The organism is Nocardioides sp. YIM B13467 (genome assembly GCF_042788075.1).
Classification (GTDB): Bacteria; Actinomycetota; Actinomycetes; order Propionibacteriales; family Nocardioidaceae; genus Nocardioides.
In genome coordinates, this window is the sequence record NZ_JBHZPJ010000046.1 from 2,774,333 (window position 1) to 2,997,134 (window position 222,802).

218 protein-coding genes, 1 other RNA gene, 5 pseudogenes and 3 riboswitches (1 of these 227 only partly in view) are annotated in these 222,802 nt (G+C 69.6%); of the genes and pseudogenes, 128 read left to right on the forward strand and 96 right to left on the reverse strand.

Translation table 11 applies throughout. From position 1 onward, the window contains the following. Positions 1-108: 108 nt before the first annotated feature. The 7 genes from gcvH to ACFX43_RS20395 form a co-directional block, all read right to left on the reverse strand. Positions 109-495, reverse strand: coding sequence for a glycine cleavage system protein GcvH (gene gcvH, locus ACFX43_RS20365; RefSeq protein WP_378833691.1), 387 nt, complete (start codon positions 493-495; stop codon positions 109-111). 92 nt (positions 496-587) lie between these two features. Next, positions 588-1,913 (reverse strand): DUF881 domain-containing protein, encoded by a 1,326-nt coding sequence (locus tag ACFX43_RS20370; RefSeq protein WP_378833697.1) that lies wholly within the window; start codon positions 1,911-1,913, stop codon positions 588-590. Next, the gene (locus ACFX43_RS20375) at positions 1,906-2,238 is read right to left on the reverse strand and encodes a small basic family protein (RefSeq protein WP_008359542.1); all 333 of its coding nucleotides are present in this window, start codon (positions 2,236-2,238) and stop codon (positions 1,906-1,908) included. Before ACFX43_RS20375 ends, ACFX43_RS20370 begins: the two co-directional genes overlap by 8 nt. Continuing rightward, positions 2,235-3,164: a DUF881 domain-containing protein gene (locus ACFX43_RS20380; protein ID WP_378833704.1), complete on the reverse strand. Its 930-nt coding sequence runs from the start codon at positions 3,162-3,164 to the stop codon at positions 2,235-2,237. Before ACFX43_RS20380 ends, ACFX43_RS20375 begins: the two co-directional genes overlap by 4 nt. After that, positions 3,157-3,846 carry a CDP-alcohol phosphatidyltransferase family protein gene (locus ACFX43_RS20385; RefSeq protein WP_378833709.1) on the reverse strand — a complete coding sequence of 230 codons (690 nt, stop codon included), beginning with the start codon at positions 3,844-3,846 and terminating at the stop codon, positions 3,157-3,159. Before ACFX43_RS20385 ends, ACFX43_RS20380 begins: the two co-directional genes overlap by 8 nt. A gap of 42 nt (positions 3,847-3,888) precedes the next feature. Further along, positions 3,889-4,947, reverse strand: coding sequence for a hemolysin family protein (locus tag ACFX43_RS20390; protein WP_378833714.1), 1,059 nt, complete (start codon positions 4,945-4,947; stop codon positions 3,889-3,891). Continuing rightward, complete coding sequence (locus ACFX43_RS20395) at positions 4,947-6,290, reverse strand: hemolysin family protein (protein WP_378833720.1); 1,344 nt, start codon at positions 6,288-6,290, stop codon at positions 4,947-4,949. Before ACFX43_RS20395 ends, ACFX43_RS20390 begins: the two co-directional genes overlap by 1 nt. Before the next feature lie 288 nt (positions 6,291-6,578). Between ACFX43_RS20395 and ACFX43_RS20400 the strand changes: the two genes are divergently transcribed. Next, positions 6,579-8,192, forward strand: coding sequence for a GMC oxidoreductase (locus ACFX43_RS20400; protein WP_378833724.1), 1,614 nt, complete (start codon positions 6,579-6,581; stop codon positions 8,190-8,192). Between the two features lie 164 nt (positions 8,193-8,356). On the opposite strand, the gene ACFX43_RS20405 is transcribed toward ACFX43_RS20400, so the two are convergent. From ACFX43_RS20405 to ACFX43_RS20425, 5 genes and pseudogenes are all read right to left on the reverse strand, one after another. Further along, positions 8,357-8,548 carry a DUF1048 domain-containing protein gene (locus ACFX43_RS20405; RefSeq protein ID WP_378841047.1) on the reverse strand — a complete coding sequence of 64 codons (192 nt, stop codon included), beginning with the start codon at positions 8,546-8,548 and terminating at the stop codon, positions 8,357-8,359. Between the two features lie 31 nt (positions 8,549-8,579). Further along, positions 8,580-10,910 (reverse strand): annotated as a pseudogene (locus ACFX43_RS20410) (FdhF/YdeP family oxidoreductase); the annotation flags it as partial. Beyond that, positions 10,837-13,446: an ABC transporter permease gene (locus ACFX43_RS20415; protein WP_378833732.1), complete on the reverse strand. Its 2,610-nt coding sequence runs from the start codon at positions 13,444-13,446 to the stop codon at positions 10,837-10,839. The gene ACFX43_RS20415 and the pseudogene ACFX43_RS20410, both read right to left, overlap by 74 nt. A gap of 133 nt (positions 13,447-13,579) precedes the next feature. Continuing rightward, positions 13,580-14,365 (reverse strand): ABC transporter ATP-binding protein, encoded by a 786-nt coding sequence (locus tag ACFX43_RS20420; protein WP_357340661.1) that lies wholly within the window; start codon positions 14,363-14,365, stop codon positions 13,580-13,582. An 80-nt stretch (positions 14,366-14,445) separates the two neighbouring features. After that, on the reverse strand, positions 14,446-14,940 hold the full coding sequence (locus tag ACFX43_RS20425) for a beta-class carbonic anhydrase (RefSeq protein ID WP_378833742.1): 495 nt from the start codon (positions 14,938-14,940) through the stop codon (positions 14,446-14,448). A 61-nt stretch (positions 14,941-15,001) separates the two neighbouring features. Between ACFX43_RS20425 and ACFX43_RS20430 the strand changes: the two genes are divergently transcribed. Further along, complete coding sequence (locus ACFX43_RS20430; protein WP_378833745.1) at positions 15,002-17,023, forward strand: M3 family metallopeptidase; 2,022 nt, start codon at positions 15,002-15,004, stop codon at positions 17,021-17,023. 117 nt (positions 17,024-17,140) lie between these two features. Beyond that, on the forward strand, positions 17,141-17,743 hold the full coding sequence (locus ACFX43_RS20435; protein WP_378833749.1) for a dihydrofolate reductase family protein: 603 nt from the start codon (positions 17,141-17,143) through the stop codon (positions 17,741-17,743). Between the two features lie 3 nt (positions 17,744-17,746). Here ACFX43_RS20435 and ACFX43_RS20440 read toward each other — a convergent pair whose 3' ends face one another. Both ACFX43_RS20440 and ACFX43_RS20445 read right to left on the reverse strand, forming a co-directional pair. After that, on the reverse strand, positions 17,747-17,944 hold the full coding sequence (locus ACFX43_RS20440; protein WP_378833753.1) for a hypothetical protein: 198 nt from the start codon (positions 17,942-17,944) through the stop codon (positions 17,747-17,749). A 65-nt stretch (positions 17,945-18,009) separates the two neighbouring features. Next, the gene (locus tag ACFX43_RS20445) at positions 18,010-18,585 is read right to left on the reverse strand and encodes a hemerythrin domain-containing protein (protein ID WP_378833761.1); all 576 of its coding nucleotides are present in this window, start codon (positions 18,583-18,585) and stop codon (positions 18,010-18,012) included. Positions 18,586-18,744: 159 nt separating this feature from the next. Here ACFX43_RS20445 and ACFX43_RS20450 point away from each other — a divergent pair, with 159 nt between their 5' ends. The 4 genes from ACFX43_RS20450 (at position 18,745) to ACFX43_RS20465 (ending at position 20,572) form a co-directional block, all read left to right on the forward strand. Then, the gene (locus tag ACFX43_RS20450) at positions 18,745-19,365 is read left to right on the forward strand and encodes a response regulator transcription factor (RefSeq protein WP_378833769.1); all 621 of its coding nucleotides are present in this window, start codon (positions 18,745-18,747) and stop codon (positions 19,363-19,365) included. A gap of 187 nt (positions 19,366-19,552) precedes the next feature. Further along, positions 19,553-20,071: a sigma-70 family RNA polymerase sigma factor gene (locus ACFX43_RS20455; protein WP_378833773.1), complete on the forward strand. Its 519-nt coding sequence runs from the start codon at positions 19,553-19,555 to the stop codon at positions 20,069-20,071. A 29-nt stretch (positions 20,072-20,100) separates the two neighbouring features. Continuing rightward, positions 20,101-20,232: a hypothetical protein gene (locus ACFX43_RS20460; RefSeq protein ID WP_378833777.1), complete on the forward strand. Its 132-nt coding sequence runs from the start codon at positions 20,101-20,103 to the stop codon at positions 20,230-20,232. Positions 20,233-20,245: 13 nt separating this feature from the next. Beyond that, entirely contained in the window at positions 20,246-20,572 is a 327-nt protein-coding gene (locus tag ACFX43_RS20465) for a plasmid stabilization protein (protein WP_378833781.1), read from the forward strand. 128 nt (positions 20,573-20,700) lie between these two features. Here the strand turns inward: ACFX43_RS20465 and ACFX43_RS20470 are convergent, their stop codons facing one another. From ACFX43_RS20470 to ACFX43_RS20480, 3 genes are read right to left on the reverse strand one after another with little or no spacing between them, the layout of a single operon-like run. Continuing rightward, positions 20,701-20,970 (reverse strand): hypothetical protein, encoded by a 270-nt coding sequence (locus ACFX43_RS20470; RefSeq protein WP_378833786.1) that lies wholly within the window; start codon positions 20,968-20,970, stop codon positions 20,701-20,703. Further along, positions 20,967-21,191, reverse strand: coding sequence for a hypothetical protein (locus ACFX43_RS20475; RefSeq protein ID WP_378833792.1), 225 nt, complete (start codon positions 21,189-21,191; stop codon positions 20,967-20,969). Before ACFX43_RS20475 ends, ACFX43_RS20470 begins: the two co-directional genes overlap by 4 nt. Before the next feature lie 58 nt (positions 21,192-21,249). After that, positions 21,250-22,044, reverse strand: coding sequence for a sigma-70 family RNA polymerase sigma factor (locus ACFX43_RS20480; protein ID WP_378833798.1), 795 nt, complete (start codon positions 22,042-22,044; stop codon positions 21,250-21,252). 163 nt (positions 22,045-22,207) lie between these two features. On the opposite strand from ACFX43_RS20480, the gene ACFX43_RS20485 reads away from it, so the two are divergent. From ACFX43_RS20485 to ACFX43_RS20495, 3 genes are all read left to right on the forward strand, one after another. Next, entirely contained in the window at positions 22,208-23,170 is a 963-nt protein-coding gene (locus ACFX43_RS20485; RefSeq protein WP_378833806.1) for a glycosyltransferase, read from the forward strand. Positions 23,171-23,283: 113 nt separating this feature from the next. Continuing rightward, a complete protein-coding gene (locus tag ACFX43_RS20490; RefSeq protein WP_008361769.1) occupies positions 23,284-23,427 on the forward strand; it encodes a GPGG-motif small membrane protein in 144 nt (47 codons plus the stop codon). 89 nt (positions 23,428-23,516) lie between these two features. Next, the gene (locus tag ACFX43_RS20495) at positions 23,517-23,765 is read left to right on the forward strand and encodes a hypothetical protein (protein WP_378833814.1); all 249 of its coding nucleotides are present in this window, start codon (positions 23,517-23,519) and stop codon (positions 23,763-23,765) included. Positions 23,766-23,787: 22 nt separating this feature from the next. Here ACFX43_RS20495 and ACFX43_RS20500 read toward each other — a convergent pair whose 3' ends face one another. After that, positions 23,788-24,420 carry a MerR family transcriptional regulator gene (locus ACFX43_RS20500; protein WP_378833819.1) on the reverse strand — a complete coding sequence of 211 codons (633 nt, stop codon included), beginning with the start codon at positions 24,418-24,420 and terminating at the stop codon, positions 23,788-23,790. 88 nt (positions 24,421-24,508) lie between these two features. Here ACFX43_RS20500 and ACFX43_RS20505 point away from each other — a divergent pair, with 88 nt between their 5' ends. Next, entirely contained in the window at positions 24,509-25,069 is a 561-nt protein-coding gene (locus ACFX43_RS20505; protein WP_378833824.1) for a DUF4188 domain-containing protein, read from the forward strand. On the opposite strand, the gene ACFX43_RS20510 is transcribed toward ACFX43_RS20505, so the two are convergent. The 4 genes from ACFX43_RS20510 to ACFX43_RS20525 all read right to left on the reverse strand — a co-directional run bounded on the left by ACFX43_RS20510 (position 25,056) and on the right by ACFX43_RS20525 (position 29,780). Beyond that, positions 25,056-26,780: an MFS transporter gene (locus tag ACFX43_RS20510; RefSeq protein ID WP_378833828.1), complete on the reverse strand. Its 1,725-nt coding sequence runs from the start codon at positions 26,778-26,780 to the stop codon at positions 25,056-25,058. The genes ACFX43_RS20505 and ACFX43_RS20510 overlap by 14 nt on opposite strands. Next, positions 26,777-27,484: an LppX_LprAFG lipoprotein gene (locus ACFX43_RS20515; RefSeq protein ID WP_378833837.1), complete on the reverse strand. Its 708-nt coding sequence runs from the start codon at positions 27,482-27,484 to the stop codon at positions 26,777-26,779. Before ACFX43_RS20515 ends, ACFX43_RS20510 begins: the two co-directional genes overlap by 4 nt. 29 nt (positions 27,485-27,513) lie before the next feature. Beyond that, positions 27,514-28,731 carry an MFS transporter gene (locus tag ACFX43_RS20520; RefSeq protein ID WP_378833842.1) on the reverse strand — a complete coding sequence of 406 codons (1,218 nt, stop codon included), beginning with the start codon at positions 28,729-28,731 and terminating at the stop codon, positions 27,514-27,516. 122 nt (positions 28,732-28,853) lie between these two features. Further along, entirely contained in the window at positions 28,854-29,780 is a 927-nt protein-coding gene (locus ACFX43_RS20525) for a LysR family transcriptional regulator (protein WP_378833852.1), read from the reverse strand. Between the two features lie 116 nt (positions 29,781-29,896). Between ACFX43_RS20525 and ACFX43_RS20530 the strand changes: the two genes are divergently transcribed. From ACFX43_RS20530 to ACFX43_RS20555, 6 genes are read left to right on the forward strand one after another with little or no spacing between them, the layout of a single operon-like run. Beyond that, a complete protein-coding gene (locus ACFX43_RS20530; protein WP_378833860.1) occupies positions 29,897-31,024 on the forward strand; it encodes an FAD-dependent monooxygenase in 1,128 nt (375 codons plus the stop codon). A gap of 29 nt (positions 31,025-31,053) precedes the next feature. Further along, positions 31,054-32,019, forward strand: coding sequence for a VOC family protein (locus ACFX43_RS20535; RefSeq protein ID WP_378833865.1), 966 nt, complete (start codon positions 31,054-31,056; stop codon positions 32,017-32,019). A gap of 9 nt (positions 32,020-32,028) precedes the next feature. Then, positions 32,029-32,994 (forward strand): fumarylacetoacetate hydrolase family protein, encoded by a 966-nt coding sequence (locus ACFX43_RS20540; RefSeq protein WP_378833876.1) that lies wholly within the window; start codon positions 32,029-32,031, stop codon positions 32,992-32,994. Next, positions 32,991-33,707 carry an SDR family NAD(P)-dependent oxidoreductase gene (locus ACFX43_RS20545; protein ID WP_378833885.1) on the forward strand — a complete coding sequence of 239 codons (717 nt, stop codon included), beginning with the start codon at positions 32,991-32,993 and terminating at the stop codon, positions 33,705-33,707. Before ACFX43_RS20540 ends, ACFX43_RS20545 begins: the two co-directional genes overlap by 4 nt. Positions 33,708-33,734: 27 nt before the next feature. Then, on the forward strand, positions 33,735-34,907 hold the full coding sequence (locus ACFX43_RS20550) for an alpha/beta hydrolase family protein (protein WP_378833890.1): 1,173 nt from the start codon (positions 33,735-33,737) through the stop codon (positions 34,905-34,907). Beyond that, positions 34,904-35,890, forward strand: a complete 987-nt coding sequence (locus ACFX43_RS20555; RefSeq protein WP_378833897.1) for a cyclase family protein — start codon at positions 34,904-34,906, stop codon at positions 35,888-35,890. Before ACFX43_RS20550 ends, ACFX43_RS20555 begins: the two co-directional genes overlap by 4 nt. 198 nt (positions 35,891-36,088) lie before the next feature. On the opposite strand, the gene ACFX43_RS20560 is transcribed toward ACFX43_RS20555, so the two are convergent. Further along, positions 36,089-38,551, reverse strand: a complete 2,463-nt coding sequence (locus ACFX43_RS20560) for a DNA topoisomerase (ATP-hydrolyzing) subunit A (RefSeq protein WP_378833902.1) — start codon at positions 38,549-38,551, stop codon at positions 36,089-36,091. 178 nt (positions 38,552-38,729) lie between these two features. Between ACFX43_RS20560 and ACFX43_RS20565 the strand changes: the two genes are divergently transcribed. Beyond that, positions 38,730-38,957: a type II toxin-antitoxin system VapB family antitoxin gene (locus ACFX43_RS20565; protein WP_378833905.1), complete on the forward strand. Its 228-nt coding sequence runs from the start codon at positions 38,730-38,732 to the stop codon at positions 38,955-38,957. A gap of 108 nt (positions 38,958-39,065) precedes the next feature. Here ACFX43_RS20565 and ACFX43_RS20570 read toward each other — a convergent pair whose 3' ends face one another. Next, positions 39,066-39,380, reverse strand: coding sequence for an ArsR/SmtB family transcription factor (locus tag ACFX43_RS20570; RefSeq protein WP_378833912.1), 315 nt, complete (start codon positions 39,378-39,380; stop codon positions 39,066-39,068). Positions 39,381-39,451: 71 nt separating this feature from the next. On the opposite strand from ACFX43_RS20570, the gene ACFX43_RS20575 reads away from it, so the two are divergent. The 7 genes from ACFX43_RS20575 to ACFX43_RS20605 all read left to right on the forward strand — a co-directional run bounded on the left by ACFX43_RS20575 (position 39,452) and on the right by ACFX43_RS20605 (position 46,881). Beyond that, entirely contained in the window at positions 39,452-40,354 is a 903-nt protein-coding gene (locus ACFX43_RS20575; protein ID WP_378833919.1) for a TIGR03620 family F420-dependent LLM class oxidoreductase, read from the forward strand. 26 nt (positions 40,355-40,380) lie between these two features. Further along, positions 40,381-43,083 carry a GNAT family N-acetyltransferase gene (locus ACFX43_RS20580; RefSeq protein ID WP_355018375.1) on the forward strand — a complete coding sequence of 901 codons (2,703 nt, stop codon included), beginning with the start codon at positions 40,381-40,383 and terminating at the stop codon, positions 43,081-43,083. Between the two features lie 34 nt (positions 43,084-43,117). Further along, positions 43,118-43,702: a DUF5998 family protein gene (locus ACFX43_RS20585; protein WP_141804060.1), complete on the forward strand. Its 585-nt coding sequence runs from the start codon at positions 43,118-43,120 to the stop codon at positions 43,700-43,702. A gap of 7 nt (positions 43,703-43,709) precedes the next feature. After that, entirely contained in the window at positions 43,710-44,834 is a 1,125-nt protein-coding gene (locus tag ACFX43_RS20590; RefSeq protein WP_378833934.1) for an alkaline phosphatase family protein, read from the forward strand. Positions 44,835-44,947: 113 nt separating this feature from the next. Further along, positions 44,948-45,574, forward strand: coding sequence for a pyridoxamine 5'-phosphate oxidase family protein (locus ACFX43_RS20595; protein ID WP_378833943.1), 627 nt, complete (start codon positions 44,948-44,950; stop codon positions 45,572-45,574). Between the two features lie 7 nt (positions 45,575-45,581). Beyond that, a complete protein-coding gene (locus ACFX43_RS20600) occupies positions 45,582-46,226 on the forward strand; it encodes a CGNR zinc finger domain-containing protein (protein WP_378833950.1) in 645 nt (214 codons plus the stop codon). A gap of 10 nt (positions 46,227-46,236) precedes the next feature. After that, positions 46,237-46,881 carry a thymidine kinase gene (locus ACFX43_RS20605; protein WP_378833956.1) on the forward strand — a complete coding sequence of 215 codons (645 nt, stop codon included), beginning with the start codon at positions 46,237-46,239 and terminating at the stop codon, positions 46,879-46,881. 12 nt (positions 46,882-46,893) lie between these two features. On the opposite strand, the gene ACFX43_RS20610 is transcribed toward ACFX43_RS20605, so the two are convergent. Both ACFX43_RS20610 and sepH read right to left on the reverse strand, forming a co-directional pair. Beyond that, on the reverse strand, positions 46,894-48,576 hold the full coding sequence (locus ACFX43_RS20610; RefSeq protein ID WP_378833959.1) for an alkaline phosphatase D family protein: 1,683 nt from the start codon (positions 48,574-48,576) through the stop codon (positions 46,894-46,896). Between the two features lie 158 nt (positions 48,577-48,734). Then, positions 48,735-50,048: a septation protein SepH gene (sepH, locus tag ACFX43_RS20615; RefSeq protein ID WP_378833963.1), complete on the reverse strand. Its 1,314-nt coding sequence runs from the start codon at positions 50,046-50,048 to the stop codon at positions 48,735-48,737. Here sepH and ACFX43_RS20620 point away from each other — a divergent pair. Then, positions 49,951-50,580 (forward strand): trimeric intracellular cation channel family protein, encoded by a 630-nt coding sequence (locus ACFX43_RS20620; RefSeq protein ID WP_378833968.1) that lies wholly within the window; start codon positions 49,951-49,953, stop codon positions 50,578-50,580. The genes sepH and ACFX43_RS20620 overlap by 98 nt on opposite strands. Before the next feature lie 651 nt (positions 50,581-51,231). Here ACFX43_RS20620 and ACFX43_RS20625 read toward each other — a convergent pair. Continuing rightward, on the reverse strand, positions 51,232-52,491 hold the full coding sequence (locus ACFX43_RS20625; RefSeq protein WP_378833971.1) for a flavin-containing monooxygenase: 1,260 nt from the start codon (positions 52,489-52,491) through the stop codon (positions 51,232-51,234). 167 nt (positions 52,492-52,658) lie between these two features. Here ACFX43_RS20625 and ACFX43_RS20630 point away from each other — a divergent pair, with 167 nt between their 5' ends. The 5 genes from ACFX43_RS20630 to ACFX43_RS20650 all read left to right on the forward strand — a co-directional run bounded on the left by ACFX43_RS20630 (position 52,659) and on the right by ACFX43_RS20650 (position 57,358). After that, positions 52,659-53,111 carry a RidA family protein gene (locus ACFX43_RS20630; RefSeq protein ID WP_378833979.1) on the forward strand — a complete coding sequence of 151 codons (453 nt, stop codon included), beginning with the start codon at positions 52,659-52,661 and terminating at the stop codon, positions 53,109-53,111. Then, positions 53,108-53,776, forward strand: coding sequence for a DUF1028 domain-containing protein (locus tag ACFX43_RS20635; RefSeq protein WP_378833983.1), 669 nt, complete (start codon positions 53,108-53,110; stop codon positions 53,774-53,776). The genes ACFX43_RS20630 and ACFX43_RS20635 overlap by 4 nt, the downstream gene beginning before the upstream one ends. A 4-nt stretch (positions 53,777-53,780) precedes the next feature. Further along, a complete protein-coding gene (locus ACFX43_RS20640; RefSeq protein ID WP_378833988.1) occupies positions 53,781-54,920 on the forward strand; it encodes a M20 family metallopeptidase in 1,140 nt (379 codons plus the stop codon). Then, positions 54,917-56,365 carry an aspartate ammonia-lyase gene (locus ACFX43_RS20645; protein WP_378833991.1) on the forward strand — a complete coding sequence of 483 codons (1,449 nt, stop codon included), beginning with the start codon at positions 54,917-54,919 and terminating at the stop codon, positions 56,363-56,365. Before ACFX43_RS20640 ends, ACFX43_RS20645 begins: the two co-directional genes overlap by 4 nt. 75 nt (positions 56,366-56,440) lie before the next feature. Continuing rightward, complete coding sequence (locus ACFX43_RS20650; protein WP_378833995.1) at positions 56,441-57,358, forward strand: LysR family transcriptional regulator; 918 nt, start codon at positions 56,441-56,443, stop codon at positions 57,356-57,358. A 46-nt stretch (positions 57,359-57,404) separates the two neighbouring features. Here the strand turns inward: ACFX43_RS20650 and ACFX43_RS20655 are convergent, their stop codons facing one another. Further along, positions 57,405-58,796, reverse strand: a complete 1,392-nt coding sequence (locus tag ACFX43_RS20655; RefSeq protein WP_378833998.1) for a purine-cytosine permease family protein — start codon at positions 58,794-58,796, stop codon at positions 57,405-57,407. 206 nt (positions 58,797-59,002) lie between these two features. Between ACFX43_RS20655 and ACFX43_RS20660 the strand changes: the two genes are divergently transcribed. The 14 genes and pseudogenes from ACFX43_RS20660 to ACFX43_RS20725 all read left to right on the forward strand — a co-directional run bounded on the left by ACFX43_RS20660 (position 59,003) and on the right by ACFX43_RS20725 (position 74,665). After that, complete coding sequence (locus tag ACFX43_RS20660) at positions 59,003-60,007, forward strand: iron ABC transporter substrate-binding protein (RefSeq protein ID WP_378834000.1); 1,005 nt, start codon at positions 59,003-59,005, stop codon at positions 60,005-60,007. A 50-nt stretch (positions 60,008-60,057) separates the two neighbouring features. Then, a complete protein-coding gene (locus tag ACFX43_RS20665; protein WP_378834003.1) occupies positions 60,058-61,554 on the forward strand; it encodes an ABC transporter permease in 1,497 nt (498 codons plus the stop codon). Further along, positions 61,551-62,588 (forward strand): ABC transporter ATP-binding protein, encoded by a 1,038-nt coding sequence (locus ACFX43_RS20670; RefSeq protein WP_378834008.1) that lies wholly within the window; start codon positions 61,551-61,553, stop codon positions 62,586-62,588. The genes ACFX43_RS20665 and ACFX43_RS20670 overlap by 4 nt, the downstream gene beginning before the upstream one ends. A gap of 79 nt (positions 62,589-62,667) precedes the next feature. After that, complete coding sequence (locus tag ACFX43_RS20675; RefSeq protein ID WP_378834010.1) at positions 62,668-65,151, forward strand: non-ribosomal peptide synthetase; 2,484 nt, start codon at positions 62,668-62,670, stop codon at positions 65,149-65,151. After that, a pseudogene (locus ACFX43_RS20680) lies at positions 65,148-65,648 on the forward strand (O-acetyl-ADP-ribose deacetylase); the annotation flags it as partial. The gene ACFX43_RS20675 and the pseudogene ACFX43_RS20680, both read left to right, overlap by 4 nt. A gap of 72 nt (positions 65,649-65,720) precedes the next feature. Next, positions 65,721-66,107: a DUF6508 domain-containing protein gene (locus ACFX43_RS20685; protein WP_378841052.1), complete on the forward strand. Its 387-nt coding sequence runs from the start codon at positions 65,721-65,723 to the stop codon at positions 66,105-66,107. Positions 66,108-66,146: 39 nt separating this feature from the next. Further along, a complete protein-coding gene (locus ACFX43_RS20690) occupies positions 66,147-67,451 on the forward strand; it encodes a hypothetical protein (protein ID WP_378834013.1) in 1,305 nt (434 codons plus the stop codon). 390 nt (positions 67,452-67,841) lie between these two features. Further along, a complete protein-coding gene (locus ACFX43_RS20695) occupies positions 67,842-69,116 on the forward strand; it encodes a DUF222 domain-containing protein (RefSeq protein ID WP_378834016.1) in 1,275 nt (424 codons plus the stop codon). Between the two features lie 55 nt (positions 69,117-69,171). After that, the gene (locus ACFX43_RS20700; protein ID WP_378834019.1) at positions 69,172-69,795 is read left to right on the forward strand and encodes a flavin reductase family protein; all 624 of its coding nucleotides are present in this window, start codon (positions 69,172-69,174) and stop codon (positions 69,793-69,795) included. A 131-nt stretch (positions 69,796-69,926) separates the two neighbouring features. Next, a complete protein-coding gene (locus tag ACFX43_RS20705) occupies positions 69,927-71,189 on the forward strand; it encodes an alpha/beta hydrolase family esterase (protein ID WP_378834023.1) in 1,263 nt (420 codons plus the stop codon). 397 nt (positions 71,190-71,586) lie between these two features. Continuing rightward, positions 71,587-73,059, forward strand: a complete 1,473-nt coding sequence (gene nhaC / locus ACFX43_RS20710) for a Na+/H+ antiporter NhaC (protein ID WP_378834026.1) — start codon at positions 71,587-71,589, stop codon at positions 73,057-73,059. Then, entirely contained in the window at positions 73,056-73,361 is a 306-nt protein-coding gene (locus tag ACFX43_RS20715; protein ID WP_378834028.1) for a hypothetical protein, read from the forward strand. Before nhaC ends, ACFX43_RS20715 begins: the two co-directional genes overlap by 4 nt. Continuing rightward, a complete protein-coding gene (locus ACFX43_RS20720) occupies positions 73,361-74,197 on the forward strand; it encodes an META domain-containing protein (RefSeq protein ID WP_378834031.1) in 837 nt (278 codons plus the stop codon). Before ACFX43_RS20715 ends, ACFX43_RS20720 begins: the two co-directional genes overlap by 1 nt. A gap of 156 nt (positions 74,198-74,353) precedes the next feature. Next, positions 74,354-74,665: a hypothetical protein gene (locus tag ACFX43_RS20725; protein ID WP_378834033.1), complete on the forward strand. Its 312-nt coding sequence runs from the start codon at positions 74,354-74,356 to the stop codon at positions 74,663-74,665. Positions 74,666-74,671: 6 nt separating this feature from the next. Here ACFX43_RS20725 and ACFX43_RS20730 read toward each other — a convergent pair whose 3' ends face one another. Further along, positions 74,672-75,058 carry a nuclear transport factor 2 family protein gene (locus tag ACFX43_RS20730; RefSeq protein WP_378834036.1) on the reverse strand — a complete coding sequence of 129 codons (387 nt, stop codon included), beginning with the start codon at positions 75,056-75,058 and terminating at the stop codon, positions 74,672-74,674. A 34-nt stretch (positions 75,059-75,092) separates the two neighbouring features. After that, complete coding sequence (locus ACFX43_RS20735) at positions 75,093-75,509, reverse strand: hypothetical protein (protein ID WP_378834039.1); 417 nt, start codon at positions 75,507-75,509, stop codon at positions 75,093-75,095. A gap of 89 nt (positions 75,510-75,598) precedes the next feature. On the opposite strand from ACFX43_RS20735, the gene ACFX43_RS20740 reads away from it, so the two are divergent. Genes ACFX43_RS20740 through ACFX43_RS20750 form a run of 3 tightly spaced genes read left to right on the forward strand, consistent with a single transcriptional unit; the run spans position 75,599 to position 78,347 of the window. Next, entirely contained in the window at positions 75,599-76,369 is a 771-nt protein-coding gene (locus ACFX43_RS20740; RefSeq protein WP_378834042.1) for a polysaccharide deacetylase family protein, read from the forward strand. A gap of 53 nt (positions 76,370-76,422) precedes the next feature. Continuing rightward, positions 76,423-77,535: an FAD-dependent oxidoreductase gene (locus tag ACFX43_RS20745; RefSeq protein WP_378834046.1), complete on the forward strand. Its 1,113-nt coding sequence runs from the start codon at positions 76,423-76,425 to the stop codon at positions 77,533-77,535. A 35-nt stretch (positions 77,536-77,570) separates the two neighbouring features. Continuing rightward, the gene (locus ACFX43_RS20750; RefSeq protein ID WP_378834050.1) at positions 77,571-78,347 is read left to right on the forward strand and encodes a DoxX family protein; all 777 of its coding nucleotides are present in this window, start codon (positions 77,571-77,573) and stop codon (positions 78,345-78,347) included. A gap of 3 nt (positions 78,348-78,350) precedes the next feature. Here ACFX43_RS20750 and ACFX43_RS20755 read toward each other — a convergent pair whose 3' ends face one another. From ACFX43_RS20755 to ACFX43_RS20765, 3 genes are read right to left on the reverse strand one after another with little or no spacing between them, the layout of a single operon-like run. Continuing rightward, on the reverse strand, positions 78,351-78,998 hold the full coding sequence (locus tag ACFX43_RS20755; protein ID WP_378834054.1) for a GNAT family N-acetyltransferase: 648 nt from the start codon (positions 78,996-78,998) through the stop codon (positions 78,351-78,353). 43 nt (positions 78,999-79,041) lie between these two features. Next, complete coding sequence (locus ACFX43_RS20760; RefSeq protein WP_378834058.1) at positions 79,042-79,227, reverse strand: hypothetical protein; 186 nt, start codon at positions 79,225-79,227, stop codon at positions 79,042-79,044. 16 nt (positions 79,228-79,243) lie between these two features. Next, positions 79,244-80,497: an aspartate aminotransferase family protein gene (locus ACFX43_RS20765; protein ID WP_378834062.1), complete on the reverse strand. Its 1,254-nt coding sequence runs from the start codon at positions 80,495-80,497 to the stop codon at positions 79,244-79,246. A gap of 107 nt (positions 80,498-80,604) precedes the next feature. Between ACFX43_RS20765 and ACFX43_RS20770 the strand changes: the two genes are divergently transcribed. Further along, complete coding sequence (locus tag ACFX43_RS20770) at positions 80,605-82,071, forward strand: NAD-dependent succinate-semialdehyde dehydrogenase (RefSeq protein WP_378834069.1); 1,467 nt, start codon at positions 80,605-80,607, stop codon at positions 82,069-82,071. Between the two features lie 54 nt (positions 82,072-82,125). On the opposite strand, the gene ACFX43_RS20775 is transcribed toward ACFX43_RS20770, so the two are convergent. Beyond that, a complete protein-coding gene (locus tag ACFX43_RS20775) occupies positions 82,126-83,553 on the reverse strand; it encodes an aldehyde dehydrogenase family protein (protein WP_378834073.1) in 1,428 nt (475 codons plus the stop codon). Positions 83,554-83,647: 94 nt separating this feature from the next. Between ACFX43_RS20775 and ACFX43_RS20780 the strand changes: the two genes are divergently transcribed. After that, positions 83,648-84,463 (forward strand): helix-turn-helix transcriptional regulator, encoded by an 816-nt coding sequence (locus ACFX43_RS20780; RefSeq protein ID WP_378834079.1) that lies wholly within the window; start codon positions 83,648-83,650, stop codon positions 84,461-84,463. Here the strand turns inward: ACFX43_RS20780 and ACFX43_RS20785 are convergent. From ACFX43_RS20785 to ACFX43_RS20800, 4 genes are all read right to left on the reverse strand, one after another. Then, positions 84,460-85,116: a GntR family transcriptional regulator gene (locus tag ACFX43_RS20785; RefSeq protein WP_378834083.1), complete on the reverse strand. Its 657-nt coding sequence runs from the start codon at positions 85,114-85,116 to the stop codon at positions 84,460-84,462. The two genes, ACFX43_RS20780 and ACFX43_RS20785, sit on opposite strands and share 4 nt — an antisense overlap. 163 nt (positions 85,117-85,279) lie before the next feature. Next, positions 85,280-86,653 carry an MFS transporter gene (locus ACFX43_RS20790; RefSeq protein WP_378834086.1) on the reverse strand — a complete coding sequence of 458 codons (1,374 nt, stop codon included), beginning with the start codon at positions 86,651-86,653 and terminating at the stop codon, positions 85,280-85,282. 170 nt (positions 86,654-86,823) lie between these two features. Then, complete coding sequence (locus tag ACFX43_RS20795; protein ID WP_378834089.1) at positions 86,824-87,543, reverse strand: maleate cis-trans isomerase; 720 nt, start codon at positions 87,541-87,543, stop codon at positions 86,824-86,826. Further along, the gene (locus ACFX43_RS20800) at positions 87,540-88,250 is read right to left on the reverse strand and encodes an aspartate/glutamate racemase family protein (RefSeq protein ID WP_378834092.1); all 711 of its coding nucleotides are present in this window, start codon (positions 88,248-88,250) and stop codon (positions 87,540-87,542) included. The genes ACFX43_RS20795 and ACFX43_RS20800 overlap by 4 nt, the downstream gene beginning before the upstream one ends. Positions 88,251-88,345: 95 nt before the next feature. Between ACFX43_RS20800 and ACFX43_RS20805 the strand changes: the two genes are divergently transcribed. Genes ACFX43_RS20805 through ACFX43_RS20815 form a run of 3 tightly spaced genes read left to right on the forward strand, consistent with a single transcriptional unit; the run spans position 88,346 to position 91,298 of the window. Then, positions 88,346-89,341 carry a D-2-hydroxyacid dehydrogenase gene (locus ACFX43_RS20805; protein WP_378834095.1) on the forward strand — a complete coding sequence of 332 codons (996 nt, stop codon included), beginning with the start codon at positions 88,346-88,348 and terminating at the stop codon, positions 89,339-89,341. Next, complete coding sequence (locus tag ACFX43_RS20810; protein WP_378834097.1) at positions 89,338-90,789, forward strand: amidase; 1,452 nt, start codon at positions 89,338-89,340, stop codon at positions 90,787-90,789. Before ACFX43_RS20805 ends, ACFX43_RS20810 begins: the two co-directional genes overlap by 4 nt. Further along, positions 90,786-91,298 carry a DUF3830 family protein gene (locus ACFX43_RS20815; RefSeq protein WP_378834099.1) on the forward strand — a complete coding sequence of 171 codons (513 nt, stop codon included), beginning with the start codon at positions 90,786-90,788 and terminating at the stop codon, positions 91,296-91,298. Before ACFX43_RS20810 ends, ACFX43_RS20815 begins: the two co-directional genes overlap by 4 nt. 20 nt (positions 91,299-91,318) lie before the next feature. Here the strand turns inward: ACFX43_RS20815 and ACFX43_RS20820 are convergent, their stop codons facing one another. Further along, entirely contained in the window at positions 91,319-91,930 is a 612-nt protein-coding gene (locus ACFX43_RS20820; RefSeq protein ID WP_378834102.1) for a TetR/AcrR family transcriptional regulator, read from the reverse strand. Positions 91,931-91,996: 66 nt separating this feature from the next. On the opposite strand from ACFX43_RS20820, the gene ACFX43_RS20825 reads away from it, so the two are divergent. From ACFX43_RS20825 to ACFX43_RS20840, 4 genes are all read left to right on the forward strand, one after another. Further along, positions 91,997-92,707 carry an SGNH/GDSL hydrolase family protein gene (locus ACFX43_RS20825; RefSeq protein WP_378834107.1) on the forward strand — a complete coding sequence of 237 codons (711 nt, stop codon included), beginning with the start codon at positions 91,997-91,999 and terminating at the stop codon, positions 92,705-92,707. Positions 92,708-92,805: 98 nt separating this feature from the next. Then, positions 92,806-93,720 (forward strand): glucosyl-3-phosphoglycerate synthase, encoded by a 915-nt coding sequence (locus tag ACFX43_RS20830; protein ID WP_378834112.1) that lies wholly within the window; start codon positions 92,806-92,808, stop codon positions 93,718-93,720. After that, entirely contained in the window at positions 93,720-94,580 is an 861-nt protein-coding gene (folP, locus tag ACFX43_RS20835) for a dihydropteroate synthase (RefSeq protein WP_378834115.1), read from the forward strand. The genes ACFX43_RS20830 and folP overlap by 1 nt, the downstream gene beginning before the upstream one ends. Beyond that, entirely contained in the window at positions 94,577-95,083 is a 507-nt protein-coding gene (locus ACFX43_RS20840; protein ID WP_378834118.1) for a hypothetical protein, read from the forward strand. Before folP ends, ACFX43_RS20840 begins: the two co-directional genes overlap by 4 nt. On the opposite strand, the gene ACFX43_RS20845 is transcribed toward ACFX43_RS20840, so the two are convergent. Further along, on the reverse strand, positions 95,047-95,685 hold the full coding sequence (locus tag ACFX43_RS20845; RefSeq protein ID WP_378834121.1) for a TetR/AcrR family transcriptional regulator: 639 nt from the start codon (positions 95,683-95,685) through the stop codon (positions 95,047-95,049). The two genes, ACFX43_RS20840 and ACFX43_RS20845, sit on opposite strands and share 37 nt — an antisense overlap. A 114-nt stretch (positions 95,686-95,799) precedes the next feature. Here ACFX43_RS20845 and ACFX43_RS20850 point away from each other — a divergent pair, with 114 nt between their 5' ends. Both ACFX43_RS20850 and ACFX43_RS20855 read left to right on the forward strand, forming a co-directional pair. Beyond that, positions 95,800-96,795 carry a hypothetical protein gene (locus tag ACFX43_RS20850; RefSeq protein ID WP_378834125.1) on the forward strand — a complete coding sequence of 332 codons (996 nt, stop codon included), beginning with the start codon at positions 95,800-95,802 and terminating at the stop codon, positions 96,793-96,795. A 10-nt stretch (positions 96,796-96,805) separates the two neighbouring features. Further along, on the forward strand, positions 96,806-97,648 hold the full coding sequence (locus ACFX43_RS20855; protein ID WP_378834130.1) for a CHAD domain-containing protein: 843 nt from the start codon (positions 96,806-96,808) through the stop codon (positions 97,646-97,648). A 16-nt stretch (positions 97,649-97,664) separates the two neighbouring features. Here the strand turns inward: ACFX43_RS20855 and vanX are convergent, their stop codons facing one another. From vanX to ACFX43_RS20875, 4 genes and pseudogenes are all read right to left on the reverse strand, one after another. After that, positions 97,665-98,279: a D-Ala-D-Ala dipeptidase VanX gene (gene vanX, locus ACFX43_RS20860; RefSeq protein ID WP_378834132.1), complete on the reverse strand. Its 615-nt coding sequence runs from the start codon at positions 98,277-98,279 to the stop codon at positions 97,665-97,667. After that, a pseudogene (locus tag ACFX43_RS20865) lies at positions 98,276-98,725 on the reverse strand (ATP-grasp domain-containing protein); the annotation flags it as partial. The gene vanX and the pseudogene ACFX43_RS20865, both read right to left, overlap by 4 nt. Positions 98,726-98,801: 76 nt before the next feature. After that, positions 98,802-99,353, reverse strand: a pseudogene (locus ACFX43_RS20870) (YceI family protein); the annotation flags it as partial. 143 nt (positions 99,354-99,496) lie between these two features. Continuing rightward, complete coding sequence (locus ACFX43_RS20875) at positions 99,497-99,628, reverse strand: hypothetical protein (protein WP_281285070.1); 132 nt, start codon at positions 99,626-99,628, stop codon at positions 99,497-99,499. Positions 99,629-99,842: 214 nt separating this feature from the next. Here ACFX43_RS20875 and ACFX43_RS20880 point away from each other — a divergent pair, with 214 nt between their 5' ends. The 4 genes from ACFX43_RS20880 (at position 99,843) to ACFX43_RS20895 (ending at position 104,719) form a co-directional block, all read left to right on the forward strand. Further along, positions 99,843-100,106, forward strand: coding sequence for a hypothetical protein (locus ACFX43_RS20880; protein ID WP_378834137.1), 264 nt, complete (start codon positions 99,843-99,845; stop codon positions 100,104-100,106). A gap of 14 nt (positions 100,107-100,120) precedes the next feature. Beyond that, positions 100,121-101,944, forward strand: coding sequence for a glutamine--fructose-6-phosphate transaminase (isomerizing) (gene glmS, locus ACFX43_RS20885; RefSeq protein ID WP_350839942.1), 1,824 nt, complete (start codon positions 100,121-100,123; stop codon positions 101,942-101,944). 23 nt (positions 101,945-101,967) lie between these two features. Beyond that, positions 101,968-102,780: an MOSC domain-containing protein gene (locus ACFX43_RS20890; RefSeq protein ID WP_378834142.1), complete on the forward strand. Its 813-nt coding sequence runs from the start codon at positions 101,968-101,970 to the stop codon at positions 102,778-102,780. Positions 102,781-102,862: 82 nt separating this feature from the next. Continuing rightward, the gene (locus ACFX43_RS20895; protein WP_378834145.1) at positions 102,863-104,719 is read left to right on the forward strand and encodes a DEAD/DEAH box helicase; all 1,857 of its coding nucleotides are present in this window, start codon (positions 102,863-102,865) and stop codon (positions 104,717-104,719) included. A 178-nt stretch (positions 104,720-104,897) separates the two neighbouring features. Here ACFX43_RS20895 and ACFX43_RS20900 read toward each other — a convergent pair whose 3' ends face one another. Continuing rightward, positions 104,898-105,536: a permease prefix domain 1-containing protein gene (locus ACFX43_RS20900; RefSeq protein WP_378834147.1), complete on the reverse strand. Its 639-nt coding sequence runs from the start codon at positions 105,534-105,536 to the stop codon at positions 104,898-104,900. Between the two features lie 126 nt (positions 105,537-105,662). Continuing rightward, positions 105,663-105,983 (reverse strand): PadR family transcriptional regulator, encoded by a 321-nt coding sequence (locus tag ACFX43_RS20905; protein WP_008356007.1) that lies wholly within the window; start codon positions 105,981-105,983, stop codon positions 105,663-105,665. 87 nt (positions 105,984-106,070) lie between these two features. On the opposite strand from ACFX43_RS20905, the gene ACFX43_RS20910 reads away from it, so the two are divergent. The 4 genes from ACFX43_RS20910 to ACFX43_RS20925 all read left to right on the forward strand — a co-directional run bounded on the left by ACFX43_RS20910 (position 106,071) and on the right by ACFX43_RS20925 (position 112,296). Beyond that, on the forward strand, positions 106,071-108,161 hold the full coding sequence (locus ACFX43_RS20910; protein ID WP_378834152.1) for an MMPL family transporter: 2,091 nt from the start codon (positions 106,071-106,073) through the stop codon (positions 108,159-108,161). A gap of 128 nt (positions 108,162-108,289) precedes the next feature. Continuing rightward, the gene (locus tag ACFX43_RS20915) at positions 108,290-109,342 is read left to right on the forward strand and encodes an SGNH/GDSL hydrolase family protein (RefSeq protein ID WP_378834156.1); all 1,053 of its coding nucleotides are present in this window, start codon (positions 108,290-108,292) and stop codon (positions 109,340-109,342) included. Between the two features lie 196 nt (positions 109,343-109,538). Further along, positions 109,539-111,338, forward strand: a complete 1,800-nt coding sequence (locus ACFX43_RS20920; RefSeq protein WP_378834159.1) for a penicillin-binding transpeptidase domain-containing protein — start codon at positions 109,539-109,541, stop codon at positions 111,336-111,338. 16 nt (positions 111,339-111,354) lie between these two features. Then, positions 111,355-112,296, forward strand: coding sequence for a leucyl aminopeptidase family protein (locus ACFX43_RS20925; RefSeq protein WP_378834161.1), 942 nt, complete (start codon positions 111,355-111,357; stop codon positions 112,294-112,296). 90 nt (positions 112,297-112,386) lie between these two features. Here the strand turns inward: ACFX43_RS20925 and ACFX43_RS20930 are convergent, their stop codons facing one another. Next, positions 112,387-113,022: an O-methyltransferase gene (locus tag ACFX43_RS20930; protein WP_378834165.1), complete on the reverse strand. Its 636-nt coding sequence runs from the start codon at positions 113,020-113,022 to the stop codon at positions 112,387-112,389. 178 nt (positions 113,023-113,200) lie between these two features. Here ACFX43_RS20930 and sigE point away from each other — a divergent pair, with 178 nt between their 5' ends. The 3 genes from sigE to ACFX43_RS20945 all read left to right on the forward strand — a co-directional run bounded on the left by sigE (position 113,201) and on the right by ACFX43_RS20945 (position 115,726). After that, complete coding sequence (gene sigE / locus ACFX43_RS20935) at positions 113,201-113,797, forward strand: RNA polymerase sigma factor SigE (RefSeq protein WP_218131415.1); 597 nt, start codon at positions 113,201-113,203, stop codon at positions 113,795-113,797. Then, complete coding sequence (locus ACFX43_RS20940) at positions 113,794-114,261, forward strand: hypothetical protein (protein ID WP_378834171.1); 468 nt, start codon at positions 113,794-113,796, stop codon at positions 114,259-114,261. Before sigE ends, ACFX43_RS20940 begins: the two co-directional genes overlap by 4 nt. A 211-nt stretch (positions 114,262-114,472) precedes the next feature. After that, entirely contained in the window at positions 114,473-115,726 is a 1,254-nt protein-coding gene (locus tag ACFX43_RS20945; protein ID WP_378834177.1) for a S1C family serine protease, read from the forward strand. Here the strand turns inward: ACFX43_RS20945 and ACFX43_RS20950 are convergent. Both ACFX43_RS20950 and ACFX43_RS20955 read right to left on the reverse strand, forming a co-directional pair. Next, positions 115,723-116,631 (reverse strand): LLM class flavin-dependent oxidoreductase, encoded by a 909-nt coding sequence (locus tag ACFX43_RS20950; RefSeq protein WP_378834179.1) that lies wholly within the window; start codon positions 116,629-116,631, stop codon positions 115,723-115,725. The genes ACFX43_RS20945 and ACFX43_RS20950 overlap by 4 nt on opposite strands. Beyond that, the gene (locus ACFX43_RS20955) at positions 116,628-118,526 is read right to left on the reverse strand and encodes an FAD-binding protein (protein WP_378834183.1); all 1,899 of its coding nucleotides are present in this window, start codon (positions 118,524-118,526) and stop codon (positions 116,628-116,630) included. Before ACFX43_RS20955 ends, ACFX43_RS20950 begins: the two co-directional genes overlap by 4 nt. A gap of 82 nt (positions 118,527-118,608) precedes the next feature. Here ACFX43_RS20955 and ACFX43_RS20960 point away from each other — a divergent pair, with 82 nt between their 5' ends. Continuing rightward, a complete protein-coding gene (locus ACFX43_RS20960; RefSeq protein WP_378834187.1) occupies positions 118,609-119,097 on the forward strand; it encodes a MarR family winged helix-turn-helix transcriptional regulator in 489 nt (162 codons plus the stop codon). 92 nt (positions 119,098-119,189) lie between these two features. Here the strand turns inward: ACFX43_RS20960 and ACFX43_RS20965 are convergent, their stop codons facing one another. The 3 genes from ACFX43_RS20965 to ACFX43_RS20975 all read right to left on the reverse strand — a co-directional run bounded on the left by ACFX43_RS20965 (position 119,190) and on the right by ACFX43_RS20975 (position 121,243). Further along, complete coding sequence (locus tag ACFX43_RS20965) at positions 119,190-119,450, reverse strand: helix-turn-helix domain-containing protein (protein ID WP_091049065.1); 261 nt, start codon at positions 119,448-119,450, stop codon at positions 119,190-119,192. Between the two features lie 123 nt (positions 119,451-119,573). Then, a complete protein-coding gene (locus tag ACFX43_RS20970) occupies positions 119,574-120,902 on the reverse strand; it encodes a hypothetical protein (RefSeq protein ID WP_378834190.1) in 1,329 nt (442 codons plus the stop codon). Then, positions 120,899-121,243, reverse strand: a complete 345-nt coding sequence (locus ACFX43_RS20975; RefSeq protein ID WP_378834193.1) for a hypothetical protein — start codon at positions 121,241-121,243, stop codon at positions 120,899-120,901. The genes ACFX43_RS20970 and ACFX43_RS20975 overlap by 4 nt, the downstream gene beginning before the upstream one ends. A 192-nt stretch (positions 121,244-121,435) precedes the next feature. Here ACFX43_RS20975 and ACFX43_RS20980 point away from each other — a divergent pair, with 192 nt between their 5' ends. Both ACFX43_RS20980 and ACFX43_RS20985 read left to right on the forward strand, forming a co-directional pair. Further along, the gene (locus ACFX43_RS20980) at positions 121,436-122,890 is read left to right on the forward strand and encodes a wax ester/triacylglycerol synthase family O-acyltransferase (RefSeq protein WP_378834195.1); all 1,455 of its coding nucleotides are present in this window, start codon (positions 121,436-121,438) and stop codon (positions 122,888-122,890) included. A gap of 15 nt (positions 122,891-122,905) precedes the next feature. Beyond that, the gene (locus ACFX43_RS20985) at positions 122,906-123,250 is read left to right on the forward strand and encodes a DUF6912 family protein (RefSeq protein ID WP_378834198.1); all 345 of its coding nucleotides are present in this window, start codon (positions 122,906-122,908) and stop codon (positions 123,248-123,250) included. Positions 123,251-123,281: 31 nt separating this feature from the next. On the opposite strand, the gene ACFX43_RS20990 is transcribed toward ACFX43_RS20985, so the two are convergent. From ACFX43_RS20990 to ACFX43_RS21000, 3 genes are all read right to left on the reverse strand, one after another. Next, entirely contained in the window at positions 123,282-124,811 is a 1,530-nt protein-coding gene (locus tag ACFX43_RS20990; RefSeq protein WP_378834200.1) for a lysyl oxidase family protein, read from the reverse strand. Positions 124,812-124,991: 180 nt separating this feature from the next. Continuing rightward, positions 124,992-125,468 carry a DUF2505 domain-containing protein gene (locus ACFX43_RS20995; RefSeq protein ID WP_160024749.1) on the reverse strand — a complete coding sequence of 159 codons (477 nt, stop codon included), beginning with the start codon at positions 125,466-125,468 and terminating at the stop codon, positions 124,992-124,994. Between the two features lie 51 nt (positions 125,469-125,519). Continuing rightward, complete coding sequence (locus ACFX43_RS21000) at positions 125,520-125,993, reverse strand: DUF2505 domain-containing protein (RefSeq protein ID WP_378834205.1); 474 nt, start codon at positions 125,991-125,993, stop codon at positions 125,520-125,522. A 184-nt stretch (positions 125,994-126,177) separates the two neighbouring features. Here ACFX43_RS21000 and ACFX43_RS21005 point away from each other — a divergent pair, with 184 nt between their 5' ends. Continuing rightward, complete coding sequence (locus ACFX43_RS21005) at positions 126,178-130,131, forward strand: NAD-glutamate dehydrogenase (RefSeq protein ID WP_378834207.1); 3,954 nt, start codon at positions 126,178-126,180, stop codon at positions 130,129-130,131. On the opposite strand, the gene ACFX43_RS21010 is transcribed toward ACFX43_RS21005, so the two are convergent. Both ACFX43_RS21010 and ACFX43_RS21015 read right to left on the reverse strand, forming a co-directional pair. Further along, positions 130,091-132,166 carry a collagen binding domain-containing protein gene (locus tag ACFX43_RS21010; RefSeq protein WP_378834210.1) on the reverse strand — a complete coding sequence of 692 codons (2,076 nt, stop codon included), beginning with the start codon at positions 132,164-132,166 and terminating at the stop codon, positions 130,091-130,093. The two genes, ACFX43_RS21005 and ACFX43_RS21010, sit on opposite strands and share 41 nt — an antisense overlap. Before the next feature lie 58 nt (positions 132,167-132,224). Further along, positions 132,225-133,526 carry an MFS transporter gene (locus tag ACFX43_RS21015; protein WP_378834214.1) on the reverse strand — a complete coding sequence of 434 codons (1,302 nt, stop codon included), beginning with the start codon at positions 133,524-133,526 and terminating at the stop codon, positions 132,225-132,227. 67 nt (positions 133,527-133,593) lie between these two features. On the opposite strand from ACFX43_RS21015, the gene ACFX43_RS21020 reads away from it, so the two are divergent. From ACFX43_RS21020 to ACFX43_RS21030, 3 genes are all read left to right on the forward strand, one after another. Next, positions 133,594-134,184, forward strand: a complete 591-nt coding sequence (locus ACFX43_RS21020; RefSeq protein ID WP_378834216.1) for an ArsR/SmtB family transcription factor — start codon at positions 133,594-133,596, stop codon at positions 134,182-134,184. Between the two features lie 113 nt (positions 134,185-134,297). Next, the gene (locus ACFX43_RS21025) at positions 134,298-135,206 is read left to right on the forward strand and encodes an HpcH/HpaI aldolase/citrate lyase family protein (protein WP_378834219.1); all 909 of its coding nucleotides are present in this window, start codon (positions 134,298-134,300) and stop codon (positions 135,204-135,206) included. Positions 135,207-135,277: 71 nt separating this feature from the next. Further along, positions 135,278-136,198, forward strand: a complete 921-nt coding sequence (locus tag ACFX43_RS21030) for a methylenetetrahydrofolate reductase (protein ID WP_350716160.1) — start codon at positions 135,278-135,280, stop codon at positions 136,196-136,198. Position 136,199: 1 nt separating this feature from the next. On the opposite strand, the gene kynA is transcribed toward ACFX43_RS21030, so the two are convergent. From kynA to ACFX43_RS21065, 7 genes are all read right to left on the reverse strand, one after another. Further along, positions 136,200-137,000, reverse strand: coding sequence for a tryptophan 2,3-dioxygenase (gene kynA / locus ACFX43_RS21035; protein WP_378834225.1), 801 nt, complete (start codon positions 136,998-137,000; stop codon positions 136,200-136,202). Further along, the gene (gene kynU, locus ACFX43_RS21040) at positions 136,997-138,262 is read right to left on the reverse strand and encodes a kynureninase (protein WP_378834229.1); all 1,266 of its coding nucleotides are present in this window, start codon (positions 138,260-138,262) and stop codon (positions 136,997-136,999) included. The genes kynA and kynU overlap by 4 nt, the downstream gene beginning before the upstream one ends. Then, positions 138,259-138,891, reverse strand: coding sequence for an arylformamidase (gene kynB, locus ACFX43_RS21045; RefSeq protein ID WP_378834232.1), 633 nt, complete (start codon positions 138,889-138,891; stop codon positions 138,259-138,261). The genes kynU and kynB overlap by 4 nt, the downstream gene beginning before the upstream one ends. Positions 138,892-138,925: 34 nt before the next feature. Beyond that, complete coding sequence (locus ACFX43_RS21050; RefSeq protein ID WP_378834236.1) at positions 138,926-139,741, reverse strand: alpha/beta fold hydrolase; 816 nt, start codon at positions 139,739-139,741, stop codon at positions 138,926-138,928. 77 nt (positions 139,742-139,818) lie between these two features. Beyond that, on the reverse strand, positions 139,819-141,093 hold the full coding sequence (locus ACFX43_RS21055; RefSeq protein WP_378834240.1) for an RNA polymerase sigma factor: 1,275 nt from the start codon (positions 141,091-141,093) through the stop codon (positions 139,819-139,821). After that, on the reverse strand, positions 141,090-141,449 hold the full coding sequence (locus tag ACFX43_RS21060; RefSeq protein WP_378834243.1) for a YciI family protein: 360 nt from the start codon (positions 141,447-141,449) through the stop codon (positions 141,090-141,092). The genes ACFX43_RS21055 and ACFX43_RS21060 overlap by 4 nt, the downstream gene beginning before the upstream one ends. Positions 141,450-141,569: 120 nt before the next feature. Next, positions 141,570-142,403, reverse strand: coding sequence for a Ku protein (locus ACFX43_RS21065; RefSeq protein WP_355018638.1), 834 nt, complete (start codon positions 142,401-142,403; stop codon positions 141,570-141,572). Between the two features lie 216 nt (positions 142,404-142,619). Between ACFX43_RS21065 and ACFX43_RS21070 the strand changes: the two genes are divergently transcribed. The 7 genes from ACFX43_RS21070 to ACFX43_RS21100 all read left to right on the forward strand — a co-directional run bounded on the left by ACFX43_RS21070 (position 142,620) and on the right by ACFX43_RS21100 (position 149,072). Further along, a complete protein-coding gene (locus tag ACFX43_RS21070; RefSeq protein WP_378834247.1) occupies positions 142,620-143,198 on the forward strand; it encodes a hypothetical protein in 579 nt (192 codons plus the stop codon). Between the two features lie 53 nt (positions 143,199-143,251). Next, a complete protein-coding gene (locus ACFX43_RS21075; protein ID WP_378834251.1) occupies positions 143,252-144,220 on the forward strand; it encodes a DNA ligase in 969 nt (322 codons plus the stop codon). Continuing rightward, positions 144,220-145,137 carry a non-homologous end-joining DNA ligase gene (gene ligD, locus ACFX43_RS21080; RefSeq protein WP_378834254.1) on the forward strand — a complete coding sequence of 306 codons (918 nt, stop codon included), beginning with the start codon at positions 144,220-144,222 and terminating at the stop codon, positions 145,135-145,137. Before ACFX43_RS21075 ends, ligD begins: the two co-directional genes overlap by 1 nt. Before the next feature lie 14 nt (positions 145,138-145,151). Next, on the forward strand, positions 145,152-145,832 hold the full coding sequence (locus tag ACFX43_RS21085) for a response regulator transcription factor (protein WP_176884042.1): 681 nt from the start codon (positions 145,152-145,154) through the stop codon (positions 145,830-145,832). Between the two features lie 213 nt (positions 145,833-146,045). Then, positions 146,046-146,217, forward strand: a riboswitch (cyclic di-AMP (ydaO/yuaA leader). Positions 146,218-146,222: 5 nt separating this feature from the next. Further along, complete coding sequence (locus ACFX43_RS21090) at positions 146,223-147,041, forward strand: C40 family peptidase (protein ID WP_378834260.1); 819 nt, start codon at positions 146,223-146,225, stop codon at positions 147,039-147,041. Positions 147,042-147,163: 122 nt separating this feature from the next. Further along, positions 147,164-148,282, forward strand: a complete 1,119-nt coding sequence (prfB, locus tag ACFX43_RS21095; protein WP_378834262.1) for a peptide chain release factor 2 — start codon at positions 147,164-147,166, stop codon at positions 148,280-148,282. Between the two features lie 4 nt (positions 148,283-148,286). Continuing rightward, a complete protein-coding gene (locus ACFX43_RS21100; protein ID WP_378834265.1) occupies positions 148,287-149,072 on the forward strand; it encodes an alpha/beta fold hydrolase in 786 nt (261 codons plus the stop codon). A gap of 94 nt (positions 149,073-149,166) precedes the next feature. Here ACFX43_RS21100 and ACFX43_RS21105 read toward each other — a convergent pair whose 3' ends face one another. Next, positions 149,167-149,790, reverse strand: coding sequence for a hypothetical protein (locus ACFX43_RS21105; RefSeq protein ID WP_378834268.1), 624 nt, complete (start codon positions 149,788-149,790; stop codon positions 149,167-149,169). Positions 149,791-149,864: 74 nt separating this feature from the next. Here ACFX43_RS21105 and ftsE point away from each other — a divergent pair, with 74 nt between their 5' ends. The 5 genes from ftsE (at position 149,865) to ssrA (ending at position 153,833) form a co-directional block, all read left to right on the forward strand. Further along, positions 149,865-150,554, forward strand: coding sequence for a cell division ATP-binding protein FtsE (gene ftsE, locus ACFX43_RS21110; protein WP_008358693.1), 690 nt, complete (start codon positions 149,865-149,867; stop codon positions 150,552-150,554). 73 nt (positions 150,555-150,627) lie between these two features. Then, positions 150,628-151,536 (forward strand): permease-like cell division protein FtsX, encoded by a 909-nt coding sequence (ftsX, locus tag ACFX43_RS21115; protein ID WP_378834274.1) that lies wholly within the window; start codon positions 150,628-150,630, stop codon positions 151,534-151,536. Between the two features lie 23 nt (positions 151,537-151,559). Then, a complete protein-coding gene (locus ACFX43_RS21120; RefSeq protein ID WP_378834278.1) occupies positions 151,560-152,825 on the forward strand; it encodes a murein hydrolase activator EnvC family protein in 1,266 nt (421 codons plus the stop codon). Between the two features lie 62 nt (positions 152,826-152,887). Further along, positions 152,888-153,367: an SsrA-binding protein SmpB gene (smpB, locus tag ACFX43_RS21125; protein WP_378834283.1), complete on the forward strand. Its 480-nt coding sequence runs from the start codon at positions 152,888-152,890 to the stop codon at positions 153,365-153,367. Positions 153,368-153,461: 94 nt separating this feature from the next. Next, positions 153,462-153,833: a transfer-messenger RNA gene (ssrA, locus tag ACFX43_RS21130) on the forward strand. Between the two features lie 235 nt (positions 153,834-154,068). Here the strand turns inward: ssrA and ACFX43_RS21135 are convergent. Continuing rightward, positions 154,069-155,796, reverse strand: coding sequence for a restriction endonuclease (locus ACFX43_RS21135; protein WP_378834288.1), 1,728 nt, complete (start codon positions 155,794-155,796; stop codon positions 154,069-154,071). A gap of 69 nt (positions 155,797-155,865) precedes the next feature. Here ACFX43_RS21135 and ACFX43_RS21140 point away from each other — a divergent pair, with 69 nt between their 5' ends. The 7 genes from ACFX43_RS21140 to ACFX43_RS21170 all read left to right on the forward strand — a co-directional run bounded on the left by ACFX43_RS21140 (position 155,866) and on the right by ACFX43_RS21170 (position 162,292). Further along, complete coding sequence (locus tag ACFX43_RS21140; protein WP_378834291.1) at positions 155,866-156,747, forward strand: phenylalanine 4-monooxygenase; 882 nt, start codon at positions 155,866-155,868, stop codon at positions 156,745-156,747. Positions 156,748-156,784: 37 nt separating this feature from the next. Beyond that, entirely contained in the window at positions 156,785-157,612 is an 828-nt protein-coding gene (locus ACFX43_RS21145; RefSeq protein ID WP_378834294.1) for a hypothetical protein, read from the forward strand. Continuing rightward, positions 157,609-158,022, forward strand: coding sequence for an HIT family protein (locus tag ACFX43_RS21150; protein ID WP_378834298.1), 414 nt, complete (start codon positions 157,609-157,611; stop codon positions 158,020-158,022). The genes ACFX43_RS21145 and ACFX43_RS21150 overlap by 4 nt, the downstream gene beginning before the upstream one ends. A gap of 115 nt (positions 158,023-158,137) precedes the next feature. Beyond that, positions 158,138-159,049 carry a glycerophosphodiester phosphodiesterase gene (locus ACFX43_RS21155; protein WP_378834307.1) on the forward strand — a complete coding sequence of 304 codons (912 nt, stop codon included), beginning with the start codon at positions 158,138-158,140 and terminating at the stop codon, positions 159,047-159,049. 76 nt (positions 159,050-159,125) lie between these two features. Continuing rightward, positions 159,126-160,277 carry a glycerophosphodiester phosphodiesterase gene (locus tag ACFX43_RS21160; protein WP_378834309.1) on the forward strand — a complete coding sequence of 384 codons (1,152 nt, stop codon included), beginning with the start codon at positions 159,126-159,128 and terminating at the stop codon, positions 160,275-160,277. Positions 160,278-160,384: 107 nt separating this feature from the next. Further along, on the forward strand, positions 160,385-161,152 hold the full coding sequence (locus tag ACFX43_RS21165; RefSeq protein WP_378834314.1) for an SDR family NAD(P)-dependent oxidoreductase: 768 nt from the start codon (positions 160,385-160,387) through the stop codon (positions 161,150-161,152). Positions 161,153-161,251: 99 nt separating this feature from the next. Next, on the forward strand, positions 161,252-162,292 hold the full coding sequence (locus tag ACFX43_RS21170) for a DUF3048 domain-containing protein (protein WP_378834318.1): 1,041 nt from the start codon (positions 161,252-161,254) through the stop codon (positions 162,290-162,292). Positions 162,293-162,310: 18 nt separating this feature from the next. Here ACFX43_RS21170 and ACFX43_RS21175 read toward each other — a convergent pair whose 3' ends face one another. Next, on the reverse strand, positions 162,311-163,000 hold the full coding sequence (locus ACFX43_RS21175) for a TetR/AcrR family transcriptional regulator (RefSeq protein WP_350664140.1): 690 nt from the start codon (positions 162,998-163,000) through the stop codon (positions 162,311-162,313). 125 nt (positions 163,001-163,125) lie between these two features. Between ACFX43_RS21175 and ACFX43_RS21180 the strand changes: the two genes are divergently transcribed. From ACFX43_RS21180 to ACFX43_RS21200, 5 genes are all read left to right on the forward strand, one after another. Then, on the forward strand, positions 163,126-163,656 hold the full coding sequence (locus ACFX43_RS21180) for a hypothetical protein (protein WP_378834322.1): 531 nt from the start codon (positions 163,126-163,128) through the stop codon (positions 163,654-163,656). 174 nt (positions 163,657-163,830) lie between these two features. After that, a complete protein-coding gene (locus tag ACFX43_RS21185; RefSeq protein WP_378834325.1) occupies positions 163,831-164,397 on the forward strand; it encodes a YqgE/AlgH family protein in 567 nt (188 codons plus the stop codon). Between the two features lie 21 nt (positions 164,398-164,418). Next, positions 164,419-164,697, forward strand: coding sequence for a DUF3039 domain-containing protein (locus tag ACFX43_RS21190; RefSeq protein WP_160024715.1), 279 nt, complete (start codon positions 164,419-164,421; stop codon positions 164,695-164,697). Then, positions 164,694-166,481, forward strand: coding sequence for a DEAD/DEAH box helicase (locus tag ACFX43_RS21195; protein ID WP_378834328.1), 1,788 nt, complete (start codon positions 164,694-164,696; stop codon positions 166,479-166,481). Before ACFX43_RS21190 ends, ACFX43_RS21195 begins: the two co-directional genes overlap by 4 nt. A gap of 145 nt (positions 166,482-166,626) precedes the next feature. Continuing rightward, a complete protein-coding gene (locus tag ACFX43_RS21200) occupies positions 166,627-167,358 on the forward strand; it encodes a copper homeostasis protein CutC (protein ID WP_378834330.1) in 732 nt (243 codons plus the stop codon). Here the strand turns inward: ACFX43_RS21200 and ACFX43_RS21205 are convergent. Then, positions 167,355-167,846, reverse strand: coding sequence for a MarR family winged helix-turn-helix transcriptional regulator (locus ACFX43_RS21205; RefSeq protein ID WP_378834333.1), 492 nt, complete (start codon positions 167,844-167,846; stop codon positions 167,355-167,357). The two genes, ACFX43_RS21200 and ACFX43_RS21205, sit on opposite strands and share 4 nt — an antisense overlap. 58 nt (positions 167,847-167,904) lie before the next feature. Here ACFX43_RS21205 and ACFX43_RS21210 point away from each other — a divergent pair, with 58 nt between their 5' ends. Beyond that, on the forward strand, positions 167,905-168,444 hold the full coding sequence (locus tag ACFX43_RS21210; RefSeq protein ID WP_378834336.1) for a DUF1697 domain-containing protein: 540 nt from the start codon (positions 167,905-167,907) through the stop codon (positions 168,442-168,444). Positions 168,445-168,447: 3 nt separating this feature from the next. On the opposite strand, the gene ACFX43_RS21215 is transcribed toward ACFX43_RS21210, so the two are convergent. The 3 genes from ACFX43_RS21215 to ACFX43_RS21225 are packed head-to-tail and all read right to left on the reverse strand — an operon-like array spanning position 168,448 to position 171,001. Then, positions 168,448-168,582, reverse strand: a complete 135-nt coding sequence (locus tag ACFX43_RS21215) for a hypothetical protein (protein ID WP_378834338.1) — start codon at positions 168,580-168,582, stop codon at positions 168,448-168,450. Then, on the reverse strand, positions 168,579-170,057 hold the full coding sequence (locus tag ACFX43_RS21220; protein ID WP_378834342.1) for a flavin-containing monooxygenase: 1,479 nt from the start codon (positions 170,055-170,057) through the stop codon (positions 168,579-168,581). The genes ACFX43_RS21215 and ACFX43_RS21220 overlap by 4 nt, the downstream gene beginning before the upstream one ends. Further along, complete coding sequence (locus ACFX43_RS21225; RefSeq protein ID WP_378834348.1) at positions 170,054-171,001, reverse strand: patatin-like phospholipase family protein; 948 nt, start codon at positions 170,999-171,001, stop codon at positions 170,054-170,056. Before ACFX43_RS21225 ends, ACFX43_RS21220 begins: the two co-directional genes overlap by 4 nt. A 59-nt stretch (positions 171,002-171,060) precedes the next feature. Between ACFX43_RS21225 and ACFX43_RS21230 the strand changes: the two genes are divergently transcribed. Continuing rightward, on the forward strand, positions 171,061-171,663 hold the full coding sequence (locus ACFX43_RS21230; protein ID WP_378834351.1) for a TetR/AcrR family transcriptional regulator: 603 nt from the start codon (positions 171,061-171,063) through the stop codon (positions 171,661-171,663). 4 nt (positions 171,664-171,667) lie between these two features. On the opposite strand, the gene ACFX43_RS21235 is transcribed toward ACFX43_RS21230, so the two are convergent. The 3 genes from ACFX43_RS21235 to ACFX43_RS21245 are packed head-to-tail and all read right to left on the reverse strand — an operon-like array spanning position 171,668 to position 174,880. After that, positions 171,668-172,912 (reverse strand): MFS transporter, encoded by a 1,245-nt coding sequence (locus tag ACFX43_RS21235; RefSeq protein ID WP_378834356.1) that lies wholly within the window; start codon positions 172,910-172,912, stop codon positions 171,668-171,670. A gap of 55 nt (positions 172,913-172,967) precedes the next feature. Beyond that, complete coding sequence (locus ACFX43_RS21240; protein WP_378834358.1) at positions 172,968-173,543, reverse strand: isochorismatase family protein; 576 nt, start codon at positions 173,541-173,543, stop codon at positions 172,968-172,970. A gap of 44 nt (positions 173,544-173,587) precedes the next feature. After that, positions 173,588-174,880, reverse strand: a complete 1,293-nt coding sequence (locus ACFX43_RS21245) for a nicotinate phosphoribosyltransferase (RefSeq protein WP_378834361.1) — start codon at positions 174,878-174,880, stop codon at positions 173,588-173,590. Positions 174,881-174,906: 26 nt separating this feature from the next. Between ACFX43_RS21245 and clpS the strand changes: the two genes are divergently transcribed. The 4 genes from clpS to ACFX43_RS21265 all read left to right on the forward strand — a co-directional run bounded on the left by clpS (position 174,907) and on the right by ACFX43_RS21265 (position 176,624). Further along, a complete protein-coding gene (gene clpS, locus ACFX43_RS21250; RefSeq protein WP_336738120.1) occupies positions 174,907-175,200 on the forward strand; it encodes an ATP-dependent Clp protease adapter ClpS in 294 nt (97 codons plus the stop codon). After that, a complete protein-coding gene (locus ACFX43_RS21255) occupies positions 175,200-175,790 on the forward strand; it encodes a DUF2017 domain-containing protein (RefSeq protein WP_378834366.1) in 591 nt (196 codons plus the stop codon). The genes clpS and ACFX43_RS21255 overlap by 1 nt, the downstream gene beginning before the upstream one ends. Positions 175,791-175,875: 85 nt before the next feature. After that, positions 175,876-176,316 (forward strand): Mov34/MPN/PAD-1 family protein, encoded by a 441-nt coding sequence (locus ACFX43_RS21260; RefSeq protein ID WP_378834372.1) that lies wholly within the window; start codon positions 175,876-175,878, stop codon positions 176,314-176,316. A 32-nt stretch (positions 176,317-176,348) separates the two neighbouring features. Continuing rightward, positions 176,349-176,624, forward strand: coding sequence for a MoaD family protein (locus tag ACFX43_RS21265; protein WP_008358635.1), 276 nt, complete (start codon positions 176,349-176,351; stop codon positions 176,622-176,624). A gap of 5 nt (positions 176,625-176,629) precedes the next feature. Here the strand turns inward: ACFX43_RS21265 and ACFX43_RS21270 are convergent, their stop codons facing one another. The 5 genes from ACFX43_RS21270 to ACFX43_RS21290 all read right to left on the reverse strand — a co-directional run bounded on the left by ACFX43_RS21270 (position 176,630) and on the right by ACFX43_RS21290 (position 181,284). Continuing rightward, a complete protein-coding gene (locus ACFX43_RS21270; protein ID WP_357353670.1) occupies positions 176,630-177,256 on the reverse strand; it encodes a response regulator transcription factor in 627 nt (208 codons plus the stop codon). Continuing rightward, complete coding sequence (locus ACFX43_RS21275; RefSeq protein ID WP_378834381.1) at positions 177,253-177,726, reverse strand: sensor histidine kinase; 474 nt, start codon at positions 177,724-177,726, stop codon at positions 177,253-177,255. The genes ACFX43_RS21270 and ACFX43_RS21275 overlap by 4 nt, the downstream gene beginning before the upstream one ends. After that, complete coding sequence (gene purH, locus ACFX43_RS21280) at positions 177,678-179,267, reverse strand: bifunctional phosphoribosylaminoimidazolecarboxamide formyltransferase/IMP cyclohydrolase (protein WP_378834384.1); 1,590 nt, start codon at positions 179,265-179,267, stop codon at positions 177,678-177,680. The genes ACFX43_RS21275 and purH overlap by 49 nt, the downstream gene beginning before the upstream one ends. A 30-nt stretch (positions 179,268-179,297) precedes the next feature. Then, a riboswitch (ZMP/ZTP riboswitch) is annotated at positions 179,298-179,389 on the reverse strand. A gap of 10 nt (positions 179,390-179,399) precedes the next feature. Next, complete coding sequence (purN, locus tag ACFX43_RS21285; protein WP_378834388.1) at positions 179,400-180,011, reverse strand: phosphoribosylglycinamide formyltransferase; 612 nt, start codon at positions 180,009-180,011, stop codon at positions 179,400-179,402. Between the two features lie 10 nt (positions 180,012-180,021). Beyond that, on the reverse strand, positions 180,022-181,284 hold the full coding sequence (locus ACFX43_RS21290; protein WP_378834392.1) for a DUF6350 family protein: 1,263 nt from the start codon (positions 181,282-181,284) through the stop codon (positions 180,022-180,024). A 156-nt stretch (positions 181,285-181,440) separates the two neighbouring features. On the opposite strand from ACFX43_RS21290, the gene ACFX43_RS21295 reads away from it, so the two are divergent. The 6 genes from ACFX43_RS21295 (at position 181,441) to ACFX43_RS21320 (ending at position 189,060) form a co-directional block, all read left to right on the forward strand. Next, positions 181,441-183,273 carry a hypothetical protein gene (locus tag ACFX43_RS21295; protein ID WP_378834394.1) on the forward strand — a complete coding sequence of 611 codons (1,833 nt, stop codon included), beginning with the start codon at positions 181,441-181,443 and terminating at the stop codon, positions 183,271-183,273. Positions 183,274-183,391: 118 nt separating this feature from the next. Continuing rightward, a complete protein-coding gene (locus ACFX43_RS21300; protein WP_378834397.1) occupies positions 183,392-183,901 on the forward strand; it encodes a SigE family RNA polymerase sigma factor in 510 nt (169 codons plus the stop codon). After that, entirely contained in the window at positions 183,898-185,418 is a 1,521-nt protein-coding gene (locus tag ACFX43_RS21305) for a hypothetical protein (protein WP_378834400.1), read from the forward strand. The genes ACFX43_RS21300 and ACFX43_RS21305 overlap by 4 nt, the downstream gene beginning before the upstream one ends. 95 nt (positions 185,419-185,513) lie before the next feature. After that, complete coding sequence (locus tag ACFX43_RS21310; protein ID WP_378834404.1) at positions 185,514-186,017, forward strand: SigE family RNA polymerase sigma factor; 504 nt, start codon at positions 185,514-185,516, stop codon at positions 186,015-186,017. A 1-nt stretch (position 186,018) separates the two neighbouring features. After that, positions 186,019-187,521, forward strand: a complete 1,503-nt coding sequence (locus ACFX43_RS21315; protein WP_378834407.1) for a hypothetical protein — start codon at positions 186,019-186,021, stop codon at positions 187,519-187,521. A gap of 156 nt (positions 187,522-187,677) precedes the next feature. Then, a complete protein-coding gene (locus ACFX43_RS21320; protein ID WP_378834409.1) occupies positions 187,678-189,060 on the forward strand; it encodes a dicarboxylate/amino acid:cation symporter in 1,383 nt (460 codons plus the stop codon). A gap of 126 nt (positions 189,061-189,186) precedes the next feature. On the opposite strand, the pseudogene ACFX43_RS21325 reads toward ACFX43_RS21320, so the two are convergent. The 4 genes and pseudogenes from ACFX43_RS21325 to hrpA form a co-directional block, all read right to left on the reverse strand. Next, a pseudogene (locus ACFX43_RS21325) lies at positions 189,187-189,600 on the reverse strand (extracellular solute-binding protein); the annotation flags it as partial. A 118-nt stretch (positions 189,601-189,718) separates the two neighbouring features. After that, entirely contained in the window at positions 189,719-190,129 is a 411-nt protein-coding gene (locus ACFX43_RS21330) for a type II toxin-antitoxin system PemK/MazF family toxin (protein WP_378834412.1), read from the reverse strand. Between the two features lie 246 nt (positions 190,130-190,375). Further along, the gene (locus ACFX43_RS21335; RefSeq protein WP_378834414.1) at positions 190,376-190,972 is read right to left on the reverse strand and encodes a hypothetical protein; all 597 of its coding nucleotides are present in this window, start codon (positions 190,970-190,972) and stop codon (positions 190,376-190,378) included. Positions 190,973-191,019: 47 nt separating this feature from the next. Beyond that, complete coding sequence (hrpA, locus tag ACFX43_RS21340; protein WP_378834418.1) at positions 191,020-194,907, reverse strand: ATP-dependent RNA helicase HrpA; 3,888 nt, start codon at positions 194,905-194,907, stop codon at positions 191,020-191,022. 161 nt (positions 194,908-195,068) lie between these two features. Between hrpA and ACFX43_RS21345 the strand changes: the two genes are divergently transcribed. The 5 genes from ACFX43_RS21345 (at position 195,069) to ACFX43_RS21365 (ending at position 199,389) form a co-directional block, all read left to right on the forward strand. Continuing rightward, positions 195,069-196,073 carry an alpha/beta hydrolase gene (locus tag ACFX43_RS21345; RefSeq protein WP_378834421.1) on the forward strand — a complete coding sequence of 335 codons (1,005 nt, stop codon included), beginning with the start codon at positions 195,069-195,071 and terminating at the stop codon, positions 196,071-196,073. Positions 196,074-196,124: 51 nt separating this feature from the next. After that, on the forward strand, positions 196,125-197,153 hold the full coding sequence (locus ACFX43_RS21350) for a helix-turn-helix domain-containing protein (RefSeq protein WP_378834424.1): 1,029 nt from the start codon (positions 196,125-196,127) through the stop codon (positions 197,151-197,153). Positions 197,154-197,188: 35 nt separating this feature from the next. After that, a complete protein-coding gene (locus ACFX43_RS21355; protein ID WP_378834426.1) occupies positions 197,189-197,380 on the forward strand; it encodes a hypothetical protein in 192 nt (63 codons plus the stop codon). Positions 197,381-197,449: 69 nt separating this feature from the next. After that, the gene (locus tag ACFX43_RS21360) at positions 197,450-198,754 is read left to right on the forward strand and encodes a citrate synthase (protein WP_378834432.1); all 1,305 of its coding nucleotides are present in this window, start codon (positions 197,450-197,452) and stop codon (positions 198,752-198,754) included. Continuing rightward, positions 198,751-199,389, forward strand: a complete 639-nt coding sequence (locus ACFX43_RS21365) for an HAD-IA family hydrolase (RefSeq protein ID WP_378834436.1) — start codon at positions 198,751-198,753, stop codon at positions 199,387-199,389. The genes ACFX43_RS21360 and ACFX43_RS21365 overlap by 4 nt, the downstream gene beginning before the upstream one ends. Here ACFX43_RS21365 and ACFX43_RS21370 read toward each other — a convergent pair. Then, positions 199,386-200,633 carry an MFS transporter gene (locus ACFX43_RS21370; RefSeq protein WP_378834439.1) on the reverse strand — a complete coding sequence of 416 codons (1,248 nt, stop codon included), beginning with the start codon at positions 200,631-200,633 and terminating at the stop codon, positions 199,386-199,388. The two genes, ACFX43_RS21365 and ACFX43_RS21370, sit on opposite strands and share 4 nt — an antisense overlap. 70 nt (positions 200,634-200,703) lie before the next feature. Here ACFX43_RS21370 and ACFX43_RS21375 point away from each other — a divergent pair, with 70 nt between their 5' ends. The 3 genes from ACFX43_RS21375 to ACFX43_RS21385 all read left to right on the forward strand — a co-directional run bounded on the left by ACFX43_RS21375 (position 200,704) and on the right by ACFX43_RS21385 (position 203,646). Next, positions 200,704-201,243, forward strand: coding sequence for a MarR family winged helix-turn-helix transcriptional regulator (locus ACFX43_RS21375; protein WP_378834442.1), 540 nt, complete (start codon positions 200,704-200,706; stop codon positions 201,241-201,243). Positions 201,244-201,319: 76 nt separating this feature from the next. Beyond that, entirely contained in the window at positions 201,320-202,225 is a 906-nt protein-coding gene (locus ACFX43_RS21380; protein WP_378834446.1) for a TIGR03621 family F420-dependent LLM class oxidoreductase, read from the forward strand. A gap of 68 nt (positions 202,226-202,293) precedes the next feature. Next, positions 202,294-203,646 (forward strand): S1C family serine protease, encoded by a 1,353-nt coding sequence (locus tag ACFX43_RS21385; RefSeq protein WP_378834452.1) that lies wholly within the window; start codon positions 202,294-202,296, stop codon positions 203,644-203,646. Here ACFX43_RS21385 and ACFX43_RS21390 read toward each other — a convergent pair. After that, a complete protein-coding gene (locus ACFX43_RS21390) occupies positions 203,621-204,640 on the reverse strand; it encodes a DUF5937 family protein (RefSeq protein ID WP_378834454.1) in 1,020 nt (339 codons plus the stop codon). The genes ACFX43_RS21385 and ACFX43_RS21390 overlap by 26 nt on opposite strands. A 56-nt stretch (positions 204,641-204,696) precedes the next feature. Here ACFX43_RS21390 and ACFX43_RS21395 point away from each other — a divergent pair, with 56 nt between their 5' ends. Beyond that, positions 204,697-205,962 carry an MFS transporter gene (locus ACFX43_RS21395; RefSeq protein ID WP_378834457.1) on the forward strand — a complete coding sequence of 422 codons (1,266 nt, stop codon included), beginning with the start codon at positions 204,697-204,699 and terminating at the stop codon, positions 205,960-205,962. Here ACFX43_RS21395 and ACFX43_RS21400 read toward each other — a convergent pair. After that, the gene (locus ACFX43_RS21400; protein ID WP_378834460.1) at positions 205,923-206,663 is read right to left on the reverse strand and encodes a hemolysin III family protein; all 741 of its coding nucleotides are present in this window, start codon (positions 206,661-206,663) and stop codon (positions 205,923-205,925) included. The two genes, ACFX43_RS21395 and ACFX43_RS21400, sit on opposite strands and share 40 nt — an antisense overlap. 88 nt (positions 206,664-206,751) lie before the next feature. On the opposite strand from ACFX43_RS21400, the gene ACFX43_RS21405 reads away from it, so the two are divergent. After that, positions 206,752-207,528: an isoprenyl transferase gene (locus ACFX43_RS21405; protein ID WP_378834462.1), complete on the forward strand. Its 777-nt coding sequence runs from the start codon at positions 206,752-206,754 to the stop codon at positions 207,526-207,528. Positions 207,529-207,840: 312 nt separating this feature from the next. Continuing rightward, positions 207,841-209,235: a PhoH family protein gene (locus tag ACFX43_RS21410; RefSeq protein ID WP_378834465.1), complete on the forward strand. Its 1,395-nt coding sequence runs from the start codon at positions 207,841-207,843 to the stop codon at positions 209,233-209,235. A 357-nt stretch (positions 209,236-209,592) separates the two neighbouring features. On the opposite strand, the gene ACFX43_RS21415 is transcribed toward ACFX43_RS21410, so the two are convergent. From ACFX43_RS21415 to ACFX43_RS21430, 4 genes are all read right to left on the reverse strand, one after another. Beyond that, positions 209,593-210,408 carry a YcnI family protein gene (locus ACFX43_RS21415; protein WP_378834467.1) on the reverse strand — a complete coding sequence of 272 codons (816 nt, stop codon included), beginning with the start codon at positions 210,406-210,408 and terminating at the stop codon, positions 209,593-209,595. 63 nt (positions 210,409-210,471) lie between these two features. Next, the gene (locus ACFX43_RS21420; RefSeq protein WP_378834471.1) at positions 210,472-210,993 is read right to left on the reverse strand and encodes a cell division protein FtsQ; all 522 of its coding nucleotides are present in this window, start codon (positions 210,991-210,993) and stop codon (positions 210,472-210,474) included. Positions 210,994-211,050: 57 nt separating this feature from the next. After that, entirely contained in the window at positions 211,051-211,680 is a 630-nt protein-coding gene (locus ACFX43_RS21425) for a 3-oxoacid CoA-transferase subunit B (protein ID WP_378834476.1), read from the reverse strand. A 1-nt stretch (position 211,681) separates the two neighbouring features. After that, positions 211,682-212,446: a CoA transferase subunit A gene (locus ACFX43_RS21430; RefSeq protein ID WP_350719973.1), complete on the reverse strand. Its 765-nt coding sequence runs from the start codon at positions 212,444-212,446 to the stop codon at positions 211,682-211,684. Between the two features lie 128 nt (positions 212,447-212,574). Here ACFX43_RS21430 and ACFX43_RS21435 point away from each other — a divergent pair, with 128 nt between their 5' ends. Then, complete coding sequence (locus ACFX43_RS21435) at positions 212,575-213,348, forward strand: IclR family transcriptional regulator (RefSeq protein ID WP_378834484.1); 774 nt, start codon at positions 212,575-212,577, stop codon at positions 213,346-213,348. On the opposite strand, the gene ACFX43_RS21440 is transcribed toward ACFX43_RS21435, so the two are convergent. The 5 genes from ACFX43_RS21440 to ACFX43_RS21460 are packed head-to-tail and all read right to left on the reverse strand — an operon-like array spanning position 213,332 to position 219,165. Next, the gene (locus tag ACFX43_RS21440; RefSeq protein WP_378834490.1) at positions 213,332-214,336 is read right to left on the reverse strand and encodes an LLM class flavin-dependent oxidoreductase; all 1,005 of its coding nucleotides are present in this window, start codon (positions 214,334-214,336) and stop codon (positions 213,332-213,334) included. The two genes, ACFX43_RS21435 and ACFX43_RS21440, sit on opposite strands and share 17 nt — an antisense overlap. A 37-nt stretch (positions 214,337-214,373) precedes the next feature. Next, the gene (locus ACFX43_RS21445; protein ID WP_378834494.1) at positions 214,374-216,011 is read right to left on the reverse strand and encodes a glycoside hydrolase family 13 protein; all 1,638 of its coding nucleotides are present in this window, start codon (positions 216,009-216,011) and stop codon (positions 214,374-214,376) included. A 35-nt stretch (positions 216,012-216,046) separates the two neighbouring features. Then, positions 216,047-216,898 (reverse strand): carbohydrate ABC transporter permease, encoded by an 852-nt coding sequence (locus ACFX43_RS21450; protein ID WP_378834497.1) that lies wholly within the window; start codon positions 216,896-216,898, stop codon positions 216,047-216,049. A 3-nt stretch (positions 216,899-216,901) separates the two neighbouring features. Next, complete coding sequence (locus tag ACFX43_RS21455) at positions 216,902-217,855, reverse strand: carbohydrate ABC transporter permease (RefSeq protein WP_378834503.1); 954 nt, start codon at positions 217,853-217,855, stop codon at positions 216,902-216,904. Between the two features lie 8 nt (positions 217,856-217,863). Then, positions 217,864-219,165 carry an ABC transporter substrate-binding protein gene (locus tag ACFX43_RS21460; protein WP_378834509.1) on the reverse strand — a complete coding sequence of 434 codons (1,302 nt, stop codon included), beginning with the start codon at positions 219,163-219,165 and terminating at the stop codon, positions 217,864-217,866. Positions 219,166-219,346: 181 nt separating this feature from the next. On the opposite strand from ACFX43_RS21460, the gene ACFX43_RS21465 reads away from it, so the two are divergent. Continuing rightward, positions 219,347-220,372: a LacI family DNA-binding transcriptional regulator gene (locus ACFX43_RS21465; protein ID WP_378834517.1), complete on the forward strand. Its 1,026-nt coding sequence runs from the start codon at positions 219,347-219,349 to the stop codon at positions 220,370-220,372. A 143-nt stretch (positions 220,373-220,515) separates the two neighbouring features. Then, positions 220,516-221,196 carry a Crp/Fnr family transcriptional regulator gene (locus ACFX43_RS21470; protein ID WP_378834519.1) on the forward strand — a complete coding sequence of 227 codons (681 nt, stop codon included), beginning with the start codon at positions 220,516-220,518 and terminating at the stop codon, positions 221,194-221,196. Between the two features lie 9 nt (positions 221,197-221,205). Here the strand turns inward: ACFX43_RS21470 and ACFX43_RS21475 are convergent, their stop codons facing one another. After that, the gene (locus tag ACFX43_RS21475) at positions 221,206-222,237 is read right to left on the reverse strand and encodes a CobW family GTP-binding protein (RefSeq protein ID WP_378834523.1); all 1,032 of its coding nucleotides are present in this window, start codon (positions 222,235-222,237) and stop codon (positions 221,206-221,208) included. 109 nt (positions 222,238-222,346) lie between these two features. Further along, positions 222,347-222,442, forward strand: a riboswitch (glycine riboswitch). 159 nt (positions 222,443-222,601) lie between these two features. Here ACFX43_RS21475 and gcvT point away from each other — a divergent pair. Beyond that, on the forward strand, positions 222,602-222,802 hold the beginning of the coding sequence (gcvT, locus tag ACFX43_RS21480) for a glycine cleavage system aminomethyltransferase GcvT (RefSeq protein WP_378834526.1). Its footprint extends 903 nt past the window's final position; the window shows 201 of its 1,104 coding nt (coding positions 1-201); its start codon is at positions 222,602-222,604; the stop codon falls past the right edge of the window.

A 222,802-nucleotide genomic window follows, 5' to 3' on the forward strand; every position in this document is an offset into this window, starting at 1 on the left:
CGAGGGCCGGGCACCTACCCTCAAGTGAACGTTGAGGGATGGTATCCGCAACCTATCAGGTCGGCCCAGGTGTTCGGTTGGGCTGCGCCCAATTCTTAGTGCATAGCCTCAGGCGTCGAGTGATGCCTCGTACGCCGCGGCGTCGAGGAGGCTCTCCAGCTCGGCAGGATCGGACGGCGTGACCTCGAACAGCCAGCCACCGCCGTAGGGGTCGTCGTTGACCAGCTCGGGCGTGGCGTCGAGCGATCCGTTGACCGCGACGACCTCGCCGGAGATCGGCGCGTAGATGTCGCTGACCGACTTGGTCGACTCCAGCTCGCCGCAGCTCTCGCCGGACTTGATCGTGTCGCCGAGGGCGGGCATCGACACGTAGACGATGTCGCCGAGGGCGTCCTGGGCGTAGTTGGTGATCCCGATCCGTACGGAGCCCTCGGTCTCGCCAGGGTTGCGCAGCCACTCGTGCTCGCTGGTGTACTTCAGGTCCTCGGGGTACACGGCCATCTCCTCATCAGGCGTACTGGTCTGGCCGCGGGAGATCGTCCCGCGAGCCGTTGTCGAAACCCTACTGCGACCCACCGACGAAACGGTCAGCGGGACACGGTGTGAATCGACTCGATGTCGATCTTCTCCTCCGACTCCACCTTTACCTCCGCGCCCTGCTCCTCGAGCTGGTCCTGCGGGCCCTGGTAGAAGTCGATCGCGCCGGCCAGCGTGTCGGGCGGGCCGATCACCTGGAGGCGGTAGGGCGGGCTGATCAGCTCGCCGCCCACGTTGAGTCCCTGGCCAGGCTGGCTGACCTCGATCGAGGACGATGCGACCAGGCGTACGGCCTCGCCGTCGGCCCCCTCGACCTCCATCGCCTCGGCACCGCTCGTACGCAGTTCCTCGATCAGGTCGAGGAGCGCGGTCAGCCGTATCGGGTCGGCGCCGGGGTCGATCTCGATCGTGATGCCCGGACCGCTGACCGGCACCGTCCCGGCGATCACCCGGAGCGTGTCGACCTGGTCCTCGGCACGCTGCAGCGCGGTCTGCTGCTGGAGGGTCTGGTCCTCGAGCTCGTCACGGGTCGCCTCGAGCTCCTCGATCTGCTCCTGGGCCTTCTGCGTCGTGCCGGCCAGGCCGGAGAGGATGTCGATCAGCTCCTGCTCGCGCAGACCGGCGTACGTCGAGTCCTCGGTGTTCGTCTGGACCTGCACCACGGCGGCGTAGCCGAGTACGCAGAGCAGGACCGCCACGGCCACCTGGCCGCGCCGGAAGTGGGTGAGCGCGTCGAAGAGCCGCGCCCGGCCGATCAGCGGCGCAGGCTCCTCCTCGGGCTCATCAGACTCATCGGACTCGTCAGACTCATCGGGCTCATCCGACTCGTCAGGCTCATCGGCCTTCTGGGTCTTCGGCAGCTCCTCGGCTTCGGCGACCTCGTCGGCCTCATCGACCTGCTCGTCTTCAGCCGCGTCCTCGACCTCGTCGGGCTCGGTGCTCTCAGCGGGCTCGTCGGCCTTCTCGACCTCGTCGGCGGCCGGTTCCTCAGCCCCGGCCGACTCGACAGGCTCAGCAGGCTCGACGTCGTCCGCCTTGTCGGTCGACTCGACCGGCTCGTCCTCCGCGACCTCGGTGTCGTCCGATTCCTCGGCCACCGGCTCCTCAGGCTCGTCGACAGCCTCATCGGACTCAGCCTCGTCGGGCGCGTCCGTCTCCGACGGCTCCTCGTTCTCGGCGGCGTCGGTCGTCTCGGCAGACTCCGCCGGTGCCTGCTCAGCAGGCGGCGTACCGACGTCTGAGGCCTCGGGCTTAGCGACGTCCTCGGTCACGGTCTCCTCCGCGGGCACGGCTGGCTTCTTCGCCGGTGCCTTCTTCGCAGGAGTCCGCTTGGCCGGGGTCCGCTTCGCCGGTGGCCTCCTCTTCCGGTCAGGCATGGAAGATGTGCCTCCGGATGGCTGCGACGTTGGTGAAGATGCGGATGCCGAGGACGACGATGACGCCGGTGGACAGCTGGCCGCCGACGCCGAGGCGGTCACCGAGGTAGACGATGCCGGCGGCGATGACGACGTTGCTGATGAACGAGACGACGAAGACCTTGTCGTCGAAGATGCCGTCCATGAACGCGCGCAGCGCGCCGAAGACGGCGTCCAGCGCGGCGACGACGGCGATCGGCAGGTAAGGCGCCAGGCCGACAGGCACCTCGGGCTGGAAGAACAGTCCCAGCACGATGCCGATCACTAGGCCGATGACGGCGATCATTCTTCGCGGTCCCCTTCGCTGTTCTCTTCGGAGTCTTCGTCGGTGTTTTCGGTGGGCTTCTCGGAGCCCTGGGTGCCCTTGTCCTTGGACTTGGCCCCGAGGTGGGTCAACTCCAGCAGATCAGGCGGCGCCGCGGGAAGGGTGAGCCGGTCGATGTTCTCGACGTCGTAGGGCATCCCGTAGTCCTGCGTCGTGGTGTGAATCATCGCGCCGGAGACCGTCTCGGCGAAGCGTGCGGCCAGCGTACGCGTGTCGCCGATGGCCGACACCTCATAGGGCGGCGAGAGCGAGACGTCGTTCATCCGGAGGGTGGCACCGGAGGTGATCACGCCGCTGCGCGGGGTGACCCGTTGGCCGTCGACGGCGACGGCGGTCGCGCCTGCCTGCCACAGTCCGTTGACGATCACGGCGAGATCGTAGTCGCGGACGGTGCCGCCCTCGCTGCCGTCGGCGGCGTTGTCGATCGTGATCCTGATCCCCGAGCCGGTCACCGGAGCGAACCCGGTCTCCTCCGCGGTCGCCGCGGCGGTCGAGGAGGCCGACTCGGCCCGCAGGCCGAGCGCGTTGAGCGCCGCCTCGCGGCTCTGGTTGCTCTCACGCAGCTCGGAGATCTGCTGGTGCAGGTCGGAGATCCGGTCCTGGCGCTGCTCGATGCGGTCGACCAGGACCTGCCTGCTGGTCTGGCGGATGTCCTCGTTGCGGGAGGTCTGCACCGCGGCGGTCGTGGCCAGCAGCGCGAAGAGCCCGACGACCACCATCGCCCACAGGCCGGGCCGGCGACGCCGCGTCGGCTCCTCCCCCGAGGGCTCGCGCCGCTCGGCGGCGGCCATGTAGTCGGAGTCGATCGCCTGGTCGGTGATGCGGTCGAGCAGTGGCTTGGTGACGTAGGCCCGCAGGTCCTCGGAACCGGGGATCTCGTCAGGCACGGGTCGTCCCGCCCTTCTCCAGCGGCGGCGTGGTGGCCATCAGGCGCCGCGCCTCCTGGGCGTAGAGGACCAGGCTCCACCACAGCAGCAGGATCCCCCACAGCGCGAAGGCCCAGCCGAAGGCCTGCGCCACCTGGATGGGCAGGCTCGGCTCCAGGCCGAGGTCGAGGGTCTCGGGGATGTCGTGGCTGAGGTAGAGCAGCGGGAAGGAGGCCAGCATGCAGAAGGCGGCCACCTTGCCGAGGAGATGGACGGGCAGCGTACGCACCCCACGGCTGCGCAGGGCCGGGATCATCGCCAGCAGGCCGACGAGCCGCAGCGGCACCAGCAGCGCGATCGGCCACGGGATCACGTCGATCTGCCAGAGCGCGAGCGTCGCGGCCAGGACGAAGACGGTGTTGGCCACCACGTCGAGAAGCTCGCCCGAGCGGCGGCGGCCCAGCTGCTTGCGGTTCAGCCAGCTGTCGAGCAGGTCGGTGACCACCGCGAGACCGAACGCGGACAGTGCGATCGTGTCGTCCTCGGCGATCATCACCGCCCACAGCATCACCGGCGCGTAGACGAGCCGCAGGATGCTGAGCAGCTTGCCGAGCACGGGCTGGTTGCGGTCGGCCGAGCCCCGCGGTCGCCGCGTGTCCCGGCCATGTTGCAGGCGGGGATCACCGGATCGACGGTTGGGCATCTGCGGGCTCTCCTCTGTCACCAGACGCGGCACGAGCCAACCCTAGTCGGTAGCCGTTGAGTCGTCGGCGTGGGCGGCGTCGCGGATCTCGCCGACCAGCTCCTCGATGACGTCCTCCAGCGTCGCCAGCCCGATGGTGCTGCCGTCCTCACGAACGACTCGGGCCAGGTGCGCACCGCGGCGCTGCAGGGTCTCGAGGGTCTCGTGGAGTGCGTCGTCGGGGGTGACCGTCGCGAACGGGCGGATCCACTTGTTCTGGACGGGCTGCCGGCGGCGTACGTCATCGGGCTCGAGTACGTCCTTGATGTGCAGGTAGCCGACCAGGTCGCCGTTGTCGCCCGCGACCGGGAAGCGGCTGTAGCCGGTCGTGGCGCACACCGCCTCGATGTCGGCACCCGAGGCGCCGCGCGGCACGATCGTCCAGTCGGAGATCGGGATGGTGACCTTGGCGACCGTCTTCTCGGTGAAGCCGAGTGCGCCGGCCAGGCGGCCGTACTCGTCCTCCTCCAGGAGCCCCTCGCCACGGGACTCCTCGACCATGGCGGCCACCTCCGCGCGGGTGAAGGCGGAGCTCACCTCGTCCTTGGGCTCGATGCCGAGCGCGCGGATGCAGACGTTGGCGGCGTAGTTGAAGGCGACGATGATCGGGCGGAGCACGTAGACGACCGCGTAGATGGCCGGACCGAGGACGAGAGCGGCCTTGTCGGGGCCGGCGAGTGCGATGTTCTTCGGCACCATCTCGCCGACCACCACGTGCAGGTAGGTGACCACGAGCATCGCGATCACGAAGGCGACCGGGTGGTGGAACGCCTCGGGCAGCCCGATCAGGTCGAAGCCGGGCTCGAGCAGGTGGGCCAGCGCCGGCTCGGTGATCGCCAGAAGGAGCACCGAGCAGACGGTGATGCCCAGCTGAGCGCCGGCCATCATCAGGCTGATGTTCTCCATCGCGCGCAGAGTGATCCTGGCCATCTGCGAGCCGGCCTGGGCGGCGGGCTCGATCTGGCTGCGCCGGGCCGAGACCAGGGCGAACTCCGAGCCGACGAAGAAGGCGTTGGCGAGCAGCAGCACCAGGCCGAGCACGAGTCCCATAGTGGTGCTCATCAGCCGATCACCTGCATCGAGATCCGGTCGATCCTGCGCCCGTCCATGATCTCCACGGTCAGCTTCACGTACCTCGCGTAGACGTCGTCATCGTCGGAGTCGGGCGGCGGAGTGCCGGGCACCGTCAGCTCGGCGCTCGCTCCCGGCTCGGGAATGCGGCCCAGCAGGCTCAGCATCAGACCGGCGACGGTGTCGTAGTCCTCGCTCTCCGGCAGTGCGACACCGGTGATGTCCTCGACCTCGTCGGGACGCAGTAGGCCGGACAGCGACCAGCCGCCGTCGCGGCGCAGCCGCGCGCGGGCACTGAGCGGGTCGTGCTCGTCTGCGATATCGCCCACGATCTCCTCGATCACGTCCTCGAGGGTGACGATGCCGGCCTGGTCGCCGTACTCGTCGAGCACCACGGCCAGCTGGAACCCCTCGGCGCGCAGCAGCGCCATCAGCGGGTCCAGGCGCAGCGAGTCGGGTACGACCACCGGCGGCACCATCAGGTGCTTGACCTTGGCCGTGGGCCGCTCGTGCACCGGCAGGGCCACGGCCGCCTTGACGTGCACGGTGCCGACCACGGCCTCGTTGTCGTCGAGCACCGGGAAGCGGGAGTTGCCGGTACGCCGGGTGAGCTCGATCAGCGCTTCGGCACGGTCGTTGTGGTCGAGGCTGTGGACGCGTACGCGCGGGGTCATGATCTCCCCCGCCGTGCGGGTGCCGAACTCGACCGAGCGCTCCATCAGCTCGGCGGTGTCGGCGTCGAGGGTGCCCTCGTGGGCGCTGCGCTGGATCAGCGAGGAGAGCTCGGCCGAGCTGCGCGCCGAGCGGAGCTCCTCCTGTGGCTCCATGCCCAGGCGGCGCACGATGGCGTTGGCGGTGCCGTTGAGCACCTTGATCGGGCCGCGCATGAGCCGGGTGAAGGCCCGCATCGGGCCCTGGGTGACGCGCGCCGTCTCCAGGGGCAGGGCCAGCGCGAGGTTCTTGGGGACGAGCTCACCGAAGAGCATCGTGACGATGGTGGAGAGGGTCAGCGCGATGGCCACCGCGACGCCCGCCACCGCACCCTCGGGCAGACCGGAGGCGAGCAGCGGCGCGTCGATCAGCTCGGCGATCGCCGGCTCCGACATCCAGCCGATGCCGAGGTTGGTCACGGTGATGCCGACCTGCGCGCCGGAGAGGTTGCTGGAGAGCTCCTTCATCGCGCGGAGCACGCCTTGGGCGCCCTTGTCGCCCTGCTCGGCGGCCATCTCCACCTGGGAGTGGTCGACCGTGACCAGGGAGAACTCGGCGGCCACGAACACACCACAGGCGGCGACCAGCAGCAGCGCCAGGAGGATGAACAGAACCTCGGTCATCACGCCAACCTCGACGGGTACGGCCGCGAATCACTCAGCGGGCATGGATATTGGCCGGGTTGCGGTCCGTCCATCGGGGTTCAGATCGTCCTTAACTGTTGGAAGTGCGGTCAGCCTACATGGCTGTGGTTGCGCCTCCTGCGTTGCTGTGCCGGGCTCTCCGGGACGTGTCGCGTTCCGGACACAGTTGTCCAGAACGGGGCTATGAACCTTGACACACTTGGCCCGTTCGTCAACTCTTACGCGGCAGTAACCGACGATTCACGAGCCGAGGGAGTCCCCTTGACCATGTCCTCAGCCTCACGACGTACGTTCTTGGCCGGTGCTGCCGGCGCTGCCGGTGCTGCGGCGTCCGGCCTGCTCGCCGGTCCGGCCGGAGCCACCTCGCCCCGCCGCGTACGACTGGTACGGGAGGAGCACCGGGCGGTCGTCATCGGGTCCGGGTTCGGTGGCGGGGTGGCCGCGCTGCGGCTGGCCGAGGCCGGCGTACCTGTCACGGTGCTCGAGCGTGGCCGCCGCTGGCCGACGGGTCCGGACGCGCAGACCTTCCCGACGATCCGCTCGCTCGACAAGCGGGTGCTGTTCCACACCACCGCGCCGGAGGCGCTCAAGCCCCTGCAGAAGTTGCTCGGCACTCCCCTGAACTTCGGCCCGTACGTCGGCCTCCTCGAGCCCGTCCTCGGCCAGAACATGCTGGCCATGTGCGCGGCCGGCGTCGGCGGTGGCTCGCTGGTCTACCAGGGCATGACTCTGCAGCCCTCGGCCGAGGTCTTCAACACCTGGTTCCCGAACGAGCTCGACTACGAGCTCATGGACCGGGTCCACTACCCCCGTGTGGCCAAGATGCTCGGCGCCGCGACCGCGCCCGACGAGCTGATCGCCTCGGACAACTACCGGGTCTCGCGTACGTTCGGCGAGCGCGTGAAGGCCGCCGGTTATGACCTGCGGAAGATCCCGATGCCGATCGACTGGTCCTACGCGCTCGCGGAGCTGCGCGGCGAGATGGCGCCGTCCTACACCAACGGCGACTGCGCCCTCGGCGTCAACAACGGCGGAAAGCACTCCGTCGACGTCACCTACATCGAGCAGGCCGAGGCCACCGGCCTGGTGCAGGTCGCCACCCGTCACAACGTGACGAGCGTGGCCCGGGCCGCCGACGGCCGCTGGGAGGTCCACGTCGACCGCACCAACGACGCCGGCGACGTGGTGGAGCAGAAGATCCTGACCACCCGCGCACTGGTCATGGCGGCCGGCTCGCTCAACACCAGCAAGCTCCTGGTCCGCGCCGCAGCGACCGGCACCATCCCGGACCTTCCCGAGAAGCTCGGCCAGGGCTGGGGCACCAACGGCGACCGGATCTACATGTGGCGCCCCTTCGACGAGAACCTCACCGGCACCCAAGGCGGGCCCGTCGTCTACCAGAGCCAGGACTGGGCCGACCCGACCAGGGCCAACACGGTCATCCAGGCGTCGGTGCCACCACTCCCCCTCGGCCTCGACCTGGGCGCCACGATGCTGGTCGGCTTCGGCGTCAGCGCGGACCGCGGCAGCTTCCGCTACAGCTCGCTGACCGACTCGGTGAGCCTGCGCTTCCCCTTCGGTGGCGACTCGGCGAGCTATCGCGCCATCCACGAACGGGTCTCGAAGATCAGCGGCGGCCTCGGCGCCCTGATCGACACCAACACCATCGTCAACAGCACCTGGCACCCGCTCGGCGGCGCCAACATGGGCACCGTCTGCGATCTCGACGGCCGGGTACAGGGCCAGGACGGCCTCTACGTGCTCGACGGAGCGCTCATCCCCGGCACCACGGGAGCGTGCAACCCGTCGATGACCATCGCCGCCGTCGCCGAACGCGCGATGGACAACATCGTCGCCAAGGACGTCGGGACGGTCATCTGACGGGTGCCGCGTGAAGCCGTTTCGGACTCACCAGGATCTTGCAATGCAAAATTCTGCAGATTTTGCCGAAAGGGGGTGACAACCCCTTAGGTGATGCGGCAACATTGTTCTTGCCCCGCTGGTGACCCGAGACGCCAGCGGGGCTCTTACGTTTTCCCGCCACGTCATGCCAGCTTCTGGGCGACCTCGTTGAGGTTGGCGCGGAGCTTGGTGCGGTAGGCGTCGTGCTGTTCGGGCAGGCGTGCGTCGCAGAACGCCGCCAGGTCGGTCCCGGTGACCTCGATGACCTTGCGGCCGTTGGCGGCCTCGGTCTCGAACAGGTCCAAGACGTCGCGGAGGATCTCGACGATGTCCATGCCGTCGCCGGCGGTGNCGAGGGTCGAGGCGTACGACGACCGACTTCGAGGTCGGGGTGCGGCTGCCGTCGGCGTAGGAGTCGAGCGGGATGAGAACGTTCGTCTCCGGGAAGTACGCCGCGGCGGAGCCGCGCGGGGTGGCGTAGGCGACGACGCGGAACCCCTCGGCGCGGCGTTCGCCGTCGGTCCAGACCGAGACGATGTCGACGGTGTCGCCGTCGGCGATGCCGAGCTCGCGGAGGTCCTCGGGGTTGACGAAGACGACGTGTCGCCCGCCCTTGATGCCGCGGTAGCGGTCGTCGTAGCCGTAGACCGTGGTGTTGAACTGGTCGTGAGAGCGCAGCGTCTGCAACAGCAGGTGTCCCGGGGGAGCCGAGACCGCGGTCAGCGGGTTGGCGGTGACCAGGGCTCGGCCGGTCGCGGTGTTGAAGCTGCGCGAGTCGCGGGGACCGTTGGGCAGGGCGAAGCCGCCGGGTGCCTTCAGCCGGGTCTCGAAGTCCTCGAACCCGGGGATCACCGCGGAGATGTGCCAGCGGATCCGGGAGTAGTCCGAGCCCATCGTTGCCCAGTCGACGCCCTGATCCGAGCCGAACAGCGCCTCGCCGATCGCGCAGACGATGCCGACCTCGCTGCGCAGCTCCTTCGAACCGGGAAGCAGCCGGCCGTAGGAGGCGTGGACCATGCCCATCGAGTCCTCGACGGTGACGTACTGCTCGCGGCCGCCGGTCTCGTCGCGCTCGGTGCGGCCCAGGCAGGGGAGGATCAGGCCCTCGCGGCCGTGGTGGAGGTGGCTGCGGTTGAGCTTGGTCGAGATCTGGACGGTGAGGCCGACGTTGGCCAGGGCGGCCGTGGTGACGGCGGTGTCGGGGGTCGCGGCGGCGAAGTTGCCGCCCAGGGCGAGGAAGACATCGACGGCGCCGTCGCGCATCGCCTCGATGGCAGCGACGACGTCGAAGCCGTCCTCACGGGGCGGTGTGATGCCGAACTCGGCACCGACCGCGTCGAGGAACCACGCCGGCGGCTTCTCCCAGATGCCCATCGTGCGGTCGCCCTGCACGTTGGAGTGGCCGCGGACCGGGCAGGCGCCCGCGCCGGGCTTGCCGATGTTGCCACGCAGCAGCAGGAACGAGGCGATCTCGCGGATCGTGGCGACCGAGTTCTTGTGCTGGGTCAGTCCCATCGCCCAGCACACGATGACGCGCTCGCGGGACTCGACCAGGTCGGTCAGGGACGCGATCTCCTCGCGGGAGATGCCGCTGAGCCGGGTGATGTCGTCCCACTCCATGGCTGCCCAGGCCTGCGCCGCGACCTCGAAGCCGTCGGTGTGCTCCTCGATGAAGGGGTGCGCGATGGCGTCGCGCTCGACGAGCAGCTTGTTGATCCCGGCGAACAGCGCCAGGTCGCCGTTGACCTGCACGGGCACGTGGACGTCGGCGAGCTGGGTGCCGACGCCGGTGACGCCGCGTACGGTCTGGGGGTTGCGGAACCGCCCCATTCCGGCCTCGCGCAGCGGGTTGATCGAGACGACCTTGGCGCCGTTCTCCTTGGCGGACTCGAGCGCGGTCAGCATCCGGGGGTGGTTGGTGCCGGGGTTCTGGCCGACCACGAAGATCAGGTCGGAGTGTTCGGCGAGGTCGTCGTAGGTGACCGTGCCCTTGCCGATGCCGATGACCTCGCCGAGCGCGGTGCCGCTGGACTCATGGCACATGTTGGAGCAGTCGGGCAGGTTGTTGGTGCCGAGCTGGCGGGCGAGCAGCTGGTAGACGAACGCGGCCTCGTTGGACGCCCGGCCGGAGGTGTAGAAGACCGAACGGTCGGGGTCGGTCGCGCGCATGCGGTCGGCGATCAGCGAGATCGCGTCGGACCAGGTGATGGGGGAGTAGTGGGTCTCGCCGGGGGCGACGTACATCGGCTCGGTCAGCCGGCCCTGCGACTCCAGCCAGTGGTCGTCGCGCTCGTTGAGCGAGGCGATCGAGTTGGCCGCGAAGAAGTCGCGGTCGACCCGCTTGCGGGTCGCCTCCCACGCCACCGCCTTGGCGCCGTTCTCGCAGAACTCGGCCGCCTTGCGGTGGTCGGGGTCCGGCCAGGCGCACGAGGGGCAGTCGAAGCCCCCGACCTGGTTGACCTTGAGCAGCGTCTGCAGGCTGCGCTTGGGGCCCATCTCGCGCAGCGCGTACTCCATCGAGTGGGCCACCCCGGGGAGTCCGACCGCGGCTGTCTCCGGCTCGCTGACGCGGAGGGTGGGTTCGGGCAGGTCTACGGAGTGCTCGGTGCTCACCCGAGGCACACTACTCCGACGCGATGGCCTTGAGGACGTCTTCCCTCCCGGCGCGGATGGCCGGGAGGAGCGCGGCCAGGACACCGACGACCACCGCGATCGCCATGAAGACGGCCAGCTGGTCGAGCGGCACCCACAGGCTGGTGAGGTCTTCGCGCAGCGCGTCGCGCAGCAGCACCCCGAAGAGCACCCCGAGGGCGAGCCCGAGGACCGCGCCGAGCACCGCGATCGTCACCGACTCCAGGGTGATCATCCGGCGCAGCTGGCCGCGGGAGAGGCCGATGGCGCGCAGCAGCCCGATCTCGCGGGTGCGCTCGATGACGCTGAGGCCGAGGGTGTTGACGATGCCGATCACGGCGATCACGATCGCCAGTGCGAGCAGGCCGTAGATCATGTAGAGCAGCTGGTTGACCTGCCCCTTGATCGACTCGGCGAACTCGTCCTTGTCCTGCACCGCGACCACCGGCCGGTCCTCGACGAGCTTGTCGAGACGGGCGTGGACGACGGCCGGGTCGGCTCCGCGGGCGAGCATGATGCTCAGCGAGGCGTCCTCGCGCGGCACCTTGGCCGCGACGAGGTCCTCGATGCGTACCGTGATGTCACCGGTGACCTGGGTCCGGGCGATGATCCCGCTGATCTGCGGGCGCTGCTGGCGCCCGCTGACGAAGGTGAGGTCGATGCGGTCGCCGAGCTGCCACTTGTGCTCCTTCGCGGCCTCGTCGGTGACCAGCACCTGGCCGGGCTTGACGTCCTCACTGCCCTCGAGCACGTCGAGGTCGTAGACCTGTGGCAGGTGCTCGTCGACGCCGAAGAGGAACGCGACCTCGTTCTTCTTCGGGTTCTGCAGGTCCACCTTGCCGACGACGGCCTGGGCGATCTGCGAACGGGAGACGGTCGCGACGCCCTCCACCTTCTCCATCTCGTCGCCGATCGAGGTCGGGAACGGGGTGAAGGTCGGGCTCTGCACGACCAGGTCGGGCTTGAACTGCTCCTCGACCACGTCGGAGATGGAGGCGTTCATCGAGGCGGCGAGCACGCCGATCAGGGAGACCAGCGCCAGGCCGATCATCAGCGCCGACGCCGTGGCGCCGGTGCGCCGTGGGTCGCGCATCGCGTTCTGGCCGGCCAGCTTTCCGGTCATCCCGAAGAGCGCCCCCGAGACCGTACGCAGCGCCGCCAGCACAGGGCGGCCCAGGAACGCGCTGATCCAGGCGACCGAGAGGATCGAGATCCCGGCGCCGACGCCCACCCACAGCGCCGGGCTCGTCGGCACGTCGAAGCCGCCGGGAAGAGTGATCTCCGGGACCCCGATCCGTGGCACCGCAGCGATCGCGAGCCCGGCGACAAGAAGGACGAGTCCCACCGACGTACGCAGGATGGTGGATCTGGCCGGAGGCTGGGTGTCCTCGCGCATCGCCGCCACCGGCGGGACCTTTCCGGCCCGGCGGGAGGGGAGCAGGGCCGCGGCGAGCGTGACGCAGACGCCCACGGCGTAGGAGATCCAGATGGTGCGCGGGGTGAGGACGAGGACGTCGGAGGCGATCTCCAGCCCCGCCTGGCGGAAGGCGGCGGCCAGGCCGTGGGCTAGCCCCCAGCCGGCGAGGACGCCGATGGTGGCCGCGACCAGCGACATCACCAGCGCCTCGAAGAGCACCGAGGTGGTGACCTGGCGGCGGGAGGCCCCCAGGGCGCGCAGCAGCGCCAGCTGGCGGGAGCGCTGCGCTATCAGGATCGAGAAGGTGTTGACGATGATGAAGGCGCCGACGATGACCGCGATCACCGCGAAGACGATCAGGAAGACCGAGATCACGTCGAGGAACTCGCCGATCGCGTCCTCGGACTCCTCGACCATCTTGTCGCCGGTGACGGCCTCGAACCCCTTCGGGACCACCGTCTCCGCGGCCTCGACGAGCTCCTTCTGGGAGACCCCGGGGGCGGCCGTCAACGAGATCCCGGAGTAGACGTCCTTGCCGTCGGTGAACAGGCTCTGGGCACCTGCGGTGCTGAAGATCAGCAGCTGTGCCCCAGCGGTGCCGCCGCCGTTGAAGGAGGCGGTGCCGGTGAGGGTGACCTTGCGGCGGGTCTCGCCCTGGGGTGCGATCAGGGTGACGGAGTCTCCCACCTGGTAGCCGGCCTTCTCCGCGGTCGCCTCGTCGAGGACGAGCTCCTTGTCCCCGGTCGGCCAGCTCCCTCGGATGAGCTCGAGCGACGGCTCGCCGAGCAGGTTGGGGGTTCCGGTGTGGTTGAACGCCAGCGTCGGCGCACCCGAGCTGCTGACCAGCTTGTCGTCGGTGTCGAGCACGTAGAGCCCCGCGCCCTGGACGACGCCGTCGGCGCGGGCGACCTCCGGCAGCGTACGCAGCTTCTCGATGGCCGCCGGTGCCAGCGTGGCCGCGCCGCCACTGCCGGGGCGGCTGGCCTCGGCCGAGCTCGCGCTGTTGGCCGGGCGTACCTGCCCGTCGGGCGTGGAGCCGTTGATGATCCCGGAGAAGGTGCGGTCGAGCCCGTGCGAGAAGGTGAGTACGCCAGCCAGGAACGCCACGCCCAGGACGATCGCGAGCGTCGACATGAGCAGGCGCACCTTGTGCGCGGCGAGGTTGCGCAGCGTCAGCCGGAGCACGCCGCCACCTCCCCGCTTCGCGGGGTCACTCCCTCGCTCGACCTCGCTCCGGTCGTCGCCGTTGCGCAAGCGCCAGAGTACGGACGTGGCGGCGTGCCGATTGTTTGCTTCACTCGCTGACGCTCGTTCACCCTCAGGCGCCTTCGCCGATCGGAGCCAGGCCCATCGCCCGCGCCTGCAGGTCGGCCATGTGGGCCAGGATCTCCTCGCGGCTCGGCTTGGCCAGCTCGTCGACGACGCGCCCGTCGGCCAGGAAGATCACCCGGTCGCAGTAGGAGGCGGCGACCGGGTCGTGGGAGACCATGACGATGGTCTGGCCCAGGTCGTCGACGCTGTGGCGCAGGAAGTCGAGCACCTGGGCGGCGGAGGTGGAGTCGAGATTGCCGGTCGGCTCGTCGGCGAAGACGATGTCGGGCTTGGAGACCAGCGCCCGGGCACAGGCGACCCGCTGCTGCTGTCCGCCGGAGAGCTCGCTCGGCTTGTGAGAGAGCCGCGGCCGCAGGTCGACCGTGTCGATGACCTGGTCGAACCACCCCGGGTCCGGCTTCTTCCGGGCCAGCGAGAGCGGCAGCAGGATGTTCTCCTGCGCGGTCAGCGTCGGCACCAGGTTGAACGCCTGGAAGACGAACCCGATCTTGTCGCGCCGCAGCGAGGTGAGGCGGCGGTCGCGCAGCTTGCCGAGCTTGCGGCCGCCGACGATCACCTCGCCCGTCGTAGGCTTGTCGAGCGCGGCCAGGCAGTGCATCAGCGTCGACTTGCCCGAGCCCGAAGGACCCATGATCGCGGTGAACTGCCCCGCGTAGAGGTCCAGGCTCACGCCGTCGAGCGCGCGGACCTCTGCGGCGCCCTTGCCGTAGGTCTTGTGCAGGTCGATCGCCTGGGCGGCGATCTCACGCTGTGCCGGTTCTGTGAGGCTCACGCCTCAACTCTTGCCTACAGGTGGTTGGGGCGCATGCCATTTCAGGGGTAGATCTCGACCCGCTTCGCGGGTGCGCGGCGTCAGATCTTCTGGTTGAGCAGACCCGTGTCGACGTCGTAGATGAATCCGCCGACCTTGACGTCCTCGGGGACGAACGGGTGCGAGCGGACCTTGGCGACGTCCTCGGCGAGCGCGCGGACCTGGTCGTCGACGACGTGCAGATGGAGCCAGGACGCGTCCTGACCGGCGGACTCGGCGAGCTTGGCACGCAGCTCGGCCTCGGTGTTGGAGGCGACCGCACAGCGGGTGTGGGGCACGATCAGGATGCGCTTGACGTTGAGGAGGTGCACGCCGAGCACCAGTGCCTCCATCGCCTGCGGGGTCACCCGGCCACCGGGGTTGCGGAAGATCTTGGCGTCCCCGAGGCTCAGTCCCAGCATGGCCAGCGGCTCGATGCGGGAGTCCATGCAGGTCACGATCGCTACTCCGGCGTGGGCGACACCGTCGAAGCCGCCGGTGTCGAACGTGTCGGCGTAGGTCTGGTTCGCGGCAAGCAGGTCATCGAAATCGGCCATGACGCCAAGGTAGCCGATATCCGCGGGCCGTCCGCGGGCTGTTTCAGATAGCGTGCGCGATGTGATCGACGCCCTACTCGAGCCCAGTGACCTGCCCCACCGCCTGCCCCGTTTCGCGGACATCTCGATCGAGGACTACGGCCCGGCGATCGAGCAGGGGATGGCCGAGCAGCTGGCCGCACTCACCGCGATCACGTCCTCCACCGAGGAGCCGACGTTCGAGAACACCTTGGTCGCCCTGGAGCGGTCCGGCGAGCGGCTGGACCGGGTCCTACGGGTCTTCTTCTCGCTGCTCTCCGCGGACTCCGACGACGATCTGGAGGAGCTCCATGCTGCGTACGCTCCGCGGCTTGCGGCCCACCACGACGCGCTGCTCCTCGACGACGCGCTCTTCGCCCGGGTGAACGCGGTCTATGAGAAGCGGGCCGAGCTGGAGGGCGAGGACCGCTATCTGGTCGAGCGCTACCACCGCGACTTCGTGCTCGCCGGTGCTGCCCTGGGGTCCGCGGAGAAGGCACGGCTGCGAGAGCTCAACCAGGAGATCTCCGGCCTGGAAGCGGCGTTCGGGCAGGCGGCGCAGGCCGACTCCAACGACCTCGCCGTGGTCGTGGACACCGTCGAGGAGCTCGCCGGGCTGACCCCGGGGGAGATCTCCGCGGCTGCGGCGGCTGCCGAGGGCAGGGGGCTGGCGGGCAAGTTCCTGATCACGCTGACCCTGTTCACCGCCCACCCCTACCTGTCGGTGCTGGAGAACCGCGAGCTTCGTCAGCGGCTGTTCGAGGCACAGCTCGCCCGCGGCTCGCGTGGCAACGCCAACGACACCCGCGCCATCGCGCTCGACGCGCTGCGGCTGCGGGCGGAGAAGGCGCAGCTGCTCGGCTTCGACAGCTACGCCGGGCTGGTGACCGCCGACAATACGGCCGGCACGCCGAAGGCCGTCCGCGACATGCTGGAGCGGCTGGCTGCGCCGGCGGCTCGCAACGCGCGGGCCGAGCAGGCCGCCCTCGAGGCGTCGGCGGGTGGGCCGATCGAGGCCTGGGACTGGCCCTTCTACGCGGAGAAGGTCCGGGTCTCGGAGTACGACGTCGACCTGGCCGTCCTGCGGCCGTGGTTCGAGGCCGACCGCGTGCTTCGCGACGGCGTCTTCTTCGCCGCCGGCCGGCTCTACGGGCTGACTTTCGAGGAGCGCCCCGACCTGCAGGGCTACCACCCCGAGGTACGCGTCTTCGAGGTCTCCCGCGACGGCGAGCCGATCGGGCTCTTCCTGCTCGACCTCTACACCCGGGACTCGAAGAAGGGCGGTGCGTGGATGAACTCCTACGTCACCGCCAACACGCTGCTGGGTGAGCCGTCGGCGGTCGTGACCAACAACCTCAACGTGCCCAAGCCGGCGCCGGGGGAGCCGACGCTGCTCACGTTCGACCAGGTCAACACGCTCTTCCACGAGTTCGGGCACGCGCTCCACGGGCTGCTGGCGCGGGCGACCTACCCGCGGTTCGCGGCGACGTCGGTCTACCGCGACTTCGTCGAGTACCCGTCCCAGGTCAATGAGATGTGGATGCTGTGGCCCGAGGTGCTCGCCAACTACGCCGTGCATCACGAGACCGGTGAGCCGATCCCGGCCGACGTGCTCGGCAAGCTCGAGGCGTCCGCCACGTTCAACGAGGGGTTCGCAACCTCCGAATACCTGGCCGCCGCGCTCATCGACCTGGCCTGGCACGAGCTCGGCCCGGCCGATGTGCCGACCTCGCGGGAGGCGGTCGAGGAGTTCGAGGCGGCCGCGCTCTCGGCGGTCGGCCTGGACAACCCGGCGGTGCGGCCCCGCTACTACACGGCGTACTTCAAGCACATCTTCGGCGGCTACGCCTCGGCCTACTACTCCTACATCTGGTCCGAGGTCCTCGACGCCGACACGGTCGCGTGGTTCAAGGAGAACGGTGGCCTGACCAGGGAGAACGGCGAGGCGTACGTCCGCTATGTGATCGGCATCGGCGGCACCCGGGACCCGCTGGAGTCCTATGCGGAGTGGCGCGGCCGCCCGGCCCCGATCGCTCCGCTGCTGGAGCGTCGCGGCCTCGCCTGAGGCGCTCGGATCACGTCAAGCGGCGCCATTTGTCAACCAGTTGGTTGACAAATGGCGCTGCTTCGCGCTTTCCTGGTAGTCAACCAATCGGTTTACTAACAGAGAGTGGTGGGGACGATGACGGTGATCATGCAGGCGGTGGTGTCGGTCGACGGGTTCATCGGCTACGAGGACGACATGCCGGGGCACCTGTTCGACTGGTACAACAACGGCGACGTCGAGGTGCTCGGCGGGGCCGGACGGATCTCCAAGGCGTCGTGGGACTACGTACGCGACTTCTGGGAGACGTCGACGACGATGGTGATCGGGCGCCATCTCTTCGACATCACCAATGGCTGGGAGGGCAAGCCACCGACCGGCGACCATGTGGTGGTCGTCAGCCACCGGCCCAAGCCGGAGGGGTGGCACCCCGAGGCCAGCTACCACTTCGAGACCTCGGTCGAGGCGGGCATAGCCAAGGCGAAGGAGCTGGCCGGCGGCACCCCGATCGGCCTGTGCGCCGGCGAGGTGGCGGGTCAGGCGCTCGCTGCCGGGCTGGTGGACGAGATCCAGCTCGATGTCGCACCGTTGCTCATCGGCAGGGGAAAGCCGTTCTTCGGGACGTACGCATCTTCGGTGCTGCTCAGTGATCCCGAGGTGGTCCAGGGCGACCGGGTGACGCATCTGCGATACCGCGTCGAGGGCCCGGCCGACCCTGGCCACTCGGCCTGGAACGCCTGAGGATCAGCGATCCCGCGGATCCGCGGGACCTGCCCAGCTGGACTGCGGGTCGCTGGCGGGGAAGGTCTCTTCCTCGGTCTCGTCCTGGCGATCACGCTCGGCGTCTTCCTCCTCGACCCGCTCCGGGGTTGGGAAGGGGATCGGGGACTCGGTGCTCTCGTCGGCGCCGGTCACGGGGTCTTGGGTTTCCTTCTCGACCATGGTTCTGCTCCCATCTGAAGAATTCGATGATGTCGTCGGTGCCGCTCAGTACCCACTGTGCCACGTCACGAACGGCTCATCGCGTCCCTGACTCGGTCCACGATCGAGTGGAACGGCATCGTGGCCAGCTGCTTGGGCACCGATCCGGCGGAGCCGGGGTGAGGGTGGGTCGGTGCGACGAGCTCGGCCGCTGACAGCCGCTTGCCCATCATGTGCCGGGACGTCTCGTCGAGCTGGCCGAGAAGCAACGGGAACTCGACCCGCTCCTCCTCCTCGGTGTGCTGCTCGACCGCGATCTGGAAGATCGGAAAGATCTCATCGAACTCCGGGCCGTCGACGCCGACCTGCTCGAGCCGGGCCAGCATCTCGGCGACCTCCTTCTCGTCGGCGCTGAGCGCCTTGGCGAGCGTCTCGGAGCCATGGGTCGAGGTGACCGTGTGGACGACGATCTGCTCGGCGGTCTCGTGCACCGCGAGCAGGACCCGGAGGTCGTCGAACGCCTGGCGTCTGGCCGGGCCCTCGGAGCTCCCCACCGTCGCGCAGAGCTGCCGGATGCCGGCGTGCTGCTGCAGCAGCATCCTCACCACGTCGCCCTGGGGTAGCTCGGAGGCCTTCTTGAGGTCTTCGGTCACGTGGGACATGGGCTGCTCCTGTCTCAGGGTCTGCGTGGACATCCGCCCTGGTACCCACGGCGTGTTCTGCCCATACGCCTGTCCAACTGACCACCGATCTGAGAAGGTTCAAGCATGATGAGGACGGGGGTGGTGCGGGTCGCGGTTGTCAGTCCGCAGGAGGTTGTCATGCGGGGGCTCATCAGCATGCTCGCGGACTATCCGGACCGGTTGGTCGTGACCGCTCTTTCGTCCGTACGCGGCCGGGCGCCGGGCGTCGATGTCATCCTCTACGACACCCTCGGTCTGCACCTGACCGACGGCTCCGACCTCAGGCATCTGCTGCACGAGACCGATGCCAACGTGTTGATCTTCAGCCGCGACATGCGCCCCGATCTGCGCGCGAAGGCCTACTCGCTCGGGGCGAAGGCTTGGGTCTCGATGAGCGTGCACGCCGGAGACCTCGTACGTAGTATCGAGCTCACCGCCGTCGGCAAGCCGATCGGCGAACAGGAGGACCGGCTCGGCACCGTCGCCGGACTCACCACCCGGGAGGTCGAGGTGATCGCGCTGATCGCCCAGGGCCTCTCCAACAACGAGATCGCCGCCAAGCTCGTCTTGAGCGTGAACACGCTCAAGAGCCACATCCGGCAGGCCTACCGCAAGATCGAGGTCACCACCCGCAGCCAGGCGGTCAGCTGGGCGATCACCCACGGTTTCGCCCCGCCCGACGAGAATTCTGTGGAGTCGGGCGCATCCGTGGGTGCCCGGATGGTTACCGAGGCGGTGTCGACAGAGCAATCAGGGTGACTTCCGCGTGCATTGGGTTGACACCACGGTGCGCTGTCGGTGCCGCGGTCTCGGCAACGGACCCGGGGCCGCGGTTCTAACCCTCAGGGGTGAGCGTGTTGTCTGCTGTGGGGGTTGAGCTCACCCCTGAGGGCCATTTCGCTTCCGAAACCGGTGATCTGGCCGGTCGGCGCGACAGACTCGGGTCATGGACATGACACAGGATTCAACGCTCCGGGCTGACCTGGTCGTACGCCACCTGCCGGTGGCACGCTCCCTGGCCGCCCGCTACGCGGGCCGAGGTATCGAGATCGACGACCTCCGCCAGGCCGCGAGGATGGGGCTGGTGAAGGCCGCGCGCCGCTACGACCCCTCGCAGGGCGAGTTCTTGAGCTATGCCGTCACGGTCGCCAACGGCGAGATGCGTCACTGCTTCCGCGAGCAGGCCCGCGGAGTGCGTACGGAGCGCCTTGACGACGACACCGAGAGGCCGCTCTCGGAGCGGCTGGGCGCCCTCGACCCGGGCTTCGAACGCGCGGAGGCGCGGGTCATCGTCGAGGAGGCGCTCGACCAGCTCGACGAGGCAGACCGGACGATCGTGCGGCTGCGCTTCGTCGACGGCCTCAGCCAGGCCGAGATCGGCGAGAAGATAGGCGCGACCCAGGCCCAGGTCTCCCGGGCCCTCGCCCGGATCATCCGCCGCATGCGGGTGGTCGTCGCCGCGTAGTCCGGGTGGGTGCTGGGTACCGGACACCCATGAGCACCCCAGTAGTCATCTTCGTCGTGATCGGCGCGATCGTCGTCCTGGTCGGCATCGCCGCCTGGCTCTATGACGCCAAGCGGAGCAAGCAGGTCGCCGACGACGACGAGCGCGCCGATCAACCGTGAAAGAGGAGTTGAGATGCCGCAACGTGCCTGGAGCAAGAAGCGAGAACGACAGTACGAGCACATCAAGGAAGGCCTGCTCGACCGCGGTGAGAACGAGGACACCGCCGAGGAGATCGCGGCTCGTACGGTGAACAAGGAGCGCGCCCGTGGGGGAGAGTCCCGCGAAAGCAGCCGCACCTCGACCAACGACATCTCCTCAGGCCGCCGCGGTGGCTTACGCAGCCACCGCGGCTCGGGTGGGAGGACCAAGGCCCAGCTGTACGAGGAGGCCAAGGACAAGAACGTCAAGGGACGTTCGAAGATGAGCAAGGCCGAGCTCGAGAAGGCGGTTGGGCGCTAGCTTCAGTTGGCGCGTGGCCCTGTGGCCGCCGACTCGGCCAAGCGACTCGGCCAAACATTTGCCGCCGGCCCTTCCGTGAGGAAAGGGCCGGCGGCAAAGCATTCCCAAGAGCCAGCAGCGGCAAGGGGCTAGGGATGCGGCCGAGAGACGTAAGCCGTCGACGTGCGGTCGATGACGTCGTCACCGGTCTCCGGCGGCTGGGTGGTAGGAGCTCGGTGGTCGCCGGCCCGTCCCAGTGGGAGGGACTCGGTCATGATGCCGATCCGCTCGCGGGCCAGGCCGACGGTCACACCGGCTCCGTCACGTAGCTTCTCGTACGTCGCAGCGGGGTAGCGGCCGACGATGTAGCCGGCTACGCCACCCAGCGCGAAGGTGAAGAGGTTTCGTTTGGTCCTCACTTCTTCTTGCCTCCCCTGATGCGTCGCAGCACCGCGTCGGTGCCCTTCTTGCGTACGACGGTGGTGGCGACGGCCATCACGATCGGGACCAGGACTGCGGCGGCAGCCGTGATCCGCTTGCCCCAGGACGATTCCTGCCACTTGGTCTTGGGCGTCGTGCCGTTCCACAGCGTGCGCTGAGGGGTGTCGGTGCGTTCGCCGGTGATCGTTGAGTACGTCATGCCAGATCTCCTTGTGTCGGGGTCGGCTCTCGTGTCCCGTACCCGTCGTGGGTGCGGGTCATGCGGCCATTCCTACGCCTTCGAGCTGATCACGCAGCTCGTCGATGATCCGGGTCAGGATCCGGGAGACCTGGGTCTGGGTGACGCCGATGGCCTCGCCGATCTCTGCCTGGCTGCGGTCCTCGATGAAGCGCAGCCTCACCACGAGCTGGTCGCGCGGACACAGCACGCGGATCGCCTGCTCCAGGGCGAGCCGGGTCTCGCAGCCGTCGAGTCCGCCGTCGATGCCGGGCAGCATGTCTCCGATGGTCGCCTCCGTCGACGACCCGGCGTCGCCGGGGCGCAGCGGGGCGTCCAGCGAGGAGGGGGTGAAGCAGCCACGGGCGTCGAGCGCCTCGCGTACCTTCTGCTCCGGCACGTGGGCGATCTCGGCCAGCTCCGAGGTGGGCAGGTTGCCCCGCTCCGACCCGATCCGCAGCAGCGTGCTCTGCAGCTCCTGGATGGGGCGCGGCGGCCGCACCGTCCAGCCGTGGTCACGGAACCAGCGCTTCACCTCACCGCGGATCGTGGGTACGGCATAGGTGAGGAAGTCGTCGGCGCGATCGGGATGGAAGCTCTTCGCGGCCCGGACGAGCGCGATGTATGCGACCTGCTCGAGATCGGCGCGGGGGATGCCGCGGCCCGTGTAGCGGTGGGCGATCGAGCGGGCGACCGCCGCGTTGAGCAGGATCACCTCCTCGAGGATTCGATCCCGCTCCTCACCGTCCGCATCGTGTGCCTCCGCCAACAGCTCTGAGGTCAGACGCTGGCGTTCGGAACGGGGGAGGTCTGTCTCGAAAGTTGTCGTCGTCATGGGTAGTTAGTGCCGGTCCGGACCGTCTTCCAACGGCTCCAGGGGGAACTTCACCCCGGCGGGTGTGCGCCATCGGAGGCGCAACCACCCCTTCGGGTGAATCTCGGACGACTTTGTCCCGCCGTGCCGCATCAGCGCAGGCCCGTCCGGGCACCGGGAGGGAATGAGAATCCTGATCTGGCACGTGCACGGCGCCTGGACGACGGCGTTCGTGCACGGTCGCCACGACTACCTGCTCCCGACCACTCCGGACCGGGGCCCCGACGGGCGAGGACGCCCGCCCACCTGCGAGTGGCCCGCGGCAGCGCGGGAGGTCTCTCCCGAGTCGCTGGCGGACGAGGAGGTCGACGTCGTTCTCCTCCAGCGTCCGCACGAGGTCGAGCTGGCCGAGCAGTGGCTCGGCGGTCGGCGGCCGGGCCGCGACGTACCCGCCGTCTATCTGGAGCACGACACCCCGGCCGGGAACGTCCCCGACACCCGCCACCCGATGGCGGGCGGCGATGTCCCGATCGTGCACGTCACCGGTTTCAACGACCTCCTCTGGGACTGTGGCGGCACCCCGACCACGGTGATCGAGCACGGCATCGTCGATCCGGGTCGCCGCTACACCGGGGACATCGAGCGCGCCGCGGTGGTCGTCAACGACCCGGTACGCCGCGGCCGCTCGGTCGGCGCCGACCTGATCCCGGAGCTGGCCGAGGGTGTCGGCGCCGACGTCTTCGGCGCGCGTGTCGAGCACCTGCCCGCGTACCGGGGCCTGAGGACGTACGAGAGCCTGTCCCAGCGCGACCTGCACGACCATCTTCCGCGGCGCCGCGTCTATGTCGACCTCAACCGCTGGACGTCGCTGGGGATCTCGCTGATCGAGGCGATGTACCTCGGCATGCCGATCGTCGCCCTGGCCACCACCGAGACCCCGCTCGCGGTGCCGTCCGAGGCGGGTTTCGTCACCACCCGCCGCGACCAGATCGTTCCTGCCGTGCGTTACCTGATGAAGGATCCCGACGTCGCGGAGCAGGCCGGCCGGATCGGCCGCCGTCACGCCAAGAGACGCTACGGCCTCGACCGATTCCTCGCCGACTGGCACGACGTGCTCCATACGGTCGTCGCGGGGGCCGCACCGTGACCTCGGAGGAACGTTCGGAGGATCGCAAAGGACCTCGGGAGGTTTGAGCACGCGCCAAGTGGGTACCGAAAGGGGCATCCCCCGCAACAACTACACACCGAGGTGAGATCCAAATGGCACTACTTCTCTGGCTGATCGCGGCAGTCTTGGTGATCGGCGGCATCCTGGCGCTGGTCCGTGGCCAAATCCTATGGGGAGCAGTCCTCATCGTGGTCGGCTTGTTGGTCGGCCCCGGTGGGGTGAGCATCTTCACGTAGACACCATGCGGCCCGGTGCCCGCGAGGGTCCCGGGCCGCGTGGCGTCCGGTGTGAAGTCCGGTAAGCAACTGGAGCGAAAGGACCGACCATGGGTAAGTGCGTCACGTGCGGTAACGACTACGACGAGACCTTCGAGGTGACCACGGCCTCGGGTGAGCGTCATGTCTTCGACTCGATCGAGTGTGCTGTGCCGGTGATCGCGCCCGTGTGCGTCAACTGCGGCACCCGCGTCCTCGGGCACGGGGTGCAGAACGAGCAGCACATGTTCTGCTGCGCTCACTGTGCTCAGGCGGTGGGTGTCACCGGGGTGCACGACCGGGTCACCAGCGGCTCCTGAGCCGGTACTCCCGGCTCGACCATCAGCGGCGCCCTGCGAAACGCAGGGCGCTGTGGTGTTCGTGGGCCAGTCGGCGTAGGCAGAGCAGGAACTCTCCGAGGACGACCTGGCCCAGAACCATCTGCTCCATCATCGCCTCGCGGTCCTGGGTGTCGTCGATCTGATCGAGCTCGTAGGCGGCGATCGCGTCCACGAGGGGGAGGTAGGTCGCCGCACCCTCGGGGTCGGTGGGGAGGCCGCTGTCGAGGATGACCTTGATGATGCCGGCGAGATGGTCGCGCTCGGGGGCGTCGGGCCGCACCTTGGTCCATCCCGCCTGGGCGACGATCTGGTCGGCGAGCTCCCGGGTGTGGGCGTCGCGGGCCTCGGGGACGGTCGTCTCGGTGCGGAGCGCGTCGCAGGCTTCCCCGAACATGTCGTGCACCGACGCGCTGCGGTCCTGGGTCGCGTCGACGAGCGCCTTGAGCGCTCCGACCGGGACGGCACCCACATCGCGTAGCACGCGGAGCAGGCGCAGGCGGCGTACGTGCTGGTCGTCGTAGTCGGCCAGGCGCTCGGAGAGCTTCCTGCCGGGGGAGAGGAGGCCCTCGCGTACGTAGTACTTGATCGTCGCGACGCTCACGCCGGTCGAGTCGGCTAGCTCGGAGATCCGCATCGTTCCTCCGGGAACTGGTTGACAGCGCTGCTGGATAGGAGCACTATCTTAGACTAGATACTATCACTATCCAGTCAGGGGGACCGGAATGTCGAAGATCGCCCGGGCCTATCGGGAGGCTCCCAAGAACGTGCCGGACGGCGTCACGCCGGGGCATAGCGTCGCCGACGTCGGAGCGGACGAGGTCGTCGTGTTCCTGATCGGGATGCGCATCCATCGCTGGCACAAGGTGCGCAGCTGGTTCCCGGCGTTCGTCGGGATGCCGCGGATGCTTGCCGAGCTCGCCAAGAACCCCGACCTCGGGCTGCTCTCGGCGCGCAGCTATTGGTCGGGACGAGTGTTGCTGACGGTGCAGTACTGGCGCAGCGTCGAGGAGCTCGGCCGGTTCGCCAAGGACCCGTCCCTCACGCACGCTCCCGCCTGGGCCGCCTTCAACCGGCGCGCGGCTTCGACCGGCGACGTCGGGATCTGGCACGAGACCTATCGGGTTCCCGCCGACCAGGTCGAGACGCTCTACGGCAACATGCCGGCCTTCGGCCTCGGGGCCGCGCTCGGGGTCGTCGAGCGTGCCGCCGGTCGGCGGAACCGGACCCACGAGCGGATGGGCTCCACCCGTCCGGAGTACGTCGAGACCTCTACAGGGCGGTGACGGTCTCGGTGGGGGAGAGTGCCCGGGTGGGCGCGCCTCGCAGCAGCACCACGGAGAGCAGGGCGGCGATCCCGGCGCAGACCGCGGCGCCGGCGAAGACGGTGTGCTCCTGGGCGATGGCGGCGCCGACGAGCAGATCCTGGTAGTCCTCGCACATGCCGCCGCCGGTGCACACCGACGACAGCGACGGAAGGTCGGCCTGGGCGGCGTAGTAGCTGCGCAGTCCGATCGTGGTCAGCGCCGAGATGCCGACCAGCATCCCGACCATGCGGGCCACAACCGTGAACGAGGTGGTCAGGCCGTGCATCGACTGCTCTGTCGTGGCCAGGATCGCCGCGTTGACCGGCGCCAGGGCGAGGCCGAAGCCGAGGCCGCCGGCGACGAGCACGACGGTCGCCGACAGCGAGCGCAGCGCGTCGGCGTCCCAGCGGGCCATGAGCACGAACGCCACCGCGGCCAGCAGCATCCCGCCACCCGCGATCACACCCGCGGGCAGTCGCCGGGTGAGGAAGCCGCCCGCGACCGCACCCACCGGTAGCGCGACCAGGAACTCGAGCAACACCAGGGCCGCCTTCAGCTGGCTGTCGCCGTAGATCGTGGTGCGGGCGAAGAGCGGTACGTCGATCAGCGCCGCCACCAGCGCGGCACCGACGAAGAACGAGATCAGCACCGAGCCCCACGCCGGGGTCCGGGCGAACGCGCCGCGCGGCACGATCGGGTCCTGCGCCCGGCGCAGGTGGAAGACGAAGCCGAGCAGAGCCAGCCCGCCGGCGACCAGGTACCAGGTGCCCTGCTCGGAGAAGACCGCCACCTCGGGGTCGGCGGTCGCGAAGGCCAGGATCACCCCGGCCAGGGCGAAGGAGAGCAGGAGCGCCCCGAGGAGGTCGACCTCGGCGGCGATCCGGCCGAGCACGCGGCGTACGTTCGGCCGCAGGCCGCACTTCACCAGGAACCCGAGAGTCGCGATGATCGTGACCAGACCCAGCGGGGTCAGCCAGCGCGTCGACCCGGCCGCGGGCACGTAGAGGGCGCCCCAGGTCAGATCCTGGACCAGGGTGGTCGGCTCGATCGCCAGCAGTACGAACGCCGCGCCGGCGACCAGCAACAGCAGCAGCGCGATCAGGTCCGGTCGTGGGCGACCCCGGGCGGCAGCGCCAGGGTCCGAGTGGCCCAGCCGCCGGATCGCCACCGCCAGTACGACGCCGACGACGAGGTTGAGCACGAAGATCGCGCGCCAGTCCGCGATGGCGAGCACGGCCGCTCCGATGAGCGGCCCGAGCACCGAGCCGAGCTCCTGGACCGCCGAGACCAGCCCGAGCGGAACCCCACGGCGCTCAGCGGGGTAGAGCGCCGCGACGAGCGCGAGGGTCGCCGGCACGAGCGCGCCGCCGCCCAGCCCCTGGAAGAACCGGCCGACCACCATCGCGGACAGGTCCCACGACAGAGCCGTCAGGAACGAGCCGAACGCGAAGACGACCAGCCCGCCGACGAGCACCGGCAGGTGCCCGAGAAGGTCGGCGAGGCGCCCGATCAGCGGCAGCACGGCCACATAGCCCAGCAGGAACCCCGAGATCAGTGGCGCGGCCCGCTGCAGCTCCTCGATCGAGAGCCCCACGCCGGCCATCATGTCCGGCAGCGCGAGCACCACGACGTAGGTGTCCGCGGCGGCGAATGCCACCGCGATCGCAGCGAGCCAGAGAACGGCTCTCACGGCTTTGCGATCTCCTTCTCGACGCCGTACTCGGTCACGTCGATCGTGTAGGAGTACGCCGCCTCGCCCTCACCGCTGAAGTGGCCCTTGATGGTGGCCTCGGTGAGCTCGTCGGAGTCGTTGATGATGTAGGTGACGTCGAAGTCGCCGGTCGCGCCGGCGAGGATCTTCTGGACCGCGGTGTCCGGGAGCGTGCCGGTGTAGGTCGAGAGGATCTCGTCGTTGTCGGCGCCGCCGCGTACGGACTTGCCGATCTTCACGTCCTCGGTCGCGGCGAGCAGCGAGGAGATGCCGGTCTCCGGAGCGATCAGCGCGGCCGGGTCGGGCACGCCGTAGTCGGCCGGGTCGAGCTCCTGGAACGTGGTCGTGAACGGCAGCTTCGCGTAGACGACGTCGTCGACCGAGACCACCTCGACCTGCGCCTCCGCACCCATCACCGGCACTGTCAGGGTGCCCTCGAAGGCGGGCTCGCGGGTCAGCGTCCCGGTCGCCGCCTTCAGCGTGGTGATGCCCTCGGGCAGGTCGTCGGAGGCGATCGAGAAGTTGATCCCGCTCGTCTCGTCGAGGTGCTTCTGCGCCGCCGCGAGCACCTGCTTAGGCGTACGTCCCTTGGCCGGGTCCTCGTCGCCGCACGAGGTCATCACGAGAAGCGCGGCCAGAAGGGCGACGAGAGCGAAGGCGAGGCGTGGCAGGCTCATGGGCATGCGGCTCAGGATGCCACGCCCCGCAACCCTCAGGGAGTCCAGGTCACCCCATCGGAGATGCGCCGGTCGTTCGCTGTGCTCGCGAGCACGCGGCGGGTGAGGAAGGCGAGGAGAAGCGCAATGGCTCCGACGAGGGCGACGGCGGCGCCGAGGCCGCCGAGGGCACCGGTGAAGGCGACGACCAGGAGCGGGCAGACGAACTCGCCGAGGAACTGGGCCGCGGTCCACAGGCCCGTGCCGCGACCGCGCTGCTCGAAGGTGAGGCCGGACTGGGCCCAGACGAGCAGGGTGGGCAGCATCAGGCCGGTGCCGGCCGAGGCGATGACCGCGCCGAGCACGATGACCGGCACCATCGAGGTGGCGCCGAGCAGCACCAGGCCGATCCCGGCCAGCCCGAAGGCGATGGGCAGCAGCGTGGCGGTGCCGCGGGCGGAGACCCGGCCGAAGGTGTACGCACCACCGGCCGTGGCGAGGGAGGCGAGCGCGGCGAACGCGCCGATGGTGGGGACGGCGGTGATCCCGGCGGCATCGAGCACGTAGGGGAGCTCCACGATCGGGGTGTAGAAGACGATGCCGCCGACGACGCTGACGGCGCAGGGCAGCGCGAGGGCGCGCGCGGGCAACGGCGGGAGGGGCGTGCGCTCACCGGCCCGGGCGGTCTCGCCGGAGGGCTGCCAGATGAGCGCGGCGGCGAGGACGAGGAAGAGCAGGCTGGAGGCGTAGAGCCAGAACGGGTTGCGCCAGTCCTGGGCGCCCAACGCTCCGCCGAGAGCGAAGAACAGGGTCGCCGACAGCGACGCGAACACGGTCTGCATGCCGAGCCAGCGGTCGCGCTCGGTGCCGGCGAAGTAGTCGGAGATGAGCGTCGTGCAGCAGGTCATGATCGCCGCCTCGGCGACGCCGACCCCTGCCCGGCTGAGCACGATCGCAGCCAGCCCGTCCAGCCACAGCGGCGCGGTGCCGAAGACGGCGTAGACGGCCAGGCCGGTCAGCAGCAGACGCTTGCGTCCGAAGCGGTCCACGATGCTGCCCGCGAACGGCGCCAGCAGCGCGATCATCAGTGCGGGGACGGTGAGCGAGAGCGGCACCAGTGCGGTCGCGGCGCCGCTGTGGCCGAAGTGATCCTGCATCCGGGGCAGGACGGGAGCGAGCAGCACCGCGCCGAGGACCGGCAGGCAGCTCATGAACATCAGCAGGAAGCCCTGCGTGCGTCCGGCTTTCCGGACGGGCGTGAGGGTGTCGGGCATGGGGTCTCCATGGATCAGGCCGAGATCGTGTGACAGCAGTCACAGCATCGTGGGAGATCCAGGAGGTATCGCGGAAGCCAAACCTGCTTCTGCTGGGTATCAGCCCCGTCGATACTCGAAGGTCAGCCCGACTGCTCCAGCCGCGCGGCGGCGAGCGTCATCATCCGGCGCAGCCACCCGTGCGCCGGATCCGCGCGATGGACGGGGTGCCACCAGAACGCCTCCTTCAGTGGGAGGACGTCCCAGGGGCAGTCGAGGGTGCGCACGCCAGCGGCGCCCGCCAGCCGGGTGGCGAGCTGGCGCTGCAGCAGGGCGACGCGCGGGGTCCCGGCGACCAGGAACGGGACCGGGAGGAAGCTCTCGGTCACCACGTGGATGTCCGGCTCGACCCCGATCATGCTGAGCTGGCGTACGGCCGGGGTGAAGGCGGTCGGGGCGTGGTGGGTGACGACCCAGGGCATCTCGGCGAGCTGCTCCATGGTGATCTCATCGCCGACCGCGTCGTTGTCGGCGGAGACGACCAGCACCCAGCCGTCGGTGTGGAGCTCGACCGCGGGCAGGTCCTGGAGGAAACCGTGGGGAAGGATCATCCCGTCCACGTGCCGCAGCGACTCCGGCGCCTGATCGACGTCGAAGTGGGTCTGCAGCTGGAACCGCAGGCGTACGCCGGGGGCCTCCTGGGCCACCTCGGTGGCGAGGTGGTCACCGAGGATCGTCGTGGAGTAGTCCGAGGCGACCACGGTGAACTCCCGGGTCGAGGTCGCCGGGTCGAAGCCCGGCTCGGCCTCGAAGACCCGGCGTACGCCGACGAGCGCCGTCGTGGTGGTGCCGCGCAGCTGGGTGGCCAGTGGGGTGAGGTCGTAGCGGTTGCCGGTGCGGACGAGGAGCTCGTCGCTGAAGTGGCGCCGCAGGCGCCGCAGCGCCGCCGAGACCGCCGGCTGGCTCAGTCCCAGCCGCTCCGCCGCGCGGGTCACGTTGCGCTCCTCGAGCAGCGCGTCCAAGGAGAGCAGCAGGTTGAGATCGAGGTTGCGGAGCGGATCGGTCGCCATGGTCTGACTATAAACACGGTGTATAGGCGGGATAGGAAATCTGCTCTTCCCGAATAGTTGTGTGCGGTTCAGAGTGGTGCTCGTCACTCCACCATCTCGCACATCAGGGAGATCTCATGCCCGCCATCAGCTCGGTTCTCGTCATCGGTGCCGGAACCGCCGGGACAGCTACCGCGATCCTGCTCGCCGAGCGCGGCGTCTCGGTCGACCTCGTCGAGGCCAAGCCGGACCTCGCCGCCCTCGGCTCCGGGATCACGCTGCAGGGCAACGCACTGCGGGTGCTGCGCGACCTCGGCGTATGGGAGCAGGTCCGCGCGGAGGGCTACCCCTACGACACCCTCGGGCTGCGCGCGCCGGACCCGGCAGGCAGCCTGCTGGTCGAGCTCGAGGACCACCGCACCGGCGGCCCGGAGCTGCCCGCGACGATGGGTATGTATCGCCCCGCCCTGGCCCTGATCCTCCTCGAGCGGGCGGTCGCGGCCGGTGCCAAGGTGCGGTTCGGGGTCACCCCATCCGGCATCGAGCAGGACGAGACGGGCGTCGACGTCGCCTTCGCGGACGGGTCGCACGGCCGCTACGACCTCGTCGTCGGTGCCGACGGGGTGCGCTCGTGGACGCGCCGGGCGATCGGCATCGACGTCGAGCCCGAGCCGGTCGGCATGGGCATCTGGCGCGTTTTCACCGACCGGCCTGCCTCGGTCACCGGCACGGACCTTTTCTACGGCGGCCCGTCCTACATCGCGGGTTACTGCCCGACCTCGGAGGCCAGCCTCTACGCCTACATCGTCGAGCCGGACCAGGACCGCAGCGGGCTCAGCCCCGAGGAGGGGCTGGCCGTGATGCGGGAGCTGGCCGAGGCCTACCACGGACCGTGGGACGAGATCCGTGGCTCGCTGACCGACCCGAGCCGGGTCAACTACACCCACTTCGAGAGCCACGTCGTCGCCGGTCCGTGGAACCGGGGCCGGGTCGTGGTCATCGGCGACGCCGCCCACAGCTGCCCGCCGACCCTGGCCCAGGGTGCCGCCCAAGCGCTCGAGGACGCCGCGGTGCTCGCCGAGCTGCTGACCGGCCACGACGACCTGGCCACCGTCTGGCCCGCGTTCACCGAGCGCCGGCTGACCCGCGCACAGACCGTCGTCGAGGCCTCGCTCCAGCTCTGCGCCTGGCTGAAGGCGCACGAGCGCGGTGACGTACCCGGGCTGATCGCCCGCGTCGCCGACCTCGTCAGCGACCCCGCCTGACCACCCACCGATCTCACGAGGAGAACACCGTGACCGAGACCATCATCGAGACCCCGCCCGCCGAGCGGCTGATCACCCACCTGCGCCACGTCGACCTGGCCGTGCCGGACTACGAGCGGCAGCTGGAGTTCTACACGAACACCTGGAAGCTCAAGGCCGAGACGACCGACAGCGGCCTGGCGTTCCTGGCCGCGGAGGGCTCCCCGGAGCACTACTCCGTCCGCCTGCGCCGCGCCGACGACAAGCGCCTCGACCTGATCGCGTTCGGTGCGGCGAGCCCGGCCGACGTGGACGCGATGGCCGAGCGGCTCGGCCGTGCCGGGGTGAAGCTCGTCAGCGAGCCGGGCCCGGTGCTGACGCCGGGCGGCGGCTACGGCTTCCGCTTCTTCGACAACGACGGACGTACGGTCGAGGTCTCCTGCGATGTTGCCGTGCGCCAGCATCGGAAGATCGAGGAGGGCGAGTCGGTCCCGGTCAAGCTCTCCCACGTCGTCATCAACTCGCCCAACCCCGAGCAGACCGTGGCGTTCTACCAGCGCCACCTCGGCTTCGCACTCTCCGACACCCTGATGCACCCGCGGCTGGGCTCGATGATGTGGTTCCTGCGTACGAACCGGTTCCACCACAGCCTCGCGATCGCCCGCGGGCCGCACGTCGCGCTGCACCACGCCTCCTTCGAGATGCGCGGCCTGGACGAGTACATGCGCGGCACCGGGCGGCTGCTGCGGGCCGGCGTGGAGAAGATCTGGGGGCCGGGGCGGCACCTGGCCGGCAACAACACCTTCAGCTACTTCCTGGACCCGCACGGCAACACCGTCGAGTACACCACCGAGCTCGAGGAGCTCGTCGAGGACAACTGGCACCCGCATCTGTACGACTTCAGCGACCCGGACGTCTCCGACCAGTGGGGCACCGCCAACCCGATGGACGAGCTGGTCGCCGGCAAGTCCTTCAACGACCCGGACAAGGGCGTCTTCGTCGCCCCGCCGGTCTGAGGAGGGCCGATGAAGCTGGCAACCTTCCGCGATCCTGACCTCGACGTGCCGCGCGTCGGCCTGGTCACCGAGGACGGACTCCACCCGTTCGCCGTCCGGCACACGATGCGTGCGCTCATCACAGCCGGGCGCGACGTGCTCGACCGTGCCGCCGACCATGCCCGGGCGGCGGAGGCCATCGACCTCGCCGAGGTCGAGCTGCTGGCGCCGCTGGAGCCGGCCTCGGTGCGCGACTTCGTCGCCTTCGAGGAGCACGTCGAGGGCGTACGCCGCTCGGTCGACGGCGTCAGCGGCGTCCCCGACGCCTGGTACGACGCCCCGGCCTTCTACTTCACCAACCCGCACGCGATCCTCGGACCGGGCGCGGAGGTCCCGTTCCCCGCGGCCTGCGCGGCCCGTGACTTCGAGCTGGAGGTCGCCGCCGTCGTCGGGGCCGAGGGCCGGTCGGTCCCGCCCGAGGAGGCCGGGGCGTACGTCTTCGGCTACACGATCTTCAACGACTGGTCGGCGCGTGACCTGCAGGGCCGCGAGATGCAGGTCGGTCTCGGGCCGGCCAAGGGCAAGGACTTCGCGACCACCCTCGGGCCGTGGATCGTGACGGCCGACGAGCTGGAGCCGTACCGCGACGAGGACGGCTTCCTCGACCTGCTGTGCACGGTGACGGTCAACGGTGTCGAGGTCGGTCGCGACCGGCTCTCGAACGCCGGCTGGACCTTCGAGACGATGATCGCGTACGCCTCCCGCGACTCCCGCGTGGTCGCCGGCGACGTCCTCGGGTCGGGCACCGTCGGCAACGGCGGGTGCCTGGCCGAGCTGTGGGGCCGTCATGGCTCGCAGGAGCCGAAGCCGCTGCAGCCGGGTGACGAGGTCACCCTCGAGGTCGAGGGGATCGGCACCCTCACCAACACCGTCGCGGTCGCGCCGCCCGCTCCCGGGCTGCCGCCGGTGCGCCGACGCGACCCGGTGGCCCGATGAGCGGGCTGGCCGGACGCACGGTCGTGGTCACCGGAGCGGCCTCCGGGATCGGGGCCGCCGTGGCGTCTGCCGTGACCGCGGCGGGCGGGACGGTGGTCGGCCTCGACCGCGACACCGCGTCCGGCGTACGAACCTTCGATGTGCGTGACGAGGATGCCTGGGCCGACCTGGCCGCCGAGCTCGCCGGGCCGGTTCACGGGTTGGTGAGCTGTGCCGGCGTGACCCGCCGCGCCCGGGTCGGCTCTGCGAGCGTCACCGACATGCGGGAGACCCATGACGTCAACGTGCTCGGGCCGCTGCTCGGGATCCAGGCGCTGGCTCCGCTGATGCCGCCAGGAGGGTCGATCGTCACCATCGGGTCGCTCGCCGCCCTGCAGGGGCACTATCCGGTGGCCTACACCACCAGCAAGTGGGCCGTTCGCGGGCTCACGCACACCGCGGCCCTCGAGCTGGGGGAGCGCGGGATCCGGGTCAACGCCGTACACCCGGGCTTCATCGAGACCGCCATGACCGCCTCCGCGCCGGTTGCGTTCCGAGAAGCCTCGGTCGCCGCCGCTCCGCTCGGCCGCGTCGGCACGCCCGAGGAGGTCGCGTCGGTCGTGGTCTTCCTGCTCGGCGACGGCGCGGCGTACGTCACCGGTGCCGAGATCCCCGTCGACGGCGGGGCCGCGTCGCACGCCGGCGCCAAGGCCGTCTCCGACGCCCTGCGCTGAGTTTCATCGATAAGAAGAGGACAAGAGATGTTCGAGTACTTTCCCGGCAACTACGTCTGGAACCTGGGTGTGGTCGCCACGCTCAACTCCGACGGCCTGATCGACGAGGTCGACCGAGCCTGCCGGCCGCTGAAGGAGCTGGCCGCGCAGGGCTCCGACGTGGGCACCGCCGAGTTCATGGCCGCCTGGCGCGGTGTCGCCGACCAGCTCGAGGAGCAGGCGGGCGAGGCCGAGAAGGCCGGCCACCGGCGTACGGCCGGGCAGAAGCTCTTCCGCGCCTCCGTCTACGTCTCCCAGGCCGAGCGGATGCAGAGCGCGAAGGACCCGGGCCGCAATGCCGAGTACCAGCGCAGCGTCGACCTGCTCGTCCGCTCCTTCGAGCTGCTCGACCAGCCGACGGTCAAGGTCGCCATCCCGTACGCCGAGGACGGTCGCGAGACCTCCCTGCCGGCCTACTTCCACCCGGCTCATCGGGACGGGACGCCGGCGCCCGTGATGATCGTGTGGAACGGGCTCGACTCGACCAAGGAGATGATGGTCGGCGCCGGCGTCCACACCGAGCTGGCCGCTCGCGGCATCTCGACACTGATGGTCGACTGTGGTGGCGCCGGGGAGGCGCTGCGCCTCGACGGGCTCGCTGCGCGCGTCGACACCGAGGCCTGGGCCGCGGCCTGCGTCGACTGGCTCGAGACGCGCTCGGACGTGCGTGCCGACCGGATCGGGCTCGTGGGCTGGTCGCTCGGTGGCTACTACGCACCTCGCGCCGCGGCGTACGAGAAGCGGCTGGCGCTGTGCGTGGCCTGGGGTGCCAACCACGACTGGGGCGCGGTGCAGAAGCGCCGGCTCGACCGGGAGGGCGAGAACCCGGTGCCGCACTACTGGGACCACGTGCTGTGGGTGTGGGGGCAGCCCGACATCGACACGTTCATCGACTTCGCCGAGGATGTGAACCTCGACGGCGTGGTCGAGGAGATCACCGTGCCGTTCCTCATCGCCCACGGTGAGAACGACCGCCAGATCCCGCTCTCCTACGCGCATCGCTCCTACGACCAGGCGGTGAACAGCCCCAAGCGCGAGCTGCGGATCTTCTCGCCCGAGGAGGGAGCCACCGAGCACATCGGGCTGGACCACTTTCCGCATGTCATGGGCTTCATCGCCGACTGGGTCGCCGACACCTTCGCCGAGCTGGACGCGTCGTGACCTCCCTTGATCGGAGCGATCCCGAAGGCGAGATCGCGAAGACGGTCGCCCGCGTCTCCAACTGGGGGCGCTGGGGCGAGGACGACGTACGCGGGACGATGAACTTCCTCACCGACGCCAAGCGGGTCTCGGCTGCGGGGCTGGTGCAGACCGGCCGTTCCTACTCGCTCTCGCTGCCCTTCGACATGGACGGGCCGCAGAACGGCTGGCGGCGGCGTACGAATCCGGTGCACACCATGCTCGACACCGGCACCGACGCGGTCGCCGGCGTTCAGGGGTTCCCGCACGGGATCGGCGGCGCGGACGACGTCATCGCGATGCCGCTGCAGTGCTCGACCCAGTGGGACGGGCTCGGCCACATCTTCGACCACGGGCGGGCCTGGAACGGCCGCCCGGCGGAGTCGGTGGTCACCTCGTTGGGCGATGGTGTCACCGGGATCGAGACGGTCGCCGACGTGGTCTGCGGTCGCGGCGTGCTGCTCGACGTCGGCCGCGCGGTCGGCACCGACGGAGAGCTCCCCGACGGGTTCGCCATCACCGAGGAGCACCTGGAGCGCACCATCGCCGCCCAGGGGTCCAGCGCGGCCGTGGGCCGCGGCGACATCGTCGTCGTACGCACCGGGCAGCTCTCCCGTGCCCGCCGGGGCGTCGCCGCAGGTGAGGGCTGGGGTGGCTATGCCGGGGGAGCGGCCCCCGGCCTCTCCTTCACCACCGCCGACTGGCTGCACCGCACCGAGATCGCCGCGATCGCCACCGACACCTGGGGTTTCGAGGTGCGCCCGAACGAGTTCGACGACGCCTTCCAGCCTCTGCATCAGGTCGCGATCCCACACCTCGGCCTCTTCCTGGGCGAGATGTGGGACCTGGACGGCCTGGCGGCCGCTTGCGCCGAGGACGGCCGGTACGACTTCCTCCTCACGGCTGCCCCGCTCCGCGTCACCGGCGCCGTCGGCGCCCCGGTGAACCCCATCGCCCTCCGCTGACGCACGCCGAAGAGTCAGTTTCTGACGCCGAGGGGTCGGTTCTTGACGCCGAGAGGTCAGTTTCTGGCACTGACGAGTCGGTTTTCGACGCCGAGAAGTCGATTCCTCGCGTCAGAGAACTGACTCTTCGCGGTCAACAACTGACGTTTCGGCGTCAGAAATCGACCCCTCGCGGTCAGAAACTGACGTCTCGGCGGGCTATCTGTTGGCGACCGGGCCGGCTACGGCGTCGATGGGCTGATCGAGCGGGACTCCGGAGCCGTCGCGGCGGGGGTCGATCTCGGGCAGGTCGATGGGGGCGCCGGAAGCTGCGGCGGCCATCGGAGGTGCGGCACCTACCCAGGCGAAGACGAGGGTGTCCTCGCCCTTGAGGTAGCGGTGCGCGCGTACGCCGCCGGTGGCTCGGCCCTTGGCCGGGTATTCGCTGAACGGCGTGGTCTTCACCGAGCCGGTCTCGGTCCCGGGCAGAGCGCTCGACGATCCGGCGACGGTCACGACCGCGGCGCCCTCGGGGGCGTCGGGGGAGACGACACCGAAGAAGACGACCTTGGAGCCGTGGGCCATCCGGACGCCGGCCATCCCGCCGGCGCTGCGGCCCTGCGGACGGACGACGTCCGCCGGGAAGTGCAGGAGCTGGGCGTCGGAGGTGACGAAGACCAGCGACTCGGTGCCGGTGCGCAGCTGGGCCGCGCCGACCACCTCGTCGCCGTCGGCGAGCTTGATGACCTCCCACTCGTCCTTGTTGAGCAGCACCTCGGGGTTGACCCGCTTCACGACGCCCAGGCGGGTGCCGAGCGCGATGCCGGGACCGTCGGTGGCCAGCGTCGTCAGCGCGAGCGCCCGCTCGTCGGACTCCAGCGAGAGCAGCGCGGACAGCGGCAGCCCGCCGGAGAGGTTCGGGTCGCCGTGGGTCGGCGGCAGCGCCGGCAGGTCGAGCACCCCGAGACGTACGAGACGACCGCGGGAGGTCAGCACGCCGATCTGGCCGCGCGCGGTCGCCGGGACCACCGAGACGATCACGTCGTGGTTGGCGCGGCCGGAGCCGGTGGAGAACGGCTCGGCGTCCGAGGAGCGGGCCAGGAGACCGGTCGAGGAGAGCAGCGCGAAGCACGGGTCGTCGGCGACCTCGAGGCTCATCGACTCGAGCGCCGGGGTGCCGGCGGAGGCGAGCAGCACGGTGCGCCGTGGGGTGCCGAACGTCTTGGCCACCTCGCCCAGCTCGTCGGAGACGACCTTCCGCAGCATCTCGTCGTCGCCGAGGATCGAGTCGAGGTATTCGATCGTCGAGCGCAGGTCGTCGCGCTCCTTCTCCAGCTCGATCTTGGAGAACTTCGTCAGCCGGCGCAGCGCCATGTCGAGGATGTACTCCGCCTGCGGTTGGCTCAGGTCGAAGACCGAGATCAGCCGCTCCTTCGCCTCTCCGGCGTTGTCGGAGGAGCGGATCAGCTGGATGACCTCGTCGATGTCGAGGATCGCGATCAGCAGCCCGTCGACCAGGTGGAGGCGGTCGGCGGCCCGGTCGCGGCGGAACTGGCTGCGACGGCGGACGACGTCGTAGCGGTGTCCCAGGAAGACCTCGAGCAGCTCCTTGAGGCCGAGCGTGCGCGGCTGCCCGTCGACGAGCGCGACGTTGTTGATCCCGAAGGAGTCCTCCAGCGGCGTCATCTTGTAGAGCTGCTCGAGGACCGCCTCGGGCACGAACCCGTTCTTGACCTCGATCACCAGGCGGGTGCCGTGCTCACGGTCGGTGAGGTCCTTGAGGTCGGCGATGCCCTGGATCTTCTTGGACTGCACCAGGACCTTGACGCGCTCGATGATCTTCTCGGTGCCGATGTTGAACGGCAGCTCGGTGATCACGATGCCCTTGCGGCGCCCGAACGGCTCGATCCGCGTGGTGGCGCGGATCTTGAAGGAGCCGCGCCCGGTCTCGTACGCATCCCGGATCCCGTCCAGGCCGACGATGGTGCCGCCGGTGGGGAGGTCGGGGCCGGGGATGAACTTCATCAGCGTGTCGAGCTCGGCGCCGGGGTGCTTGATCAGGTGGCGCGCGGCGGCGATGACCTCGATCAGGTTGTGCGGGGCCATGTTGGTGGCCATGCCGACCGCGATGCCGGTGGCGCCGTTGACCAGCAGATTGGGGATCGCGGCGGGGAGCACGCTCGGCTCCATCTCCCGCGAGTCGTAGTTGGGCCGGAAGTCGACCGTGTCTTCCTTGATGTCATCGGTCATCGCCTGCGCGGCCGGACCCATCCGGGCCTCGGTGTAACGCATCGCGGCAGCCGGGTCGTCACCGCCGGGGGAGCCGAAGTTGCCGTGCCCGTCGATCATCGGCAGCCGCATCGCCCACGGCTGCGCCATCCGGACCAGGGCGTCGTAGATCGCGCCGTCACCGTGCGGGTGCAGCTTGCCCATCACCTCACCGACGATGCGGGCACACTTCACGTGGCCGCGGTCTGGACGTACGCCCATGTCGTTCATCGTGTAGAGGATCCGGCGCTGCACGGGCTTGAGACCGTCGCGGGCGTCGGGCAGTGCCCGGGAGTAGATGACGGAGTAGGAGTACTCCAGGAATGAGGACCGCATCTCGTCCCCGATGTCGGTGTCGAGGATGTGCTCCTCGAAGTCGTCGGGTACGTCCTGCTTGGTCTTGCCGCGTGCCATAAGGGGCATTGTCTCGAATCCCTGTGCGAACGCCACACCGGGCTCGCCGACGGTGCCAATTTCTGGGTGCGATCCGAGGCACTTAGCCCCTTTCGTACGCCGCACATCCGCGTACATTGGCTGTGTAGATCAAACCGTCCAGGAGTCACCGGTTCAACGCACATGGAGGTGCTTGAAGATGGCTGTCACCCAGATCGAGCTCGACGACGAGCTGCTCGCGGAGATCCAGCGGATCTCCGGCACGACCACGCCCCAGGAGGCGGTGGAGTTCGCCGTGCGTGAACTCGTCATCCGCAACCATGAGGGCGACGCTCCCAAGCACGCCCAGAAGCTGGCGCGGAACTGGGACTATGACGGCTGGCGGGTGCTCAACGAGCGCGACCGGGCCAACGTCGTACGTCACTGAGGGTTCCTCGAAGGGTTGGTGCGTTTTCGCTGCCGCGTTGGCCGCCGACCCTTTCGGGAGGATCGAGAAAACTTGGCTGGCTGTCGGGACGTCGCACATGCGTCGACATCAGGTGGCCGACGGGTCGTCGAGCACCAGGTCGAGCAGGCCGGGGAACCGACGGTCGAACTCGTCGCGCATCAGCCTGTTCATCCGCCGGTTGCCCTCGTCGCGCTGCTCGAGGAGACCGGCGTCGACGAGTGACCTGAAGTGATGGGTCAGTGTCGACTTCCCCACCGGGAGGTCGAACTGACCGCACGCGATCGTCCACGGCTCGGCCGCGGCCAGCTGCCGGAGGATCGAGCGGCGTACGGGGTCGCCGACCGCGTCGAGGGCACCCTGGAGCGCCGCGTCGGTTGCAGTGGTGCGGAAGTCGGTTGACATGTTCGATCTCCGTCGTACAAGGTTTGAATGTTCGATCATCGTCGAACATAACCTATCGGAGGGGTTCTGGCATGCCTGACCAGCAGAAGGTGGACGAGCTCAAGAGGCGGCTGACGCGGTACGGGGTGTGGACCGGTGCGCAGCAGTGGACCGACCTCGGCCGGGCGCGCGAGGTCGCGGCCGAGGTGGAGAGCCTGGGGTACGGCGCGATCTGGGTCGGAGTCTCCTCGCTGCCGTTCGAGGTGCACGAGGCGCTGCTCGCCGGCACCACCGACCTGCTCGTGGTCACCGGCATCGTGAGCATCTGGGACAACCCCGCCGCGGAGGTGGCGGAACGTCATCGAGAGCTCAACGCGACGTACGGCGACCGGTTCGTGCTCGGTCTCGGCAACAGTCATGCGCAGCGGGTCGGCGAGCAGACGTACGTTAAGCCGTACAGCCGAACCGTGGCCTACCTCGACGAGCTCGACGCTGCCGGCACGGTCCCCGAGGAGGGCCGGCTCCTGGCCGCTCTTCGCCCGCGCATGCTCGGCCTCGCCGGCAACCGCACCGCCGGCGCGCACCCGTACCTGATGCCTCCGGAACACACCGCACACGCACGGGCCGCTCTCGGCGCCGGCCCCTTGCTGGCTGCCGAGCAGAAGGTGGTCCTCGAGGCCGATCCGGCACGCGCTCGGGCCATCGCCCGGCAGCGCCTGTCGATGTACCTCGGCCTGCCCAACTACACCGGCGCGCTGCAGGACTACGGCCTCGAGCCTGAAGACTTCGAGGGCGAGGGCAGCGACCGCTGGGTGGACCTCGGCGCCGCCTGGGGCGACGAGGACGCGGTGCGGGGGCGCCTGCAGGCGCATCACGACGCCGGCGCGGACCACGTGCTGGTCCAGGTGCTCACCGAGGACAGCTCCTCCGACCTGCCGCTTGTCGAGTGGCGCACGCTTGCGAGCACTCTTCAGCTTCGCGCCCGCTGTAGTTGACTGGGGTGTACCGCTAGATTTCTCTCGTGACCGCACAGCAGACCCCGCCGTACCCCTCCCACTGGGAGGCGGACGTGCTGCTGCGCGACGGGCGGACGGCCCACATCCGGCCGATCCGGTCGGCGGACAAGGACCTGCTGGTTGACTTCTACGACCACCGGGTCAGCGACGAGTCGAAGTACTACCGCTTCTTCTCGCCGATGCCGCACCTGTCCGCGCGCGATGTCGCGCGCTTCACCGAGGTCGACCACAAGGACCGGGTCGCCTTCATCCTCACGCTCAGAGGCCGGATGATCGCGGTCGGGCGCTACGACGTGGTCAAGCCCGGCGAGGCCGAGGTCGCCTTCCTCGTCGAGGACGACTACCAGGGCCGGGGGATCGCGCAGATCCTGCTCGAGCACCTCGCCCAGGCCGGGCGTGAGCGCGGGGTCACCAAGTTCACCGCCGACGTGCTCCCCGACAACGCGCGGATGATCCAGACCTTCCGCGACGCCGGCTACAAGGTCGCCAGCGTCTACGAGGACGGGGTCATCTCGCTGCAGTTCGGGATCGACGTGACCGACACCGCGGTCGGCCGGCTCGCCCTGCGCGAGCACGAGGCCGAGTCCGCCTCGATCCACCGCTTCTTCAACCCGCGCTCGGTCGCGGTCATCGGCGCCAGCCGGAGGCAGGAGACCGTCGGCCAGGCGCTGGTCCGCAACCTGGTGATCGGCGACTTCACCGGCCGGGTCTACATGGTCAACCCCAGCTCCACCGCGGTCAGCGGGATGCCGGCGTACAAGAGCGTCCAGGACATCCCCGACGACGTCGACGTGGCGATCGTCGCGGTCCCCGCCGACGCTGTCCAGGACGTCGTCCTCGACTGTGCCGCCAAGGGCGTGCACGGGCTCGTGGTCATCTCCAGCGGCTTCGCCGAGACCGGCGAGGAGGGCCGCCAGCGGCAGCGGCGGCTGGTGAACCTGTCCCGCTCCTACGGGCTGCGGCTGATCGGGCCCAACGCGCTCGGCGTCATCAACACCGACCCGCAGGTCAAGATCAACGCCAGCCTCGCCCCGACGATGCCGCCGCGCGGTCGCGCGGGCTTCTTCTGCCAGTCCGGCGCGCTCGGCTCCGCGATCCTGGAGAAGGTCAACAACCGAGGCCTGGGCCTGTCGACCTTCGTCAGCGCCGGAAACCGCGCCGACGTCTCCGGCAACGACCTCCTGCAGTACTGGGAGGAGGACGTCTCGACCGAGGTCGTGATGATGTACCTCGAGTCGATCGGTAACCCGCGGAAGTTCTCCCGCATCGCCCGCCGCGTCTCGCTGCGCAAGCCGATCGTCGCGGTCCGCTCGGGCCGCACCACCCAGGGTGTGCCGATGGGTCACGCGGTCCGAAAGATCAGCGCCCCGCCGGCCGCCGTCGACGCGATGTTCCGCCAGGCCGGGATCATCCAGGTCGACACCCTCGACGAGATGTTCGACGTCGCCCAGCTCCTCGCCCACCAGCCGCTTCCGCGCGGCCGCCGGGTGGCCATCGTCGGCAACTCCGACGCCCTGGGCCTGCTGGCCGCCGACGCCGCCGTCTCGGCGGGTCTGCAGGTCAACAAGCAGGTTCCGCTCCCCACCGAGCCGAGCGCCGAGGACTTCGAGGACGCGCTCGACGCGGCCATCGACGACCCCGAGGTCGACGCGGTGATCTCGGTCTACATCCCGCCGCTCAACGTCTCCGGCGAGGAGATCGCCAACGTGCTCGCCGCGGTGGGGGAGCAGTCAGACAAGCCCCTGGTCACCAGCTTCCTGGGTGCCGAGGGTGTCCCCGAGCTGCTCCGTGTCCCCGACGTCGCCGGCTCGACCGCCGGTCGCGGCTCGGTGCCGTCCTACTCCTCGGTGGAGTCGGCCGTACGCGCCCTGGCCAAGGTCGTGGAGTACGCCGTGTGGCTGCGCTCCGCCGATGGCGAGACCCCGTGGCTCAGCACCGACGAGTGCGACCCGCGCACCGCGCGCAAGATCGTCACCGACGTGCTCGCTGCGCGCCCGGCCGGGGGCGACCTGAGCCGCGAGGACCTGGGCATGGTGCTGGCCGCCTACGGGATCAAGCTGTGGAACACCCACAGCGTCAGCACCCTCGAGGAGGCGATCGCCGCTGGGGAGGACCTCGGCTGGGGTGTCGTCCTCAAGGCGACCGTCGAGAGCGTCCGGGAGCGGCCCGACCAAGCCCATGTCGTACGCAACATCGACGACGTCGACGAGATGACCGAGGCCTGGGAGCTGATCACCAGCCGGATCCCGCCCGAGACCGGCGGGTTCACGGTGCAGCGCACCGCGCCGCCGGGAGTCCCGGTCGCGATCCGCTCGATGGAGGACCCACTGTTCGGCCCGGTGGTCTCCTTCGGCATCGCCGGCCCGATCACCGAGCTGGTGGCAGACAAGGCCTACCGGATCCCGCCGCTGTCCGAGCGCGATGCCGCCTCGATGGTGCGCGAGATCAAGGCCGCGCCGATGCTCTTCGGCTACCGCGGCGGCGACATGGTCGACGTCGACGAGATCGAGCGGCTCGTGCTCAGGGTCGCCCAGCTGCAGAACGACCTGCCCCAGATCTCCTCCCTCGACCTCTCGCTGGTCCTCGTCGGGCTCGAGGGATCCGCCGTCCTCACCGCCGGCGCCAGGGTCGACCTGGTCGCCGATCCGCGCTCCGACTGGTTCGTACGCAGGCTCAATCCCGCGGTGGGCGACACCCTTCCTGGCTAGGCGGCCTGTGGCGGCGCGTGGAAGGATGGGTGTCATGAGCACCCGCACCGATGATCTCGACCGCGCCGACGACCTGCGCGCCGAGATCGACCGCACCGGCTACTACCCCGAGGTGGTGGCCGACTGCGTCGCCTCCGCAGTGGCCGGAGAGAAGGTGTCCTCCTTCTTCCTGCACCACGAGCCGACGTTCGACCGTGACGAGGTGCGTCGCCACCTCTCCGTGCTGGTGCTGACCCCGACGCGGCTGATCCTGGCCCACACCGACGAGCACGCCGGTGACGACCTGCTGCCCGAGCCCTACACCTCGACCTCGACCGAGGCCGTACGCATCGACTCGGTCAACTCCGTGGTGGTGACCCGGATGATCACCAACCCGACCAAGGGATCGAGCAAGCCGGCCGAGGTGGTCATGACCATCGGCTGGGGCGGCGTCAACCGCGTCGACCTCGAGCCCGCGGGCTGCTCCGACCCCAACTGCGACGCCGACCACGGCTACACCGGCGTGCTCACCCCCGACGACTTCTCGCTGCGCGTCTCGGCCGCCGCCGACGGTCACGACTCGGTCGACCGCCTGCTCTCCTTCGCGGAATCGCTCTCGGCTCGCACCCACAACCGGTGAGGGGCTGGTGACCGGGTTCGTCGCCCCCGCCTACGGGGAGCGTTCACTGGGTGATGTCCTGCCGGCGGTCGCCGCCGCGATGGGCATCCCGTTGGGCACCTCCGAGGCGCGACCCGGTCTCGAGCTGCCCTCGGCCGCTGCGTACGTCGTGTTCCTGGTCGACGGGATGGGCACCAACCTGCTGCGCCGCTATGCGCACGCCGCGCCGTTCCTGGCCTCGCTGAGCGAGGACCAGGAGACCGGTACGGCCGGGGTGCCGTCGACGACGGCGACCAGCCTCACCTCGTTCGGCACCGGGCTGACGCCCGGCGGGCACGGGCTGGTCGGCTACACCTCCCGGATCCCCGGCACCGAGCACCTGCTCAACGCGCTGCAGTGGCGCAAGGACGTCGACCCGGTCGAGTGGCAGCCCAACCAGACCGTCTTCCAGCGGCTGGGCGAGGCCGGCGTGCCGGTCACTGTGATCAACAAGCGCGTCTTCGGCGGCTCGGGACTGACCATCGCCGCCCACCGGGGCGCGGAGTTCGTCGGCGCCGACCGCGTCGGCGAGCGGATCGCCTCGGCGGTCGCGCTCTCGCGGGTGCCGGGGTCGCTGACCTATCTCTACGACGGTGACCTCGACTGGACCGGCCACAAGTACGGCGTCGCCTCCTCACCTTGGCTGCAGCAGCTCTCGATGATCGACGCCGAGGCCGAGCAGCTGCGGGACGCTCTGGACCCGTCCGTACGCCTCCTGGTGCTCGCCGACCACGGCATGGTCGACTCGCCCGCGACCTCCCGCACCGACATCGACGACTTCCCCGAGCTGCGCCACGGGGTCGCGCTGGTCGGCGGCGAGGCTCGCTTCCGGCATCTCTACTGCTCGCGTGGCGCGGTCGAGGACGTGGTCGCGACATGGTCGGAGACGCTGGGGGACAAGGCTGACGTGATGACCCGGGAGACCGCGATCCGGCGTGGCTGGTTCGGGCCGGTCACCCCGTCGGTGCTGCCGCGGCTCGGCGACGTCATCGTCGCCTCCCACGGCGAGCACGCGGTCGTCTCGACGAGCCTGTTCCAGTACGAGACGACGCTGGTCGGGTTGCACGGATCACTGACGCCAGACGAGATGCTCATCCCGCTGCTGGTCTCCTAGCCGGGGAATGAATCCCGGATCTAATGGTTAGAACCTGTATAACCATTAGAGACGCTCGCCGTTTCCCGGCGGGAAGGGGTTGTCATGGGGCAGCACAGAGTCGAGGGCCGGCGATGACCGGGCACTACGGGCAGGTCGCGTTCACGCCGCTGGTGGCGGAGCACCAGGCGATCCACGGGAGCGCCGCGGCGTACGCACGCATGGCCGAGGCCGACAGCGCGCCGGACCGGATCGGCAGGGCCGAGGCCGCGTTCATCTCGTCGCGGGACAGCTTCTTCCTGGCCACGGTGAGCGAGACGGGGTGGCCCTACGTCCAGCATCGCGGCGGGCCGCCGGGGTTCCTGAAGGTCATCGACGAGACCACGCTGGGTTTCGCCGACTTCCGCGGCAACCGGCAGTACATCACCCGCGGCAACCTCGATCACGACGAGCGGATCTCGCTGTTCCTGATCGACTACCAGCTGCAGGCCAGGATGAAGATCTTCGGTCGCGCGCGGGTCGTCGAGCCCGACGACGACCCCGAGCTGGTCGCCTCGCTCGCTCCGGTCGGTCACCCGGCGCGGGTCGAGCGCGGGGTCCTGATCGACGTCGAGGCGTACGACTGGAACTGCAAGCAGCACATCCCGCAGCTGGTGCCGCTGGCGGTTGCCCGGAACACCGTCGCGGAGCTGACCGAGCGGATCAGCGAGCTCGAGGCCGAGCTGGCCATCGCTCGCGGGCGCATCCCGACCGAGACCTAGACTCACCATGAGATCGACGACGGAGGAGACGGCCGTGGAGCTGCAGGTGCCGGTGCTGTATCCGACCCAGCCCCGGGCCGTACGCCTCATGAACACGATCTGGGCCGACCGGACGTCGGTCCACGACTCGCTGGAGACCGTGGCGCACCTGCGCGCCTGGGCCGAGGAGGCGGGGCTCGGGCGACACCAAGACGTCGACGAGCACGACCTGGGCCGGGCCCGGGCGCTGCGGGACGCCCTGCGCCGGCTGGCCGCCGAGGTGACCGGCGACAGTCGGCCGCACAGCGTCGCCGACGGGCTCGGCACCGATGCGGCGCTCGCGGTGCTCAACGACTTCTGCTCACGCTGCACGCCGGTGCTGCGCCATGGTCCGCAGGGCGGTTTCGCCCGCCAGTGGCTCACCGACGGCTCCGGTCTGCAGCGGGAGCTGAACCTGGTCGCGCTGGAAGGGTTCGAGGTGCTGGCCCAGGAAGCGCCCCAGGAGCTGAAGGCGTGCGGCGGCCCCGGCTGCGTCCTCTACTTCGTCCGCGACCACCCACGTCGTGAGTGGTGCTCCGAAGGCTGCGGCAACCGGGCACGGGTCGCGCGCCACTATCGACGGAACAAGTCCGGCCTCGAGGGTCCTGCCACGGGCCGCGGCGCCGCCCACTAGGCTTCCGCGAGTGGCTGAGCTGACCTTCTGGACCGGGACGATGGACGCGGGGAAGTCGACCCTCGCGCTGCAGACCAACCACAATCACGCGGCTCGCGGCAGAGTGGGACTGATCTTCACCGCCCACGACCGCTCCGGGGAGGCGGTGGTCACCTCGCGGCTGGGTCTGACCCACGACGCTATCGAGGTCACCGACGACTTCGACTTCTGGCGCCACGCCGTCGACTCACTGACCCACGGCGCCAGGATCGACTACCTCATCTGTGACGAGGCCCAGTTCTACACGCCCCAGCAGATCGAGGAGCTGGCCAAGATCACCGACGAGCTGCAGATCGACGTCTTCTGCTTCGGCATCCTCACCGACTTCCGCACCCGGCTCTTCCCGGGCGCCGCTCGTCTGGTCGAGCTCGCCGACCGTACGGAGGTGCTGCAGGTCGAGGCGCTGTGCTGGTGCGGCAAGCGGGCCACCCACAACGCCCGGGTCGAGGACGGCGTCATGGTCACCGAGGGCGACCAGGTCGTCGTCGGCGACACCGACGAGGCCCCCAGCGCCGTCTCCTACGAGGTCCTCTGCCGCCAGCACCACCGCCGCCGCCTGACCGCGGCCCGGGCCCAGTCGGTCTCCCTGGTGCCCGAGCCGCTGCCGTTCGGCTGACCTCAGCGGTGGCTAGCGGTTGAGCGTCGGCATGGGCACGTCGGCGTACCTCGTTCCGACGGGGGTGCTCTTGGTGTCGAGCTGGACGCCGGGGCGGCCGTTCTCGACGACGTAGGTCGCGCGGGTGGAGATCGGGGCGCCCGGGCGCTGGACGTACGGCACGACCCGGAAGTCGCTGGAGAGCTCCTCGGGCGTGACCTTGACGCGTACGTAGCCGCGCTGGCTGTTGAAGAACTTCAGGTGGTCGTTGGCCCGCAGCAGGGTCTCACCTCCGGTCGTCATGTCAGCGCCGTCGCCGCCGCTGGCGATGGAGGTGCCGACGAACTCGCTGCCGACGACCGCTGACTCGGGGTCGTCGTAGTCGGCCAGCAGGTTGCTGGCGTAGTTGTGGTGCCGGTCGCCGGTGATCACGACGAGGTTCTCGATCCCGCTGGTCCGGGCGCCCTCGAGGAGCCGGTTGCGGTTGGCGACATAGCCGTCCCACGGGTCCATGTAGAGCGTCTTCTTCTCGGTCTCGTCGAGGTCGGTCTCGGCCATCGGCGCCTGGTTGGCGAGCACCTGCCAGCGGGCGGTCGACCGGCGCCAGTTGCGCTGGAGCCACTTCTCCTGCTCGAAGCCCATCATCGAGCGCGACGGGTCGTAGATGTCCGGCGTCAGCTCCGGGCTCGCGGGGTCGCTGCCGTCGGCGTACGCCTGGTCGTCCCGGTACTGGCGGGTGTCGAGCACGTTGAAGTCCACCAGGTCGCCGTAGCGCAGGCTCCGGTAGATCTGCATGTCCGGACCGTCCGGCAGCGAGCTGGCCCGGAACGGCAGGTGCTCGTAGTAGGCCTGGAAGGCAGCCGTACGCCGCGGCATCCACAGCTCGCCCTGGGACTGGCTCCGCTCCTCGGGGATCTCGTCGGCCCAGTTGTTCTCGACCTCGTGGTCGTCGGGTGCGACAACGAACGCATGGGACTGGTGGGCGGCCATCAGGTCCGGGTCGGACTTGTAGAGGCCGTACTGCAAGCGGTAGCGCGCCAGGTCGAGCGTCTCCCCGCCGACGGCGGGGGAGACAGGGGTGTTGCGCCAGTTGTTCTCGGGGGTGACGCCGGACTCGTACAGGTAGTCGCCCAGGTGGAAGACGACGTCGACGTCCTCGTCGGCCAGGTGGCGGTAGGCGGTGTAGAAGCCGTGGCTGTAGAGCGCGCAGGAGGCGAAGGCGAAGCTCATCTGCGAGAGCGAGGAGCCGTACGCCGGGGCGGTCCGGGTGTGCCCGGTCTGGCTGACCTCGCCGGCGGCCAGGAAGCGGTACCAGTAGTCGCGGCCGGGACGCAGGCCCCAGACCTCGGGGTGGACCGAGTGGCCGAAGTTCGGGGTGGCGGTGACGGTGCCGGACTTCACGACCTTGCGGAAGAGGGGGTCCTCGGCGACCTGCCAGCGGACCTTGACCGGCTCCTGCGGCATGCCGCCGAGACCATCGGCGGCGAGCGGTTCGGGGGCGAGGCGTGTCCAGAGGACGACGGAGTTGGGGAGCGGGTCGCCGGAGGCGACGCCCATGGTGAACGGGTAGCCGGAGAGCGACGTGGCGCCCTTGACGGATACCGCGTCGGCGGGGATCGAGCCGGTGCCGAGCAGCATGGCTGCGGATGCGGCGAAGCCGGTCGTGGCGGTGCTGGAGAGGAGGGAGCGTCGGCTCAGCGAGTTGGGCAGGAGCATCGGGGGGCCTCCGAGAAGGGTGGAAGTGCTTGCCTCCACTCACTTCATCGGGGGCGCGTGAACTGCGCCCGACCCGCTGCCGACTCTGTCGGGTCGGGTCGCCGACGTAACACGGACCGGCCGATGGCCGGTCCGTGAACGGGTTCACACCAGTCGGTTCACTCCGACTTGCCGCCGCCGAACATGATCTCGTCCCAGCTCGGGACCGAGGCGCGCTTGCGGCGCGCGGACGACTTCTTCGCCGGCTTCGGCTCAGCCTCTTCGGACTGCTCGGGATCGGCCGGAGCGTCGGCGGCCGCGGGCTCGACGACCGTCGGCTCGAGCTCGGGCTCGGCCGGGACCGGCGCCTGCTTCCCGGTCGGGGTCTCGTCGCCCAGGAACGCCTCGAGCGGCGTGTCGACATCGACCTGAGCCGTCTTGGCCGGCTTGGCCTCCTTGACCGGCTGGGGAGCCGGGGGAGGAGTGACCGGAGCCGGTGCCGGGGCGGGCGCTGCCGGAGCTTGCGCGGCCGGGCTCGCCGGGGTCGAGCTCTGTGCGCGACGACGCCGGGCGGCGAGCATGTCGTCGGTGATCGGCTCCGGCTCGGGCGCCGTGGCCTCGAGCTTCTCGCCGGTCAGCCAGCGGGCGTCGTCGTTGTCGAGCTCGACGAAGTTGCCGGGGGCGTCGTAGGTCAGCTCGGCGATGCCGGAGCGATCGGGGGTCTCGTACTCACCGGTGAGCTTCCAGCGCCCGTCAGGACGCCGGTAGGAGTCCCAGTTGACCGACTCGGGGTTGATGTACATCGTCTGGAAATGGGCGCTGACCGCCTCGCCCAGGGTGCGGGCGGTGCTGGCGGCCTCACCGGGCCGACGGCGCACGGAAGCCTGCTGGGCGCGCTGTGCCATGTGCTCGCGCTCGGCGAGGACGGGACCGGCGAAGGCCAAGATCTTCTCGACCGTGGTGCCGGCGACAGCGGCGACCTCCTCGGCACTCTCGCCCGAACGAATACGGGTCTGAATGTCACGGGGCCGCAGGCTGCTGCTCGGGGTCTTGTTCACGGTTTGCTCCGATCGGCGGGTCGACACAGCCTCGAGTGCTGCACGGAGACGGTCGTCGATGTCGGCGGTGTATTCACGGTCCTCGTCGTCGACGAGAAGCATGCGTAAACCATCGTCACTGACCGAGATGAGCCGCAGAAGGACGGGTCCAGCCTCATCCGGAGCCTGCTCTTCGAGCTGGCCCGGAGTCAGGGGCAATCCTTCGGCTGACATCCTCTTCTCAATTCTAGATACGGTTGTGACGACCCTACGCCACAGACCTGCATCGTATTGGGTGGCCGTGCGGCGTGGCCGTGGCATTTGGGGTTTTTGGGACGAACGAGGCGACCATTTGGCGGTGGAACAGACGCTGACCCTCCTCGTGCTCGACCTGGTCGGGTGCTTCGTCTTCGCGATCTCCGGCGGCCTGATGGCGGTCCGCAAGGAGCTCGACATCTTCGGCGTGATCGTCCTCGCCTGTGTCACCGGCCTCGGCGGCGGCTTCCTGCGTGACATGGCCATCGGCGCGACCCCGGTCGCCGCGCTCTCCGACTGGCGCTACCTCGTGGTGCCGATGGCGGCCGGTCTGTTGGCCTTCTACTTCCATCCCGCGCTGGGCCGGCTCGGGCCGCTGATCAACGTCTTCGACGCCCTGGGCCTGGGCCTGTTCGTCATCGCCGGGGCGGTCAAGGCGCTCGACTTCGGGCTCTCCCCGCTGTCGGCCGCGATCATGGGGCTGGCCACCGGCGTGGGCGGCGGGGTGCTCCGCGACGTGCTCGCCGGCCAGGTGCCGATCATCCTGCGCCGCAGCGTCTTCTACGCCATCCCGGCCTTCGCCGGCGCCGCGATCGTGGCCTTCGGCCTGTTCCTCGCGCTGCCGCAGCCGCTGGTGATGACTGCCGCCTTCGCCGTCTGCGCCGGGTGGCGGCTGCTGGCGATGTGGCGCCACTGGGAGGCGCCGTTGCCGCGAGGCTCCGCGTCGGTCTGAACCTCAGTGGTCCGAGCAGCAGGGGATCTGGTGCCGCACCTCGAACGGCACCAGACCGGTGGCGGAGCGCTGGACCAGGAGTACGCAGCGCCCCTCGCGCCACACCGGCCGCGCGAACCCGGTGAGATCGAGGGTGTCGCCCGGCTCCAGCGAGATCCCGGCCAGGCCCTCGACGGCGTCGACGACGCTGTCCGCCTCGACCGCGGCCACCGTGGTCACGGTCTCGATCGCGGTGCGTCCCGGGTAGCGCGCCAGCCGCCCGGCGCTGCGCGCGGCGGCCTCCTCGATCGCGGGGGAGTCGGGGGTGACGTACGCCTGGGGGAGCTGGTCCGCGAGGAGCGCGGTCAGCTCCTCGATCGCCGGGCCACCGGGCCAGTCCAGGACGGCGACGAAGCGGCCGGTCGGCTCGCGCACGACATGGGTGCTGATGACGTACGCATCCTCGGGCTGCCCCGCGCCGAGCACCTCGTCCAGACGATGGACGAGGTGCTCGGCGGCGGCNGTATCCCAAGCCGAAGCCAGACCGCTGCTGGAAGCCCGCAAGACAGCCAAATGGCACCCACCCCAGACACCCTGCTTCTAAATCTCCCAACCCAGACACCGTATTGGCCCCACCCGCGCTGGAACTCAGGCACCATTGGCCGCCGTGGATCAGCCGCGCGCCTGACGGTCGTACGCCGCGTAGCTCCGCTGCGTCGCGATGTGGCCGGCGACGTGCTTGGCGTCGTGCCACACGCCCCAGATGAAGGACGAGCCGCGACGGGAGAGCCAGGGGAGACCGACGAAGTAGACGCCTGGCTCGGTGGAGACGCCGCGGCGGTGGACCGGGCGGCCGTTCTCGTCGAGCGCGTCGACCTGGAGCCAGCCGTAGTCGGTCGCGAAGCCGGTCGCCCAGATCACCGTGGTGATGCCGGCCTCGGCCAGGTCGAGGGAGAGCAGCGGAGCGGTGGCGGCCGACGGGCTGGGGCCGAGCTCGCGGGCCGCGGGCTCCTCGGGCAGGTCGATGCCGTTGCGGGTGACGTACTCGTCGGCGGCGTCGAGGAGGGCGAGGTAGTTGGCGTCGCCCTGGGCGATGTTCTCGGCCAGGTCCTCGCGGAAGGTGAGGATGCCGGCATCGAATCGGTCGGTCATGCCGACGAGCTGGATCCCGCTCGCCTCGAGGGCGCGGAAGTCGACGGTGTGGCCGCCGCGGGCGCCGCTGACGGCAATGGTGACGTGCTCCGCGCCGGCGGCCGGGGTCTCGAGGTCCCAGAGGCCCAGGACGCCGAGCCACCAGCAGAAGTCGCGGCCGCGGTAGCTGCGCGGGGGACGGTCGTGGGGGCCGACCGAGAGGTGGACCTGGCGGCCCGAGCGCTGCAGCTCGTCGGCGATCTGGACGCCGGAGGAGCCGGCGCCGACGACGAGGACGTTGCCCTCGGGAAGCTGGTCGGGGTTGCGGTAGTCGCTCGAGTGCAGCTGCCGAACGACCGCGCCGTCGGGGACGATCGGCGGGTAGACCGGCCGCTGGAACGGGCCGGTCGCGGCGACGACGAACCGCGCGTCGATGACGCCGTCGGAGGTCTCGACCCGGAAGCCCGGACGGCCCTGGTGACGGGTCACCGAGGTGACCTCGACGCCGGTCCTGATCGGGGCGGCGATCTTCTCGGCGTACGCCTCGAAGTAGGCGGCTACCTGGTCCTTGGTGGCGAACGCGTCCGCGTCGACGTCCTGGAACTCCAGGCCCGGGAACCGGTCGTGCCAGGCGGGGCCGTTGGCGACGAGCGAGTCCCAGCGCATCGTGCGCCAGCGCTCCGCGATCCGGTCACGCTCCAGCACGAGATGGGGGACGCCGTTGTCGCTCAGGTGCTCGCTCATCGCCACTCCGGCCTGGCCGGCGCCGACTACGAGGACCTCGATCTCTTCGTTTGCCATACCGAAATCCTGAGCCGCGGCCTTGGTCATGTCCAACAGATGTTGTTGGCCTTACCCATCGGATCGACAGATGCAATCGGGGCAACACCATTGCATCTGTTTCATTGACGATAGTCCTTGGAAACATCTGTTGGACACATGCTCCGGGACGAGGTGGACTGGTCGTCGTGGAGACCAACAAACCCAGCAGCATCGTCGTCGGCGGACACACCCGCATCCGCCCGTTCAACACCAGCGTCACCTACCCCGAGCAGAACCTCGACAACGACCTGTGCCAGGCCGTCGTCGCGGGCAACACCGTCTACGTGCGCGGTCAGATCGGGCAGGACCTGGACACCAGCGATTCTGTCGGCATCGGCGACGTCGAGGCGCAGACCGAGCAGGCGATGGCCAACATCAAGATGCTGCTCGAGGAGGCCGGTGCCGAGATGGAGCACCTGGTCAAGCTCACCATCTACATCGTCGACCCGCGCTACCGCGAGACGGTGTACCGGACGATCGGCCGCTGGACGAAGGGCGTGCACCCGATCTCCACCGGTCTGGTGATCTCCGCCCTGGCCCGCCCGGAGTGGCTGGTCGAGGTCGACGCGATCGCCGTGATCCCGGGGGAACAGCAGTGACCTTCTCCGTCCTCGCCACCGACGGCAAGGGCGCCGTCGGCATCGCCGTGACCTCCTCCAGCCCGGCCGTCGCCGCGCGCTGCATCCACCTACGCCCCGGCGTCGGTGGCGCTTCGTCGCAGAACATCACCGACCCCCGGCTGGGCACCGAGCTGCTCGACGCGCTCGCCTCGGGGCTCGACGCCCGGGCAGCCCTCGCGTCGGTCACCCAGGGCCGCGAGCACATCGACCACCGCCAGCTAACCGTGCTCGGACTCGACGGCGCCGGTGCTGCGTACAGCGGGTCGGGGTCGCTCGGCATCCACCACCACGCCGTCGCGCCGCAGGTCGTCGCCGCCGGCAATCTGCTGGCCGGCACCGAGGTCGTCGACGCCGTCGTCGCGGGCTTCGAGGCCGCCCCAGGCGATCTCGAGGAGCGGCTGCTGACCGCCCTCGAGGCGGGGCTGGCCGCCGGCGGCGAGGCCGGACCGCTGCACTCGGCGGGCCTGTCGGTCGTACGCGACGTCGCCTGGCGGGTCACCGACCTCCGCGTCGACTGGAGCGAGCGCCCGGTCGAGGAGCTCCGCGACCTGCTGAAGGTCTGGATGCCGCAGCGCGACGACTACGTGACCCGCGGCCTCGACCCCACCGCCGCCCCGTCCTACGGCGTGCCCGGGGACGAGTGAGTCGATGACCACCTCGAAGCAGTACGCCGCGACCACCGTCGGCAGCGACGCCGAGCGTCTGATCCGGCTCTCCGAGCAGCTGCACGCGAACCCCGAGACCGGCTGGGAGGAGCACAGCTCCTCGCGCTGGGTCGCCGAGTCCCTCGAGGAGGCCGGGTTCACCGTCACCCCGGCCTACCTCGGGCTGGAGACAGCCTTCCTGGCGACCTTCGGCAGCGGCCCGTTCCGGCTCGGCCTGTGCGCCGAGTACGACGCCCTCCCCGGCCTCGGCCACGCCTGCGGCCACAACCTGATCTCCGCGATCACCGTCGGCGCCGCCCGTGCGCTGGCCCCGCTGGCAGACGCCGCGGGGCTCACGATCGAGGTCTACGGCACCCCCGCCGAGGAGGGCGGTGGCGGCAAGATCGAGCTGCTCGAGCGCGGCGCGTTCGCCGGCCTGGACCTGGCCATGATGGCCCACCCCGCTCCCGTCGACGTCGCCGAGGCCGAGCCGTTCGCGGTGTCGCACTCGCACGTCGAGTACCGCGGCAAGGCAGCCCACGCGGCGGCCTATCCCGAGCAGGGCGTCAACGCCGCCGACGCTTTCACCATCGCCCAGGTCGCGATCGGCCTGCTCCGTCAGCAGCTGCCGCCGACCGTGCGTGTGCACGGCGTGATGACCAACGGGGGAGAGGCACCCAACGCCATCCCCGCGCGGACCGAGGGCCGCTGGTACGTCCGCGCCGAGAGCCTCGCCCAGTTCGCCGAGACCGAGGAGAAGGTCTGGCGCTGCTTCGAGGCCGGCGCGCTCGCCACCGGCGCGACGCTCACCGTCGAGCCGGAGAGCAAGCCGTACGCCGAGTTCCGCACCTTCGCACCGGCTCTGGCGGCGTACCGGCGCAATGCCGAGGAGATCGGCCGGGTCTTCGACCCGGGGACTCCCGCTCGCCGGATGAACCGAGCCTCCACCGACATGGGCAACGTCTCCCAGGTCGTGAACGCGATCCACCCTTACGTCGGCATCAACTCCGGGACCGCCCTCAACCACCAGCCCGAGTTCGCCGCGCACTGCGTCGGCGGGGACGCCGAGAAGGCGCTCCTCGACGCCGCGACCGCGCTGGCCTGGACCGCGCTCGACGTCGCCGAGGAGGCGGCCGCACGATGACCACCGTCGACGCCCCGCCGACCCGCACCGAGCAAGACTCGCTCGGCCCGTTCGAGGTCCCGGCGACCGCCTACTGGGGCGTGCACACCGCCCGCGCGCTGCGGAACTTCCCGATCAGCGGCACGACCGTCGGGAGCCACCGCTCGCTGGTCGCCGCCCTCGGCGCGGTCAAGCTCGCCGCCGCCCGCGCCAACCACGAGCTCGGCCTGCTCGACGACCGCCGCCACGGTGCCATCGCCGCCGCCGCGCAGGACGTCCGCGACGGAAAGCTCGACGACCAGTTCGTCGTCGACGTGATCCAGGGCGGCGCCGGCACCTCGACCAACATGAACGCCAACGAGGTCGTCGCCAACCGCGCGCTCGAGATCCTCGGCCTGCCGTTCGGCAGCTACGACGAGATCCACCCGCTCGACCACGTGAACCGCTGCCAGTCGACCAACGACGTCTACCCGACCGCCGTCCGGCTCGCCCTGGTCGGGGCGATCGACCGCCTGGTCGAGTCCACCGAGGCCCTCGCCGACTCCTTCGCCCGCAAGGCGGCCGAGTTCCGCGCGGTCCCCAAGATCGGCCGTACGCAGCTCCAGGACGCCGTCCCGATGACGGTCGGCCAGGAGCTCGGCGCCTTCGCCATCACGCTGCGCGAGGAGCTGGCCCGGCTGGCCGACTCGCGAGTGCTGCTGTGCGAGATCAACCTCGGCGCCACCGCGATCGGCACCGGGATCACCGCCCACCCCGGCTACCGGCGGCTCGCCGTCCGGCACCTCGCCGAGATCACCGGACTGCCGGTGGTGGGTGCGGGAGACCTGGTCGAGGCGACCAGCGACACCGGCGCGTTCGTGCAGGTCTCCAGCGTGCTGAAGCGGATCGTCGTCAAGGCGTCCAAGATCTGCAACGACCTCCGGCTGCTCAGCTCCGGCCCGCAGGCCGGGCTCGGCGAGCTCCAGCTCCCTGCCCGCCAGGCCGGGTCGAGCATCATGCCCGGCAAGGTCAACCCGGTCATCCCGGAGATGGTCAACCAGGTCGCCTTCTGGGTGATCGGCAACGACCTCACCGTCACCATGGCGGCAGAGGGCGGCCAGCTCCAGCTCAACGCGTTCGAACCGGTGATGGCGCACGGGCTGCTCCAGGGCTTCACCTGGACCGCCGCCGCCTTCGACTCGCTGCGGGAGATGTGCGTCGACGGGATCACCGTCGACGCCGCCAAGCTCGCCGCCGCTGCCGCCGGCAACGCCGGCCTCGCCACCGCACTGACCCCGCTGCTCGGCTACGCGCGCTCCGCCGAGATCGCCAAGGCCGCGCTGAGCGGTGCCGGCGACGTACGGGATCTGGCTCTTGCCGCCGGTGGGCTCGACCCGGTCGTGCTCGACGCGCTGCTGCGTCCCGAGACGCTCGCGAACCTCGACGCAACCGGCGTCGACAGCGTCAACGGGGCCAAACGAGAGTGAGAGATCGCGCAGGCAGGGGCCGCCTGCTACGCGCCCCCTACCTGCGCGATCTCTAGTTCGGGCAGGATGTCCCGCATGGCCGAGCCGTCCTTCACCCTGACCCAGCTGCGCTACTTCGCCGCGGCTGCGGAGCTGGGCAGCATGACCGCCGCGTCGCGGCAGCTCGTGGTCTCGCAGTCGGCCGTCTCGACGGCCGTCGCCCAGCTGGAGAAGGAGCTGGGCGTCCAGCTGCTGCTGCGCCACCACGCGCGCGGCCTGACCCTCACTGCCGCCGGCGAGGAGTTCTTCCGCGAGCTGCGCAGCTACCTCGTCCACACCAGCGAGCTGGTCGAGGTCGCACGCTCCGCCGGCCAGGCGCTCGTCGGCGACCTCGCCATCGGCTGCTTCACCACCTTGGGCCCGTTCGAGCTGCCGCGGCTGCTGGCCGCCTGCGAGCAGGACCACCCTGGCATCCACGTCTCCGTCGTCGAGGACGAGCACGCCGCGCTCAAGCACGCGCTGCGCTCGGGCAGCTGCGAGCTGGCGCTCATGTACGGCTACGACCTCGACGACGACATCGACCACGTCCGGGTCGGCCTCGCGGCGCCGTACGTCCTCATCGGCAAGGGCCACCGGCTGGCGCGCCGCAAGAAGGTCGCGCTCGCCGAGCTCGAGGAGGAGCCGATGGTGCTCCTCGACCTGCCGCACAGCGGGCAGTACTTCGAGCGGCTCGTCGAGTCTGCCGGATTCCGCCCGCAGATCCGCCACCGCAGCGCCGGCTTCGAGACTGTCCGGGCGATGGTCGCCAACGGCCAGGGCTGGTCGGTCCTCAACCAGCGCCCGGCCAGCGACACGACGTACGACGGTGCGCAGATCGTGACCCTCGAGATCACCGACCCGGTCGAACCCCTCGAGGTCGTGCTGGCCTCGATGAAGGGCGTACGCCTCACCGCCCGCGCCCAGGCGTTCGTCCGCTCCTCGGGCCGAGCAGCACGACGGCGGGAAGGCCGCTGACGCGACCTCCCCGCCGAGTGAGTGCTGATGGCTGGGGCGCTGTGCCTCAGGCGTGCGAGGCGAGCGCCATCTCGCTCGGCGCGAGCTTGCGGCCGCGCGCCAGCAGGTAGTAGATCGGCGCGGTGGCGACCAGGCCGATGATCCAGCTCAGGTCCGCGCCGTTGAGCCTGTCCGCGACCGGCCCGGTGTAGAGCGGCGTCGCCATGAACGGGATCTGGACGACGATGCCGATCACGTAGGCGAGGATCGCCTGCCCGTTGAAGCGGCCGTAGATGCCGCCGTCGGCCGCGAAGATCGAGTCGAGGTCGTAGTTGCCGCGGTGGATCAGGTAGAAGTCGATCAGGTTGATCGCGGTCCACGGGACCAGCACGACGAGCAGCGCGAGCACGATGTCGACGAAGTGCGAGATGAAGTTGCCGGACACGCCGATGGCGAAGTACGTCGAGGCGGCCATCACCACCAGTGAGAGCACCACGCGGCTGCGGGCGGTCGGGATCCAGCTGGCGACGAACGTCTGCACGCAGGTGATGACCGAGAGCACGGTGCCGTAGAGGTTGAGCGCGTTGTGGCTGATCACCGAGAGCAGGAACAGGACGAGCAGCGGCGTACCGAACGCACCGGTGGTGTCGCGGACCCCGGTCATGACCTCGACGCCCGGCTTCATCGCCAGCGCCACGATCGCGCCGAAGACGAAGGGCAGGATCGAGCCGAGGGTGCAGCCGAGGTAGGTGGCGGTGAAGGTCGCCTTCACTCCGACGCTCGCCGGCAGGTAGCGCGAGTAGTCCGAGACGTACGGCGCGAACGCGATCTGCCACAGGGCACCCAGCGAGACCGTCGCGAGGAAGCCGGCGGTGCTGTAGCCGCCCTGCGTCCAGAAGCCCGCGGGCAGGCCGGAGACGAAGATCGCGACGGTGCCGAGCACGATCCCGATGCCGAGGACCCAGGTGGCGACCTTGTTGAGGGAGTGGATCACCTTGTAGCCGATCACGGCGATCAGGCCGGAGCCGAGGGCCCCGAGGACGATGCCTGCCTCGACCGGGATCGGGTCGGCGATGCCGTGCAGCGACTGGCCCGCGAGGACGATGTTGGAGGCGAAGAAGGCCAGGTACATCACGGCCGCGATCACCACGACGATCAGTGCCCCGTAGGAGCCGAACTGGCCGCGGCTCTGGATCATCTGCGGGATGCCCATCTGCGGGCCCTGCGCCGAGTGCAGTGCCATGAAGACACCGCCCACGAGGTGGCCGACCACGATGGCGACGACGCACCAGAACAGATCGAGGCCGAAGACGGTGACGCCGGCGGCACCGGTGACGACGGGCAGGGGAGCGATGTTGGTCCCGAACCACAGGGTGAAGAGGTCGCGCACCTTGCCATGGCGGTCCTCGGGTGGGACGTAGCCGATGGTGTGCTTCTCGACGACTGGCTGGTCAGACATGGTCATTCTCCAAAGGGTGTGAGGCGCCCCACCATGGTCGTGACTCGCCTGTTCCTCTGGCAAACGAATCCTTTTGGCGCAATGCATCAGCAGAACCGATGCTCGCTCGATACGAGACCGAGCGCCGGCCGGACACCGGGTACTCTCGCGTTCGCGATCTTAGGTAAACCTTCCTAAGGTGAGGCTTACCAATTGAAAGGACGGCCGTGAAGCCTATCTCAGCTGTTGTGGTCTCGGTCTCGGTTGCCCTTCTCGGGGCGACGCTCACCTCCTGCTCCTCCGGCGACGCGCTGGTCGTCTACAACGCTCAGCACGAGCAGCTCATGGAGGAGCTGGTGCCCGCGTTCGAGAAGGAGACCGGGATCGACGTCGAGCTGCGCAACGGCAAGGACCTCGAGCTCGCCGCGCAGCTGGTCGCCGAGGGCGAGAAGTCGCCGGCCGACGTCTTCCTCACCGAGAACTCCCCGGCGATGGCCGCGGTCGAGCGTGAGGGCCTGCTGGCCACCCTGCCGGACGACGTGACTGCGCCGATCCCGCAGCAGTACCGGCCGGAGAGCAACGCCTGGACCGGGTTCGTGGCCCGCTCCACCGTGCTGGTCTACAACACCGACCAGATCACCGAGGCCGAGCTGCCCGCCTCGCTGCTCGACCTGGCCGAGCCGGAGTGGAAGGGCAAGATCTCCTTCTCGCCGACCGGCGCCGACTTCCAGGCGATCGTCGCCGGAGTCCTGGCCACCGAGGGCGAGGCGGCCACGAAGGCATGGCTGGAGGGGATCAAGGCCAACGGCACCGTCTACGACGGCAACAACGTGGTGCTCGAGTCGGTCAACGCAGGCGAGGTGCCGGTCGGCGTCATCTACCACTACTACTGGTATCGCGACCAGGCCGAGTCCGGCGAGGTCAGCGACAACTCGAAGCTCCACTTCTTCGGCAACCAGGACCCCGGCGCCTTCGTGAGCGTCTCCGGGGCGGGTGTGCTGGCATCGGCCGAGCACAAGACGGATGCCGAGAAGTTCATCGGCTATCTCACCGGCAAGACCGGGCAGCAGGGGCTGGCCGACAGCTACGCGCTGGAGTACCCGCTGAACCCCGAGGTGCAGCTCGACCCGCCGGTCAAGCCGTTCTCCGAGCTCGATCCGCCCGCCGTCTCGGTCTCCGACCTCGACAGCGACGCCGTGGTCGAGATGATGACGGAGGTCGGTTTCCTCTGAGCAGCGTGCATCTCGGCACGTTTCCGGCCACCTCCTCAGGGAGATGGCTGATGCCGACGGTTGCCGGCGCGATCGCCGCCGTCTGCCTGCTTCCGGTGGCGTACGTGGTGTGGTCGACCGCCTCGCTGGGGCCGGCGGAGGCGTACGACTTCCTGGTCCGCCCGCGCATCGGTGAGCTGCTGTGGAACACCGGCAGGCTGCTGGTCGGCGGGGTTGCGCTCTCCGTGGTGTTCGGGGTCTGCGGCGCCTGGGTGGTCGAGCGGACCTCGCTGCCCCTGGCCGGCTGGTGGCACGGAGCGCTGTGTGCGCCGCTGGCCATCCCAGCCTTCGTCAACGGCTACGCCTGGGTGGCGACGACCCACGCGGTCCAGTCCTATCTCGGGGCCGTGCTGGTCGTCTCGCTCTCCTACTACCCGCTGGTCTACCTGCCCACGGTGGCGGCGCTGCGACGCCTCGACCCGTCGCTGGAGGAGGTCGCCGCTTCCCTCGGGCGGCGGCCACGGGAGGTGTTCCTCCGGGTGGTCCTGCCGACCGTCGCGCCAGCGGTGCTCGGTGGTGCGCTGCTGGTCGGGCTGCACCTGCTGGCCGAGTACGGCGCGCTCCAGCTGCTCAACTACCCGACCCTGACGACCGCGATCCTGCAGCAGTACGGCGCCGCCTTCAACGGTCCGGCGGCCACCCTGCTGGCCGGCGTGCTGCTGCTCGCCTGTCTCGGGCTGCTCGCCCTGGAGATGCTGGCCCGCGGCCCGGCCCGGCGTGCCCGCGTGGGGAGCGGCGCCGCCCGTCCCTCGAGCCGGCTGCGGCTGGGGCGGGGGACCGCTCCGGTTGTCGTCGCCCTCGGGATCTTCGTCGCGCTGGCCGTCGGTCTGCCGGCCGTGAGTCTGGTGCGCTGGCTGGTCCGGGGTGCCTCGGCCGAGCTCGACCTGAGCCGCCTGCTGCCAGCCGCCGGTACCAGCATCGCGCTGGCCGCCGTCGCCGGAGTCGTCGCGACCGCCGCCGCGGTGCCGGTCGTCTGGCAGGCCGTCCGCCGTCGGACGAGCTGGTCGCTGGGCGTCGAGCGGGTCGCGTACGTCACCAGCGCGCTGCCCGGTGTGGTGGTCGCGCTCGCCCTCGTCACCGTCGCCATCGGCTGGGTGCCAGGGCTCTACCAGACGCTGCCGCTGCTGGTGGCGGCGTACGTCATCCTGTTCCTGCCACGCGCGCTCGTCGCCGTGCGCGGGGTGCTGGAGCTGGTGCCGCCGCGGCTGGAGGAGGTCGCGCTCAGCCTGGGGCTGAGCCGGGCCGGTGCGATGCGCCGGGTGACCCTGCCGCTGCTCCTGCCCGGGCTGGCGACGGCGACCGCGATGGTCGCGCTCGCGGTCTCCACGGAGCTGACCGCGACGCTGCTGCTGGCCCCGATCGGGACCACCACGCTGGCCACCGAGTTCTGGAGCGAGGCGTCCTCGGTCGCCTACGGCGCCGCCGCGCCCTATGCGCTGGCGCTGGTGCTGCTCGCGATGCCGGCGACCATCCTGCTGGGTCGCTCGTCGAGAGGAGAGGCGCGATGACCGCCGCGTTGGAGATCAGCGGGTTGCGGGCCGGACACGGCCGGCGGGAGGTGCTCGACGGGCTCGACCTGACCGTCGAGGGCGGCGTGACCGCCGTGCTCGGTGCCTCGGGCTGCGGCAAGACCACGCTGCTGCGGTGCGTGGCGGGCTTCATGACGCCGACCGCGGGCGAGATCAGGATCGGCGGGCGCTCGGTCGCCGGGCTGGCGCCGCGCCGCCGCGGGATCGGGTACGTCCCGCAGGAGGGCGCGCTCTTCCCGCATCTCGACGTCGGCGGCAACATCGCCTTCGGGCTGCGCCGGTCGGTGTCCCGAGCCGAGCGGCAGGAGCGCGTGGCCGAGCTGCTCCGGCTGCTCGAGCTGCCGGCTGACCTGGCCGATCGGCATCCCCACGAGCTCTCCGGCGGCCAGCAGCAGCGGGTCGCCGTGGCCCGCGCGCTCGCGCCCCGGCCCCACCTGGTGCTCCTCGACGAGCCGTTCTCCTCGCTCGACGCGGGGCTGCGCGAGGAGTCCGGGCGCGCGGTCGTGCGGGCGCTGCGTACGGCCGGCGCGGCAGCGCTGCTGGTCACCCACGACCAGGGCGAGGCGCTCTCGCTCGCCGACCAGGTGGCCGTGATGGCTGCCGGGCGCTTCCTGCAGGTCGGCTCCGCGGTCGACGTCTACCTGACACCGGAGCATCCCGGGGTCGCGGCCTTCCTCGGCTCGGCGACGCTGCTTCCCGGTGAGGTCGGCGTCGACGGACGGGTCGACTCCCCGCTAGGCGAGGTCGCGCTCATCGCCCCGCTGCCCGCCGGGCCGGTCACGCTGGTCGTCCGCGCGGAGCAGGTGCAGGTCTCGGCCGACGCCACCTCCGGCACCAAGGGCGTCGTCGAGGAGGTCTCCTTCTTCGGCCACGACGCCACCATCCGGGTGCGGCTGAGCGATGACGTCCGCGTGACCGCTCGGGTCCCGGGCACCGGGATCCCGGACATCGGAGCCACGCTCACGCTCGATGTCGTCGGGCCGCTGGTCGGCTATGCCGGCGAGACGCCATGAGCGAGCGCAAGCGAGCGAACAATCAGATCGTCACGCCGCCGCGTCCGTGTTCTTTCCGCTCTGCCACGGAGGTGGCGGCGTGAGCTCGACGATCGCCACCGGTGAGCACCTGCTCCTGAACGGGCGGCCGGGGGACCCGGCGGTCATCACCGACGAGACGACGCTCACCTACGCGGAGCTGGAGAAGGCGGTGATGGACCGGGCGGCCGCGTACGGTCCCTCCTGCGGGGTCGTGCTGCTCGAGGCGGGCAACGACCTGGACTCGGTGATCGGCTACCTCGCCGCCCTCGCCGCTCGTCGTCCGGTGCTGCTGACTCCGCCCGGAGGTGATCACGCCGAGCTGCGGATGCGCTACCGGGCCGCGTTCGACGGCCGGGCCGATCTCCATCCCGACCTCGCGCTGCTGCTGTCGACCTCGGGGTCGACCGGGTCGCCGAAGCTGGTCCGGCTCTCCCGGGACAACCTGGCCGCCAACGCGGCCAGCATCGCGGCCTACCTCGGGCTCACCTCCGCCGACCGGGCGATGAGCTCGCTGCCGCTGCACTACTGCTACGGCCTCTCGGTGCTCAACTCCCACCTGAGCGTGGGAGCCGCGGTGATCCTCACCGACCTCTCGGTCGCCGACGAGTGCTTCTGGGACGTCGTGGCGCGCCACGGCGCGACCTCGTTCGCGGGCGTTCCCTACACCTTCGACCTGCTCGACACCTCAGGGTTCGCCGACCGCTCGCTGCCGTCGCTGCGCTACATCACTCAGGCCGGCGGCAAGATGCCGTCCGAGACGGTCCGTCGCTACGCCACGCTGGGGGAGTCGCGTGGCTGGGACCTGATCGTGATGTACGGCCAGACCGAGGCCACCGCCCGGATGGCCTACCTCCCACCGGCACTCGCCGCGAGCCGGCCCGAGGCGATCGGCATCCCGATCCCCGGCGGGCATTTCCGCCTCGATCCCGTCGACGGCGCAGGTGCTGGCCTGGAGGACGGCGTCGGCGAGCTGGTCTACACCGGGCCGAACGTGATGATGGGGTACGCCGAGAGCGTCGCCGACCTCGCCCGCGGACCCGAGCTCACCGAGCTCCGCACCGGCGACCTCGCCCGGCAGGCCGACGACGGGCTGTGGGAGATCACCGGCCGGCGCAGCCGGTTCGGCAAGATCCTCGGGCTGCGCGTCGACCTCGACCGGATCGAGTCCGAGCTCGCGGCCTCGGCCGGGTGTGGGACGGTGCGAGCCGTCGCTCCTGGCGCCCGACTGCACCTGTTCACCGACGATCCGGGGTCCGTCGACCGGTTGCCAGGGCTCGTGGACGGCATCGTGGCGCTGCCGCGCGCGCTGGTCCAGGTCCACCCGATCGAGGAGGTGCCGCGTACGCCGAACGGCAAGGTCGACTACGCCACCCTCAACGCCTGGGCGAGCGTGGCGGACGCGGCCGGGCCACCAGATGCGGGGCTGGCGGAGGGATCGGACGCCGAGGCGCTGCGTACGGTCTATGCCACGGTGCTGCGGCGACCAGATGCGACGGTGGCCGACAGCTTCGTCTCGCTCGGCGGCGACTCGCTCTCCTTCGTCGAGATCGCCACCCAGCTCGGCGAGCGGCTCGGCACCCTGCCCGCCGGCTGGCAGCACCGGAGCATCGCCGAGCTCGCCGCGAGCGCGCGGAGCCCGCGGCGGTGGCTGCGGCCCGTCGAGATCCCGGTGCTGCTGCGCGCGGTGGCCATCGTCGCCATCGTCGGCAGCCACGCGGACGTGTGGACCCTCCTCGGCGGTGCGCACATCCTGCTCGCGGTGGCCGGCTTCAACCTCGCCCGCTTCGGGCTCACCGCTCCCACCCGGACCCTGCGTGCGCGTCGCCTGCTCCGGGGCGCCGCCGCGGTCGCGCTCCCGGCGGCCCTCTGGGTGGCAGCGGTGGCTCTGGTCAGCGACCGCTACCACTGGCCGACCGCACTGGGGCTCAACCAGGCGCTGGGCAGCGACGAGTGGACCCGCGACTGGCAGCTGTGGTTCCTGGAGGTCATCACCTGGTCCTTCGCCGGTCTCGCGCTCCTGCTGCTGGTGCCCGTCCTCGACCGGTGGCAGCGGCGCCACCGCTTCGGCACGGCTGTCGTGGCGGTGGGTGCGACCCTCGCGGTGCGGTACCTGTGGGTCGGCATCGAGGCCGGCGCCACCGAGCGCTACACGATCGGCTGCGTCCTGTGGTGCCTCGCGCTGGGATGGGCGGCGGCCGAGGCGCAGCGCCCCTGGCAGCGTGTGCTCGTCGCGACGACGGTCGTGGTCGCGACGTACGGCTTCTTCGGTGACCCTGTCCGGGAGGCCACGGTCGCCCTCGGCATCCTCGTCCTGCTGGTCCCGTGGCCGCCCCTGCTGCCCTGGCCGCTGGCCCGGCTCGCCGCCGTGCTCGCTGCGTCGTCGCTGTGGATCTACCTCGTCCACTGGCAGATCTACCCCGGCCTGGAGGCCGCCGGGCTCGGATGGCTGGGCGTCCTCGCCTCCCTCGCGGCCGGCGTCGCCGCAGCGCTCGGCCCGGCGGCCTGGGGCGCCCGAGCCAGGGTGGCTAGATTGACGGCGTGAGGATCACGGTCGTACGCGGGGACATCACCGAACAGCAGGTCGACGCGGTCGTGAACGCCGCCAACTCCTCGCTGCTGGGCGGGGGAGGGGTGGACGGGGCGATCCACCGGCGAGGCGGCCCCGCGATCCTCGAGGACTGCCGACGGCTGCGGGCGGGCGACCTCAGTGGTGGCCTGCCCGTCGGGCAGGCGGTCGCGACGACGGCGGGGGATCTACCGGCGCGGTGGGTGATCCACACGGTCGGGCCGGTATACACCGAAGGCCAGGACAACCCTTCGACAGGCTCAGGACATCGCATCACCCTGCTGACCTCGTGCTTTCGCGAGTCACTCCGCGTCGCCGACGAGCTCGGGGCGCGTACGGTCGCGTTCCCGGCGATCTCGACCGGCGTCTACCGCTACCCGCTCGACGAGGCTGCGTACGTCTCCCTGTGGACCCTCGCCCGGGTCCCGACCTCTGTCGACGAGGTGCGTGTCGTGCTCTTCGACCAGAAGGCGTACGACACCTTCGACCGCGCCCACGAGGCCCTCGATCCTTCCGATGCCCAGGTCGAGGCTGAGCTGCGGAGCGTGCCGGAGGCGACGTGGCTTGAGGCCTTCGAGGCGGCCGACGCGCTGACCGCCGAGGACCGTGACTTCGCCTGGGGTGGTGGTCAGAGGACCGAGAGCGGCGCGATCCAGGCGCCGTATCCCGTCTACAGCGACCGGGTCCGTCAGCTCTACCGCTCGCTCCCGGGCGCTTCTTCTATCGACTGGATGAAGTGGATGCGGGGCAATCCGCTGCTCTCCGATCCTTCGCTGCTCGGCGCCGCGCCGTTCGCGGATGCTGCTCGGCTCGCGACGGTCTACGTTCGTGGTGAGCGGTTCAACGACGGTGTCTTCGGGCGGGCTCTTCAAGATGGGTCCATCGACGCGATCGTCGCTCGGTTGCGTACCTGGTTCGAGAGCGAGCGCTGAGCAGCGATGACCCATGTCTCGGGACTGAAAGGAAGCATTGTGAGCACTCGTACTGTCGTCATGGCGCTCGCGATCGCGCTGATGGCGTCGTCGTGTGCGGCCAACCGGGGCGACCAGCTGGCCGATGAGCTGAGCGAGCGGCTCGAGGGTGTCGATGGCATCGAGCGGGTGGAGGTCGGGGGCAACAACGTGCTGCCGTTCGCGGGTGACGCCAGCGGAACCATCGTCCTGGAGGACGGCATCAGCGTCGCGCGGGCCGGTGAGATCGCTGCGATCCTCGAGCCCTACGTGTCCGGGGAGAGTCCCGACTACGAGCTCACTCTCGGGATCGACCGCGTCGATCTCCAGGTGAGCCCCTCCGAGGAGAGCAACGTGAGCGGGTTGCGGTTGCTCGACGAGGTGCGGCAGCGCACCGATCTGGACAGCGCGACGATCGCCTACGGTGCCGGGTCTCAGGCCTGTGTCGTCGAGGCGGAGGCGAGCACGGATCCGGTGACGGTCTACGACGGCTTGGTTGCGCTCCGGGCCGCGACGCCGGGCTGTGAGCGCGCCGGTGTGCTGGTGACCCACGGAGAAGATCAGAGCGTCACCGATGCGGCCGACTACTGGGAGCACGTCGACACGTTGCCTGAAGCGGTTTCGATGACGGAGCCGCTCGCCGGCCTCCGCGAGATCCGGGATCGGCTCGACGTCGTGGGCTATGCGATCAGGCCGGGCGCGCTGGTGCTGGAGATGAGTCGCGGCGAAGATGTGGTCGCGGCAGACGAGCTCGCGCGCAAGATTCCCGGCCAGCAGGTCAGCGTCAGCGGCGGCAAGATCAGCGCGTGGAGCCGGGACGTCCCTGCGGCTCAGCTCGTCCTCGATCTGGCGGCGCTCTCGTCGGTGGGGTCGGTCAGCAGCGATGCTCGCGGCCTCCAGATCAGTGGCGTCGACGTGAACGACGTCGTCGCCATCCATCAGCAGGTCGCACGGGAGCCCGAGGCCGCCGGTCTCACCAGGATCTCGATCTCCGGCACCGTCGCCGGGGATGAGAGATTCCAGATCGCCGGACCCCCGGACGTGGTCGCTGAGCGAGTTGCTGCGGCGCCGCGGCTGGCTGCCTACGCGCCGTTCACGGTCACCGATGACGACTTCTCGTTGACCGTGGCCATCGATGAGATGCCCGACATGGTTCGGGTGATCAAGCCGCTCGCTGGTTTCGGGACGCTGGTCACTGTCCGCGACGACGAGGGGCGAGTGGTCACCTTCCGGAGCGCCGGGGACGAGATCGAGGTGTCCGAATCCGAACGGCGCGAGGAGGTCCGGCCTTTGCTCGACGCGATCTGGAGGGCGTGGCGGGGGTGATCGGTCTGGCGCTTGCTCCGGACTTCTTCGGGGTTGGGGTGGGCCGCCGACCCTTCTTCGAGGGTCTTCTCGACGAACCCCGGAGTAAAGGACGGCCTTCGGCCGCCGGCTTCGCCGGCCGCTTCGCGGTCCTTGACACCGGCGCCCGTCGAGAAAAGATTTGGCTGGCTATCGGGGCGGCGGCCCGGGTGCGGCGCAGCGGACTCTTGCCTGGGAAAGGTCAGGTTTCTGGGGCGGAAGGGTGGCCCTTCGGGCCACTTACCATCCACAGATGCTAGGGCGTTCGCTCACCGCGAAAACAGCGTTTGACCTGGGGAAATAGATAGCCAGAGAAGGGTGGATGGCGTAGAATCAGACCCATCACAACACCTCTTTGGAGGAGGGTACGCGATGAGTCTCGGCCGCTCGATCGACCACTGGGGCGCCAACTCAGGTGATGCGATCGACGCTGCCTTGAAGGCCATCGAGTCCGCCGTGCAGGAGTTGCTGGCCATCGATCCCGCCTATTGGCGCACGGGGCAGAAGAAGGATCTGCTGGAACGGCTGGAGAAGCTCCAGGCCCAACAGGCTGCACTCAGACTCCGGGTACTCGCATCTGCCGGCGACATCGCCGAAGAGACCGGTGCCAAGGATGCCTCGGGGTGGATGCGGACCGAGCTCTTGGTCGACAAGGCCGTCGCGCGGTCGCAGATCAAGCTCGCGGCCAGTGTCGCCAAGTACGACCTCGTCGCCGCCGGCCTCGCCGAAGGTGTCGTCTCCCAGGACAAGGCCCTGGTGATCACCCAGGCCCTCGACAAGATCGAGACCAACCCGGTCGCCAGTGCCGAGGACCTGGTTCTGGCCGAGAAGCTGCTGGTCGACTACGCCACCCGGCTGACCGCCAACGAACTCCGCATCGCGGGGAAGCGGATTCTGTGCGAGGTCGACCCGGCCCGGTTCGAAGACGCCGAAGCCAAAGCCCTCCTCGCCGAGGAAGAACGCGCCCACCAGCAGACCGCCCTACGGGTCTGGGACAACCACGACGGCACCATCGGGTTCGACGGCGTCCTCCCGGTCTCGATCGGGATGAGGTTCAAGCGGCTGGTGGAAGCCTGGGCCCAACCCCGCAAACAGCAGCTCATCGGCAAGGGTGCGCCGCTGCCTCCCTGGGAGCGGTTGATGGGCCAGGGGTTCTCGCGGCTCCTGGAGACCGTCGACCCAGCCGCCCTGCCCCGCCACGGTGGCGACGCGACCACGATCAACGTGGTGATCAGCCTCGAGGAGCTCCGCAAAGACCTCGGCGTCGCGACCCTGGGCTACGACGAGACCAACGGGGCCACGATCTCCGCCGCGGAAGCCAGGCGGATGGCGTGCAACGCCACCATCATCCCCTGGGTCCTCGGCGGCGACAGTGAGGTCCTCGACGCCGGGCGGAGCAGCAGGTTCTTCCAACCCATCCAACGCAAAGCGCTCCGGTTGCAGCAGAAGTGCTGCCAAGCCGAAGGCTGTGACATGCCACCGGAATGGTGCGACGCCCACCACCTCGACCCCTGGGCCGCCGGCGGGAAGACCAACCTCAAAGACGGGGCGTTGTTGTGCCCGCATCATCACCGTCTGGCGCACAACCCGGCGTACGTCCATGAGCGACTACCCGATGGCACGATTCGGTTCACCCGCCGTCCCTGACTGCGTCGTCGGATACCCGCCGGAAGTCGCCGGTGACGCCCCCTAGTTTCGAGGCATGGGTACGCATGTCGACATCGATCCGGCCATCCTCTACTTCGGTACGCCGGTGGTATTGCTCTCCACTCTCAACGAGGACGGCACCACGAACCTGATGCCGATGTCGTCGGTCTTCTGGCTGGGACGTACGGCGGTTCTCGGGATCGGCGCGTCGTCGCAGACCGCGCGTAATCTGAGGGATCGGCCCGAGATCGTGCTCAATCTTCCTGGCGTCGACCTGGTCACCCAGGTCGACCGGCTCGCGCTGACCACGGGCAATGCGGCGATGTCCGCGGCGAAGGCCGAGCGCGGGTATGTGCACGTGTCCGACAAGTACGCGCATGCCGGGCTGACGGCGTACGGATCCGACACGGTGCTGCCGACGTCGGTGGCGGAGTGCCCGGTGCACATCGAGGGGACGGTCGCGGCGCTCCACGAGCTCGGTGAGCCGAAGCTGCTCGCCGTCGAGGTCGCGGTCACCGCGGTGCGGGTCGCACCGGAGCTGCGCCTCGACGGCCACGACCACCGGATCGACCCCGATCGTTGGCGGCCGCTGGTGATGAGCTTTCAGCAGTTCTACGGGCTGGGGGAGCGGGTCCACCCGTCGCGGCTGGCGAGCATCGACGAGGAGCTCTACCGGTGACCGGCGCCGGATCGATACATCCGAGCGCCGGATTGTGGTCCGCGTCGACATAGACCTGTGGCGGGCGTCACATCTACGGTCGGTCTGCCTGCCGGGAGGCGGCGGGCGGGTCTCGCTCAGGAGGATCGGTCATGGGTCTCGGGTTTCGGATCTCGTCCAGGCTTCGGCAGCAACGAATCGGCGCCGCGCTCGCGGGCCTCGGCCTGGTGCTGGCCGGGGGAGCAGCCGTCGCGGTAGCGCCACCCGCCGAGACGTCCACAGCCGCGGCGGGCACGTGGTCGGCGAGGACGGCGGGCGGGATGACGACCCAGTTGTACGTCCCCAGCACCGCTCCGACGCTCGGCGCCGGGCGTGCGCTCATGGTCAATCTGCACGGCTGCGTCCAGACCTCGGCCGCCCTGCGCGACGGCGGCAACTGGGCCGCGACCGCGGATGCGCGCGGGATGGTCGTGGCGATCCCCGCGGCACCGAACGGCGGCGTGATCCTCGGCTGCTGGGACTACTACGACAGCAACCACTCCCGGACCTCGCCGGGGCGCCACGACGACAACCTTCTCCAGCTGGTCAGCGACCTGCTCGCCGATCCGGCGCTGGACATCGACCCCGACCAGGTCTATCTGTCCGGGCTGTCCTCGGGCGGCGGCGAGACGATGGTGATGGGCTGCCTCGCGCCCGACGTGTTCGCCGGGATCGGGATCAACGCCGGGCCCTCGGTCGGGACGACCTCGGGGCAGATCGGCTCCGTGGCGGTCACCCAGTCGCAGGTCACCAACACCTGCCGCACCTTCGCCGGCTCCGCCTCGTCCGGTTTCGGCAGCCAGGTCACCTCGGTGATCTACGGCTCCAACGACACCACGGTCGCGCCCGGCTACAACACCCTGAACGCCCAGGTCATGGCCGGGATCTACGGTGCCGCCTCGCAGTCGTCCTTCGCCCTGTCCGGCTTGGCCGGCAACAATACCGCCGGCACCGGCACACTGTGGTCGGACGGCAACGGTCCGCGGGTGTCGCTGATCCAGAACACCGGCATGGGACACAACTGGCCCGCCGGTGGCGGCCCGGGTGGCTCGTACATCACGACGAACTCGATCGACTACCCGGCCTACGTCACGGACTTCTTCTTCGACAACAACCGCCGGGTCGAGCGGGGCACCGAGCCGACCGACCCGCCGACCGAGGAGCCCACCGACCCGCCGACCGAGCCGGGCCTCTACTGCGGCTCGGCGACCAACGCCCAGCACGAGGCCGCCGGACGCGCCCACTCCTACGGCACCAACCCCTACAACCCGTTCTACGCCGATGTCTCGGAGGACTACATGGGCCAGGGCGACGCCACCGTGACGACCCTTCAGGAGTCGGCGGGAGGTCGCTTCGACGTGGTCACGACATGCTGACGTAGACCTCGTCCCCGGACCGGAACGAGGTGCAGCATGACAGCGACGGGTCGTGCTCCTTAACTTTCAGGGCGACTGGGTTTATGCTGCCTACAGAATCAGTGCGGCAAGTCGCGTCCTCCACGCAACCATCCGAGCGCGGCTGCCGGGGTGCCAGACGACTGTTGTCGTCAGGTCGCTCGAGGGCCGGGACGTGCTCCGTGCGATCCGGCTGCTGCGGTCCCAACTGAATCAGGTCCCCGATCGGGCGGTAGTACCAGACGTTCGGCAGTTCGGACTCAGAGAGCAGAGCAAGCTGCTCCAGCCAACCAACCGGGGTCGTCGCGACTGACGCTAAGGAGGGCGGCAACGTGCGGCGCCAGAACACTCCGGCCGGTCCCTCCGTGGGGTGAGCTCAATGTCGAACGAACGCGTCGCCGGTGGTCGCCAGCCCTCCTTGATCGATTCCCTCCTGCCCTTGGCGGCCCTGGCGCTCCTGATCGGCGGAGCCCTTACGCTGTTCGGCCTCGACGCCCTTGACGGGCCGATCCAGGTGGCGCTGCTGCTCTGTTGCGCGCTGGCCGCGTTGATCGCGATGAAGAATGGACACGACTTCGCCGCCGTCCAGGAGACCGGCCGAGGCGCACTGGCCTCGGTGACCAGCGCGATCTTCATCCTGCTGGCGGTGGGCGCCCTGATCGGTGTGTGGAACCTCAGCGGCACCATCCCGACGCTGGTCTACTACGGGATCCAGATCCTCTCCCCGGGCTGGTACTACGTCGCCACCGCCGTCATCTGCGGGGTGGTGGCGCTGAGCATCGGCAGCTCGTGGACCACCGCGGCCACGATCGGCGTCGGACTGGTCGGCATTGCCGGCCTGATCGGGGTGTCTCCGGAGATCACAGCCGGCGCGGTGATCTCCGGCGCCTACCTCGGCGACAAGACCTCACCGCTGTCGGAGACGACGATCCTGACCGCGCAGATCGCCGGTGTCGACGTGTACGAGCACATCCGCCGCCAGGTCTGGACGTCGGTGCCGGCGTTCCTCGTCGCGGTCGTCGTGTTCGCGGTTCTCGGTATCACCGGATCGGACACGGTCAGCCAGGCCGAGACCGACTCCGACCTGTCCCGCCTCGACGAGGTCTACTGGATCACGCCGGTCGCGCTGCTGCCGCTGGTGCTGCTGGGGTATCTGTCGATCCGGAAGATTCCGGCCTCGATGGCCCTGCTCACGTCCACCCTGTTCGCCGGAGTGCTCGGCGCCTTCCTCCAACCCGACGTGTACGCCGACTTCGTTGCCGGCGCCGGGAACATCGTCGTGGAGTCGGTCAAGGCGGTCTGGCTGGCGATGGCAAACGGCTTCTCGATCGCCACCGGCATTCCCGACGTCGACCGGCTGCTCTCACGCGGCGGCATGGACAGCATGCTGCTGACGATCTGGCTGATTCTCGGGGCGGTCACGTTCGGGGCGTTGCTGGAGGAGTTCGGACTGATCGACCGACTGGTGCAGCCCATGATCGGGGCCGCGCGGTCGACCGGGCGCCTGTTCCTCACCGTGTTCGCCTGCGCCTTCGGGCTGAACGTGGTCGCCGGTGACCAGTACATCGCACTGGTGCTGCCCAGCCGGATCTTCCGTGCCGAGTTCGCCCGCCGTGGGCTCGCGCCGACGAACCTGTCCCGGCTCGCCGCGGACAGCGGCACCGTCACCTCCCCACTCGTCCCGTGGAACTCCTGCGGCGCCTTCATGGGCGCAACTCTCGGCGTCTCCACGCTGCTGTACCTCCCTTACGCCGTCTTCTGCTACGCCAGCCCCACGCTGAGCGTGCTGTACGGCGTCACTGGCTTCCGCATCGAGAAGACCGGGCCGACACAACTCGAGGAGAAGGAATGAGCACGCAGACTGAGACGGCGCCGACGGCCGTCGCGAAGATGAGCCCTCCTCTACGTCAAGGCCCGGAGCGAACACGGCCGACGACTGTTCAGCCCGGGGTCCGGGGCTGGCTGCAGGACCGCAAGATCGTCCCGAACCGGGTTGGCCTTGGGCTCGTCGACGCCATCCGCGCCGTCCTCGACTCCCTGCCCGGGCAGCAACTCGCGGAGTTCCTCATCGGCGGGCTCGCCACGCAGGACCGGGGCCGCGGTGGGGGACACTGCATGACCTGCCCGATCGTCCGCGAACCGGTGACGTTCTGATGCCCGGCCGGCGGAGCATGGACGTCCTGGTGCTCGGGGCCGTCCTCGTTCTCGTCCTCGGCGTGCTCACCGGCTGCGGGGGCTCCGGTGACACGTCGGGCGACGAGTCGACCACGACCGCGGACGAGTCGCCGGCGGCCGTGGACGCAGCGGCCCTCGAGGGGGCGACGTACGAGTCCACTTCGGTGGAGGGCCACGACCTGGTCGAGGGGTCGACCATCCAGCTGGCGTTCGAGCACGACACGATGTCGGTTTCGGCCGGGTGCAACACCCTGTTCGGACCGTTTGCCGTGACCGACGGGACGCTCGCCTGGACCAAGCCGCCGGCCAGCTCGATGATGGCCTGTTCACCGGAGCTTGACGAGCAAGATCGGTGGCTGACCGATCTGTTCACCGACGGTATGCAGGGCACGGGCGACGGGCCCACCCTGGCCCTGACCAACGGAACCGTCACGATCGAGCTCGCCAGTATCTCCGCCCCACCCCTCGACACCCTGCTCGGCAGGGTCTGGACGGTAGTCGGCACGATCGCCGACGGTGCCACCGCGCGGCTCCCGGTGAACACGCGCCGCCCGTGGCTGACCGTCGGTCAGGATGGGCTCGCCCGCCTCTTCACCGGCTGCAACAGCGGACGCACAACCGTGCGGGTCGTGGACGACCAGATCGCCTTCGGCCCCGCCACCGTGACACGCGGCGGGTGCCAAGGGGCCGCGCGGCTCAACGAGGAGGCCGTCCTCGCGGTCGTCGACGACCAGACCACCGATCATGTCGAGTTCGACGGGAACGTGCTGATCGTGACCGTCGGTGACAAGGGGCTCGTCTTCCAGATCCGCTGACGCGGCGGCCGGAGCCCATGAACAACCCGACATACGGAGGCACGACGCGGCCATGACAGCAATCCGTTGGGAGAGAGCCTAGAAGGGAGGGTGCTGCGGCGAACTGTCCGGCGTAGCTGACGTACGCTTCATCTCCCGACCAGAACGAGGTGCAGCATGACAGCGAGCAGGTCCGCTCGTGAGCGGAAGGCCGCCTCGCAGGCCGGGCCCCTGGCCACGGTGAGGATCGATCTCGACGCCCAGGAGCAGTTCGTCTACAAGATCACCTGCACGGAGTGTGTCGTCAGGGACCGGATCAAGTGGGCGACCTACCGCTCCGGTGAGGACAACGGCTTCATGGCGGCGATGGACCGATGGATCTTCCACCTCATTCAGAAGCACCCTGAGGCGGACGCGCCGTGCCTGAAGTTCCTGCCCGAGGCACAGCAGCGGCAGCAGGAGCGGCGCGAGGGCCGACCGGCCGAGTAGCCGGTCTCAGCCCCGCATCGCGGCGGCCTTGATCTCCTCGAACTGCTCGCCCATGCGGGCGGCCAGGGCCTCGGCGGCACGCAGCGGGCGGACCATCACCTTGAAGTCGACGATCTTCCCCTCCGCGTCGTAGGTCAGGAAGTCGCAGCCGTTGAGATCGAGGCCGTCGACCTTGGCGGTGAACTCGTAGGCGTGGTGGGCACCGTCGTGGATCTCGCGGACGTAGGTGAAGTCCTCGAACACCTTCACCACCGCGCGCAGGATCGCGGCGGTGATCGCCCGGCCGGGGTAGGGCTTGAACGCGACCGGGCTGGTGAACACGACGTCATCGGCGAGCATCGCCTCCACTGCGTCCATGTCCTTGGCCTCGATCGCTTCGCGGAAGGTGGTCATCTGGGCTCCTCCTGGGTCGGTTGCTGGGGAGAGCCTAGAGGGACGGGTGGTGCGGCGTGCTCCGCGCGAGCCTCCGACCGCTGTTGAGGGCGTAGCCGATGCCGATTCCGACCGCGGCGGGGGCGAGGACGAGGCCGGCGAGGAACGGGGTCAGGTTCCACAGGTCGCTCCACAGCACGCCGAAGTCGCGACCCTCCTCGAACCAGATCCGGAACGGGCCGCTGAGCCCGACCACGCCGGCGATCAGCGCCCAGCGTACGAAGACCGGAGGGAGGGCCTTCGCGTGATGGCCGTCCCACAGCCCCCAGACTCCCGAGACGGTGAGCAGCAGTACGAAGTAGATCAGGCCGGCGCCGATGTTCGCGTCCTCGGTCGGGAAGAGGTTGGTCATCACGATCGAGAACAGGAGGCTGCCGCCGAGGATCACGGCGAGGCGTACGAGGAGCTTCATGTCTCCAGCCTCTCTGATCGGGCTGCGGGGCGCATGAGTGCGAGTACTCAGACTTGCGAGAACGACTCGGCCCTTGACACGGGTCAGCCATGCCTCGATCGTTTTCGATAACGATTTCGAAGGAGAGGGGAGAGGAGATCACCACGGCGGAGAAGAGAAGCGACTGGCAGCGCAGCCAGGACCCCGGGTTCGTGCCGGGAGGCGCAGTCCGTCCGACGTCGACGCCGCTCGCCGCCGCCAGGGGCACGGGCAACGTTGCCGCCCTCACCTTCGACGACGGCCCGAACCCCGGCGAGACGGATCGCTTGCTGGACATCCTGGCGGCTCACGAGGTGACCGCGGTGTTCTGTGTCATCGGCCAGAACATCACCGCCCCTGGCGGCGCCGAGATCCTGAGGCGCATCGTCGCCGAGGGCCACACGCTGTGCAACCACTCCACGTCCTACGCCGACATGGGCAGCTGGCCGCACGCCCAGGTCGAGCGGGATCTCGAGGCCAACCTCGCGACGATCCGGGAGGTGCTGGGAAACCCGGCTCAGAAGGTGCCCTACTTCCGGGCTCCCAACGGCAGCTGGGGCAACACCGGAGAGGTCGCCGCATCCCTCGGCATGCAGCCGCTCGGGCTGGGCAACGTGATCTTCGACTGGGACGGCAACGACCTGTCCGAAAGGACGTTGACGAACAACCTACGGGCGGCCATCCAGCCCGGCGCGGTGGCCCTGGCCCACGACGGTGGCGGCAACCGCGAGAACACCGTCCACGCGATCGAGACGGTGCTCCCGGAGAAGCTTGCCGAGGGATACACCTTCACCCTGCCGCAGGGCGGCATCCCGGGCGCGGACTGGACGCCCAGGGCGTAGGTGGCTCGGCCTCGGCCCGGGCACGGGCCGTCGACGTCGGCTAGATTCGCGTCGTGAGTGGATCGACGAGCAGCCGGAGTGCCCTGGTGGTCGGTGCGGGGATCGGCGGGCTCACCGCGGCGCTCGCGCTCTCCCGGGTGGGGTGGCAGGTGACTGTGCTGGAACGCGCGCCGGAGCTGGGCGAGGTCGGCGCCGGCCTCTCGATCTGGCCGCGGGCGTGGAAGATCCTCGCCGATCTCGGGGTCGCGGATCGGCTCGTGGACGGGACCCGGCCGGCCATCCAGGCGGGGTTACGGCGGCCCGACGGGCGCTGGCTGGCGAAGATCGGTCCCGATGCTGCCGAGCGGACCCCGGTGATGGTGCATCGGGCCCGGCTGCACGAGGCGCTGGTGAGCGAGCTGGAGACGCGCGACGGGATCGAGGTACGCACCGGAGTGACCGTCACCGGTCTGGCCGATCTCGACGACGTCGACGCCCGGGGTCCGGCCGACGTGGTGGTTGCCGCCGACGGGATCCGCAGCACGATCAGGAACGAGCTGCACCAGCGCGAAGACGTACGTTATGCCGGCTACACCGCCTACCGCGGCGTCACCGCGGAGCCGGTGCCGGGCGAGGCGTCGAGCACGGGAGGCGAGACCTGGGGGACCGGGGTGCGCGTCGGCTATGTCCCGCTGGTGGACGGCCGGACCTACTGGTTCGTGACCGCCAACCGGCCGGCGGGGGAGACCGGTGGGGACCACCACGCCGACGTCACCGCCCTCGTCGGCGACTGGCACGAGCCGATTCCGCAGCTGCTGGCGGCGACGCCGCCGAGCGCCGTACTCCGCGGAGACATCTGTGATCTGCGGCTGCCGCTGAAGCGGTTCGACCACGGGCGGGTCGTGCTTCTCGGTGACGCCGCGCACGCGACCACCCCCAACCTCGGCCAGGGTGCCTGCGCCGCGATCGAGGACGCCGCCGTCCTGGCCGCGCAGCTCGCCGGCCACGCCCGCGTCGAGAGTGCGCTGGTGGCCTACGACCGCACCCGGCGGCCCGTGACCCAGCGGCTGGTGCGGGCGTCTCGGCTGGTCGGAGTGCTCGGCCAGGTCGACAACGGCCCGGTGGTGGCGGTCCGTGACGCCGGCCTCGCGGGGCTCGGCGCGATCGCGGGGCTGTTGAGCCGGTAGGTCCGCGTCACAGCCGGGCGGCCGCCGGTGTCTGGATGGCCATGACGGCTACCTATCTCACCCTGACCCTCATCGCCTCGATCGCCGCGCTCGGCGGGGCGGTGCTCAACCTGACCGGTCACCGGATACCGGTGAGCGAGGCCCAACGGCTCTCGGTGCCGATGGAATGGCTGAGGTTCCCCATCGGGACGTCGTACGGCCTGGGCTTCCTGGGCCTGCTGGTCGGTCTCGCGGTCCCGGCGGTCGGGATCGTCGCCGCCGCCGGGTTCGTGGTCTTCTTCGTGCTCGCGATCGGGGCGCACCTGCGAGTGGGGGACCGGAGCCTGGGCCGTGCGGTCGGTGGTCTCGCGCTCTCGCTGGCCACGCTCGTCGGCACCGGGATGTACGCGGCCGAGCAGGACGACCCTTCGACAGGCTCAGGACATCGTCTCGGCGGGGTGGTCGAGGCGTACGTCAACGATCGTCCGGACCTGTGGTGGCCGGTCGTGCTGCTCGCGGTGATCCAGATCGGCGACGCGGCGATGTGCTTCAAGCCGGTCGGCTTCATCGCCCAGTGCTTCACCGATGTCGGGCTGCCGCGGGCGCTGTGGCCGGTGATGCCGTGGGTCAAGATCGCCGCCACTGCCGGCCTGATCTCCGGGCTGTGGGTGCCGTACGTCGGAGCGCTGACCAGCGCGGCGCTGATCGTCTACTTCGTGTGCGCCGTCTCCGCGCACATCCGGGCTCGGGATATCGGCCGCAACCTCGTCCTCAACGCCACGTTGTCGCTGGTCCTGTGCGTGGCCGTCTTCGTGTTCTGCTTCCTGCGCTGAGTCCTAGGCGGCGCCGAACAGGGGCAGGCACGGCTGCAGGCCGCTGACCTCGATCTCGCTGCGGTCGTTGAGCTCCCACCGCTCCCGGCCGAGCCGGAGGCGGTGGGAGACGAGCACCTCGCCGTCGCGTACGTCGCGGGAGATGCCGTCGGGCTGGTAGCCGAGCTTGGTCGACACGCCGACCGAGGCCGCGTTGTCGGGGAAGGCCTCGGAGGTGGCGTAGGCGCCGCCGAGGTGGTCGAAGACCAGGGTGAGGGCGCCGAGGCGGGCCTCGGTGCCGTAGCCGCGGCGGTGGTGAGACAGACCGAGCCAGGACGCGGTGCTCACCTCGCGGCGCTCGGCGAACTCGGTCGCCGAGACCCACACGACCCCGATCGGCTGCGCGTCGAGGAAGACGGTCAGGCCCAGGCTCCAGTCGCCGGGTTTCCAGTCACCCCGGCTCGACCAGGCGCCCTGCACCACGTGGCGGGCCCGCTCCAGTGGTGGCCGCTCGGCCCACGGGGTCAGGAACGGCCGCTGCGCCGACTCATGCACACCATCGAAGGCGACCTGCGCCAGCCGGGCGAGCTCGACGTCGGTCGGGAGCCGCAGCTCCAGGCGTGGAGTCCGGATCACCAGGCCGAGCAGCGGCCACACCTCGGTCGGAGTCATCCGGCCATCATTCGAGAGCGCGTACGCCGCGGGCAACCGGATATCACCCCGCGGAGTGACTCCTCACGTGGTCGAGCAGGTCGGCTGCCGCCGAGGTGTAGCGGTCGACCTCCTCGCCGCTGTCGCAGGTGCAGAGCACGATGGTCACCTCACCGGCGCGCGGCCAGATCGCCTCCCAGGTCGCGCCGGCCTGCTCCCAGCGGAGCAGTCGCTCGAGGTCGTACGTCATCGTGTGATCCGTGCGGTCAGCCGAGGACGGCGTCGACGGACTGGGCCCAGAGGCCGGCGGCCTCGTCGATGGCGGCGGAGTCGACGACGAGGGCGGGGATGAACCGCACGACCTGGCCCCAGGCGCCGCAGGTGAGCAGCAGCAGGCCACGTCGGGCAGCCTCCTGCTGGGCCGCGGCGGCGGTGTCGCCGTCGGGCTGGCCATCGGGGGTGCGGAACTCGTTGCCGAGCATGAGCCCGAGGCCGCGTACGTCGGTGATCGCCTCGTGCTTGCTCGCGACCTGCTCGAGCGCGGAGCGGAGCTCGGCGCCGCGCTCGGCGGCGTTCTTGACCAGGCCCTCCTCCTCGATCACGTCGAGGGTCGCCAGGGCCGCGGCGCAGGCGACGGCGTTGGCGCCGTAGGTGCCGCCCTGTGATCCGGGCCAGGCCTTCGACATCAGCGCCTCGCTCGCCGCGATCGCGGACAGCGGGAACCCGGAGGCCAGGCCCTTGGCGGTCATGATGATGTCGGGACGGGAGCCGAAGTGGTCGTGTCCCCAGAACTCGCCGGTGCGGCCGAAGCCGGTCTGGACCTCGTCGATGATGAGCAGGATGCCGTGCCGGTCGGCGCGCTCGCGCAGGCCGTCGAGGAAGGCCCGATCAGCCGGGACGTAGCCGCCCTCGCCGAGGACCGGCTCGACGAGGAACGCGGCCGTGTCGGCCGGGGCGCTCTGGGTCTGCAGCGTGTAGTCGAGCTGGCGCAGCGCGAACTCGGTCGCCTGCTCCTGCGGCCAGCCGAAGTGGGGTGCGTCGGGGAAGGGGGAGACCACGACGCCGGCCATCAGCGGGCTGAAGCCGGCGCGGAACTTGGTGCCCGAGGTGGTCATCGAGGCCGCCGCGACGGTCCGGCCGTGGAAGCCGCCGTGGAAGACGACGATGTTGGGGCGGCCGGTGGCCTGCCGGGCCAGCCGGATCGCGGCCTCGGTGGCCTCCGAGCCGGAATTGGCGAAGAAGAGACTGTCCAGGCCGGCGGGGAGCACGGGGCCGAGGCGGTCGACGAGGTCGAGGAGCGGGCGGTGCCTGACCGTCGTGTACTGGCCGTGGACCAGGTTGGCGATCTGGCGCTGGGTGGCCTCGACGACCTTCGGGTGGCTGTGGCCGGTGCTGGTGACGCCGATGCCGGCGGTGAAGTCGAGATAGCGGCGGTCGTCCTCGTCGAAGAGCTGGACGCCTTCGCCGCGAGCCGCCACGACCGGAGTTGCCTGCTTGAGGATGGGGGAGAGCTTGGCCACCGTGAACTCCTGTTGATTGTCGACAATCCGACTGGCTACTACAGTAGGCGAGCGTTCGACGGCTGTCAGTAGGACAGTCGAATGCTGACCTTGGAGGCTGATGCGGGATGGGCGGAGAACCGAACGAGGCACGGGTCGTGGCAGGGGTGCCGAAGGGGCTTCTTGTCGCAGGTCAGTGGGTGGATGCCGGCGACGGCGCGACCTTCGACGTGCTCGACCCGTCGACAGGGGAGGTGCTCTGCGCGGTCGCCGACGCGACCCCCGAGGACGGCCGCCGCGCACTCGATGCCGCGGCCGGCGCGCAGAAGGAGTTCGCCGCGACCGCGCCGCGCGCCCGGGCCGACATGCTCATGGCCGCCTTCGACCTCCTCCACGAGCGGATCGAGGGCCTCGCGCTGCTGATGACGCTCGAGATGGGCAAGCCGCTGGCCGAGGCGCGGGGCGAGATCGCGTACGCCGCGGAGTTCTTCCGCCACTTCGCCGAGGAGGCGGTGCGGATCGAGGGCGGCTACCAGACCGCGCCCGCCGGTGGCTCCCGGTTCCTGATCACGAAGCAGCCGGTCGGGCCGGCGCTGCTGATCACGCCGTGGAACTTCCCGATGGCGATGGGGACGCGCAAGATCGGGCCGGCGATCGCGGCCGGCTGCGCGAGCATCATCAAGCCCGCCCAACAGACGCCGCTCTCGATGCTGGCGCTGGGCGAGATCCTGCGCGAGGCCGGTGTGCCCCAGGGGGTTGTCAACATTCTGCCGACGTCCCGGCCAGGTGAGCTGACCGAGCCGCTGCTGCGCTCCGGCGTGATCCGCAAGCTCTCCTTCACCGGCTCCACGGCGGTCGGGCGGGTGCTGCTCGCCCAGAGCGCGGAGCAGGTGCTGCGTACGTCCATGGAGCTCGGCGGCAACGCCGGCTTCGTCGTCTTCGAGGACGCCGACATCGATGAGGCGGTCGCGGGCGCGATGGCCGCGAAGATGCGCAACACGGGGGAGGCGTGCACGGCTGCCAACCGGATCTTCGTACAACGCTCGGTCATCGAGGAGTTCGGCGACCGGCTCGCCAAGGCGATGTCCGAGCTGCCCGTCGGTCGTGGCGTCGAGGAGGGCGTACGCGTCGGGCCGCTCATCGACGAGGCCGCCAGGGAAAAGGTGCAGACCCTCGTGGACGACGCGGTGGCCGGCGGCGCCCGGGTGCTGACCGGCGGCACCGCTCCTGACGGTCCCGGCTACTTCTACCCGCCGACCGTGCTCACCGACGTCCCCACCTCCGCGAAGATGGGCAGCGAGGAGATCTTCGGGCCGGTCGCGCCGCTGACGCCGTTCGACACCGAGGACGAGGTGGTCGAGGCGGTCAACGACACCGAGTACGGCTTGGTCAACTACGTCTTCACCAACGACCTGCGCCGCGGCCTGCGGGTCGCCGAGGCGCTCGAGTCCGGCATGGTCGGGCTCAACCAGGGCGTGGTCTCCAACCCCGCCGCGCCCTTCGGCGGCGTCAAGGCCTCGGGGCTGGGGCGGGAGGGCGGGCGTACCGGGATCGAGGAGTTCCTCGAGACCAAGTACGTCGGGATCGCGATGTGAGCCGAGGACCTGGCCCATGCCTGCGCCCCGTAACGGGGCGCAGGCATGGCCACGTCAGAGCAGGATCGCCTTCAGCTCGGTGAACTCCTCGATCCCGGCCTTGCCCATCTCGCGGCCGGTCCCGGACTGCTTGCGTCCACCGAAAGGCGCCAGCGGCGTGAACGCCCCACCGTTGACGTGGACCTGGCCCACCTCGAGCCGCCCTGCGATCGAGAGAGCTCGGCTGGGACTCCCGAACACCGCCGCCGTGAGGCCGTACGGCGTGCCGTTGGCGATGCGCACCGCATCGTCGTCGTCGGTGTAGTCGATGACGACGAGCACCGGTCCGAAGATCTCCTCCTGGGCGATCGTCGAGTCCGGGTCGACGTTCGCGAAGATCGTCGGGCGGATGAACGCACCGCCCTCCAGGCCGGGCACCCGTCCAGGCCCGCCGACGACGAGCTCGGCTCCCTCCGCGAGACCCTTCTCGATGTAGCCGTTCACCCGTTGCCACTGGGCCTCCGATGCAACCGGCCCGAGTCGGGTCGCCTCATCGGCAGGGTCGCCTACCGTGTACTCGGCGGCGGCCTCGCGCAGCTTCGCCACGATCTCGTCGTGTCGTGCGGCCGGGACGAGCAGCCGCGTCCAGGCGCCGCAGGCCTGACCGCTGTTGCTCCAGGCGTACTGCAGGGTCTCGGCGACCACTTCGTCGAAGTCGGCGTCGTCGAGCGCGATGCTTGCGGTCTTGCCGCCGAGCTCGAGCCCCACTCGCTTGACCGTGTCGGCCGCGACCGCTGCGACACGCCTGCCCGCGGCCGTCGAGCCCGTGAACGACACCATGTCGATGCCAGGGTGCGCCGCGATGGCCTCGCCGACGACGCTCCCCGTGCAGTAGACGATGTTCAGCACGCCAGCCGGGATCCCGGCGGCCGCTGCTGCCTCGGCCAGGATCGGCCCGGTCAGCGGGGCGGTCTCGGCAGGCTTGAGGACCACCGTGTTGCCGGCCAGCAGCGCCGGGACGACCTTCGTCACGACCTGCTGGAGCGGGAAGTTCCACGGGGTGATGGCGCCGACGACACCAACGGGCTCACGGACGAGCAATGCGTTGCCGGCCCGATCCTCCCACGAGATCTCGGCTGCCAGGGCGGCGACTGCGTTGGTCACCAATGGTGGGAACGCCGCCTGCGCGAGCCGGGAGAACCCGATCGGCACGCCGATCTCGGTCGAGATGGCGTGAGCGATCCGCTCGCTGCGAGCGCTCAGTTGGTCCGCGAGGGCTCGCAGCACATCGGCTCGGGCGGCGGGGCCGAGGCCGGCCCAACCCGGAAGTGCCGTACGAGCGGCCTCGACCGCCCGGTCGACGTCGGCGGCCGTGCCGAGCGGAGCGGTGGCGACCACGCGTCCGTCGACAGGGCTGACGATCTCCATCGTGGTGGTCGTGTGGACGACGGTGCCGGCAACCCAGTGGCCGGGGACGTCATAGGTCAGGTCGATGCTTGTCATGCCACCACGGTGCTTCGTCCGGCGGACCCCATCCATGCCCGGTCATGACAAGGCTGGAGGGGAGTAAGAGGTGGCGTGCGGTTGTTGGAACGATGTGAATCGCGTACGACTCGCAGAGTTTCTGCGCACGCGCCGCGAGGCGCTTCAACCAGAGGACGTCGGAATTCCCAGGGGACTCCACCGCCGGACGCCAGGACTCCGGCGCGACGAGGTCGCGGAGCTCAGTGGCATCTCCACGCACTACTACACCCGCATCGAGCAACCGCGTGGCCCGGTGCCGTCAGCACAGGTACTCGCGGCCATCGGCCGAGGGTTGCATCTCAACTCCGACGAGCTCGATCACCTTCAGCGCCTGGCGGGCCATCCAGCCGTACGTCCGGCCGACCCGGAACACGGGATCAGCCCGGGACTGCGGCGGATCTTCGACCGGCTCCAGGATGAGACGGCTCTCGTCGTCGACGAGGTCGGCGAGACCCTCCTGCAGACTCCCGCGGCGGTCGCTCTGCTCGGGGACGAAACCCGCTACTCCGGGATGATGCGCAGCCGCGCCTATCGGTGGTTCACCGACCCTGCGGCCCGCCAGCGCACGCCCCCCGAGGATCATCCGGCCCATAGCCGTGCACTGGTTGCCCAGCTCGCGCGGGCCGCCGCGTCCGGCATGGGTCCCCGCGCCGACGCGTTGATCACCGCGCTGCGGCGCTCGAGCACCGAGTTCGAGGAGCTGTGGAGCCATCACCCGGTGGTCGGGCCCTACTGTGACGCGAAACGCCTGATCCACGACGAGGTCGGCGAGATCGAGCTGCACGGCCAGACTCTGCACGACCCCGATCGACCCCAGGCTCTGACAGTCTTCACGGCCGAGCCCGGGAGTGAGAGCGAGCGTCGACTCAGGATGCTGTCGCGGGTCTAGACGTAGCCCTCGTCGTTGTCCTCGGCGTGGATCAGGCGCCGCAGCGCCTCGTCCATGTGCAGCTCGACGCGCTTGAGGGTCAGCTTCACGTCGCCCGCCTCGATGGCGTCGACGATCTGGTTGTGCTCCTCGACCAGCTCGAGCGGCTGCTGGTAGGTGCCCTCCAGCGCGGTCAGGCACATCCGCGTCTCGACGATCAGGGTCTGGTGCATCCGGGCCAGGCGCCGGCTCCCGGAGCACTGCACGAGCACGTCGTGGAAGTGGAAGTCGGCATCGCTCAGCGCCGCCGGGTCGCCCAGCTCGAGCGACTTGGTCATCGCGTCGCAGGCAGCGCGGAGCTCGCGCAGCGCCGCGGGGACCCGTGCCTTGGCGATCATCGTGGCGGCGGCACCCTCGACGGCTGTCCTGGCCACGTAGATGTCTCGGATGTCGGCCTCGTCGAGCTCGATCACGAAGAGCCCGCGGTTGGGCTCGCTGCGGAGCAGGCCCTCCTGGACCAGGCGCTGCATCGCCTCGCGCAGCGGGCCGCGGCTGACGCCGAACTGGGCCGAGAGCGCGGTCTCGCTCAGCTGTGCACCGGGCTGCAGGGTGCGCTCCATGATCGCCGTGCGCAGCTGGCGAGCGATGACCGAGGCCGTCGACTCCCTGTGCACGGGTTCGAAGCTCGATGTCACTGTCAACGTGGTCTCCGATAGGTCATCGAGAAAGAGTTTGATTGTTGACAATCATTGCATGTGGCCGGTCCGGCAGTGAGCGGATCGACCGAGCGTGCCGGGTACGCGGGACGCACCCGGCGCGCTCGTTCGCGGATGTCGGTCAGACGGTCTTGTCGAGGCTGTCGAGCTCGGCCAGCTCCGCCTCGGACTCCGGGGTACCCGGGATCTCGGTGCCCCGGATCGACTTGCCGGCCGTCTCGACGACGAAGAACAGCGCGATCAGGCCGACCACGGATCCGGCGATCATGTAGTACGCCGGCATCAGCACGTCACCGGTGGCGCCGATCAGGGCGTTGTTGACGTACAGGGCCGTGCCGCCGAACGCGGCGGTGGAGATGTTGTAGCCGATCGCCATGCCGCCGTAGCGCACCTGCGAGGGGAACATCGCCGGGAAGGTCGCCGAGATGGTCGCGAGCTGGGCGACGTAGACGATGCCCAGCACGGTGAACCCGAGGACCGCCGGCCAGAAGCCCTGGCCGATCAGTAGGAACATCGGGACCGACAGCACGATCAGCCCGATGAAGGAGCCGCCCCACATCGGCTTGCGGCCGACCCTGTCCGAGAGCGCTCCGGCGATCGGCAGGAAGACCAGCATCGCGATCTGTCCGAAGATGACCAGCAGGTCGGCGTCGGAGCTGCTGAAGCCGGCCTCCTCCTGCAGGTAGGTCGCCATGTAGGCGAGCAGGGTGTAGTTGGCGATGTTGAGCGCGGCGACCAGGCCGATCAGGGTGAGGATCGGTTTCCAGAACAGTGCGAAGAGCTCCTTCAGCGCGGCGCCCGCACCACTCTCGACGGCGTCCTGCGTCTCGAGCTCCTGGAAGACCGGGGTCTCCTCGAGCTTGGTCCGGATGTAGAGGCCGATGAGGCCGATCGGACCACCGATCAGGAACGGGATCCGCCAGCCCCACTCGGTCATCGCTTCCTGGCCGATGCTCTTCTCGGTGATGAAGACGACGGCGATGGCGGCGGTGAAGCCGACGATGGTGCCGAACTCCAGGAAGCTGCCGTAGAACCCGCGCCTCTTGTCGGGTGCGCACTCGGCCATGTAGGTCGCGGCGCCGCCGTACTCGCCGCCGGTCGAGAATCCCTGGATGACCCGGAGCAGCACGAGCAGGACCACGGCCCAGACGCCGACCGAGTCGTACGTCGGCAGGCAGCCGACCAGGAAGGTCGCGCCGGCCATCAGGATGATCGTCATCGCGAGGACGCGCTGGCGCCCGATGCGGTCACCGAGGGGGCCCCAGAAGAGGCCGCCGAGCGGTCGCAGGATGAACGAGATCGCGAAGGTCAGCGCCGTGCCGGCGAAGCCGTACTCCGGGAAGAAGTTGGCGGTGATCTCGGTCGCGACGTAGGCGAAGGCGCCGTAGTCGAACCACTCCGTGGCATTGCCGACCGCTGAGCCGGTGATGGCTCTTCGGAGCTTCGATTTGTCGGGTTGTGCCTCGTTGGAGGGGATGGTTGGGGTTCCTGACATTTCTTCTCACCTATTCGGTGTGATTGATGGCTGGGGACCGCTTTTGACCCGCAGTGTCGACTGTAGGTTTGTCAACAATTTGCGCCACGTTAGCGCTGTCTGTGCGCCCTGGCTAGGGCGCGCTGAAGGTGGCGCGGGGTGGGACGGGAGGTTTATGCAAAGCCTCGACGCTACCTGAAGAGGGCTCCGAGCCCGGGCAGGGGGCGGAGCGCCGCGGCGAGTCGCAGGCCCTCCCAGACGGTCACCTGGTTGGCCGTCAGCACCGGTTTCCCGAGGGCTTTCTCCAAGGCATCGATGCAGTTCAGCGTGTGCAGCGCGGTGTCGGGGACGAGGACGGCCTCGGCCTCGGGAACGTCGACGGCCAAGGTCATCTCCAAGACCTCGTCCGGGCCCAGACGGCCGGCGTCGACGGCGGTGAAGATCCCGCTGGCGCCGAAGGAGACCACATCGATTCCGCCCGCCGCCAAGAAGGTGCTGAAGTGGCCGGCCAGCTCCTCGGGGTAGGAGGCGGCGACGGCGACATTCTCGAGCCCGAGGGCTCGGGCCGCCTCGACGAAGGCGATCGAGGTCGACGAGGCGGGGACGCCCAGCCGCTCGCTGATCGCGGCGGCCTGGGCCGCGGCGCCGTCCCGGCCGTAGACGAAGCTGCCCGACGTACACGCCCACATCACCGCGTCGGGGGAGTGGGCCGCGATCGCGTCGGCACCCGCAGCGAGCCTGTCCGCGGAGCCGGTGTCGAGGAGAGCCTCGACGGTGTGCTCGTCGCGGCCCATGGAGGTGTGGACCAACGGCAGCCAGATCGCACCGCCGAGCGCGTTCTCGAGCGCCGGGAAGTCGTCCTCGGCCGCGTAGCCGGGATAGAGCAGCCCGATGACCGGTGGCCGGGTCATGAGGCATGCCCCCACAGATCCTCGGCGGCCGGCGGGGTGCGTCCGACCATCCGGAGTGCGGCCTCCATGGTCGCCCGGTTCGCGGAGATCACCGGCTTCCCGAGCTCGGCCTCGAGCCGGCCGATGATGTCGTACGTCGCCAGGTTCGTGCACGAGACGACGACCGCCTCGGCGGCGTCGGTGTCGGCTGCCCGCACGAGCTCGAGCGTGGTCTCGTAGGGCACCTCCCAGATGTGGTGACCCAGCCCGAGGTCGCCGGCGCTCACCACGGTGACCCCGGCCTCGGCGAGGAAGCCGGCGAACCGGCCCGCGAGAGCGACGTCGTAGGGCGTGGCGACCGCGACCCGGGAGACGCCGAGAGTGGAGAGCGACTCCAGCACGGCGCCGGAGGTGGTGATCGCGGGAGCATCGCCGGCTCGGCTCATCGCCGCGGTCAGCCGCCGCTCGCCGTGCCGGCCGTGGACGAAGCTGCCGGAGGTGCAGGCGTAGACGTAGAGGTGGGGTTCGGCGGCCGCGAGATCGCGCACGGCCCGTTCGACGACCGCGGTCTCGCTGATCTCCTCGGCCATCTCGAGGGTGACCGCGCGGTCGGTGTAGGGCGTCCGGTTGAAGAGCAGGCTGGTGTCGGGCGGGGCCCACCGCCACAGCTCGTGGTCGAGCACCATGTCATGGGGAACGACCACGGCGATGCGTACTGTCGGGGACATCGCACCTCGCTAGGATTGTTGACAATCTGCAATCGGCTCTCCTAGCGTAGTCTCGGATTGTTGCGGAGGTGTGTCGATGCGACGGAGGATTTTTCTTGGAGACGTCCCGGCGCCCCGCGATCACGGTCCTCTGTCCGCCCGACGGCGGCAGACCCGCCGGGATGGAGCGCCTCGAGGCGGATGCCGAGCTCACCTACACCGATGCCGCGGGCTTGGCCGAAGCGCTTCGCGGAGCCGAGGCGCTGCTGCTGTGGGACTACTTCTCCGAGGCCGTCCGTGACGCCTGGCCGAGCGCCGGCTCGCTGCGCTGGCTCCATGTCGCCGCCGCCGGGGTCGACAAGCTGCTGTTCCCGGAGCTGGTCGCCTCCGACGTGGTCGTCACCAACGCCCGCGGGATCTTCGACCGGGCGATGGCGGAGTTCGTGCTCGGCTCGATCCTGGCCGTGGCCAAGGACATCCACCTCAGCCATGACCTGCAGTCGGCCCGGAAGTGGCTGCGCCGCGAGACTCGGCTGATCAGCGCCGAGACCGCGCTCGTGGTCGGCACCGGCGCGATCGGTCGCGAGACGGCCCGGCTGCTGCGCGCGGCCGGGATGGACGTACGCGGCGCCGGCCGCACCGCTCGCAGCGGCGATCCCGACTTCGGTGAGGTCGTCGCCAGCGCCGACCTGGCCGTACACGTCGGCTGGGCCGACCACGTCGTCGTCACGGCCCCGCTGACCGACGAGACCCGTGGCCTGATCAGTGCGAACGTGCTCGCGGCGATGAAGCCGGGCAGCCACCTGGTCAACGTCGGGCGCGGGCAGATCGTCGACGAGGCTGCGCTCGTCTCCGCGCTCCGTGACGGCCCGATAGAGGCGGCGTCCCTGGACGTCTTCGAGGTCGAGCCGCCGCCGGCCGAGAGCCCGTTGTGGACCATGCCGGGAGTGGCGGTCTCGGCACACATGTCCGGCGACTACGAGGGCTGGCGAGAGGCGCTGGCGGACCAGTTCGTCGACAACGCCCGGCGCTGGCTGAGCGGCGAGCCGCTGCTGAACGTCGTCGACAAGCACCGCGGCTTCGTCGTCGCGGAGCAGGGGGAGAGGCCATGACCGACCCGATGACCGACCCGATGACCGCGTCCGGATCCGAGCTCAGCGCCTTGACCGCCGCCGAGCTGGTGGCCGGCTATCGCTCGGGCGCCTTCACCCCGCTCGACGCGACGCGGTCGGTGCTCGACACGATCGAAGAGCGCGACGCCGCGGTGAACGCCTTCGTCCGGGTCGACCCCGACGGCGCGCTCGCGCAGGCGACCGCGTCCACCGAGAGATGGCGGGCCGGGCAGCCGCGAGGCAGCGCCGACGGCGTACCGACGTCGGTCAAGGACATCCTGTGGACCGCCGGATTGCCGACAGTCCGCGGCACCTGGCTCATCGACGAGGCCGGCCCGTGGCTCGAGGACGCTCCCGCGGTCGCGCGGCTGCGCGAGGCCGGGGCGGTGATCACCGGGAAGACGACGACTCCCGAGTTCGCCTGGAAGGGCGTCACCGACTCGCTCCGCTACGGCTCCACCGGCAACCCCTGGGACCCGGGCCTGACCTCGGGCGGCTCCAGCGGTGGCGCCGCGGCAGCGGTCGGTCTCGGCATGGGCCCGTGGGCGCTCGGCACCGACGGCGGCGGCTCGGTCCGGATCCCGGCCTCCTTCACCGGCACGGTGACGATCAAGCCGACCTACGGGCTGATCCCGCTCTATCCCGCCAGCCCTTTCGGCACCCTCTCCCACGCCGGCCCGATGACCAGGACCGTGACCGACGCGGCGGCGCTGCTCGACGTCGTCGCCGGCTTCGACTCCCGCGACTGGTCGGCGATGCCCACGCCGGAAGCCTCCTTCCTGGCCGGTCTCGAGGACGGTGTCGAAGGGCTGAGGATCGGGTTCTCGGCCACGCTCGGGTACGCCGAGAACGACCCGGAGGTCGAGCGGCTGGTCCGCGAGGCAGTCACCGTGCTCGAGTCCGAGGGCGCCCAGGTCGAGGAGATCGATCCCGGTTTCGCTGACCCGGTGGAGGCGTTCGAGGTGCTCTGGTTCTGCGGTGCGGCGAAGGTGCTCGACGCCTATCCCCCCGGCGCGATCGGCAAGATCGACCCGCTGCTGCGCGAAGGCATCGAGACCAAGGGCCGCGGCTCCGCGGCCGACTACCTGGACGCCACCGCGGTACGGATGGACCTCGGCCGGTTGATGGGGCGGTTCCACGAGACGTACGACCTGCTGGTCACCCCGACCATGCCGATCACCGCCTTCGAGCGGGGTCTGCAGGCGCCCAAGGGCTGGCCCTCGCAGTGGTGGCCGAGCTGGACGCCCTACACCTACCCGTTCAACATGACCCAGCAGCCCGCGGCGAGCGTGCCCTGCGGCATCACCGAGGAGGGAATGCCCGTCGGCCTCCAGATCGTCGGCGCCCGCCACGACGACGCCCGGGTGCTGCGAGCGGCGCGGGCCTATGAGCGGGCCAGCGGTGAGCTGTTCGTCCGACCTGTCGACAATCCTCGAGGAGCCCGATGAGCCGTTACATCACCGTCACCCTGGAGCGCCGCGGCGTCTCCTGTCTCGCCCGGCTGCTCGACGAGGAGGCCCCGCGCACCGCCGGCGCCGTGTGGGACGCACTGCCGCTCAGCGGCCAGGTCTTCCACGGCAAGTACGCCCGCAACGAGATCTACAACCTGGTGCCCGCCTTCGCCGCGAAGGAGCCCGGCAAGGAGAACACCACGGTGACCCCGATCCCCGGTGACCTGTGCTACTTCGCCTTCTCCGCCGACGACCTCGGCAACCCGTCCTACGGCTACCCGGAGGACCGCGGCCCGGGAGAGCTGACCGAGATCGTCGACCTCGCCCTCTTCTACGGCCGTAACAACCTGCTCATCAACGGCGATCAGGGCTGGGTGCCGGGCAACGTCTTCGGCACTGTTGTCGACGGACTCGAGGCGATGGCGCAAGCCTGTCAGGACGTCTGGATGAACGGTGCCACCGACGAGATCCTCACCTTCGCGCGCTCCCACGAGGACGCTCCGTAGGCGACGCGCACGGCATCCGCCTACTCCTGCGGGGGCAGGCCGAGGACGGCATTCATCGCGGTCAGCGCCCAGGTGTGGACCGGTGCGCCCGCCTCCATCTGGTGGGAGGGCGTGATGCCTGACGCGATGGCCTTGATCGCGAACGCCGCTTGGTCAGGGTCGAGAGTCTGGGGGAGGTCGCCGGAGTCGATCGCGGTGGCGATCTCGCGACGCAGGGTCTTGCGCCATCGAGCAGAGCCGCTGGCGAGAAGGTCGTGTACGGGGCCGGCGCGGCCGTCGAAGTCGAAGGTCATCTGTTCCACCGCGCATCCGCCGGGATAGGGCGGGTTGACGGCGTAGTCGACCCACGCGCGGCACAGCGCACGAAGGCGTACCAGCCCGGGTTCGTGGTGGGCGACCGGTGCCCAGACGAGCTCGACGAAGCGCTGCTGGACGTACTCGACCGCGGCCAGCTGGAGGTTCTCCTTGCTGCCGAACTGGCCGATCACGCCCGACTTGCTCATCCCCAGCCCGGTGGCGAGGCGGCCGATCGAGATGGTGTCCAGGCCCTCGACCGAGGCCAGGTCGGCGGCCTCCTTGAGGATCGACTGCCGGGTATCGAGGGCTGCCTGAGCCGATGCGCGTCCCGCCATGCCGGTGACTATAGCGCACGGTCGTATTCTATTGACGTACGAACGATCGTACTCTAAAACGGAGGCATGACTTCTACGACCTTTGCTCAGCGTTATCCCGCTGAGGCAGCAGACCGCGACTGCCTCGATCCGGACCTCGCGCAAGCCGTGCTCGACAACGGCCGTTGGCACCGGCTGGTGATCCTCGGTGACAGCGTCGCCGCGGGCGTACGTGATCCTCTGGAGGGCTATCGGGATCTCTCGGCGGGGGAGCGGCTCTCGGAGGCGCTGGCCGCGACGCGGCCGGAGTTCAGGCAGCGTACGCTCGCGCAGCCGTTCCTGCGGACCGCCGAGATCCGGGAGAAGTTCCTCCCCGATGCGCTGGCTTTCGAGCCGGACCTGGTCCTGGTCAGCGCCGGCGGGAACGACGCCTTCTCGCGTGGTTTCGACTCGGGGCGGTTCGCCGCGGAGCTCGACACGCTGTTGCGGCCGTTGGCTTCGACGGGCGCTACCGTCGCGACGATCGGGCTCTACGACTGGGCTCACTCGGGGCTGCTTCCCGCCGAGACGGCGACGCAGACGGCGCTCAGGCTCAACGAGGTCGACGCCGTGCAGCGTCGCGTCGTCGAAGGCGTCGGCGGGATCCATCTGCGGGCCCAGCAGATCGAGGCCGGGCGGGACCCGGCGATCTACTCGGCGGACAGGATCCATGCGAACGCCCGCGGGCAAGCGATCGCCTTCGCGAACGTCGTACGTCATCTCTCGGCCTATCGGGCCGTGCCCGACTGGCTTCGCTGAGCCGGCGGGCGCTCCCGCCCGCCCACCACGGAGACGCTGGGCGGTTGTAGTCACCTCGTCGATGGATGCTGTTCGAAGCCGGCCCGTAGGGTTTGAGCATGTCTTGGTTGGAGCGCAACACCCATCATTGGGACGACTGGTCCCTGGCTGATCTGGTCGCAGCCAAGCAGGGGCAGCGGGTGAGCCTCGTGGTGCCGGCGCGCAACGAGGCCGCGACCGTCGGCGGCCTGGTCGACAGGCTGCGGACCAGCCTGATGGAGACCTCGGATCTGGTCGACGAGCTCGTGGTCATCGACTCCGACTCCTCCGACGACACCGCGCGGATCGCCGCCGACGCCGGCGCCGCCGTCTACGCTTCGGCCGCGATTCGGCCCGATCTCGGCTCATACCCCGGCAAGGGCGAGGCGATGTGGAAGTCGCAGTTCGTGACCACAGGCGAGCTGATCGTCTTCATGGACGCCGACCTGACCGACTGGGACACCCATTTCGTACGCGGCCTGGTCGGCCCCCTTGTCAACAATCCGACGATCGAGCTGGTCAAGGGCTTCTACCGGCGGCCGGGAGAGCACGGTCTCGACGGTGGCCGGGTCACCGAGCTCGTCGCTCGCCCGCTGCTGGCCCTCCATCGCAGGCCGCTGCGGGACCTGATCCAGCCGCTGGCGGGGGAGTGGTCGATCCGGCGCTCGCTGTTCGAGCGGCTGCGGGTCCCGACCGGCTACGGCGTGGAGCTCGCCGCCCTCGTCGACACCCTGGACACGCGAGGGATGGACGCGATCGCCCAGGTCGACCTCGGCCAGCGCGACCACAGCCACCAGGACCTCTTCGATCTCGGCCTGATGGCCACCCAGATCGTGGGCATGATGTCGCGCCGCCTCGGCACCGGTCCGGCGGGCGACGACGTCGAGATGCGGCAGTACATCCCGATCGACGGCTCGACCAAGGTCGTCGACCGGTCCGTGAGCCTCCTGGAGCGGCCGCCGGTGCGCGACGGCTCGGGCGATATGGTCGCCTGATGCTGCGCCTCGGACGACATGACTTCGGTGATGACGAAGCGCTGATGATGGCGATCGTCAACCGCACCCCGGACTCGTTCTTCGACAAGGGAGCGACCTGGGCCGAGGACGCGGCCTTCGAGCGCGTACGCCTGGTGGCCTCCCAGGGCGCGGAGATCGTCGACATCGGCGGGATCAAGGCGGCCCCGGGGGCCGAGATCGACGCCGCGGAGGAGAAGGCCCGGGTGGTCGACTTCGTCGCGCAGGTGCGCGAGGAGTTCCCGGAGCTGGTGATCTCGGTGGACACCTGGCGCGCGGAGGTCGGCGACGCGGTGTGCGCGGCCGGCGCCGACGTCATCAACGACGCCTGGGGCGGGGCCGACCCGGAGCTCGTCGACGTCGCAGCCGCCCACGGCGCCGCGATCGTGTGCACCCACACCGGCGGCGTGACGCCGCGGACCCGGCCCTACCGGATCGAGTACGACGACGTCGTCCGCGACGCGATCGACTCGACCCTCGGCTACGCCCAGCGTGCCCTGGACGCCGGAGTCGCGAAGGACTCGATCGTGATCGACCCGGCCCACGACTTCGGGAAGAACACCTTCCACTCCCTCGAGATCACCCGCCGGCTCGGCGAGATGGTCGCGACCGGCTGGCCGGTGCTGGTCTCGCTCTCCAACAAGGACTTCGTGGGGGAGACGCTCGACCAGCCGGTCGGCGAGCGCCTCCTCGGCACCCTGGCCGCGACCTCGGTCTGCGCGCTGGCCGGCGCCCGCGTCTACCGCGTCCATCAGGTGCCGGAGACCCGGCAGACCGTCGACATGGTCTGGACGATCGCCGGACGGCGACGCCCGAAGCGAGCGATCAGGGGGCTGCAGTGACGCGATTGGCGCTGGTTCCGGGATGCCTGGCCCTGCTGCCGGAGTACGCCTCGCTCGACGACCCCGTCGCCGAGCTCCGCGCGGCCTGCCTGGCCGCCGTGGCCTGGCTGGGCGAGGACGTACATGTGATCGCGGGTGCGCAGGGTGCCCGGGTGGCCTCCTCGCTGCTGGCGGAGGTCGGTGCGGCTCCGGTGACCACTGGCGAGGCGGCGTACCTCATCGTCGGCAACGGCTCCGCCCGCCGCAGCGAGAAAGCCCCGGGGCACCTCGACTCACGGGCTGCCGGGTTCGACGAGATGCTCGGCAAGGCGCTGACGACGCCCGATCCCGAGGCGCTCGGCGCGCTCGATCTCGGGCTGGCCGATGAGCTGTGGGCCGACGTCGGCCCGATCGTGGAAGCGGCCGACCTGCTGGCCGGAGTCGGGACCGTGGCGGTCGACTACGACGACGACCCGTACGGGGTGCGCTACTGGGTCGCCCGTTGGGCGGACGGGCCGGCGTAGTCGAGTAGGTCGCCGAGCCCGGCCGCGTACACCTTCGGGTTCACGTCGCCCAGCATGAGCCGCTGCAGGATGAAGCCGGGCAGCAGGCCGGTGAGGACCATCGCGATTCGTTCGGGGTCGGCGTCCGGGCGGAACCGGCCGGCCGCGATGGCGCCCTCGGCGTAGGTGCGCCAGGCGGCACGGATACGTCGCGCCTCGGGTGCCATCAGTTCGCGGACCTCCGGGTCGCGGGCGGCCTCGGCCCAGGTCTGCAGGGCGATCCGGGGGAGGTCGACACCGAGCTCCTCGGAGAGGTCGAGGAGATGCTGGGTCGCGGCCTCGATCGCCCGCTCGGGCGGGGGAGCGCCTTCCTCGGAGCCCGGGTCGGGGGTGAACCGGGTGATCGCCTCCGCGATGGTCGTCAGACCTGACTCGGCGATCACGCGGATGATGTCGCTCTTGCCGCGGAAGTAGGTGTAGACCGAGCCCGCGGACAGGCCGGACTCCTTGACGACCGCGGCCATCGTCGTCTTGTGGAAGCCGTCGCGCTCCACGCAGCGCAGCGTGGCCGCGATGATCTGCTGGCGTTTCTCGGCGCGGTGCTCCTCGCTGATCTTCGGCATGCCGGAAGCATACCTCAAAAGAAAACGAACATTCATTCTTGATAAATCCGACGAGGCAGAGGAGAGTGTCCTTCAAAGAGAATGAACATTCGTTTTTTTAAGAAGGAATCCGACATGTCCAAGTCTGCGAAAGCCGTGATCGGGGTCAGCCTCGGTCTGGTCACCTTGCTCACGTTGCTCATCTCCGCGTTCGCCTGGCCCACCAGCGAGCTGGAGCCCAGGTCGCTGCCGCTGGTCGTCGCCGGCCCCGAGGCCGCGGTCACCCAGATCGAGACCCAGCTCGCCGCCAACGCGGGGGAGGACGGCTTCGAGATCACCGCCGTCGACAACCGCGAGGAAGCTGTCGAGGCGATCGAGGACCGCGAGGCGTACGGCGCGATCGTCGCCGGTCCCCAGGGCCCGGAGTTCCTGGTCGCCTCCGCGGCCAGCGCGAATGTCGCCCAGCAGCTCACCCAGATGGCCACCGCCATGGGAGCCGAGACCGGGACGCAGCCCCAGGTGACCGACGTCGTTGCCAGCGCGGAGGACGACCCGCGGGGCGTCGTCTTCGGTGCGTCCGCGCTGCCGTTGGTGATCGGCGGCATCATGGCCGGCGCCATCACCTCGCTCGTGCTGACCCGCACCCGGGACCGGGTGGCGGCCGCCTTCCTGATCGCGATCGGCGGCGGTCTCGCGATGACCGGTGTCGTCCAGGGCTGGCTCGGCGCCCTGGAGGGCAGCTACCTGGCCAACGCCGGAGTCGTCGCCCTCGGCATCCTCGCGGTCGCGCTCCCGATCATCGGCCTGCGCCACCTCATCGGGCCGGCAGGCGTCGGCATCGTCGCGCTCCTGATCCTGCTCGTCGGCAACCCGCTCTCCGGGATCACCTCCGCGCCGGAGATGGTGCCGTTCGGATGGCTCGGCCAGTTGATGCCTCCGGGTGCGGCCGGGTCGGCGCTGCGCGGCTTCTCCTTCTTCGACGGCGCCGGAACCACGACGCCACTGATCGTCCTCGCCTGCTGGGCGGGAATCGGCCTGCTCCTGACCGTGCTCCCGCACCGTGAGGAGGGCAGCGCCGAGGCTGCGGGTGCTGGACGGACCGAGCGTGACCTGGACCCCGTGGCACGGTAGAACTGTAGGGATGAGCCATCCACACGAGCCGGTCGAGGAGTGGTGGCGCGGCCAGGTGGTCGCGCTCCACCGCTGGGGCCGGCTCGTGCTGCGTGACGAGGACGACTCGGTCCACCAGATGCGCGTGACCGTACGCAGGATGCGCAGCGTGCTGGCGACCTACCGTCCCTTCCTCGACCAGGAGCGGAGCGAGCCGCTCCGGGAGGAGCTGAAATGGCTCGGCGCCCTCCTCGGAGAGGTACGCGACGCAGAGGTTCTCCGCGGACGGCTGCGGCGCTGGGCGGCCGAGCACGGTCCAGGACCCACCGGTGTCGACGAGCTCCGGGCGGCGCTCGCCGAGCGCCAGTCCCAGGGGCGCGGGCTGCTGCTGCCGGAGCTGGACGGCGACCGCTACCGCACGCTGACCGCAGCCCTCGCCAACGGTCTGCCCTGGTCGGAGGCGCTCCCGGGCAAGAAGGCTCTGCGCAAGCGGCTCCGCCGCGGCTGGCGACGGCTGACGGCCGCGGCCGACGCGGCCGCGAATGCCGGCGATGCCGCCGAGCGTCACCGGCGCCTCCACGAGGTGCGCAAGAAGGCCAAGCGGGTCCGCTACGCGGCCGAGTCGCTGCGAGAGGTCTTCGGCAAGGACGCCGAGCTCGTCGAGAAGGCCGCCAAGTCGATCCAGTCGAACCTCGGCGACCTCAACGACGCCGCCGTCATGATCCGGACGATCCAGCTGGTCCCGGCGCCCGATGCGGCCGTCCGCGAGCTCCTGGCCGTCGAGCGAGCGGCCGCCGACGAGGCCGAGGAGCGGTTCGCCCCGGTCTGGAAGAAGGCGAACCGTCCGAAGGCCGTCGGGTGGCTGAGTCCCTGAGTCAGCAGGCGGGGCTCTAGCCGACGGGAAAGTCGAAGTAGGTGTCGAGGTAGGGCTCCTCGACCAGCGAGTAGTGCCACCACTCGCTGTCGTAGCGGCTGAACCCACACGCCTCCATGAGCGAGCACAGCTGCGACCGGTTGTGCGCCGCGACGTCGGAGACCCCGGCCGCACCGTGGTGGGAGATCTCGTCCATCAGGTCGTGGTCGCCACCCATGTCCAGCAGTTCGCCGGAAGCCAGGTCGAAGAGGGTCAGGTCGACGGTGCTGCCACGGCTGTGGCCGGATTTGGTGGCGACGTACCCCTTCTCGAACATCTCCGGTCGGGTGATCGAGGGATAGTGGGTGCGTTTACGGGCATCGTCCTCGGGCGAGGGCTCCTCGGCCCAGCGCAGGAACGCGTCGACGGCCCGCTGGGGGCGGTAGCCGTCCCACAGCAGGATCCCGAACCCGAGGGCGGCGGCCTTGTCCCGCGCCTGGGCGAGCGCGGCGCACAGCTCGCGGGTCCCGACGATGCGGTTCACCAGGTAGCCGTCGACGGGCTTGCCGGTGAAGTTGTCCCAGGTGGCGTACTTGCTGTCCCAGCGGATGCCCGGCGCCAGCTCGTCGACGAAGCCGAAGCCGTCTCTCATCGCGGGGTCTCTTCAAGAGCCAGGATGATCGCGCGGTCGAGGAACTCGGTCATCGAGATCCCGGCCGCGGCCATCATCCGTGGGTAGCGGCTGTACGAGGTGAGCCCGGGCAGGGTGTTGACCTCGTTGAGCACCACGGTGCCGTCCGCCTTGAGGAACATGTCGACCCGCGCCAGACCACGGCAGCCCAGCGCGCGGTAGACCCGCTGCGCCTCGGTCTTGACCAGCTCCTGCGCCTCGGCCGGGATGTCGGCGGGCACGATGAAGGTCGCGTTCTCCGAGCCGGTCTCGGGGGCGTCCTCCTGATGGATCTTGAAGAAGCCGTGCGAGAGCGCGACGTGGTCGACCTCGCCGGTGACCAGCTCGGCACCGGTGCCGAGGATCGCGCAGCCGATCTCCTCGGCGACGACGCCCTCCTCGATGAGCACCTTCTCGTCGTACTGCCGCGGGGGGGGGGACGNGCTTGATCTTCTCGGAGACGAGGACGCCGCCGGTCTCGAGGGCGGCGTTGAAGGAGAGGCCCCAGTCGGTGCGGTTGATCGCGACGGCACCCTCGAAGCCGACGCGGGTGTTGCCGAACGGGTCCTTGGCGGAGCCGGTCTGCTCGAACGGAACGGTGACCGACTTGGTGACGCCCTTGATGGTCAGGTCGCCGGTGATGTTCCAGGTCTCGCCGTCGAACTCGACCTCGGTCGACTCGAAGGTGATGTTGGGGTGAGCCTCGTTCTCGAAGAAGTCACCCGAGAGCAGGTGGCCGTCACGGTCGGCGTTGCCGGTGTCGACGGAGGCTGCCTTGATGGTCAGCGAGACCTTGGACTTCGCCGGCTCGGCGGTGTCGATCGTCGCCGTGCCCTCGAACTCCTTGAACGAGCCGCGGACGGTGGTCACCATCGCGTGGCGAGCCGAGAAGCCCAGGCGGGTGTGGGCGACGTCGAGGGTGTAGTCACCCGCGATGTCCTCGATGGCGGCGGTCGGGGTGTCGAACTCGGTCTCGGCGGGTGCCGTGTCCTTCTTGCTGAAAATGCCCATAGCGAATGTGCTCCTGGAAGAATTGGTTGAAACTGCAAGCATCATAACGGGGGAATCTCTCCCAATGTTCCCGCTCGCGTGGCCTTTCCTGACGACGAGGGAAAATTGGTTGCAGTGACAACGCTATCCCTAAACGCACGAGGCCCGCTCCCCTGTCGGGGGCGGGCCTCGGGAGCGTTGAGCGGTTGTCAGGCAGCGTGACGAGTGGTCGCGGGCGCACTGACTTCGACCCAGCGGGCCTCCATGTGCTTACGGCCGCGGCGGTCGACGACGGGGAGCCAGCGGAGCTCGAGCTTGCCAGTCACTTTATTTCCGTTCATCAGACACCTCCTGTTCACCTTGTGTTCACCTAAGGTACCGCACCCCCACTCCTATGTCCAAGTAGTCGGCCAGATGACGTGTGGTGCTCCACTTCGAGACACCGAAAGGTGCGATGCGGGTGCGTGGCGCCCCACTTGGGCTTAAAAGGCAAGTTCTGCCCGAAATCGGGCAGAAATTTGAACCTTGTTCCGTGGGTGGGTCACAGTTGGTGGAGTGAAGGCCGAGCAAGCGCTGATCGACCACCTGGTCGCCACCACCGGGCTCCTGCCCGCGGAGGCGGCGCGCGTGATCGAGGACGTGGTGGCGTACTTCGACGAACCGGTCGAGGCATACGTACGCCGCCGGCATGCACAGCTGAAGACCTACGGCGCGAAGAACGACGCGATCTTCGCGCAGCTCGCCGAGGAGCTTCGGGCGCGGGTCGTTGCCGCGCCGCAGCTGACCGAACGGCAGCTGCGACGGCTCATCTACGGATAGAACGGACAGGACACATGTGCGGAATCGTCGGCTACATCGGACCCCAGCAGGCCGCCGGCCTGCTCACCGAGGGGCTGGCCCGGCTGGAGCACCGCGGCTATGACTCGGCGGGCGTCGCGGTGCTGGGCAGCAGGCTCCAGGTGGTGAAGAAGGCCGGCCGCGTACGCGACCTGGTCGATGCGCTGCCGAAGCGGTTCTCCGGCAAGGTCGGCATCGGCCACACCCGGTGGGCGACCCATGGTCCGGCCAACGACACCAACGCCCACCCGCACGTCTCCGCCGATGGCCGGGTGGCCGTCGTCCACAACGGGATCGTCGACAACGCCGCCTCGCTGCGGGAGCGGCTCACCGAGGCGGGCGTCGAGCTGGTCAGCGACACCGACACCGAGGTCTTCGCCCACCTCATCGGAGCGTCGACCGCAGACACTCTGGAGGCCAAGGTCGTCGACGCGCTCTCCCAGGTAGAGGGCACCTGGGGCCTGGCCGTCGTGCACGCCGACTTCCCCGACCGCATGGTCGTCGCCCGCAACGGCTCGCCGCTGATCGTCGGCGTCGGCGACGGGGAGATGTACGTCGCCTCGGACCTGGCCGCCGTCGTACGCCACACCACCACCGTCGCCCACCTCGACGACGGCGAGCTCGCGACCATCACCGCGACCGGGTTCACGACCTTCCGCCAGGACCTGACGACGACCACCACGACGGCTCGCGAGGTCGATGTGGATCCGTCGGCGTACGAGTACGGCGAGCTCGCCGACGAGCCACGGATGTTCACCGAGATCCTGGAGCAGCCGTCCTCGGTCGAGCGGGCGCTGCGCGGCCGGCTCGACGAGCGGTTCGGCACGGCGCATCTCGGCGGGCTCAACCTCGACCCGCGCGAGCTGCGCGCGATCCGCCGGGTGAAGATCCTCGGCTGCGGCTCGGCCTATTACGTCGGCCAGATGGGCGCCGGACTGATCGAAGAGCTCGCGCGGGTCCCCGCCGACGCCGAGGCGGCGTCGGAGTTCCGCTACCGCAACCCGATCATCGAGCCGGACACCCTCTACGTCGCCGTATCCCAGTCCGGCGAGACGATCGACACGCTGCTCGCCGTCCAGGAGATCAAGCGCAAGGGCGGCCGGGTGCTCGGCGTCGTCAACGTCGTCGGCTCGGCGATCGCGCGCGCGGTCGACGGCGGCATCTACCTGCACGCCGGTCCGGAGATCGCGGTCGCCTCGACCAAGGCGCTCACCAACATGTTCGTCGCGTTCTCGCTCCTGGCGCTCCAGCTGGGACGCGTGCGTGACCTCTCGATCGCCGACGGGAAGCGGCTCATCGCCGGCCTGCAGGCGCTGCCGACCCAGATCGAGGAGATCCTCAAGAGCGAGTCCCACCTCGAGGAGGTCGCCGCACGGCTGGCCGAGGCCGAGTCGATGTTCTTCGTCGGTCGCGTACGTGGCTACCCGGTCGCGCGCGAAGGCGCCCAGAAGCTGAAGGAGATCTCCTACCGGCACGCCGAGGCCTATCAGACCTCCGAGCTCAAGCACGGCCCGCTCGCGCTGATCTCGGAGTCCGTTCCGACCGTGGCGATCGTGCCCCAGGACGAGCTGACCGACCGCAACGTCGCGGCTCTGCACGAGATCAGCGCCCGCCGCGGGCCGCTGGTCGTCGTCACCCACCCCGACGTCGACCTCGGCGAGCTCGACGCGCTGCGCGTGGACGTACCGAAGAACGAGGTCGAGCTCGACCCCATCCTGCTGACGATCCCGCTCCAGCTGATCGCCTTCCACGCCGCCAAGGCCCTCGGTCACGACGTCGACAAGCCCCGGAACCTCGCTAAATCGGTCACGGTCGAGTAGCGGTGTCCGCTTCAATGGGCCACATGCGCCTCGCAGGGATCAACATCCATCCGGTGAAGTCGACGGCGATCAGACCGGTCGAGGAGGCGTACGTCGGCAGGGCCGGGATCGTGGGAGACCGCGAGTGGATGGTCGTCGACGGCAGCGGCAAGCTGGTGACGGCTCGCGAGGTGAGGGAGCTGTTCAAGGTCGTGGCGGACACGCCCTCGACCGGCGGGCCCGCGGGCGTGGACCTGCTGCTGAACGCTCCCGAGACGGACCCGCTGGAGGTGGCGGTGCCGGAGCGGGAGGCGCCGGCCGTCGGCGTACGGTTCTTCGCGAAGTCGCTCACCGCGCAGGCGGTCGGGGAGCCTGCCGACGCGTGGCTGAGGAAGGCGCTCGGCCGCGACGATCTGAGGCTGATGTGGTGTGCCGACCCGACGAAGCGGGCGATGAACCCGGACAAGTATCGGCCCGGTGAGTTCGCCGCGTTCCACGACTCCTCGCCGGTGTCGCTGATCACCGACGCCTCGACCGACCAGATCGACGCGTGGGCCGAGGGCGAAGTCCCTGCGGAGCGCTTCCGTGCCAACCTGCTGATCGAGGGTGCCCCGGAGGCGTTCGCCGAGGACGGCTGGAGTGAGGTCGCGATCGGTGGCGCTCGGTTCCGGGTCGCAGCCCCGATCGACCGGTGCGTGATGACGACCATCGACGCCGACACGCTGGAGTCGGGCAAGGACCCGCTCCGGGCGCTCGCCAAGCATCGCCGCTGGGACGGCAAGGTCTGGGCGGCGGTGCATCTCGCGGTCGCTCATCCCGGCGAGATCGCGGTCGGCGACGAGGTCATCGTCTCCTGAGCGCCTCGAGCGAGGGGTGAGTGACGGGGCCCACCGCGCCGAGAAATGCATAGAACGTGCTATATGGGCCTACCGTTGCAGGGTGAGCACCGACCCTGAATCTGCCGTATCCACCACTACCGCGCCCGAGGAGCCGAGTGCGCCCAGCGGTGGGTCCAGCGTGGAGGCTGAGCAGGGTCCGACGTTCGACTCACTCGGCCTCTCCGCCGGTGTCCTCGAGGCCGTGAAGGCGCTCGGCTACGAGACGCCTTCGGCGATCCAGGCAGCGACGATCCCGTCGCTGCTCGAGGGCCGTGACGTCGTCGGTCTCGCGCAGACCGGCACCGGTAAGACCGCCGCGTTCGCGCTGCCGGTGCTCTCGAACCTCGACGTCTACCAGAACGCGCCGCAGGCGCTCGTGCTCGCGCCGACGCGCGAGCTGGCCCTGCAGGTGTGCGAGGCGTTCGAGCGTTACGCGTCCAACCTCGACGGCGTACGCATCCTGCCGGTCTACGGCGGCCAGGGCTACGGCCCGCAGCTGACCGCGCTGCGTCGTGGCGTCCACGTCGTCGTCGGCACCCCCGGCCGGATCATGGACCACCTGGAGAAGGGCACGCTCGACCTCTCCCAGCTGCGCTTCCTGGTGCTCGACGAGGCCGACGAGATGCTCAACATGGGCTTCGCGGAGGACGTCGAGACCATCCTCGCCGACACCCCCGAGGACAAGCAGGTCGCGCTCTTCTCGGCGACGATGCCTGCGCAGATCCGCCGGCTGTCGAAGAAGTACCTTCGCGACGCGAAGGAGATCTCGGTCAAGGCGAAGACCCAGACCGCCACCAACATCACCCAGCGCTACCTGATGGTGTCCTACCCCCAGAAGGTCGACGCGCTCACCCGCATCCTCGAGGTCGAGAACTTCGAGGGCATGATCGTCTTCACGCGCACCAAGTCCGAGACCGAGTCGCTGGCCGAGAAGCTGCGCGCGCGTGGCTTCGCCGCGACCGCGATCAACGGCGACATCGCCCAGGCCCAGCGCGAGAAGACCGTCAACCAGCTCAAGGACGGCTCGCTGGACATCCTGGTCGCGACCGACGTCGCGGCTCGCGGTCTCGACGTCGAGCGGATCTCGCACGTGGTCAACTACGACCTGCCGACCGATGTCGAGGCGTACGTCCACCGCATCGGCCGCACCGGGCGCGCCGGTCGCACCGGCGATGCGATCTCGTTCGTCACCCCGCGTGAGCGGTGGCTGCTGCGCGCGATCGAGAAGCACACCAAGGCACAGCCGGTGCAGATGCAGCTGCCCTCGGTCGACGAGGTCAACGCGACCCGCCTCTCCCGCTTCGACGACGGCATCACCGCCGCCCTGCAGGAGGGCGAGCGCATCGAGTTCTTCCGCGACGTGGTGCGTCACTACGTCGAGGAGCACGACATCCCCGAGGTCGACGTCGCGGCCGCTCTGGCCGCGGTGCTCCACGGCGAGGAGCCGCTGCTCCTCGACCCCGAGCCCGAGAAGCCCGCCTACGAGGACCGGCGCGGACGTCGCGACCGCGACGACCGCGGCAGCGACCGTGGCCCCCGCCGCGAGACGGGTACGTCGCGTCACACCGGGCAGCCCCTGGCCACCTACAAGATCCAGGTCGGCAAGCGCCACCGCGTCGAGCCCCGCCAGATCGTCGGCGCCATCGCCAACGAGGGCGGCCTGCGTCGCGCCGACTTCGGCAACATCTCCATCCGCAACGACTTCTCGCTCGTCGAGCTTCCTGCGGACCTGGCTCCCGAGACCTGGAAGGCGCTCGAGTCGACCCGCATCTCCGGCAAGCTCATCGAGCTCTCCGAGGACTCCGGCGGCGGCCCCGTGCGTCGTTCCGGTGGTCGCTTCGACAAGGGCGGCCGACCGGGCAGCTCCGACTTCGGCGACCGTCCCCGCAAGCCGCGGCAGAAGCGCAAGTTCGACTGACGTTGGGATACCCGGTTAACCGGGTATCCCTGCACTTCTCAGGCATTGCAACGCCTGAGAAGTGCAGGCATTGCCTGAACGCCGTGACGGAAGTGGCGAGAGGGACGGCCTGACGAGCCTTCGCCCACGCGTCAGCCCGCGGGCGACCGCTGCCTGAGCGGCTGCGGCATTCGTGTTTTCAGCAGGCGGCGAGGGTGCGCTGGGCGGAGAGGGCGACCAGGGCGAACGGCGCGGCCATGAAGGCCAGCGCGCTGAGAGCCAGGAACACGGTGAGGCCGCCGGTCAGGGCCAGCATGGTGAAGCCGATGATCGGCACGATCATGGACGTGGCCAGGGACCAGGCGGCGGTCAGCCGAGCCGTACGGCGCCCTATCCGGAGCCAACGCTGACCGATCGCGGTCACCGCCAGGGCGACCAGGGCACCGAGGGCGCCTGCTGTGCCTACGTACCCGATGACGATGTCGAGGAAGTGGAAGAGGCCGCTGTCCGGAGCGGCTGAGTGGGCGCTCGCGCCGAGGTCGATCCCGCCGTCCCACAGGAAGGCCTGGGGGAGCATGACGAGGACGAGCAGGACGGCCGTACGTCGGGCGGCGCCGATCGCGACGGTGTCGCGGAATCCGGGGGCGACGTCGTCGACCGAACCGAAGTCGCGCAGGGCGAGCGCCTCGGCCTCGGTGGGCGTGTAGCCCGCGGCGGTGTAGGCGTCGGTCGCGTCCTCGAGGTGGTCTCCGGCCTCGCGCAGGAGGTCGCGCCGGGTCCAGCTCGGGCCGGGGATCGCGGCGCGCAGGTCCGCAAGGTAGACGTCGACGGCGCTCATGCGCTCATCTTCTGTCCTCGGCCGTGTCGGCCACATCAGGGAACTCCCTGAATGACTCTCCAGAAGTGCCGTCTCGGCCGGCAAAAGTGCCGTCTCGGCCGACGCGACTGCCGTCTCGGCGAGGGGTCAGGCTTCGCCGAGTACGCCGGAGACGACCTTGGCGAAGGTCCGCCACTCCTGGCGGTGGGCGGCGAGGGCGTTGCGGCCGGCGGAGGAGAGCTCGTAGGTGCGGCGCTTGCGGCCGCCGACCTCGGACCATGAGCTGTCGAGGTAGCCGGCCTTCTCCAAGCGACGCAGCGCGGGGTAGATGGTGCCGGTGGGGAGGTCGAGCTCGCCACCGCTGCGCGCGCTCAGGGCCTCGATGATCGCGTAGCCGTGGAGGGGCTGCTTCTCGACGACGGCCAGGATCAGCGAGTCGAGGTGGCCGCGGAGGGCATCGGCTTTCATGTAGACAGCCTACACAGTCCGTCGTACATTGTCTCCATACATGTTGCCAGGCTACCTATAGCCAGGCGAGACACGACAGGAGACATGATGACCACACAGACGATCACGAGACCCAGTCCGCTGCGGCGGCTGGCGTCCTTCTCCCAACGCCATCACTGGACCGCGCTGCTGCTGTGGGTGGTCGTCCTGGTGGGCGTGACGGCGGCGGCGCAGAGCATCGGCGACGACTACCGCAACTCTTTCGACATCCCGGGCACCCAGTCGCAGGAGATGGCCGACCTGCAGGCGAAGCACGGCGGATCGACCGGTGACGAGGTGCGCGCGGTCATCCACGACGAGCGCGGTTGGAACACCGACGAGCAGGCCGTGGATCAGCTGCTCGCCGACCTCGCCGAGGTTCCTCACGTCGAGACTGTCGAGGCGGCGGATCCGCAGCGCGGGTCGGTGAGCGAGGACGGTACGACCGCGCTGGTCACCGTCGTGATGGACGCCGAGGCCGGCGAGCTCCCCGTGAGCGCCTACGAGCCGTTCCTCGAGCTGGCGGACGAGACGTCGACCGAAGACCTCCAGGTCGAGATGGCCGGCGACTCGATGCGCGAGGTGAACGAGGGCGAGGGCGGCAGCTCCGAGGGGATGGGCATGCTCGCCGCGCTGGTGATCATGCTGTTCATGTTCGGCTCGTTCCTGGCGGCGAGCCTGCCGCTGATCACCGCGATCTTCGCGGTCGGCACGACCTTCGGCGTGGTCACGCTGCTCTCGCACCTGACGACGATCCCGGACTACACCGCGCCGATGCTGATGATCGTCGGGCTCGGTGTGGGCATCGACTACGCGCTGCTGGTCTTCTCGCGCTACCGCAGCGAGCTGCTCGGCGGCGCCACCCGCGAGGACGCCACGGCGACCGCGATCGACACCGCCGGCCGCTCGGTCCTCTTCGCCGGCGTCAGCGTGATCCTCGCTCTCTGCGGCCTCTACGTGCTGCAGCTGACCTCGATCCAGGGGGTCGTGCTCGGCGTCGCCCTCACCGTCCTGATGACGATGATCGCCGCGGTCACCCTGCTGCCGTCGCTGCTGACGGTGTTCGGCAAGCGCCTGGAGAAGTCCGTACGCAAGCACGCTGCCCGGTCGCGGCGGGAGCCCGGCCAGCGCTGGCGGGCCTGGGCCTCCGGTGTCCAGCGGCACCCGTGGGCCGCGCTGGTCGTCTCCCTGGTCGCTCTCGGCGCGCTGGCCACCCCGGTCCTTGGCCTCCAGCTCGGCTTCGCCGACGCCGGCAACGACGACCCATCCTCGACCACGCGGAAGGCGTACGACCTGGTCAGTGACAAGTTCGGCCCCGGTGCCAATGGCCCGCTCATCATCATGACCGAGGGCTCCCAGGAGCAGGCGGTCGCTGCGTACGAGAAGGTCACGGGGTACGAAGGCGTGGCCTCCGTGACCCCGCCGCAGCCGTCGGCCGACGGTGCGGTGTACACCTCCATCGCCTTCCCGGAGACCGGCCCGCAGGACGCCGAGACCACCGAGCTGGTCAAGGATCTGCGCGCCGATCTCGGCGACGACGTTCTTGTCGGCGGATCGACCGCGGCACTGATCGACTACTCCGACGCGGTCGGGGAGAAGCTGCCGCTCTTCATCGGGCTCGTCGTCGGGCTCTCCGCGCTGCTGCTGATGTGCGTATTCCGGTCCGTGGCGGTCGCGATCAAGGCGGCCATCCTCAACCTCCTCTCGATCGGTGCCTCGATGGGCGCGATGACGTACGTGTTCCAAGAGGGGCTGTTCGGGGTCGAGCCCGGTCCGATCGAGGCGTTCCTGCCGGTGATGACCTTCGCGATCGTCTTCGGGCTCTCGATGGACTACGAGGTCTTCCTGATCTCGCGGATGCGGGAGGAGTGGCTTCGCAGCGGAGATGCCCAGGAGGCGGTCCGGGAGGGGCTGGCGCACACCGGCGGCGTCATCACCGCGGCCGCCGCGATCATGGTGGTGGTCTTCGGTGCCTTCTGGTTCAGCCCCGACCGGATGCTGCAGGAGATGGGCTTCGTGATGGCGGTGGCGGTCCTGCTCGACGCGGTCGTGGTGCGGTGCCTCATCGTGCCGGCGGTGATGCGGCTGCTCGGCGCCGGTGCCTGGTGGCTGCCGCGGTGGCTCGACCGGCTCCTGCCGAGGCTGCAGAACGTCGGATGAACCCGGGTAAGCGGGTTCCGGACAGTTACTTGGACGTGAAACAAATTTCCTGCGGAGAGACGTAAGGGCGCGTACAACCGAAGGGAAGGACCGCAACCCCAAGCGGTCCCTGGCTTTCGGGAGTTGCCATGAACGGTTTGACCTTCCGCCTGTCCAAAGTCCGCCTCGCGGTCTCCCTCACCTCCATCGCCCTTCTCGGCGCCGGCCTCGCCGTCGCCCCCGGCTCCCCAGCCGCCGCGGATCCGATTGCTTCGGGCTTCGCTTCAGCAGCTGGGGAGCCTTACGTCGCGCTCGGCGACTCCTACTCCTCAGGAGTAGGAACCCGCAGCTACATCAACGACGGCAGCAACTGCATGCGGTCGACCCTGGCGTACCCGAGCCTGGTCGCCGCGGCGAAGAGCTACAGCCTCAACTTCCGCGCCTGCTCGGGCGCGGTCGTCGCCGACGTCACCAACAGCCAGCTCAGCGCACTGTCCAGCTCGACCCGTTACGTGACCATCTCCGTCGGTGGCAACGACGCCGGCTTCGCCGACGTGATCACCGAGTGCGCTCTCCCCGCCTGGGCGAGCGACTGCGCGGGAGCCGTCGCGGGTGCGCAGAACTACATCCGCAACACGCTTCCGGCCAGCCTCGGGACGCTCTACTCGAGGATCCGGTCGGCCGCGCCCAGTGCGAAGGTGGTGGTCGTGGGCTACCCGAAGCTGTTCATGGGCGAGGACTGCAACGCGTTCACCTGGTTCAGTCCGTCGGACGAGGCGATCCTCAACGACACCGCGGTGCTCCTCAACAACACCACGGCCTCGCGGGCGAGCGCTGCCGGGTTCGGCTACGTCAACCCGATCAGCCGGTTCACCGGACACGCGGTCTGTGACGACCCCGAGTGGGTCAACGGGCTCTCCAACCCGATCGAGGAGTCCTACCACGCCAACACCGCCGGCCATCGTGACGGCTACACCCCTCTGGTGAGCTCGCCGCTCACCGGCGCCGCCGTCACCGCGACCCCAGGCGTGGTCGCCGCGGCCGAGGCGACCGGTCCCGCACAGGCCGCCAAGCAGAGGAAGTACGCCGCCCTCGACCGCCACATCGAGCCGAAGGTGTTCCAGCCGCCGACCCGTGAGCGTCTGGAGAAGCTCGCCGACCAGCGCGGCGTCGACCTGGACGCCTGGCTGGAGACGCACTGATCCAGGTGGTGGTGAAGCCGGGCGTGTCCACCAGGCGCGCTCGGCTTCACAACCTCCGCGTTGGACGGGTGTAACCCAATCTTGGGGGCAAGGCTGATAGAACCGTTCCATGCGAGTCTCCCGGGGCATAGCGGCCCTTGCTGTTGCCTTACCGCTGCTTGCCGCATGTGGTGGGGCCAAGGAACCGGGTCCGAGCATGTCGACCCTGACCACGGCGCTGGAGACCGGCACCTTCACGAAGGTCGACTTCGTGGCGAAGACCGATCCCGCTGCCGTCGCCGCCGACTACAGCGATCTGACGGGCAACCTGTTCGGGAAGCTGGGCGCGCCCGACGTGTCCGCGACCAAGCCGGTCTTCTCCGGCCACGGCACCGACAGCGCGAAGTCGACGCTCACCTGGGCGTGGGGACTGCCGGGCGGCCGGTGGACCTATGAGTCGGAGGTCGAGCTCCGCAAGACCGACGAGAAGTGGGAGTTCGTCTGGGAGCCGACGGTCGTCGCCCCGACGCTCGCCGAAGGACGCAGCCTCCACGTCGAGACCGTCCAGCAGCAGCGCGGCGAGATCCTGAGTACGTCCGGAGCGACCCTGGTCGCGGATCGACCGGTCGTCACGGTCGGCATCGACAAGACCCTGATCGACCCGGTGGCGGCTCCCGCGGCCGCCCGCGACGTCGCCGCGATCGTCGGCATCAACCCGAAGCGCTACGCCAAGCGCGTCAAGGCGGCCGGTGACAAGGCTTTCGTCGAGGCGCTCTCGATCCGCAAGCCGATGATGACGAAGGCCAAAGCCGCGAAGATCGCCAAGATCAAGGGCGCCGCGATGCTCAACCGGACCCTCCCGCTCGGCCCGACCAAGGAGTTCGCCTCGCCGGTCGTCGGCATCGTCGGTGAGGTCACGGCGGAGATGATGAAGAAGAAGCCCGGGACCTACCTCCCGGGTGATCTCGCCGGTCTCTCCGGCCTGCAGGCGCGCTACGACGAGCAGCTGCGGGGGAAGCCCGGGCTGCAGGTCGCGGTGCTCGGCGACGAGGGGGAGGTCCTCAAGCGGCTCTACAGCACCGACCCGATCGATGGGAAGTCGCTGACCGTCACCCTCGACGAGCGGCTGCAGAAGAACGCCGAGAAGATCCTGAAGCGCGTCAAGCCCGAGAGCGCCCTGGTGGCGATCCGGCCCAGCGACGGTGCCGTGCTGGTCGCCGCCAACGGCGAGGACAACAAGATGAACCTGGCCACCTACGGCCAGGCGGCGCCGGGCTCGACCTTCAAGGCCGCGACCACGCTGGCCCTGCTGCGCAAGGGGCTCAACGCCAAGAGTCAGGTCAAGTGCCCGGCCAAGGCCACCGTCGACGGCAAGACCTTCAAGAACGACTCCTGGTATCCGAAGTCGGCCCTCGGCGAGATCACCCTCGCCCACGCGGTCGCCGAGTCCTGCAACACCGCCATGGTCGGCGTGGCCGGCGAGGTCGGCCACGCCGAGATCGCCTCCGCCGCCGCTTCGCTGGGCTTCGGCATCGACCGCGACGCCGGCTTCACCTCCTACTTCGGCCAGATCCCCGAGCCCGCGGGCGAGACCGAGCACGCCGCGGACTTGATCGGACAGGGCAAGGTGCTCGCCTCGCCGCTCGTGATGGCCGCCGTCATCGGCTCCATCCAGGCCGGTCACACCGTGGTCCCGACCCTCGTCGAGGGCCAGGTCGCCAAGCCGTCGGGCGTCGAGCCGCTCGCCGCCGACGAGGCCGAGCAGCTGCGTACGATCTTCCGGGGTGTGGTCACTGACGGCACCGGCCGCGGCCTGGCCGATGTTCCGGGCAAGCCCGTGATCGCCAAGACCGGCACGGCCGAGTTCGACCGCAACGGCAAGCGCCTCACGCACACCTGGATGATCGCGGCGCAGGGCGACCTGGCCGTCGCCGTCTACGTCGACGAGGGCGAGAACGGTGCCGCCACCTCGGGCCCGCTCGTCGAGGCGTTCCTGCGGATGGTCAACGAGCGATAGAGACCGGCAAAATAAGATGTGGCCCGGCCGTGAGGCCGGGCCACATNCACTGGCAGCCGAGACCGGCCTGAAGGTCACCGTCTGGGACGAGGATCAGCTCGCGGCGGAAGGTTTCGGAGGCATCGTTGCGGTCGGCCAGGGCTCGGCGACCCCGCCGAGGCTGATCCGTCTCGACTACACGCCCCGCAAGGCGGGCCGGCTGAACTCCTTGAAGACGGCTCCGACCGTGGTGCTGGTCGGCAAGGGCATCACCTTCGACACCGGCGGGCTCAACATCAAGCCCGGCGACGGCATGCTCAACATGAAGCGCGACATGACCGGCGGCGCGGTGGTGCTCGCGGTGATGTCGGCGCTGGCCGAGATCGGCTGCCCGGTCAAGGTGGTCGGCCTCATCGCCGCCGCTGAGAACGCCATCTCCGGCTCGGCGCTGCGCCCCGGCGACGTGGTCACCCACTACGGCGGCCGCACCTCCGAGGTCACCAACACCGACGCGGAGGGCCGCCTCGTGCTGGCCGACGCGATGGCGTACGCCGTCGACAAGCTCAAGCCGGCCGCCCTGGTCGACATCGCCACCCTCACCGGTGCGATGCGGGTGGCGCTCGGGCAGACGATGGCCGGCTACTTCGCCGACGACGACGCGCTTGCGACGCTGCTGGCCGAGGCGTCCGAGGCCTCCGGCGAGACGCTGTGGCGGATGCCCTTGGTCGCCGACTACGAGGACAAGCTCTCCTCGAAGGTCGCCGACGCCGACAACGCACCCGGCGGGCCCGGTGCCATCACCGCCGCGCTCTTCCTGCACCACTTCACCGGTGGTGTCCCGTGGGCCCACATCGATGTCGCCTGCGGTGACGCGTACGCCGACGTCCACGAGCTCACTCCCGGCCCCACCGGCTTCGGTGCCCGGGTCCTCCTCAGCTGGCTGGCGAGCGCCGACCCGCTCTCCGGCGTCGGTTCCTGACGAGACGTCACCCGCGTCGGCCGAGAGGTCACGTACGTCGGCCGAGATGGCACTCAGGTGCCGCCTCGGCCGACGGGGCTGACGTCTCCGCTAGGACTTTCGGGCGAGCAGGAGGCCGTCGCCCACCGGGAGCAGCAGCGGGATGAGGCCGTCGTTGTCGGCAACCTGCTGGTTGAGCTCGCGGATGGTGGCGGTCTCCTCGTCGCGTACAGACGGGTCGGCCACGCGGTCGTGCCACAGCGCGTTGTCGAAGGCGACGACGCCGCCGGGACGGAGCAGGCGCAGCGCTTCCTTGAGGTAGGCCGAGTATTCGGTCTTGTCGCCGTCGACGAACACCAGGTCGTAGTGGTCGTCCGTGAGCCGGGGGAGCACGTCGAGGGCGGCGCCGGCGATGCACCGCGCCTGCCGCTGGCCGAAGCCGGCCTCGGTGAAGCTCTGGCGGGCCAGCCGCTGGTGCTCGGTCTCGATGTCGACGGTGGTCAGGACCCCCTCGGGGCGCATGCCGCGCAGCAGCCACAGCCCGGAGACACCCGTGCCGGTGCCGACCTCGACGACGTTCTTGGCGTCGAGGACGGAGGCGAGGAAGCGCAGCGCCGCACCGCCGCCGGGCCCGATGGGTGCGACTCCGACCTCCTCGGCCCGGGATCGGGCGGCTGCGAGGAGGTCGTCCTCCGCGACGAACTCGTCGGCGTAGGTCCAACTTGCGGTCGAGACAGGGCTGGTCACACCCCAAAACCTAACCTGTTTCGCGCAACGGTGCGGGAACGCCTGATCCAACTTGTGCGTTAGTAAGGCACGGGAAGAGGAAAAATAGGAGCCTCACAGGCAACTCTCAGCCCTTCAGGTCCCAGGCGATCTAACGTAGGAGATGTCAGCGATCAGCGAGACAGACGACAGGAGCACCATGACCGCGGAGCCCACGCAGACCCCGACCGTAGAGCCGGGCGTTCCGACGTGGGACGAGATCGTGGAGAAGCACTCCGACCGGGTCTACCGGCTCGCTTACCGTCTCACCGGCAACCGCCACGACGCGGAGGACCTCACCCAGGAGGTCTTCGTGCGCGTCTTCCGCTCTCTCGACACCTACAGCCCCGGCACCTTCGAGGGCTGGCTGCACCGGATCACCACCAACCTCTTCCTCGACCAGGCCCGTCGTAAGCAGCGGATCCGCTTCGATGCCCTCTCCGACGAGCGCGCCTCGCGCCTGACGAGCAGCGGCCCGACGCCGGACGTGGCCTACACCGACCAGCGCTTCGATGACGACATCGAGCGTGCGCTGGCCACGCTGCCGCCCGACTTCCGGGCCGCGGTCGTGCTCTGTGACGTGGAGGGGCTCTCCTACGAGGAGATCTCCGAGATCCTCGGTGCCAAGCTCGGCACCGTCCGCTCGCGTATCCACCGCGGCCGGGCGATGCTCCGTGACGCCCTCGCCCACCGCGCCCCGCGCGGCGGACGACTGCGTCACTCCGGGCCCAAGGTGTTGTGGGGCGGGGCTTCATGAGTCTTCTGGGCAACCACCTCGGCGCGCGCATCAGCGCCCTTCTCGACGGACAGCTCCCCGCAGCAGAGGAGGAGCGCGCCTGGGCGCACGTGCACGAGTGCTGCGCCTGCCGTCGCGCCGTGGAGCGTGAGGGCTGGCTCAAGCGACGCCTGGCCGGCCTCAGCGTCGACCCCGGCGTCACCGCACCGGCCGACCTGAAGGGCTCGCTCCGCGGCGGCGCCCTGGCCGCCGCGATGTGGCCTGCCGACGACCTCGACGAGACCTACTCCGACCCCCGGTCGATGCGGCGTACGTTGGTGATGGTCGCCGCCGGTGGCGGTGCTGTCAGTGCGGCCGTCTTCGGCATGTTCACCTTCGCCGCCGCGCCGGCAGACGCGCCGGTCCCCAGGAATCTCCCGGTCACCGCGGTCACCCAGCTCCCGGGCACTCCGGGCGCTCCCGTCGTCGCCCACGTACGCCGCTGAGCGTCGGCCCGGCGACGCGACACGAGACCCGGGCTGCCCATTGTTGGGGCGAGTGGGAAGAATGGGTGTCGTGACGCAGGAACCACAAGACGACCAGTCGCGGCCGATCTCCCGTTGGGCACCACCGTCCGACGTGCCCCCGGCCCGGCAGTCGTCCCCTGATGACCTTGTCGACGACGAGAGGGACACGGCCGAGGTGCCGTTGCCGGGCATGCCGAGACCCGCCGTCGAGCCGGTTCCGGCCGCCGACACCGCTCCGCTGCCGCCCATGGTGCCGCCACCGCCAGGCGGTTCCCTGCCCGGGTTCGGCAGCCCGACTGCGCCACCACCGTCCTCACCCCGGACCGACTCCGCGCAGCGCCGCCGTATCCCCGGCCCGATCTGGGCGCTCGCCGCCGCCGTCGCGTTCCTGCTCGGAGTGCTGGGAGGCTATGCGGGCGGCGTACTCGAGGACCAGGACGACATGTCCAGCCTGGCCGGCGGTGGGCTCGACCCGGGCTCCATCGAGACCGACGCGCCCCTGGAGGGCGACGACGCCAGCATCGTGAAGGTGGCCGCGACGCTGCTGCCCTCGACGGTCCAGATCTTCGCCGAGTACCAGGGCGTGGAGGATGCCGCGACCGGCTCCGGATTCGTCTTCGACCGGAGTGGCCACGTGGTGACCAACAACCACGTGGTCGCCGACGCCGCCAAGGCCAAGGGCAGCATCGAGGTGGTCGACCACAAGGGGCGCCGCTACAAGGCCGACGTGGTCGGGCGCAGCGCGGTCTACGACCTCGCGGTCCTCGACGTTCCCGAGGTCAAGGAGCTCGAGCCGGCCTCGCTCGGCAGCACGTCACGGCTGAGGATCGGTGAGGGCGTCGTCGCCATCGGGTCGCCGCTCGGCCTCAGCTCTACGGTGACCTCGGGCATCGTCAGTGCGCTCCAGCGCCCGGTGAGCACCGGGCAGACCGAGGACGACACCTCCTACATCAACGCCGTTCAGACCGACGCGGCGATCAACCCCGGCAACTCCGGCGGTCCGCTGGTCAACCTCGTCGGCCAGGTGATCGGGGTCAACTCGGCCATCGCGACCGCGGGCGGCGGAGAGGGCGGAGAGAGCGGGAGCATCGGCGTCGGCTTCGCGATCCCGATCGACCAGGTCAAGGTGACCGCCGCGCAGATCCTGAAGACCGGCAAGGCGACCTACCCGATCGTGGGTGCCTCCGTCGACGTGCAGGCCGCCGACCACAAGGGAGCGCTGATCTCGGTGGTCGACGCCGGCTCGCCGGCCGCCGCCGGTGGGCTCAAGGACGGCGACCGGGTCACCAAGGTGGGAGACGTCACCGTCACCGACGGGATCGGCATGATCGTCGCGATCCGTGCTCACCAGCCCGGGGAGACGGTCGAGTTCACGGTGATGCGCAACGGCGCCCGCCACGAGCTCAAGATCAAGCTCGAGGCGCAGACCGAGAATCTCGCCTAGACGTCGACGCCACGCTCCGCCGCGACCAGCTCCCGCACAGCCGGGGCGATCTCGGCGCCGAGGCGCTCGGTGATGGCCGGGTCGTCGCCCCCGATGAGGTACGCGGAGAAGCCGTGCTCCAGGGTGAGTCCGGCGAGATCCTCGACCCACTGGTCCGCCGGGCCGTCGAGGAGCCCGCGGCTGGCCGGCTGGAGCGAGACGTTCATTATGTTGAGAAGGCGGCGTACGTCGCCGGGCGAGCGGCCCGCTGAGACGGCCGCCTCGTCGATGCGCTCGTTGAGGCCGGGAACCGCGGCCGGGCCACCCTCGATGTACTCAATCGTGGGCAGCCACCCGTCGGCGTGCGCGCCGGTCAGCGCCAGCATCCTGGGCTTGTAGGAGCCGACCCAGATCGGGATGTCGTGGGCGGGGGCGGGGCCGCGCTTGACGCCGTCGGCGACGTAGTAGTCGCCGCGGAAGTGGACGCCGCCGGGGCTCTCGGTGTCCCACACGTCCCGGATGATGCCGATCGCCTCGCGCAGGGCGTCGACGCCCGCTCCCGCGCCGAGCCGGCGACCGCCCATCGCGGCGATTCCGTCCCAGAATGCTCCGGCGCCGAGTCCGAGCTCGATGCGGCCTCCGGTCAGCCGGTCCAGGGATGAGACCGCACGGGCGAGCGTCGCGGGCGGGCGCAGCGGCAGGGAGAGGACGTTGCCGGCCAGGTGGATGCGCTCGGTGCGCGCAGCGGCGTACGAGATCAGGGTCCAAGCGTCGAGGAGCGCCGGTTGATAGGGATGGTCCTGGAAGGTGACCAGGTCGAGTCCCGCTCGGTCGGCGGTGACGGCGAGGTCGACGACGCGTTGCGGCGTCCGTGCGTTGGGGGTGACGAAGGTGCCGAAGAGTAGGTCGTGTCCGTAGTCGCTCATGCGTCCTCCGCCGGGTCGTTGTCCGAGTTGTTCGAGTTGTTCGAGTTGTCCGAGTTGAAGTGTGGTGCGATGTTGAAGTTGTCGCGGAACAGGTTCTGCGGGTCATAGCGTCGCTTGATCTCCCGCAGCCGATCCAGCGCCCGGGTCCCGAAGGCATCGGTCAGCCGGTCCGGATCGGTGTCGGTCTCGAAGCTGAGATAGAGACCGTCCAGACGGTTGCGCAACCCGTCCCAGGCTGCGTCGAGTGCACGCCGGTTCCCGCCGAGTGCGGTCACCTGGAAGGCGGCATCGCGGTGCGAGAACGCGGTCGCGCCGGGGTGCACCTCGGCGATCGCGCCGCCCATGGTGCGCAGCTGGAAGAACTGCACACCTCCGGTACGCAGCATGTCGGCCGCGTCGCGCGCGAACTCCGGGGTGAGCGCGCCGATCAGGCCCGAGTGCGAGTGTGGCTCGCCGTGGCCGTGGTGTCCGTCGCTGCCGACGTCCGGCGCCTGGTTCATGACGTCGGTGTAGCGGGCCAGCACCACCTGCTGCTGGACGAGACTGCCGAGGCCGGCGAACGGGTTGAGCCGCTCGACGATGGTCTCGGGATCGGGGGAGTCGACCAGCCCGTAGAGCTGGATCACCGAACCTCCCGACCGCGGCGGGCCGGTCACCAGGAACACCGTGGTGTCGCGAGGCGCGGAGGTGGCGAGATCGCCGAAGCGGAGCAGCGCCTCCTCGAGGTCCGGAACGACCAGCATCAGCTGGGCCGAACCGACCTCGGCGACCTCGTGGGTCTCGAGCTCGAAGGCGGTGACCACGCCGAAGTTGGCCCCGGCACCGCGTACGCCCCAGAACAGGTCGGGGTTCTCGGTCGCGGTGGCGCGGACCATCGACCCGTCGGCGAGCACCATCTCGACCGCGATCAGATGGTCGATGGTCAGTCCGTGCTCACGCGAGAGGAAGCCGATGCCGCCCGCGGTCGCCAGACCGCCGACACCGACACCGCCGTAGTCGCCGGAGCCGATCGCCCAGCCGTACGCGTCGAGGGCCGCGGCCACCTGCTTCCAGGTGGCGCCGGGGCCGATGCGGACCCGGCGCCGCGCCGGGTCGATCACCTCGATCCGGTTCATGGCGCTCAGGTCGATCACGATCCCGCCGTCGTTCGTCGAGCGCCCGCTCACCCCGTGGCCGCCGCTGCGGATCCCGAGGGGCAGGTGGGTGTGGCGGCGGGCGAAGCCGAGCGCGTCGGAGACCTCTGCCGGCGTACGTGGCCGCAGCACCAGGCCGGGGCTCCCGCCGCGCAGATAGGTCGAGCGTACGCCGCGATAGCCCGGGTCGCCCGGCTCCACCGCGCCGGCCACCAGGGTCGCCGGGATCTCGTCGTAGGCGATCCCCGGCCGGCGCAGCGCGCGCACCGCCGCGGGACGTCGGGGCCTGCCCGAAGCGGGGCCGCCTAGCTCGGCGAGCAGCCCCGCGACCCGGTCGACCTCGGCCTCGGTCGTGGCCGGGACGACCACCGCACGGCCGTCGGGGCCGCTCAGCTCGTCGGTCGAGGTCAGCAAGGTCAGCGACTCTGCGGTCGCCCCCGCAGGAGCGACGATCCAGGTCGACGCGTCGGTGAGCAAGCGGGCGCCGGCCACCTGGTCGAGGCTCTGCCTCGCTTTCTCGGCCACCTGTGGGAACCACCCGTCAGGGGCCGAGAGGTCCGCCATGCCCGCCGCCTCGATGTCGACTCCGACCTGGATCGCCTTGGTGCTGCCGAGCAGCCAGGTGGCAACGGTCCAGGGGTCATCGGCACCGGGGTCGAGCACGACCAGGTCCAGACCGCCCTCCTCAGCCCGGCGGGCCAGGGCGAGCAGTCGGTCCGGGGCGAGGCCGGCAGCGAGGGCGACGCCCACTTCGATCGTCATGCACATCCTCCAATACGCGGTGAAGAAGATCGTATGTGAAACAGACGATTGGTTCAACAGCAGGAATTGATAGGATGTTCCCGTGACCACGAACGCAGACGAGCAGACCGATGCCGACCTCGGATGGAGCCTCGGCACCCTGCTGCGCGGCTACCGGGAGCACGTCAACGCCGCGATCGGAGAGTTTCCCCACGGGCAGCGCGGCTACGAGACGATGTGCGCGGTCGTCCGGGGCGACCAGCCCAGCCAGCTCGCCCTGGCGACCCACCTGGGCATCGACCGCACGGTGATGACCTACCTCGTCGACGACCTGGTCGAGGCGGGACTGGTCGAGCGGCGCGCCAACCCCGCCGATCGTCGCCAGCGCCAGGTGGTCGCGACCGAGGCCGGCGCGGAGGCCGTCGCCGCGCTGTGCCGCCAGGTGGCCGCCGCCGAGGCGGGCGTGCTCTCCGGTCTGGAGCCCGAGGAGCGCGGCACGCTGCGCCAGCTGCTCCGGAAGGCGGCCGGCGCGGCCCCCGCGCACAGCCCGGAGGCCTGTGCGGTGGTCACCGGTGAGGACCACAGGGCGTGAAAAGACGCGAAGAGCTGCTCGGCAACATGCCTGGCAGCTCTTCGCGTTGTTGTGGGGAAGGTTTTAGTTGTGGGGGTTGAGGTTGCTTTGACTCAAGAAGCGTCCGGCGTGGCAGCGGGCGCGGGGGCCTCGGCCTCGACGAACGGGTGGTCGGCCACAAAGGCCTTGGTCTGCGAGTACATGTCATCGATGAACTTCTCGAGGACGCTGGACTCAACGCGCCACTGGCCACGCCCGCCGATCTTGATGGCGGGGAGCTCACCACGGCGGACAAGGGCATAGACCTGTGCGCTCGAGGTGTTGAGCACCTCGGCGACGTCGGCAAGAGTCAGGAAGCGGGGGGTACCAGACATAAGGATCAGTCTCCCAGACTCTGCAAGCGGCCGTAAACCATCGCGCCAACCTGTTAGTCCGCATTAGGTACTGTTGCGCTGCTTTGTGGATGCGTGGTGGGTGAACCGTGAAGCGGAGACGCGCTATGCGGCGAACAACAGATACAACCCACCCACAGTGAAGCCGACCATCGTGAGCAGAAGCGGGATCTGCCCGGTCACCAGGTGCTGCGGCGGAAGCACCTGGAGCGCCCGGATGTGGGCCGACCAGACTCCCAGCACGTGTCCGATGATCACCGCGGCCACCTTGATGACGGCCAGCAGCGTGGCGTGGAAGGCGAAGAAGTAGGAGACCGGCAGGTCCGCGGTTCCGAACCAGTCGCTTCCGTTTCCGAACGGATCCGAGGCGTTGCGCAGCGTTGCCAGCCCGCTCTCCCAGAAGTAGCTGAGGTAGTGGGCCACGACGTAGCCGACGATGATCGGCACCAGCGAAGGCGCCAGCTCGCCGGGCAGCGCCCGGCGAGGCACGTCACCGACGCCGGTCAGCATCGTCCCGGTGCAGTAGAAACCGGCCACGAGCAGCGGGAACGCGATCAGTGCGACGTTGCTGATCAGGTAGGCGGTGCCGGCCGAGATCTCCGGGTTCTGCACGAACTGGAGCCACGCCGGCGACTCCCGGTAGGAGTCGTAGACGATGGTGCCGAAGAGCACCGAGACGACCGCGACCAGCCCCGGGGTCGGACGCAGGGTGTCCAGGTTGCCGAGCGGGGTCCGCAGGACCAGGTTGCCGGCCTGCGTGCGTCCCCACACCGACAGCCGCGCGGTCAGTGACGAATAGACCTCGAACGGGTCGCAGCGCTCCAGGAACTCCTCGCCGAAGAGCACGCCGCCGAGGATCATCACGGCCAGGTAGACGGCCAGCCACAGGCGTACGGGGCCGAGGTAGTTGTTCTCCGGGTAGACCAGCTCGAGCCAGGCGAAGGCGAGCAGCATGAACGCCGCCGGCCAGTAGCCGAGACGCTCGGGCAGGCGCAGCGGCGGATCACCGGCACCGCGCAGCCAGGTCAGTCCGGCCACGATCGTGCGGGCCGGGCTGATCGCCCGGAAGACCCGTCCGAAGAGGAGGGAGAACGGGACGAGGCCGACCCACAGCCAGACGTACGTCATCCCGAAGATGGGGTTGTTGGCGTTGTCGGAGCCGGCGAAGGCGACCAGCACGAAGTAGGCGAAGATCAGCAGCCCGACGACGCGCCACAATGCGGTCCACGCGGGGGAGTCGACGACACGCCCGAGACGGGGCACCGGCCAGCCGCGTGGGTTCCGTACACCTACGACTTGACCCTCGGCTGCGCGCTTGGTGGTCAGCACCAGAAGCCCGAAGGAGACGAGGAGGGCGAGGACTGCGCCCGCGATGACGTACTCGAGCGGCAGTGGGAGGTCTTGGCGACCACCCACGCCGTGGGTGAGGATCACTTGACTTCGAGGGTGACGATGGTCTTGCCGAGGGTGTGTGACTCCACCTCGTACTGACCAGGGATCTCGAACGCGCCCAGGCTGATCCGCGTGGTGCCCACGCCGTAGGCGGCGGACTGCTCCGGGTCGGAGTGCACGTGGATCTCGCCGGCGGCGTCGGCGGTCACGTCGAGCTCGACTCCGTGGCCGACGGGGACGTCGATCTGGGTCCCGTGCGGGTCGACCGAGTCGCCGGAGAAGTTGATCTGGACGACCACCGGGTCGCTGTCTTTGCTGGGCTCGGTGGCGACGTCGTTTCCGCAGGCTGTCGCGACGCACGCGATCCCGCAGATTGCTGCCACGACCGCGATTATCCGGGCCGTGAGGCGCATTGCTCCCCCGTTTCGTGGGCTAAGTTCAAGCTGGCGTCTGCCACAATCGCACATGAACCAAAGAGGGGGCTGAGAGGGCATGAGCGAGCGCCAGCGAGCGAATCATGGGATCAACATGCCGCCGCGTCCGTACCATTGCGCCTGCGCTACGGAGGTGGCGGCATGAGTGATCGGCTTGGGGCACGTGACGTGGCCTTCCTGGACGGAGAGACGCTGTCCGTTCCGCATCAGGTGGCGAGCATCGAACTGATCGAGCCGAAGGCCGAGGGCTTCGACTACGGCGCCTTCCTCGAGCACGTCGAGGACCGGCTGTCCTTCGTGCCCCGCTACCGCCAACGGGTCCGTGTCGTGCCCGGCCGCATCGCCTACCCCGTCTGGGCGGACGACGACCGTTTCGACCTCACCTACCACGTACGCCGCTCCGCGCTGCCCCGTCCGGGCTCGATGGATCAGCTCCTCGACCTCGCCGGACGGATCGTCTCGCGGCCCCTGGACCGCTCCCGGCCGCTGTGGGAGCTGTACGTCATCGAGGGGCTGGCCGGCGACCGGGTCGCGCTGATCACCAAGACCCACCAGGCGCTGGTGGACGGCGCCGAGACCGTCGACCTGGTCCAGCTGCTCCTCGACGACAAGCCCGAGGTCGGGCCGGTCGTGCCGGACCTGTGGGAGCCGCCCGAGCCGCAGTCGAGCGCGCGTCTGGTCGCCGGCGCGGTCTTCGACGCGGTCACCTCGGTCAGCGGCCTGACCGGCACGGCACGCAGCCTGGGCGGCTACGCCCTGGGCCGCGTCACCGGGGTGGCCAAGGACGTCCAGAACGCGGGTGTCGGCATCGCCCGGGCGCTCACCCGCCGCGCTCCGGAGCGGCCGACGCCGCTCAACGGGACGCTCTCCCAGCAGCGGCTCGTGGTCACTCTCCAGGCTGACCTGGCCGACTTCCGCCGCATCCGGGATACCCACGGCGGCACCGTCAACGACGTCATCCTGGCTGCCGTCACCGGCGGTCTGCGCGCCTGGCTGATGACCCGGCAGCAGTCCCTGGCCGGCGTACGCCAGGTGCCGGCGCTGGTGCCGGTGTCGGTGATCGACGAGGAGCTCGACCCGACCCAGCTCGGCTCCGCGGTGGCACCCCACTTCGTGGTGCTCCCGGTGGCAGAGCCGTCGCCGGTGGTCCGTCTCCACCAGGTGTCCTACTCCTTCGAGCAGCACCAGGCCAACGCCCGCACGGTCAGTGCGCAGCGGCTGGCCGGGATCAGCGGCTTCGCCCCGGCGACCTTCCACGTGGTCGGCTCCCGGGTGGCCGCCGAGAGCGAGCACGACTACCTGCTCTCGGTGTGCAACGTGCCCGGCCCGCAGGAGCCGCGCTATGCGGCTGGCTACCGGCTGGTCGCCTCCTATCCCATCCACCCGCTGGCCGAGGGGCACACCCTCGCGATCGGGGTGACCTCCTACGACGGGCAGGTCTTCTTCGCGATCACCGCCGACCGTGACCTGGTGCCCGACGCGTCGCTGGTCGGACAGTGCATCAGCGAGGCCCTCGATGAGCTGCTCGACACCATCTCCGGACGCCGGTTCCGGGCGCCCCGGGGCCTGCGCGTGGTCAAGAACTCCGGCGAATGAGGCAGAATCCGACCCGTGACCCGCATCTACGTACCCGCCACGCTCGAGCTCCTCGCTGACTGGTACGCCAAGGGCGAGCTGCCCGGCACCGCCGACGGCTACGCGGCCCCCGACGACAGCGAAGAGGCCGAGTACGCAGCCCTGATGAGCGCCGCCGACGACTCGGCGGCACTCCTGGCGGGCGCCGGGCGCAGGGTGGTGGTGGTCGTCGACGCTCCGGCCGCCTTGGGTGATCAGGTGGTCCCGCTCAAGCTCGTCGCCGCCGTCCACGCCGACCTGGCCGACCGGCCTGCCGACGCCGACCCCGACGAGGACCTGGGCTGGTTCGCGACCCAGGAGATCCCGCAGCTCATCGGGTGATCGACGCCGGCAGCGCCGGCTCAGGCCGGGCTCACTCGTTCCACCAGGTCTCGGTGTCGACGCCCTGGTAGGGCGGGACGGTGACGGTGCGGGCACCGGCCTTGCCGCCGATGATCACGGTGCGGTGGCTGACGTTGTTGGACCGGGTGGTCTCGTAGAGGTTGCCGTCCGGGTTGACGGTGACCTTGATCCGGTAGGTGCCGTTCTTGACCTTGGAGAGGTCGAAGGCCTGGGTCTGGGACTGGTCGTAGGTGTCGCCCCAGCCGGACGGCAGGCTCTCCCGCAGCCACAGCGCCGACTTCGAGCCGCACGCCGACTCCAAGCCGGTCTGCCCCGGCCGCAGCGTCGCACCGGGCACGGTCAGGTCCACCGGGTCGGTGGGCACCAGGCACCACGACTGCTTGCCGCTGGTCGAGACGACCTTGTCCTTGGCGTCGACCAGCTCGTACTTCGCGAAGTCGAGGAAGTGCCAGTGGTTGTGCTCCGGCGCCTCGTGGAACTCCATGGTGCCGGTGCGCTTCATCCCGACCTGCTTACCGTCGCGGTAGAACATCTGGTAGGCGTCCATCACCGGAGCGGTGCCGCGACGGAAGCCCTCGACGATCATCGGAGCCGGTCCGGCGTTCCACTCGTTGGCGGCGAAGTTGAGGCGGTCGATGCCCTCCTCGTCGACCGCGGTCGAGATCTGCCAGGCGGGGACGGAGACGAGGTCGGGCAGGCTGCTCTTCTTGGGCTTGCCGTGGGCCGTACCTCCGGCGCCGCCGCCGAGCGGGAGTCGTCCGCGACCGTCCTCGGCGCCTTCCAGCGACTCTCGCGGAACCACCGTGCGAGCGCCCTGGTCGTCATCGGCTCCATGGGCACCATGGGCTGAGCGAGCGCCCATCTCGCCCTCACCCTCGCAGCCGCCCTCGGGGCAACCGTCGACGATGACGAGGTTCTGCTTGGCGCTGCGGCTGGCCTTCGGCAGACCGAGGAAGTCGGCGACGGGCTTGCTGATGCTCATCGTCATGGTCAGCTTGGTCTCGCCCTTGGTCTCGAACTCGAGGTCGGAGACGGTCGGGACCGCCATGCCCCGCTCGATCCCGTACAGCACGCCCTTGGTGAACCAGTTGCCGCCGCAGAACTCCGGGTAGACCGGTCCGGTGGCACCATCGGTCTGCACCCGCTGCCGGTCGTAGCCGCCGGGACACAGCGGTCGGCTCTCGTCGAGGACCACCTTGCCGGCCTTGTTCTTGAGTGTGACCCGAAGGCCGTCCTTGAAGCCCTTCATCCCGTCGACGATCGCGGCGGGCGCGGTCGTGGTGGTGCGCTTCTTGCCCCGGATGATGGTCTTGGTCAGCTTGACCGGCTTGTCGTAGGCCGTGTGGCTGGCGCGGAACTCGAAGGCCGCGTCATAGGCGGCCAGCCAGACCGACGGTTCCACGTACGCCACCCCGTCGTATGACGCCACCTCGACGGTGTCGGCAGCGGCGACGAGCTTCAAGGTTCCCTTGCCGGTGGTGCCGCTCGCGGCACCGTAGTTCGCCGTCACCGTCGTGGTGACGACGAGTGCAGCTGCCACCAGCCCGATGCCGGCCGAGACCAGCTGCCGCGTGCGAGTACGACGTTTTACCATCGAGATGTCCCCTCATGAGTGGCCCGAATCCCTCCTGATCCGAGACCTGATGCCCGGCAATGTATTGCCGGGCACATATGGGGACGGTTAGCTTTTCAGTTCGGTTGCATCAGACCGGTGAGATTCTCACCGAGAAAGGTACGCCGCGCCGACCGCCTGCTCGAGGTCGAAGGCCTTGAGCATCAGCTCCTCGACGTACTCCTCGAGCTTGGCCCCGACCAGCGGCACGGGCACCTTGATGTTCAGCCGCACGCTCTCGGTGGTGCGTCCGTCGGACTCGGACAGCGAGATGTTGCCGCGCAAGGTGGCCAGGCCACCGGGGACGGTGATGTCGACGACGGCGACCGTGTCGGAGGACCAGACCTCGTTCTGATGGACGGTGAGGTCGCCGGAGACGATGCGCTTCGCGAAGGAGGGTACGCCGACGGTCGACTGCACCCGGTCGATCCGGACCTCCCGCGGCGCACCACCGATGGTCACCCGGCGGCGGAGCGCTCCCTGGGCGTCGGCGACCCGCTCGCGGAAGCCCGGATCAGCGAGCATCGCGGACACCTCGCCCATGCGGGCGTCGTAGACGAGCTCGTGCTGAAGGGTCGTCGTCATTGCCGAATCCTTTGGGGCTCTTCTGCGGGTTGGGACGGGGGATGAGGGGGCTCAGGCGGCGAGCCAGCGGGTGCCTACCTCATGCTCCTTCTCGAGCGCCTTCTTGAAGATCGAGAGGATGAGATCCTCCAGCTTTCCGCTGACCAGGGGCACATTCACCGTAGCGGTGAGGGTGACGGTCTCGATGGTCTTCGTGCCGTTCTCGGCCAGCCGGGCGATGCCGGAGAGCGAGCCCGGCTTGCCCGGAAGGGTGACCTTGAGGTCGCCGGAGGTGAAGTCGGCCGACCAGATCTCGTCCTGGTGCACCTCGATGGTGTCGCCCACGAACTTCTTCGCGAACCCGGGCACTCCGCTGACGGCCTGGGCGTAGCGGATGCTCACCGTCGACCCGGTGATCGCCACGCTCTTGGACAGCGCGTGCTGGGCGTCGCAGACCTGCTCGCGGAACGCCGCGTCGGCGAGCATCCCGGAGACGGCTGCGATCGGGGCGTCGTAGGCCAGATCGACCGACAGCTTTTTGCTCATAGCCACACATCATGACGCCTAGTGCGGCCAGAGTCATCAGCGGAGCCGCCGAGAGAACCGACACATTCCCGGAGTATGCTCTTTACCCCCAGGCCTGCGGCAGGTCGTGAGCCTATGACTCACATCGGCGATTCCTTCGGATCCAGCCGCCTACTCAGAGCCCTCGCGGGATACCGTGACAGGTGTGTCAACGGAGACGCATATCAAACCTGTCCAAGCTCAGCAGAACGTCCTGCAGAACCGCCTGCCGAGCACCACCTACTTCCGCCACGTAGCCCCCGAGGAGCTCACCGGCCGCAGCGAGGCTGATCTCGCCGGCGCGGTGGGATCGCATCTGGCGCTGGCAGCGAACCGCCCGCAGGGCACCGCCGCCGTGCGCATCCTCACCCCGACCACCGCCGCAGACGGTTGGTCCGCCGGAGGCCGCAGCGTCGTCGAGATCGTCGTCGACGACATGCCCTACCTCGTGGACTCGGTCAAGACCGAGCTCTACCGTCGTGGCCTCGACGTACATCTCGTCGTCCACCCCGTCATCGACGTCGCCCGTGACGTGACCGGTGCGCTCGAGGGGGTGAACGAAGGCGACATCAGCGAGTCCTGGATGCACATCGAGATCGACCGTCTCGCCCCCGACGCCGCCAAGGAGATCGTCTCCGGCCTCGAGGGAGTCCTCGAGGACGTACGCGAGGTCGTCGAGGACGAGCCGAGGCTGCACCGCCGGCTGGCGGAGATCGCGGCCGGTCTGCGCTACACCCCGCCCAACAGCGTGCCGCGCGAGGAGGCCTCGGAGGCCGCCGAGCTGCTGGCCTGGCTGGCCGAGGACCACTTCCTGCTGACGGGCTACCGCGAGTATCGCCTCGACGGCGACTACCTGCGCGGTCGCTCCGGCACCGGCCTGGGCATCCTGCGTGCCGACCCGCCGCAGGCGCCCGACCACGGCAAGATGCCGCCCAAGGTCGCCGCCCACGCCCGCGACAAGGTCATGCTCGTCCTGGCCAAGGCCAACTCACGCTCGACCGTCGGGGAGCCCGCCTACCTCGACCACGTCGGCATCAAGATCTTCAACGGCGCCGGTGAGGTGATCGGCGAGCACCGCTTCCTCGGCCTCTTCACCACGAAGGCGGCTCGCGAGTCGGTGACCCGGATCCCGGTCGTACGCGGCAAGGTCGCCGCGGTCCTCGACCACACCGGCTACGACGCCCGCAGCCACACCGGCAAGGCGATGCTCGACGCGATGGAGTCCTACCCGCGCGAGGAGCTCTTCCACGCCTCCACCGAGGAGCTGATGGACCTCGCCGAGGCCGCGCTGGGAGCGATCGAGCGTCGCATCCTGCGGGTGGCCGTCCGGCCCGACACGTACGGTCGCTATGTCTCGGTGCTGGTCTCGCTGCCGCGTGACCGCTACAACACGACGGTCCGCGAGCGGTTCTCGAAGGTGCTTCTCGACGCGCTCGGCGGCACCGACCTGGAGTTCACCGTACGCATCAGCGAGTCGACCACCGCCCGCGTGCACTTCGTGGTCCACGGCACCACCGAGTCGCTGGGGGAGGCCCTGGACACCCCGGGGCTGGTCGACAGCCTCGAGTCGCGGCTGCGCAAGGCCGCGCGGAGCTGGCGCGACGACCTGGTCAGCGCGGTCATCGCCCATGCCGGCGAGGAGGGCGCGGCCCGGCTCGCGCACGTGCTCGACGCGTTCCCGGAGGCCTACAAGGAGGACTTCGACGCCGACACCGGCGCCGCGGACCTGACCCGGCTCGAGATGCTCTCGCACCAGGGCGAGGCGGTCGACTTCTCCTTCTACAAGGACCCGGAGAGCCCCGGCGGTTTCCGGATCAAGATCTACCGCACCGGTGGCCCGCTCTCGCTGTCCCTGATGCTCCCGATCCTGTCCTCGTTCGGCTTCGAGGTCACCGACGAGCGGCCCTACGACCTCGAGGGCGTCGGCACGTCCGGGTCGGAGGAGTGGTTCATCTACGACTTCGGGCTCGCCTACTCGGGCACCCCGGTCGGCACCCCGACCCAGCTGGTCGCCGCGCTGCACCAGGCCTGGTCCGGTCGCAGCGAGGTCGACGGGCTGAACGCGCTCGTCCTGGCCGGTCTCGACCACGGTCAGGTGACACTGCTGCGTGCCTACGGTCGCTACCTGCGCCAGGCCGGCACGCCCAACTCGTTCCAGACGATCGCGGGCGCGCTGTGCGCCAACCCGGGCATCGCCCGGCAGATCGTGGAGCTGTTCGAGACCCGTTTCGACCCCTCGCTCACCACGCGTGACGAGGCGAAGCGGGCCGAGGCGATCATCGAGGCCCTCGACGACGTCGCGAGCCTGGACCAGGACCGGATCCTGCGCAGCTACGTCACCACGATCCAGGCGACCACGCGGACCAACTACTACCGGAACCGGCCCTACCTGGCGCTCAAGTTCGACCCGCAGCAGGTGCCCGACCTGCCGCTGCCGCGCCCGGCGTACGAGATCTTCGTCTACTCGCCCGACGTCGAGGGCGTGCACCTGCGCTTCGACGCGGTGGCCCGTGGCGGGCTGCGGTGGAGCGACCGGCGCGACGACTTCCGCACCGAGGTGCTCGGTCTGGCGAAGGCGCAGCAGGTCAAGAACACCGTGATCGTGCCGGGTGGCGCGAAGGGCGGCTTCGTCCCCAAGGGCGGCGCGGCCGGTCCGGACGCGTACGTCACGTTCCTGCGTGGCCTCCTCGACGTCACCGACAACCGGGTGGACGGCGAGATCGTGCCGCCGCCCGACGTGGTGCGCCACGACGGCGACGACTCCTACCTGGTCGTCGCCGCCGACAAGGGCACCGCGACGTTCTCCGACCTGGCCAACTCGGTCGCGGCGGAGTACGACTTCTGGCTCGGCGACGCGTTCGCCTCCGGCGGCTCGGCGGGCTACGACCACAAGGCCATGGGCATCACCTCGCGTGGCGCCTGGGTCTCGGTGCAGCACCACTTCAAGCGGCTCGGGATCGACCCGCAGACCGACGAGATCACCGCGGTCGGTGTCGGGGACATGTCCGGTGACGTCTTCGGCAACGGCATGCTGCGCTCGGATCGCATCCGGCTCGTGGCCGCCTTCGACCACCGGCACATCTTCATCGACCCCACGCCCGACGCGGCGGTGGGTTTCCAGGAGCGGAAGCGACTCTTCGAGATGCCTCGGTCGACCTGGGAGTCCTACGACACCTCACTGATCTCGGCGGGCGGCGGCGTGTGGTCGCGGCAGCTGAAGTGGGTGCCGATCAGTCCCGAGGTGCGGCAGGCGCTCGGTCTGGCGACCGACGTCAAGCGGCTCACGCCGCAGGAGCTGATCAGCGCGATCCTGCGCGCGCCGGTCGACCTGCTGTGGAACGGCGGGATCGGGACGTACGTCAAGGCGTCCAGCGAGACCGACGCCGACGCCGGTGACCACGCCAACGACGGGGTCCGGGTGGATGCCGCCGAGCTGCGGGTGCGGGTCGTCGGTGAGGGGGGCAACCTGGGTATCACCCAGGCCGGCCGCGTCGAGTTCGCCCGCAAGGGTGGACTGATCAACACCGACGCGATCGACAACTCCGCCGGTGTCGACACCTCCGACCACGAGGTCAACCTCAAGGTCCTGCTGGACCGAGAGGTACGCGCGGGCTCGCTGACGCTTGCCGCGCGTGACGAGCTCCTCGAGGAGATGACCGACGAAGTCGCTGCGCTGGTGCTGGCCGACAACGAGGCCCACAACGTGACCCTGACCCGTGCGGTGGCCTCGGCCCCGCAGCTCTTGGAGGCTCACGAGCGCCAGATCGCGGAGTGGGTCACGGCAGGCCTGCTCGACCGCGACGTGGAGGGACTGCCCTCCTCGACCGAGGTCGCGCGCCGTCTGGAGGCGGGGGAGGGGCTCACCGCCCCCGAGCTCGCCGTCGTGCTCGCCTGGACCAAGATCGAGCGCCGGCGCGAGCTGGTCGCCGAGGGCGTCCCCGACCCGGCCGCGGACCCGGAGATGACGAAGCGCCTAGTGGCGTACTTCCCGACCGCGATCCGCGAGCGGTTCCCCGAGGCCATCGTGGATCACCCGCTGCGGTGGGAGATCTGGGCGACCTCGGCGGTCAACGAGGAGGTCAACCTCGCATTCGGGACGCTCGACGCGCTGTCACGGTGAGCACCGTGCCGGCGAGCAGGAGCGAGATGCCGAGCGCGGCGAACACCCACGACGGGCCGCCGGTCTCGGGGAGCGAGCTCTGAGGTGAGGTCTCCGTCGGCGGTCCCGGGGTCGGGGTCGCCGGCGGATTCTCATTTCCACCAGGAGTCGGCACGTCGGTCGGGTCCGGCGTGGGCGTCGGATCCGGGGTCGGCGTGGGATCCGGGGTCGGGTCCGGCGTCGGGGTCGGGTCCGGCGTCGGGGTCGGGTCCGGCGTGGGGCTCGGCGAGGGGACCTCGTCGATCCTGAAGTCCTGTCCGCCCCGGATCTCGCCGGCCGAGGTGATCGTGACCGTACGCGAGGCCTCACCCACGACCCGCATCCCATCGGGTGCGGTGACGGTGATGGTGTAGTCGCCCGGCGGGAGATCCTCGACGATGTAGCCGCCGGCGTCGTCGGTGGTGGCGGTGACCGGGCCGTCGGGCCCGTCGACGGTGACAGTGACGCCGGCGACCGGGTCTCCGGTGGACGCGTCGGTGACCCGCCCGGCGATCGTGCCGGGGCGGGTGAGGTCGAAGTCGACCCCGGTCACGTCGCTCGTGGCCACGGTGACAGGTCGCGTGGTGGTGCCGGTGTAGCCCTCGGGCGCGTCGATCTCGGCGGTGTAGTCGCCGGGCGGCACCCCGTCGAGCCGGTAGTTGCCGTCACCGTCGGTGACGGTGGTGATGGGGTCGCCGCCGCCGGCGGGGACCAGGCGCACCTGGACGCCGCCGAGCCCGCTGCCGCCGCCGGTCACGGTGCCGGAGACGCTCGCCAGCTGGTTGACCACGAAGTCCTGGTCGGTGATCGGGCTGTCGTCGACGGTGATGTCGGAGCGGGTCGTACCGTCGGGACCCGCGGTGTAGCCGTCGGGCACCGTCAGGGTCACCGAGTAGCCGGTGCCGACGGCGTTGTCGTCGAAGAGATAGCTGCCGTCGGTGCCGGTGGTCGTGGTCGCGGTGGTCCCGTCGGGCCGGGTCAGGGTCACGGTCGCGCCCGGGACCGGAGCGCCGGCGTCGTCGCGTACGGTGCCGCTGATCGCCTGCGGGATCACCTGCCGCACCTCGAAGTCGGCCCGGGAGGCGGGGTCGCCGTCCTCGCCACGGTTGCTGACGGTCGCCTCGGTCTGTCCGACGATCGCGCATCCGTCGGGCTGGCTCAGCCGGACGGTGTAGCCGTCCTGGGTGGCGAACTCGCCGAAGGAGTAGGTGCCGTCGGCGGCGGGGCTCGTGGTGGCCAGCGTCTCCCCGTAGGGCGAGACGAGGGTGAGCACCGAGCTCTCGACCGGGCACGGCCCGGAGGTCGACACGTCGGTGACCGTGCCGCCGATCGGCCGCGCCCGGCTCACGAACCAGGTCTGGTAGACCGGGAACCCGGCACGGCGGGTGAAGACGAAGGTCAGGCTGGTGAGCCGGATGTCGGGCTCGTACCAGCCGCTGGCGCCGTTGGTGTCGGTGGCGGTGGGGTTGCCGGTCAACGTCGAGGTGGCCGGGTTCCAGGTGGGCTGGTCGGTGCCGCCGCCGTAGTTGAACGACCCCTGGAACCACGAGGAGATCTCCGCGGCCGGGACGGCCTCGCCGTTCTCGTCGGTCGCCTGGACCTGGACCTGGTCGGAGTCGATGTCACCGAGCACGAACGCCCAGCCGGTGTCGGGCGTGGGGTTCTCGAAGGCGTACGTCGTGGTCGAGGCGCCGGTCGGGGTGTCGGCCTTCGGGCGCAGGTTGATGTAGGCCGACCCGCGGCTCGATCCGTACTTCGCTCCAGGAGGCGTGCCCGCGTCGAGGAACGTGCTCGCGCCGCTGGGAAGGGCGACGTTGGCCCGGGAGTCGCTGGCCATCTGGGCCGCGGGGAAGCCCGCAGACCTCTGGGTCATCGTCGTGGAGTAGTCGTTGGACGTCCCGGAGACGGGTGCCCACTCGGCCCAGGAGTCGGTCACGGCATGAGCCGGTCCCGGAGACAGCACCGTGACGAACACGCCGGCCAGAAGTGCCAACGCCAGACAGGCCCGGTTGAACATGCGAGGGGATCCTTTGCTTCCGAGGAGCAAAACGTTGCGTTGGGGGACTTTGAGAAGGTTAGACCTGCGGAACCGGATTTTTGCCCTCTGAAGCGCGTGTGTGGCCGAGGTTGTCGTCGTTCGAGGACAGCGTCTGCCAGTCCGCGGGGCGCGGGATCGACCGCACCGAACGGGCGAGCGTGGGGATGAGAGCGGCGAGAGCGACCAGCGCCGTGACCGCGAGGACCGCGGTGGTGCCGCCGGTGACGGCGAGCAGCGCCCCGGCCAGGGCGGGCGCGAGCGGGATCGAGAGCATCGAGACGAACTGGGCCGCGGACTGCACGCGTCCGACCAGCTCCGGTGGGGTGATCGCCATCCGGTACGCCGCGACGCCGGCGTTGCCTGCGGGGTTGAGGAAGAGGCCGACGGAGACGGCCAGGGCCATCACGGCGGGGTGGGTCCAGAACGCGAGCGGGATCGAGAGCGGCACGAAGCTCCACGCGACCAGGGCGGTGAGTCTGCCCGTCGGGATCGTGTCGATGAGCCAGGGAGCGACCAGTGCGCCGAGGATCCCGCACGCTCCGATCGCCGCCTCGGCCAACCCGATCTGCCAGGCCGGGAACCCAGCCTCGATCAGTCGCAGCAGCGCCATGAAGAAGAGCGCGTTGACGGCCAGGTTGGCGGCGGGTCCGAAGAAGAGCAGCGTACGCAGGAACGGCTGCTGCCAGCTGTAGCGCAGTCCCGCGACCAGGTCGGCCGAGGCCTTCTCGCGAGGCGCACGGGCGCGGGCGGGCGGTGCCGAGAGGTCGGCGCGGACGCGTCCGAGGAGCAGCCAGCCGGCGGCGTACGCGATGGCGTTCCCGGCGAACGGCGCCCAGCGGGTGAAGCCGAGGAGCACGCCGCCGAGCGGACCGCCGAGCAGTCCGGCGATGTGCTGGCGTGCCTGCTGCTGGGAGAGGGCCGTCGGGAGGTCGTCCGCCGCGACGACCGATCTGATCGCTGAGTTCTCGGCCGGGAGGAAGAGCCCGTTGAGCGCTCCGGTGAGAAGGGCGACGAGGAGCAGGTGGGGGAGGGTGAGCGAGCCGAGGATCCCGGCGAGAGCCAGCGAGGCGTACAGGACGGTGCCCGAGCCGTGGGCGAACCGCATGATCCGCAGTCGATGGCGGCGGTCGGCGATCAACCCGGCGGGCAGCAGCATCCCCACCATCCCGATGAGGTGGATCGCCTCCGCGGCCGCTGCCCAGAAGGCGGATCCGGTCAACGCGTACGCGACCAGGGGCATCGCGAAGAGGCTCACCCGGGTCCCGAGCTCGGCGACGGTGGCGCCGATCCAGAGGGCGGTGAAGTCGTGGTTGCGGGCGAGCTCGCGGTAGGAGGGCATACCCGCACCATAAGGTGCGCAAGTCATGTTGCGCAATATGTATTGCGGAATTCTGTAGACTGCGGCCATGGCTACGTACGACGACCCGCGGATCCTGCGCGCGATCGCCCACCCGACTCGCAACCGGGTGCTGCACGAGCTGTCCGCAGCGGGATCCCTCCGTGCCGCGGATGTCGCGCAGCGCACCGGCATCCCGGCCAACCAGGCCAGCTTCCATCTGCGGCAGCTGGCGAAGTACGGCCTGGTGGAGGTCGACCCCGACGCCGGCCGTGACAAGCGCGACCGTGTCTGGCGGCTCACCGACGACGACATCACCATCAGCCCGAGAGAGATGGTCCAGCAGCCGGGAGGCGAGGCGGCTTACACGGTGTTCCAGCGCAGCTCCGTCGCCTGGGGCCACCACCTGGTCGACGAGGCCTTCAAGGTCTCCTCGGAGCTCGAGGACGATCCGGCCAGGCGGCTCGTGTCGGAGTCGTCCCTGCGGCTGACGAAGGACGAGGCCCTCCAGCTGCAGCAGGAGCTGAACCAGGTCGTCGCGCGCTACCGCGAGACCGGCCGTCAGCCGTCCGGCGAGGAGCGGGACCTCTACTCGGTCTACCAGATCGTCCAGCCGATGCCTGACCTGGCCCGTGAGGCCGATCCGGGGGTGGCGACGTGAGTCATGTCTCAACGCCTGCCTCAGGCCGCCTCCTACTCGCGAGTCACCGAGAAGTTGGTTTACCGTCCGAAGTCGCGCCCATCCCAGGACGCCAGTAGGGAGATAGACGAACGATGAGCACGAGCCAGATCGCCGAGAAGCGCGAGGTCCGCGAAGCCAACCGAGTCGAGGGCCACAACGCCCGGTCCTGGCTCCTGGTCTCCGCGATGCGTACGGAGATTTTCGACGACGCCCAGCTGAGCCGAGCCGACCAGATCATCCTCGACATGGAGGACGCGATCGACACCTCGCTCAAGTCGCAGGCGCGCGAGAACGTGACCAGCTGGCTCAAGGGTGGCGGCCGTGCCTGGGTACGCATCAACGACTGGACCACCGAGGACTGGAGCGAGGACATCGCGGCGCTCGCCGGGATCGAGACGCTTGCCGGTGTGATGCTCGCGAAGACCGAGTCTCCCGACCAGGTGACCGACACGTTCCAGCGACTGGGTGGCAAGACCCCGGTGATCCCGCTGCTCGAGTCGGCGCTGGGGATCGAGGACGCCGCGACGATCGCGCGCGCCCGGGGCGCCTACCGGCTCGCCTTCGGCTCCGGTGACTACCGCCGCGACACGGGCGCGGAGAACGACCCCCTCGCGATGGCCTACCCGCGGACCAAGCTGGTCCTGGCCTCGCGGATCGGCAACCTGTCCGGTCCGATCGACGGCCCGACGGTGGGCAGCAGCCACCCGCTGCTGCGTGAGCAGTCGGCCGACGGCGTCGCGATGGGTATGACCGGCAAGCTCTGCCTCGACATCGAGCAGCCCTCGGTGATCAACGAGTCGTTCAGCCCGTCCCCGTCCGACGTGACCTGGGCCTACGAGTTCCTCCACAAGTTCGAGGAGGGTGGCCGCGTGATCCGCGACGGCAGCGACAAGCCGCGTCTGGCCCGCGCCGAGACGATCAAGCGCCGTGCCGAGCTGTTCAAGATCAAGCCGGACACCGAGGCCTACGACGCCCCCACCTCGGGGCCGAGCGTCTACTGATCGACGCCGACTCGGCGCTCTGGGGTGGGACAGCCGCGCCGGGTCGGCACGGCTCGGCTAGCGTTGATGCCGTGGATCTGCAGCAGCGCATCAATGACCGGGCCGGTGAGATTCTCCTGTTCGCCGTCACCCCGCCCAGGGTGACGACGGCACCCGAGAGGGTGCAGCAGATCGCGGAGGTCACGCTCGAGCGGATCCGGCCCCTCGATGTCGACGGGCTGATCCTCTACGACATCGACGACGAGTCCGACCGCAACCCGGAAGAGCGGCCGTTCCCGTTCGTACGCACCCTCGACCCCGCCGAGTTCCTCGAGCGCAACCTCGCTGGTCTCGACGTGCCGGCCGTCGTCTACCGGGCCACGGGGAAGTACGACGAGCCGACGCTGCGCGACTGGGTCAAGACCCAGGACCCGGCCAAGGCACTGTCGGTCTTCGTCGGCGCCTCCTCGGGTGAGAAGCGGGTCGCCACCAGCCTGCGCCGCGCCCAGCAGATCCGGAACGAGGCCAACCCCGACCTGCTCCTGGGCGCCGTCGCGATTCCTGAGCGACACACTGCCAAGGGCGACGAGCACCTTCGCCTGATCGCCAAGCAGGAGGCGGGCTGCTCCTACTTCGTCACCCAGGTCGTCTACGACGTCAACGCCGCCAAGAACCTCGTCTCCGACTACCGCTACGAGTGCGAGACCCGTGGCCTGCAGCCGGTGCCGATCGTGTTCACCTTCTCCGTCTGCGGCTCCATGAAGACCCTCGAGTTCCTCCGCTGGCTCGGTGTCGACGTCCCGCGCTGGATCGAGAACGAGCTGCGCCATGCCACCGACACCCTCGACGCCTCGCTCGAGCAGGCCGAGGCGACGGCGATCGAGCTGATGTCCTTCTGCCGCCAGCTCGGCGTGCCGTTCGGCATCAACATCGAGTCCGTCTCGATCCGCAAGGTCGAGATCGAGGCCTCCGTACGTCTCGCCGAGCGGCTCCGCGGCAAGCTGGCGCGCTGACTCACAAGCCTGTGCGCATCGCCCACAGCTCGGGGAACAGGATGATGTCGAGCTGTTTGCGCAGGTAGGAGACACCGCTGGTCCCGCCGGTGCCGACCTTGAACCCGATGATCCGCTCGACGGTGGTCACGTGCCGGAACCGCCAGACCCGGAAGGCGGTCTCGAGGTCGGTGAGCTCCTCACCGAGCTCGTAGAGGTCCCAGTGCTTCTCCGGGTCGCGGTAGACCTCGCCCCAGGCGGCCTCGACGGCGTCGGAGGCGGCGTACTCCTGCTTCCAGTCCCTGTCGAGATGATCGGCCGGGATGTCGAAGCCGCGCCGGGACAGCAGGCGCAGCGACTCGTCGTAGAGAGACGGACGTCCGTACGCGGCGAGCACATCCTGCTCGTGCGGCCGGCCCTCGTGCACGCGGAGCGTGTAGGCGGCCTTGTTGCCGAGCGCGAACTCGATGCAGCGGTACTGCCACGACTGGAAGCCCGAACCGGTGGCCAGGTAGGGGCGGAACTTGTCGTACTCGGTCGGGGTCAGCGTCGAGAGGACGTCCCAGGCGTGCACGAGCTGCTCCATGATCCGGGATACCCGAGCCAGTCCCTTGAACGCCGGACGCACCGCATCCTCGGCGAGAAGCCGCTGCGCCTCGGTCAGCTCGTGCAGCGCGAGCTTCATCCACAGCTCCATCGCCTGGTGCTGCACGATGAAGAGCATCTCGTTGTGGTCGCCCGAGAGCGGATTCTGCGCGCCGAGCACCTCCGGCAGGTGGAGGTAGTCGGAGTAGTCCATCGGAAGATCCTGCGTGCTGCTCATGTGACTGCTCCTCGGGTCCAGAAGCGCTCGTCGCGCCATTCGTCGTTGTCCATCACCGAGACCAGGTGGTCGACGGCGTCCCACACGTCGACGTAGCGGGTGTAGAGCGGGGTGACGCCGAAGCGCAGGATGTCTGTCCCACCGGCCGGTCCGGCGCGGAAGTCGCCGACCACACCTCGCTCGATGAGCGCCTGCACGATCGCGTACGCCCCGTCGTCGGCGACGCTCAGCGACAGCTGGCTGCCTCGGCGGGTGTCGTCCAGCGGGGACTCGATCGTGAACCCGGGAAGCCGAGAGGAGACGAGGTGGGCGAAGAGACGGGTCAGCGCGAGCGACTTCTCCCGGATCGCCTCGAGACCGCCGTACGTCTCGGCCGCCAACAGCGTGTCGACCCCGCACTCCAGGGCGGAGATGCCGATGACGGCGGGGGTGCCGGACAGGTAGCGCGAGACCCCTTCCGCGGGCCGGTAGCCCGGCGACATCTCGAACGGCGCCGCGTGACCCATCCAGCCCGACAGCGGCTGCTCGAATCGGTCGACGTGGCGAGGGTTGACCCACAGGAACGCCGGCGATCCGGGGCCACCGTTGAGGAACTTGTAGCCGCAGCCGATCGCGAAGTCGGCGTCAGCGCCTCGAAGGTCGACCGGCACCGCGCCGGCCGAGTGGCACAGGTCCCAGACGGCGAGCACGCCGTGCTCGTGCGCGAGCGCGGTCACCGCGGCCATGTCGTGCAGGTAGCCGGTGCGGTAGTTGACCTCGGTCAGCATCAGCACCGCGGTGCGGTCGAGCAGCCCCTCGATCTCGTCGGGCGAATCGACCAGCACCAGCTCGTAGCCGCGCTCGCGGCACAGCGAGGAGGCGATGTAGAGGTCGGTGGGGAAGTTGCTCCGCTCGCTGACCACGACCCGGCGATCGGGTGAGTCGACCGAGGCGATCGAGAGCGCGGAGGCCAGGACCTTGTAGACGTTGAGGGAGGTCGAGTCGGCGACCACGACCTCGCCCTGACCTGCGCCGACGAGCCGGGCGATCTTGTCGCCGACGCGCTGGGGGAGAGTGATCCAGGAGGCGGTGTTCCAGGACCCGATCAGCCCCTGCCCCCACTCCTGCGTGACCACCTCGGCCACCCTGCCGGCGGTGGCTCGGGGGAGTGCCCCCAGCGAGTTGCCGTCGAGGTAGATCGTCTTCTCGGGCAGGTCGAAGAGGTCCCGCAGCGGAGCCAGCGGGTCGGCCTGGTCGAGAGCGACGGCATCGTCGCGGTTCATTCGGCAGTCTCCTTGATCGGCCTGAGCACGGCCCGCACGGGCGCTGCGTCGGCGGTGGTGAGCTTGAGGGGGAGCGCGATCAGCTCGTAGTCGCCCGCGGGCACCTCGTCGAGCAGCAGGTTCTCCAGGATGCGTACGTCATGACGGTGGGTCGCGAAGTGGGCCGGAAGATCCTTGGAGGAGGACGGGTCCAGGCTGGCCGCGTCGGTGCCGACCAGCCGCACCCCGTTGGCGGCCAAGAGGTCGATCAGCGCGGGGTCGAGCGCGCAGAAGTCGTCGTCCCAGGTCGTCGGCTGGGCGGCGTACGTCCGGAACAGCACGCGTGGCGGCAGGTCGGTGACGTCGATGTCGTCGACGGTGACCAGCGGCCGGACCCCCGACACGTCGACCACGCGGCACGGACCGAGGAACGGCTCCAGCGGCATCTCGCCGGCGGGCGTGCCGTCGTCGGTGAAGTGCAGCGGAGCGTCCGCGTGCGCGCCGACGTGGGCCGACAGGCTCAGCTCGGCGACGTTGACCGGGCACCCGGGGCCGATCCGGAACGTCCAGCCGACCTCGGTGGCATGGTCGCCGGGGAAGACCGGCGAGGATGCGTGGACCGGTGGGGAGATGTCCCAGAGCTGCGCCATGGCGCCAGGATAGGCCGCCCTCCGGCGGGGTCGGTCAGGCGGTGAGGAACTCGGCGGCCACCGGAGCCAGGGCGTCGGCCTTGACCATGTGGTCCTGCCCGTCGAGGACGACGTAGCGTCCCTCGGGAACGGCCTTGGAGATGGCCTGCTGGGCGTTGGTCATGTGGGTCGGGCTCTTGCTGCCCGCCATCGACAGCACGGGCACCGACACGTTCTTGTAGTAGCCGCCCGGCAGGGGCAGACCCTGCTGGAACGGCACGCACATGCCCAGGTCGTAGACCAGCGTGTGGGCGACCGGGGTGAGCTTCTTGAAGGCCGGAGTGAGACGCATGATCTTGACCGCGACCAGTGGCATTCCGACCACGCGCATGAACAGCTCGACCGCGGCGGCCCGCTTGCCGTTCTCGACCAGAGTCTCGACCTGCTGCGCCAGGTCCGCATCGTTGGGGCGGTGGGTGTCGTCGAGGATGAGCGGCGCCTCGTAGGCGACGATCTTGTCGATCGGCAGCCCGGCCCGCGCGGCCTCGAGGGCGAGGAACGCGCCCGAGCTCAGGCCCAGCAGATGGGCGTGCCCGCCGGCCGCCTCGATCACCGCACCCAGGTCGGCGACCTCCTGCTCGACCGCCTCCATGGTGCCGGCGGCAGCCGGCTTGGCGATGTTGCTGTCGCCGCGGCCGCGACGGTCGTAGCGGTAGACGGTGAAGCGGTCCGAGAATGCGTCGGCCAGCTCCTTCGACGGCCCGAAGCCGCGATAGCACATGGCCCCGTCGACCAGGACGAGCGCCGGGCCGGAGCCGACCACGTCGTAGGCGATCGTGGTGCCGTCGGCGGAGGTGGTGGTCTTGGTCATCGTTCTGCTCACTTCTGTCGCGGTGGTCGAGCCCCTCGAGCGTCGTATCGAGCTTGTCGAGATGACCCGGTTGATACTTACGCGTCGGACGAGACCTCGTCGCTTCGACACGCGGCCGCACGTTTTTCGAGAAGCTCCTGTTCCCCGGCGTTGGTGGTCAACGAGGCCGCCTCGTCGAACGCCGCCGAGGCCTCGAGATGCCGTCCGGCCCGGTGGAGCAGGTCACCACGTACGCCAGCGGGGAGATGCGACCCCGGAAGTGCTCCCTCGGGGAGCGCCGCCAGGATGGCCAGCCCGGCCTCGGGACCGAAGGCGCGTCCGTGCGCCACCGCCCGGTTGACCTCGATGACAGGGCCGGGGACGCCGGTCGCGAGCATGTCGTAGAGGCGGGCGATCTCGGCCCAGTCGGTCTCCTCGGCCCGCCGGGCGCGGCCGTGGCACGCGGCGATCATCGCCTGCACCAGATAGCTCCCGCCGGGGGTGCCGGAGGAGGCCAGCGCCGTCGCCCGGTCGACCGCGGCCAGGCCGCGTCGCAGCAGCAGCTGGTCCCAGCGGGTCCGGTCCTGGTCCTCGAGCAGCACCGGGTGACCCTCGGCATCCGCCCGGGCAGCGAGCCGTGAACCCTGGATCTCCAGCAGCCCCTGCAGCGCCTGCGCGTCGGGATCGCCCGGGGCGTGCGCGGCCAGCATGCGGGCCAGCCGCATCCCCTCCAGGCACAGCTCGGGCCGGGTCCACGACGGCCCCGACGTGGCCGCGTAGCCCTCGTTGAAGACCAGGTAGATCGTCTGCATCACGTCGCGCAGCCGCGCCGTCCGCTCCTCGCCGGTGGGCAGCTCGAACGAGGCCCCGACCTCGGCCAGGGTGCGCTTCGCCCGCGAGATCCGCTGTCCGACGGCCGACTCCTTGGCGAAGTAGGCCCGGGCGATCTCGGCGGTCGTCAGACCGCCCACGAGCCGCAGCGTCAGCACGGTTCGGGAGTCGGGCGCCAGCGTCGGATGGCAGGAGAGGAACATCAGCCGCAGCACGTCGTCCTCGATGTGATCGACCGCGGCAGCCAGGTCAGGCATCTCACCCTCCTCCAGTTCGTGGCCCAGCAGGGCGACCTTGCGGCGCAGCACCTCGTCACGGCGGAACCCGTCGATCGCGCGCCGCTTCGCGATCGACATCAGCCACGCGCCGGGGTTGCGAGGGATGCCCTCGTGCGGCCACTGCTCCAGCGCCGCGACAAGGGCATCCTGGGCGAGGTCCTCGGCCAGGTCGAGGTCGTGCGTCATCCGCGCCAGGCCGGCGAGGAGCCGTACGGACTCGTTGCGCCAGACCGCGACGATCGCGTCCTCGGTGGGCGAGCTCATTCAGCCGGGGTCGGCGGACCGAACAGCGGCCGCATCTCCACGGCCACGTCCTGCCCCGGCCACAGCTCCTCGTGGAGCTGGATCATCCGGCGTCCGAGCTCGATGGCCTCGTCGGGAGAGCGGACCTCGAAGAGCGAGAACCCACCGGCGACCTCCTTGGCCTCCGCGAAGGGCCCGTCGATGTGGGTCACCTCCCCGGCGGTCAGCCGGATCTCCACCGCGGGACCGAGCCCGTCGGCGTCGAGGAGGATGCCGTCGGCGTACTGCTGCTTGATCTCGGACTCCACCGCCTCGATCAGCGCGGCCGGGGGCGGACCCGCGTTCGGGTCCATCTTCACGAACATCATGTAGCGCATCTGCTTCTCCTTGCGTGTCGGCGGCGCGTCCGTTGCGCGTCGTCGCCTACGCGTCGAGAAGAGCCTGCCGCTTTCGACACGTCCGCACCAGAGAATTCAGTACGTGTCGCTCCGGTCGTCTCAGGACGCCTCCGACTTCTTGTCCTCGGCCTCCTCGGGGACCTCTTCGCCGCGAGACTTCTTGGCCGCGGCGACCGAGCGCTGCAGGGCTGCGAGCAGGTCGACGACCTCGCCGGAGGTCTTCGTGGAGGTGGGGGTCCGCTCGACCTCGCCACCCTCGATCTTGGCCTTCACCATCTCCTCGACGGCACTGGCGTAGTCGTCGGAGAACTCCTCGGGATGGAAGTCGCCCGCGAGAGTCTCGACGAGCATGTTGGCCATCTTGATCTCGGAGTCCTTGATCTCGCCGGCCTCGACCTTGAAGTCGGGCACGCGGATCTCGTCGGGCCACATCATCGTCTGCAGCACGATCACGTCGCCGTTGTCGGTCGGCCGCACCCGCAGCGCCGCGACCGTGGTGCGCTGACGCAGCGCGACGGTCACCAGGGCGACCCGGTCGGCCTCGAGCAGAGCCTGGCGCAGCAGCGCGTAGGGCTTGACCCCGGTGTTCTCCGGCTCCAGGTAGTAGCTCTTCTCGAAGAGCATCGGGTCGATCTGGTCGCTCGGCACGAACTTCTCCACCGCGATCTCGCGCGAGGAGGTCGTCGGCAGGTTGGCGAAGTCGTCGTCGGTGAGCACGACCATCTCGCCGTCCTCGGTCTCGTAGCCCTTCGCGATCTCGGAGTAGGGCACCTCCTCGCCGTCGATCGAACAGATCCGCTGATAGCGGATCCGGCCACCGTCGGACTGGTGCACCTGACGGAAGGAGACGTCGTGGGACTCCGTCGCCGAATAGAGCTTCACGGGCACGCTGACCAGCCCGAACGAGACCGCGCCCTTCCAGATCGCACGCATCGTGAATCCCCTCATCAAATGGCATCTGATAAGCCAGTATCTGCCGGTATCCGAATTTGGGGAAGATCATTCCCCTGCACGACCGTGACGAGCTGCGACAGGCACGATCCGCGTGAAGGTCGCGAGGAGGGTGCACATGTGCGGATCTGACGTCGTCGGCCAGGAAATGCGCTGCGACTTCCACGCACATGTGGGGAACTGGCAGATGGTGTCCCTGTGACCGTCCGGACCATCGTGGTCGTCGTTGTCGGCGTGGGCATTGCCTACCTCGCGTTGATGGTCGGAGCAGCGGCTGCGATCACGTGGGTGATCGCGCCCAGGGAGTACTCGGTCGACTCGGCCGTGGAGCAGCAGGTGATGACGGACTTGGAGCCGTGGTCCGACCAGGTGATGGCGGTGCAGGCGCCAGCGGGCACCACGCTGACCGAGGACTCCGGAGTCCTCGGCTGCCTCTATGACGACTCGGTCCAGACAGCTCATCAGCCGAACGCAGGCATCTACTGGCACGGGGCCTATGACGCTGACGCCGCCAAGAATGGGCCCGGCAAGGTCGCGCGTTCGGAGTTCGGGCTCCTGGTCGATCGCCTCGAGGCGCTGGACTGGCAGGTCGAGTCGGAAGGCCTCGTCGAAGGCGCCGACCAGATCGAGCCGAGCCGGATGGAGGCGATTCTGGTCAGGGGGTCCGGTGACGATCTGGTTCGTCTGGAGCTGACCACCGAAGGGTGGAGCTACGGTGCGGTGCTCACGCTTCCGCATGCGCCGCAGGCATGCCGTGTCGACGTCGACTGGCCGTGAGGATTGGACCAGATCTGCGCGGCGCAACGACGTCCTAGAGGCAAGATGGACGCATGCGTCCGATGCTCGCGACCCCTGGTACCCACGTGCCACCGGGGGACGAGTGGGTCCACGAGGTCAAGTGGGACGGCATCCGACTCCTCGGCGACAGCCCGGAAGGAGGTACGCAGACCCGGCTGACCACACGCAACGACAACGACGCGACCCCCGCCTGGCCCGAGATCGCGACGGGCCCGGAACGCGACATCGTCGTCGACGGCGAGGTGATCGCGCTCAACGACGCCGGGCTGCCCGACTTCCGGGTGCTCATGGACCGGATGCACAACCGCGACGTCCGTCGGGCGGCGCGGTTCGCGGAGAAGATCCCCGCGACGTACATGGTCTTCGATCTTCTCCGTCTCGACGGGCGGCTGCTCATCGAGGAGCCCTGGGCCGAGCGCCGCAAGCTCCTCGAGGCCGTCCATGCCGAGGGCGACCTCGGCTCGTGGCAGGTGCCGGCGACGTACGACGACGGCCGGATGCTCCACGAGGTGACGCGGGCGCAGGGGCTGGAGGGGATCGTGTCCAAGCGGCGCGGCAGCCGCTACCGGCCGGGGGAGCGGAGCAAGGACTGGATCAAGCTGGCCCATCGCTACCGGGCCTCGCTGGTGGTCGGCGGCTGGCGCCCCGAGGTGGGCACCGAGGGCGGCACGGAACGTCTCGGTGCCCTGCTCGTCGGGCAGCCGACGCCCGAAGGTCTGATCTACCGCGGGCGGGTCGGCAGCGGAATCACCGGAAAACGGGCCCACCGGCTCGGGGAGCTGCTCCGCGAGACCGGCCGGAGCCCGTTCGCCGGTCCCGACGTCGACCCCGACGGAGGAGTACCGCCGGTCGACGCTCGCGGCACCCACTGGGTCGAGCCGCTCCTCGTCGTCGAGGTGGAGACCCACGGCACCGCCGTCGCGGCGGCGAGCTACAAGGGCCGGCTGCGGCAGCCGAGCTTCATCGGGATCAGGGACGACGTCTCACCGGAGGATCTGTGATGGTCGAACGAGAAGAGGTACGCGTCGAGGTCGACGGCCGGGTCCTGACCCTGACCAGCCTCAGCAAGGTGCTCTATCCGCGTACGGGCATGACGAAGGGCGAGGTGCTCAACTACTACGCCCAGGTCGCGCCGGCGCTCCTGCCGCAGCTCCGGGACAGGGCCGTGACCAGGATCCGGTGGCCGCACGGCATCGGCGACATGTCGTTCTTCGAGAAGAACGCACCGGCCGGCACACCCAGCTGGGTCCGCACGGTCACCGTTCCGACAACGGGATCCCGAACCGCCGACCACAGGGAGGGAACACTCACCTTTCCGATCCTCGACAGCCTCGCCGCCCTCACCTGGGCCGCGAACCTCTCCGCGCTGGAGCTGCACGTCCACCAGTGGACGGTCGACGCCGACGGCACCCCGGCCGGCGCGAACCGGATCGTGATCGACCTCGACCCCGGCGAGCCCGCCGGTCTGCAGGAGTGCTGCGAGGTGGCGCTGCTGGTGCGCGAGGCGCTGGGCGCCCGTGACCTCGCGGCGACCCCGGTGCTCAGCGGGAGCAAGGGCCTGCACCTGTACGCCGCCCTGCCGGAGCCCGTCGAGCCGGACGTCGCCACCGCGCTGGCCAAGGAGATCGCCGAGGACCTCCAGAAGGCCCACCCGCGCAAAGTGACCGCGACGATGACCAAAAGTCGCAGGTCAGGCAAGGTTTTTCTGGACTGGTCCCAGAACTCGGGGTCGAAGACGACGATCTGCCCCTACTCGCTGCGAGGCAAGGAGATCCCGACGGTCGCGGCCCCGGTCACCTGGGACGAGGTCACCGAAGGGGCCGAGGATCCGCTCGGTATCGACCAGCTCGGACCTAACAATGTGATCACGCGCTTATCTGAAAGGGGGGATCTCTTCACAAGCCCTACGGGGCTGTAACTATTGTTCTCTTCATGTCGAACTCCGTGCTTGTCGTAGAAGACCAAGAGGACATCGCTGCTCCCCTGGTGCGCACGCTCCAGCGTGAGGGCTATGACGTCACCTGGGTCGACTCCGGCAAGAAGGCGCTGGAGCTGCTGGCACCTCCGTACGACGCCGAGCTGGTGCTGCTCGACCTGGGCCTTCCGGACATGGACGGGCTCGAGGTCTGCAAGGCCGCTCGCGACAACGGCTACGAGGGCGGGATCATGATCCTCACCGCCCGTGACGCCGAGATCGACCTGGTCGTCGGGCTCGACGCCGGTGCCGACGACTACCTGGCCAAGCCGTTCGCGCTGGCCGTCCTCCAGGCGCGGGTCCGCGCCCTCCTGCGCCGCTCGGGTCCGGTCGAGCCCGGCGCCGACGACGACGCTCTGCGCATCGACGTGGCTGCCCACCGGGTCTACGCCGGCGAGCGCGAGGTGACCCTGACCGGCAAGGAGTTCGCGCTGCTGGCCGTTCTGGCCGCATCCCGCGACAAGGTCGTCTCCCGTGACCGGCTGATGGCCGAGGTCTGGGACGAGAACTGGTACGGCTCGACCAAGACGCTCGACGTCACCGTCGGACGCCTGCGCCAGAAGCTCGAGGCGGCCGGTGTTCAGGAGAAGGTCGTCGCCGTCCGCGGCGTCGGTTTCCGTCTCGAAGCAGCGGAGTAAACGCAAGTTCGACACGGTGTCATATGCGTGTTCAGTGGGTGAGATGTTTCACAAACGACGGCAAAGTCACGCGTGAACACGCCGAATGTGCTCCAGATTCGGCCATTCGGGATTGGATCCGTTCCAGATCGCATGTCACCTTGGATGAGCCGTGCAGAACGCACGACCGGCCCCGGTACACGCCGAATCCTGTCCCTCCGGACGCCGGCCCCAACTACTGAACCCCCTTTACCCTCACACTCAGCAGTACGTATGGGACAGGAGCGGGGGACCCAAGTTCCACGCGACTAACTCGGACGGTCGCTTGGGGTGAAGCCATCGCAGATGGCCGGGCAACCTTCTAGCCCGAACCCGACAGCTCACCTCGCAGGCGTGGGAAGGAACTCACGCATGTCCAAGTCCGTATCTCATCCTGCCCATCGAGGCGCGCCCCGCCCGTTCCGGTCGCCGAACGTCTCGATCGCCCGGACGATCGCAGGATCTCTCAGTGGCCACGGCAAGCTCGTCGGCCGCATCACACTCGCCAGCGGTATCGCCGCCGGTGCCCTGGTGGCGGTCCCCGCCGCCAATGCCGCGCCGGTCTCCCACGACACCACCACCTCCGTCGAGTCGACCGTCGAGCCGGCCAAGGTGGTGGAGGCTCCGACGCTGGAGGCCTCGGCCACCCCCGCGGCGATGCTCACCGACATCAAGCAGCTCGAGAGGGCTGTCGAAGTGCAGGAGCGCAAGGCCGAGGCAGCCCGCAAGGCCGCCGAGGCGAAGCGCAAGGCAGCGATCGCCGCCAAGAAGGCCGCGGAGGCGAAGAAGAAGGCAGAGGCTGAGGCGAAGGCCTACGCCGCGAGCCAGGAGGGCAAGATCGAGCGGGCGATCAGTGTCGCTTCGGAGCAGATCGGCGACCCGTACGTCTGGGGTGCCACCGGTCCGAGCTCGTTCGACTGCTCCGGCCTGACGCAGTACGCCTTCAGTGCCGCCGGCATCGAGCTTCCCCGGGTCTCACGGGACCAGGCCGCTGCGCTGCCGACGATCCCGAACGACCAGATCCAGCGTGGCGACCTGATGTTCTGGGGCAGCCCCGTCTACCACGTGGGCATCTTCCTGCGCTGGGAGAATGGCCAGGCGATCATGCTGCACGCCCCCAAGCCGGGCGCGTCCGTTCGTGAAGAGGCTGCCTGGGACGGCTGGTTCGCCGGCTCGACTCACCAGGCCTGAGATTTCTCGGGGCCCATATATCCCCCTGGCGCTCGCCCTCCGGTTCCCCTACCGGAGGGCGAGCGCATATTTGAGGGTCGGCGAATCGGGTGCGGCACCACGCGTCAAGTAACCTGTAAGACGTGGCAGGCCCCGAATTCGACACCGAGATCAAGCAGCTCCAGGCAACGATGCAGACCATCGGCCAGGTGCTGGACCTGGACGCGATGCGCAAGGAGATCGCCGACCTCGGCGAGCAGGTCGCCGCGCCCGACCTCTGGGACGATCAGGACAACGCCACCCGCGTCACCGGACGTCTCTCCCTGCTGCAGGGCGAGCTCAACAAGTTCACCGAGCTCCGCACCCGCATCGAGGACCTCGGCCTGATGGTCGAGATGGCCCAGGAGGAGGGCGACGCCGACTCGCTCGCCGAGTCCGAGGCCGAGCTGAGCCGGGTCAAGAAGGCCGTCGAGAGCCTGGAGATCCGCACCCTGCTCTCGGGGGAGTACGACGCCCGCGAGGCCCTGGTGACGATCCGCTCCGGCGCCGGTGGCGTCGACGCCGCCGACTTCGCCGAGATGCTGATGCGGATGTACGTCCGCTGGGCCGAGCGCAACAAGTACCCGGTGGAGGTCTTCGACACCTCCTACGCCGAGGAGGCCGGGCTCAAGTCCGCCACCTTCGCGATCCACGCTCCCTACGCCTACGGCACCCTCTCCGTCGAGGCCGGCACCCACCGTCTGGTGCGGATCAGCCCCTTCGACAACCAGGGCCGCCGCCAGACCTCCTTCGCCGCGGTCGAGGTCGTGCCTGTGCTGGAGCAGACCGACGAGATCGAGCTCGACGAGAACGAGATCAAGGTCGACGTCTACCGCTCCTCGGGGCCGGGTGGCCAGTCGGTCAACACCACCGACTCCGCGGTCCGGCTGACCCACATCCCGACCGGCACCGTGGTCTCCTGCCAGAACGAGAAGTCGCAGCTGCAGAACAAGGCCGCCGCGATGATCGTCCTCAAGGCCAAGCTCCTCGCGCTGAAGAAGGCCGAGGAGGAGGCCCACCTCAAGGACCTCAAGGGTGACGTCGCCGCCTCGTGGGGCGACCAGATGCGCAACTACGTGCTCAACCCGTACCAGATCGTCAAGGACCTGCGTACGACCTACGAGACCGGCAACCCGCAGGCGGTCTTCGACGGTGACATCGACGGGTTCCTCGAGGCCGGCATCCGGTGGCGCCGTGGCGCCGAGAAGGCCGAACAGAACTGACCTGATGGTTGCGCTGACGCGCACCAGGCTTCCACTCCCGGGCCGCGGGGCGGCGTACGTCTATGACGCCTACGGCCCTGAGGACGGGGTGCCGATGGTGCTGTTGCACGAGCTCGGAGGCAGTGCGAAGCGGTGGCAGGGTGTGGTGCCGCCGTTCGCGACCGCCCACCGGGTGCATGCCTTCGACATGCGTGGACACGGGGACTCGGACTGGGCCTCGGAGTACTCCCACCGGCTCATCGCCGACGACGTCATCGTGGCGATGGACGCGCTCGGGATCTCGGGTGCCGTGGTCGTCGGGCACTCGACCGGCGGCAACGTCGCCCTCCTGGTCGCGATGCACCGGCCCGACCTGGTCTCCCGGCTGATCATCGAGGACGTGGTGCCACCCGCGCCGCGCCGGCGCAGGTCGCCCGGGCGCCCGGCGCGGCCGATGCCCCACGACTGGGAGTGCATCGCGTCCCTGCTGGTCGAGGCGACGATGTACGACGCGTGGATGTGGGAGCAGCTCGAGCTGCTGCCCATGCCGACCCTGATCGTGGCCGGTGGCGGCAACAGCCACATCCCGCGGTCGGACCTGGAGAAGGTCGCCCAGCGGATTCCGCAGGCCGACCTCGTCCACTTCGACGTCGGCCACTTCGTGCATCGCAACCAGCCCGCCGAGTTCGCCGAGACCGTCCTGGCCTGGCTCGCGTCGCGGGTGGGATCCCCATCCCTAAGGACCCCACCCGCTCTCGCCAGCCGGCTCTGCTCTGACTCAGTGCCCGCGGCGGCGCACGCCGCCCGGTGAGGTGCCTACCCGACCCGAGCGACTAAGTCGATTAAAGCACTCGACTTTAGGTCGGTGCAAACGACGCGCCGGGACCGGGTCTCGATCGAGAACCTCAGGCGTCAGCAGCGGCCGCGGTGAGGGTCACCAGGCACCAGCGGGAGGCGCGCTTCTGGACCGTCGCGGGCGCCTCGCCGGCCTTGCCGGTGAGCTCGCAGGAGAGCCAGGCGTCGCCGAAGAGGCCGCGGTGGACCACCTTCGTCTGCTTCTTCGCGTCGGTGCAGGTGAGGGCGACCGACGGCTTCCCGTACGCAGGGGTCGACGCGGCCTTGCAGCCCTTGGGCACGCTCTTGGTCATCTGCGTGGCCCAGTCCAGGGTGACCGGCGGCGCGAAGACCCAGGCCCGCGCCGAGGTGGCCGAGTTCTCCGGCCCGGTCCAGATGCAGCCGTACTCCTGCGCGACGTCGTTGACCTCGCCCGAGATGGCGGTCTGGTCGCCGTCGCCGTAGGCCTTCTTCTCGGCGGCGGCGCCGCCAAGGGCCTCGGTCGCGTCCTCGGTCGCGACGCGGTCACAGAACGCGCCGCGGCGTACGTGCATCGTGGTCGTGTCCGTGGTGCTCAGGTCGCCCTTCACCTCGGCGACCTCGGGCTCGTCGTCTTTCAGGGTGAGTACGCCGACCCCGACCGCGATCGCGGTGAGGACTACGGCACCGATGAGGATCCGGACTGCAGAGCGCACGCCGTCAGAGTACAGGGGCAGGTATCTCCGAGCCGAAGTGCTGAGCCCACCACCGTTGCACTACCCTCGGTGCGGTGATCCGCTTCGAGAAGGTCAGCAAGGCCTACCCAGGGCAGGCGCGCCCCGCCCTCAACAGCCTTTCGATCGACATCCAGAAGGGGGAGTTCGTCTTCCTCGTGGGCCAGTCCGGCTCGGGGAAGTCGACGGCGCTCAAGCTGATGCTGCGCGAGCAGCGCCCGACCACCGGCCGGGTCTACGTCGCCGGCAAGGAGATCAACCGGCTTGCCGGCTGGAAGGTGCCGCGGCTGCGCCGCCAGGTCGGCACGATCTTCCAGGACTTCCGCCTCCTGGCCAACAAGAACGTCGCCGAGAACGTCGCCTTCGCGATGCAGGTGACCGGTCACTCCAACCGCGAGATCCGGGAGCGCGTCCCGGAGACGCTCGAGCTGGTCGGTCTCGACGGCAAGGGCGACCGGATGCCCGACGAGCTCTCCGGTGGTGAGCAGCAGCGCGTGGCCGTCGCCCGCGCGTTCATCAACCGGCCGATGATCCTGATCGCCGACGAGCCGACCGGAAACCTCGACCCCGGCAACACCGTCGGCATCATGCGCCTGCTCGACCGCATCAACCGGTCCGGCACCACGATCGTGATGGCGACCCACGACGTCCAGATGGTCGACCAGATGCGCAAGCGCGTCATCGAGCTCGAGCACGGCCACCTCGTACGCGACCAGGTCCAGGGCGGCTACGGAGCCCAGTTCTGAGGCTTCGGCTTCTGAGCCGGCACCCTCGCCTTCGACCAGGTTCCACAACCCAGAAAAGGTTCCTCGACCCGCCATGCAGCTGCGCTATGTATTCACCGAGCTCCGCCAGGGGCTACGCCGCAACCTGTCGATGCACGTCGCGGTGGCCCTGACGCTGCTCGTCTCGCTCACCCTCGCCGGCGTCGGCCTGCTGCTGCGTGAGCAGGCCCAGCTGACCGAGGAGGTCTGGGGCGACGAGCTGCAGATCACCTTCTACATGTGCAACGGCGCCAACGACCGTAACCCGCAGTGCGCGGGCGCCGTCGACGACAGCCAGAAGAAGGTCATCACCGACGCCCTCGACGACAACAGGTACGTCGACAAGATCGAGGAGGAGAGCCAGGAGCAGGCCTACGAGCGGCTGCAGGCTCTCGACGTCGAAGGCGTCAGCGGTCCCGACCCGGTGGTCAAGTCCAGCGACATGTGGGAGTCCTACTGGGTCACGATGACCGACCCGCACCACTCCGCCGAGATCATCGAGGCGGTCGCCGGCCTGGACGGCATCGACCACGTCGGAGACGTCCACGAGGTCACCGGTCCCATCCTCGCCGCCGTCGACGGGCTGCAGAGCGCGGCGCTGGTCGGCGCGATCGTGCTGGTGATCGCGGCGCTGCTGCTGGTCGCCAACACCATCCGGCTGGCAGCGTTCGCCCGCCGCCGTGAGATCGGGATCATGCGACTGGTCGGTGCCTCGACCCTCTACATCGCGCTGCCGTTCCTCCTGGAGTCGCTCGTGGTGGCCCTGGTCGGGATCGGGCTGTCCGGGATCGCGCTGGCTGCGGTGATGTACTTCGGCGTCGAGCAGCGGCTCTCGTCCACCGCGGTGACCCAGTGGGTCGGCTGGGAGGAGTTCTTCAGCTCCTTCGCGGTCGTCGCGATCCTCGGCATCCTGCTGACGCTCGTCCCGACACTCCTGCTCACCCGCAAATACATCAAGGTCTGATCCGGATCCCCTACCGTCGAGCCGTGCACGCCTTCCCCCGTGCCGGTTCGCTCGCCGCTGTGCTCTGCTGCGCCGTGGTGGCTGCCGTGCTGCTCTCGCCCACCCTTCCCTCCTCCGCCGACGAGAAGGACCGCCTCGAGCAGGAGCAGCGCGAGGTCCAGCAAGACCAGAAGGCCGCCGCCGAGGATCTCGAGCACTCCAGCGCCGGCCTGCGCAAGGCGTCGGCGACGTACGCCGCGGCCCGGAAGAAGCTCGACCAGGCCCAGACCCGTCTCGATGAGCTCAACGCCAAGCTGGTCGAGGTGCAGGCCGCGCACGACAAGCTCGAGGCAGAGCTCGCCGAGCAGAAGCTGCTGCTCGCCGAGGCGAAGCGGGAGCTCGCCGAGGGCCAGGCCGAGGTGAAGGTGCAGCGCGAGGAGATGCGCGACGCGATCCTGACCCGGTTCACCGGGGGAGACCCGCAGCTCGCCCAGGCGGCGGCCCTGCTCTCCGGAGGCTCCCTCGAGGACCTGATGCGCCAGCAGACGTACGTCGACGCGGCTTCCGCGGGCCAGGACGCCACCCTCCAGCGGATGGAGGCGACCGAGACGATGCTCGTCGTCCGTGAGGGCGAGGTGCAGGAGGCGACCGACGCGATCGCGGCCAAGGAGAAGAAGGCCCGGCAGCTGGTCGCCGAGGTCGACTCGCTCCGGGACCAGGCCGCCGCGGCCCACGCCGAGATGTCCACGCTGGCCGACCAGGCAGCCACCGCGAAGCAGTCGGCCGAGGCTGCCCGGGCGGCGGACGCCGCCGAGCTGCGCAAGCTCGAGGCCGAGGAGTCGGCGCTGCGTACGAAGATCCGGTCGCTCGCCTCGGCGGGCTCCGGCTCCGACCGCAACGTCGGGTCGGTCGGCGGGCTCTTCGGGCCGCCGGTGACCGACACCTACGTCACCTCGCCCTACGGCATCCGCAAGCACCCGATCTACGGCTACGTCTCGCTGCACAACGGCACCGACTTCTCCGCACCCTGCGGCCGCCCGCTGCTCGCCGTCGACTCGGGGCAGATCATCTCGACCTCGTACTCCAGCGTGTGGGGCAACCGCCTGCACCTGTATCTCGGCAAGGTCAACGGGCACTCCTACACCGCCGTCTACAACCACATCTCGAGCTACGCGAGGACCTCAGGGTCCGTCGGGCGCGGTGAGACCGTGGCGTACGCCGGGACCACCGGCTGGTCCACGGGCTGCCACCTGCACTTCACGATCCTGCGCGACGGCACTCCGGTCGACCCGATGCCGCTGCTCGGCTGAGTTCGGGCGGCTGACGGCTAAACGTTTCGCGGTCATGACCTTGCGCCTGAGAGAATGGAGGAATGGCGAAGGAGCAGGGGCGCAAGATGATCGCGCAGAACAAGAAGGCGCGGCACGACTACCACATCGAGGACACCTACGAGGCCGGCATGGTCCTGCAGGGCACCGAGGTGAAGTCGCTGCGTGAGGGTCGCGCCTCCCTGGTCGACGGCTTCGTCGACATCGACCGTGGCGAGGCCTGGATCCACGGGATCCACATCCCCGAATACCTCAACGGCACCTGGACCAACCACTCCGCCCGTCGCAAGCGCAAGCTCCTCCTGCACCGTGCCGAGATCGACAAGATCGAGCGCAAGGTCTCCGAGAAGGGCCTCACCGTCGTCCCCCTCGCCCTCTACTTCCTCGACGGCCGCGCCAAGGTCGAGATCGGCGTCGCCAAGGGCAAGAAGTCGTGGGACAAGCGCAACACCATCGCCGAGCGTACGGCCAAGCGCGAGGCCGAGGTCGAGGTCGGCCGCAAGCTCAAGGGGATGAAGGGCTGACCGCCTTCCTGCGAGGAAATAACCGAGTGGGGAATGTTCGCAGGGGACTGTAGTGTTGTCCTGTTGCCTGGTTGCAGGCGTTGAAAACTCAAAAGGGGCTGATCGGTTTCGACTTGGGACGTTGCTCCCAGGGGAAGCGGGTCGAGGAGCCAGCGTCATCTCGTAAACGATCGCTGGAAACCAATAACTGCCAACGCTAAGCGCAGTTCCTTCGCTCTCGCCGCCTGACGCGGTGATCGAAGCGTCTGACCGAGTATCCGTCTCCGGCTCGGATCCAGGCGTCATCTAGGAGACTCAACCTCATGCACATGCCGACGGGGCATGAGGGACATCTAGTCGGCTGAGCCTGTCGGGGACGTGTCTGCGTCGAGCCCCGGGGATGAGAGAACGCCACCCACAGACTGCACCCGGAGAAGACCTGGCACGGCGCTCGAGGACCGGGGTTCGATTCCCCGCAGCTCCACAAACCTTTGGCCGACGTGTGCCCTCCATCGGAGGGCCACGTCGGTTTGTCATTTACGGGCGACGCTCCGCGTCGCGGCGGGGGAGATCCCCCGCACCCCCTTAGTTCCGCGTAGTGGTGTTGTGCGCGCGGTGGCGAACCCTAGGAGTGCCAGTCACACCAAACGTGACTGGCACTCCTAGGGTGGTTGGGCGTAAGTGAACGGATCTGGGTGTGATGTGGCCGCGGGCTACTTCACTCATGTTCCGCGGCGTGAACGCCGTCTGACCTTGACGTCACCCAGGAGTGCAACCAGGTCCAGGTGCTCCTTGAGAAGGTGCAGAAGCTCAGGGCCTTCGATGAGCTGGATCCGACCGTGGCGGGCTGCGTAGGCGTGAGCGTCTGGTCCGAACCCCGATGTCGTCACCACGACTCCACGAGCCGCTCGTTTGTCGTCCATCGTGCCGGCCAATGCACGTACGGCGTCCATGGGCACTGTGTTGCGATAGCGCTTGGCCTGGATGACACAGACGCCGCCCATGATCGGATCCTCGTTGACGGCGATCGCGTCCACGCCGTCGTCTCGACTCGCCTGGGTCACCCAGGACTTGAGCCCTCTGGCTTCGAAGAGACGCTTGACGAGGTGCTCGAACTCGTACGGAGGCATCTCGACGAGCACAGGTCGCGAGTCGAGCGGAGTTGCAGCGTCCTGGACGTCAGCGATCTTGTACTTGGACAGATCGGGATCGAAGATGGGGCGAACCGGTTCCAGGTCCCAGGGATGCTGTGAGACCAGTGCGTTGAGATGCCTCAGACACAACGCAGGGTCGAGTTCGTCGAGAATGAGCTCCTGGAACTGGTCGCGGGTGGTGATGACGCTCACTAGGCAGGGATGTTCCGGCTGGCCAGTTGCTTTGTTCTTGGTTGAGACATGACCGTTGATCGAGACCTCATTGAGGATCTCGGGCGGCATCAGTCGAAATGCCTCGTGCATCGTGAGCAACGCGAGCTGGGCAACGAGATTCGCGTAAAGCCCACGGATCTCCTTGTCGGGTCGAAGCTTCGAGGTGATCTCGTCGCGAGACTTCACGTAGTTGAACTCCCGCTCTGGAGGGATGACCTCGAAGCTCGGCAGGTCACGATTGATCAGCAAGCGGCGATTCTCGGGGAGGTATGCCACCTCTACCCTGTCCGGCAGCCCGTCGGGCAGTGGGACGGTGTCCAGTTGTGGGCGTACATACTTCTCAACCGCGTCAGCTGCGCCGGCAAGCACCAACTGCTCGAGCTCATGGACCTCGGCGTTGTGCTTCCGTACGTCGCGCTGGCGTTGTTCCTCGGCGCGGGCGTGCTTCGCATGAGCATCGGCCAAGGCCTCTTTCCGTGAGGCCTCGTTCCCCTGATGAGCTTCTTGTGCCGCGGCGAACTCGGTTCGCGCATCGGCCACCTTCTGCTCGTGCGCGCTCCTGAACAGCTTGCCGAAACCGGTCGGCGCAGATGGCTCGTACTGCGTCCACTGTGGTGGAGGTGCGGGCGTCCCCAACTCGACTGGTGGGGCGAACTGCGTCGGCACATACGTGCGCCGAAGGCTCTCGAATCCGGTCGGGCCGGTGTCTTTCACCCCGTTGGCGAGTAGTTTGCTCAGCTCGTCGACGCGCACCTGAACTGCACGCGTGCGCGACGCTGCCTCGGTCAGTTGCTGCTGAACATGGAGCTCGGCCTGCTCGCGAGCCGCCTGCTTCTCCGCTCGATCGCGCTCGCGCGCAGCCTTCTCCGCCTCGCGATCCTGCTGCCTCTTCCAGCGGATCGCCTCTTGCTCGGCACGCTGGTTCAGTCGCTCGCGCTCGGCGCGCCCACCCTGGTTGCTTGCCACTATCGACTCCCGAGATCTGGTAATCCCATCGGTCATTTCAGAGTAGCGACGCAGCGCTTCCGGGATAGTGAGTTCCCGAAGTTCACCCGTCAGATCGGAAGACTTCCGGTTGTTCATCTCCCTGGCGGGATGACTTCTCTTGCGTGCGCGATAGGGTTGTGAGGCGTACGTCACATGGAGGTAAGGATGTTCGAGGAAGGACAGCTCTACTCACCCGTCACCGTGGGCGAGGATGGGCAGGTCGAGGTGCATCTGGGGGACAACCACCCCGGGTTCGCAGACCAGGACTACCGGGCACGGCGGAGCGAGATCGCTGCCGCGGCGCTGGGTTGGAAGCCGGGGGACGCAGTGCCCCGGATCGACTACACCGAGACGGAGAACGAGATCTGGCGCACGGTGTGCCGTGAGATCGCACCGCTGCACGCGAAGTACGCCTGCCGCAACTACATCGCGGCCGTGGAGGCTCTCAACCTCCCGCAGGACCGGGTGCCGCAGCTCGACGAGGTCAGCGCCGGACTGAAGCCGCTGACCGGCTTCGAGTACGTCCCGGCCGCGGGGATCGTCCCGCTGGAGGAGTTCTACGGGAGCCTGGCCGACGGGCAGTTCCACTCGACGCAGTACCTGCGTCACCACGCCGTGCCGCTCTACACCCCTGAGCCCGACATCATCCACGAGGTGATCGGCCACGGGAACCTCCTCGCCGACCCTCAGGTCGCCGAGGTCAAGCGCCTGGCCGGCGCCGCCGCGCGTCGCGTCCAGACCAGGGAGGCGCTCCAGGTCGTCGCCGACGTCTTCTGGTTCACGATCGAGTTCGGCGTGCTGTACGAGGACGGTGACATCAAGGCCTACGGGGCAGGGCTGCTCTCCTCCTACGGCGAGATCGAGGAGATGCACGAGGTGGAGGTGCGTCCGCTCGACTTCGCCCAGATGGCGACGGTCGACTACGACATCACCCACTACCAGCCGGTGCTCTTCGCGGCGGAGTCGTTCAGTCACATGGTCGACGAGGTCGGCAACTTCTTCGCGACCTGCGACGACGACACGCCACAGCGTCTCGGCGCCGTCTAGACCGTTTCGACCAGTTCCGAGGCGTTAGCCTCGGAAGATGATCGATGGCTACCGCAACCGCGCGCTGGAGGTGGCGCTCGCCGCCGCCGACGCCGACGCGGTCGGTGCCGCGCTGCGTACGGGGCAGGTTGTCGTTCCCCAGCTCGACGAGGCCCGGATCAGGGTCTTTCCCGGGGATCGCGGCAACCGGCCACCGTACGAGGCGATGCTCTTCTCCTCCCAGGAGGCGCTGGAGACCTTCCTCGCCGAGGACACCCGCCGGCGCGCGCAGCTGCGCAATGCCGACGGGCTGCGGGAGTTCCTGACCGCCAACATCGAGGAGATCGCGTACGTCACCTTCGACCCGGCCGGGCCGAACCGGTTCCGGGCGGGCATCAAGGACGTGCTCAAGGCGATCGGCCCCAAGCCGCACGTCGACCTGCGGCTGCCGAAGGCGCAGGAGTGGTACGTCGTGGACATGTCCGACGAGGACGTACGCGACTACCAGCTCGCCGACCTGGCCGCCAAGGTCCTCCCGAAGGTGCAGCGGTCCAGGGTCGAGCAGCCCGACTGGACACGGTGGATGGCTGCCGCCAAGGATGCGGCCGTCGAGCAGGGCGCCGCGTTCCTGGCCTACTGGCTGCAGCGGGTCGGGCGGCGCCCGGCTGGGCTGGCCGTCGCGCTGAGCCGGCCGGCTCCGTTCGGCGTGGTACGGCACCCGCTGCAGGCCGAGACGACGACCGTGGGGGAGCGGTGGGTGGCCTCGCCCGACCGGCTCTACGAGTCGCGGCTGATCTACTCCTTCCCGCACCCCGACCTCGCCGACTTGGCCCTGCCGACCGTCGACCTCGTGGTCGCGACGCTCTCGTGGGGAGATGAGTCGTGAGCGTGAGCTGTGTCTTCTGCGACGTCGTCGCCGGTGAGCTGGCGGCCGAGGTGGTCTTCGAGGACGAGGGCTTCCTGGCGTTCCTCGATCATCGGCCGGTGCAGAAGGGCCACATCCTGATGGTGCCCAGGCAGCATCTCGCGACGCTGCTCGATCTCCCGCCTGACCTGCACGAACGCTTCGTCGCCAACGCCCAGCGCCTGGCCGCCGCGGTCGTGGACGGGCTCGGCGCCCAGGGCAGCTTCGTCGCGGTCAACAACGTGGTCAGCCAGTCGGTCCCACACCTCCACCTGCACGTCGTCCCCCGCACCCGTGGGGACGGCCTCAAGGGCTTCTTCTGGCCCCGCCACAAATACGGCGAGGGCGAGCAGAAGGAGTACGCCGACCGGCTGCGTGCCGTGCTGGGCTGACTCCGGGCTGAGTTCACCGAGGCGTACGGCTTCGGCCATCAAGGCGTCGAGGCAAGGTCGGCGGCGACCGATTCACTCGAGATCAGTTGTTGTCCACTGATCCGGGGAGTGCGCAATGTCGCTGTCGTCCGTCGCGTCCAAAACCTTCACCTCAGCATTGGCCGGCGTCGCGCTGGCAGCAGGCACGATGATCGTTCCGGTGGCGGTCAACGCCGTCGAGGCCAACCGGGCCGACGACATCACCGTCACCGCTCACCGTGGGGCGAGCGCGTACGCACCCGAGAACACCCTCGCGGCCTTCGCCGCAGGCATCGAGCAGCGAGCCGACTGGATCGAGTCGGACGTGCAGGCCACCAAGGACGGCGAGCTCGTGCTGATGCACGACACCACCTTGTCGCGCACCACCGACGTCGAGCAGCGCTTCCCCGGCCGCTCGCCGTGGAACGTCCAGGACTTCACCCTCGCCGAGATCAAGACGCTGGACGCCGGCTCCTGGTTCGGCGAGAAGTACGCCGGCGAGCCGGTGCCGACGCTGAGGGAGATGGTCGAGCAGGTGCGGCCGACGCGGTCCGGGATCCTGATGGAGCTCAAGTCGCCGGGGCTCTACCCGGGCATCGAGAAGAAGGTCGCGGCCGAGTTCGACTCGTTCCCCGGCTACGTGGCCGCCGCGGTCGCCGCCGGCCGCCTCGCCGTGCAGAGCTTCGACTTCGACTCGATGAAGACCTACAAGAGCATCCAGCCCGAGGTGCCGGTCGGCCTGCTCGGCACCCCGGCCTACGCCGATCTGGACAGCTATACCTGGGCCGACCAGATAAACCCGCACTTCGGCTCCTTCGACGCGGGCTACGTCGCCCGGGTGCACGCGCTCGGGATGCACATCCACTCCTGGACGGTCAACGACGCCGCCACGATGAGCTCCGTCCTGGACCGTGGTGTCGACGGCATCATCACCAACAACCCCGACGTGCTCCGTGAAGTGATCGCAGGGCGGCGTACGCCGTCCCTGGACTTGGGCGATGCCGCCTGAGTCGCTTCGGCAGATCGTCACGCCGCGTTCACCGCACACCGGCCCCGGAGACTCCCGGGGCCGGTGTGATCTGGGCATGATCACGCTGAACCCCACTCGCATGCGTACTCTCGCGCTTGCCGCCGCCGCGGCGCTCGCCGCCGGGACCGTTCTGGTCTCGCACCCCGCCTCCGCGACGGCCACCGCCACGACCGCCGTCCAGGCGGCCAAGCACAAGCACGCCGACCCGATCGTCTTCGGTCACCGCGGTGCCTCCGGCTACCGGCCCGAGCACACCCTGGCGGCGTACGACCTGGCCATCCAGCAGGGTGCCGACTTCATCGAGCCCGACGTGGTCTCGACCAAGGACGGCGTGCTCGTCGCCCGCCACGAGAACGAGATCTCCGGCACGACCGACGTCGCCGACCGCCCCGAGTTCGCGGCGCGGAAGACGACCAAGACGATCGATGGCAAGGCGCTGACCGGCTGGTTCACCGAGGACTTCACCCTCGCCGAGCTGAAGACGCTGCGCGCCAAGGAGCGCATCCCGGGCGACCGCCCGGCCAACACCGCGTACAACGGCCTCTTCGAGGTGCCGACCTTGGACGAGGTGCTCGACCTGGTCGATGCCAAGGAGGCCGAGACCGGCCGCACCATCGGCGTCGCCCCGGAGACCAAGCACCCGACGTACTTCGACTCCATCGGTCTCTCGCTGGAGGAGCCGCTCGCGAAGAGCCTCAAGCGCCACGGCCTCGGTGGAAAGCGCGCCGCGGCGGTCATCCAGTCCTTCGAGGTCAGCAACCTCAAGGACCTCAACCGCATGGTCGGCACGCCGCTGGTGCAGCTGATCGACTTCGGCGGCGCGCCCTACGACCAGGTGGTTGCCGGGACCGGCGTGACCAACGACTACCTGGTCACCGACAGGGGTCTGCGAGGCATCAAGAGGTACGCCGACCAGGTGGCGCCCTACAAGTACTACTTCATCCCGCGCAACGCGGATGGCACCCTGGGTGAGCCGACCGACCTCGCCGCCCGCGCCGAGCGCGTCGGGCTGCCGACAGTCATCTGGACCATGCGCGCCGAGAACAAGAACCTCCCGGTCGAGTGCCGCAAGGGCACCGACCCGATCGCGATCGGCGACCTGGCCTGCGAGGTCGGTCCCTACCTCGACGCCGGTGTCGACGCGTTCTTCACCGACCACCCCGACCTGGGCGTCGCCGCGCGGGACGCCTGGCTGAAGAATCGGTAGAACCTACCAATCAGTAGACACCTCGCGACATGACGTACGGCCCTCGCTATTGTCGGCGGGGGCCGCACGTGTTCGTGGGCCCGGTCACAACCAAAGGAGTTTGAGTCATGGGTCGTTTCGACGGACGCGTCGCAGTCATCACCGGTGCAGCGCGCGGGATCGGTTTCGGAGTCGCCACGCGTTTCGCCGAGGAGGGTGCCTCGGTCGCGATCATCGACCTCGACGAGGCCGCCGCCGCAGAGGCCGCCGCCAAGCTTCCGCTGGCCGAGGGTGCCAAGTCGGTCGGCATCGGCGCCAACGTCGCCAAGGCAGAGGACACCGAGGCCGCGGTCGCCCGCGTCGTCGAGGAGCTCGGCGGCCTGCACATCCTGATGAACAACGCCGGCATCACCCGCGACAACCTGCTCTTCAAGATGACCGAGGACGACTGGGACCTGGTCATGAACGTCCACCTCAAGGGCCACTTCCTGATGTCGAAGGCCGCGCAGGCGGTCTTCGTGAAGCAGAAGTACGGCAAGATCATCAACGTCTCCTCCACCTCGGCCCTGGGCAACCGCGGCCAGGCGAACTACTCGGCCGCCAAGATGGGCGTGCAGGGCTTCACCCGCACCCTCGCGCTCGAGCTCGGCCCGTTCGGCGTCAACGTGAACGCCATCGCGCCGGGATTCATCGCCACCGAGATGACCGACCAGACCGCGGCCCGCCTCGGGCTCGACGTGGACGAGTTCCGCAAGCTCTCGGCCGACGCCAACCCGGTCAAGCGCGTCGGCGAGCCCGCCGACATCGCCGCCGCCGCGGCCTTCCTGGCCAGCGACGAGGCCTCCTACATCACCGGCCAGACCCTCTATGTCGATGGTGGCGCCACCGTCGCCTGAGTCCTTCGAAGAAGGAACCCCGGGCGCGGGCCGGTTGACCGCAACGATTACCGTCTGACACTCGTCTTGGTACTGAGCCGATTCAGATGGAGATTGATGATGCGTACGTCCCGCCCGGGGTTCCTCCTGCGAGCAGCGGCGACGCTGACCGCCGCGGGTCTGGTCCTGACCGGCTGTGGGTCCTCGGAGGAGCCGACGGACGCGAAGCCGTCGCCGTCCGCACCCGCTGAGCCCGACCACGAGCCGCTGACGGGCGTCGAGCTCCCCGAGGGGCAGACCGCCGCACGCAAGCACCCCGCCTACATCGTCAAGATCGACAACACCGCGGCCAGCGACCCGCAGTACGGTCTCGCCAAGGCGGACATGGTCGTCCAGGAGCTGGTCGAGGGTGGCGTGACCCGGTTGGCCGTCGCGTACTACTCCCAGCTTCCGAAGGAGGCCGGTCCGGTCCGCTCGATGCGGGCGACCGACGCGGGGATCGCCGCGCCGATCAACGCCAAGATCATGACCAGCGGCGCGGCGCCGTACACCTTCGCGCAGCTGAAGAAGCACGACATCTCGTGGATCGACATGTCCACCCCCTACGTCGTACGCGACACCAGCAAGCCCCACGACTTCCTGCACAGCGTGGTCGGCAAGGTCGCGAAGGCCGGCAACGCGGCCGCGAAGGACGGCAAGGCGAAGCGGCCCGGCGACTTCATGCCCTGGGGCGACGCGACCACCGAGCTGACCGGTGGCAAGCCCGCCAAGGCTGTCGACGTGAAGTTCTCCCAGGCGCGCACGGACAACTGGGTCTTCAAGGGCGGCAAGTACCGCCTGCAGAACAACTACATGTCCAAGAGCGGCCAGTTCCTCGCCGACACCGTCGTGGTCGCGCAGACCAAGACCACCATCGCCCCCTACAAGGACCCGGGCGGCGCGATCGTGCCGGTCTCCCACTTCACCGGCCGGGGCAAGGCGTGGATCATGCGCGCCGGCCAGATCGTCGAGGCGACCTGGGTCAAGAAGGGCGAGAAGGGTGCGGTGACGTTCACCGACGCCAGCGGCGCCGCGATCGAGATCCCGCCGGGCAAGGTCTGGCTGGACCTGATCCCGAAGGGCAACGGCCAGGTCGAGCCCGGTGGCGTGATCGTCAAGTAGTGCCCAGAGATCGGGCTCTCAGCGCATGTCCTCGACCTTGACGCCCTGCTTCGCCAGGGTCTGGACCCCGGTCAGCAGGTAGGTCACGGCCAGCTCGATGCGCTCGGCCGCGTCCTCGGGATCGCTGGCCTCGGTGACGGACTCGCCGGCCGCCGACATCGCGCCGAAGAAGAGCCGGGCGAAGGTCGCGACCATCTCGTCGTCGACGGTCCGGTCACCGGCCCGCAGGACGGCGGCGACGATGTCCTCGACGACGGTGAAGGTGGAGCGTTCCTCCTGCTCGCGGTAGCGCTGGTAGCCGAGGACAGCGGGCCCCTCCTGCACGACGATGCGGCGGTAGGTGGGCTGCTGGACGGCCTCCAGGAACGTACGCAGCCCGGCCCGGGCCTGCTCCCAGGGGTCCTTCGTCTCGCGCATGGCGGCGTCGATGCTCTGCGCGGTGGCGGCCTCGACCTTCTCGAAGACGACCTCGTAGAGCGCCTGCTTGCCGCTGAAGTGGTGGTAGAGCGCGCCCTTGGTGACCTCGGCTCCGGCCACGATGGCGTCCAACGAGGTGCTCGCGTAGCCGTGCTCGGTGAAGAGTCTCTCGGCGACCTCGACGAGCGTCTTCTTGGTCGAGGCGGAGAACTGCTGCCTCCGTGACATCCCCGGCACCGACGGAAGCGGAGGAACCTTGGGGACGAGCTTGCTCACGGACGACTTTGCCACTCGTCCACTCTAACGGCCGTGTTCGGAATCACCGTCCCAGGTGTTGGCCATACCGTCGGTATGTCCAATACTATAGGTACGTACTCACGGTATGTGAGTGCTCACCTTCCGCAAGGAGCCGACAAATGAGCTGGACCAGCCATCACAAGCGCGGGGAGATCCTCCGCGGCGTGGTCGCCGTCATCGACGAGCGTCGAGACGGTCTGCTGCCCATGGACCTTCCCGGCGTCACCGAAACCTTCACCGACGAGCTCGACCTGCTCGCCGCCCTGCAGCTGCGCTGGCACACCCGTCTGTCGGGCCGCATCGAGAGCGAGCTCGCCGCCCAGCCGATGGACCTCGAGGACGCCGTCGTCCGGGCCTGGCACGGCGCCGCCGACGACCTGCCCGGCATCCGCACGGTCCTCGATCGCTATCACGCGCTTCCCGTCGACGAGGCGATGGCCACCGCGCTCGCCAAGTCGCAGGCCAAGGAGCACCTGACCCTCGCGGTCATGGCCGGCCGCGGCGCCTTCGCCGACGCCGAGTGCGTCCGTCTCGGCTCCATGATCGAGGCGCGTGCCCGTGCCGAGTACGTACCGGCCGTCGAGGTCGTCGAGCGGGGGCCCTTCGCCGGCCTCGTCGACATGTTCCGAGCGGTCCGCTCGGCAGCCTGAAGTCACCTACGGGCCGCCTGACCAGGCCCCGGGTGCCGGTGCGCTCCCTCCGCGGACTCCCTCCGCACCTCCCTAAGTGCCGGCCCCGGGGCCTTTCCTGTCTCGTTCCGATCGGCGTGGATTGTTGGTTTCTTGTTGCGGGTGGCGTGACCGAGGTGGTGCGATCATGGCGTCATGACGGAGCAGAAGGACGTACGCGCCGGGCGGCTGCTGGTAGCCACCCCGGAGCTTCGTGATCCCAACTTCGTCGACACCGTGGTGCTCTTGATCGAGGTCAACGACGAAGGCGCGCTCGGCGTGGTGCTGAACCGTCCCTCGCCCGTGCCGGTCGCCGAGGTGCTGCACCCGTGGGCGACCTCCGTCGCCGATCCCGACGTCCTCTTCCAGGGTGGCCCGGTGAGCAAGGACTCCGCGATCGCGGTCGCGCTGCTGGTCGACTCCGACGACCCACCGCTGGGCTTTCGGCCCGTGGTGGGCCGCCTCGGGCTGCTCGACCTCGACACGCCCGTCGAGCTGGTCGACGGCACCTTGTCGCGGCTGCGCATCTTCGCCGGATACGCCGGCTGGGGCGCGGCTCAGCTCCAGGGTGAGGTCGACGAAGGGTCCTGGTATGTCGTCGACGGCGAGCCGTACGACTCCTTCCTCGACGACGTGAGCTCGATGTGGGCAGCGGTGCTCCGGCGCCAGCCCGGTGAGCTGGCCTTCCACGCCACGCGACCGCCCGACCCCGAACTGAATTAGCGGGCTAGTAAGGTTGGGGGCATGGGCATCCTGGGATTCGGCACGAAAGAAGCCGTCAAGGAACGGGAGGACATCCGCGAGCAGGACGTCCCCACCGAGGAGGGTGACCACGACCGCTACTCCCACTACGTGGAGAAGGACAAGCTGACCGAGGCGATGGTCATGGGCACGCCCGTGGTCGCGCTGTGCGGCAAGGTGTGGGTGCCGAGCCGCGACGGGTCCAAGTTCCCGGTCTGCCCCGACTGCAAGGAGATCTTCGAGGGGATGCCGCCTAGCGGTGGCGAGGGCGACGACGAGTGAGTCGCGCCGATCTTCCTGGCGCACTCACACCCGCGTGGCCCAACAAGGCTGCTTGGGGAACTGCGACCAAGCTGCGCGCTTGGCAGCAGGAGGCGCTGTCCAAATACCTGTCCGAACAGCCCCGTGACTATCTCGCCGTCGCGACGCCCGGCGCCGGGAAGACGACCTTCGCGCTGACCGTCGCCGCCGAACTCCTCGGCCGCAGGCTGATCGACCGGGTCACCATCGTCGCGCCCACCGAGCACCTCAAGGTCCAGTGGGCCGAGGCGGCCGCGCGGGCCGGGATCGCGATCGACCCGACCTACTCGGCCGGGCAGGGCAAGACTTCGGCCGACTATGTCGGGATCGCGGTGACGTACGCCGGGGTGGCGGTCAACCCGCTCGCGATGCGGATCCGCACCGAGCGGTTCAAGACGCTGGTGATCCTCGACGAGGTGCACCACGCCGGCGACGCGCTCTCGTGGGGCGAGGGAGTCCGGGAGGCCTTCGAGCCGGCCGCACGGCGGCTGGCGCTGACCGGCACGCCGTTCCGCTCCGACACCAACCCGATCCCGTTCGTCACCTACGCACCCGGCGAGGACGGGATCCCGCGCTCGGCGGCCGACTACACCTACGGCTACGCCGAGGCGCTGCGCGACCACGTCGTCCGGCCGGTGCTGTTCATGGCCTACTCCGGGCAGATGCAGTGGCGCACCCGGGCCGGCGACGAGATCGCCGCCCACCTCGGCGAGCCGTTGACCAAGGACCTGACCTCGCAGGCGCTGCGGACCGCGCTCGACCCGGCCGGATCATGGATCCCATCCGTGCTCGCGGCCGCAGACAAGCGCCTGACCGAGGTGCGGCGCCACGTTCCGGACGCGGGCGGGCTCGTCATCGCGACCGACCAGGACTCGGCGCGCTCCTACGCCAAGACGCTGAAGACCATCACCGGGCAGAGCGCAACAGTGGTGCTCTCCGACGAGAAGGCCGGCTCGAAGAAGATCGCCAAGTTCTCCGAGTCCGACGACCGCTGGATGGTCGCGGTCCGGATGGTCTCCGAGGGTGTCGACGTGCCCCGGCTCGCGGTCGGGGTCTACGCGACCACCACCTCGACGCCGCTCTTCTTCGCGCAGGCGGTGGGTCGCTTCGTACGTGCTCGTACGCGGGGCGAGACCGCCTCCGTCTTCCTGCCGTCGGTCCCGAACCTGCTCGGCTTCGCCTCGGAGCTGGAGCTGCAGCGCGACCATGTGCTCGGCAAGAAGGTCACCAGCGAGGATGACATCTTCGCCGCCGAGGACGCGCTGATGGCCGCGGCCAACGCCGAGGAGGGCGCATCCGAGGAGGAGCTGGGGGCCTGGGAGGCGATGGGCTCCGAGGCGCGCTTCGACCGGGTGCTCTTCGACGGCGGCGAGTTCGGCCACTCCGGCGAGGTGCACGTCGGCTCCGAGGAGGAGATGGACTTCCTCGGCATCCCCGGGCTGCTCGACGCCGACCAGATGAGGACCGTGCTCCAACAGCGGCAGAGCGACCGGGCGCGCAAGCAGAAGTCCGCGTCGGCCTCGGCGCCGGTCGCGGCCGACGAGCCCGTGGCCGCGGTCGCCGCCCACGAGCAGCTCGCCGTGCTCCGCCGCGAGCTCAACGGCCTGGTCGCCGCCTGGCACCACCGCACCAAGACGCCCCACGGGGTCACCCACAACAGGCTCCGCAAGGAGTGCGGCGGCCCGCCCGCCGCGGTCGCCAACGCCGACCAGCTCAAGGCCCGCATCGACACCCTGCGCGACTGGGCCGCGCGCGGCTCGGCCTGATCTTCGGCGAGTCGGCCCGTCCTGACCGAAATTCCCGCCGAGTCGGCTCGTCAAGACGAGCCGACTCGGCGTCGGAACTGGTCAGGATGAGCCGACTCGGCGGGAGGGTCGAGGAGTCGGGCACACTGTCTGTCGTGAGAACGCGATGACAGCGCTGGAGATCGCCGTGACGTCGGTGGCAGGCGCGCTCGCCGCGCGTGCGGGCGGGGCGAACCGGGTCGAGCTCTGCTCTGCCCTCGAGGTCGGTGGCGTCACGCCGTCGCAGGGGTTGGTCGAGGGAGCCCTCGACGAGGTCGGTGGCGTCGACGCCGATGACGGCTGGCAGGGCGTCCACGTGCTCGTCCGGCCCCGGCCCGGCGGGTTCGTCTACTCCGACGAGGAGCGCGACCTCCTGCGACGCGAGGTCGAGACGGTCCTGGAGGCCGGAGCCGACGGGATCGTGATCGGCGCGCTCACCCCGCACGGGGAGCCCGACGTGGAGCTGGTCCGGGCGCTGGCGGATGCTGCCGCTGCGTACGAGGCGACGGTGACGTTCCACCGGGCGATCGATCTCAGCGCGGACCCGGTCGCGGCGATCCGGGCGCTGGACGGCGTGGTCGACCGGGTGCTGACCTCAGGTGGCGCGCCGGCCGCCGCGGCAGGGGCCGCGACTCTCGCCGAGATGGTCGCGATCGGCGGACCGGACGTACTGGCCGGAGGTGGCGTGACCGTCGACGCGATCGAGGCGCTCGCGGCGCTCGGCGTCGAGGGTGTGCATCTCTCCGCCAAGCGACGGGTCGTCACGTCCGGCCGGGTGGCGCTGGGAGTCGCCGACGACGGTGGGCACTGGGCGACCGATGCCGACGTGATCGCCGCAGCGGCCGCCGCCTTGGCCTAGGCCGGGGAGTCGCCCTCGACCAGGTCGCGCAGCAGCGCCACGGCGCCCTCGAGATCGGCCTGGGTGCGGTGATGCGACTCCAGCCGCTCGGCGATGAGGTGGGAGATGCGCTCACGTACGTCGGCGAGGTCGGCGCGGCCGGCGTCGGTGAGGGTCACCAGGCTCGCCCGCGCGTCGGCTGGGTTGGGCTCCTTGCTGACCAGGCCGGTCTCCACCAGCTGGGCGATCTGGGCCGACATGGTCGGCTGCGAGCAGCCGTCGGCGCGGGCCAGGTCGGTGATGCCGAGCGGTCCGATGGCGTCGAGGATCGTGAGGACCCGGACGCTGGCCGGAAGGTCGAGCGCCCGGCGGACCAGGCGCATGAGCCGAGCCGCGTAGACGACGAGGTCGCTGGAGAGGTCCAGGGTCTTCGCCGAGGCCGTGGGCGTCGCCGAAGCGGAGCCCGAGGCGGTCGGGGCTTCCGAGGGAAGCAGCTGCTGTGAAGGCATCGATCGGAATCCAGAGTTGGGGGTTGCGGCGCGGTGAACGGGTGGAGACTATCTGAGAATGACTACGGAACGGCACACCTGGATCGCGTTCCTGCGCGCCATCAACCTCGGTGCGACCCGGAAATTCCCGAAACAGGCGATCTCCGCCGCCGTGGTGAGGGCGGGCGGAACCGACGTCGAGACCTACATCAACACAGGCAACGTACGCTTCGACCACCCGGTCGGCGACCGGACCGAGATGGAGGCGATCCTGGAGGAGGCCTTCGCGGCTGACCGCTTTTTCGAGGTTCCCACGATCTGCGTGACGCCTGCTGAGCTGAAGGTGATCGCCAACGACGCCGCGGCGGTCGGGATGGGGCACGAGGGCAAGCAGTTCGTGTTCCTGTGCAAGGAGCTCACCGACTCCGGGTCCCGGGACGCTCTGGTCGCTCGGGCGGGGGAGGGCGAGCGGGTCTATGTCATCGGCCGCGCCGTGCACCTGCTCACCGAGAGCTTCCAGCAGACGAAGATCACCAATGCCGTCGTCGAGCGCCACATCGCCATCAGCACCAACCGCAACATCAACGTGATCCGCACGCTCGCCGACAAGTGGGCCTGAGGTCTACTGGGTCTCGATGCGGTCGAGGTAGGCACGGCGTACGTCGTCGTGGACGGCGCGGCGGATCAGCCGCATCACCCGCTCGAGGACGAGCGGGGCGCTGTTGGCGGCGAGGCCGATCCTGGGACAGCGGGTCATGCGCTGACCTCCTCGGTCTCCTTGACCGTGATCTCGAAGTCGGCCGGGTCGAAGCGGCTGATCCGGCGGACCAGCTCGCCGGTGGACCACGGCCAGGAGAAGCTGTTGCGCCCGTTGGCGTCGATGAAGTAGCTGTGGCAGGACGCGCCGCTGTAGGCGGTGCCGGCGAGCGCGGCCTGCACGTCCGCGACGTACGCGGCCTGGGCCCGCGGACTGACGTCGAGCTCCGCCCAGCCATGTGCGCGGGCGGTCGTGATGGCCTCGGTGATCATCGCCACCTGCGACTCGGCGACGGCGAAGGCCGAGCCGTGACCGGTGCCGAGGCTCGGGCCGAGCACCACGAACGCGTTGGGGAAGCCTGAGACCGAGGTGCCCTGGTAGGCCTCGGGGGAGCCGGCCCAGTGCTCGGCGAGCGTACGGCCGTCCGCTCCACGGATCAGGTCGGCGACCGGCATGTCGAGGATGTGGAAGCCGGTGCCGAGGATGATCGCGTCGACCTCCGCCGCGCTGCCGTCGGTGCCGATCACGGTCGCGCCCTCGACCCGGGCGACGCCGGTCGCGTGCACCTCGACGTTCGGCTTCGTCAGCGACTGGAGGTAGTTGTTGGAGAAGAGGATCCGCTTGCAGCCGAGCAGGTAGTCGGGCGTCAGCTTCGCCCGTAGCTCCTTGTCCCGGACTGCGGCGCGCAGGTAGGCCCGGCCGACCTGCTGCAGGCCCTGCATCAGCGGCTGCGGGCGGCGGAAGGCGATGCCGACGGCCTCCATGGCGGCGTACTCGACCGCCCCGAGCGCCTTCTCGAAGAACGGCACGTGGTGTTTCACCCACTTCTCCGCGTCCGGCACCGGATGGTCGACCTTGGGCAGCACCCAGTGGGCGGTGCGCTGGAAGAGGTGCAGGGCGGAGACCTGCTTCTGGACCTCGGGTACGAACTGGACCGCCGACGCCCCGGTGCCGATCACGGCCACCCGCTTGCCGTCGAGGTCGACGTCGTGGTTCCACCGGGCCGAGTGCCAGACCTCGCCGGGGAAGTCGGCCAGACCGGGAAGGTCCGGGATCTTCGGCTCGTTCCACGGTCCGGCGGCGGCGACCAGGAAGCGGGTGGTGATCTCGCCGTCGCTGGTGTCCAGGTGCCACCCGGCGGCCTCGGCGTTCCAGGTCGCGCCGCGGACCTCGACCCCGAACCGGGTGATGTCCTCGAGGCCGCGATCCCGGGCCACGCCGTCGATGTAGGCGAGGATCTCCGGCTGGTTGCCGTAGACCCGTGACCAGTCGCTGTTGGGCGCGAATGAGAACGAGTAGAGGTTGGACGGTACGTCGCACGCGCACCCCGGATAGGTGTTGGCCCGCCAGGTGCCGCCGTAGGTGTCGGCCTTCTCGAGGATGACGACGTCCTCGACGCCCGCCTCGCGCAGCTTGATCGCGGCCGCGATGCCGGAGATGCCGGCACCGATGACGACGACCTCGTGGTGGCTCATGCGGTTGCTCCTTCATTGGACGAGATCGCGATAGCGACCCGGTCGGGGACGTGTCGGCGGGCCGCGGCGAGAGTGGCCTCGCGGCGGCCGAGGTCCATGAAGTTCGGGCCCATCGCGGCCAGCTCCGCAGGCCCGGGCTCCACCCGGACGACGCGTACGCCGGCCTTTCGGAGCCGGACGACCTCGCGGTCGAGCACGGCGGTCATCTGGGAGCGCAGCAGGCGTTCGATCCGGTGGACGCCACGCGCTGGGACGCCGCCCTCGGTGGTCATCGGGGCGACCACGACGACCTCGTCGACCGCCTGGCCGAGGAGGAGGTCGGCCGAGACGGAGGAGACCGCACCGCCGTCGACGTAGCGACGCCCCGCGATCTCGACCGGCGGGAACCAGCCGGGGATCGCCCAGGAAGCCGCGACCGCCGCGCCCAGGGTGGCCGAGGGGGCGTCCGCGGAGCCGAACGCCACCCGGGTGCCGGTGGCCGCGTCCGCCGCGACCAGCCAGGTCGCGGGGTGGTCGACCCAGCCGTCGGGGCCGGCCAGCGCGTCGCCGTACGCCCTCAGCCAGCCGGCGTCGCCGCGGCCGCGGGGGAGCAGGCCGGCCAGCGCGCTGTAGGGCGAGCGGCGGCAGAGGCCGGGGCGGACCAGGCCGAGGGCGGGCAGCGCGGGAGCCGGCACCGGTGGCGCCGTGCCGGGATGGGCAGCGACGTGGGCCGCCAGGACGGGGTCGGCGCCCGGTGTCCCGTCGAGAGCGTCGAGCAGGTCCTGCGGCGTACGGCCGGACCCGAGGGTCGCGACGATCTCCGAGCCCGCGGAGGTGCCGACGAGGACGTCGGCCGTGCGGACGTCCCAGTCCAGCGCCTCCTCGAGGGCGCGGAGGGCCACAGCCGTCCAGGCGAAGCCGAGGGTGCCGCCGCAGCCGATGGCCAGTGCGCGTCGTGGGGTCATATTCGGATACTAACGGTATTTGAATACCGGCGGTAGCCCGAACTGGTAAGATCTGACCCATGGGCCGGATCACGCGCAAGGAGTCGCACGCGCAGACGCGTGAGCGACTCATCGCGACCGCGCACCGGCTGTTCCTCTCCGACGGCTACAACGCGACCTCGCTCGACAAGGTCGCCACCGCGGCGGGCTTCTCGAAGGGCGCGGTCTACTCGAACTTCTCGACCAAGCACGAGCTCGGCTTGGCCGTGCTCGACGTGATCCATCGGGAGCGGGCCCAGTCGCTGGCGGACGCCGTCAGCGGCGTCGACACCGTCGAGGGCCGGATCGACGCCTTCGCGGCGTGGGCCGAGGCCAACATCGGCGACGTCGGCTGGACCGCGCTCGAAGTCGAGTTCGCGACCAGCACGCGCCGCGTCCCCGGGGTGAGTCAGCAGCTCGCCGACCGGCGCCGCGAGCTCACCGCGGCCATCGCCGGCCTCATCGAGCGGCAGGCCGCCGACCTCGGCCTCACACTGGCCTCACCGGCCGAGGACGCCGCTGTCCAGCTGCTCTCCCTCGGCATCGGGCTCGGTGTCCAGCGTGCGTTCGACCCCGACCTCTCGGTCACCAGCCTGGTCGACCTGCTGCGCTCGCTGCTGGAGAGCGCGACGCCTGCGTCGTAGTGCCCTAGTGGGCCGGAGCGCCGTTGCGCCCGGGGGCCGGGAAAGGAACCCGGTTCAGGCCGCGCACGGCCGGGCTCAGCAGCGTCGCCAGCGAGATCACCACATAGGCGATGCCGGCGATCGCGAGCATGTTTTCGATCCCGTACGCAGCGGCCAGCGGTCCCATCGCAAGCTGCCCGACGGGGATGGCGATATAGGTGCCGAGCTGGTCGTAGGAAGAGGCGCGGGAGAGCAGTTCGGTCGGGACGTTCTCCTGCATCGAGAGCTGCCAGCCGAGACTGAAGACCTGGATGCCGGCGCCGGAGAGGGCGGCCGCGGGCAGCAGCACGGCGAGATCGGTGGAGAACCCGAGAGCGGCGATCGGCAGCCCGAACAGGGCCATGCCGATCATGCCGTAGAACAGCGGCCGCTCGAGCCGGACCTTCATCAGCACGAGCGTCGCGGCGAGCACGCCGATCCCCTGGAAGGTCAGGATCAGGCCCCAGCCGCCCGCACCCAGCGTCGAGCCATCGGCCCGCTGCGGGCCGAGCGTGAGCAGCCCGCCCTCGTAGAGGGCGTTGAGCATGGTCGCGGCGCCGACGCAGAGCCACAGCCAGCTCGTCGAGCGGAAGTAGTCCCACCCCGTGCGCAGATCGCCGATGACCGAGGCCTTGCCGACCGAGCCGCTGAGCTTGACCGGCAGCAACAGCAGCGCCGCGATGATCCAGGTGGCGGCGTCGAGCGCGAGCGCCCAGCCCGCGCCGACGCTGAGGACGAGCAGGCCGGCGGTGCCGGGACCTGCGACCGCGACGACCGCCCGGGTCAGCGACATCAGCACGTTGGCCTCCTGCAGCATGGTGCGAGGCACCACGAGCGGGATGATCCCCTGCTGGGCGGGCAGGCCGGCGGCGGAGACGATGCCGTTGAGCGCGGCGAGTGCGATCAGGTGCCACAGCTCGGCGACACCTGTGATGACGAGGACGGCGATGACCGCCTGGCTCAGTCCCGAGACCAGGTTGGAGGCGAACAGGATCCGGGCTCGGCCCATCCGGTCGGCGAGCACGCCGCCGATGAGCATGAAGACGATCATCGGGATGGTGCGGGCCGCGAGGACGGCCCCGATCGCGATCGGCGCGTCACTGATCTCCAGGACCGCGAAGGCCAGGGCGACGGGCGCCATGAAGTTGCCCACCAGGTTGATCGATCGCGAGGCGAAGAACCAGCGGAAGTGGGGTTCGCGAAGTGGGGCTGTCGCCGAGATCCGAGCCATTCGAGAGAGAATAGACCTTCGGGTGATTTCTATCTGCCGTAAATTCGCAATTCTGTCACGAGACCGTTATCCCGGCTGAGCGCATCTCCTCGATGGCAGCCGAGGTGCTCGCCGCGGCCACGCCGGCGGCCAGATCGGCGAGCAGCGTGGTGTGGAATCCGGCGGCTCGGGCGTCGAGCGCGGTGGCACGTACGCAGTAGTCGGTCGCCAGCCCGCACACGTCGACCTCCTCGACGCCGTGGGCCCGGAGCCAGTCAGTGAGATTGGCGCCGCCGGTGGCCGCGCCCTCGAAGCCGGAGTAGGCCGCTGCGTACTCGCCCTTGCGGAAGATCTCGTCGAAGGTGACCGGGTCGAGGTTGTGGTGGAAGGCCTCGCCGTCGGTGCCGACCACGCAGTGCGCCGGCCAGGAGTCGACGTAGTCCGGCGGGTTGCCGAAGTGGTCGCCCGGGTCGATGTGGTGGTCCTTGGTCGCCACCACCAGCCCGTACGTCTGCTCCGGGTCCTTGCTCGCCGCCCGCTCCCGCAGCAGCTGACCGATGTCGTAGGCCACCCGGGCCCCGCCGTCGACCGGCAGGGACCCGCCCTCGCAGAAGTCGTTCTGTACGTCGACCACGATCAGTGCACGCGTCATGCCGTCAGCCTAGACCGGGCCGGCGAGACATCACTGGCGAGACATCACTGGAAGAGCGTCGGGATCGCCGGATCGCCCTTCAGGAGCGAGTGGGCGACGACGGGGAGCTCGGCGACCGAGGCCCGGTGACGCTCGCGCGCGGCGTCGAGGGGCTCGCGGCCCACGACCTCGCCGTTCTTGACCAGCTGGGTGAGCAGCGGCCGGTCGTTGCCGTCGCCCTCGGGTGCGGTGCCGATGCCGATCACCTCGGCGTCGGCGACATCCTTGCGGTTGCGGCGGCGCAGGGCGTACTTCCGGCCGCCGATCGACGCCTTGGACGCGCTCTTCTTGGCGACCGGCTCCAGGTCGCCGGAGGCACCCTCGCGGGCGACGAGCTTGTAGACGAAGCCGGCCGTCGGGTGGCCCGACCCGGTGACCAGCTGGGTGCCGACGCCGTAGCCGTCGACCGGGGCGGCCGCGAGGCCGGCGATGGCGTACTCGTCCAGGTCGCTGGTGACGATGATCTTCGTCTCGGTGGCGCCGAGGTCGTCGAGCTGGCGGCGTACGTCATGGGCGAGGAGCCCCAGGTCGCCGGAGTCGATCCGCACCGCACCGAGCTCGGGACCGGCGATCTCGACCGCCTTCGCCACCGCCTCGGCGATGTCATAGGTGTCCACCAGCAGCGTGGTGCCCTTGCCGAGAGAGGCGACCTGGGCGTGGAAGGCCTGCTCCTCGGTGTCGTGCAGGAGGGTGAAGGCGTGTGCGGAGGTGCCGGTCGTGGGCACACCGAAGCGAGCGCGGGCGGCGAGGTTGGAGGTGGCGGTGAAGCCGGCCACATAGGCCGCGCGGGCCGCGGCGATCGCGGCCGCCTCGTGGGTGCGGCGCGAGCCCATCTCGATGCACGGACGCTCACCGGCCGCGAGCGTCATCCGGGAGGCCGCGGTGGCGATGGCCGAGTCGTGGTTGTAGATCGAGAGGAGCACCGTCTCCAGGACGACCGCCTCGGCGAAGCTGGCCTCGACCACGAGCAGCGGCGAGTGCGGGAAGAAGGTCTCGCCCTCGGCGTACCCCCAGATGTCGCCGGTGAAGCGGTAGCCGGCCAGCCATTCCAGGGTCGGGCCGTCGACGACGCCCTCCAGGATCGCCAGCTCCTCCGAGCCGAAGCGGAACGCCTCGAGGGCGTCGAGCGCCCGCCCGACCCCGGCCACCACGCCATAGCGCCGCCCGCCGGCCAGGCGCCGGGGGAACAGCTCGAAGACCGCACGACGCTCCGCGGTGCCCGCCTTCAGGGCGGCCTGGAGCATGGTCAGCTCGTAGTGATCTGTCAGGAGCGCGGTCGAGTCCGCTGTCGAGTCCACGGGCACATCGTGGCACGATGGAGTGCATGAGCGCGCCAAGCCCCGTGGAGCTCGACGAGCCGGAGGTCGACGACCTCGTCGCCCCGTCGACACCATGGGTGACCATCGTCTGGAACGACCCGGTCAACCTGATGTCGTACGTCACCTTCGTCTTCCAGAAGTACTTCGGCTACTCCAAGAAGAAGTCGGAGAAGCTGATGATGGAGGTGCACAACGACGGCAAGTCGGCCGTCTCCTCCGGATCGCGCGAGGAGATGGAGCGCGACGTGCAGGCGATGCACGAATACGGGCTCTGGGCGACGCTGGAGAAGCAGGATTGATGGGCGGGTTCAGTTACCACCGCCGCAGCAAGCAGATCATCGCGACCTTCTCCGGGTTCGAGGCCGACCTGCTCCGTTCGTTGGCCTCGCAGCTCGTCGAGCTGTTGCGCAACGAGGTCGCCGCTCCGGCCGAGAGCGACGACCCGCTCGAGGCGCTGCTCGACTTCTCGGGGCCGACCACCGAGCCCGAGGACCCGGTCCTGAAGCGGCTCTTCCCCTCTGCCTACGGGAACGACGAAGAGGCCGCCGGGGAGTTTCGGCGGTTCACCGAGGGTGGGCTGCGCGACGGCAAGGCGCGGGCCGCGTGCACGATCATCGACTCGCTCGAGGAGGCGGGCCTCCCGCCCGAGCTCGACGAGGACGGGCTGGTCATCGACGTCGAGCTCCCGATCCCGGACGCCGAGGCGTGGATGCGCTCCTTCACCGACATCCGGCTCGCGCTGGCGACCCGGCTCGGGGTCGAGGAGGGCGACGAGGACTTCTGGGACTCGCTGCCCGACGACGACCCCGCCGGCCAGGTCTACGGGATCTACCAGTGGGTCGGGATCCTGCAGGAGACCATGGTCGAGGCGCTGTGGGCGGCGTCCTGACTACACCACGTCGTGGGGCGGTCGTGACCGTGTCCGGCACCCGGTCACGTACGTCTTCGCTGCTCGGCCCGCCTAGGCTGATCCCGTGCTGACCATCGACCAGGCGACGTACGACGCGATCGTCGCCCACGCGAAGCGCGACCATCCCGACGAGGCGTGCGGGATCGTCGCGGGCCCTGAGGGGTCCGACCGGCCGGAGCGGTTCATCGAGATGATCAACGCCGCCGGCTCGCCGACCTTCTACGAGTTCGACTCGACCGATCTGCTCCAGCTCTACAAGGAGATGGATGCGAACGACGAGGAGCCGGTGATCGTCTACCACTCCCACACCGCGACCGAGGCCTACCCGTCCCGGACCGACATCGGGCTGGCGATGGAGCCGAACGCGCACTACGTGCTGGTCAGCACCCGCGACTGTTTCACCGATGGGGGAAACGACGACGGCCCGGTCGAGTTTCGATCATTCCGCATCGTCGACGGCAACGTCACCGAGGAAGAAATCAGCATCGTCGCGACGTTGTCGTGACGCGCCCAAGAAACATCCAGCTAGGAGAACCCATGGCCATCGAGGTCAAGATCCCGACCATCCTCCGCACCTACACCGCCGGTGAGAAGGCAGTCAGCGCCGAGGGCAAGACCCTGAGCGCGCTCATCGACGACCTCGAGGCGAACCACTCCGGCATCAAGGAGCGCCTCATCGACAACGGTGACCTGCGCCGCTTCGTCAACGTCTACATCAACGACGAGGACGTACGTTTCATCGGCGGTCTCGACGCCGAGCTCAAGGACGGCGACCAGGTCGTTGTCCTCCCCGCCGTCGCCGGCGGCTGCTGAACCCTTCAGCCCAGAATGCCGCGGTCGTACGCTCGTGCGACCGCGGCTGCTCTGTCTGTGACCCCGAGCTTGTCGAAGATGTGACCCAGGTGGGTCTTGACCGTCGCCTCGCTGACGAAGAGCTTTGCGGCGATGGCGCGGTTGGTCGTGCCGCGCGCGACGAGGGTGAGCACCTCGCGCTCGCGGGGGCTCAGCTGAGCCGTCGGACCGGGTGAGCGCAACCGGGAGGCGAGCCGGGTCGCGACCGCGGGGGAGAGGACGGTCTCGCCGGCCGCCGTCGCGCGGACGGCCTCGACGAGGTCCGGTGTCGGCGCGTCCTTGAGCAGATAGCCGGTCGCGCCAGCCTCGATCGCGGCGACCACGTCGGAGTCTGTGTCGAACGTCGTCAGGACCAGTACGCCGGTCCGCGACTCCAACGCCCGGAGCCGCTCGATCACCTCGACCCCGCCGGTGCCGGGCATCCGCAGGTCCAGCACGAGTACGTCCGGCTCGAGCTCCTCGACGAGGGCCAGGGCCTGCGCCCCGTCGCCCGCCTGGCCGACGACCTCGAAGCCTTGCGCGCGGAGCACTCCGACCACCCCGTCGCGTACGACGGGGTGGTCGTCGGCGACCACGATCCTGATCTGAGTCATGCGGGTCCTCGGGGGAGTGCGGGGATGCTGGCGGAGACGGCGGTGCCGGCGCTGGAGGCGGACTCGAGGGTGAAGGTGCCGGTCAGGCGCTGGGCCCGCTCGCGCATCACGCCCAGCCCGAACGAGGACGAGCGGCGCGGAGCGGCAGGGTCGAAGCCGGAGCCGTCGTCGCGCACGTCGAGGATGACGTCGGACTCGTCGAAGGTGAGGGTGACGCCGACCCGGGATGCATCGGCGTGCTTGGCGACGTTGGCGAGGGCCTCCTGGGCGATCCGCAGCAGCGACGCCTCGACCTCGGAGTGCAGCGGCGTGGCATCGCCGACGACGACGAAGGAGGCTTCGAGGCCGTGGTCGTCGCGCCAGCTCGTGACCAGCGTCGAGAGGGCGTCGGCGAGACCCGCGTCGGCCAGCTCGGCGGGGGTCAGGTCCTGCACGGAGCGTCGGGCCTCGACCAGCGCGGTGCGGGCCATCTCGGTGGCCCGGGNTCGCAGGCCTTGATGGTGAGCTCGTCGCGGATGGAGCCACCGGGCTGGACGATCGCCTTGACGCCGGCGTCGATCAGGATCTGGGGGCCGTCCTCGAAGGGGAAGAAGGCGTCGGAGGCGGCGACGGCGCCGCGGGCGCGCTCGGAGCCCTCGGCGAGTGTGTTGGCCCGCTCCACGGCGAGCTTGCAGGAGTCGACGCGGTTGACCTGGCCCATGCCGATGCCGACCGAGGCACCGTCGGAGGCCAGCAGGATCGCGTTGGACTTGGCCGAGCGGCAGGCCTTCCAGGCGAAGGCCAGGTCGGCGAGGGTCGCCTCGTCGGCGGCCTCACCGGTTGCCAACGTCCACGAAGCCGGGTCGTCGCCCTCGGCGTCGACGTGGTCGACCTGCTGCATCAGCAGACCACCGGAGATCGGGCGGGTCTCGACCGCGGCGCGCTCGTCGGCGGCGGCGACCAGGATGCGGATGTTCTTCTTGCCCTGCAGGATCTCGACGGCGCCGTCCTCGTAGCCCGGAGCCACGATGACCTCGGTGAACACCTCGGCGACCTGCTGGGCCATCTCGACCGTCACCGGCCGGTTGGAGGCGATCACACCACCGAAGGCGGAGACCGGGTCGCAGGCGTGCGCCCGCCGGTGCGCCTCGGCGATGTCGGCACCGACGGCCAGGCCGCAGGGGTTGGCGTGCTTGATGATCGCGACCGCCGGCTCGGCGAAGTCGTTGGCTGCGCGCCGCGCGGCGTCGGTGTCGGTGTAGTTGTTGTAGGACATCTCCTTGCCGTGCAGCTGCTCGGCACGGGCGAGCCCGGCGGGGCCGAACCCGTTGAGGTAGAGCGCGGCCTTCTGGTGCGGGTTCTCGCCGTAGCGCAGGACGGTCGCCTTCTCGTACGTCCCGCCGACCCACGCCGGGAAACCGGTGCCCTCGGAGGTGTCGGTGAGCACGGAGCCCATCCAGGAGGCGACGGCCACGTCGTACGTCGCGGTGTGGACGAACGCGGCCGCGGCGAGGGCCTTGCGCTGGTCGTAGGTGAACCCACCGGCAGCGAGGGCAGCGAGGGTCGCGGCGTACTGCTCCGGCGAGGTCACGATCGCGACGGAGGGGTGGTTCTTGGCGGCGGCGCGGACCATCGAGGGGCCGCCGATGTCGATCTGCTCGACGACCTCGTCCGGCCCGGCGCCGGAGGCGACGGTCTGCACGAACGGGTAGAGGTTGGAGACGACCAGGTCGAAGGGCTCGACCTCGAGCTCCTTGAGCTGCTCGACGTGGGACTCGAGGCGGCGGTCGGCGAGGATGCCGGCGTGCACGCGCGGGTGCAGCGTCTTCACGCGGCCGTCGAGGCACTCGGGGAAGCCGGTCAGGTCCTCGACCTTGGTCACCGGCAGGCCCAGCTTCTCGATCAGCGCCGCCGAGCCACCGGTCGAGACGAGCTCGACGCCGGCGTCATGGAGCCCGCGGACCAGGTCCTCGAGACCGGTCTTGTCATAGACGGACACCAGGGCCCGCTTGATGGTGATCTGATCGAGCACAGCAATCTCCTCATCGGTCAACGATTTCGATGAGGGCACCCAGGCGGTCGATGCCACTCGGCCCAATCTCTCGGGTCACACTCCCCGGTGGTCCCCCACCTGCGCCAGTCGTGTGCTCATCACTTTAACCGCTCAGGCAGGTCCGAATCGAACTCGCCTGCCGTCGACGGTGTAGCCCTCGCGGGCGATCCGCCCGACCGTCTCGACGAGCATCGACCGCTCGACGACCTTGATCCGCTCGTGGAGCGTCTCCTCGGTGTCGTCGTCCTCCACCGGCACCGTCACCTGCGCCATGATCATGCCGGTGTCGACCCCGGCGTCGACGATGAAGAGCGTTGCACCGGTGACCTTCACGCCGTAGTCCAGCGCGTCCCGCGCGCCGTGCATCCCCGGGAAGGACGGCAGCAGCGCCGGGTGGGTGTTGAGCGTCTTCCCACCGAACCTCTCCAGGAACGAAGCCCCCACCAGCTTCATGAAGCCCGCGGAGACCACGAGATCAGGCTCGTACGCCGCCACCGACTCGGCCAAGGCCGCGTCCCACTCCTCGCGCGACCCGAAGTCCTTGACCCGGTGCACGAAGGTAGGGATCCCAGCATCGGTCGCCCGGGTCAGCCCCTGGATCCCGTCACGGTCGGCCCCGACCGCGACGACCTCTGCCCCGAACTCCGGGGAGGCGCAGGCATCCAACAGGGCCTGGAGGTTGGTGCCCGAGCCGGACACGAGGACGACGAGACGCAGCGACATGCTGCGAACTCTAGGCGGCCGGGTCGGTCGGGAGGGAACGCCGGTGCCACCAGGTCATGGTGAGCCCGGCGAGCAGACCGGCGAGACCGAAGAAGGCGATGGCGTTGACGAGCACCTGCCCGGCGTACGGCCCGACGTCGGCCATCCGGCCGGGGCCGACAGCACCGCCGGCGACACCGGAGAGAATGGCGAGGAGGAGGCCGGCGACGACTCCGGCGCTGACGCCGCGGAGCGCGCCCTCCGACCAGCGCAGGGTGGGCCGGACCCGGCTGACCCGGCAGACGGCCCAGAAGGCGGTCAGCGGGCCGAGCGCCATCACCGCGGCGACCCAGGCGGGCGGGGCGCCGTTGTCGGGCAGGGCGGCGAGCATCGGGAACATCGGCAGCGGGCCGAGGGTCACCGCCGTCGGGGTGACGGTGGTTCCGACACCGACCGTGAAGCCCGGGCCCAGGGCGTACGCGCTGGAGAAGAGCACCGCGTTGGGGAGCACGAGGACGGCGAGCAGCGAGTAGAGGATGATCCCGCCGACGTCGAGGTGGAGCTGGGAGACCACGTTGACCGACGTGGTGAAGTCGGTGAAGAGGGCCGCGAAGAACACCAGCGTGCTGACCGCGAACCACCAGAGCAGGATCGACCTCACCATGACCAGTACGTCCACGGCGGCGCGTGGCAGCAGCGTGATCCAGAGCGCCGCGCGGCCGGAGCCGACCGCGATCGCGGGCAGCGCCAATACCACGCAAAGCCCGACCGACCAGGCGAAGACGCCGGCGATGCTCGGCGCGGTGGCTGGGGTGCCGGCGACGAGCGCCGTCACGATCGCGGTCACCGTGTAGCCGAACGTGAACAGCCCGGCGACGACCGGGACGGTCAGGTCACGCTCGCCGTCGGCGAGGGCGTTGGCGTCCGGGCCGTGCAGCGAGACCGAGTCGCCGACCCGGACCGCGACCTGCCACATCGCCCAGGCGAGGACGAGGGTCAGCCCGAGCGGGACGACGGTGACCGCGACCCCGGAGACGAGGACCCCGGACCCGTGGCCGAGCAGCCACCCGAGCGCGGCGACACGCAGGGCGTCCGACGGCTCGCCGTGAGCACCCATGTCGCTGATGAACCAGCCGAGGATGCCGATCGCCAGACACACCACCAGCGTGGCGGCGGCGGTGCCGACACCCCCGAGCAGCGCGACCGCGACCAGCGGGCGGCGGTGGCGGAGATCATGAAGATCGTCCGCAGAGAGCCCGCGGTCAGGGGTGCGAGGAGGCAGCAGTGACGACATCGCGAATCATCCTCCCAACCCCGGCACCCTCGATCTCGGCGACGCGCCGCCAGCGGCGGTCCCCGGGTTGGTCACAGCGGTTGATACCCGCCTGTGCATCTGCGGCTATTGCCGTTCATTCGACCGAATCACCTACAGTTGACCGCTGACATGGGCATGACCACGGCAGACCACGAGACCTTCGAGGCGTTCTATCAGGACGTCCGTGGACGCCTCCTTCTCCAAACCTGGTCGCTGACCGGGGATCTGGAGGCCGCCAAGGCCGCCGTGCGCGGCGCGCTGGTCATCACCTGGCACCACTGGCGCAAGGTGAAGCCGATGGACGACTTCGAGCGCGAGGACTGGGTCCGCCCGATCGCCTGGTCCAAGGCGATCCGCAACCACTCGGTGCCGCTGCTCCACCGCGACCAGACGATCGCGCCGGAGGCCCGCCACACCCTCTCCGCGCTGCGCGGCCTGCCGCTCCACGACCGCAAGGTCTTCCTGCTCGGCCACCTCACCAGCGTCGACCTGGCCCAGCTGGCCCGCGAGGTCGGCACCCCGATCAGCCGCACCGAGACCGACCTGCAGGGCGCCAACGCCGCCATCTGCGCCGAGCTCGGGATCGCTCCGGAGCAGCTGCAGTCCATCTTCGACCCGCTCGTCGACGTGCTCACCGAGCAGCCCTGGCCGAAGACCTCGACGATCACCACCGCCGGCGCCGTGCGCCGCCGGGTGCACACCACCATCGGCGCGGCGGCGGCCATCGCCGCCCTGGTCGGCACCGGATTCTTCGTCACCCAGGACGCCGAGACCGAGCCACGGCTCAACACCCTCTCGATGCAGTCGGCGGCCGAGGAGTTCGAGGTCGAGCCGAGCCAGATCCCCGGCAAGAAGCTGACCGCCAAGGACCTGATGACCGAGGAGGAGGTCGCGAAGATCTACGGCGGCTCCTGGGCCGTCGACATCTCCTCCGACAACCTCGAGGGCACCGGCCTCACCATCCCCTGCCAGGCCGACACCTCGGCCGACAAGCGACCGGTGGCGAGCCTGGCGCGCACCTTCATCGCCAAGGCGAAGGCGACCACCGCCGGCACCACGATCGAGTCCTCGGTCGACGCGAAGGCGGCGGCTGGGGCGTACAAGAAGATGCAGGGGTGGTACGCAGCGTGCGCCGAGCCCCGTTACCAGCTGATCTTCACCGAGTCGGTCGACGGCATCGGCGACCAGGCGACCCTCTTCACCTACCGCGACTGGGAGAACAACCGGGCGGTCACCTACGGCGTCGCGCGCACCGGCAGGCACACCGCCGCGGTCACCGTGAAGACCGAGGGCAAGTCGAGCACGACCGCGTCCAAGACCTCGACCATGCTCGGCACCGCCGTCCACAACCTCTGCTCCATGCCCGGTGCGGGCGCGTGCGTCGAGACCAAGCGACCGCGGACGACGGTGGTCCCGATCGCCACCGGCAAGGCGCCCGGGTTGATCAACGAGACCGATCTGCCCCCGGTCAGCACGATCGGTGACCCGTGGGAGGGCACCGAGGCGAAGCCGGCCAAGTCCAACCCCGCCCAGACCCGCTGCGACGAGACCCAGTTCAACGCCAAGGGCATGTCCGGCGCCCAGACACGCTCCTTCGTGATCCCCGAGACGAAGAAGAAGCTCGCGCCGATCTTCGGGCTCACCGAGACGGTCGGCAAGTTCGGCTCCGCCAAGGAGGCACAGGCCTTCAACGTCGCCATCAAGGGCCGGCTGGACAAGTGCAGCGACAAGCAGCTCGGCAGCCACGTCACCCAGGTCGCTACCGAGTCCATCAAGGACGGCGCGATCACGGTGTGGTACATCCGGGTGGAGCTCGAGAACACCTCGATCTACTACCGGATGGCTGCGATCCGGCGCGGCGCCAACGTCGCCCAGATGAGCTTCGTTCCCGACGGCGACGCTGATATCAGCAACTCCGACTTCGTCACCCTCGCCAAGCGCGCCGCCTATCGGCTCGACTATCTCTGAGCCCAGAATCTGAGCCCAGTTTCCTCCCGGATGCAACCGGACCTGCCTCCCATGCATCTGACCCTCTGAGGCTGGCGCAGCGCCAGATCAGGGTCCGGCCAGTCTGGGGAGGCAAGCGATGGACGAGGACGAGTTCGACGCGTTCTACAACGCGTCCTTTCGTCGCGTGTGCGCTCAGGTGTACGCCATGATCGGCGACTCCGACGAGGCCGCCGAATGCGTCCAGGAGGCCTTCGCCCGAGCCTGGGCCCACCGGCGCAAGATGTCCTCGGTCGACTACCCCGAAGCCTGGGTCCGCACCACCGCCTACCGCCTCGCGGTGGGCCGCTGGCGCCGGAAGAAGTACGCCGGCCGCGTCACCGACAGAGCCGTCGGCGTTCGCACGGAGATGCCCGCCGTCGACGAGACCCATGTCGCGCTCGTCGCCGCTCTCAAGAAGCTTCCCGAGGCCCAGCGCCAAGCCATCGTCCTGCACCACATCGCCGACCTGCCCGTCCACCAGGTGGCCGCAGAGGTCGGCGTGCCGACCGGAACCATCAAGGCCCGCCTCTCCCGCGGGCGCTCTGCGCTGGCAGCTCTGCTGGCCGACGAAGCGCCCGGCACTGCACTGGAAGGAGGCGTGCGATGAGTGACCCGATCTCGCGTCTGGACCAGTTCCGCGCCGACACCCCTGGAGCACCGATGAAGTCCGCAGCCGAGGTACGCCACCGGGGTGACCAGATCCGCCGCCGCCAGCGCACCCTCGTCGCCGCCGGCGCGGTCGCCGTGGCCGCGGTCGTCGCCGGACCGATCATCTTCCTCTCCGCCGGCTTCGGCGACAAGGCCATCGAGCCCGCGCCGGCGCCCAGCGAGACTCCGAGCACGGTCGCCCCCAGCCCGTCGGCCTCGGCCTCCGCGCCGGCGTCGGACCTCACCCGCGCCGCCCTCCCGATCGCGGCCGACCTGGTCGCGGACGACCCGTTTCCGCCCTGGGTCGAGGAGCAGACCTACGACGGCGAGGGCAAGAGCGGCTCCAACGAGTGTCTGACCGAGTCGCTGGCCGACGCTGGTGCGCTGGCCACGGTGCGCCGCGACTTCGTCCCCGAGCCCGGGGACGAGCTGTCGGCCTCGGCCGGGACGTTGAAGGCCGTCGTCGCCGAGTTCGGGTCGCCCGAGGATGCCGAGAAGGCTCGCGGCGACCTCGCCGAGGCAGCGGCCGCGTGCCCCGGCGTGGATGAAGCGGAGACCGCCGGCTCTCTCCCGGTCAGGGGTGGCGTGATCTCGGCCGGAGACATCGGCGTGGTGACGTACCAGCCTGACGACCCGGACATGAACGCTGTCTGGGAGGTCGCGACGGCCGTCATCTCCGCCGAGGACCGGGTTCTGGTGATGACCCGGAAGCGTGGCGTACAGAGCTACGTCTCCCCGACCGACCTGCGGACCTCAGCCATCAACGCCGCCCACCGGATGGTCGGCGCGAAGAATCCGGTCGAGCCGTCCTCGAACTCGCCGGCCACGGCACCGGCGACCAGCAATGCTCCCGAGCCGGCCCTCTCGGCGCGCAACCTGCTCACCGGCGAGGAGGCGATCTACCCCAACGGCGGAGCGCTGGACTGGGTCGAGAGCTCCGGGTCGACGACCACCGGCGAGACCGCGCCTGCGGCCAACGCCTGCTGGCAGGGCTCCATGAAAGCCCGCGGAGCGATCGCCACCATGCAACGGGACTTCCTCCTCGTGACCTCCGAAGGCGGCGACTCCGACGCCGACGCCTACCTCAACGAGACGATCGCCGAGTTCCCCTCGAGCGAGGAGGCCCAGGCGGCGTACGAGGACGTGCTCACCTGGCTCGACGGCTGCAGCCCCGAGGGCTCGGACAGCTTCAAGTCCAACCCGTTCGGCGACGTGCCGGTGTCGGCGCAGGCGGAGGGTGTGACCGGGCTCGCCATCTACGGCCCGATCACGGCCGCCCCCGGGACCCAGTACGACCCCGCCGGCCGCGAGGACGACGGCTGGTTCCTGGAGATGGGCGTCGTCCTCAGCGGCAACCGGATCGCCGTCCTCAGCCACCTGGTCAGCGGGCAGGACTACAACTGGCCGGCGGAGGATGGCGGTACCCCGGTGCAGCAGATGCTCCCCGCCGCGGCCGATCGGCTCTCGTCCAGATGACCGGATATGCAACCCATGTGGACGCTCGCACGTATCAATCCGCGACACTGACGCTCCTGCAAGGGTCGGGGAAAGCCAGCCGGGGAGGCAAGACGATGGACGAGGACGAGTTCGACGCGCTGTACAACGCGTCCTACCGCCGCTTGTGTGCTCAGCTGTATGCCATGATCGGCGACTTCGACGAGGCTGCGGAGTGCGTCCAGGAGGCGTTCGCCCGTGCCTGGGCGCATCGTCGGAAGATGTCCTCGGTCGACTACCCCGAAGCCTGGGTCCGGACCACCGCCTACCGCCTCGCGGTGGGCCGCTGGCGCCGGAAGAAGTACGCCGGAAGGGCCGCCGACAGAGCCGTCGGTGCCCGCACGGAGATGCCGGCGGTCGACGAGTCCCACGTGGCTCTCGTCGCCGCGCTGAGGCAGCTCCCCGAGGCGCAGCGCCAAGCGATCGTCCTGCACCACATCGCCGATCTGCCGGTCCATCAGGTGGCCGCAGAGGTCGGCGCCCCCACCGGCACCATCAAAGCCCGCCTGGCTCGAGGACGAGCCGCCCTCGCGGAGCTGCTCGCCGAGGACAATCCCGGCGCCGTCTGGAAGGAGGCCTGAGATGAGTGACCCGATCTCGCGTCTGGACCAGTTCCGCGCCGATGCCCCCGGAGCGCCGATGAACTCGGCCGCCGAAGCACGGAGGCGGGGTGACCAGATCCGACGCCGACGTCGTGCCGTCGTGACCGCAGGCGTCGCGGCCGTGGCCGCCGTCGTCACCGGGCCGGTCATCTTCCTCTCCACCGGACTCGGCGACAAGGGGATCGACCCCGCACCGGCCACGAGCGAAAGCGCGGTCGCATCCAGCCCGTCCGGCTCCGCATCTGCGTCCGATCTCACCCGCGCCAACCTGCCGACCGAGGACGACCTCGTCGCCGACGACCCCTACCCGGCCTGGGTCCAGCAGCAGACCTATGACGGCGAGGGCACCGACACCTACAACGACTGCCTCACCGAGTCGCTGGGTGACAGGGGTGCGGAGACGACGTTCCGCCGCGACTTCGTCGCGAAGCCCGGGGAGGAGATGGCAGACGCAGCAGGCACGCTGAACGCCGTCGTCGCCCAGTTCGACTCGGCCGACGAGGCCGAGAAGGTGAGCATCAACCTCTCCGACGCCGCGATCTCCTGCTCCGGCGTGGACGGAGCAGAGCTGGCCGGCACCCTCCCGATCGAGAGCCGCGTCATCTCGAGCGGCAGCATCGACGTGGTGACGTACCAGCCCGACGACCCGGACATGAACGCGGTCTGGGAGACGGCGACGGCCGTCGTCGCCGCGGAGGACCGGGTGCTCGTGATGACCCGGAAGCGTGGCGTCCAGGACTACGTGCCACCGACCACCCTGCAGACCTCGGCCGTCAACGCCGCATACCGGATGATCGGTGCCGCGCCCCCGGATGAACCGTCCCCGGACCCGACGGCGACCGGCTCCCCGACAGCGGAGCTCCTCGGCGAGGCCAACCTGGTCGCGGCCGGCGACCTCCCGCCGCTCGACCGCTTCGAGAGTGCCCTCGGCTGGAACCGCTACACGCCCACGCCAGACGTGCCCACCCTGGCCTGTCAGAAGGAGTGGCTCTCCTCGCTCTCGGCCTCGGCGAAGGTCGCGACCGACTACCGCTGGGACACCGACAGCGCAATGGTCGGCCAGGTCCACGTGGCGGTGCTGGAGTTCTCCGACGCGAACGCCGCGGGCGCTGCGTACAACGAGATCATGGAGTGGATGGAGGTCTGCCCGGCCAACAAGCTCGGGGTCGACCCGAACGTCACCGCGCTGCCCATGGACGTCAGCTCCGACCTGGATGCCGGGCCCAAGCGCGCGGCCCGCTCACAGGCGACCTACCCGGGCCTGGAGGGCGGCGACAGCACGTGGTTCGAGACCGAGCTGGTCGCGGAGTACGAGACCCGGCTGGTCCTGGTCGGCTACGGCGAGCTCGCCGGTCCCTGCCCGCCGAGCACCGGCGACAAGGAGGACCCGTGCTACCAGCCCGACCAGCCCGACTCCTGGCCCGACCGGGTCCTCGCGATCGAGAAGGCGGCGGTCACCGCCGGGATCAGCGACCTGCGCTGACAGACACCACTCAAACACGATATGGTTGATCGTCTTTCATGACTTAGCGTGTGGAGACTCCTGTCACAACGCGCTCGCCCAAGGAAGACACGTACTGGTCATGGCGTTTGGGCCCATCAGAGCCCCGACCCGCATCAACCTTGGAGTAGCCCTCTCGTGTCCACCGCCCCCACTGCACCCGCCAGGCGGCGGTTGCCGCTTCCGTCCTTCTCGGTCCAGATCATCCTGGGCCTCGTCCTCGGCGTCGCCCTCGGCGCTGTCGCGCGAGCGATCGGTCCCGGGGCTGGCGACGAGGCCAACTGGCTGACGACGACCCTCTCGACGATCGGCGACTCGTTCGTCTCGCTGCTCAAGGCCGTCGTCGTACCGCTGATCTTCACCGCCATCATCGCCTCGATCGCCAACCTGCGTACGGTCAGCAACGCGGCTCGGCTCGCGGGCCAGACGCTGCTGTGGTTCGCCATCACCGCGGCGATCTCCGTCGCCATCGGCATCGGCCTCGGGCTGCTCTTCCGGCCCGGCAGCAACACCGCGGTCAGCACCGCCGACGCGGCCGAGGCCGGCGCATCCGCCTCGTGGCTCGACTTCCTCCAAGGCCTGATCCCCGGCAACTTCCTCGGCCTCCAGGCATCGACCAGCGTCGAGCAGGTCGGCGGGAGCCCGCTCGCGGAGACCGCGCTGAGCTTCAACGTCCTCCAAGTGCTCGTGGTCGCCCTCGCGATCGGCATCGCGGCGCTCAAGACCGGCGAGAAGGCCGAGCCGTTCCTCGCCTTCAACCGCTCCGTCCTGGCCATCGTGCAGAAGGTGCTGTGGTGGATCATCCGGCTGGCGCCGATCGGCACCCTCGGCCTGATCGGCAACGCGGTCGCCTCCTACGGCTGGGACTCGCTGAGCTCCCTGGCCTGGTTCGCGGTCGCCATCTACGTCGGCCTGGCCCTGGTCCTGTTCGTCGTCTATCCGGTGCTGCTGCGGGTCAACGGCCTCAATCCGCTGGCGTACTTCCGCGGCGCCTGGCCGGCGATCCAGCTCGCCTTCGTCTCGCGCTCCTCGGTGGGCACCATGCCGGTGACCGAGCAGGTGACGGTCAAGAACCTCGGCGTCCCCCAGGAGTACGCCTCGTTCGCCGTCCCGCTGGGCTCGACCACGAAGATGGACGGCTGCGCGTCGATCTACCCGGCGATCTCGGCGATCTTCGTCGCCCAGATCTTCGGGATCGACCTGGGCATCACCGACTACCTGCTGATCGCCTTCGTCTCGGTCGTCGGCTCGGCCGCCACCGCGGGCCTCACCGGCGCCGTCGTGATGCTGACCCTCACGCTCTCGACCCTCGGCCTGCCGCTGGCCGGCGTCGGCCTGCTGCTCGCGATCGACCCGATCCTCGACATGGGACGTACCGCGGTCAACGTCGCCGGGCAGGCGCTCGTGCCGACCATCGTGGCCAAACGCGAGGGCATCCTCGACATCGACCGCTACCGCTCCGCCTCCGCGGCCGGGCTCCTGGCCGACGACGAGCCCGTCAAGGAGACGGTCGCCGCCTGACGTCTCCCCGGTGTACGCGATCGAGCGCCCCGGCAGCCAGCTGGCTGCCGNGACGACCTGCGGTGAGACCGAGTAGGGCATGCACTCCAGGCGGCGTTCGACGGAGAAGTCCTCCATCGCCTCGCGGGAGTACTTGTCGCCGAAGTCGACGTTACGGGCCTCGAGCAGGGTGTCGACGGGCTGGATCCGCTTGTCCTCGGCGAACGCGGCGACGTCGGCACGCGGGGTGAGCACCACGTCGACCTTCTCGCCGCTGTTGACCGCCGCGGTGAGCTGGTCGGCGGTCGGCCAGGACTTCACCTCGACGGTGACGTTGGGGACCTCTTGGGTGTATTCGGCGGCCAGCTGCTTGTAGGTGTCAACCAGCGTCTTGTGGCCGGAGACCCCGAAGACGAGCTTCACCTTGGTCGGCGCCTTCGTCGTGGTGCTCGGCGAGGGCTTCGAGGCCGGGTCACCACCACCGCAGGCGGCGAGGGACGCCGAGAGAACCGTCACCATAAGCGCCGTTGCCAGCCGCGTGCGCCGCACCATTTCCTCCATCTCAACACCAGGACCGGGTCTGTGATGCAACCACAGACCCGGTTTACCAGCGATTCACTTTACGATACGTACCTGGACACTTCCTGAGAAGGCACGTCAGAACAGCCCCAGGACCGCCTCAGGCGAGGTGATCGCGTGCGGCCTTGATCACATCATCGAAGATTTCCTTGGCCAGCACATCGCCCTCACGGCGTACGTCTGCGGGATCCATCCGGATCAGCCGGTCCAGACGCACCTCGGAGGGCCGCCCCTGGCGGTCCCAGCCGCCGGTGCCGACATCCATCCAGTGGCGCCCGTTGCGCGCCTCCTGCGCCTCGTCGCGGTCGTGGTCCTTGCTGGTCAGCATCAGGCACAGGAGTACGCCGGCCTTCTGGCCGATCACGAGAACGGGCCGGTCCTTGCCCTGGGTCTCGTCGTCCTCGTAGGGAACCCAGCCCCACACGACCTCGCCCGGGTCTGCGTTGCCGTCACCGATCTCGGGCTCGTAGGAGATGGCGCCCTCGCGCGGTGCGGGCTGGGTGTCGGTCACTACGGCTCCTCGGTCGGTGGCTGGCGTCATGGCCGCCCAGCCGAGGTGCACCGAAAAAGATGATGAACACGCCGGACCGGGAGCGCCTCACGGCGCAAGGCCGCTCGAAGCGGCTGAAGTTGGGACCCGGGGCTGCCGCAGCCCGACGTGTTCGGCACCAGTGTAACGGTGCCCCCAACCTCCTCCGCATCAAAGCGAACAGGAGGCTACAGCACCCTTCGCTTCGGGCTTCGCTTCAGCAGAACTTCAGATCAACCGCTGCTCGAGCTCCGCATGACCCGCCGCCTCGAGCTGCTCCGACAGCTGCAGCATGTTGCGTACGTCCTTCGCGGCCGCGTCCGGGTCCAGGGCCGCCCGCCCGGCTGCGATGACGCGGGAGAACGCCGCGGCGCGGAGGAGCACCACGGCGAAGTCGCTGCCGGCGATGCCGCGCAGCACCTCGTCGACCATCGCCTTGAGCTCCTCCGGGCCGGGAGGCTCCGCGACACCGGCCACGACCTGCGCGACCTGGGCCTTCGCCCGGCCGGCGTCGAACTCGCGGGCGGCGCCGACCGGGTCGGCGTAGACCCAGCTGCGGAGCAGGTAAAGCCGCCACAGGCAGCCGGCCAGCGACTCCGCCGGCGAGCTCGACCAGACCTCAGCGATCGTCTCGATGCCCTCGGACTCGGCGAGATGGAGGATCCGCTCGGCGACCGCGGGGTCGTCGCTGTCCCGCGCCCCGCGTACGAGCGCCGTCGCCGCCGCGTCGGCCGCCTCCTGCACCAGGGCAGGGTCGTCGCCCCCGAGGAGGGAGTCGAAGAAGCCGTCCCCGGGACGCATCGGCGAATGAAACTCTCTGGACATCGGATCGAGCGTAGCGGCCGCCGCCCGCATGTAACAGCCTTGCGGCGCTACCCCAGCAGCTTGCGGATCCGCGCGTCGGAGACCTTCTCGGCGGTGCCGAGATGCTGGGCCCAGAGCTGGACGCGGTACTCCTCGAGCATCCATCGCACCTGCCGCAGCCGCGGCCCGGGCGGCCGGCCCTCGGCCAGCGCCTCGACCTGGTGCAGGTAGGCGTCCTGGAGCGACGCGATCCGGTCGTGGGTCGTCCGGTCGGCGCGCAGGTCGGCGTCGAGCTTGCGGCGGCGTTCGACGATGGCCTTCAGATAGGTCGGATACCGCCTGATCTGCTGAGTGCCCGCCTCCGCGACGAACCCACGGTGCACCAGCCGAGCGAGCTGGTCCCTCATGTCGGTCAGCGCGGGGAGCTGGAACATGTCGGCCCGCCCGGAGAGTGCCTTGTCGGTCTCGCGATAGGCCTCGAGCGCCCGCATCACGTCGGCCAGGACCGCGCGGACGGCCGCGACCAGGTCGGCCGGCGTGCCCGCGGCGGCCAGGACGGTGGCGTACGCCTCCTGCGTCCGCGGCAGCGGACGGGCATCGACCAGCTGGCGGACGACGGCGGCACGGCAGTCCTCGACGAGCTCGGCGGCGCTCGGGTAGGGGGATCCAGCCAGCGCGAGCCTCTCCATGGTGGAGAGCCCGTCGACGACTTGCTTGGTGACGTCGGGAAGCGCCAGGAGCAGCAGGCGTGCGACGCCGAGACGATGACGCGCCTCGGCCTCCTCAGCGGATCCGGCGACGACTAGACCGACCGTCGTGCCCTCGTCGGAGAGGCACGGGAAGACCGTGACCTCATGACCGGCACGCTTCTCGGTAACCGTGGTGGCGATGTCACCGAAGACCCAGCTCGTCTCGCCGGTGCGAGTGTGACCGGCCGAGGCCGCGACCTCGGCGATGGCCGCCTTGAACTCGCCCTCGAGCGGCGCCTTGAGCGCGTCGAGGTCCTTGCCCTTCGCGGTCTCCTTGCCGTCCTCGCCGACGACCCGGTAGGTCGGGCGCAGGTGCTCGGGCACCTTGGTCCAGTCCCAGGCCTCGCGAGGGATGTGTACGCCCGCTGTCGAGCGCGCCCAGCGCTCCAGCGCGGTCAGCAGCGGCTCCTCCCCCGGCGGGGTCTCCTTCAGGAAGGCGCGCGCCTTGTCGGGAGCAGGCACGAAGCTGACCCGCAGCGGCTTGGGAAGCGACCGGATCAGCGCGGTCACCAGCTCCTCGCGCAGCCCCGGCACCAGCCAGGAGAAGTCGTCGGCGCCGACGCGGTTGAGCGTGGCGACGGGTACGTCGATCGTCAGTCCGTCATCGGCCGCGCCCGGCTCGAAGTGGTAGCTCAGCGAGAACATGAGCGGCCCCGCGTCCCACTCGGCCGGGAAGTCGCTCTCGGTCACCTCTCCCGCGGCGTCGTTGGTGAGCATCGACAGCTCGAAGGTGAGCAGGTCGGGCGTCTCCCGCCGGGCCTGCTTCCACCACTGGTCGAAGTGGGCCCCGGAGACGATCGTGGCCGGCAGCCGGCGGTCGTAGAAGTCGAAGAGCGCGTGCTCGTCGACCACGATGTCGCGGCGCCGGGCGCGGTGCTCGAGCTCCTCGGCCTCCTCGACGAGCTTCGCGTTGTCGCGGAGGAAGCGGTGATTCGTACGCCACTCGCCGTAGACCAGGGCATGCCTGATGAAGAGCTCGCGCGAGAGCTCGGGATCGATCTTGCCGAAGGCGACGGGACGGTCGGCGACCAGCGGCACGCCGTAGAGGGTCACCTTCTCCCGCGCCATCACCGAGGCGCGCTTCATGGACCAGTGCGGCTCGGAGTAGGTGCGTTTGACCAGGTCACGGCCGAGGCTCTCGGCCCACTCGGGCTTGATCGAGGCGTTCTGCCGGGCCCAGAGCCGGGAGGTCTCGACCAGCTCCGCCGACATCACGAACTGCGGGTTCTTCCGGTGCAGGGCCGAGCCGGGGAAGATCGCGAACTTCGCGCCGCGGGCGCCCTCGTACTCCCGCGGACCCGGTCGCCGGCGGTCACGTCCGGCCGCCGCCTCCGCCTTCTTGTCTCGCTCCTCCAGCGCCCCGATGTGGGAGAGCAGCCCGGAGAGCAGCGCCTGGTGGATCCCGTCAGCGTCGTACGCGACCTTGTCCTCGCCTGCGTCTTCGCCGGCTTCGATGACGTCGCGGTGTCCCTTGCCGAGGTCGATCTTCATCTCCCGGCACACCTGACGCAGCTGCGACTCCAGGTCCTGCCACTCCCGGACGCGTACGTAGTGCAGGAACTCCCGCTTGCACAGCCGCCGGAACGCGCTGGAGGAGAGCTCGTGCTGCTGCTGCTTGAGGTAGCGCCACAGGTTGAGCCAGGTGAGGAAGTCGGAGGTCTCGTCCTTGAACCGCGCGTGCAGCTGGTCGGCCTGCGCCTGCTCCTTGGGGTGGTCCTGCCCCGGCCGCTCACGCGGGTCCTGGAGCGAGAGCGCGGCGGCGACGACGATGACGTCGCGTACGCACCCGAGCCGCTCGGCCTCGAGGACCATCCGGGCCAGCCGCGGGTCGATCGGCAGCCTGGCCAGCCGGCGGCCCAGCTTGGTCAGCCGCTGCCCCCGCATCGCGCCGAGCTCCTCGAGAAGCTGTACGCCGGCGGTGATGTTGCGCCGGTCCGGCGCCTCCACGAACGGGAACCGGGCGATGTCTCCCAGCCCGAGCGAGGCCATCTGCAGGATGACCGAGGCCAGGTTGGTGCGCAGGATCTCCGGGTCGGTGAACTCCGGCCGTCCGAGATAGTCCTCCTCGGAGTAGAGCCGGATCGCGATGCCCGCCTCGACCCGGCCCGTACGTCCCGACCGCTGGTTCGCCGAGGCCTGCGAGATCGGCTCGATGGGCAGCCGCTGCACCTTGGTGCGGGCGGAGTAGCGCGAGATCCGGGCGACACCGGTGTCGACGACGTACTTGATCCCGGGGACCGTCAGCGAGGTCTCGGCGACGTTGGTCGCGAGCACGATCCGGCGGCCGGTGTGGGGCGAGAAGACGCGATGCTGGTCGGCGGCCGACAACCGCGAGAACAACGGGATGATCTCGACCAGACCCGTCCCGGAGCGCCCCTTGTTCAGCCCGAGCGCATCCGACAGCGCGTCGGCCGCGTCCCGAATCTCCCGCTCACCGGGAAGGAAGACGAGGACGTCGCCCGGTCCCTCGGCCGAGAGCTCCTTGACCGCGTCGACGATGGCCTCGGTCTGGTCGCGAACGACGACCTCGCCCTCCTCGTCCTCCTCGGAGAGCTCCATCAGCGGCCGGTAGCGGACCTCGACCGGATAGGTGCGGCCGGAGACCTCGATGATCGGCGCGGGATCCCCCGAACGCGGGTCGGCGAAGTGGGCCGCGAACCGCTCCGGGTCGATCGTCGCGGAGGTGATGATCAGCTTCAGATCCGGGCGCCGGGGCAGCAGCCGGCGCAGGTAGCCGAGCAGGAAGTCGATGTTCAGCGAGCGCTCGTGGGCCTCGTCGATGATGATCGTGTCGTAGCGGCGCAGGTCGCGGTCGCGCTGCAGCTCGGCGAGCAGGATCCCGTCGGTCATCAGCTTGATCCGCGAGGCGGCCGAGGACTTGTCCATGAACCGCACCTGATAGCCGACCAGGTCACCGAGCTCGGTGCCGAGCTCGGAGGCGATCCGCTCGGCCACCGACCGGGCCGCGATCCGCCGCGGCTGGGTGTGCCCGATCAGTCCGGCGGACCCGCGCCCGAGCTCCAGGCAGATCTTCGGCAGCTGGGTCGTCTTTCCCGACCCGGTCTCACCGGCGACGATCACGACCTGGTGGTCACGGATGGCCGCGGCGATGTCCTCGCGGCGCTGGGTGACCGGGAGCTCGGCAGGGTAGGTGATCGCGACGGAAGTGGCGGCGGGCTGGTCGGACTCGGACATGAGGTCACCCATTCTCCCCCGGCGTACCCCTCGACCGCACATCGGTTTCTCGCAGAGCCCGGCCCGCCGGATGGCGGGGGCAGTCGATGTGATTCCCGCCACAGGCCGGGTACCGTGACCGGCGGCGCCGGGAGGAGGCTGGATCCACCCCCGTTCACCGAAGGAGCACCCCCATGACCGAGCAGACCGCCGACCAGATCTTCCCCGACACCCCCGTCCGACCGCCGTTCGATCCCGAGCTCGTGCCGGTCCTCGAGGCGGTACGCCAGGCCCTCCCGACGTTCTCGGCGGAGAACCTTGCCGCGGTGCGGCAGCAGACCGCGGAGGGCTTCCCCGGCATGGACCCGGTCGACCTGACCGTAGGCGGTGCGGTCCAGGTCGAGGAGCGACAGGTCCCCGGTCCCGAGGGCGCTCCGGACATCACCCTGCTGATCCTGAGGCCCACCGCCGACGGCGCCCCGCGCCCGGCGGTCTACCACACCCACGGCGGCGGGATGGTGGTCGGCGACCGCAGCTTCGGCGTGGAGACCTTCCTGCCGCAGGTGGCCGAGGGCAACGCCGTGGTGGTGTCCGTCGAGTACCGCCTCGCACCCGAGCACCCGGACCCTGCTCCCGTGGAGGACTGCTACGCCGGCCTCGTCTGGACCGCGAAGAACGCCGCGGAGCTCGGCATCGACCCCGAGCGCATCATCATCGCGGGAGCCAGCGCCGGTGGGGGTCTCGCCGCCGGCACGGCCCTGCTCGCCCGGGACCGGGCCTTCCCGAGGCTGAGCCACCAGATCCTCATCTGCCCGATGCTCGACGACCGCCTCGAGACCCACAGCAGCCGCATGCTCGACGAGGAGGGGGTCTGGGACCGCAACTCCAACCTGTTCGGCTGGACGGCGCTGCTCGGCGAGCGCCGCGGCGGTCCGGACGTCTCGCCGTACGCCGCGCCGGCACGTGCCGAGGACCTCACCGGCCTCCCGCGGACCTACATCGACACCGGCTCGGCGGAGTCGTTCCGCGACGAGACGCTGACCTACGCACGCCGGCTGTCCGAGGCCGGTGTCAGCGTCGATCTCCACATGTGGGGCGGCGGATTCCACGGGTTCGACCTGATGGCCGGACACACGGCGCTCTCTCGCGCCTCGGTCGCGACGCGTGAGGAGTTCATCCGCAGAGCACTCGAGGCCTGATCCCCTGGCCCGCTCGCGTCCCGTGGGCGATAGTGGCGGGGGAGGTTCCAGGTGCGAGATCTGATCGGCAAGCTCGAGGTGGTCGATGACGACACGGCCAGTGCGCTGCGCGTCATCGACCACTTCGACCGGCTCGTGGACGAGCGGACGTCGACGGCCGCGGTCGTGCGCGCCGCGGCGGCGCTGGCCGGCTCCCCCGCGGGCCTCCACGACGCCGCGCGCGGCCTCGTCAAGCGGTTCGCGGCCGACGGCCGCGCGCTGACCGGCGAGGCCGAGGGCGGCTGGCGTCACGAGCCGATCCCCGGGCAGCCCGGCTCCTGGCTCTGGCTCGAGCGCACCGGGGACGACGGCCCGCTCGACGCGCTCATCCTCGAGCGTGCCGCCCGCGCTCTGCAGGCGCTCAGCACGGGCGCGTCCGATCCCTCGACGAGCGGGCTGGTCAGGATCGCGTGCGACCCCGACGCGACCGACGCCGACCGGCGGGACGCGGTCGCCCGGCTCGGCCTGAGCGGCCCGGTCACGGTCGTGCTGAGCACCTCGGCCCACCTGCGAGCGACGCTGATCAGCACGGTCGGCGCCCTGGTGGTCGCACTGCTTCCCGGCACGCCCACCATCCCGGAGGGCGTCCGCGCGGGCGCCGCCGTCGCCCCCGACCCGCTGCAGCTTCCGACCGCGCTGGAGCAGGCACGTACGGCCCTCCGGCTGGCCGCCGACGTCGGTGGCCTCGCGCCCGCGATGGTCCGCTACGACGACCTCGGGGCACTTGCCGTCATCGCCGAGCGGATCAGCGCCGGCGAGGCGGCGGGGGTGGGCGACGTACGACGTCTGGACGAGCTGCTCGCCGGACATCCGTGGGTCGTGGAGACGCTCCATGCGGTGCTCGACCAGCCGAGTCTGAGGCAGTCGGCCGCGATGCTCCACGTGCACCATTCGACGCTGCAGGAGCGGCTGACCTGGCTGGGTGGCCAGCTCGGCTACTCGCCCACCAAGGGGCGGGGACGGCAGCGCGCGGCGGTCACGCTGCTGCTGTGGCGTGTGGCCCACGGCACCGAACAGCAGGTCGTGGACGATCCGCACTAGGCGAGTCTTGGTCCGGGCACCTAGATTATGTCCCCATGACCGGGGAGCCGAGCGAGACCGAGGTCCAGGATGCGCTGCGTGCGCTCCGAGGAGAGGACGACACCCTCAACGAGCGGTCGGTGCAGACCGCTCTCGACCTCCATCGGCTGCGCGATGCGCTGACCCGGTTCGGCGACGAGGAGCCCTCCGGCGACACCAAACCGGCGCGGGACAGGTTCCGGCTCTGAGTCGAAATCGGCCAATTGGTGGGACGCCGAGTTACGTAGGGGATTTCAAGAGGGTTACCGTTGCTGATCGTGACCGAATCTCTAACAGTGCGTGACAACCGCACCGGGGTGGAGTACGACATCCCGATCACCGACGGCACCATCCGCGCCGCCGACCTGGGGAAGATCAAGGCCGCTGACCCGGCCACCCAAGAAGAAGGTCCTGGCCTGGCCGTCTATGACCCCGGCTTCGTCAACACCGCTTCCTGCCGATCTTCCGTCACCTTCATCGACGGTGACAAGGGCGTGCTCGAGTATCGGGGCTATCCCATCGAGCAGCTCGCCGAGAAGTCGAGCTTCCTGGAGGTCTCCTATCTCCTGGTCCACGGCGCGCTGCCGACCAAGGAGGAGTACGACGCGTGGGTGCACGAGATCACCTTCCACACGTTCGTGCACGAGAACATCAAGGAGTTCATGCAGGGCTTCCGCTATGACGCCCACCCGATGGGCATGCTCATGGCGTCGGTCGGTGCGATGTCGACGTTCTACCCGGACGCCGCGAACATCTCCGACCCCGACAACCGTCGTCTGCAGATCATCCGACTGATCGCCAAGATGCCGACGCTGGGCGCGTGGGCGTTCCGGCACGCGCAGGGCAAGCCGTACGTCTACCCGGACAACGACCTGTCCTACACCGGCAACTTCCTCTCCATGCTCTTCAAGATGAGCGAGAGCAAGTACGCCTCGGACGACCGCATCGAGAAGGCGCTCGACACGCTCTTCATCCTGCACGCCGACCACGAGCAGAACGCCTCGGCCAACGCCGTCCGCAGCGTGGGCTCGACCCAGGTCGACCCCTACTCCTCGGTGGCCGCCGGCGTCGGTGCCCTCTTCGGCCCGCTCCACGGCGGCGCCAACGAGGCCGTGCTCCGGATGCTGCGCCGCATCGGCAAGGTGGAGAACATCCCCGCCTTCATCGAGGGCGTCAAGGCCGGCAACGAGCGGCTGATGGGCTTCGGCCACCGGGTCTACAAGAACTACGACCCGCGCGCGACGATCATCAAGCAGCAGGCGCTCAACGTCTTCGAGGTCACGGGCACCAACCCGCTGCTCAACATCGCGATGGAGCTGGAGAAGATCGCGCTCGAGGACGAGTACTTCGTCAAGCGCAAGCTCTACCCGAACGTCGACTTCTACTCCGGCCTGATCTACGAGGCCCTGGAGTTCCCGCCGGAGATGTTCACCGTGCTGTTCGCCATCGGGCGTACGCCGGGCTGGCTCTCCCAGTGGCTGGAGCTCGTCCAGGACAAGGAGCAGAAGATCGCCCGTCCGAAGCAGATCTACACCGGCGAGCGCGGACTCACCTTCGTCCCGCGCGACGTTCGCTGGGCGTGACGGTCCCCGGCACGCAGACCCCGTCCACCCCTGTGGTGGATGGGGTCGTCTGGGATTTCGGGAACGTCCTCATCCGCTGGGACCCGCTCCCGGCGATCGCGGCGGGAGTCGGGGACGCCGACGCCCGCGCGTTCCTGGAGTCCTACGACTTCCGGTCGTGGAACCATGTCCAGGACGCTGGCCGGACCTGGGCACAGGCACTCGCCGTCCTCGAGGGCGACGCGCCCCAGTGGCTCAGCGCCGGAGCGGCGTACGTCGACAACTTCCCGCTCTCCCTGCTGGGGCCGGTCCCCGGCACCCATGAGATGGTCCGCGAGCTCGCCGCGGCCGGCTTCCCCCAGCTCGGACTGACCAACTGGTCGGCCGAGCTCTACCCGCATGCTCCGTCGACGTACGACGTGATCGAGCTGCTCGGCGACGTCGTCGTCTCCGGTGAGGTGCGCCTGGCCAAGCCCGACCCGGCGATCTACCGGCTCGTCTCCGAGCGCGCCGGGATGCCGTTGGACCGGCTGGTGTTCATCGACGACAGCGTCGCCAATGTGGCCGCCGCCGCGGCGCTGGGCATGCACGCGATCCAGTTCACCGGGGCCGAGCAGCTCCGCAAGGACCTGGTAGCGCTCGGCCTCCCGCTCTAGACCTGGTCGGGCGTGCGCTCCAGACGACGTACGCCCGCGAAGGAGATCGACAACAGGGCGCTGCCGGAGATCACCGCGGCGACCACGAGGAGCCAGGTGTCGAAGCCCACCGCGACGGCGACCGGGCCGACGAGCGCGAGCCCGAGGGGACGGGCGACGAACGAGCCGACGATGTCGAAGGAGTAGACCCGGGAGAGCTTCTCCTCGGGGATCTCCTGCTGGATCGCGATCTGCCAGAAGATGTCGAAGACCTGCAGCCCGAACCCGTGCAGGAACGCGCCGAGGAGGATCGGCCAGAGCGTGTCGGAGACCGCCATCGAGATCGGGAAGAGACCGGTCATCGCGAGGAAGAACACGCCGACGGAGAGCAGCCGGCGTGGACGGAATCTCAGGCAGAACAGGCCGCCGACGATGAAGCCCGCCATCAGGGCGGCGAGCGCGAAGCCCCACGATGCCCGGCCGATGCCCTCGCCGACCACGATCGGTCCGAGCACGCTGTGCGCCCCCGACCAGAACAGGTGGTAGAGCAGCGCCTGCAGGATGAGGAACCACAGCCACGAGTGCCGCATCACCTCGCGGAAGCCCTCGGCCAGGTCGCCGAGCATCGATGCCTTGTGGGGCGGGCGCTCATGGGGCACACGCATGCCGGCGTACGCGACGGCGGCGACGGCGAAGGTGAGCGCGTCGACCGTGATCGCCCAGCCGGGGCCGACCGCCGCGACGAGCACCCCGCCCAGGGCGTAGCCGATGGTCGAGGCGGTGGTCTGGAGCAGCGACCGGAGCGAGACGGCGGCGCCGAGATCCTCCGCGGGCACGACGACCTTGGTCATCGCCATCGCGGAGGGCTGGTTGAGCGCGGCGACGATGCCCGCGAGGCCACCCATCACCGCGATCGACGGGATCGTCGCGATCCCGAGGATCACCGTCGCGGCCAGCGCACCGGCCACCACGGCACTGATCGCCGCCGTTCCTTCCATCATCACCTTGCGCGAGACCCGGTCGCCGAGCACTCCCCCGGCCAGCGTGGTCACCACCTGGCAGGTCGCGAAGACGGCCTCCACGATGCCCAGCTGGGTGACGGTCCCGCCGAGGTCGAGCACCGCGAACGCCAGCGCGACCGGCGTGATCGCGTTGCCCAGCGACGAGGCCGCCGTCCCGGTCACGAGCCGGCGGAAGTTGCGGTGCCGCAGCGGCGAACGACGCCCGGTCGGCGGGTCGGTCGGTGGATCGGTCGTGACGGTCATGTCCCCAAGGTACTTCGCTGGCGAACTATTCGCCAGCGAATTATCAGCCGGCGAAAGGTAGGATCGGATCATGCCCGAGTTGCGACCCTCTGAGACGTCCGGCGACGACCTCACGGAGGACGGTGCCGACCGTCACGTAGCGCGGTGGCGCGACCACTGGCTCGACATCGACTTCGACGACGAGATCGAGGCGATCACCGTGCGGATCGGGCAAATCTCGAAGTTCTTCAATGACGCCCGTGCCGACGCGGCGGGCGCGGTCGGCCTCGCCGACTTCGAATACATGACGCTGCACGAGCTGATGATCCGTGACACCCCTGGGCACGCCTCCCCCACGGCTCTCGCGAAGGATCTGGGGATCAGCCCGGCCGGGATGACGGGCCGGCTGGACAGCATGGAGAAGGCCGGGTGGTTGCGGCGTACGGCATCGGTCGAGGACCGCCGCAAGATCAGCATCGAGGCGACCAAGGCCGGCATCGAGATCTGGCGGCGGGCGATGGACCTGCGCGGCGAGGCCGAGACCAGGCTGCTGGAGACACTGAGTCCGGAGCGGCGTACGGAGCTGGCGGCCCTGCTCAAGCAGGTGACCCTGCGGATCGAGGCCGAATAGGGCTGCGCGGATCTGCGTACGCCGCGGTCGCCGGTGAGCGGATCCGCTCACGCTCCCCCAGGACCAGCCTGGAGGCATGACCACCACACCTGAGACCAGACCCTTCCGCTTCGGCGTCGTCGCGGCTCAGGCGCCCACGGGCGCCGCCTGGACCGACCTCGCCCACCGCGTCGAGAGCGCGGGCTACGACACGCTCGTCATGCCGGACAACGTGTCCTTCGGCCACGCCGTCTTCCCCGCCCTGGCGGCCGCCGCGGCGGTGACCACGAGGCTCCACGTCGGGACGTACGTCCTGGCCAACGACTTCCGCCACCCCGTCCAGGTCGCCAAGGAGTCGGCCACGCTCTCCGTGCTCTCGGGCGGCCGCTTCGAGCTGGGCCTCGGCGCCGGGCGCCCCGACTCGGCCCGGGAGAACGCGATGCTGGGGCTGGGCTTCGACCGGCCAGGCGTACGCGTCGACCGGCTCGTCGAGTCGATCGGCATCATCAAGAGGCTCCTGGCCGGTGAGACCGTCACCGTCGACGGACCCCACCACCGCGCTGTCGAGGCCTCGGTGCTCCCCTACGGGACCGCACCCCAGCAGGTGCCGATCCTGGTCGCCGGCGGTGGCCCGCGGATGCTGCGGATCGCAGGCGAGCACGCCGACATCGCCGCCCTCGGGGTCCCCTTCGACGCCGAGGAGTCAGCCGTGCGCACCGCAGTCGACCAGGTACGCTCCGCCGACCGCCCCGACGGCGGCACCGCCGAGCTCAACATGAACCTGATGGCCGTGGGCGACGCCGTACCGCGCTATCTGGCAGGACGGCTCGACCCCGCCGCGCTCGCCGCGCAGGGCGCGGTCGGCGTCGTCAGCGGCTCTGCAGAGGAGATGGCCGACCAGCTCCGCGAGCGCCGGGCACGGCTGGGCGTCTCCTACGTCCTGGTCGGCGACGAGCTGATGGAGGCCTTCGCCCCGGTCGTCGGCCTTCTCGCCGGATCCTGAGGCATCTCTTCGAGACCGCATAGCCCAGTCTCAGCAGGTTCACAGCGACGCTGAGCACACTGAATGACATGACCGAACCCACTCCTCAGCAGCAGCCCGGTGGGACCCCGCCGCAGTGGGCGCCGCCAGGCGCCGACGCAATCGCGACGACTCCGCCCCCCGCCGCCCCGACCACACCGCCTCCCGGGGTGGCTCCGACCGCAGTCCTGTCGACGGCCCCGGCGGCCCTCGCCACTACCCCCAAGCCGAAGGCGCGCCGGGCCACGCTCGCCGCCACGGCACTCGTCGGCGCCCTCGTGCTCGGCGGCGGAGCCGGCTTCGGTGGCGCGGCACTGTTCTACTCGACCCAGGACGACGGCGCCCGGAACGGCGGCAGCTCGGCGACCGGCTCCCAGGTCGTCGACAGCGACGCACCTGAGGGCACCGCCGAGAAGGTGGCGGCCAAGGTGCTGCCGTCGGTGGTCAAGATCGAGGTCTCCACCCAGGCCGGCAGCGGGTCGGGTTCGGGGATCATCCTCTCCTCCGACGGGCTGATTCTGACCAACAACCACGTCGTCGACCTCTCCTCCGAGAGAGCTCAGGAGACCAACCCCGGCTTCCCCGGCTCTCCCGACCAGGACCAGCAGGGGCAGGAGCAGCAGCAGGGCTCCTCGATCACCGTCGACTTCAGCGACGGCACCTCGGCCGCGGCCAAGGTGGTCGGCACCGACCCGCTCACCGACACCGCGGTGATCCAGGCCGAGAACGTCTCCGGCCTCACCCCGGCGACGATCGGCAAGTCCAGCAACCTCGTGGTCGGGCAGGACGTGGTCGCGATCGGGTCGCCGTACGGCCTGGACTCGACCGTCACCACCGGCATCGTCAGCGCCCTGGACCGCCCGGTCAACGTCGGGTCGGACTCCTCCGGCAACGCGACCGTCTACCCGGCGATCCAGACCGACGCCGCCATCAACCCCGGCAACTCCGGTGGGGCACTGGTCGACATGAACGGCAACGTCGTCGGCATCAACGCCTCGATCAGGTCCAACTCCTCGTCCAGCGAGGAGGCCGGCTCCATCGGCCTCGGCTTCGCGATCCCGATCGACGAGGTGCTCCCGATCATCGACCAGCTCAAGGCTGGAGACGAGGCCACCCACGCCCGGATGGGGATCTCGGTGGGCGACAGCTCCCCCGCCCAGTCCGGTGAGACCACCGTCACCGGTGCTGTCGTGCAGGAGGTCACCGCGGACAGCGCCGCCGAGAAGGCCGGGCTGAAGAAGGGTGACACGATCACCAAGGTCGACGACCACCAGATCAACGGCTCCGACTCGCTGGTCGCCACCGTCCGCTCCTATCGCCCCGGCGACGAGGTCGAGGTGACCTGGTCTCGCGACGGCAAGGAGCAGAGCGCCAAGATCACCCTGGACTCCGACGCCACCTGATCTCCCCGCAAGGCGCTGGGCCCCCTGCGGGACTCAGCGCCGCGGGGTGCCAACGACCGAGCGCCTCATACCCGACACCGACNACCGACCGGCCGTGGCGGGCCGAGGTCAGCAGCCCCGCGGCGCGCATCGCCCGCAGATGCTGGTTGACGGCCGTGGGGGTCACCCCGAGGCGTACGGCCAGCTCGGTCGACGAGGCCGGAGCCTCCAGCAGGGTCAGGAGCCCGGATCGGGTCTCGCCGATGAGGTCGCGCAGCGCCCGCGGCGCCTGCGGCCGGTCGCTGGTCCACAGCGTGCCGAGGCCACGTGCCGGGTAGAACATGACCGGCGGCTCCTCGGGCGAGATCGGCGTCGACGGGTTGCGGGTGAACAGGGTGGGCACCAGGGTGAGCCCGTCGCCCGCGGTCGTACGCCGATAGTCGACCTTCGACGTGGTGAGCCGGATCGTGAGGAGGTCGTCGGAGAGGGTGACTCGCGGCGAGATACCGGCGAACATCGACGCCATGCCGGAGTGGACGATCGTCCGGCCGCGATGGACGATGTCGGCCTCCAGCACCGCTCGCATCCGCTGCCAGTGCGGTTCGAAGCAGGCGTCCCAGTAGCCGCGCAGTGCGGTGAGGACGCGGCGCAACACCACCTGTGGCCGTCCGCTCAGGATCGCCGGCGGGCCGCTGTCGAAGTGGACCGCGTCGAGATCGGCGCGTACGCGCTGGGGCGAGGTCGCGGCGATCACCTCGAGCTCGTCCTCGAGCCGGGCGAGCGGGTTGCGTGGTCGCGGGTTGAGGAAGTCGGGGGTCCAGAGTCGCTCGTTGGTCAGTGCCAGCAGGGTCTCGCGATCCAGGTCCGCGGCGCGGACCGTGCGGAGCCAGGGCAGGTGGAGCGGGAACCGGCCGGGGTCGCGCAGCGCTCGCAACGAGAGGGTGAGCTCGTTGAGCGGCGAGATGGCGAACCGGACCTCGCTCAGGTCGGGACCGGCCAGCTCGTACCTGATCATGAAGCAATACGCTACATCGTTAGTGCGCGCGGGCGGGAGGTGCGACAACTGGACCCGTGATTCGCCTTCCCAGCGACCCGGTCGAGCGCCCGCTCGTCGGCGCCGTCGCCGCCCTCTCGCTCGCCCGCGGCATGTTCTTCGCGGTCAGCGCGCTCTACTTCACCCGCACGATCGGCCTCTCGGCGGTGACCGTCGGCATCGGCCTGACCGTTGCCGGGGGAGTCGGAGTCGTGGCGACGTACGCAGGCGGGCGCCTCAGCGACCGGTGGGGCGCCGATCGGGTGCAGCTGTGGGCGATGGCGAGCTACGGCATCGCCCTGCTCGCCTACGCCCTGGCGCGCGACGTGGTCGCGTTCGTGCTGGTCGCGACGTGGGTCTCGGCCTCGCGAGGCTTCCAGTCGAGCGCCCAGTCGACGCTGGTCGCGCGCTGGTTCGACGGCCCCGACCGGGTCGCCGTACGTGCCCGGCTGCGCGTGGTCATGAACGTGATGATCGGGGTGGGCACCCTACTCGCCGCACTGGCGCTGGCGGTGGACACCGGGGCCGCCTATCGCACCACGATGGTGCTCGTCGGGGTGCTCACCACGCTCGCGGCGGTGCCGCTCATCGGGCTCAGGCGCCGGGTCGCCGGCCTGGCCGCGTGCATGGACGCCGGCTCCGGGCCGACGGTGGCCGCGGGACCCTCGCCGTTGCGCGACCGCACCTATGTGACCGCGACCGTGCTCAGCGGGGTGATGGCGATCCACTTCGGGGTGACCTCGATCGGGGTGCCGCTCTGGGTGGCCGACCATACCGACGCGCCGACCGTCCTCGTCTCGCTGCTCCTGGTGGTGAACACCGTCTACGTCGCGCTCTTCCAGGTGCGGGCCTCGCGCGGCACCCATGACATCGCCACGGCGGGTCGAGCTGTGAGAGGCGCCGGGTTCCTGCTGCTCGCCGCCTGCCTGCTCTTCGCGGGGGCGGCCTATGCGGGCCCCGTGTTCGCCACGTGCCTGCTGCTGCTCGCCGCGCTGGCCGCCTCGGCAGCCGAGACGCGTGGCGAGGCGGGCAGCTGGGGGCTGGCCTTCGAGCTCGCCGACCAGGAGCGGGCCGGTGCCTACCAGGGCGTGAGTCAGATGGGCTACGCGCTGGCGCACATGCTCGCGCCGCTGGTGGTGACCGCCACCGCGATCGACCACGGCACCGGCGGCTGGATGGTGCTGGGCGCGCTCTTCGCCGTCACCGGCATCCTCACCGCGGTGCTCGCCCGGCACGCGGCCGCGGCACGCGCCCAGGCTCAGCCTCAGCGCAGCGAGTACGTCGCCAGCGAGACGCCCGTGTAGTGCGCGACGAATGCCAGGATCGTGAAGGTGTGGAAGACCTCGTGGAAGCCGAACCATCGCGGCCAGGGGTTGGGGCGCTTGAAGCCGTAGATGACGCCGCCGGCGGTGTAGAGCGCGCCGCCGACACAGATCAGCGTGAAGGTGGCGATCCCGATGCCGACGCCGAGCGCCACGGCGCCGGTGAAGAACGACGGGATGAAGAAGATCGCCGCCCAGCCGAGCGCGATGTAGTTGGGGACGTACAGCCAGCGCGGGGCGTCGTTCCAGAAGACCCGGAACAGCACACCGAGGATCGCACCGGTCCACACCACCGAGAGCAGCACGATCTGGGTGACGCCGTCGAGCAGCAGCAGCGAGAACGGCGTGTAGGAGCCCGCGATCATCAGCATGATGTTCGCGTGGTCCCAGCGCTTCATGATCGTGTACCACCGCTCGTTCCACCGACCGAGAGCGTTGACCCGGTGGTAGACCGCGGAGACGGTGAAGAGCAGGAGCGCGGCCATGGTGAACACTGCCGCGCCGACCCGCGGCGCTCCCGCAGGCGCCAGCACGATGAGGACGATGCCGGCCGCGAGCGTGAGCGGTGCGGTGGCCAGATGGATCCAGCCGCGCAACTTCGGGAGGGCCTCGTGAACGGTCGAGGAGACCGAGTCGGTGATCGTGCCGACCTTGACGCGCATCGCGTCCGTCATCTCGCTCATAACGGTCAAGACTATCGGCTCGACCTGAAGATCGGGTGAACCCCGTCCCGCTGGGAGATGTGGGCACGGCGCCGATACGCTTCTGCACGTGGCAGACTGGAAGGAAGGCGTACGGCGGGTTCTCTACCCGGCCTACGAGGCGCGGATGCTCCGCAAGCTCGATGCCTCCAAGCTGCCCAAGCACGTCGGGGTGATGCTCGACGGCAACCGTCGCTGGGCCAAGGAGGTCGGCCAGTCGACCGCCCACGGCCACCGGGCCGGCGCGGCCAACATCGAGCCGCTGCTCACCTGGTGTGACGAGATCGGCATCGAGGTGGTCACCTTGTGGCTGCTCTCCACCGACAACCTCAACCGCCCCGCCGACGAGCTGGCCCCGCTCCTCGAGATCATCGCCGACGCGGTCGACTCGCTGGCGGACGTACGCCGCTGGCGGCTGCACCCCGTCGGCGCGCTCGACCTCCTGCCCGACTGGCTGTCCCAGCGCCTCAAGGCCGCCGAGGAGGCGACCCGGGACGTCGACGGGATGCTGGTCAACGTCGCGGTCGGCTACGGCGGCCGCCGCGAGATCGCCGACGCCGTACGCGCCCTGCTCAACGAGCACGCCACCCGCGGCACCTCGCTGGAGGAGCTCGCCCAGATCATCGACGTCGAGCACATCGCCGATCACCTCTACACCAAGGGCCAGCCCGACCCCGACCTGGTGATCCGTACGTCGGGGGAGCAGCGCCTGGGCGGATTCCTGCTGTGGCAGAGCGCGAAGTCGGAGTTCTACTTCTGCGAGGCCTACTGGCCCGACTTCCGGCGCACCGACTTCCTGCGGGCCCTGCGCGCCTACGCCCAGCGCGAGCGTCGCCTCGGAAGGTGACCGCTGTCCTGACCACTGGCCGGAACAATTCGGTGGTGTCACCAGGAGTTCACAAAGAAAAATCGTTCGTGTTGCCACGGACCGTTGGTCCGGCGTCGTAGCGTTGTACCAACGGCGGGGAACAAATTCCCGTCGCACCTGGAGGCCCGTTACGTGAGTAGTCACGAACCGAACCTGCGTCAGGATCTCATCGATCCCGACGGGTGTGAGGCGGTCGGCACCCCGACTGACGGTCCACCGTCCGGTCCATCTGATTAGTGATGAAATGACCGGACTCATGGGTGTATGAGCCGGTCGCGAGAGGTGATCCGCGTGGCCAACCCAACCACGAACGAGCATGTCACCGAGGCCGATGCGTCGGCCGCTCCGACACCGGCGTCGGAGTCTTCGCCCTCCGAGAGCGAGGCGCCTTCAGTGCGTACGTTCGTTCTCGACACCAGCGTCCTGCTCTCGGACCCGAAGGCCATGACGCGCTTCGCCGAGCACCAGGTCGTGCTCCCGGTGGTGGTGATCACCGAGCTGGAGGGAAAGCGGCACCATCCGGAGCTGGGCTACTTCGCCCGCTCCGCACTCAGGCAGCTCGACGGGCTGCGGATCACCCACGGCCGCCTGGACACGGCGGTCCCGGTCGGCGAGGAGGGCGGCACCATCCGTGTCGAGCTCAACCACACCGACCCGTCCTCGCTGCCGAGCGGATTCCGGCTCGGCGACAACGACACCCGGATCCTCGCGGTCGCGCGCAACCTGAAGGGCGACGGGCTCGACGTCACCCTGGTCTCCAAGGACCTGCCGATGCGGATCAAGGCGTCCGCGGTCGGGCTGAAGGCCGAGGACTACCGCGGTGAGCGGATCAACGACTCCGACCCGGGCTACTCCGGGATGGCCGAGCTGGACGTCGCCTCCGCGGCCCTCGACGAGCTCTACGACGACGGCGTCCTCGAGCTCGACACGGCCCGCGACCTGCCCTGCCACACCGGTCTGGTGCTGATGTCGGACCGCGGCACCGCCCTGGGCCGGGTCGGTCCCGACAAGCAGGTCCACCTCGTCCGCGGGGACCGGGAGGTCTTCGGGATCCACGGCCGCTCCGCGGAGCAGCGGATCGCGCTCGAGATGCTGCTCGACCCCGAGGTCGGCATCGTCTCCCTCGGTGGCCGGGCCGGCACCGGGAAGTCCGCGCTGGCGCTGTGCGCGGGCCTGGAGGCGGTCATGGAGCGCAACCAGCACAAGAAGGTGCTGATCTTCCGCCCGCTCTTCGCCGTCGGCGGCCAGGAGCTCGGCTACCTCCCCGGCACCGAGGGCGAGAAGATGTCGCCGTGGGGCCAGGCGGTCTTCGACACGCTCTCCGCGGTCACCACGCAGGACGTGATCGACGAGATCATCGACCGGGGCATGCTGGAGGTGCTGCCGCTGACCCACATCCGCGGCCGGTCGCTCCACGACTCGTTCGTGATCGTCGACGAGGCGCAGTCGCTGGAGCGCAACGTGCTCCTGACGGTGCTCTCCCGCATCGGCGCCAACTCGAAGGTCGTGCTCACCCACGACGTCGCCCAGCGCGACAACCTCCGGGTCGGACGCCACGACGGGGTGGTCGCGGTGATCGAGAAGCTGAAGGGCCACCCGCTCTTCTCCCACGTCACCCTGACCCGCTCCGAGCGCTCGCCGATCGCCGCGCTCGTCACCGAGATGCTGGAGAACGTGGTCCCGTGATGCCGTAATCATTGTCACGTCAACGGCCCCAGACCGGTAAGGTCTGGGGCCGTTGTGATTGTTGTGACTCGTGTTACGAAAGTGATGCTCAGGACGGTCATTTCTGACCTACAAACGGTGCGTCCGGTTTGATACGAGGTTGGTGCTCATGCATTGTTTGCGGGTCTGTAATGCCTCAGCCCCCGAATGAGAGCCCGTGACCAAGCCCGTTCATCGTGCCCCGCGACATCGCGGTGCGCCAGCGAATCCGCTTGTCGACGTTCCGCACAAGGCTGCGCGTACGACCGCCAAGACAACCCTCCTCCTCTCCGTCCTCGCCCTCGGCGGGACCGGCGCCGCAGTCGCAGGTGGGGTGGCCTACACCGGCCCCGCCACCGACGACCCGACGCTCAGCGCAGGTGAGTCGGCAGCCGCCGACATCCCCGAGCTCACCGACGCCCAGCGCGCCGCGATCGAGGCCGAGTCCGCCGCCCGCGGCAACGAGACCTCCCTGTCGCGTTCGGCCGGTGACCGCCGCGAGGTCGCCGACCCCGGCAAGCAGGCCGCCCTGTCGGCCGGCAACGACGTACGGGCCATCGCCGGCGTCGAAGAGATCGAGATCGATCTGCGCAACCCCAAGGACATCGCCAAGTCGATGCTCGGCGACTTCGGCTGGGGTATGGACCAGTTCTCCTGCCTCGAGCCGCTCTGGGAGAAGGAGTCGGGCTGGAACCCGACCGCCGCNTCGCCCTTCACACAGGTCTGGATGACCGGGAAGGCGAGCGTGCCCTCCTCCTCGGGCAGCTGCAGGGAGACCTCGAAGGCGTCGCGCTGACCGTCGGGCAGCGGCGTCTTGGCGGTGTAGACGACGGTGGAGTCGCGCTCGGTGACCTTGTTGCCATGGGCGTCCTCGATCGGCTCGGCGAGCTTCTCGGTGACGACCTTGACGTCGTAGAACGGCTGCCGCGTGGGCGTCACGTCGTTGATCCCCTCGGGGACCTGGATCGTGACCTGCTTGGTCGGCGATCCTTCGCAGCCGTGGCCGTTGCTGAAGGTCAGCACGGTGTAGGCGCCGGCCGCCGTCTCGGTCGGGGTGACCGTGACGTGCGCGGAGGCCGGAGCGGCGACGAGGAGGGTGACGGCCGCGGCAGCGGCGGCGGGCGCGCCGAGGCGCGTGAGGGTACGTCGAGACATTGGGTTGTTGCTTTCTGTGGAGTGTCTGCTGATGGGCGATGCCCAGTTGTCGGGGTCGGGTCCTCAGGCGAGGACCGGCGGACCCCGGCCAGCAGCGACGTACGTCCACAGCCCGGTGCGAGGCACCACCGGCTGCGCCTGGACCGGCAGGCGGAACGGGATCGGGTTCCGGATCGTCGTGAGTGCCCGGGCGATGACCTGCCAGGCCCGGCGGTGCAGCAGCCAGACGACCACGGTGAGCACTGCGGCAGCGGTGTGCGCGACCAGCATCGACGTATCGCCCGAGCCGGCGTTGTGCATGTGGGCGGCTGGTGCCGCGTACGCCTCGAAGGCCTCGTGCATCCCCAGCTGCGCCGCGCCGGCGAGCAGCGCGCCCAAGACGATCCCGACCCGTCGTTGCAGCACGACGACCCCGGCGCCGAAGGCGGCGAACCCGGTCGCCACCAGCCACAACGCGTCCGGCAGCTCCCCGCCGCCGGCCAGGTGGGCCAAGCTGGACCCGGTGGTGATCTCGATGGCCGCGAGCAGCGCCAGCCACACGCTCCCGCGCGTCGGCCGCACCACCCTCAAATCCACGCCGCACATTGTCGCAGATGCCGAGAAGGCCCGCGCGTCGACCGACGCGCGGGCCTTCTCGGGCGGTCAGCGGAGGATCGGAGGCTCTGTCTTCTCCTCGACCTCACCGAGCGTGACGCCGGGGGCGAGCTCGACGAGGCGCAGGCCCTCGGGGGTGATGTCGAGGACGCAGAGGTCGGTGATGATGCGCTGCACGACGCCGAGTCCGGTGTAGGGCAGCGAGCACTCGTTGACGATCTTGTAGGAGCCATCGCGGGCGACGTGCTCCATCAGTACGACGACCTTCTTGGCGCCGTGGACGAGGTCCATCGCGCCGCCCATGCCCTTGACCATCTTGCCGGGGATCATCCAGTTCGCCAGATCGCCCGAAGCAGAGACCTGCATGGCGCCGAGGATCGCGGCGTCGATCTTGCCGGAGCGGATCATCCCGAAGCTGGTGGCGGAGTCGAAGAAGCTCGCCCCCTTGCGTACGGTGACCGTCTCCTTGCCGGCGTTGATCAGGTCCGGGTCGACGGCGTCCTCGGTCGGGTAGGCGCCGGTGCCGAGGATGCCGTTCTCGCTCTGCAGCACCAGCTCGACGTCGTCGGGGACGTAGTTGGGCACCAGCGTCGGCAGCCCGATGCCGAGGTTGACGTAGTCGCCGTCGGACAGCTCCGCGGCGGCGCGGGCGGCCATCTCTTCACGTGTCCATGCCATGTCAGCGGACCGTCCTCTTCTCGATGCGCTTGTCGGCGGCCTGTTCGGGGGTCAGGGGGACCACGCGGTGGACGTAGACCCCGGGGAGGTGGACGTCGTTCGGCGGGATCTCGCCGGGCTCGACGAGCTCCTCGACCTCCGCGATCGTGATCTGGCCGGCCATCGCGGCCAGCGGGTTGAAGTTGCGGGCGGAGTCCTTGAAGACGAGGTTGCCGTGGCGGTCGCCCTTCCACGCGCGGACGATGCCGAAGTCGGCGACGATGGCCTCCTCCAGGACGAACTCCTTCTCGCCGTCAGGCGTCTCGAAGGTCATCACGGGCTTCTCGGGCGAGGTCTTGATGACGTTGCCGGCGTCGTCGTACTTCCACGGCAGCCCGCCCTGCGCAACCTGTGTGCCGACGCCGGTGCGGGTGTAGAACGCGGCGATGCCGGAGCCGCCGGCGCGCATCCGCTCGGCGAGCGTGCCCTGCGGGGTCAGCTCGACCTCGAGGTCGCCGGAGAGGTACTGCCGCGCGAACTCCTTGTTCTCACCGACGTACGAGGCGACGACCCGCCGCAGGCGTCCGGCGCCGAGCAGCAGGCCCAGGCCCCAGTCGTCGACGCCGGCGTTGTTCGAGACGACCTCGAGGTCGGTCACACCGGCTTCGAGCAGAGCATTGATGAGCACCGACGGGATGCCGCACAGCCCGAAACCGCCGACCGTGAGGGTCGCTCCGTTCGGGATGTCCGCGACCGCCTCGGCGGCTGAGGAGATGACCTTGTCCATGATGATCAGTCAAGGGTGGGCAGGCCGCTCGGTCAATAGATGAGCGCGAGTTCACGCTCGATCTCTCGTTGAACGACCTCGCTGCCGCAGATGCGTTCACTGAATGGACGTCGCCTATCGTACGTCCCATGGAACCCGGTCCCGGCGCGACCCAGCCCAGCGTGATCCGCCGCAGCGCGCACCTGCTGCGGCTGCTCGCCGCGCGCGAGCCGGAGGGCGCGACGACCACCCACCTCGCGACGACCGCCGCCATCCCGCGCCCGACCGCCCACCGGCTGCTCAGCGCCCTCCAGGAGGAGGGGCTGGTCGAGCGCGACAACGACACCGGCGCCTGGCACCTCGGCCCGGAATGCTTCCTGCTCGGTGCCGCCGCGACCACCCGCCACGACATCACCCCGGCGGCCCGGGCGGCAGTGCTGCGCATCGCGCGGGAGACGGGGGAGAGCGCCTTCTTCTCGATCCGGCGCGGCGATGAGACGATCTGCGTACTGCGCGAGGACGGCAGCTTCCCGATCCGCTCCCACGTGCTCCACGAGGGGATCCGGTTCCCGCTCGGCGTCGCCTCGGCCGGCCTGGCGATCCTCGCCTTCCTGCCGGAGTCGCGGCGCGAGGCCTACCTGGCCCGCACCGACCTCGTCGGCGCCTACGGCGACCAGCACTCCGCCGACGCCCTGCGCGAACGCGTCGCCGCGACCCGCGAGCGCGGCTTCGCGGTCAACCCAGGTCTCATCGTGGTCGGCAGCTGGGGCCTCGGCGCCGCCGTCTTCGACGCCCACGGCCAGCCCTACGGGGCGCTCAGCATCACCGGCATCGAGGCCCGCCTCGCACCCCCGCGCCAGGCCGAGCTCGGCCGCCTCCTCCTGGAGACCGCCCACACCCTGACCACTAGCTCCGGCTCGTAGTCCCGATCATGATCCCGGCGAGCGCGGCGTCGGAGGCGAGCTGGGCGTCGCGGTCGTAGGTGGAGGTGAAAGCGAGGAGCTCGTCGGCTCCGGTGGCCTCGGCCAGCTGGTCGAGACGACGCCGGACGGTCTCGGCAGATCCCGCCGTCGTACGCGCCAGATGCGCCTCGACCCGTTCGCGCACCTGGTTCGACCAGGCCTGGTCACGGATCGCCGCGACCGGCTCGAGCGGACCGAACTCGCCGGTCTGCCGCGACCTTGCCATCGCCCAGGCCTCCGGCAGGGCCAGCTCGGCGGCCTCGGTGTCGGTGTCCGCGACGAGGACGTCGACGGAGACGATCACCGAAGGCTCGGCCGCTCGCGAGGAGGGCTGGAAGTCCTTCCGGTACGCCCCCAGCACCTCGTTCAGCCGCGGGCTGTCCAGCACCGGACCGCCCACGACGACCGGCAGCCCGAGCCGAGAAGCGAGCGCGACGCCCCGCCCGGTCGCCAGCACGAACAGCGGGATCTGATGGGCGGCTGCGGGCCGGGCGGTGACCGCCGCGGTGCGGTCGAGGAAGCCGCGGAGCTCCTCGATGTCCTCGGCGAACGTGTCGGGGTCGTCGAGATCCTGGCGCAGGGCGCGGCGTACGGGTGCGGTGAAGCCCAACGTACGTCCCAGACCGAGGTCGATCCGGCCGGGATAGAGCGCGTCGAGCATGAGGAACTGCTCGGCGACGACCAGCGGCTGGTGGTGCGGCAGCATCACCCCGCCCGATCCGAGCCGGATCGTTGAGGTGTGCGCACCGAGCGCACCGATCAGCACCGGCGGTGACCCCGACGCGATCCCCGGCACCGCATGGTGCTCGGCGACCCAGAACCGGTGGTAGCCGAGCCGCTCGGCCGCCACCGCTCGATCGATCGTGTGAGTCAGCGCAGCGCCCTCGGCGTACCCCACCCGCGTGCGGGACCGGTCCAGCATGGAGAGCTTCACAACAGCCTCAACCACGCCGGACCTCCGACACTTCCCGGCCCGTATCAAGCAATCAGGTCGGTGTCTCGCCGCTGAGGAACCACACGGTCGTGTCCGGCGGCAGCAGGCGACCGTCGATCGGTGCGCTGGCGAAGAGGATCGTTCCTTCGGGCAGCGGGACCGGCCGTGAACCGAAGTTGGTGATGCAGTCCCAGCCTTCGGGTCGGACGAAGTGGAGCGCCTGAGGTCGGGTCTCGTCGTGCCACGCGAAGCCACGACCTCGCAGCTTCGACCGGAGCGCCAACGCGCGTCGGTATATCTCGAGGGTGGAGTGGGGGTCGGCATCCTCGGCGGCGACGGAGTAGTCGGCGAACCACTCGGGCTGTGGCAGATGTGGAGTCCCGCGCGAGAACCCGAACGACGGCCCATCGCTGGTCCAAGGAATCGGCACACGGCAGCCGTCCCGACCCTTCCGTGTGCCACCTGACCTTCGGAACTCGGGATCGTGGATGAGCTCCGTCGGGAGGTCGCCGACCTCGTGGAGGCCGAGCTCTTCGCCCTGGTAGAGGTAGACGGAGCCGGGCAGAGCCAAGGTGAGCAGGGTGGCAGCCCTGGCGCGCCGGAGCCCGAGATCACGGTCGAGCGGAGGCTCGGTGCCGTCGCTGAGCAACCAAGCGGCGGCCGTCTCCCGCGGGTTGTCCTCGGCCCCGGGCAGCCCGTATCGAGTCGCGTGCCGTACGACGTCGTGGTTGGACAGGACCCAGGTGGCGGAGGCGCCGGCGCTCTCGGTCTCGGCGACCTGCCGGTCGATGCGGGCGCGGAACTCCTCGGCGTCCCAGGCGGCCTCGAGGAGGTCGAAGTTGAAGGCCTGGTGAAGTCCGTCCACGCCTACGTACCGGTGCCTACGCGACGGCGCCACGCAGGCCTCGGCCACAGCCATTCGCGGCGGGTCGTACTCGTCGAAGACGCGGCGCCACTCGGCGTAGATGTCGTGGACCTCGTCGCGGTCCCACAGCGGGTGGGAGCCGTCAGCATCGGCCAGGTCGGGGAGCTCCGCCGTGGGCGTGAGCGGCTCGGACAGGTCTTTCGTGAGGCCGTGAGCGACGTCGATACGGAACCCGTCGACACCACGGTCGGCCCAGAACCGCAGCGTGGTGAGGAAGTCGGCACGCACCTCGGGGTTGTCCCAGTTCAGGTCGGGCTGTTCGGGCGCGAACATGTGCAGGTACCACTGCCCGTCCGGGGCCTGAGCCCAGGCGGACCCGCCGAAGATGGACTGCCAGTCCGACGGCGGGCTGGCCCCGTCCGGGCCCGTGCCGTCGCGGAAGACGTACCGGTCACGAGCCGGCGAGCCCTTGGGCGCGGCCAGGGCCTCGGTGAACCAGGCGTGCCTGTCGGAGGTGTGGTTGGGGACGAGGTCGACGATCACCCTGATGCCCGCGCTGTGGAGCGCGGTGACCATCTCGTCGAAGTCGTCCAGGGTGCCCAGTCGCGGATCCACGTCCCGGTAGTCGTCGACGTCGTACCCGCCGTCGGCAAGAGCAGAGGGGTAGAACGGGCTCAGCCAGACCGCGTCGATGCCGAGCGAGCTCAGGTAGGGGACGCGGGACGTGACGCCACGGAGGTCGCCGAGGCCGTCGTCGCCGGAGTCGGCGAAGCTTCGGGGGTAGATCTGGTACACGGCGGCATCAGCCCACCAGTCGGAGGTCATGGCAGTGGTCCTTGCGTGGTTGAGGTGGTGGAACGTCATCCCTTGGTGGCTCCCTGGAGGAGAGCCTTGGTGAACTGGCCCTGGAGCAGCAGGAAGACGATGATCGTGGGCGCCATCAGGAGCAGGGCGCCCGCGTTGAGCAGCACGATGTCGGTGCTGTACTTCGACTGGAACGCCTGCAGGGCGCCGGCCATCGTGCGCTTGTTGGGGTCGTTGACCAGGACCAGGGCGAGCAGGAAGGTGTTCCAGGTCGACAGGAACATCAGCAGCACCAGTGAGGTCACGGCCGGCGTGGCCAGCGGCAGGTGGACATGTGTCAGTGCTCTCCATGGTCCGGCGCCGTCGAGCGAGGCGGCCTCGGTCAGCTCCGCCGGGGCGTTCAGGAAGTGCGCTCGCATCCAGAAGACGGCGAACGGCATGTTGAGACCGACCAGAGGCAGGATGAGGCCGAGCTGACTGTCGAGCAGACCCAGCTGGTTGACCTGTTGGTAGAGCGGCACGATCACGATCTCGTACGGGAGGGTGAGCGTGAGCAGCAGGAGGAGGTAGAACGCCCGGCCCAACGGGATCCTGAGCACGGTGATGGCGTACGCCGCCATGGTTGCGATGAGCACGGAGAGAGGCACCACGCCGAGCACGATGAGAACACTGGATTTCAGCAGCGTGGTGACGTTGGCGACGGTCCAGGCGTCGACGAAGTTGTGCCACTGCGGATCGGTCGGCCAGGACAGACCGTCGGGGATCGTCCCCTGCGGCGCCAGGGCAGCCGAGAGCATGCTGACCAGCGGGACGATGGAGTAGACGCCTGCGATGAGGATCAGTGCGATTCCGGGTCCCCGGCGGCGCAGGGCAGGTGCGCGGACTACGGACGGCGATACGACGGCCACGGGTCAGTCCTCTCGGAAGAGACGTTGGAGCGGCAGGATGATGGCGATGATGAGCAGCGCCAGGACCACGGCGAGGGCGGAGGCGTCACCGAGCCGGCTCTCGCTGAAGGCGAGGTCGTAGACCTTGACCCCCGGGACCATGGTGGCGCCGCCGGGGCCGCCATGGGTTGCCAGGTAGACCACGTCGAAGCTGGCGAGCGCGCTGATGATGGTCACCGTCGTGCACACCCCGATCTCCTGCTTGAGACCGGGGACGGTGATGTGGCGGAAGCGTGCGACCGCGCCGGCTCCGTCCAGACGTGCTGCTTCGTAGAGGTGGGATCCGATCTTGCCCACGCCCGACATCAGCAGCAGCGTGCAGAAACCGGTCGACAGCCAGGTGCCGATGAAACCGACCGCCACCAGCGCCCAGTCGAAGTCGCCCAGCCAAGCACGGGTGAATCCGCCGAGGCCGATCAGGCGCAGGACCTGGTTGACGACGCCGTTGTCGGCGTACATCCAGGTCCAGGCCACACCCGCCGCGGCACCGGGGATGATCTGCGGGAGGAACAACACGGTGCGCGCCAACGCCCCGGTGAACCGGCCCTGGATCGACTGCATCGTCGCGGCCGCCACCAGGCCGAAGCACACCGGGAGGACCGTGAAGAACAGGATCAGCACGAGCGCGTGGAGCAACGGCTCGAGCAGCTCGGGGTCGGTGAGGATGGCGACGTAGTTGTCCAGGCCGACCCAGGTGGATGGACCGATGCCGTTCCAGTCGTAGAGCGAGTACCAGACCGACTGGAGGACCGCGCGGAGATTGAAGAAACCGTAGAAGGCCAGCGCGGGCAGCGCGAAGAGCCAGCCGCTCCAGCGCCGGGCCGCTGAACGGATCCGCCGGCGGGGGAGCGGCCGTCGTCGCGGCTCGGAGATCGTCGGCGACGGCGTTGTCGGGATGGATGTGCTGACGTCGGTCATCATCATTCCTACAAGCCGCTCTGGTAGGACTTCTGAAGGTGCTCGACCACGTCCTCGGGCTCGGCCTTGCCGCTGATCAGCAGCTGTAGCTGCACCGGCAGGTCGGTGTTCACCGCAGGGACGGAGTTCTGGATCCAGGTGAAGAACCCGTCGGACGCGGTGACGGCGGCGTACCCGGCCTGGATCTGGCTCTCGACGTCGGCGTCCAGCGTCAGCGGGTCCTGGTCGGTCGCGTTCGCCGCCGGGTAACCGTTGTCGGTTGCGACCGCGGCGGCCTCGGGCGAGGTGAGGAAGTCCAGGAACAGGGCGGCCGAGTCCTTGTGGTCCGAGCGGGCCGCGATGGAGAAGGCCAGGGTGTTGGCGGTCATGCTGATGGGCGGACCGCCGGCCTCGACGGGCGGGATCGGGAAGACGCCGTACTTGCCATCGAAGGATTTCGGCAGCGACTGCGTCATCCAGGTGCCCTGGACCATGAACAATCCCTCACCAGCGGCGAACCGGCCGTAGGAGGCGTCCTGGTTGATCGCGTTGGCGTCGGTGTTGAAGTAGCCGGCGTCCGCCCACTTCTGCAGGCGGGCGGTGGCCTCGGTCGCCTCCGTGGTGTCGAGAGAGGCACCGGGCTTGCGCCACGCTACGTCGAGAACCGACTGCGCCCCCATGTAGTCGCCCAGCAGCAGGTTGTACAGGTGCCCGATGAGACCGTCGGCGTTGGACGCGACGATCGGCGTGATTCCGATCGACTTGGCCTTCGCCATCACGGCCTCCCACTCGTCGAGGGTCTGCGGGATCTTCGTCATCCCGACCTTCTCGGCAAGGTCGCGGTTGTAGAACACCCCGGCCAGCGGACCGGCCGCACCGCCACCGACATAGAGGGAGCCGGAGCCGATCTCGCCACCCTGGACGCGTCCGGCGTCCAGCACGCTGGCCGGCACCTTCTCGTTCCACCCGTATGCGGCGTCGTAGGCATCCAGGTTGGTGACGAGCCCGTCACGGACCGCGCCGCTCAGATCGCCTACGAGAGCGAGGTCCGGCGGGCTGTCCGACGCGAGCAGTCTGGGCAGCACGGTGTTGTAGTTGTTGTCGGCCTCGACCTGGAGCTCCACCGTGATGGCTGGATGCTCCTTCATGAAGGCGTCGGCCAGCGCCTGCTGGTAGTCCTCGAGCCCGGCCGCCGTGAAGAGCGTGACTGTCGCTTCCTGCTCGCCGACGTCGGTTCGTACGTTCGTCGGACTCACATCCGTCGCAGGCGCCTCGCCGCCTGGCCCGGCGCACGCCGACACCGACGCCACGGCGACGATCGCAGCTGTCACCCCCAGGGCTCTAAGTCTGCGCATCAGCCTCATGTCTACTCCTGTCTGGATGGCCTGGAATCGTTTCCAGTCACAACTGTGATCCCGGTCACCAGGACTTGTCAAGACCTCAGAGGGGAGCGTGAACTCGAGCCGCGAGTTAGGTGGAAACGTTGCCAGCTGGTCACGTATCATGCTCGACATGGACTCTGAGTTGCCACGCGAGCTGACGTTGGCGGACATCGCCCGGATAGCGGGGGTGGGCCTCGGGACGGCCTCACGAGCACTCAGCGGCATGCCCAATGTCTCTCCTGCGACGCGGCAGAAGGTGCTGGACGTCGCGAAGAAGCATGCCTACGTCGTTTCCCCCGACGCCTCGAGGCTCAAGAAGGGCTCCACGGGTCGGGTCGCGGTCGTGGCGCCGCATCTCTCGCGCTGGTTCTTCGGTGCGATCCTCGAAGGCATCGAGTCAGTGCTGCGCGAGTCCCAGTTCGATGTGCTGCTCTATCACGTCGGCAACCTGGAGGACCGCACGTCCTTCTTCGAGCGCCTGCCCGCCCGGCGGAAGGTCGACGCCGTCATCGTCGTGGGCTTCCCCGTCGAGGAGGCGGAGCGCCGAAGCCTCGAGCTGATGCTCGGCGTCCAGGTCGTCGCCGCAGGCGGCCAGCACGAGGTGTATCCGCACGTCTGCATCGACGACCTCAAAGCCGGTGGGCAGGCGATGGGACATCTCCTCGGGCTCGGCCACAAGCGGGTCGCGATGATCGAGGCGATAGACCCCGACCAGCCGCGCCAACCCTCCGGGCGAAGCCGCGCCTACCATCTCGCTCTGGCCGACGCGGGGATCAAGCCCGACCCGTCGCTCGTGGTCACCACCGATTGGGGTGGCGAGCAGGGCGCTGCGGCAATGGCCCAGCTGCTCTCGGCGCCCGAGCTCCCGACCGCCGTCTACGCTCACTCCGACGAAGTGGCCTTCGGCGCCATGCGCACCATCCGGGACGCCGGTCTGCGGATTCCCGAAGACATATCCATCATCGGCATCGACGACCATCCACACGCCGCTCTCCTGCACCTGACCACGGTCAAGCAGGACGCACGTCTGCAGGGCGTGCTGACCGCCCAGATGCTCCTCGGCCTGCTTCGGCACGAGGAAGACACTGCGCTGTCTGTCACGGTGGACACCCAGCTGGTGGTGCGTCGAACCACCGCCGCTCCGCGGCCCGCCTGATCGCATGCTCGTGTGTGCGGGAGCCGAGTGTGGCGAAGAACGCACTCCAAGCGCCTGCGATGCGGGACACACATCCGCTGTCAAAGGCCCGGATCTGGCTAGGCTGATGTCTTCGGTAAAAGGATGACAGGAGCGGCTGGGTAATGGATCAAGACGTGCTTCGGCACGCACCGCTTTTCAGCGAGCTGGACGACGAGTCGATGACGGCGATGCTCGCGATGATGGGTCAGACACGCCTCCGGCGCGGCGAGGTGTTGTTCCACGAGGGCGACGCCGCCGACCGGCTCTACGCGGTCGTGGACGGCAAGGTGAAGCTGAGCCGTGCCGCGGCCAACGGGCAGGACAGCCTGCTGGCGATTCTGGGGCCGGGCCAGGTGTTCGGCGAGCTGTCGCTCTTCGACCCCGGTCGGCGCTCGTCCACCGTCACGGCAGTCACCGACCAGGTCGAGCTCGCCTCGCTGTCGCACGACGACCTGCTGCGCCTGCTCGACGGGCGTCCGAGCGTGACCCGTGGGCTGCTCGCCCTGCTGTCGGGCCGCCTGCGCCGGGCCAACGACGTGATCGGCGACCTGGTCTTCGCCGACGCACCCCGCCGGGTGGCGAAGGCCCTGCTCGACCTCGCCGAGAGGTTCGGGGAGCAGACCGAGGAGGGCCTTCACGTACGCCACGACCTGACCCAGGAGGAGCTCGCGCAGCTCGTGGGCGCGGCTCGGGAGACGGTCAACAAGGCGCTCGCCGACTTCGCGGCCAAGGGCTGGGTCCGGCTGGAGTCGCGCTCGGTGATCATCACCGACATGGAGCGGATCGTCCGCCGCGCGGGCTGATTCCGCTGGTCAGAGGCTGACCCGGACCAGCTGGCGGAGCCGGCGAAGGCCCTCGGTGCTCGGCCGTTCGGCCGGGGCCAGGGCCTCCGCGAGACGCTGCCGGACCGGGTCGGTCTCGAGCTCCAGGCCGATGGCCACGAGCTCGCTCGCCGTGGTCGGCGTCCGCGTGGCGGCGATGTGGGCGCTGCGTCCGACGAGGTTCACCTGGTAGCTGCGCGGTCCCTGGCCGGTCGCGACGGCGATGGTCCCCTTGACCCGGTACGCCGTCGCCGGCGGCTCCTCGAGCAGGTCGACCAGTCGAGCCGGCTCGATGGTGCCCGGCGTCGTCACGGTGACCGCCCGGGCGTGCTGATGGGCCTCGTGGTCCTCGGCCGCCTCGCGCAGCAGCGCGGCGATCGGCAGCTCGTCGGGCGGGTCCTCGGGCACCGCGGCGTCGTAGACCAGCCGCGGGTCGATGCGGCCACCCACCGCGTACGCCACGTGGACCTCGGGGTTGTGCTCCCGCACGCGCTGCTCGATGCGGGCCAGGACCTCGGGTCGCTCGCCGGCCGGCACCAGGTCCGTCTTGTTGATCACGACCAGGGAGGCGGCCGCGAACCGGACCGGCGCCGGGCCCCGGCCGTCATCGAGGGTGTCGAAGTACGCCGAGGCGTCGACGACCTCGATGAGCCCACCGCGGCGTACACGCTCGACCCCGCTGAACCGGACCAGCCGGGCCAGCGTGCCGGGCTCGGCGATCCCGCTGGCCTCGACGATGACGACGTCGAGCGCGAGCCGCGGGTGGGTCAGCTTCTCCAGTGCATCGTCGAGGCCGCCGGCGTCGGGCAGGCAGCACAGGCAGCCGCCGGCGATCGAGGCCGGCTCGTCGATCTGCCCGGTGACGAGGCCGGCATCGACGTTGATGTCACCGAAGTCGTTGACGACCACGCCCACCCGGGCGCCGGGCTGGCGCAGCAGATGGTTGAGCAGCGTGGTCTTGCCCGACCCGAGATGGCCGGTGAGGATGACCACGGGAACCCGGTTGCTGGCGCTGGTCGGCATCGGGCCATCGTAGGGCCCGATGAGAACAGTTCCCGTTAATGGGGTCACGTCTTGACGACCGGGGTGGCCAGACCTTTAGGTTGTGCCGCACAACTTCACATCCGCCACTTGAACCGCAGCGGGAGAGTCCTTGCCCATCCCGGGTGAGGCGCCGAAGGAGCAAACCTCCCCAGAATCTCTCAGGCCCAATGACCGCTGTGGTGAGGCGACCTCTGGAAAGACAGGATCCGCTGGATCCTGCACCCACGGTGCAAATCGCCCCTTTCGGGCGGTGAAGCTCTCAGGTAGCGATGACAGAGCGGGGAGGTCACCCGTCCACGGGTGCCGCGGCTGTCGGCACCCATCAGCAGGGAGCCTCCCGCACATGACCTCACCCGTCCCTACCCCTCTGCATGAGCTCCACCAGGCGCTCGGCGCCTCGTTCACCGACTTCGCCGGCTGGAGCATGCCGGTCCGCTACGGCTCGGAGACCGCCGAGCACAATGCCGTACGCACCACCGCGGGCCTCTTCGACCTGTCCCATATGGGCGAGATCGAGGTGACCGGCCCCGAGGCGGGACGCGCC

Excerpts from the sequence above, each read along its gene's own strand:
- ACFX43_RS20370 (WP_378833697.1), bottom strand. The coding sequence starts at position 1,913 with ATGCCTGACCGGAAGAGGAGGCCACCGGCGAAGCGGACCCCGGCCAAG.
- ACFX43_RS20375 (WP_008359542.1), bottom strand. The coding sequence starts at position 2,238 with ATGATCGCCGTCATCGGCCTAGTGATCGGCATCGTGCTGGGACTGTTC.
- ACFX43_RS20385 (WP_378833709.1), bottom strand. The coding sequence starts at position 3,846 with ATGCCCAACCGTCGATCCGGTGATCCCCGCCTGCAACATGGCCGGGAC.
- ACFX43_RS20390 (WP_378833714.1), bottom strand. The coding sequence starts at position 4,947 with ATGAGCACCACTATGGGACTCGTGCTCGGCCTGGTGCTGCTGCTCGCC.
- ACFX43_RS20395 (WP_378833720.1), bottom strand. The coding sequence starts at position 6,290 with ATGACCGAGGTTCTGTTCATCCTCCTGGCGCTGCTGCTGGTCGCCGCC.
- ACFX43_RS20400 (WP_378833724.1), top strand. The coding sequence starts at position 6,579 with ATGTCCTCAGCCTCACGACGTACGTTCTTGGCCGGTGCTGCCGGCGCT.
- ACFX43_RS20405 (WP_378841047.1), bottom strand. The coding sequence starts at position 8,548 with ATGGACATCGTCGAGATCCTCCGCGACGTCTTGGACCTGTTCGAGACC.
- ACFX43_RS20425 (WP_378833742.1), bottom strand. The coding sequence starts at position 14,940 with ATGGCCGATTTCGATGACCTGCTTGCCGCGAACCAGACCTACGCCGAC.
- ACFX43_RS20435 (WP_378833749.1), top strand. The coding sequence starts at position 17,141 with ATGACGGTGATCATGCAGGCGGTGGTGTCGGTCGACGGGTTCATCGGC.
- ACFX43_RS20440 (WP_378833753.1), bottom strand. The coding sequence starts at position 17,944 with ATGGTCGAGAAGGAAACCCAAGACCCCGTGACCGGCGCCGACGAGAGC.
- ACFX43_RS20445 (WP_378833761.1), bottom strand. The coding sequence starts at position 18,585 with ATGTCCCACGTGACCGAAGACCTCAAGAAGGCCTCCGAGCTACCCCAG.
- ACFX43_RS20450 (WP_378833769.1), top strand. The coding sequence starts at position 18,745 with ATGCGGGGGCTCATCAGCATGCTCGCGGACTATCCGGACCGGTTGGTC.
- ACFX43_RS20455 (WP_378833773.1), top strand. The coding sequence starts at position 19,553 with ATGGACATGACACAGGATTCAACGCTCCGGGCTGACCTGGTCGTACGC.
- ACFX43_RS20460 (WP_378833777.1), top strand. The coding sequence starts at position 20,101 with ATGAGCACCCCAGTAGTCATCTTCGTCGTGATCGGCGCGATCGTCGTC.
- ACFX43_RS20465 (WP_378833781.1), top strand. The coding sequence starts at position 20,246 with ATGCCGCAACGTGCCTGGAGCAAGAAGCGAGAACGACAGTACGAGCAC.
- ACFX43_RS20475 (WP_378833792.1), bottom strand. The coding sequence starts at position 21,191 with ATGACGTACTCAACGATCACCGGCGAACGCACCGACACCCCTCAGCGC.
- ACFX43_RS20480 (WP_378833798.1), bottom strand. The coding sequence starts at position 22,044 with ATGACGACGACAACTTTCGAGACAGACCTCCCCCGTTCCGAACGCCAG.
- ACFX43_RS20485 (WP_378833806.1), top strand. The coding sequence starts at position 22,208 with ATGAGAATCCTGATCTGGCACGTGCACGGCGCCTGGACGACGGCGTTC.
- ACFX43_RS20490 (WP_008361769.1), top strand. The coding sequence starts at position 23,284 with ATGGCACTACTTCTCTGGCTGATCGCGGCAGTCTTGGTGATCGGCGGC.
- ACFX43_RS20495 (WP_378833814.1), top strand. The coding sequence starts at position 23,517 with ATGGGTAAGTGCGTCACGTGCGGTAACGACTACGACGAGACCTTCGAG.
- ACFX43_RS20500 (WP_378833819.1), bottom strand. The coding sequence starts at position 24,420 with ATGCGGATCTCCGAGCTAGCCGACTCGACCGGCGTGAGCGTCGCGACG.
- ACFX43_RS20505 (WP_378833824.1), top strand. The coding sequence starts at position 24,509 with ATGTCGAAGATCGCCCGGGCCTATCGGGAGGCTCCCAAGAACGTGCCG.
- ACFX43_RS20515 (WP_378833837.1), bottom strand. The coding sequence starts at position 27,484 with ATGCCCATGAGCCTGCCACGCCTCGCCTTCGCTCTCGTCGCCCTTCTG.
- ACFX43_RS20520 (WP_378833842.1), bottom strand. The coding sequence starts at position 28,731 with ATGCCCGACACCCTCACGCCCGTCCGGAAAGCCGGACGCACGCAGGGC.
- ACFX43_RS20525 (WP_378833852.1), bottom strand. The coding sequence starts at position 29,780 with ATGGCGACCGATCCGCTCCGCAACCTCGATCTCAACCTGCTGCTCTCC.
- ACFX43_RS20530 (WP_378833860.1), top strand. The coding sequence starts at position 29,897 with ATGCCCGCCATCAGCTCGGTTCTCGTCATCGGTGCCGGAACCGCCGGG.
- ACFX43_RS20540 (WP_378833876.1), top strand. The coding sequence starts at position 32,029 with ATGAAGCTGGCAACCTTCCGCGATCCTGACCTCGACGTGCCGCGCGTC.
- ACFX43_RS20545 (WP_378833885.1), top strand. The coding sequence starts at position 32,991 with ATGAGCGGGCTGGCCGGACGCACGGTCGTGGTCACCGGAGCGGCCTCC.
- ACFX43_RS20550 (WP_378833890.1), top strand. The coding sequence starts at position 33,735 with ATGTTCGAGTACTTTCCCGGCAACTACGTCTGGAACCTGGGTGTGGTC.
- ACFX43_RS20560 (WP_378833902.1), bottom strand. The coding sequence starts at position 38,551 with ATGGCACGCGGCAAGACCAAGCAGGACGTACCCGACGACTTCGAGGAG.
- ACFX43_RS20565 (WP_378833905.1), top strand. The coding sequence starts at position 38,730 with ATGGCTGTCACCCAGATCGAGCTCGACGACGAGCTGCTCGCGGAGATC.
- ACFX43_RS20570 (WP_378833912.1), bottom strand. The coding sequence starts at position 39,380 with ATGTCAACCGACTTCCGCACCACTGCAACCGACGCGGCGCTCCAGGGT.
- ACFX43_RS20575 (WP_378833919.1), top strand. The coding sequence starts at position 39,452 with ATGCCTGACCAGCAGAAGGTGGACGAGCTCAAGAGGCGGCTGACGCGG.
- ACFX43_RS20585 (WP_141804060.1), top strand. The coding sequence starts at position 43,118 with ATGAGCACCCGCACCGATGATCTCGACCGCGCCGACGACCTGCGCGCC.
- ACFX43_RS20595 (WP_378833943.1), top strand. The coding sequence starts at position 44,948 with ATGACCGGGCACTACGGGCAGGTCGCGTTCACGCCGCTGGTGGCGGAG.
- ACFX43_RS20600 (WP_378833950.1), top strand. The coding sequence starts at position 45,582 with ATGAGATCGACGACGGAGGAGACGGCCGTGGAGCTGCAGGTGCCGGTG.
- ACFX43_RS20610 (WP_378833959.1), bottom strand. The coding sequence starts at position 48,576 with ATGCTCCTGCCCAACTCGCTGAGCCGACGCTCCCTCCTCTCCAGCACC.
- sepH (WP_378833963.1), bottom strand. The coding sequence starts at position 50,048 with ATGTCGAGCTCCTTGCGGACCGCCATCAGGCCGCCGGAGATCGCGAAG.
- ACFX43_RS20625 (WP_378833971.1), bottom strand. The coding sequence starts at position 52,491 with ATGGCAAACGAAGAGATCGAGGTCCTCGTAGTCGGCGCCGGCCAGGCC.
- ACFX43_RS20640 (WP_378833988.1), top strand. The coding sequence starts at position 53,781 with ATGACCACCTCGAAGCAGTACGCCGCGACCACCGTCGGCAGCGACGCC.
- ACFX43_RS20645 (WP_378833991.1), top strand. The coding sequence starts at position 54,917 with ATGACCACCGTCGACGCCCCGCCGACCCGCACCGAGCAAGACTCGCTC.
- ACFX43_RS20650 (WP_378833995.1), top strand. The coding sequence starts at position 56,441 with ATGGCCGAGCCGTCCTTCACCCTGACCCAGCTGCGCTACTTCGCCGCG.
- ACFX43_RS20655 (WP_378833998.1), bottom strand. The coding sequence starts at position 58,796 with ATGTCTGACCAGCCAGTCGTCGAGAAGCACACCATCGGCTACGTCCCA.
- ACFX43_RS20665 (WP_378834003.1), top strand. The coding sequence starts at position 60,058 with ATGCCGACGGTTGCCGGCGCGATCGCCGCCGTCTGCCTGCTTCCGGTG.
- ACFX43_RS20670 (WP_378834008.1), top strand. The coding sequence starts at position 61,551 with ATGACCGCCGCGTTGGAGATCAGCGGGTTGCGGGCCGGACACGGCCGG.
- ACFX43_RS20695 (WP_378834016.1), top strand. The coding sequence starts at position 67,842 with ATGAGTCTCGGCCGCTCGATCGACCACTGGGGCGCCAACTCAGGTGAT.
- ACFX43_RS20700 (WP_378834019.1), top strand. The coding sequence starts at position 69,172 with ATGGGTACGCATGTCGACATCGATCCGGCCATCCTCTACTTCGGTACG.
- ACFX43_RS20705 (WP_378834023.1), top strand. The coding sequence starts at position 69,927 with ATGGGTCTCGGGTTTCGGATCTCGTCCAGGCTTCGGCAGCAACGAATC.
- nhaC (WP_378834026.1), top strand. The coding sequence starts at position 71,587 with ATGTCGAACGAACGCGTCGCCGGTGGTCGCCAGCCCTCCTTGATCGAT.
- ACFX43_RS20715 (WP_378834028.1), top strand. The coding sequence starts at position 73,056 with ATGAGCACGCAGACTGAGACGGCGCCGACGGCCGTCGCGAAGATGAGC.
- ACFX43_RS20720 (WP_378834031.1), top strand. The coding sequence starts at position 73,361 with ATGCCCGGCCGGCGGAGCATGGACGTCCTGGTGCTCGGGGCCGTCCTC.
- ACFX43_RS20725 (WP_378834033.1), top strand. The coding sequence starts at position 74,354 with ATGACAGCGAGCAGGTCCGCTCGTGAGCGGAAGGCCGCCTCGCAGGCC.
- ACFX43_RS20730 (WP_378834036.1), bottom strand. The coding sequence starts at position 75,058 with ATGACCACCTTCCGCGAAGCGATCGAGGCCAAGGACATGGACGCAGTG.
- ACFX43_RS20735 (WP_378834039.1), bottom strand. The coding sequence starts at position 75,509 with ATGAAGCTCCTCGTACGCCTCGCCGTGATCCTCGGCGGCAGCCTCCTG.
- ACFX43_RS20740 (WP_378834042.1), top strand. The coding sequence starts at position 75,599 with ATGCCTCGATCGTTTTCGATAACGATTTCGAAGGAGAGGGGAGAGGAG.
- ACFX43_RS20750 (WP_378834050.1), top strand. The coding sequence starts at position 77,571 with ATGGCCATGACGGCTACCTATCTCACCCTGACCCTCATCGCCTCGATC.
- ACFX43_RS20755 (WP_378834054.1), bottom strand. The coding sequence starts at position 78,998 with ATGACTCCGACCGAGGTGTGGCCGCTGCTCGGCCTGGTGATCCGGACT.
- ACFX43_RS20760 (WP_378834058.1), bottom strand. The coding sequence starts at position 79,227 with ATGACGTACGACCTCGAGCGACTGCTCCGCTGGGAGCAGGCCGGCGCG.
- ACFX43_RS20770 (WP_378834069.1), top strand. The coding sequence starts at position 80,605 with ATGGGCGGAGAACCGAACGAGGCACGGGTCGTGGCAGGGGTGCCGAAG.
- ACFX43_RS20775 (WP_378834073.1), bottom strand. The coding sequence starts at position 83,553 with ATGACAAGCATCGACCTGACCTATGACGTCCCCGGCCACTGGGTTGCC.
- ACFX43_RS20790 (WP_378834086.1), bottom strand. The coding sequence starts at position 86,653 with ATGTCAGGAACCCCAACCATCCCCTCCAACGAGGCACAACCCGACAAA.
- ACFX43_RS20795 (WP_378834089.1), bottom strand. The coding sequence starts at position 87,543 with ATGACCCGGCCACCGGTCATCGGGCTGCTCTATCCCGGCTACGCGGCC.
- ACFX43_RS20800 (WP_378834092.1), bottom strand. The coding sequence starts at position 88,250 with ATGTCCCCGACAGTACGCATCGCCGTGGTCGTTCCCCATGACATGGTG.
- ACFX43_RS20810 (WP_378834097.1), top strand. The coding sequence starts at position 89,338 with ATGACCGACCCGATGACCGACCCGATGACCGCGTCCGGATCCGAGCTC.
- ACFX43_RS20815 (WP_378834099.1), top strand. The coding sequence starts at position 90,786 with ATGAGCCGTTACATCACCGTCACCCTGGAGCGCCGCGGCGTCTCCTGT.
- ACFX43_RS20820 (WP_378834102.1), bottom strand. The coding sequence starts at position 91,930 with ATGGCGGGACGCGCATCGGCTCAGGCAGCCCTCGATACCCGGCAGTCG.
- ACFX43_RS20825 (WP_378834107.1), top strand. The coding sequence starts at position 91,997 with ATGACTTCTACGACCTTTGCTCAGCGTTATCCCGCTGAGGCAGCAGAC.
- ACFX43_RS20830 (WP_378834112.1), top strand. The coding sequence starts at position 92,806 with ATGTCTTGGTTGGAGCGCAACACCCATCATTGGGACGACTGGTCCCTG.
- folP (WP_378834115.1), top strand. The coding sequence starts at position 93,720 with ATGCTGCGCCTCGGACGACATGACTTCGGTGATGACGAAGCGCTGATG.
- ACFX43_RS20845 (WP_378834121.1), bottom strand. The coding sequence starts at position 95,685 with ATGCCGAAGATCAGCGAGGAGCACCGCGCCGAGAAACGCCAGCAGATC.
- ACFX43_RS20850 (WP_378834125.1), top strand. The coding sequence starts at position 95,800 with ATGTCCAAGTCTGCGAAAGCCGTGATCGGGGTCAGCCTCGGTCTGGTC.
- ACFX43_RS20855 (WP_378834130.1), top strand. The coding sequence starts at position 96,806 with ATGAGCCATCCACACGAGCCGGTCGAGGAGTGGTGGCGCGGCCAGGTG.
- vanX (WP_378834132.1), bottom strand. The coding sequence starts at position 98,279 with ATGAGAGACGGCTTCGGCTTCGTCGACGAGCTGGCGCCGGGCATCCGC.
- ACFX43_RS20875 (WP_281285070.1), bottom strand. The coding sequence starts at position 99,628 with ATGAACGGAAATAAAGTGACTGGCAAGCTCGAGCTCCGCTGGCTCCCC.
- glmS (WP_350839942.1), top strand. The coding sequence starts at position 100,121 with ATGTGCGGAATCGTCGGCTACATCGGACCCCAGCAGGCCGCCGGCCTG.
- ACFX43_RS20890 (WP_378834142.1), top strand. The coding sequence starts at position 101,968 with ATGCGCCTCGCAGGGATCAACATCCATCCGGTGAAGTCGACGGCGATC.
- ACFX43_RS20900 (WP_378834147.1), bottom strand. The coding sequence starts at position 105,536 with ATGAGCGCCGTCGACGTCTACCTTGCGGACCTGCGCGCCGCGATCCCC.
- ACFX43_RS20905 (WP_008356007.1), bottom strand. The coding sequence starts at position 105,983 with ATGAAAGCCGATGCCCTCCGCGGCCACCTCGACTCGCTGATCCTGGCC.
- ACFX43_RS20910 (WP_378834152.1), top strand. The coding sequence starts at position 106,071 with ATGACCACACAGACGATCACGAGACCCAGTCCGCTGCGGCGGCTGGCG.
- ACFX43_RS20915 (WP_378834156.1), top strand. The coding sequence starts at position 108,290 with ATGAACGGTTTGACCTTCCGCCTGTCCAAAGTCCGCCTCGCGGTCTCC.
- ACFX43_RS20920 (WP_378834159.1), top strand. The coding sequence starts at position 109,539 with ATGTCGACCCTGACCACGGCGCTGGAGACCGGCACCTTCACGAAGGTC.
- sigE (WP_218131415.1), top strand. The coding sequence starts at position 113,201 with ATGACCGCGGAGCCCACGCAGACCCCGACCGTAGAGCCGGGCGTTCCG.
- ACFX43_RS20940 (WP_378834171.1), top strand. The coding sequence starts at position 113,794 with ATGAGTCTTCTGGGCAACCACCTCGGCGCGCGCATCAGCGCCCTTCTC.
- ACFX43_RS20945 (WP_378834177.1), top strand. The coding sequence starts at position 114,473 with ATGCCGAGACCCGCCGTCGAGCCGGTTCCGGCCGCCGACACCGCTCCG.
- ACFX43_RS20950 (WP_378834179.1), bottom strand. The coding sequence starts at position 116,631 with ATGAGCGACTACGGACACGACCTACTCTTCGGCACCTTCGTCACCCCC.
- ACFX43_RS20955 (WP_378834183.1), bottom strand. The coding sequence starts at position 118,526 with ATGACGATCGAAGTGGGCGTCGCCCTCGCTGCCGGCCTCGCCCCGGAC.
- ACFX43_RS20965 (WP_091049065.1), bottom strand. The coding sequence starts at position 119,450 with ATGTCTGGTACCCCCCGCTTCCTGACTCTTGCCGACGTCGCCGAGGTG.
- ACFX43_RS20980 (WP_378834195.1), top strand. The coding sequence starts at position 121,436 with ATGAGTGATCGGCTTGGGGCACGTGACGTGGCCTTCCTGGACGGAGAG.
- ACFX43_RS20995 (WP_160024749.1), bottom strand. The coding sequence starts at position 125,468 with ATGACGACGACCCTTCAGCACGAGCTCGTCTACGACGCCCGCATGGGC.
- ACFX43_RS21000 (WP_378834205.1), bottom strand. The coding sequence starts at position 125,993 with ATGAGCAAAAAGCTGTCGGTCGATCTGGCCTACGACGCCCCGATCGCA.
- ACFX43_RS21010 (WP_378834210.1), bottom strand. The coding sequence starts at position 132,166 with ATGTTCAACCGGGCCTGTCTGGCGTTGGCACTTCTGGCCGGCGTGTTC.
- ACFX43_RS21015 (WP_378834214.1), bottom strand. The coding sequence starts at position 133,526 with ATGCCCTCCTACCGCGAGCTCGCCCGCAACCACGACTTCACCGCCCTC.
- ACFX43_RS21020 (WP_378834216.1), top strand. The coding sequence starts at position 133,594 with ATGGCTACGTACGACGACCCGCGGATCCTGCGCGCGATCGCCCACCCG.
- ACFX43_RS21025 (WP_378834219.1), top strand. The coding sequence starts at position 134,298 with ATGAGCACGAGCCAGATCGCCGAGAAGCGCGAGGTCCGCGAAGCCAAC.
- kynA (WP_378834225.1), bottom strand. The coding sequence starts at position 137,000 with ATGAGCAGCACGCAGGATCTTCCGATGGACTACTCCGACTACCTCCAC.
- kynU (WP_378834229.1), bottom strand. The coding sequence starts at position 138,262 with ATGAACCGCGACGATGCCGTCGCTCTCGACCAGGCCGACCCGCTGGCT.
- kynB (WP_378834232.1), bottom strand. The coding sequence starts at position 138,891 with ATGGCGCAGCTCTGGGACATCTCCCCACCGGTCCACGCATCCTCGCCG.
- ACFX43_RS21050 (WP_378834236.1), bottom strand. The coding sequence starts at position 139,741 with ATGACCAAGACCACCACCTCCGCCGACGGCACCACGATCGCCTACGAC.
- ACFX43_RS21055 (WP_378834240.1), bottom strand. The coding sequence starts at position 141,093 with ATGAGCTCGCCCACCGAGGACGCGATCGTCGCGGTCTGGCGCAACGAG.
- ACFX43_RS21060 (WP_378834243.1), bottom strand. The coding sequence starts at position 141,449 with ATGCGCTACATGATGTTCGTGAAGATGGACCCGAACGCGGGTCCGCCC.
- ACFX43_RS21065 (WP_355018638.1), bottom strand. The coding sequence starts at position 142,403 with ATGCGTGCGATCTGGAAGGGCGCGGTCTCGTTCGGGCTGGTCAGCGTG.
- ACFX43_RS21075 (WP_378834251.1), top strand. The coding sequence starts at position 143,252 with ATGCGTCCGATGCTCGCGACCCCTGGTACCCACGTGCCACCGGGGGAC.
- ligD (WP_378834254.1), top strand. The coding sequence starts at position 144,220 with ATGGTCGAACGAGAAGAGGTACGCGTCGAGGTCGACGGCCGGGTCCTG.
- ACFX43_RS21085 (WP_176884042.1), top strand. The coding sequence starts at position 145,152 with ATGTCGAACTCCGTGCTTGTCGTAGAAGACCAAGAGGACATCGCTGCT.
- ACFX43_RS21090 (WP_378834260.1), top strand. The coding sequence starts at position 146,223 with ATGTCCAAGTCCGTATCTCATCCTGCCCATCGAGGCGCGCCCCGCCCG.
- ACFX43_RS21100 (WP_378834265.1), top strand. The coding sequence starts at position 148,287 with ATGGTTGCGCTGACGCGCACCAGGCTTCCACTCCCGGGCCGCGGGGCG.
- ftsX (WP_378834274.1), top strand. The coding sequence starts at position 150,628 with ATGCAGCTGCGCTATGTATTCACCGAGCTCCGCCAGGGGCTACGCCGC.
- smpB (WP_378834283.1), top strand. The coding sequence starts at position 152,888 with ATGGCGAAGGAGCAGGGGCGCAAGATGATCGCGCAGAACAAGAAGGCG.
- ACFX43_RS21135 (WP_378834288.1), bottom strand. The coding sequence starts at position 155,796 with ATGAACAACCGGAAGTCTTCCGATCTGACGGGTGAACTTCGGGAACTC.
- ACFX43_RS21140 (WP_378834291.1), top strand. The coding sequence starts at position 155,866 with ATGTTCGAGGAAGGACAGCTCTACTCACCCGTCACCGTGGGCGAGGAT.
- ACFX43_RS21145 (WP_378834294.1), top strand. The coding sequence starts at position 156,785 with ATGATCGATGGCTACCGCAACCGCGCGCTGGAGGTGGCGCTCGCCGCC.
- ACFX43_RS21155 (WP_378834307.1), top strand. The coding sequence starts at position 158,138 with ATGTCGCTGTCGTCCGTCGCGTCCAAAACCTTCACCTCAGCATTGGCC.
- ACFX43_RS21160 (WP_378834309.1), top strand. The coding sequence starts at position 159,126 with ATGATCACGCTGAACCCCACTCGCATGCGTACTCTCGCGCTTGCCGCC.
- ACFX43_RS21165 (WP_378834314.1), top strand. The coding sequence starts at position 160,385 with ATGGGTCGTTTCGACGGACGCGTCGCAGTCATCACCGGTGCAGCGCGC.
- ACFX43_RS21170 (WP_378834318.1), top strand. The coding sequence starts at position 161,252 with ATGCGTACGTCCCGCCCGGGGTTCCTCCTGCGAGCAGCGGCGACGCTG.
- ACFX43_RS21180 (WP_378834322.1), top strand. The coding sequence starts at position 163,126 with ATGAGCTGGACCAGCCATCACAAGCGCGGGGAGATCCTCCGCGGCGTG.
- ACFX43_RS21185 (WP_378834325.1), top strand. The coding sequence starts at position 163,831 with ATGACGGAGCAGAAGGACGTACGCGCCGGGCGGCTGCTGGTAGCCACC.
- ACFX43_RS21190 (WP_160024715.1), top strand. The coding sequence starts at position 164,419 with ATGGGCATCCTGGGATTCGGCACGAAAGAAGCCGTCAAGGAACGGGAG.
- ACFX43_RS21200 (WP_378834330.1), top strand. The coding sequence starts at position 166,627 with ATGACAGCGCTGGAGATCGCCGTGACGTCGGTGGCAGGCGCGCTCGCC.
- ACFX43_RS21205 (WP_378834333.1), bottom strand. The coding sequence starts at position 167,846 with ATGCCTTCACAGCAGCTGCTTCCCTCGGAAGCCCCGACCGCCTCGGGC.
- ACFX43_RS21210 (WP_378834336.1), top strand. The coding sequence starts at position 167,905 with ATGACTACGGAACGGCACACCTGGATCGCGTTCCTGCGCGCCATCAAC.
- ACFX43_RS21215 (WP_378834338.1), bottom strand. The coding sequence starts at position 168,582 with ATGACCCGCTGTCCCAGGATCGGCCTCGCCGCCAACAGCGCCCCGCTC.
- ACFX43_RS21220 (WP_378834342.1), bottom strand. The coding sequence starts at position 170,057 with ATGAGCCACCACGAGGTCGTCGTCATCGGTGCCGGCATCTCCGGCATC.
- ACFX43_RS21225 (WP_378834348.1), bottom strand. The coding sequence starts at position 171,001 with ATGACCCCACGACGCGCACTGGCCATCGGCTGCGGCGGCACCCTCGGC.
- ACFX43_RS21230 (WP_378834351.1), top strand. The coding sequence starts at position 171,061 with ATGGGCCGGATCACGCGCAAGGAGTCGCACGCGCAGACGCGTGAGCGA.
- ACFX43_RS21235 (WP_378834356.1), bottom strand. The coding sequence starts at position 172,912 with ATGGCTCGGATCTCGGCGACAGCCCCACTTCGCGAACCCCACTTCCGC.
- ACFX43_RS21240 (WP_378834358.1), bottom strand. The coding sequence starts at position 173,543 with ATGACGCGTGCACTGATCGTGGTCGACGTACAGAACGACTTCTGCGAG.
- clpS (WP_336738120.1), top strand. The coding sequence starts at position 174,907 with ATGAGCGCGCCAAGCCCCGTGGAGCTCGACGAGCCGGAGGTCGACGAC.
- ACFX43_RS21255 (WP_378834366.1), top strand. The coding sequence starts at position 175,200 with ATGGGCGGGTTCAGTTACCACCGCCGCAGCAAGCAGATCATCGCGACC.
- ACFX43_RS21265 (WP_008358635.1), top strand. The coding sequence starts at position 176,349 with ATGGCCATCGAGGTCAAGATCCCGACCATCCTCCGCACCTACACCGCC.
- ACFX43_RS21270 (WP_357353670.1), bottom strand. The coding sequence starts at position 177,256 with ATGACTCAGATCAGGATCGTGGTCGCCGACGACCACCCCGTCGTACGC.
- ACFX43_RS21275 (WP_378834381.1), bottom strand. The coding sequence starts at position 177,726 with ATGGCCCGCACCGCGCTGGTCGAGGCCCGACGCTCCGTGCAGGACCTG.
- purN (WP_378834388.1), bottom strand. The coding sequence starts at position 180,011 with ATGTCGCTGCGTCTCGTCGTCCTCGTGTCCGGCTCGGGCACCAACCTC.
- ACFX43_RS21290 (WP_378834392.1), bottom strand. The coding sequence starts at position 181,284 with ATGTCGTCACTGCTGCCTCCTCGCACCCCTGACCGCGGGCTCTCTGCG.
- ACFX43_RS21295 (WP_378834394.1), top strand. The coding sequence starts at position 181,441 with ATGACCACGGCAGACCACGAGACCTTCGAGGCGTTCTATCAGGACGTC.
- ACFX43_RS21300 (WP_378834397.1), top strand. The coding sequence starts at position 183,392 with ATGGACGAGGACGAGTTCGACGCGTTCTACAACGCGTCCTTTCGTCGC.
- ACFX43_RS21305 (WP_378834400.1), top strand. The coding sequence starts at position 183,898 with ATGAGTGACCCGATCTCGCGTCTGGACCAGTTCCGCGCCGACACCCCT.
- ACFX43_RS21310 (WP_378834404.1), top strand. The coding sequence starts at position 185,514 with ATGGACGAGGACGAGTTCGACGCGCTGTACAACGCGTCCTACCGCCGC.
- ACFX43_RS21315 (WP_378834407.1), top strand. The coding sequence starts at position 186,019 with ATGAGTGACCCGATCTCGCGTCTGGACCAGTTCCGCGCCGATGCCCCC.
- ACFX43_RS21335 (WP_378834414.1), bottom strand. The coding sequence starts at position 190,972 with ATGTCCAGAGAGTTTCATTCGCCGATGCGTCCCGGGGACGGCTTCTTC.
- hrpA (WP_378834418.1), bottom strand. The coding sequence starts at position 194,907 with ATGGGTGACCTCATGTCCGAGTCCGACCAGCCCGCCGCCACTTCCGTC.
- ACFX43_RS21345 (WP_378834421.1), top strand. The coding sequence starts at position 195,069 with ATGACCGAGCAGACCGCCGACCAGATCTTCCCCGACACCCCCGTCCGA.
- ACFX43_RS21355 (WP_378834426.1), top strand. The coding sequence starts at position 197,189 with ATGACCGGGGAGCCGAGCGAGACCGAGGTCCAGGATGCGCTGCGTGCG.
- ACFX43_RS21370 (WP_378834439.1), bottom strand. The coding sequence starts at position 200,633 with ATGACCGTCACGACCGATCCACCGACCGACCCGCCGACCGGGCGTCGT.
- ACFX43_RS21375 (WP_378834442.1), top strand. The coding sequence starts at position 200,704 with ATGCCCGAGTTGCGACCCTCTGAGACGTCCGGCGACGACCTCACGGAG.
- ACFX43_RS21380 (WP_378834446.1), top strand. The coding sequence starts at position 201,320 with ATGACCACCACACCTGAGACCAGACCCTTCCGCTTCGGCGTCGTCGCG.
- ACFX43_RS21385 (WP_378834452.1), top strand. The coding sequence starts at position 202,294 with ATGACCGAACCCACTCCTCAGCAGCAGCCCGGTGGGACCCCGCCGCAG.
- ACFX43_RS21400 (WP_378834460.1), bottom strand. The coding sequence starts at position 206,663 with ATGAGCGAGATGACGGACGCGATGCGCGTCAAGGTCGGCACGATCACC.
- ACFX43_RS21420 (WP_378834471.1), bottom strand. The coding sequence starts at position 210,993 with ATGTGCGGCGTGGATTTGAGGGTGGTGCGGCCGACGCGCGGGAGCGTG.
- ACFX43_RS21425 (WP_378834476.1), bottom strand. The coding sequence starts at position 211,680 with ATGGCATGGACACGTGAAGAGATGGCCGCCCGCGCCGCCGCGGAGCTG.
- ACFX43_RS21430 (WP_350719973.1), bottom strand. The coding sequence starts at position 212,446 with ATGGACAAGGTCATCTCCTCAGCCGCCGAGGCGGTCGCGGACATCCCG.
- ACFX43_RS21435 (WP_378834484.1), top strand. The coding sequence starts at position 212,575 with ATGGAACCCGGTCCCGGCGCGACCCAGCCCAGCGTGATCCGCCGCAGC.
- ACFX43_RS21445 (WP_378834494.1), bottom strand. The coding sequence starts at position 216,011 with ATGACCTCCGACTGGTGGGCTGATGCCGCCGTGTACCAGATCTACCCC.
- ACFX43_RS21455 (WP_378834503.1), bottom strand. The coding sequence starts at position 217,855 with ATGACCGACGTCAGCACATCCATCCCGACAACGCCGTCGCCGACGATC.
- ACFX43_RS21465 (WP_378834517.1), top strand. The coding sequence starts at position 219,347 with ATGGACTCTGAGTTGCCACGCGAGCTGACGTTGGCGGACATCGCCCGG.
- ACFX43_RS21470 (WP_378834519.1), top strand. The coding sequence starts at position 220,516 with ATGGATCAAGACGTGCTTCGGCACGCACCGCTTTTCAGCGAGCTGGAC.
- ACFX43_RS21475 (WP_378834523.1), bottom strand. The coding sequence starts at position 222,237 with ATGCCGACCAGCGCCAGCAACCGGGTTCCCGTGGTCATCCTCACCGGC.